Annotated in this window: 205 protein-coding genes, 4 tRNA genes and 2 pseudogenes (2 of these 211 running past the window's edge); 107 read left to right on the top strand and 104 right to left on the bottom strand. The window is 59.8% G+C overall.

What is annotated here, in order from left to right:
* Nucleotides 1–1,512, bottom strand: the 5' portion of a protein-coding gene (locus C1T17_RS11210) for a TonB-dependent receptor (protein ID WP_104953517.1). The gene continues 942 nt to the left of window position 1, outside the view; 1,512 of the gene's 2,454 nt are visible here — the first part of the coding sequence; the start codon lies at nt 1,510–1,512; its stop codon lies off the left edge, out of view.
* Nucleotides 1,513–1,655: 143 nt separating this feature from the next.
* Here C1T17_RS11210 and C1T17_RS11215 point away from each other — a divergent pair, with 143 nt between their 5' ends.
* Together C1T17_RS11215 and C1T17_RS11220 are read left to right on the top strand one after the other, a co-directional pair.
* Entirely contained in the window at nt 1,656–2,909 is a 1,254-nt protein-coding gene (locus C1T17_RS11215) for an MFS transporter (protein WP_104953518.1), read from the top strand.
* Nucleotides 2,906–3,949, top strand: a complete 1,044-nt coding sequence (locus tag C1T17_RS11220; protein WP_104953519.1) for a LacI family DNA-binding transcriptional regulator — start codon at nt 2,906–2,908, stop codon at nt 3,947–3,949. The genes C1T17_RS11215 and C1T17_RS11220 overlap by 4 nt, the downstream gene beginning before the upstream one ends.
* Here the strand turns inward: C1T17_RS11220 and C1T17_RS11225 are convergent.
* From C1T17_RS11225 to C1T17_RS11240, 4 genes are all read right to left on the bottom strand, one after another.
* Nucleotides 3,942–4,694, bottom strand: a complete 753-nt coding sequence (locus C1T17_RS11225; RefSeq protein ID WP_104955166.1) for a 3'(2'),5'-bisphosphate nucleotidase CysQ — start codon at nt 4,692–4,694, stop codon at nt 3,942–3,944. The genes C1T17_RS11220 and C1T17_RS11225 overlap by 8 nt on opposite strands.
* A 2-nt stretch (nt 4,695–4,696) precedes the next feature.
* On the bottom strand, nt 4,697–6,610 hold the full coding sequence (gene cysN / locus C1T17_RS11230; RefSeq protein ID WP_411269234.1) for a sulfate adenylyltransferase subunit CysN: 1,914 nt from the start codon (nt 6,608–6,610) through the stop codon (nt 4,697–4,699).
* An 8-nt stretch (nt 6,611–6,618) separates the two neighbouring features.
* The gene (gene cysD / locus C1T17_RS11235; protein WP_262982745.1) at nt 6,619–7,551 is read right to left on the bottom strand and encodes a sulfate adenylyltransferase subunit CysD; all 933 of its coding nucleotides are present in this window, start codon (nt 7,549–7,551) and stop codon (nt 6,619–6,621) included.
* Nucleotides 7,552–7,648: 97 nt separating this feature from the next.
* Nucleotides 7,649–7,736 (bottom strand) — tRNA-Ser (locus C1T17_RS11240).
* A gap of 227 nt (nt 7,737–7,963) precedes the next feature.
* Here C1T17_RS11240 and C1T17_RS11245 point away from each other — a divergent pair.
* The 10 genes and pseudogenes from C1T17_RS11245 (at nt 7,964) to mazG (ending at nt 17,270) form a co-directional block, all read left to right on the top strand.
* Nucleotides 7,964–8,965 (top strand): lytic transglycosylase domain-containing protein, encoded by a 1,002-nt coding sequence (locus C1T17_RS11245; protein WP_411269235.1) that lies wholly within the window; start codon nt 7,964–7,966, stop codon nt 8,963–8,965.
* On the top strand, nt 8,949–9,830 hold the full coding sequence (locus C1T17_RS11250; RefSeq protein WP_223262556.1) for a septal ring lytic transglycosylase RlpA family protein: 882 nt from the start codon (nt 8,949–8,951) through the stop codon (nt 9,828–9,830). Before C1T17_RS11245 ends, C1T17_RS11250 begins: the two co-directional genes overlap by 17 nt.
* 31 nt (nt 9,831–9,861) lie before the next feature.
* Nucleotides 9,862–11,025 (top strand): D-alanyl-D-alanine carboxypeptidase family protein, encoded by a 1,164-nt coding sequence (locus C1T17_RS11255; RefSeq protein ID WP_104953522.1) that lies wholly within the window; start codon nt 9,862–9,864, stop codon nt 11,023–11,025.
* On the top strand, nt 11,025–11,654 hold the full coding sequence (gene tmk, locus C1T17_RS11260) for a dTMP kinase (RefSeq protein WP_104953523.1): 630 nt from the start codon (nt 11,025–11,027) through the stop codon (nt 11,652–11,654). Before C1T17_RS11255 ends, tmk begins: the two co-directional genes overlap by 1 nt.
* A complete protein-coding gene (locus C1T17_RS11265; RefSeq protein ID WP_104953524.1) occupies nt 11,651–12,631 on the top strand; it encodes an AAA family ATPase in 981 nt (326 codons plus the stop codon). The genes tmk and C1T17_RS11265 overlap by 4 nt, the downstream gene beginning before the upstream one ends.
* A gap of 76 nt (nt 12,632–12,707) precedes the next feature.
* Nucleotides 12,708–14,272 (top strand): annotated as a pseudogene (gene metG, locus C1T17_RS11270) (methionine--tRNA ligase).
* A gap of 2 nt (nt 14,273–14,274) precedes the next feature.
* Nucleotides 14,275–15,051, top strand: coding sequence for a TatD family hydrolase (locus C1T17_RS11275; protein WP_104953525.1), 777 nt, complete (start codon nt 14,275–14,277; stop codon nt 15,049–15,051).
* Nucleotides 15,048–15,818, top strand: coding sequence for an MBL fold metallo-hydrolase (locus C1T17_RS11280; protein ID WP_104953526.1), 771 nt, complete (start codon nt 15,048–15,050; stop codon nt 15,816–15,818). Before C1T17_RS11275 ends, C1T17_RS11280 begins: the two co-directional genes overlap by 4 nt.
* Before the next feature lie 104 nt (nt 15,819–15,922).
* Complete coding sequence (locus C1T17_RS11285; protein WP_223262557.1) at nt 15,923–16,417, top strand: TIGR02281 family clan AA aspartic protease; 495 nt, start codon at nt 15,923–15,925, stop codon at nt 16,415–16,417.
* A 52-nt stretch (nt 16,418–16,469) separates the two neighbouring features.
* Complete coding sequence (gene mazG / locus C1T17_RS11290) at nt 16,470–17,270, top strand: nucleoside triphosphate pyrophosphohydrolase (protein WP_104953528.1); 801 nt, start codon at nt 16,470–16,472, stop codon at nt 17,268–17,270.
* Here the strand turns inward: mazG and hflX are convergent.
* From hflX to dusB, 7 genes are all read right to left on the bottom strand, one after another.
* Complete coding sequence (gene hflX / locus C1T17_RS11295) at nt 17,267–18,583, bottom strand: GTPase HflX (protein WP_104953529.1); 1,317 nt, start codon at nt 18,581–18,583, stop codon at nt 17,267–17,269. The two genes, mazG and hflX, sit on opposite strands and share 4 nt — an antisense overlap.
* Nucleotides 18,584–18,627: 44 nt before the next feature.
* Complete coding sequence (gene hfq, locus C1T17_RS11300; RefSeq protein ID WP_104953530.1) at nt 18,628–19,116, bottom strand: RNA chaperone Hfq; 489 nt, start codon at nt 19,114–19,116, stop codon at nt 18,628–18,630.
* A 147-nt stretch (nt 19,117–19,263) separates the two neighbouring features.
* A complete protein-coding gene (locus C1T17_RS11305; protein WP_104953531.1) occupies nt 19,264–20,637 on the bottom strand; it encodes a sigma-54-dependent transcriptional regulator in 1,374 nt (457 codons plus the stop codon).
* On the bottom strand, nt 20,627–22,822 hold the full coding sequence (locus C1T17_RS11310) for an ATP-binding protein (RefSeq protein WP_223262558.1): 2,196 nt from the start codon (nt 22,820–22,822) through the stop codon (nt 20,627–20,629). Before C1T17_RS11310 ends, C1T17_RS11305 begins: the two co-directional genes overlap by 11 nt.
* Nucleotides 22,823–22,979: 157 nt before the next feature.
* Nucleotides 22,980–24,461, bottom strand: coding sequence for a nitrogen regulation protein NR(I) (gene ntrC / locus C1T17_RS11315; RefSeq protein WP_411269190.1), 1,482 nt, complete (start codon nt 24,459–24,461; stop codon nt 22,980–22,982).
* Nucleotides 24,458–25,564, bottom strand: a complete 1,107-nt coding sequence (locus C1T17_RS11320) for a two-component system sensor histidine kinase NtrB (RefSeq protein WP_104953534.1) — start codon at nt 25,562–25,564, stop codon at nt 24,458–24,460. The genes ntrC and C1T17_RS11320 overlap by 4 nt, the downstream gene beginning before the upstream one ends.
* Before the next feature lie 11 nt (nt 25,565–25,575).
* Nucleotides 25,576–26,625 carry a tRNA dihydrouridine synthase DusB gene (dusB, locus tag C1T17_RS11325; RefSeq protein WP_104953535.1) on the bottom strand — a complete coding sequence of 350 codons (1,050 nt, stop codon included), beginning with the start codon at nt 26,623–26,625 and terminating at the stop codon, nt 25,576–25,578.
* 98 nt (nt 26,626–26,723) lie between these two features.
* On the opposite strand from dusB, the gene C1T17_RS11330 reads away from it, so the two are divergent.
* Together C1T17_RS11330 and C1T17_RS11335 are read left to right on the top strand one after the other, a co-directional pair.
* Complete coding sequence (locus C1T17_RS11330) at nt 26,724–27,887, top strand: bifunctional 2-C-methyl-D-erythritol 4-phosphate cytidylyltransferase/2-C-methyl-D-erythritol 2,4-cyclodiphosphate synthase (protein ID WP_104953536.1); 1,164 nt, start codon at nt 26,724–26,726, stop codon at nt 27,885–27,887.
* A gap of 4 nt (nt 27,888–27,891) precedes the next feature.
* Nucleotides 27,892–28,410, top strand: a complete 519-nt coding sequence (locus tag C1T17_RS11335; RefSeq protein WP_104953537.1) for a CinA family protein — start codon at nt 27,892–27,894, stop codon at nt 28,408–28,410.
* On the opposite strand, the gene C1T17_RS11340 is transcribed toward C1T17_RS11335, so the two are convergent.
* Complete coding sequence (locus C1T17_RS11340; protein WP_104953538.1) at nt 28,356–28,832, bottom strand: type II toxin-antitoxin system RatA family toxin; 477 nt, start codon at nt 28,830–28,832, stop codon at nt 28,356–28,358. The genes C1T17_RS11335 and C1T17_RS11340 overlap by 55 nt on opposite strands.
* Nucleotides 28,819–29,769, bottom strand: a complete 951-nt coding sequence (gene lipA, locus C1T17_RS11345; protein WP_104953539.1) for a lipoyl synthase — start codon at nt 29,767–29,769, stop codon at nt 28,819–28,821. Before lipA ends, C1T17_RS11340 begins: the two co-directional genes overlap by 14 nt.
* Before the next feature lie 84 nt (nt 29,770–29,853).
* Between lipA and C1T17_RS11350 the strand changes: the two genes are divergently transcribed.
* Nucleotides 29,854–30,492, top strand: a complete 639-nt coding sequence (locus C1T17_RS11350) for a carbonic anhydrase (RefSeq protein ID WP_104953540.1) — start codon at nt 29,854–29,856, stop codon at nt 30,490–30,492.
* A 14-nt stretch (nt 30,493–30,506) separates the two neighbouring features.
* On the opposite strand, the gene C1T17_RS11355 is transcribed toward C1T17_RS11350, so the two are convergent.
* Nucleotides 30,507–32,231, bottom strand: coding sequence for a putative bifunctional diguanylate cyclase/phosphodiesterase (locus tag C1T17_RS11355; RefSeq protein WP_104953541.1), 1,725 nt, complete (start codon nt 32,229–32,231; stop codon nt 30,507–30,509).
* 142 nt (nt 32,232–32,373) lie between these two features.
* Here C1T17_RS11355 and moaA point away from each other — a divergent pair, with 142 nt between their 5' ends.
* The 6 genes from moaA (at nt 32,374) to C1T17_RS11385 (ending at nt 38,410) form a co-directional block, all read left to right on the top strand.
* A complete protein-coding gene (gene moaA, locus C1T17_RS11360; RefSeq protein WP_104953542.1) occupies nt 32,374–33,387 on the top strand; it encodes a GTP 3',8-cyclase MoaA in 1,014 nt (337 codons plus the stop codon).
* Nucleotides 33,388–33,389: 2 nt separating this feature from the next.
* Complete coding sequence (locus C1T17_RS11365) at nt 33,390–34,172, top strand: NAD kinase (protein WP_104953543.1); 783 nt, start codon at nt 33,390–33,392, stop codon at nt 34,170–34,172.
* 65 nt (nt 34,173–34,237) lie between these two features.
* Nucleotides 34,238–34,312, top strand: a tRNA-Asn gene (locus C1T17_RS11370).
* A gap of 103 nt (nt 34,313–34,415) precedes the next feature.
* Nucleotides 34,416–34,871: a 3'-5' exoribonuclease gene (locus C1T17_RS11375; RefSeq protein ID WP_104953544.1), complete on the top strand. Its 456-nt coding sequence runs from the start codon at nt 34,416–34,418 to the stop codon at nt 34,869–34,871.
* A 174-nt stretch (nt 34,872–35,045) separates the two neighbouring features.
* The gene (locus C1T17_RS11380) at nt 35,046–37,343 is read left to right on the top strand and encodes a TonB-dependent receptor (RefSeq protein WP_104953545.1); all 2,298 of its coding nucleotides are present in this window, start codon (nt 35,046–35,048) and stop codon (nt 37,341–37,343) included.
* A gap of 2 nt (nt 37,344–37,345) precedes the next feature.
* Nucleotides 37,346–38,410: an alkaline phosphatase D family protein gene (locus C1T17_RS11385; RefSeq protein ID WP_104953546.1), complete on the top strand. Its 1,065-nt coding sequence runs from the start codon at nt 37,346–37,348 to the stop codon at nt 38,408–38,410.
* An 11-nt stretch (nt 38,411–38,421) separates the two neighbouring features.
* On the opposite strand, the gene C1T17_RS21320 is transcribed toward C1T17_RS11385, so the two are convergent.
* From C1T17_RS21320 to C1T17_RS11405, 5 genes are all read right to left on the bottom strand, one after another.
* Nucleotides 38,422–38,583 carry a hypothetical protein gene (locus C1T17_RS21320; protein ID WP_189338317.1) on the bottom strand — a complete coding sequence of 54 codons (162 nt, stop codon included), beginning with the start codon at nt 38,581–38,583 and terminating at the stop codon, nt 38,422–38,424.
* A gap of 105 nt (nt 38,584–38,688) precedes the next feature.
* Complete coding sequence (lon, locus tag C1T17_RS11390; protein ID WP_104953547.1) at nt 38,689–41,109, bottom strand: endopeptidase La; 2,421 nt, start codon at nt 41,107–41,109, stop codon at nt 38,689–38,691.
* Nucleotides 41,106–41,531, bottom strand: coding sequence for an Hsp20/alpha crystallin family protein (locus C1T17_RS11395; protein ID WP_104953548.1), 426 nt, complete (start codon nt 41,529–41,531; stop codon nt 41,106–41,108). The genes lon and C1T17_RS11395 overlap by 4 nt, the downstream gene beginning before the upstream one ends.
* A 121-nt stretch (nt 41,532–41,652) precedes the next feature.
* The gene (locus C1T17_RS11400; protein ID WP_189338318.1) at nt 41,653–41,859 is read right to left on the bottom strand and encodes a KTSC domain-containing protein; all 207 of its coding nucleotides are present in this window, start codon (nt 41,857–41,859) and stop codon (nt 41,653–41,655) included.
* A gap of 78 nt (nt 41,860–41,937) precedes the next feature.
* Nucleotides 41,938–45,591: a PAS domain S-box protein gene (locus C1T17_RS11405; RefSeq protein ID WP_104955169.1), complete on the bottom strand. Its 3,654-nt coding sequence runs from the start codon at nt 45,589–45,591 to the stop codon at nt 41,938–41,940.
* Between the two features lie 169 nt (nt 45,592–45,760).
* On the opposite strand from C1T17_RS11405, the gene C1T17_RS11410 reads away from it, so the two are divergent.
* On the top strand, nt 45,761–46,648 hold the full coding sequence (locus C1T17_RS11410) for a Ku protein (protein WP_104953550.1): 888 nt from the start codon (nt 45,761–45,763) through the stop codon (nt 46,646–46,648).
* A 19-nt stretch (nt 46,649–46,667) separates the two neighbouring features.
* Here the strand turns inward: C1T17_RS11410 and ligD are convergent, their stop codons facing one another.
* Nucleotides 46,668–49,193 carry a DNA ligase D gene (gene ligD / locus C1T17_RS11415; RefSeq protein WP_104953551.1) on the bottom strand — a complete coding sequence of 842 codons (2,526 nt, stop codon included), beginning with the start codon at nt 49,191–49,193 and terminating at the stop codon, nt 46,668–46,670.
* A 159-nt stretch (nt 49,194–49,352) separates the two neighbouring features.
* Between ligD and hmgA the strand changes: the two genes are divergently transcribed.
* Nucleotides 49,353–50,636 (top strand): homogentisate 1,2-dioxygenase, encoded by a 1,284-nt coding sequence (hmgA, locus tag C1T17_RS11420; protein WP_104953552.1) that lies wholly within the window; start codon nt 49,353–49,355, stop codon nt 50,634–50,636.
* Between the two features lie 3 nt (nt 50,637–50,639).
* Here hmgA and C1T17_RS11425 read toward each other — a convergent pair whose 3' ends face one another.
* Both C1T17_RS11425 and C1T17_RS11430 read right to left on the bottom strand, forming a co-directional pair.
* Nucleotides 50,640–51,113, bottom strand: a complete 474-nt coding sequence (locus C1T17_RS11425) for a nuclear transport factor 2 family protein (RefSeq protein ID WP_104953553.1) — start codon at nt 51,111–51,113, stop codon at nt 50,640–50,642.
* Between the two features lie 111 nt (nt 51,114–51,224).
* Nucleotides 51,225–52,118, bottom strand: a complete 894-nt coding sequence (locus tag C1T17_RS11430; protein ID WP_104953554.1) for a diacylglycerol/lipid kinase family protein — start codon at nt 52,116–52,118, stop codon at nt 51,225–51,227.
* Nucleotides 52,119–52,186: 68 nt separating this feature from the next.
* On the opposite strand from C1T17_RS11430, the gene C1T17_RS11435 reads away from it, so the two are divergent.
* On the top strand, nt 52,187–53,077 hold the full coding sequence (locus tag C1T17_RS11435; protein WP_104953555.1) for a metallophosphoesterase family protein: 891 nt from the start codon (nt 52,187–52,189) through the stop codon (nt 53,075–53,077).
* An 88-nt stretch (nt 53,078–53,165) separates the two neighbouring features.
* Entirely contained in the window at nt 53,166–53,525 is a 360-nt protein-coding gene (locus C1T17_RS11440) for a Rap1a/Tai family immunity protein (RefSeq protein ID WP_223262559.1), read from the top strand.
* 14 nt (nt 53,526–53,539) lie between these two features.
* Here C1T17_RS11440 and C1T17_RS11445 read toward each other — a convergent pair whose 3' ends face one another.
* The 3 genes from C1T17_RS11445 to C1T17_RS11455 all read right to left on the bottom strand — a co-directional run bounded on the left by C1T17_RS11445 (nt 53,540) and on the right by C1T17_RS11455 (nt 57,645).
* Nucleotides 53,540–54,808, bottom strand: coding sequence for a metal-dependent hydrolase family protein (locus C1T17_RS11445; RefSeq protein WP_104953556.1), 1,269 nt, complete (start codon nt 54,806–54,808; stop codon nt 53,540–53,542).
* Nucleotides 54,809–54,846: 38 nt separating this feature from the next.
* A complete protein-coding gene (gene lpdA / locus C1T17_RS11450) occupies nt 54,847–56,244 on the bottom strand; it encodes a dihydrolipoyl dehydrogenase (RefSeq protein WP_104953557.1) in 1,398 nt (465 codons plus the stop codon).
* A 96-nt stretch (nt 56,245–56,340) separates the two neighbouring features.
* Nucleotides 56,341–57,645, bottom strand: a complete 1,305-nt coding sequence (locus tag C1T17_RS11455; RefSeq protein WP_104955171.1) for a pyruvate dehydrogenase complex dihydrolipoamide acetyltransferase — start codon at nt 57,643–57,645, stop codon at nt 56,341–56,343.
* Between the two features lie 161 nt (nt 57,646–57,806).
* Between C1T17_RS11455 and C1T17_RS11460 the strand changes: the two genes are divergently transcribed.
* Nucleotides 57,807–58,262 carry a universal stress protein gene (locus tag C1T17_RS11460; protein WP_104953558.1) on the top strand — a complete coding sequence of 152 codons (456 nt, stop codon included), beginning with the start codon at nt 57,807–57,809 and terminating at the stop codon, nt 58,260–58,262.
* Between the two features lie 2 nt (nt 58,263–58,264).
* Here C1T17_RS11460 and rnr read toward each other — a convergent pair whose 3' ends face one another.
* From rnr to phaR, 3 genes are all read right to left on the bottom strand, one after another.
* The gene (gene rnr, locus C1T17_RS11465) at nt 58,265–60,586 is read right to left on the bottom strand and encodes a ribonuclease R (RefSeq protein ID WP_104953559.1); all 2,322 of its coding nucleotides are present in this window, start codon (nt 60,584–60,586) and stop codon (nt 58,265–58,267) included.
* 57 nt (nt 60,587–60,643) lie between these two features.
* Nucleotides 60,644–62,170: a proline--tRNA ligase gene (proS, locus tag C1T17_RS11470; RefSeq protein WP_104953560.1), complete on the bottom strand. Its 1,527-nt coding sequence runs from the start codon at nt 62,168–62,170 to the stop codon at nt 60,644–60,646.
* Nucleotides 62,171–62,306: 136 nt separating this feature from the next.
* Nucleotides 62,307–62,888, bottom strand: a complete 582-nt coding sequence (phaR, locus tag C1T17_RS11475; RefSeq protein WP_104953561.1) for a polyhydroxyalkanoate synthesis repressor PhaR — start codon at nt 62,886–62,888, stop codon at nt 62,307–62,309.
* On the opposite strand from phaR, the gene C1T17_RS11480 reads away from it, so the two are divergent.
* Together C1T17_RS11480 and C1T17_RS11485 are read left to right on the top strand one after the other, a co-directional pair.
* The gene (locus C1T17_RS11480; RefSeq protein WP_145958994.1) at nt 62,887–63,990 is read left to right on the top strand and encodes an alpha/beta fold hydrolase; all 1,104 of its coding nucleotides are present in this window, start codon (nt 62,887–62,889) and stop codon (nt 63,988–63,990) included. The genes phaR and C1T17_RS11480 overlap by 2 nt on opposite strands.
* Before the next feature lie 34 nt (nt 63,991–64,024).
* Entirely contained in the window at nt 64,025–65,197 is a 1,173-nt protein-coding gene (locus C1T17_RS11485; protein ID WP_104953562.1) for an acetyl-CoA C-acetyltransferase, read from the top strand.
* Nucleotides 65,198–65,243: 46 nt separating this feature from the next.
* On the opposite strand, the gene alr is transcribed toward C1T17_RS11485, so the two are convergent.
* The 10 genes from alr to C1T17_RS11535 all read right to left on the bottom strand — a co-directional run bounded on the left by alr (nt 65,244) and on the right by C1T17_RS11535 (nt 76,905).
* The gene (alr, locus tag C1T17_RS11490) at nt 65,244–66,299 is read right to left on the bottom strand and encodes an alanine racemase (RefSeq protein ID WP_223262560.1); all 1,056 of its coding nucleotides are present in this window, start codon (nt 66,297–66,299) and stop codon (nt 65,244–65,246) included.
* A gap of 15 nt (nt 66,300–66,314) precedes the next feature.
* The gene (locus C1T17_RS11495) at nt 66,315–67,916 is read right to left on the bottom strand and encodes an MFS transporter (RefSeq protein ID WP_104953563.1); all 1,602 of its coding nucleotides are present in this window, start codon (nt 67,914–67,916) and stop codon (nt 66,315–66,317) included.
* Between the two features lie 70 nt (nt 67,917–67,986).
* A complete protein-coding gene (locus C1T17_RS11500; RefSeq protein ID WP_104953564.1) occupies nt 67,987–68,358 on the bottom strand; it encodes a tRNA-binding protein in 372 nt (123 codons plus the stop codon).
* Between the two features lie 63 nt (nt 68,359–68,421).
* On the bottom strand, nt 68,422–70,419 hold the full coding sequence (locus C1T17_RS11505; RefSeq protein ID WP_104953565.1) for an acetyl/propionyl/methylcrotonyl-CoA carboxylase subunit alpha: 1,998 nt from the start codon (nt 70,417–70,419) through the stop codon (nt 68,422–68,424).
* A 61-nt stretch (nt 70,420–70,480) separates the two neighbouring features.
* Nucleotides 70,481–70,846, bottom strand: coding sequence for a lysozyme inhibitor LprI family protein (locus C1T17_RS11510; RefSeq protein ID WP_104953566.1), 366 nt, complete (start codon nt 70,844–70,846; stop codon nt 70,481–70,483).
* Complete coding sequence (gene bioB / locus C1T17_RS11515; RefSeq protein WP_223262561.1) at nt 70,837–71,844, bottom strand: biotin synthase BioB; 1,008 nt, start codon at nt 71,842–71,844, stop codon at nt 70,837–70,839. Before bioB ends, C1T17_RS11510 begins: the two co-directional genes overlap by 10 nt.
* On the bottom strand, nt 71,841–73,976 hold the full coding sequence (scpA, locus tag C1T17_RS11520; RefSeq protein WP_104953568.1) for a methylmalonyl-CoA mutase: 2,136 nt from the start codon (nt 73,974–73,976) through the stop codon (nt 71,841–71,843). Before scpA ends, bioB begins: the two co-directional genes overlap by 4 nt.
* Nucleotides 73,976–74,752, bottom strand: coding sequence for an enoyl-CoA hydratase-related protein (locus C1T17_RS11525; protein ID WP_104953569.1), 777 nt, complete (start codon nt 74,750–74,752; stop codon nt 73,976–73,978). The genes scpA and C1T17_RS11525 overlap by 1 nt, the downstream gene beginning before the upstream one ends.
* Nucleotides 74,753–74,921: 169 nt before the next feature.
* Nucleotides 74,922–75,362: a methylmalonyl-CoA epimerase gene (gene mce / locus C1T17_RS11530; protein WP_104953570.1), complete on the bottom strand. Its 441-nt coding sequence runs from the start codon at nt 75,360–75,362 to the stop codon at nt 74,922–74,924.
* Nucleotides 75,363–75,372: 10 nt separating this feature from the next.
* Nucleotides 75,373–76,905, bottom strand: a complete 1,533-nt coding sequence (locus tag C1T17_RS11535) for an acyl-CoA carboxylase subunit beta (RefSeq protein WP_104955174.1) — start codon at nt 76,903–76,905, stop codon at nt 75,373–75,375.
* 110 nt (nt 76,906–77,015) lie between these two features.
* Here C1T17_RS11535 and C1T17_RS11540 point away from each other — a divergent pair, with 110 nt between their 5' ends.
* Nucleotides 77,016–78,431, top strand: a complete 1,416-nt coding sequence (locus tag C1T17_RS11540) for a short-chain fatty acyl-CoA regulator family protein (RefSeq protein ID WP_104953571.1) — start codon at nt 77,016–77,018, stop codon at nt 78,429–78,431.
* A 30-nt stretch (nt 78,432–78,461) separates the two neighbouring features.
* On the opposite strand, the gene gor is transcribed toward C1T17_RS11540, so the two are convergent.
* Both gor and pgi read right to left on the bottom strand, forming a co-directional pair.
* Nucleotides 78,462–79,808 carry a glutathione-disulfide reductase gene (gene gor / locus C1T17_RS11545; protein WP_104953572.1) on the bottom strand — a complete coding sequence of 449 codons (1,347 nt, stop codon included), beginning with the start codon at nt 79,806–79,808 and terminating at the stop codon, nt 78,462–78,464.
* 88 nt (nt 79,809–79,896) lie between these two features.
* Complete coding sequence (pgi, locus tag C1T17_RS11550; protein ID WP_104953573.1) at nt 79,897–81,396, bottom strand: glucose-6-phosphate isomerase; 1,500 nt, start codon at nt 81,394–81,396, stop codon at nt 79,897–79,899.
* A gap of 174 nt (nt 81,397–81,570) precedes the next feature.
* On the opposite strand from pgi, the gene lepB reads away from it, so the two are divergent.
* From lepB to era, 3 genes are read left to right on the top strand one after another with little or no spacing between them, the layout of a single operon-like run.
* Nucleotides 81,571–82,395: a signal peptidase I gene (gene lepB, locus C1T17_RS11555; RefSeq protein WP_104953574.1), complete on the top strand. Its 825-nt coding sequence runs from the start codon at nt 81,571–81,573 to the stop codon at nt 82,393–82,395.
* Nucleotides 82,395–83,060 (top strand): ribonuclease III, encoded by a 666-nt coding sequence (gene rnc, locus C1T17_RS11560; protein ID WP_104953575.1) that lies wholly within the window; start codon nt 82,395–82,397, stop codon nt 83,058–83,060. Before lepB ends, rnc begins: the two co-directional genes overlap by 1 nt.
* A gap of 37 nt (nt 83,061–83,097) precedes the next feature.
* The gene (gene era / locus C1T17_RS11565; RefSeq protein ID WP_104953576.1) at nt 83,098–84,006 is read left to right on the top strand and encodes a GTPase Era; all 909 of its coding nucleotides are present in this window, start codon (nt 83,098–83,100) and stop codon (nt 84,004–84,006) included.
* 21 nt (nt 84,007–84,027) lie between these two features.
* Here era and topA read toward each other — a convergent pair whose 3' ends face one another.
* The 3 genes from topA to plsY form a co-directional block, all read right to left on the bottom strand.
* A complete protein-coding gene (gene topA / locus C1T17_RS11570) occupies nt 84,028–86,601 on the bottom strand; it encodes a type I DNA topoisomerase (protein ID WP_104953577.1) in 2,574 nt (857 codons plus the stop codon).
* A gap of 91 nt (nt 86,602–86,692) precedes the next feature.
* Nucleotides 86,693–87,775, bottom strand: a complete 1,083-nt coding sequence (gene dprA, locus C1T17_RS11575) for a DNA-processing protein DprA (protein WP_104953578.1) — start codon at nt 87,773–87,775, stop codon at nt 86,693–86,695.
* A gap of 5 nt (nt 87,776–87,780) precedes the next feature.
* Nucleotides 87,781–88,380, bottom strand: coding sequence for a glycerol-3-phosphate 1-O-acyltransferase PlsY (gene plsY / locus C1T17_RS11580; RefSeq protein WP_104955175.1), 600 nt, complete (start codon nt 88,378–88,380; stop codon nt 87,781–87,783).
* Between the two features lie 134 nt (nt 88,381–88,514).
* Between plsY and murI the strand changes: the two genes are divergently transcribed.
* The 4 genes from murI (at nt 88,515) to C1T17_RS11600 (ending at nt 93,299) form a co-directional block, all read left to right on the top strand.
* Entirely contained in the window at nt 88,515–89,318 is an 804-nt protein-coding gene (murI, locus tag C1T17_RS11585) for a glutamate racemase (protein WP_104953579.1), read from the top strand.
* A 115-nt stretch (nt 89,319–89,433) separates the two neighbouring features.
* A complete protein-coding gene (gene hemA, locus C1T17_RS11590) occupies nt 89,434–90,654 on the top strand; it encodes a 5-aminolevulinate synthase (RefSeq protein WP_104953580.1) in 1,221 nt (406 codons plus the stop codon).
* 46 nt (nt 90,655–90,700) lie between these two features.
* On the top strand, nt 90,701–91,702 hold the full coding sequence (locus tag C1T17_RS11595) for a ligase-associated DNA damage response exonuclease (protein ID WP_104953581.1): 1,002 nt from the start codon (nt 90,701–90,703) through the stop codon (nt 91,700–91,702).
* A complete protein-coding gene (locus tag C1T17_RS11600; protein ID WP_104953582.1) occupies nt 91,695–93,299 on the top strand; it encodes a cisplatin damage response ATP-dependent DNA ligase in 1,605 nt (534 codons plus the stop codon). The genes C1T17_RS11595 and C1T17_RS11600 overlap by 8 nt, the downstream gene beginning before the upstream one ends.
* Nucleotides 93,300–93,375: 76 nt before the next feature.
* Here the strand turns inward: C1T17_RS11600 and C1T17_RS11605 are convergent, their stop codons facing one another.
* The 4 genes from C1T17_RS11605 to C1T17_RS11620 form a co-directional block, all read right to left on the bottom strand.
* The gene (locus C1T17_RS11605) at nt 93,376–93,933 is read right to left on the bottom strand and encodes a fasciclin domain-containing protein (protein ID WP_104953583.1); all 558 of its coding nucleotides are present in this window, start codon (nt 93,931–93,933) and stop codon (nt 93,376–93,378) included.
* A 144-nt stretch (nt 93,934–94,077) separates the two neighbouring features.
* Nucleotides 94,078–94,815 carry an anti-sigma factor domain-containing protein gene (locus C1T17_RS11610; protein ID WP_104953584.1) on the bottom strand — a complete coding sequence of 246 codons (738 nt, stop codon included), beginning with the start codon at nt 94,813–94,815 and terminating at the stop codon, nt 94,078–94,080.
* Nucleotides 94,808–95,386 carry a sigma-70 family RNA polymerase sigma factor gene (locus C1T17_RS11615; RefSeq protein WP_223262562.1) on the bottom strand — a complete coding sequence of 193 codons (579 nt, stop codon included), beginning with the start codon at nt 95,384–95,386 and terminating at the stop codon, nt 94,808–94,810. The genes C1T17_RS11610 and C1T17_RS11615 overlap by 8 nt, the downstream gene beginning before the upstream one ends.
* Before the next feature lie 31 nt (nt 95,387–95,417).
* Entirely contained in the window at nt 95,418–96,392 is a 975-nt protein-coding gene (locus tag C1T17_RS11620; protein WP_189338319.1) for a threonine/serine dehydratase, read from the bottom strand.
* Between the two features lie 60 nt (nt 96,393–96,452).
* Between C1T17_RS11620 and C1T17_RS11625 the strand changes: the two genes are divergently transcribed.
* The 3 genes from C1T17_RS11625 to C1T17_RS11635 all read left to right on the top strand — a co-directional run bounded on the left by C1T17_RS11625 (nt 96,453) and on the right by C1T17_RS11635 (nt 100,189).
* Complete coding sequence (locus C1T17_RS11625; protein ID WP_104953587.1) at nt 96,453–97,658, top strand: saccharopine dehydrogenase family protein; 1,206 nt, start codon at nt 96,453–96,455, stop codon at nt 97,656–97,658.
* Between the two features lie 29 nt (nt 97,659–97,687).
* Nucleotides 97,688–98,860: a carboxynorspermidine decarboxylase gene (locus C1T17_RS11630; protein ID WP_104953588.1), complete on the top strand. Its 1,173-nt coding sequence runs from the start codon at nt 97,688–97,690 to the stop codon at nt 98,858–98,860.
* Nucleotides 98,861–98,995: 135 nt separating this feature from the next.
* Nucleotides 98,996–100,189: a type III PLP-dependent enzyme gene (locus C1T17_RS11635; RefSeq protein ID WP_104953589.1), complete on the top strand. Its 1,194-nt coding sequence runs from the start codon at nt 98,996–98,998 to the stop codon at nt 100,187–100,189.
* 198 nt (nt 100,190–100,387) lie between these two features.
* Here the strand turns inward: C1T17_RS11635 and C1T17_RS11640 are convergent, their stop codons facing one another.
* The 3 genes from C1T17_RS11640 to C1T17_RS11650 all read right to left on the bottom strand — a co-directional run bounded on the left by C1T17_RS11640 (nt 100,388) and on the right by C1T17_RS11650 (nt 101,834).
* Nucleotides 100,388–100,804, bottom strand: coding sequence for a DUF4279 domain-containing protein (locus tag C1T17_RS11640; protein WP_104952841.1), 417 nt, complete (start codon nt 100,802–100,804; stop codon nt 100,388–100,390).
* Between the two features lie 62 nt (nt 100,805–100,866).
* Entirely contained in the window at nt 100,867–101,589 is a 723-nt protein-coding gene (locus C1T17_RS11645) for a hypothetical protein (RefSeq protein WP_104953590.1), read from the bottom strand.
* Nucleotides 101,590–101,744: 155 nt separating this feature from the next.
* A tRNA-Ser gene (locus tag C1T17_RS11650) sits at nt 101,745–101,834 on the bottom strand.
* 143 nt (nt 101,835–101,977) lie between these two features.
* Between C1T17_RS11650 and hspQ the strand changes: the two genes are divergently transcribed.
* Nucleotides 101,978–102,352 carry a heat shock protein HspQ gene (gene hspQ, locus C1T17_RS11655; protein ID WP_104953591.1) on the top strand — a complete coding sequence of 125 codons (375 nt, stop codon included), beginning with the start codon at nt 101,978–101,980 and terminating at the stop codon, nt 102,350–102,352.
* Between the two features lie 9 nt (nt 102,353–102,361).
* Here the strand turns inward: hspQ and C1T17_RS11660 are convergent, their stop codons facing one another.
* A complete protein-coding gene (locus C1T17_RS11660) occupies nt 102,362–103,222 on the bottom strand; it encodes an ABC transporter permease (RefSeq protein WP_104955176.1) in 861 nt (286 codons plus the stop codon).
* A 110-nt stretch (nt 103,223–103,332) separates the two neighbouring features.
* Between C1T17_RS11660 and C1T17_RS11665 the strand changes: the two genes are divergently transcribed.
* Complete coding sequence (locus C1T17_RS11665) at nt 103,333–104,013, top strand: GcrA family cell cycle regulator (protein WP_104953592.1); 681 nt, start codon at nt 103,333–103,335, stop codon at nt 104,011–104,013.
* 106 nt (nt 104,014–104,119) lie between these two features.
* Here C1T17_RS11665 and C1T17_RS11670 read toward each other — a convergent pair whose 3' ends face one another.
* The gene (locus C1T17_RS11670; protein ID WP_104955177.1) at nt 104,120–104,977 is read right to left on the bottom strand and encodes an outer membrane protein; all 858 of its coding nucleotides are present in this window, start codon (nt 104,975–104,977) and stop codon (nt 104,120–104,122) included.
* Nucleotides 104,978–105,128: 151 nt separating this feature from the next.
* On the opposite strand from C1T17_RS11670, the gene parE reads away from it, so the two are divergent.
* Nucleotides 105,129–107,108: a DNA topoisomerase IV subunit B gene (parE, locus tag C1T17_RS11675; RefSeq protein WP_104953593.1), complete on the top strand. Its 1,980-nt coding sequence runs from the start codon at nt 105,129–105,131 to the stop codon at nt 107,106–107,108.
* An 86-nt stretch (nt 107,109–107,194) separates the two neighbouring features.
* Here the strand turns inward: parE and C1T17_RS11680 are convergent, their stop codons facing one another.
* A complete protein-coding gene (locus C1T17_RS11680) occupies nt 107,195–107,641 on the bottom strand; it encodes an EF-hand domain-containing protein (RefSeq protein WP_104953594.1) in 447 nt (148 codons plus the stop codon).
* A gap of 258 nt (nt 107,642–107,899) precedes the next feature.
* Between C1T17_RS11680 and purB the strand changes: the two genes are divergently transcribed.
* From purB to C1T17_RS11725, 9 genes are all read left to right on the top strand, one after another.
* The gene (gene purB / locus C1T17_RS11685; protein ID WP_104953595.1) at nt 107,900–109,216 is read left to right on the top strand and encodes an adenylosuccinate lyase; all 1,317 of its coding nucleotides are present in this window, start codon (nt 107,900–107,902) and stop codon (nt 109,214–109,216) included.
* Between the two features lie 77 nt (nt 109,217–109,293).
* Entirely contained in the window at nt 109,294–109,605 is a 312-nt protein-coding gene (locus C1T17_RS11690) for a LapA family protein (RefSeq protein WP_104953596.1), read from the top strand.
* Complete coding sequence (gene pyrF, locus C1T17_RS11695) at nt 109,602–110,276, top strand: orotidine-5'-phosphate decarboxylase (RefSeq protein ID WP_104953597.1); 675 nt, start codon at nt 109,602–109,604, stop codon at nt 110,274–110,276. The genes C1T17_RS11690 and pyrF overlap by 4 nt, the downstream gene beginning before the upstream one ends.
* Before the next feature lie 80 nt (nt 110,277–110,356).
* Complete coding sequence (locus C1T17_RS11700; RefSeq protein ID WP_104955178.1) at nt 110,357–110,992, top strand: phosphoribosylanthranilate isomerase; 636 nt, start codon at nt 110,357–110,359, stop codon at nt 110,990–110,992.
* 2 nt (nt 110,993–110,994) lie between these two features.
* Nucleotides 110,995–112,239: a tryptophan synthase subunit beta gene (gene trpB / locus C1T17_RS11705; protein ID WP_189338320.1), complete on the top strand. Its 1,245-nt coding sequence runs from the start codon at nt 110,995–110,997 to the stop codon at nt 112,237–112,239.
* On the top strand, nt 112,236–113,054 hold the full coding sequence (gene trpA / locus C1T17_RS11710; RefSeq protein WP_104953598.1) for a tryptophan synthase subunit alpha: 819 nt from the start codon (nt 112,236–112,238) through the stop codon (nt 113,052–113,054). The genes trpB and trpA overlap by 4 nt, the downstream gene beginning before the upstream one ends.
* Complete coding sequence (gene accD, locus C1T17_RS11715) at nt 113,051–113,902, top strand: acetyl-CoA carboxylase, carboxyltransferase subunit beta (RefSeq protein ID WP_104953599.1); 852 nt, start codon at nt 113,051–113,053, stop codon at nt 113,900–113,902. Before trpA ends, accD begins: the two co-directional genes overlap by 4 nt.
* A 38-nt stretch (nt 113,903–113,940) precedes the next feature.
* On the top strand, nt 113,941–115,260 hold the full coding sequence (locus C1T17_RS11720; protein ID WP_104953600.1) for a bifunctional folylpolyglutamate synthase/dihydrofolate synthase: 1,320 nt from the start codon (nt 113,941–113,943) through the stop codon (nt 115,258–115,260).
* A 75-nt stretch (nt 115,261–115,335) separates the two neighbouring features.
* The gene (locus C1T17_RS11725) at nt 115,336–115,806 is read left to right on the top strand and encodes a DUF6628 family protein (protein WP_317617043.1); all 471 of its coding nucleotides are present in this window, start codon (nt 115,336–115,338) and stop codon (nt 115,804–115,806) included.
* Here C1T17_RS11725 and C1T17_RS11730 read toward each other — a convergent pair.
* Together C1T17_RS11730 and C1T17_RS11735 are read right to left on the bottom strand one after the other, a co-directional pair.
* The gene (locus C1T17_RS11730) at nt 115,791–117,131 is read right to left on the bottom strand and encodes an AmpG family muropeptide MFS transporter (protein ID WP_104953601.1); all 1,341 of its coding nucleotides are present in this window, start codon (nt 117,129–117,131) and stop codon (nt 115,791–115,793) included. The genes C1T17_RS11725 and C1T17_RS11730 overlap by 16 nt on opposite strands.
* Before the next feature lie 62 nt (nt 117,132–117,193).
* Complete coding sequence (locus tag C1T17_RS11735; RefSeq protein WP_104953602.1) at nt 117,194–117,640, bottom strand: response regulator; 447 nt, start codon at nt 117,638–117,640, stop codon at nt 117,194–117,196.
* Nucleotides 117,641–117,811: 171 nt separating this feature from the next.
* Between C1T17_RS11735 and C1T17_RS11740 the strand changes: the two genes are divergently transcribed.
* Nucleotides 117,812–118,669, top strand: a complete 858-nt coding sequence (locus tag C1T17_RS11740) for a pseudouridine synthase (RefSeq protein ID WP_104953603.1) — start codon at nt 117,812–117,814, stop codon at nt 118,667–118,669.
* On the top strand, nt 118,666–119,208 hold the full coding sequence (gene rsmD, locus C1T17_RS11745) for a 16S rRNA (guanine(966)-N(2))-methyltransferase RsmD (RefSeq protein ID WP_104953604.1): 543 nt from the start codon (nt 118,666–118,668) through the stop codon (nt 119,206–119,208). Before C1T17_RS11740 ends, rsmD begins: the two co-directional genes overlap by 4 nt.
* A 57-nt stretch (nt 119,209–119,265) precedes the next feature.
* Here the strand turns inward: rsmD and C1T17_RS11750 are convergent, their stop codons facing one another.
* Nucleotides 119,266–119,664: a Fe-S oxidoreductase gene (locus C1T17_RS11750; RefSeq protein ID WP_104953605.1), complete on the bottom strand. Its 399-nt coding sequence runs from the start codon at nt 119,662–119,664 to the stop codon at nt 119,266–119,268.
* Between the two features lie 184 nt (nt 119,665–119,848).
* Between C1T17_RS11750 and C1T17_RS11755 the strand changes: the two genes are divergently transcribed.
* Complete coding sequence (locus C1T17_RS11755) at nt 119,849–122,116, top strand: ATP-dependent helicase (protein ID WP_104955181.1); 2,268 nt, start codon at nt 119,849–119,851, stop codon at nt 122,114–122,116.
* Between the two features lie 4 nt (nt 122,117–122,120).
* On the opposite strand, the gene C1T17_RS11760 is transcribed toward C1T17_RS11755, so the two are convergent.
* The 3 genes from C1T17_RS11760 to C1T17_RS11770 form a co-directional block, all read right to left on the bottom strand.
* On the bottom strand, nt 122,121–122,678 hold the full coding sequence (locus C1T17_RS11760; protein ID WP_189338321.1) for a hypothetical protein: 558 nt from the start codon (nt 122,676–122,678) through the stop codon (nt 122,121–122,123).
* Between the two features lie 84 nt (nt 122,679–122,762).
* Nucleotides 122,763–123,143: a phosphoribosyl-AMP cyclohydrolase gene (gene hisI, locus C1T17_RS11765; protein WP_104953607.1), complete on the bottom strand. Its 381-nt coding sequence runs from the start codon at nt 123,141–123,143 to the stop codon at nt 122,763–122,765.
* Between the two features lie 42 nt (nt 123,144–123,185).
* Entirely contained in the window at nt 123,186–123,374 is a 189-nt protein-coding gene (locus C1T17_RS11770; RefSeq protein ID WP_104953608.1) for a hypothetical protein, read from the bottom strand.
* Between the two features lie 180 nt (nt 123,375–123,554).
* On the opposite strand from C1T17_RS11770, the gene hslV reads away from it, so the two are divergent.
* Nucleotides 123,555–124,124 (top strand): ATP-dependent protease subunit HslV, encoded by a 570-nt coding sequence (gene hslV / locus C1T17_RS11775; RefSeq protein ID WP_104955182.1) that lies wholly within the window; start codon nt 123,555–123,557, stop codon nt 124,122–124,124.
* A 41-nt stretch (nt 124,125–124,165) separates the two neighbouring features.
* Complete coding sequence (gene hslU, locus C1T17_RS11780; protein WP_104953609.1) at nt 124,166–125,467, top strand: ATP-dependent protease ATPase subunit HslU; 1,302 nt, start codon at nt 124,166–124,168, stop codon at nt 125,465–125,467.
* A gap of 35 nt (nt 125,468–125,502) precedes the next feature.
* On the opposite strand, the gene C1T17_RS11785 is transcribed toward hslU, so the two are convergent.
* The 3 genes from C1T17_RS11785 to C1T17_RS11795 form a co-directional block, all read right to left on the bottom strand.
* Entirely contained in the window at nt 125,503–128,394 is a 2,892-nt protein-coding gene (locus C1T17_RS11785; RefSeq protein WP_104955183.1) for a M16 family metallopeptidase, read from the bottom strand.
* A 211-nt stretch (nt 128,395–128,605) separates the two neighbouring features.
* Nucleotides 128,606–129,961, bottom strand: a complete 1,356-nt coding sequence (locus tag C1T17_RS11790) for a DEAD/DEAH box helicase (RefSeq protein ID WP_104953610.1) — start codon at nt 129,959–129,961, stop codon at nt 128,606–128,608.
* Between the two features lie 302 nt (nt 129,962–130,263).
* Nucleotides 130,264–130,734, bottom strand: a complete 471-nt coding sequence (locus C1T17_RS11795) for a pyridoxamine 5'-phosphate oxidase family protein (protein ID WP_104953611.1) — start codon at nt 130,732–130,734, stop codon at nt 130,264–130,266.
* Between the two features lie 118 nt (nt 130,735–130,852).
* On the opposite strand from C1T17_RS11795, the gene C1T17_RS11800 reads away from it, so the two are divergent.
* The 12 genes from C1T17_RS11800 to C1T17_RS11855 all read left to right on the top strand — a co-directional run bounded on the left by C1T17_RS11800 (nt 130,853) and on the right by C1T17_RS11855 (nt 139,234).
* The gene (locus tag C1T17_RS11800; protein ID WP_104953612.1) at nt 130,853–131,425 is read left to right on the top strand and encodes a NifU family protein; all 573 of its coding nucleotides are present in this window, start codon (nt 130,853–130,855) and stop codon (nt 131,423–131,425) included.
* Between the two features lie 37 nt (nt 131,426–131,462).
* Nucleotides 131,463–132,056: a malonic semialdehyde reductase gene (locus C1T17_RS11805; RefSeq protein ID WP_104953613.1), complete on the top strand. Its 594-nt coding sequence runs from the start codon at nt 131,463–131,465 to the stop codon at nt 132,054–132,056.
* Between the two features lie 36 nt (nt 132,057–132,092).
* Nucleotides 132,093–132,725 (top strand): tRNA (adenosine(37)-N6)-threonylcarbamoyltransferase complex dimerization subunit type 1 TsaB, encoded by a 633-nt coding sequence (gene tsaB / locus C1T17_RS11810; RefSeq protein WP_104953614.1) that lies wholly within the window; start codon nt 132,093–132,095, stop codon nt 132,723–132,725.
* Nucleotides 132,718–133,191, top strand: a complete 474-nt coding sequence (rimI, locus tag C1T17_RS11815; RefSeq protein WP_104953615.1) for a ribosomal protein S18-alanine N-acetyltransferase — start codon at nt 132,718–132,720, stop codon at nt 133,189–133,191. Before tsaB ends, rimI begins: the two co-directional genes overlap by 8 nt.
* A 110-nt stretch (nt 133,192–133,301) precedes the next feature.
* Nucleotides 133,302–133,727, top strand: coding sequence for a MucR family transcriptional regulator (locus tag C1T17_RS11820; RefSeq protein WP_104953616.1), 426 nt, complete (start codon nt 133,302–133,304; stop codon nt 133,725–133,727).
* A 117-nt stretch (nt 133,728–133,844) separates the two neighbouring features.
* Nucleotides 133,845–134,267, top strand: coding sequence for a Fur family transcriptional regulator (locus C1T17_RS11825; protein ID WP_104953617.1), 423 nt, complete (start codon nt 133,845–133,847; stop codon nt 134,265–134,267).
* A 241-nt stretch (nt 134,268–134,508) separates the two neighbouring features.
* Nucleotides 134,509–135,030, top strand: a complete 522-nt coding sequence (locus C1T17_RS11830) for a lysophospholipid acyltransferase family protein (RefSeq protein WP_262982699.1) — start codon at nt 134,509–134,511, stop codon at nt 135,028–135,030.
* An 8-nt stretch (nt 135,031–135,038) separates the two neighbouring features.
* On the top strand, nt 135,039–136,415 hold the full coding sequence (gene miaB, locus C1T17_RS11835) for a tRNA (N6-isopentenyl adenosine(37)-C2)-methylthiotransferase MiaB (protein WP_104953618.1): 1,377 nt from the start codon (nt 135,039–135,041) through the stop codon (nt 136,413–136,415).
* Nucleotides 136,416–136,440: 25 nt separating this feature from the next.
* Nucleotides 136,441–137,439, top strand: coding sequence for a PhoH family protein (locus tag C1T17_RS11840; RefSeq protein WP_104953619.1), 999 nt, complete (start codon nt 136,441–136,443; stop codon nt 137,437–137,439).
* Entirely contained in the window at nt 137,432–137,935 is a 504-nt protein-coding gene (gene ybeY / locus C1T17_RS11845) for an rRNA maturation RNase YbeY (protein ID WP_104953620.1), read from the top strand. Before C1T17_RS11840 ends, ybeY begins: the two co-directional genes overlap by 8 nt.
* A gap of 40 nt (nt 137,936–137,975) precedes the next feature.
* The gene (locus C1T17_RS11850; RefSeq protein ID WP_104953621.1) at nt 137,976–138,926 is read left to right on the top strand and encodes a hemolysin family protein; all 951 of its coding nucleotides are present in this window, start codon (nt 137,976–137,978) and stop codon (nt 138,924–138,926) included.
* Between the two features lie 68 nt (nt 138,927–138,994).
* The gene (locus C1T17_RS11855; protein ID WP_104953622.1) at nt 138,995–139,234 is read left to right on the top strand and encodes a hypothetical protein; all 240 of its coding nucleotides are present in this window, start codon (nt 138,995–138,997) and stop codon (nt 139,232–139,234) included.
* Between the two features lie 3 nt (nt 139,235–139,237).
* Here C1T17_RS11855 and C1T17_RS11860 read toward each other — a convergent pair whose 3' ends face one another.
* Both C1T17_RS11860 and C1T17_RS11865 read right to left on the bottom strand, forming a co-directional pair.
* Nucleotides 139,238–139,879: an MOSC domain-containing protein gene (locus tag C1T17_RS11860; RefSeq protein ID WP_411269236.1), complete on the bottom strand. Its 642-nt coding sequence runs from the start codon at nt 139,877–139,879 to the stop codon at nt 139,238–139,240.
* Between the two features lie 62 nt (nt 139,880–139,941).
* A complete protein-coding gene (locus tag C1T17_RS11865) occupies nt 139,942–140,160 on the bottom strand; it encodes a DUF2945 domain-containing protein (RefSeq protein WP_104953624.1) in 219 nt (72 codons plus the stop codon).
* Nucleotides 140,161–140,250: 90 nt separating this feature from the next.
* Here C1T17_RS11865 and C1T17_RS11870 point away from each other — a divergent pair, with 90 nt between their 5' ends.
* The 4 genes from C1T17_RS11870 (at nt 140,251) to C1T17_RS11885 (ending at nt 143,730) form a co-directional block, all read left to right on the top strand.
* Entirely contained in the window at nt 140,251–141,429 is a 1,179-nt protein-coding gene (locus C1T17_RS11870; protein ID WP_104953625.1) for a glycosyltransferase family 4 protein, read from the top strand.
* A 6-nt stretch (nt 141,430–141,435) separates the two neighbouring features.
* Complete coding sequence (locus tag C1T17_RS11875; RefSeq protein ID WP_104953626.1) at nt 141,436–142,755, top strand: replication-associated recombination protein A; 1,320 nt, start codon at nt 141,436–141,438, stop codon at nt 142,753–142,755.
* A complete protein-coding gene (locus C1T17_RS11880; protein WP_104953627.1) occupies nt 142,752–143,627 on the top strand; it encodes a hypothetical protein in 876 nt (291 codons plus the stop codon). Before C1T17_RS11875 ends, C1T17_RS11880 begins: the two co-directional genes overlap by 4 nt.
* 27 nt (nt 143,628–143,654) lie before the next feature.
* Nucleotides 143,655–143,730: transfer RNA gene (locus tag C1T17_RS11885), tRNA-Thr, on the top strand.
* 1 nt (nt 143,731) lies between these two features.
* Here C1T17_RS11885 and C1T17_RS11890 read toward each other — a convergent pair.
* Genes C1T17_RS11890 through C1T17_RS11950 form a run of 13 tightly spaced genes read right to left on the bottom strand, consistent with a single transcriptional unit; the run spans nt 143,732 to nt 155,746 of the window.
* A complete protein-coding gene (locus C1T17_RS11890; protein ID WP_104953628.1) occupies nt 143,732–144,487 on the bottom strand; it encodes a prepilin peptidase in 756 nt (251 codons plus the stop codon).
* Nucleotides 144,484–145,206 carry a type II secretion system protein N gene (gene gspN / locus C1T17_RS11895; protein WP_104953629.1) on the bottom strand — a complete coding sequence of 241 codons (723 nt, stop codon included), beginning with the start codon at nt 145,204–145,206 and terminating at the stop codon, nt 144,484–144,486. The genes C1T17_RS11890 and gspN overlap by 4 nt, the downstream gene beginning before the upstream one ends.
* A complete protein-coding gene (gspM, locus tag C1T17_RS11900) occupies nt 145,203–145,682 on the bottom strand; it encodes a type II secretion system protein GspM (protein ID WP_104953630.1) in 480 nt (159 codons plus the stop codon). Before gspM ends, gspN begins: the two co-directional genes overlap by 4 nt.
* A complete protein-coding gene (gene gspL, locus C1T17_RS11905; RefSeq protein WP_104953631.1) occupies nt 145,679–146,800 on the bottom strand; it encodes a type II secretion system protein GspL in 1,122 nt (373 codons plus the stop codon). Before gspL ends, gspM begins: the two co-directional genes overlap by 4 nt.
* Nucleotides 146,797–147,783: a type II secretion system minor pseudopilin GspK gene (gspK, locus tag C1T17_RS11910; protein WP_223262564.1), complete on the bottom strand. Its 987-nt coding sequence runs from the start codon at nt 147,781–147,783 to the stop codon at nt 146,797–146,799. The genes gspL and gspK overlap by 4 nt, the downstream gene beginning before the upstream one ends.
* Complete coding sequence (gene gspJ, locus C1T17_RS11915; protein WP_104953632.1) at nt 147,776–148,411, bottom strand: type II secretion system minor pseudopilin GspJ; 636 nt, start codon at nt 148,409–148,411, stop codon at nt 147,776–147,778. The genes gspK and gspJ overlap by 8 nt, the downstream gene beginning before the upstream one ends.
* Nucleotides 148,408–148,776, bottom strand: a complete 369-nt coding sequence (gene gspI / locus C1T17_RS11920; RefSeq protein WP_104953633.1) for a type II secretion system minor pseudopilin GspI — start codon at nt 148,774–148,776, stop codon at nt 148,408–148,410. The genes gspJ and gspI overlap by 4 nt, the downstream gene beginning before the upstream one ends.
* A complete protein-coding gene (locus C1T17_RS11925) occupies nt 148,769–149,248 on the bottom strand; it encodes a GspH/FimT family pseudopilin (RefSeq protein ID WP_223262565.1) in 480 nt (159 codons plus the stop codon). The genes gspI and C1T17_RS11925 overlap by 8 nt, the downstream gene beginning before the upstream one ends.
* Before the next feature lie 19 nt (nt 149,249–149,267).
* The gene (gene gspG / locus C1T17_RS11930; RefSeq protein ID WP_104953635.1) at nt 149,268–149,777 is read right to left on the bottom strand and encodes a type II secretion system major pseudopilin GspG; all 510 of its coding nucleotides are present in this window, start codon (nt 149,775–149,777) and stop codon (nt 149,268–149,270) included.
* 4 nt (nt 149,778–149,781) lie between these two features.
* Nucleotides 149,782–151,002, bottom strand: coding sequence for a type II secretion system inner membrane protein GspF (gene gspF, locus C1T17_RS11935; RefSeq protein WP_104953636.1), 1,221 nt, complete (start codon nt 151,000–151,002; stop codon nt 149,782–149,784).
* On the bottom strand, nt 150,995–152,599 hold the full coding sequence (gspE, locus tag C1T17_RS11940) for a type II secretion system ATPase GspE (protein ID WP_223262566.1): 1,605 nt from the start codon (nt 152,597–152,599) through the stop codon (nt 150,995–150,997). The genes gspF and gspE overlap by 8 nt, the downstream gene beginning before the upstream one ends.
* Nucleotides 152,600–152,645: 46 nt before the next feature.
* Entirely contained in the window at nt 152,646–154,880 is a 2,235-nt protein-coding gene (gspD, locus tag C1T17_RS11945; protein WP_104953637.1) for a type II secretion system secretin GspD, read from the bottom strand.
* Nucleotides 154,877–155,746: a type II secretion system protein N gene (locus tag C1T17_RS11950; protein WP_104953638.1), complete on the bottom strand. Its 870-nt coding sequence runs from the start codon at nt 155,744–155,746 to the stop codon at nt 154,877–154,879. The genes gspD and C1T17_RS11950 overlap by 4 nt, the downstream gene beginning before the upstream one ends.
* A gap of 140 nt (nt 155,747–155,886) precedes the next feature.
* Between C1T17_RS11950 and C1T17_RS11955 the strand changes: the two genes are divergently transcribed.
* Complete coding sequence (locus C1T17_RS11955; RefSeq protein ID WP_104953639.1) at nt 155,887–156,534, top strand: prolyl hydroxylase family protein; 648 nt, start codon at nt 155,887–155,889, stop codon at nt 156,532–156,534.
* Between the two features lie 21 nt (nt 156,535–156,555).
* Here the strand turns inward: C1T17_RS11955 and C1T17_RS11960 are convergent, their stop codons facing one another.
* The 6 genes from C1T17_RS11960 to C1T17_RS11985 all read right to left on the bottom strand — a co-directional run bounded on the left by C1T17_RS11960 (nt 156,556) and on the right by C1T17_RS11985 (nt 165,767).
* Nucleotides 156,556–159,291, bottom strand: a complete 2,736-nt coding sequence (locus C1T17_RS11960) for a TonB-dependent receptor domain-containing protein (RefSeq protein WP_104953640.1) — start codon at nt 159,289–159,291, stop codon at nt 156,556–156,558.
* An 81-nt stretch (nt 159,292–159,372) separates the two neighbouring features.
* Nucleotides 159,373–160,941 (bottom strand): hypothetical protein, encoded by a 1,569-nt coding sequence (locus C1T17_RS11965; RefSeq protein WP_104953641.1) that lies wholly within the window; start codon nt 160,939–160,941, stop codon nt 159,373–159,375.
* A gap of 225 nt (nt 160,942–161,166) precedes the next feature.
* Nucleotides 161,167–161,925, bottom strand: coding sequence for an FkbM family methyltransferase (locus tag C1T17_RS11970; RefSeq protein ID WP_104953642.1), 759 nt, complete (start codon nt 161,923–161,925; stop codon nt 161,167–161,169).
* Nucleotides 161,922–163,097, bottom strand: a complete 1,176-nt coding sequence (locus C1T17_RS11975) for a glycosyltransferase (RefSeq protein WP_104953643.1) — start codon at nt 163,095–163,097, stop codon at nt 161,922–161,924. Before C1T17_RS11975 ends, C1T17_RS11970 begins: the two co-directional genes overlap by 4 nt.
* Nucleotides 163,097–164,392 carry a hypothetical protein gene (locus tag C1T17_RS11980; protein WP_223262936.1) on the bottom strand — a complete coding sequence of 432 codons (1,296 nt, stop codon included), beginning with the start codon at nt 164,390–164,392 and terminating at the stop codon, nt 163,097–163,099. Before C1T17_RS11980 ends, C1T17_RS11975 begins: the two co-directional genes overlap by 1 nt.
* A 64-nt stretch (nt 164,393–164,456) precedes the next feature.
* On the bottom strand, nt 164,457–165,767 hold the full coding sequence (locus C1T17_RS11985; protein ID WP_104955187.1) for an exopolysaccharide biosynthesis polyprenyl glycosylphosphotransferase: 1,311 nt from the start codon (nt 165,765–165,767) through the stop codon (nt 164,457–164,459).
* 267 nt (nt 165,768–166,034) lie between these two features.
* On the opposite strand from C1T17_RS11985, the gene C1T17_RS11990 reads away from it, so the two are divergent.
* The 7 genes from C1T17_RS11990 to C1T17_RS12020 all read left to right on the top strand — a co-directional run bounded on the left by C1T17_RS11990 (nt 166,035) and on the right by C1T17_RS12020 (nt 174,118).
* Entirely contained in the window at nt 166,035–167,060 is a 1,026-nt protein-coding gene (locus C1T17_RS11990) for a phytanoyl-CoA dioxygenase family protein (protein ID WP_104953645.1), read from the top strand.
* A 166-nt stretch (nt 167,061–167,226) separates the two neighbouring features.
* Nucleotides 167,227–168,195 carry an SIS domain-containing protein gene (locus C1T17_RS11995; protein WP_104953646.1) on the top strand — a complete coding sequence of 323 codons (969 nt, stop codon included), beginning with the start codon at nt 167,227–167,229 and terminating at the stop codon, nt 168,193–168,195.
* A gap of 28 nt (nt 168,196–168,223) precedes the next feature.
* On the top strand, nt 168,224–169,003 hold the full coding sequence (locus tag C1T17_RS12000) for a cytidylyltransferase domain-containing protein (RefSeq protein ID WP_317617044.1): 780 nt from the start codon (nt 168,224–168,226) through the stop codon (nt 169,001–169,003).
* A gap of 28 nt (nt 169,004–169,031) precedes the next feature.
* On the top strand, nt 169,032–169,865 hold the full coding sequence (kdsA, locus tag C1T17_RS12005) for a 3-deoxy-8-phosphooctulonate synthase (protein ID WP_104953647.1): 834 nt from the start codon (nt 169,032–169,034) through the stop codon (nt 169,863–169,865).
* Between the two features lie 68 nt (nt 169,866–169,933).
* Nucleotides 169,934–171,562 carry a capsule biosynthesis protein gene (locus C1T17_RS12010; RefSeq protein ID WP_104953648.1) on the top strand — a complete coding sequence of 543 codons (1,629 nt, stop codon included), beginning with the start codon at nt 169,934–169,936 and terminating at the stop codon, nt 171,560–171,562.
* A 19-nt stretch (nt 171,563–171,581) separates the two neighbouring features.
* Nucleotides 171,582–172,901 carry a capsule biosynthesis protein gene (locus C1T17_RS12015; RefSeq protein WP_104953649.1) on the top strand — a complete coding sequence of 440 codons (1,320 nt, stop codon included), beginning with the start codon at nt 171,582–171,584 and terminating at the stop codon, nt 172,899–172,901.
* Between the two features lie 86 nt (nt 172,902–172,987).
* The gene (locus tag C1T17_RS12020) at nt 172,988–174,118 is read left to right on the top strand and encodes a glycosyltransferase family 4 protein (protein WP_223262937.1); all 1,131 of its coding nucleotides are present in this window, start codon (nt 172,988–172,990) and stop codon (nt 174,116–174,118) included.
* 1 nt (nt 174,119) lies between these two features.
* On the opposite strand, the gene C1T17_RS12025 is transcribed toward C1T17_RS12020, so the two are convergent.
* The 3 genes from C1T17_RS12025 to wecB all read right to left on the bottom strand — a co-directional run bounded on the left by C1T17_RS12025 (nt 174,120) and on the right by wecB (nt 177,303).
* Nucleotides 174,120–174,824: a fatty acid desaturase CarF family protein gene (locus tag C1T17_RS12025; protein WP_104953651.1), complete on the bottom strand. Its 705-nt coding sequence runs from the start codon at nt 174,822–174,824 to the stop codon at nt 174,120–174,122.
* A gap of 63 nt (nt 174,825–174,887) precedes the next feature.
* Nucleotides 174,888–176,183, bottom strand: a complete 1,296-nt coding sequence (gene wecC / locus C1T17_RS12030; protein WP_104953652.1) for a UDP-N-acetyl-D-mannosamine dehydrogenase — start codon at nt 176,181–176,183, stop codon at nt 174,888–174,890.
* A 4-nt stretch (nt 176,184–176,187) separates the two neighbouring features.
* On the bottom strand, nt 176,188–177,303 hold the full coding sequence (gene wecB, locus C1T17_RS12035) for a non-hydrolyzing UDP-N-acetylglucosamine 2-epimerase (RefSeq protein WP_104953653.1): 1,116 nt from the start codon (nt 177,301–177,303) through the stop codon (nt 176,188–176,190).
* Between the two features lie 129 nt (nt 177,304–177,432).
* On the opposite strand from wecB, the gene C1T17_RS12040 reads away from it, so the two are divergent.
* The 9 genes from C1T17_RS12040 (at nt 177,433) to C1T17_RS12080 (ending at nt 192,706) form a co-directional block, all read left to right on the top strand.
* The gene (locus tag C1T17_RS12040; protein ID WP_104953654.1) at nt 177,433–178,500 is read left to right on the top strand and encodes a mannose-1-phosphate guanylyltransferase/mannose-6-phosphate isomerase; all 1,068 of its coding nucleotides are present in this window, start codon (nt 177,433–177,435) and stop codon (nt 178,498–178,500) included.
* Between the two features lie 420 nt (nt 178,501–178,920).
* Nucleotides 178,921–183,084 (top strand): DNA-directed RNA polymerase subunit beta, encoded by a 4,164-nt coding sequence (gene rpoB, locus C1T17_RS12045; protein WP_104953655.1) that lies wholly within the window; start codon nt 178,921–178,923, stop codon nt 183,082–183,084.
* A 78-nt stretch (nt 183,085–183,162) separates the two neighbouring features.
* Nucleotides 183,163–187,413 carry a DNA-directed RNA polymerase subunit beta' gene (gene rpoC, locus C1T17_RS12050; RefSeq protein ID WP_104953656.1) on the top strand — a complete coding sequence of 1,417 codons (4,251 nt, stop codon included), beginning with the start codon at nt 183,163–183,165 and terminating at the stop codon, nt 187,411–187,413.
* A 347-nt stretch (nt 187,414–187,760) separates the two neighbouring features.
* On the top strand, nt 187,761–188,633 hold the full coding sequence (gene cyoA, locus C1T17_RS12055; protein ID WP_223262567.1) for a ubiquinol oxidase subunit II: 873 nt from the start codon (nt 187,761–187,763) through the stop codon (nt 188,631–188,633).
* Nucleotides 188,633–190,642, top strand: coding sequence for a cytochrome o ubiquinol oxidase subunit I (cyoB, locus tag C1T17_RS12060; protein WP_104955188.1), 2,010 nt, complete (start codon nt 188,633–188,635; stop codon nt 190,640–190,642). The genes cyoA and cyoB overlap by 1 nt, the downstream gene beginning before the upstream one ends.
* Complete coding sequence (gene cyoC / locus C1T17_RS12065; protein ID WP_104953658.1) at nt 190,639–191,328, top strand: cytochrome o ubiquinol oxidase subunit III; 690 nt, start codon at nt 190,639–190,641, stop codon at nt 191,326–191,328. Before cyoB ends, cyoC begins: the two co-directional genes overlap by 4 nt.
* On the top strand, nt 191,325–191,717 hold the full coding sequence (gene cyoD, locus C1T17_RS12070; protein WP_104953659.1) for a cytochrome o ubiquinol oxidase subunit IV: 393 nt from the start codon (nt 191,325–191,327) through the stop codon (nt 191,715–191,717). Before cyoC ends, cyoD begins: the two co-directional genes overlap by 4 nt.
* Before the next feature lie 108 nt (nt 191,718–191,825).
* Nucleotides 191,826–192,062 carry a hypothetical protein gene (locus C1T17_RS12075; RefSeq protein WP_104955189.1) on the top strand — a complete coding sequence of 79 codons (237 nt, stop codon included), beginning with the start codon at nt 191,826–191,828 and terminating at the stop codon, nt 192,060–192,062.
* Nucleotides 192,059–192,706, top strand: coding sequence for a glutathione S-transferase (locus C1T17_RS12080; protein WP_223262568.1), 648 nt, complete (start codon nt 192,059–192,061; stop codon nt 192,704–192,706). Before C1T17_RS12075 ends, C1T17_RS12080 begins: the two co-directional genes overlap by 4 nt.
* 15 nt (nt 192,707–192,721) lie before the next feature.
* Here the strand turns inward: C1T17_RS12080 and C1T17_RS21325 are convergent, their stop codons facing one another.
* From C1T17_RS21325 to C1T17_RS12095, 5 genes are all read right to left on the bottom strand, one after another.
* The gene (locus C1T17_RS21325) at nt 192,722–192,895 is read right to left on the bottom strand and encodes a hypothetical protein (protein ID WP_189338323.1); all 174 of its coding nucleotides are present in this window, start codon (nt 192,893–192,895) and stop codon (nt 192,722–192,724) included.
* A gap of 92 nt (nt 192,896–192,987) precedes the next feature.
* Nucleotides 192,988–193,491, bottom strand: a complete 504-nt coding sequence (locus tag C1T17_RS12085) for a cyclodeaminase/cyclohydrolase family protein (protein ID WP_189338324.1) — start codon at nt 193,489–193,491, stop codon at nt 192,988–192,990.
* A 36-nt stretch (nt 193,492–193,527) separates the two neighbouring features.
* Nucleotides 193,528–193,854, bottom strand: coding sequence for a hypothetical protein (locus C1T17_RS21025; protein WP_145958996.1), 327 nt, complete (start codon nt 193,852–193,854; stop codon nt 193,528–193,530).
* Nucleotides 193,855–193,994: 140 nt separating this feature from the next.
* Nucleotides 193,995–194,831: a TorF family putative porin gene (locus C1T17_RS12090; protein ID WP_104955190.1), complete on the bottom strand. Its 837-nt coding sequence runs from the start codon at nt 194,829–194,831 to the stop codon at nt 193,995–193,997.
* Between the two features lie 299 nt (nt 194,832–195,130).
* Complete coding sequence (locus C1T17_RS12095; protein WP_104953662.1) at nt 195,131–195,838, bottom strand: response regulator; 708 nt, start codon at nt 195,836–195,838, stop codon at nt 195,131–195,133.
* A gap of 231 nt (nt 195,839–196,069) precedes the next feature.
* On the opposite strand from C1T17_RS12095, the gene C1T17_RS21030 reads away from it, so the two are divergent.
* Nucleotides 196,070–196,378, top strand: coding sequence for a PilZ domain-containing protein (locus tag C1T17_RS21030; protein ID WP_145958997.1), 309 nt, complete (start codon nt 196,070–196,072; stop codon nt 196,376–196,378).
* A 13-nt stretch (nt 196,379–196,391) separates the two neighbouring features.
* Here the strand turns inward: C1T17_RS21030 and C1T17_RS12100 are convergent, their stop codons facing one another.
* The 4 genes from C1T17_RS12100 to C1T17_RS12110 form a co-directional block, all read right to left on the bottom strand.
* Entirely contained in the window at nt 196,392–197,441 is a 1,050-nt protein-coding gene (locus C1T17_RS12100; RefSeq protein WP_223262569.1) for a methyl-accepting chemotaxis protein, read from the bottom strand.
* A gap of 208 nt (nt 197,442–197,649) precedes the next feature.
* Complete coding sequence (locus C1T17_RS21330; RefSeq protein ID WP_189338325.1) at nt 197,650–197,835, bottom strand: hypothetical protein; 186 nt, start codon at nt 197,833–197,835, stop codon at nt 197,650–197,652.
* Between the two features lie 110 nt (nt 197,836–197,945).
* Complete coding sequence (locus C1T17_RS12105) at nt 197,946–199,403, bottom strand: sensor histidine kinase (protein WP_189338326.1); 1,458 nt, start codon at nt 199,401–199,403, stop codon at nt 197,946–197,948.
* A gap of 399 nt (nt 199,404–199,802) precedes the next feature.
* On the bottom strand, nt 199,803–201,446 hold the full coding sequence (locus C1T17_RS12110) for an FAD-dependent oxidoreductase (RefSeq protein ID WP_104953664.1): 1,644 nt from the start codon (nt 201,444–201,446) through the stop codon (nt 199,803–199,805).
* Between the two features lie 165 nt (nt 201,447–201,611).
* Between C1T17_RS12110 and C1T17_RS12115 the strand changes: the two genes are divergently transcribed.
* The 3 genes from C1T17_RS12115 (at nt 201,612) to C1T17_RS12125 (ending at nt 205,304) form a co-directional block, all read left to right on the top strand.
* Nucleotides 201,612–202,739, top strand: a complete 1,128-nt coding sequence (locus C1T17_RS12115) for a zinc-binding dehydrogenase (RefSeq protein WP_104953665.1) — start codon at nt 201,612–201,614, stop codon at nt 202,737–202,739.
* Between the two features lie 335 nt (nt 202,740–203,074).
* Complete coding sequence (locus C1T17_RS12120; RefSeq protein WP_189338327.1) at nt 203,075–203,254, top strand: hypothetical protein; 180 nt, start codon at nt 203,075–203,077, stop codon at nt 203,252–203,254.
* 118 nt (nt 203,255–203,372) lie between these two features.
* A complete protein-coding gene (locus C1T17_RS12125) occupies nt 203,373–205,304 on the top strand; it encodes a PAS domain-containing sensor histidine kinase (protein ID WP_104953667.1) in 1,932 nt (643 codons plus the stop codon).
* A gap of 54 nt (nt 205,305–205,358) precedes the next feature.
* Here the strand turns inward: C1T17_RS12125 and C1T17_RS12130 are convergent, their stop codons facing one another.
* Nucleotides 205,359–206,120, bottom strand: a complete 762-nt coding sequence (locus tag C1T17_RS12130) for a S8 family peptidase (protein ID WP_189338328.1) — start codon at nt 206,118–206,120, stop codon at nt 205,359–205,361.
* A 298-nt stretch (nt 206,121–206,418) separates the two neighbouring features.
* Here C1T17_RS12130 and C1T17_RS12135 point away from each other — a divergent pair, with 298 nt between their 5' ends.
* Nucleotides 206,419–206,628, top strand: a complete 210-nt coding sequence (locus C1T17_RS12135; protein WP_104953669.1) for a tautomerase family protein — start codon at nt 206,419–206,421, stop codon at nt 206,626–206,628.
* A gap of 55 nt (nt 206,629–206,683) precedes the next feature.
* Here the strand turns inward: C1T17_RS12135 and C1T17_RS12140 are convergent, their stop codons facing one another.
* Nucleotides 206,684–207,160, bottom strand: coding sequence for a MarR family winged helix-turn-helix transcriptional regulator (locus C1T17_RS12140; protein ID WP_223262938.1), 477 nt, complete (start codon nt 207,158–207,160; stop codon nt 206,684–206,686).
* Nucleotides 207,161–207,275: 115 nt separating this feature from the next.
* Nucleotides 207,276–208,052, bottom strand: coding sequence for a GntR family transcriptional regulator (locus tag C1T17_RS12145; RefSeq protein WP_104953671.1), 777 nt, complete (start codon nt 208,050–208,052; stop codon nt 207,276–207,278).
* A 375-nt stretch (nt 208,053–208,427) separates the two neighbouring features.
* Between C1T17_RS12145 and C1T17_RS12150 the strand changes: the two genes are divergently transcribed.
* Entirely contained in the window at nt 208,428–208,835 is a 408-nt protein-coding gene (locus C1T17_RS12150; RefSeq protein ID WP_104953672.1) for a nuclear transport factor 2 family protein, read from the top strand.
* Between the two features lies 1 nt (nt 208,836).
* Nucleotides 208,837–209,607, top strand: a complete 771-nt coding sequence (locus tag C1T17_RS12155) for an SDR family NAD(P)-dependent oxidoreductase (protein ID WP_104953673.1) — start codon at nt 208,837–208,839, stop codon at nt 209,605–209,607.
* Between the two features lie 81 nt (nt 209,608–209,688).
* Here the strand turns inward: C1T17_RS12155 and C1T17_RS12160 are convergent, their stop codons facing one another.
* Nucleotides 209,689–210,432: an IclR family transcriptional regulator gene (locus C1T17_RS12160; RefSeq protein ID WP_189338330.1), complete on the bottom strand. Its 744-nt coding sequence runs from the start codon at nt 210,430–210,432 to the stop codon at nt 209,689–209,691.
* Nucleotides 210,433–210,665: 233 nt separating this feature from the next.
* Here C1T17_RS12160 and C1T17_RS12165 point away from each other — a divergent pair, with 233 nt between their 5' ends.
* From C1T17_RS12165 to C1T17_RS12185, 6 genes are all read left to right on the top strand, one after another.
* Nucleotides 210,666–211,619: an acetaldehyde dehydrogenase (acetylating) gene (locus C1T17_RS12165; protein WP_104953675.1), complete on the top strand. Its 954-nt coding sequence runs from the start codon at nt 210,666–210,668 to the stop codon at nt 211,617–211,619.
* The gene (gene dmpG / locus C1T17_RS12170) at nt 211,616–212,650 is read left to right on the top strand and encodes a 4-hydroxy-2-oxovalerate aldolase (RefSeq protein WP_104953676.1); all 1,035 of its coding nucleotides are present in this window, start codon (nt 211,616–211,618) and stop codon (nt 212,648–212,650) included. Before C1T17_RS12165 ends, dmpG begins: the two co-directional genes overlap by 4 nt.
* On the top strand, nt 212,643–212,834 hold the full coding sequence (locus tag C1T17_RS21335) for a hypothetical protein (RefSeq protein ID WP_189338331.1): 192 nt from the start codon (nt 212,643–212,645) through the stop codon (nt 212,832–212,834). The genes dmpG and C1T17_RS21335 overlap by 8 nt, the downstream gene beginning before the upstream one ends.
* Nucleotides 212,835–213,503: 669 nt before the next feature.
* On the top strand, nt 213,504–213,710 hold the full coding sequence (locus tag C1T17_RS12175; RefSeq protein ID WP_317617045.1) for a cold-shock protein: 207 nt from the start codon (nt 213,504–213,506) through the stop codon (nt 213,708–213,710).
* Nucleotides 213,711–213,763: 53 nt separating this feature from the next.
* Complete coding sequence (locus C1T17_RS12180; RefSeq protein ID WP_223262570.1) at nt 213,764–215,866, top strand: S8 family serine peptidase; 2,103 nt, start codon at nt 213,764–213,766, stop codon at nt 215,864–215,866.
* 4 nt (nt 215,867–215,870) lie between these two features.
* Complete coding sequence (locus C1T17_RS12185) at nt 215,871–217,136, top strand: ComEC/Rec2 family competence protein (protein ID WP_104953678.1); 1,266 nt, start codon at nt 215,871–215,873, stop codon at nt 217,134–217,136.
* 180 nt (nt 217,137–217,316) lie between these two features.
* Here C1T17_RS12185 and C1T17_RS12190 read toward each other — a convergent pair whose 3' ends face one another.
* From C1T17_RS12190 to C1T17_RS12200, 3 genes are all read right to left on the bottom strand, one after another.
* Entirely contained in the window at nt 217,317–217,640 is a 324-nt protein-coding gene (locus tag C1T17_RS12190; RefSeq protein WP_189338332.1) for a DCL family protein, read from the bottom strand.
* Between the two features lie 81 nt (nt 217,641–217,721).
* On the bottom strand, nt 217,722–220,358 hold the full coding sequence (locus C1T17_RS12195; RefSeq protein WP_104953680.1) for a DEAD/DEAH box helicase: 2,637 nt from the start codon (nt 220,356–220,358) through the stop codon (nt 217,722–217,724).
* Nucleotides 220,355–221,320 (bottom strand): DUF1837 domain-containing protein, encoded by a 966-nt coding sequence (locus tag C1T17_RS12200; RefSeq protein ID WP_104955193.1) that lies wholly within the window; start codon nt 221,318–221,320, stop codon nt 220,355–220,357. The genes C1T17_RS12195 and C1T17_RS12200 overlap by 4 nt, the downstream gene beginning before the upstream one ends.
* 221 nt (nt 221,321–221,541) lie before the next feature.
* Here C1T17_RS12200 and C1T17_RS12205 point away from each other — a divergent pair, with 221 nt between their 5' ends.
* From C1T17_RS12205 to C1T17_RS12225, 5 genes and pseudogenes are all read left to right on the top strand, one after another.
* The gene (locus tag C1T17_RS12205; protein ID WP_223262571.1) at nt 221,542–222,729 is read left to right on the top strand and encodes a DUF2235 domain-containing protein; all 1,188 of its coding nucleotides are present in this window, start codon (nt 221,542–221,544) and stop codon (nt 222,727–222,729) included.
* Nucleotides 222,726–224,546, top strand: coding sequence for a hypothetical protein (locus C1T17_RS21680; RefSeq protein ID WP_223262572.1), 1,821 nt, complete (start codon nt 222,726–222,728; stop codon nt 224,544–224,546). Before C1T17_RS12205 ends, C1T17_RS21680 begins: the two co-directional genes overlap by 4 nt.
* A gap of 612 nt (nt 224,547–225,158) precedes the next feature.
* Entirely contained in the window at nt 225,159–226,184 is a 1,026-nt protein-coding gene (gene rsgA, locus C1T17_RS12215) for a ribosome small subunit-dependent GTPase A (protein WP_189338333.1), read from the top strand.
* Nucleotides 226,185–226,309: 125 nt separating this feature from the next.
* A pseudogene (locus tag C1T17_RS21685) lies at nt 226,310–226,649 on the top strand (hypothetical protein).
* 361 nt (nt 226,650–227,010) lie between these two features.
* Nucleotides 227,011–229,878: a TonB-dependent receptor plug domain-containing protein gene (locus C1T17_RS12225; protein WP_145959000.1), complete on the top strand. Its 2,868-nt coding sequence runs from the start codon at nt 227,011–227,013 to the stop codon at nt 229,876–229,878.
* Nucleotides 229,879–229,965: 87 nt separating this feature from the next.
* On the opposite strand, the gene C1T17_RS12230 is transcribed toward C1T17_RS12225, so the two are convergent.
* Nucleotides 229,966–230,686, bottom strand: the end of a protein-coding gene (locus C1T17_RS12230) for a DUF885 domain-containing protein (protein WP_104953683.1). 995 nt of this gene lie beyond the right edge of the window; only the last 721 of its 1,716 coding nucleotides appear in the window; its start codon lies beyond the right edge, outside the window — the gene reads right to left on this strand; it ends in the stop codon at nt 229,966–229,968.

The following is a 230,686-nucleotide window of genomic DNA, read 5'->3' on the forward strand; positions in this document are numbered from 1 at the left end:
CGTTACGAGTTCTGCCGCTGTCGCGTCGGGGAATGCGCCGAAGATGCCGCCCTGGCATATGCCGCCGGGTGCCGACTGCGCAGGCGTGCAACCAGCTCCGCTGAACGTCACGTTGCGACCGCCGATGTCTTCTTTCTTATCCTTCGTATAGCGCAAGCCCCCCGTCAGGCGGAGCCAGTCGGTCGCGTGCCATACGGCCTGACCGAACACAGCGCGTGAGTCGATCTGGCGGTTGGCCTGAATGAAGCTGCCCGCCCAGCTGAACGTGCCATCGCGATAGCCGTTGCGCTGATCGATATCGAAGCGGATTTTGTTCTTCTCGTGGCTGTAATAGGCGCCCAAGATCCAATCGATTGCGTTGTCGCCAGTCGACTTCAACTGAACTTCATGGCTCTGGAAGTCATAGCGCGACGAGAGGGTACGGTTCTCGTTGAATGCGCCCAAGGGAAGGTCGTTGCCGTCCGCATCGACTTGGCCCGTGGGGGGCAGGGCACCCGCGTCGGCATCGGTGCGCGTGCTGCCGCCGATCCGCGACCAGCCAGCGATGTAGCTCAACTGAATGCCATCGGTGATGTCGTAATTCATCGCGCTGCGAACGGCGACCGAGTAGCGGTCGGTGTCCGGCGCGGTATCGCTCAGCGTCGACCAGCGCTTTGTGCCTGGGCGCGGCGCCTGCAACAGGCCGATTACCGGAGCGCCATTGTCGAGGAAGCCTTCCGCCGAAAGATCCCAGCTAAAGCGATCACTTGGCTTCCACAGCATGCTGACGCGGCCGGACTGCTGGTCGGCGGCATAGTATTTCTTACCGGTGGTGACGAACGCCGACTTGTTGATACCTGGGATATTCGGTGCCGGCTGGAAGTCGGCATAGCCATCATGACGATCGCTGACGAAGGCGACGCGGAAGGCCAGCGTGTCGGTGACGGGGATGTTGATCGCCCCGCGAACGCCGAAGCGATCATAGTTACCGGCGGTGAGTTCGACATTGCCGTCGAACACGCCGAGCTTGGGCTTTGCAGAGATCAGGCTAAGCGCACCCACGGTAGCGTTGCGGCCGAACAGCGTACCCTGCGGACCGCGTAGCACTTCAACGCGCTCCATGTCGTACATCAGCACCGAAGCACCCTGCGAGCGCGGCGAATAGATGCCATCGATATAGATGGCGACTTCGGGGTCGGCGACTTCGGTATAGGCGCTGTCGTTGCCGATGCCGCGCAACGTCAAGAGGACTGCCGACTGATCGCCCTGCTGATTGAACTGGAGGGAGGGCACGAAACGGGCGAGATCGGTAACGTCCTTCACCTGCTGCCGATCAAGCGTTTCCTGGCTGAACGCGGAAACAGCGATAGGCGTCGATTGCAGGCTGGTCTCGCGGCGCGTTGCCGTGACGATGATATCGCCACTATCGTTGTTGGACGCAGCCTGCGGAGCAGTTTCCTGCGCCTTGGCGATAGAAACAGAAAATAAGCAAGCCGCGAGCGCCGTGCTCGCGACGAGTGCTTGCCTCGTCATAGTCATCCTCCCAAAAGGAATTGTGTTGTGATGCCTTAAAACGACTTTATGACATCGATGTCAACTGATCTTTGACATCGATGTCATACTATGTTTCTGATGCCGTTCCCTTAGCCTTCATTACGGCATATAGACCGTTTGCAATGTCCGTGGTCACGCTCCCCAAAGAAACTCAAAGGTCATCCGACGCTACGGAATTCGTTGCAAAACGGCTGTTCTGGCTCTCCATTGGGGTGTTCTTCATTGGTGGCTTCTTAAGTGCGAGCGTCAGTTTGCTGGTGCCGCAACTGAAGCTGCTGTTGGTGCTCGACTACAAGGGTGCGCTGCTCATTCAAATTGCCTTTCACAGCAGTTATTTACTGTTCGCATTACCCGCAGCCGTGGCAGTCGTACGCATCGGCTATATGCGTGCCATCTTCATGGGCCTTGCCGTTATGGCCGCAGGGTGCCTTGCGCTGGCTGTTGCCCAGGGGCTGCGCGACTTCGTGCTGGTGCTCGGATCGCTTTTGTTGCTTTCCGGCGGCCAGACCATATTGCAGATTGCGGCCAATACGGTGGTCACGGTTATCGGGCCTTCGCGCGGTTCGGCCGCCCGCCTGACCTTGCTCCAGGGGTTTAACTCGCTCGGTACGGTATTGGGGCCGTTGCTCACTGCACCATATCTATTGGCAAATTTGTCTCCGGGAGACACCGTCGCTGTGACCGCCTCGCTGCCGTTCGTGGCTTCGGGTGCGATCCTCTCTGTGCTTTCGATAGTTTATTTCAGCCACCGAACCCTGCTGCCGAACAAGAGGGAAATGCCGCCCGTATCCTGGACGAAGGGAATGACGAGCGTTCTGCGCGACCGGCGCCTGATTTGGGGGATTTTCGCGATCTTCGTCTACGTAGGTGCGGAGGTGACGATCGGAACGCTACTGACCAACGTCCTCATGCTGCCGGAAAGGCTCGGCGTCGAGCCCGTCACGGCCGGGCGGCTGGTCAGCCTTTACTGGGCCGGCGCAATGCTGGGCCGATTTGCCGGCGCGTGGGCTATGACGCGTATTTCGGAAGCGCGCCTGCTGCTTTTCGCAGCGCTGATGGCGCTGGCGCTGACTGTCGCTGCGGTGCTGCTGTCGGGCTTGGCGGGATCTGCTGCGCTTATCGCAGTCGGGATGTGCAATGCCATCATGTACCCGACGATCTACGCGTTAGCGATGCCGCAGGACAGCCGCATGGCGCCGCTTGCCTCTATGTGGCTATGCATGGCGGTAGTCGGCGGCGCTATCATCCCTATGCTGACGGGCGCCGTCGCTGATGCGGCAGGCTTGTTGCTCGCCCTCTTGCTGCCCGCCATCTGCTACGCCGGTATCGCGCTGTTCGCCGCGATGTGCATGACACCTAAGGAAACTGCCGCATGAAGGTCGTGACGATCAAGGATGTAGCCGCGCAGGCTGGCGTCTCGCCAAAGACGGTTTCGCGAGTCATCAATGGGGAAGCGCATGTCCGTCCGGAAGTCCGCGAGGTCGTGGAGAGGGTCGTGGCGGAACTCGACTACAGGCCCAACGCCTTTGCGCGCAGTCTGTCCAGTTCGCGCTCTTATCTGCTCGGTCTGTTCATCGATGATCCGGTGTCAGGCTACGCCGCCGACGTGCAGCACGGCGCACTATTGCGCTGTCGCGAACGCAGCTATCATCTCGTTATCGAGCCGGTGGACCTCAACGGAACGCACTGGGCGGATCAGGTACGAAGCAGCATTGCGGCCCTGCGACTGGACGGTGCGATCATAGCGCCACCCATCTGCGACGAAGCCGCACTTACAGACATATTCTTCGAGGCGAGCCTTCCGCTCGTGCTGGTCGCGCCAAGCGTCGCCTCGGCCGCCACCGGCACGGTACGGATGGACGACCGCGGCGCGGCGCGGGAGATGACTGATTATCTGATCGGGCTTGGCCATAAACACATCGGGTTCGTGCAGGGGCCTTCGACACACAGCGCGTCCGCGCGGCGGGAAGAAGGGTTTCGCGAGGCAATGGCCGGTGCCGGGATCACGGTGGACGAAAGCGTGGTCATGCGGGGCGACTTCAGTTTCCGATCAGGTCTGGAACTGGGCGAGCGCATATTGCAAGTGGATGTGCGTCCCACCGCGATTTTCGCCGCCAATGACGACATGGCGCTTGGCGTTCTAATCACCGCGATGAAGCTGGGCATCTTCGTGCCGGAGGCGCTGTCGATCTGCGGCTTCGACGATGCGGCATCCTCGCGTGCTGCCTGGCCGCAGTTGACGACTATTCGCCAGCCGAAGGCCGAGATGGCCGCCGCAGCGGTTGATATACTGGTCAATCCCCATTTCCGCCAGGATAGCGACAACGCCAAGTCTCACTTGACACTTGCGCATGAGATGATCGTCCGTGGAAGCACCGGGCCAGTGGCTGAGGCAGGTGTAATCGGCTTTAGTTGACCATTTTCCCGGCAAGTTCGCGCACGAGGTTTAGTACCTTGTCCGCGACATCCTTCCTGCATATCAGCAGGTCTGGCATGTAGACGTCCGGCTGGTTGTAAAGGAGCGGCGTGCCATCGACGCGCGATACATGAAGGCCGTAAGCCAGAGCGACGGCGGCGGGGGCGCAGCTATCCCATTCATATTGCCCGCCGGTGTGGAGGTAAATGTCCGCCTCGCCACGAACAACGGCCATTGCCTTTGCGCCTGCCGATCCCATGGGGATCAGTTCCGCGCCTAGTTTCTCCGCTACTGCCAGCGCCTCTGCGGCGGGGCGCGTGCGGGAAACCACCATGCGCAGAGTGTCTGGGGCGGGGGGCACAGCGTTGACTTGGTCGCTTCGCAGGACAATGCCGCCCTCCAGTCCCGGCAGCGCTACGGCGCCAGTCACCGGCACGCCGTCGATGGCCAGCGCCACATGCACGGCCCAATCGGCACGCGCCTCGCCATATTCCCGCGTGCCGTCGACCGGATCGATTATCCACACCCGCGACTTGGAAAGCCGCGTGCCGTCGCACTTCATCTCCTCGGACAGCAGCCCGTCGTCCGGCCGCGATTCTCGAATCGCCGCGACCAGAAACTGATTGGCAGTCTGGTCGCCCGCCTTGCCCAGTGCCTTTGGGCTGAATACACCTGACGCGCGCACTTCGAGCAGTATGCGTCCGGCGGTCTCCGCCAGATGGGCGGCAAGCTCGGCATCGGTCATGCTCATGGGATAAGCCTTGCAACGATGGCATCAGCCGCTTGCTCTGCCGTCATGGCGCTAGTGTCGATACGAATCTCGGGATCTTCGGGCGCTTCATAAGGACTGTCGATGCCGGTGAAGTTCTTGAGGCTGCCCTCGCGCGCCTTTTTGTAGAGGCCCTTGACGTCGCGCTTCTCTGCCTCGGCAAGGCTGGTGTCGATGTGGACCTCGATGAACTCCCCGGGCTGCATCATCTGACGCACCATTTCACGCTCGGCGCGGAAGGGCGAGATGAAGGCGGTGATGACAATCAGCCCAGCGTCGGTCATCAGTTTGGCGACTTCGCCGACGCGACGGATGTTCTCCACCCGGCCGGCATCGGTAAAACCCAGATCCTTGTTAAGGCCGTGCCGCACATTGTCGCCATCGAGCAGGAAGGTGTGGCGGTTCATCCGCGCCAGCTTCTTCTCGACAAGGTTCGCGATGGTGGATTTGCCTGCCCCCGACAGGCCCGTCAGCCACAGTACGGCGGGCTTCTGGTTCTTGAGCGCCGCGTGATGCTCGCGCGTCACGTCGGTCGCCTGCCAGTGCACATTGTCCGCGCGGCGCAGCGAGAAGTGGATCATTCCCGCCGCAACTGTGGCGTTGCTCATCTTGTCGATCAGGATGAATCCACCAAGATCGCGATTGTCGGCATAGGGCTCGAAGGGGATTGCCCGGTCGGTAGAGAGATTGGCGACGCCGATTGCGTTCAACTCCAGCGTCTTGGCCGCCAGATGCTCCATCGTGTTGACGTTGACTTGATATTTCGGCTGCTGGATGGTGGCAGTGACCATCTGCGTACCGATCTTCAGCCAGTAAGGTCGTCCCGGCAGCATTTCCGCTTCGTCCATCCACACGATCGTCGCCTCGAACTGGTCGGCGACCTGCGGCGGGCTGTCGGCGGCGGCAATCACGTCGCCGCGGCTGCAATCGATCTCGTCGGCGAAGGTGAGCGTGACTGACTGGCCCGCCACGGCCTGGTCCAGATTTCCGCCAAAGGTGACTATGTTCTTGACGGTCGAAGTCTTGCCCGATGGCAGCACTCGCACCGCATCACCTGGCCGAATCGATCCGCTGGCGATCAGCCCCGAAAAACCGCGAAAGTCGAGGTTCGGACGATTAACCCATTGCACAGCCATGCGAAAAGGCTTCTGCGCATCGCTGGTGACATCGACTTCGACGCTCTCCAGATGCTGCATCAGTGCCGGTCCAGTATACCACGGCATGTTGGGGGAGGGGGTGGTGATGTTGTCGCCCTTGAACCCTGAGATCGGCATCGCCGTGAAGGCGCTGATGCCGATCGACTGCGCAAAGCTTGTGTAGTCGGCAAGGATCGCCTCGTACGTGGCCTGATCGTAGTCGACCAGATCCATCTTGTTGACGGCAAGGACGATGTTCCGAATGCCGATCAGATGCGCCAGAAAGCTGTGCCGCTTGGTCTGCGTCAGCACGCCTTTGCGCGCGTCGATCAGGATGACGGCGAGGTCGGCCGTGGATGCGCCTGTCACCATATTGCGCGTATATTGCTCGTGCCCCGGCGTGTCGGCGACGATGAATTTGCGCTTTTCTGTCGCGAAGAAGCGATAGGCGACATCGATGGTGATACCTTGCTCGCGCTCGGCGGCGAGACCGTCAACCAGCAGCGCGAAGTCGATCTCCTGACCCTGCGTGCCGACGCGTTTGCTGTCTGCCTGAAGCGCCTCCAGTTGATCCTCGAAGATCATCTTGCTGTCGTACAGCAGCCTGCCGATCAGCGTCGATTTTCCGTCGTCCACCGACCCGCAGGTGATGAAGCGTAGCATCGTTTTGTGCTGGTGCACGTCGAGATAGGCGTCGATGTCCTGCGCGATTAATGCGTCAACTTCATAAACAGGTTCGGGCGCTTCGGTGACCATATCGTTCATCAGAAATACCCCTCCTGCTTTTTCTTCTCCATGCCCGCGCCGCCGGAATCCTTGTCGATGGCGCGCCCCTGCCTTTCCGATGTCGTCGTCAACAGCATCTCCTGAATGACTTCCGGTAACGTCTTGGCATCGCTCTCCACGGCGCCGGTCAGCGGATAACAGCCGAGCGTGCGGAAGCGGATCGATCGCTCTACCGGCACTTCGCCGGGAGCAAGTGGGAAGCGATCGTCATCGACCATCAGCAACATGCCGTCCCGCTCGACAGTCGGACGGGGCGCGGAGAAATAGAGCGGCACGATCTCAATGCCCTCCAAATGGATATACTGCCAGATATCCAACTCGGTCCAATTGGAGATCGGGAACACCCGCATACTCTCGCCCTTGGCCTTGCGCGCGTTGTAGAGGTGCCAGAGTTCCGGCCGTTGCGCCTTGGGATCCCAGCGATGCGATGCCGTGCGGAAAGAGAAGATGCGCTCCTTGGCGCGAGACTTCTCCTCGTCGCGCCGAGCGCCGCCAAATGCTGCATCAAAGCCGTACTTATCAAGCGCCTGCTTCAACCCTTCGGTCTTCCACATGTCGGTATGCAGCGCGCCGTGATCGAACGGGTTGATCCCGCGTTCCAGCGCTTCGGGGTTTTGATAGACTAACAACTCCATCCCCGCGTCGCGCGCGGCCTTCTCGCGCAGCGCATACATGTCGCGAAACTTCCACGTGGTATCGACATGCAGCAGCGGGAAGGGTGGGGGCGAGGGGTAGAAGGCCTTCTTCGCCAGATGCAGCATCACGGCGCTGTCCTTGCCCACGCTGTACAGCATCACCGGGCGGTCCGCTTCCGCGACGACCTCCCGCAAGATGTGGATACTCTCCGCCTCGAGACGCTCAAGATGCGTCAACTTCCTCGTCATTTCATGGGCCTTTCCCGCCGTACGCAGCGCGATATGACCAAACTCAGGACTTTGAGCCACATGGTTTTACTAGGGTAGGTATTGCTACTGCTTTCAAGGGTGCAGCGTAGGGCACTCAAACGATTGGCGGAAGGGGTGGGATTCGAACCCACGGATGCTTGCACATCGGCGGTTTTCAAGACCGCTGCAATCGACCACTCTGCCACCCTTCCGGCATAGGCTTCCGAACCATTGTCCTGAAGCCTATCGGTAACCCGTCGACTTCGCGCTAAATATCGACCCTTCCGGCAAATCCAAGCCAAATCTTTCAATGAGTGGATCAAGGGTCGTAAATAAGGGATTCACGCTTGTCGCATACTGTGCGACAAAGGCGTTCAGCGACAAGGGGATGTCCATGATACGATCCGCCATTCTCGCCGCAGCGCTCATAACGAGCGCGATGTGGCCGGAAATAGCCATCGCGCCGCCCGCTTCGGCGCAGACTGACACGGGTTTCCAGTCCTATCTGGAGACTTTGCGCCCCAAGGCTCGCGCTATGGGCATCAGCGATGCCACAATGGGCAACGTCTTTCCCACTCTCACGCCTAACCCCCGTGTAGTTGAACTGGACCAAGCTCAGCCCGGCGGCCTTCCCGGTTCTGGCACCTCTATTCCTGCCTTCGAGCCTTATCGCCGTCAGCATGTCGACGCCGCGAGGATCAATCGGGGCAGGATTGCCTATCAGAACAATCGTGGTCGGCTTTCTCGAATCGAACAGCAAACCGGTGTGCCCGAGGCGATCATGGTCGCGATCTACGGGCATGAAACGAACTATGGCTCCTATACAGGCGACTTCGATCTGCTGCGCTCGCTCGCGACCCTAGCCTATGAGGGGCGCCGACGGAGTCTGTTCGAGCCGGAATTTCTCGCCACGCTCAAGATGCTGGATAATGGCGTTCCACGCTCGCAACTTGTTGGAAGTTGGGCCGGGGCAACTGGCTATCCCCAGTTCCTTCCATCCGTCTACTTGCGCGTGGCGAAGGATGGCGACGGCGACGGCCGCGCGAACATCTGGTCCAGCGAAGCCGATGCCCTTGCTTCGATCGCCAACTACTTCGTGGATGCAGGATGGCGGAAAGGGACGCCATGGGGAGTCGCGGCCTCTGTCCCAGCGGATTTCGACCGCGCCAGTATTACGAACCGCACCAACGCGCCACGCTGTCCGCGTGTCATGGAGCGCCATAGCCGCTGGCTCACAATGGCCGAGTGGCGCAGGCGCGGCGTAATCGCGCAAGGTCCGGCCATGCTTGCTGACAGCGAGTTGGCAACGTTGATCGAACCTGATGGCCCTGGCCGCACAGCGTACCTCCTGACCGGTAATTATCGGGTGATCCTCGATTACAACTGCTCGAACTTCTATGCGCTGTCCGTCGGATTGCTTGCGGATGCTGTCGCGGGTTAGGCTCTTCATCACAAGCGCGGCGCTGATGGTGATGCTCGGTTCCTGCGGCATGATCGATGGTCAGCGCGACGGTAGGTTCCGGGCCGGATCGCCTGGACGGACTGGCTCGCAAGTCGCCGATCTGCCGGTCAAGATCGGCGCGCCGTACACGATAGCTGGCGTGACCTACACGCCGTCAGATGTTCGCAATTATCAGGCGGTCGGCCTTGCCAGTTGGTATGGCGAGGAATTGAATGGCAACCGCACAGCCAATGGTGAGAGGTTCGAACCCTCTGCCATCAGCGCCGCCCATCGCACCCTGCCGCTGCCAAGCTACGTCGAAGTCACGGCTCTCTCGACCGGCAGAACGATATTGCTGCGTATCAACGACCGTGGGCCGTTCACGCAGGCGCGTGAAATCGATTTGTCCCGCGGCGCTGCCGAGCAATTGGGCATATTAGGCGGAGGCGCAACAGCCGTCCGTGTCCGACGGGTCGATCCGCCGGAGGCCGAGCGCGCGGTGCTGAGATCGGGCAGGCGTGTGGCGGAGAGGCCAAGTGTGCGAGGGGTTGAACTCGCGGCCATGCAGGAATCCGCTGGATTACCTGCCATCGCGCCACGTGTTTGGGCCGCTCCGCAAACGCTGCCTGCCAAAGGCTTCTATACGGTGCAGATCGCGTCTTTTGCGGCGAAAGATCGGGCGGAAGCACTGGCCGAACGTATCGGTGCGAAGGCCATCCTGACCGGATCGCTGTGGCGTGTCGGCTATGGTCCCTATACCACAGCGGCGGATGCGCGCGCTGGTGTCACCTATGCCGCATCGAAGGGGTTCCGCGACGCCGTCATTATAGCTAATGACGAGAGGCCAACCGCGTCACCGCGTTGAATCGGCGGATCAGATTGTGTCGAGAGTATAGATGAAAAAGAGCTTTGCCGTCGCCTTGTTTCTCCCGCTTCTGGCGCAGCCACTTGCCGCTGAAGCGCCACCCTATACGAGCGCGGCGAAGATCGCGTTCATGAAGGATCTGTCCTCTGGCGCGATCCTCTATGACAAGGGCGGGGATCAGCGGATGCCGCCCGCCTCGCTCGCCAAGATGATGACTGCGCACGTTGCCTTTCGCCTGATCCAGCAGGGCCAATTGAAGCTCGACACGAAGTTCACTGTCCGCCCAGAGACATGGAAGAAATGGCATGGGCCGGAAGCGGGATCGACGATGTTCCTTTCTGTCGGCGAACAGGTGTCAGTCGAGAACCTGCTCCACGGGATCGTAACATTGTCGGGCAATGACGCCTGCGTCGTGCTGGCGGAGGGCATTGCGGGGACCGAGGACGCCTTTGTTGCTTTGATGAATCAGGAGGCCAAGCGCATGGGCCTCACCAACAGCCATTTCGGTAACAGCAACGGTTGGCCCGATGAGGGCGTGACTTATGTCACTGCGCGCGACTTAGCCCGATTGGCGGAAGGCACCATCCAGGAGACGCCCGACCTCTATAAGAGATTTTACGCCACCACGTCCTTCACCTGGGGCAAGACCATGGGCGGCAACCAGATCACGCAGGCCAACCGCAACCCCATTCTGGGCCGTATACCAGGCGCAGACGGGTTGAAGACAGGGCACACCGAAGAAGCTGGCTACGGCTTCACCGGTTCCGCCGATCAGGGCGGTCGTCGTCTGGTCATGGTGGTCGCGGGTTTGGACAGCTTCAATGCCCGGATTGAAGAATCGGTCCGCTTCATGGATTGGGGTTTTCGCGCGTGGAAAGCGCAGCCGCTGTTCAAGAAAGATGCGTTGGTCGAAACTGCCGATGTCCAGTTGGGCAGCGCGCGGACGGTAGGCCTCGTCGCGCCTCGCAATCTTGCCGTCACCATGCCGCGCACCGCGTCTAGCAACATTCAGGTGAAGGTCGTCTATAACGGCCCCATCAAGGCGCCGATCGCCAAGGGGCAGGAAATTGCTCAACTGGTCGTGACGACGCCGGACACCGGTGCACAGACGATGCCGCTCGTCGCCGCTGAAGCCGTTACCGAAGCAGGGATTTTTGGTCGGTTCTGGAATGGCCTGACGTCGTTCTTCGGATAATGCAGCCGGGTCGCTTTGTCAGTTTGGAGGGCGGAGAGGGCGCGGGGAAGTCGACGCAAGTCAAGGCGCTGGCGCAAGCTTTGCGGAACCGAGGCGTTGTCGTTGTCGAAACACGTGAGCCGGGTGGAAGTGCCGGTGCTGAAGCCATTCGGGACTTGCTACTGAAAGGCGACGCGGATCGCTGGACGCCCCGCGCCGAGGCCTTGCTGTTCGCTGCCGCTCGCTCGGATCACGTGTCCCGCGTCATCCGCCCGGCGATCGGTCGCGGGGAATGGGTCATTGCCGACCGTTTTCTGGACAGTAGCCGCGCCTATCAAGGGGGCAGCAACGGGCTTGTGGACGAAGACATACTTTCGCTGCACCGCATCGGCAGCGAGGGCTTTCTGCCCGACCGCACTCTCATCCTAGCGGTGTCGGAGGATGTTGCGGAGGCGCGCGCATCGGCCCGAGATACGGATGGTCCCGACAGAATTGGCGGAAGAAGCCAGGAATATCATCGTCTTGTGGCTAATTCCTTCAAGCGCTTTGCAGGCCAGGAACCCGAACGTTTCCGCGTGGTGGATGCCAGCGGTAGCGCAGATGCTGTGACGGCCAATTTGCTAGAGGCATTGGCGGATATGCTGCCATGACGTCACTTATCGGCCATGATCTTCAAGCTCGCACACTGCTTGATGCTGCGCGGGGGGGGCGGATGCATCATGGCTGGATTCTTGCCGGACCGCGGGGGGTGGGCAAAGCCAGCTTCGCTCGTATGGCAGCGCGCCGCCTGCTTGCAGAAGCGGCAGGCACGGTGCAGACCGGCGACACTCTCGACTTGCCTCTTGATAATCCGAATGGTCGGCTATTCGACGCAGGAACTCATCCCGACTATGCCGAACTCACACGGTTGGAAAAAGACAATGGTGATCTGGCCCGTAACATAAGCGTGGATCAGGTGCGCGGTCTCCAGCGGCTGCTTGGCTCAGTGCCGTCGCTTTCGAACCGCCGGATTATTGTGATCGACAGTGCCGACGACATGGAACGTGGCGCAGCCAACGCGTTGCTTAAGAATCTTGAGGAGCCGCCGGCCGGCACTGTTTTTCTGCTTGTTGCCCATGCGCCTGCGCGCCTGCTGCCGACGATCCGGTCGCGTTGTCGCGTCTTGCGTTTCGCCTCCTTGGACCATGAGGCATTGCAGGTCATTCTGCGCCGTCACCTTCCGAACGTGACAGCCGACGAATTAGACGCGCTGGTAAGGGCAGGGGAGGGATCACCCGGTAGGGCACTTGGCTATGCGGGACTCGAACTGGGGCAGATCGAACATGCGCTGGCGGCCATCGCAGCCGATGGCGATCCCACCAACAAGAGGCGGCTTGCTTTAGCCAAGCAACTTGGCGGCAAGGCCGCTCGCCCTCGCTATGAAGCATTTCTCGAACGAGTTCCGGCCTTTCTCGCGTCGGCTGCCCGTTTACAGCAGGGCCACGCCCTTAAAGTCACACTGACAGGGTGGGAGCAGGCGAAGCAGCTCGCGTCGGGTGCCGTTATCCTCTCGCTTGATCCGGCAAGCGTCGTATTCGAGCTATGTTCGTATGTCGCAGTTCTTGCGCAGGAACGCCGCGCCGCCTGACTTGGCCAAATCGGCCTTTGCGCGGTGCAGGGTCAGTCGTTAGAGAGGCCCAATACACGCCTGTTGAAGCGAGCTTATGTCCAAACCTTTTACCATCACGACGGCAATAAGTTACCCTAACGGCCGGCCCCATATCGGCCATGCCTATGAGGCGGTTGCGACCGACGCAATCGCCCGCTTCCAGCGCATGATGGGCCGCGATGTCTTCTTTCAGACCGGCACCGACGAACATGGCCTGAAGATGGATCAGGCGGCTCGCAGTCGCGGCATCACGCCGCGCGCTCTTGCAGATGAAATGGCATCCTATTTCAAGCAGATGGATGACTCTCTCAACGTCAGTTATGATCGTTTCATTCGCACCAGTGAACCGGCGCATCATGCCGCCAGCCAAGCCATTTGGAAAGCCATGGAAGCCAGCGGCGACCTTTATCTGGGTCGGTATGAAGGCTGGTATTCCGTACGGGATGAAGCGTTCTACGACGAAAAGGAACTGACTGACGGGGAAGGGGGGAGAAGCTTTCTCCTCAAGGCACGCCCGTGGAATGGACCGTTGAGGAGAGTTGGTTCTTCAAGCTGTCCAAATATCAGCAGCCGCTTCTGGACCTGTACACGAAAAACCTGGATTTCATCCGCCCCGAAAGCCGCCGCAATGAAGTCATGCGTTTCGTGGAAGGCGGGCTGGCGGACCTAAGCATATCGCGCACGAGTTTCGACTGGGGCGTGAAAGTGCCGGGATCGGAAGGGCACGTGATGTACGTGTGGGTCGATGCCTTGACGAACTATCTCACTGGTTGCGGCTATCCCGATGATATGGAGCGCATGGCGCAATACTGGACCGATGGCGGTGATATGATCCATATTATCGGCAAAGATATTGTGCGTTTTCATGCTGTTTACTGGCCAGCATTCTTGATGAGTGCGAAGTTGCCTCTGCCTAGCCAAGTGTTCGGTCATGGCTTCCTGCTGAATCGCGGCGAGAAGATGTCCAAGTCTGTAGGCAATGTCGCAGATCCGCTGGAACTTGCGGATCGATTTGGCGTCGATCAATTGCGCTACTTTCTGCTCTCGGAAGTGACCTTTGGCAACGACGGCAGTTACAGCGCCGAAGCAATTGTCCAGAGAGCGAATAGCGATCTGGCGAACAGCTTCGGCAACCTGGCCCAGCGCACATTGAGCTTCATAGCCAAGAACCTTGAAGGCAAGCTGCCCGACATTGGCGACGCGACTGATGCGGATGCGGAGTTGCGGCGATTGGTCGTCGTGGCATCTGAAGATTTTCAGAACATGATGGCTGATCTCGCGCCTTCGCACGCAATCGAAACCTGGATGAAGGCTGTATTCGCCTGCAACCAGTATATCGACGCGCAGGCGCCGTGGGCGTTGCGGAAGACCGATCCGGTGAGAATGTCGGAAGTACTTGCTGTCTTGTACGAGGCGATCGGAAATCTCGCCATCATGATTGCGCCCGTGATTCCGACCTCTTCCAATGCGCTGCTCGATCAAATGGGCGTAGCGCCAGACGCTCGCACTTATGCGAACATTGGCGCATCGTGGTATCCGGCTCTAATGGCGAGCGGATTTACGCTTTCCGCTCCGAAACCTCTATTTCCTCGCCTGGAGCTAACGGAGGCAGAAGGCTGACGATGCTGATCGATAGCCACTGTCATCTAAACTATAAGGGTTTGATCGAGGATCAGGCAGGTGTCCTCGCCCGGGCGCGCGAAGCAGGTGTCGGGAAAATGCTCAACATCGCTACGCGCGAAAGCGAGTGGGACGACGTGCTTGCGACGGCGGAGCGCGAAGACGATGTTTGGGCAACTGTCGGCATCCACCCCCACGAAGCGGATGAACATCCGCACGTCGATACTGCCAAACTGGTCGAGCGCGCCTCTCATCCCAAGATCGTCGGTATTGGCGAAACGGGTCTCGATTACTACTACGATCAAAGCGACCGGGCGCGGCAGCAAACCTCATTCCGTGCCCATATCGCAGCCGCGCGGGAGACGCAGCTGCCGCTGATCGTCCATACGCGGGATGCGGAAGACGATACCCTTGCCATACTGCGCGATGAAATGGGGAAGGGGGCTTTCCCCGGCGTGATCCATTGCTTCACCGCCAGCGGCGCGTTCGCCAATGCCGCGTTGGAGATCGGTTTTTATATCAGTATTTCTGGCATCGTGACGTTCCGCAACGCGAAGGATCTTCAGGAAACGGCTGCTCGCCTTCCGGCGGAACGTCTCTTGATCGAGACAGACAGCCCCTTCCTTGCCCCCGTGCCGCATCGCGGGAAGCCTTGTGAGCCGTCTTTCGTAGCTGACACGGCACGTTTTCTCGCAAACCTGCGCGGAGAAGGTTTGGAAGTTTTGGCTGAAGCAACATCTCGTAATTTCAACCAGTTGTTTAAGAAGGCTGTTTTGTGACCTTAAAGGTTACTCTACTCGGATGCGGCACATCGTCAGGAGTGCCTCGTATCGGAAATGACTGGGGCACTTGCGATCCGACCGAACCAAGGAATGCACGAACACGCGCTTCGATCCTGATCGAAAGCTCGACTACGCGTATTTTGGTGGATACCTCACCTGATATGCGAGGCCAATTACTGGCTGCCGGGGTTGTAGAGATTGACGCGATCTTGTGGACGCACGATCATGCCGACCATTGTCACGGCATCGATGATGTTCGGCAACTGTTTCATCATGCAGGGTCACCGGTTCCGGGCTACGCACGGCGACAGACACTGGACTTGTTGCGGCAGCGCTTCGCTTACGCATTTGAAGGCCGGGAAGGTTATCCGTCCACAATAGACGGTCGTATCATGCCAGATACGTTTGTAATTGGCGACATCGCGATCGCCACCGTGGATCAGCCTCATGGATCAATCTACTCGACGGGCTTCCGCTTTGATTATGGTGGAAAGACAATTGCTTATGCAACAGACTTTCATGAAATAACAGGTGAGATGCTGGAAATGTACCGGGGCGTTGATATCTGGATAGCTGACGCGTTGCGCGTGCGTCCGCATCCCACTCACGCGCACCTTGCCCAGACGCTGACAGCCATCCAAGGCGCAAAACCGGGCAGGGCGATCTTGACGCATATGGATCATAGCATGGACTACCACGTTCTGCGCGCCATGCTGCCGGCGGGGGTCGAACCCGGCTACGATGGTATGGTCGCCGTCGCATAATGGGCGGGGCGGATACAGCGGGGATCATCTGGTACTTGGCGGTGCTGGTGCTGGTTGGATCCGCGTTGTTGTCACGACGGATCAGGTTGCGTACCGCAATCGGGATGATCGTAGCTTGGATCGGTATCTTTACAGTCATATTAACCATCGCAAGCTACCATGATGATATTGCTGCAATAGCAACACGCGTGAGCGCAAGCGTGACAGGACGGAGCCGTCAGACTGTCGAAGGCGGCCGACTACGCATTCCGATTTCAAGCGACGGACATTATTGGGTTGAAGGAACTATCAATGACGTTCCGACGCGCTTTTTGATCGATAGCGGCGCGACCATCACAGCGCTTTCTGTTCGAACCGCTCAGGCAGCATCCATAGATATCGATACACAGCGGATGCCGCTGGTGTTGAACACCGCGAACGGACCGGCGGAAGCCCAGCGAGGTGTCGCACGTCGCATTCGAGTTGGATCTATATCCATTCACGACTTGCCAGTGGTGGTTTCTCCCGGGTTCGGCGATGTCAGTGTCTTGGGTATGAACATCTTGTCGCGGCTGAAAAGTTGGCGTGTGGAGGATGGAGAGATGATCCTCGAACCATAACTGCCACGAACTATGCCAATTTAACATAATATATATTATCGGACTTTCATTTATGGCTGGACATTGTCCCTCGGATGTTCCTGTTGCATCCCCTGCAGATATTGCGCCGCTCGCCAATATCATGGCGCGATTGCGCGATCCTGTTGATGGTTGCCCGTGGGACGTGCAGCAGGACTTCGCAACCATCGCGCCCTACACGATTGAGGAAGCGTATGAGGTGGCCGATGCGATTACCCGCAATGACATGCCTGCCCTTAAGGACGAACTTGGCGACCTGCTGCTTCAGGTTGTTTTCCATTCTCGCATGGCTGAGGAAGCTGGACATTTTGCTCTACAGGATGTCGCCGATGCCATTTGCGAGAAGATGGTGCGTCGGCACCCGCACGTCTTTCTTGACGGCAGCACCGGCGATGCATCGACTGCGCAGACAAATTGGGAGACTATCAAGGCCACAGAGCGCGCCGAAAAGGAAGAAGATCGCAGTGCGCTTGCAGGCGTCGCGTTAGCGCTGCCAGCGTTGCTCCGGGCAGAGAAAATTCAGAAGCGCGCTGCCAGGACGGGTTTCGACTGGCCCGATCTAAGCGGGGTTACAGCAAAAATTCAGGAAGAACTTCAAGAAGTTGCCGATGCAACCTCTCAAGATGAGAAAGAGGACGAAATTGGTGATCTGCTGTTCACGGTCGTGAATCTGGCGCGGCATTTGAAAGTCGATCCGGAAGCTGCTCTTCGCCGTGCGACGGCCAAATTCGATGGCCGGTTCCGCGCCATGGAACAAGCGAGCGGGGATGCCTTCACAACACTTTCGCTTGAGGAGAAAGAAGCGCTTTGGCAGTTTGTTAAGCGTACAGCTTAGTGCGCGCGTGCTCGGAACCGGGCGTATGCAGACTGCGAAAGTCGCGCTTCTACTTGCAGAGCGTCGGCTTGAGCTGCCGTTGCAAGCACCTCCCCATGCTCATGCAGCCAGGCAAGTGAGGCACCGTCCGCTGGATCAAGTTGCAAGACATGGACGTCTGCCCCCGCCGTCAACGTCTGACTGATGGTTCGTTGCAGAACATCCAAGCCTTCGCCGGTAAGGGCTGAGACAAGCACGACGTCATCATGGCGGCTCGCGACCTCGCGAATGTGCGCGGCGGCCTCCTCATCCAGGAGGTCGACTTTGTTCCAAGCTTCGAGGATCGGCACCGCGGCGGCTGGATCGACCCCCTCCCCGACTACATTCAACTCTTCAAGAACCTGCAGCACATCTGCCCGTTGCGCTTCGCTGTCGGGATGGGCGATATCACGGACATGAACAATCAGGTCGGCGGACAGCACCTCCTCAAGCGTGGCGCGGAACGCGGCGATGAGTTGTGTCGGAAGATCAGAGACAAACCCCACAGTGTCGGACAGAATGGCCTTGTCCAGGCCAGGTAATGTGATCTGCCGCATCGTCGGGTCTAACGTAGCGAACAGCAGGTTCTCGGCCATCACGTCCGCGCCGGTCATCCAGTTGAACAAGGTAGATTTCCCGGCATTGGTATAGCCGACGAGTGCAATAACCGGCCAAGGCGCTCTTTGCCGGCGCGCACGATGCAGGCCACGGGTTCGCGTAACCTGCTCCAGCTCGCGCCGTATCTTGGCCATGCGATCCCGGATCAGGCGCCTATCTGCCTCGATCTGTGTTTCACCTGGACCACCCAAGAAGCCGAAACCGCCCCGCTGCCGCTCAAGGTGCGTCCAGCTACGGACTAGCCGCCCAGCCTGATAGTCCAGATGAGCCAGTTCGACCTGAAGACGCCCTTCGTTCGTGGCGGCTCGCTCCCCGAAGATTTCAAGGATAAGCCCCGTCCGGTCAATGACTTTTGCCTTGGTGGCTTTCTCAAGGTTGCTTTGTTGAACGGGCGTCAGGGCATTATCCACAATGACCAGCTCGGCCTCGTGATCTTCCGCCAACTGCGCGATGGTTTCAACCTGCCCACTGCCGAACAGAGTAGCGGGTTTTCGATCACGAACCCGGAAGGCCTGTGATGCCTGGACGTCGATGCCGATGGCAAGGGCAAGACCGCGGGCCTCTTCCAGACGCGCGTCACTGTCCCGCCGGTCGCCGCTATGCGTCTCCGCATGTACGACAACCGCGCGAGCGCCGCGCGCGACTTCGTCATCCTGATCGCGATCGAATACACTCATGCCGGGCCAACGCCCCTACAGCTTTTTGGTTCGGCCAAACGGTGTCAGTCCTGATCTGCCTCACCTTCCGCCGAAAGATCGAGCGGATGGGAAGGCTGCACCGTAGATACCGCGTGCTTATACACAAGCTGCGCCATGCCGTCGCGCTCCAGCAGCATACAGAACAGATCGAATGCGGCGATCTCGCCTTGCAGCATTACGCCATTCACCAGGAACATCGTAACCGGATAGCCCGAGCGGCGGACGGCGTTCAGGAATATCTCCTGAAGCAACTTGGCTTTCTTGTCGTTCGCGTCGAACGCTTTGCGGACTTCGGACAGATCCATCGGTTGCGCGGGCATTACCGTTGAGATCGCGTGCTTGTAGACAAGCTGTGACTGACCATCGCGGCGTAGCAGGACAGAGAAGTTATCAAACCAGGTGATGATCCCCTGTAGTTTGACGCCCTTCACCAAGAACATCGTTACAGGAGTCTTGCTCTTGCGAAGGCTGTTCAGGAAAATATCCTGAAGATTGTTGATCTTGTCGGCCATATCTGAGCCTTTCTATCTTGGCGGAACGTTGTCCGCTCATGTGCCTTGGCAGGCATCGTGCTGTTCACCGCGAACCGGGAACAGGAGTTTGTACCGCAACTGCGAAATAAATCCAGAGGGTTTAGATCCTGCCGTCGCCCTAGGGGTTCATCCGTCCTTGCCGTCTGTAATTCCCAGTAATTTCAATTTACGATGAAGGGCCGAACGCTCCATGCCGATGAACGTCGCAGTTCGAGAGATGTTTCCGGAAAAACGGCGTATCTGGACGCGAAGATATTCACGCTCGAAGCTTTCCCGCGCTTCACGCAAGGGTGAACCCATGATGGCGCTATTGCCGATCCCCTCCCCGGCGCTGCCGCCGGTAGCTTCTGCGGGAAGCATGTCGAGTTCGATACGACCGATGCGGTCTCCCGGCGCTAGTATGATTGTGCGCTCTATGACGTTGCGAAGTTGCCGCACATTGCCTGGCCATTCGCAGGCCTGCAACGCGGCCATGGCATCGCTTGCTATGTCGGGCGCCGCCACGCGACGCTCCGCCGCAAATCGTGCCAGGAAATATTCGACCAAGGGCGGAATATCGTCACGGCGGTCACTCAGTGGGGGAATTACCAAAGGTACAACATTGAGCCGATAATAAAGGTCTTCACGGAACCGCTTTTCCTCGATCTCCTGCGCAAGGTCGAGCGCGGTTGACGAGATTACCCGCACGTCCACCTTGACTTGCCGTTGTCCCCCTACCCGTGTGAAGCTCTGGTCGGTCAAAACGCGTAGGATTTTGCCTTGGGTGGTAATCGGCATATCAGCGATTTCATCCAAATACAGCGTACCGCCATGGGCCTGCTCAAGGAAGCCAGGTCTTACCAAACCCTCTCCGCCTTCGATGCCGAACAATTCTTCTTCGACTCGTTCTGGCTCCATGCGCGCCGCGGACACAACCACGAAAGGCGCGTCTGCTCGCCCGCTCCACGCGTGCAACATGCGAGCTGCAACTTCTTTGCCGCCGCCGGACGGACCGGAGATCAGCACCCGGCTACCGGTCCCTGCAACGCGCTTGATCGTGGCGCGCACGCCGTTAATCGCACTGGAATTACCAGTCAGTTCACTCTCGTTCCCTACACGCTCCCGCAAGGATTGATTTTCGCGGCGCAGGCGTTCGGTTTCTGTGGCGCGCGAAACAAGATGAAGGAGCCGGTCCGCCTCGAACGGCTTTTCGATGAAATCGGCTGCACCTTTGCGGATCGCGGCGACTGCCGTATCCAGATTACCGTGACCGGAGATCATTAAGACCGGTATCGATGGATCGCGCCGCTTGATCTCGTCCAATAACTCAAGGCCGTCAAGCTTCGACCCCTGCAACCAGACATCCAGCAGAACGAGTGAGGGGCGTCGGCTATCGAGGGCATCAATCGCCGCATCGCTGTGCGCAGCGGTGCGGGCTTCATAGCCTTCGTCCTCCAGGACACCTGCGACGAGTTCTCGGATATCCTCCTCATCATCGACGATCAAAATATCAAGCGCCATGAGCTGTCATCATTCCCTTCGTTGCGGCCTGCTCCGGGACCGCCTCCAGTCGTTCCAATGTATCGTTGTCGAGCACGATGAACACGCAGGCGCCCCCGCCCTCAGCGTCGCAAAAGCTGATTTCACCGCTATGTTCTTCGACAATTTTCTTGACGATCGCCAAGCCTAGGCCGGTGCCCTTGGCACGCGTCGTCATATAAGGTTCAAGTATTCGCTCCCGTTCCGGTGGCAAGCCGATACCATCATCCGTCACAGTGATCCGCAAACGGCCTTGCTCGTCCGTATCGAGCACCATTGTCACATGCCCCCGCAAGCCACCATCGGGTTGCGGCGGTTTCGGTTCGATAGCCTCGACGGCGTTCTTGACAATATTGGTCAGCGCCTGCCCGATCTGACGTCTGTCGCAGACGATCTCCATTGCGCCGACGTGCGATTCAAACGCGAAGCCGATCTCCGGATGCGCAACTTCGTGCAGGAACAGCGAGTGGCGGGCGATATCGGTTATTGCCTCCCTGCGGAACACCGGTTTTGGCATCCGCGCGAACGACGAGAATTCGTCGACGATCCGGCGCAAATCGCCCACTTGCCGGACAATCGTCCCCGTCAGCCTGTTGAAGGTCGCCGTGTCGCTCGTGATTTCCTTTCCATAGCGGCGTTGTAGTCGCTCGGCTGCAAGCTGTATCGGCGTGAGAGGATTTTTGATCTCGTGCGCAATACGTCTTGCGACATCAGACCAGGCGGCGCGACGCTGATCCGAAAGTTGCTGGGTGATGTCGTCAAAGGTCAGCACATGGCCAGAGGCGTCCCGCGAAATCTTCACCGCCAGCGTCCGCAAGTCGCCATGGGCGCGCACTTGCACGATTCCGGTGTTTTGTTCCTCGTTCAGCAACTCGGCAAGCTCAAGCGAAACGTCGGAGAGCGGCTGTCCCACAGGGTCCTGCCCCTCCTCCACCAATATTCGCTCCGCCGAACTGTTGAGCAATCGCACCACCTGGTTCTGATCCACCGACAACACGCCGGCAGTCACACCTGACAAAATAGCTTCAATGAACGCGCGGCGGTTATCGAGTTGGCTATTGGCTGCCACAAGGGCCCCAGTCTGCGCCTCGAGACGCTGCGTCATACGATTGAATGCGCTTGCGAGCGTGCCAATCTCGTCCCGCGCATGGGGACCGGAGACCCGCGTAGACAAATCGCCCGCAGTGATACGTCGTGCCGCATCTACCAACTCATTCACGGGACGGACGAGACGATCGGCAACCGTCAGCGCGATCCAGACGGCGATACCAACGAGAAGCAGCGATCCTACGAAGAGCGCGATATTGAAACGGAGTTGAAGGCTGCGTGACCGAACGGCAAAATCGTCATAATCCGAAAGCACGGCTTGCGCGCGTTTGACCTGGCTAAACGCAGGCGCGTCGGAATCCCGCGTCGCATAGAGATAGATCCTCTCTCGCGGATACAGCAGCGTTACCGCTTCAATCTGGTTTGGAGAGGCGTTGACCACAACGTCTTCGCCGCCAGCAAGGCGCGCCATTACGTCCTTGCTGAGGATATTCTTGGCGACCTTATCATCCGACGCCACATTCGCGGCAGTGCGCTCTACACCGTCCTTGCCGATTTGAATGATCGCGGACCGGTTCAGCTTACGCGTGACGACCTGATACACATAGCCTTCGCGAAATTCCGGACTCGATAGCGACGACTGGTTGAGGTAATCGCGCAAGTCGTTCGACATCGTGAGCGTCTCATCACGCACTTCCCGCAGGTTTTGCTCATAATATCCACGCGCGAATTCGTTAGCGTTCTCCAGCATTCCGCGCGCGTTGTCTGAGAACCAGAATTGCACGCCGTATTGAAACAGCAGCGATGCGAAGATCACCACGAGCAGCATTGGTACGCTGGACAGAATCGAGAAGATCGCAACGAGCCGGACATGCAATTGGCCTTCGCTACCTGCGGCACTGCGCGCGGCACGCCGGATTGCAAGCCTCCTGCCCAAAAGCACAAGAAGCGCAATCGCCGGAACGAGGTTTGCGACGAGAAGCAACGCCACGATGGGCGGCGTCAGAAGCGTGTAAGAGTCCCCTTGAGAGGAGACGAGCAGATAGGTGAGCGTACCGGTGCCCAACAGGAGCAATACGGTTGCGCCCTCGACAATCGGCGCGAGGCTGCGGCCGCGCATCCATTTCGGCAACGCTCTACGCCACGACGACTCGTAATGCTGCGGAGTTTCCGCGTCGACATTCATAGTTGCACAGATACAACAATATTGTGCCCACTAAAACACAGTTATTTTCTGTTTTATTTCAGTTGGTCGAGGCTTCGGGGGCATTGATCGCCTAATCCTCCGATCGGCGTAGCTGGGCAGGGTCTATACCGTAGTCGGTCAACTTCGATCGCAGCGTGTTACGGTTTATGCCCAGCATATTGGCTGCCCGTATCTGGTTGCTGTCCGTGCTGATAAGCGTTTCTCGAAAAAGCACCGGTTCAATGAGAGCCAATAGGTCTTCGTGCAGGTGTTCTTGCGCGGCGAGATCACCGACGGCAAGCTGCTCCCGTGTCCATTCCCGCACAGCCTCAACCAAACGATCGGCTCGACCGGCTATCATCTCGCTTCCTGTTGCAGGTAGCGGAAGGTTTTGCCGCAATATGTCCGACGTGATGATCGTATCACGCGCCAGCACGGCGAGCCGCTGCATCAGATTCTGAAGTTCCCGCACATTGCCGGGCCAATGCCAGTTTCCCAGAAGCCTTGCCGCGTCATCTGCCAACGTCTTACGAGGGAGGCCTTCCTTCGCCGCCACTTCCAGGAAATGCCGGGCCAGCAATGGAATGTCGTCTCGCCGTTCCCGCAATGCAGGTAAGGGAATTGGAACGACATTCAGCCGGTAATAGAGGTCTTCGCGAAACCTGTTTTCGGCAATCAATCCCGCCAAATCCTGATTCGTGGCGGCAATGATCCGCACATTCACTTTGACCTGGCTGGACCCGCCGACCGTAGTCACCTCGCCCGACTGAAGGACACGCAATAGGCGAGTTTGCGCTTCCATCGGCATGTCGCCGATCTCATCCAGGAAAAGCGTTCCGCCGTTGGCTTGCTCGAATTTGCCCGCGCTGCGCGCGTGAGCGCCAGTAAAAGCGCCTTTTTCGTAGCCGAACAGCTCAGCCTCGATCAACTCACGCGGAATCGCCGCCATATTTATTGCGACGAAAGGCTTGGCCCGCCTGCTCCCAAGCTTGTGAATGGCTTCGGCAACCAGTTCCTTGCCCGTGCCTGACTCCCCGAGAACGAGGATTGTAAGGTCATTCGAAACCACCCGAGCGATCGTCCGATAGACTTCCTGCATCGCCGGCGATCGTCCGACGAGCGGCAGCCCGTCATGCTCCTGCGGAGCATCGGCAATTCCGCCATCGTCCGACACCACACTCTGACGACGCATTACCAGCGCATCGGCGACAGCGCGGGTCAGTTCGTTAAGATCGAAAGGTTTCGGCAGATATTCGAATGCACCCTTCTCCGTAGCGCGCACAGCCGTGTTGAGGGTGTTCTGCGCGGATAATATGATGACGCTGATGTTCGGGCTATCCGCGATGATCCCGGCAACATCGTCCAGGCCATTACCGTCGGGCAGCATCACGTCGGTGATAAGCACATCGGGCGTAAAGCTGTCCAGCAAAGCCGCGCGCTCACCGATCGAGGCGGCAGTCTTGACCTTATGCCCCTGCCTGCGCAGCGCCTCTCCGACGACGACGCAGATCGCCGGATCATCATCGACGACCAGCACTCTGCCCGAAAGACCATGCGCCAGCGCCACCATCATCCTATCCCCATTGGTAACAAAATTCGGAAAATGGTTTCTCCGGCTTCCTGATCCCGCTGATATTGGACGAAGCCATTCATATCGCGCACCAGCTTGTCTACGAGCGCGAGACCAAGCCCCTGCCCGGTCCGCTTGCCTGTAATGAACGGATTGAAGAGGTCGTCACGGATATGTTCCGGCACGCCCGGCCCGTTGTCGATGACCAATATCTCGATAGGTAACGAGGAATTGCCTTTGCCTCCTGGCAGCATCACCGACATGCCGTGGCGAAACGCCGTAACAATCCTGATCCGCGGATTTTTAATTGGCCTCTCGCGCGGAAAAAGCGCTTCCGCCGAGTTTTTCAGCAGGTTAATCATGATCTGGACAAGGGCGTCGCCATTCACCAGGGCAAAAGGCAGCGATGGATCATAGCTTTTCGTCAAATGCACGTCGCGCGCGAAACCCGCGACAGCCACTTCGGCTGCCCGGTCGATCAGCGGATAAATGTTTTCCGGTCGGCAGACCAAGGGGCGCTCGGTCGTGAAATCCTGCATACGGTCGATCAGCGCCGCAATGCGATCCACTTCGTTGCAAATAAGCTGGGTCAGAGCCGTGGCACTTTCATCGTCGCCCGAGTCCAGCAACTGTGCCGCGCCGCGAATGCCGGAAAGGGGATTTTTGATCTCATGCGCCAATATCGCGGCCGCACCCATGGCCGATCGCGTGCCTCCCGCCGTACGGCGATAGGCGATCTTCTGGGCTTCACTCTTGGAATGAACCGATACTACCCGCCAGCCTTCATGATCCGGGATGGGCGCTATCATGAGGTCTACTTCCATAGCGGCAGTGCGACCGGCGTGCACCTGAACATCATAGGCTGCCAGAGGCGTGTCCGAGTTCCAGATGTCATACCGGCCATCCATGTCCGCCATGCGGAGGGTTCGGCTGATGTCGCTCCCGACGATAGCCGAACGCGCCATGTTAAGCAGCGTCTCCGCCCGGACATTGGCGTTGGCGATACGGTTGTCCGGCGCAACGACCAGAGTGGCGACAGGAAAGGCCGTGATGACGTCGCTGAGCGATGGAGAACCGTTGTCTTGACGAGTTGGCGGCGCTGACATGCGCACCACGTTCAGGCAGCTTGGACGAACGGCAGATCGTCAAGCGGCGTGCTACCGCTGACTATCAGCGGTTCGTAGAAATCGGCGAGCATGTTCATCACGCGATCTGCCGCCGGTTCCTTGTTAACGGCGTGACGGAATTCCGCAGAACCCGGTAAGCCTTTGGTATACCAGCCAATGTGCTTGCGCGCCATGTTCACACCGGTGTCGGTTCCATAGTGATCGAGCATCGCGCGATAATGCTCGATTATCACGCCGTATTGTTCTTCAAGTGAAGGATCGCTCAACCTTTCGCCCGTCGCGAACCAGTGCATGACCTGCCCAATCAGCCACGGTCGACCATAGGCCCCTCGCCCGATCATCACGCCGTCCGCGCCGCTCTGAACAAGGGCGGTGTCTGCGTCCTCCAGCGAGCAGATGTCGCCGTTCACGATCACCGGCAGCGACACTGCGTCTTTGACCTGACGGACAAAGGCCCAATCTGCCGAGCCCTTGTACATCTGATTGCGGGTGCGGCCATGGACGGTAATGAGCTTCGCCCCCAGATCCTCCGCGATGTGCGCCAGTTCCGGAGCGTTCAGGCTGCTATGATCCCAGCCCATGCGCATCTTGACGGTCACCGGCACGTCCACCGCCTTGACGGTAGCTTCTATGAGTGCTGCGGCGAGTGGCAGGTCCCGCATCAGGGCACTGCCTGCGTCACCATTGACAACTTTTTTGACCGGACAACCCATATTGATGTCGATGATCGCGGCGCCGCGATCCGCGTTCAGCTTGGCCGCTTCCGCCATTTCAGTTGGAGAGCATCCGGCAAGCTGCATCGAAACCGGCTCTTCGATAGGGTGCCAGGCGGCTTTCTGTATAGACTGCCGCGTCTCCCGGATCATCGCGGCCGACGCAATCATTTCCGTCACATTCAATCCGCAGCCGTAGCGGCGAACCAAAGTGCGAAACGGCATATCCGTGACACCCGTCATCGGCGCCAGAATCACTGGTTGATCGATGCGAACATTGCCAATGGCGATTGGCCGGATTGACGAACGGGGAGCGTCATTATGCATTATGAAATCGTGCCTAAAAATGAGGCAGTCCCATAGCCGCAATTGGTTGGTACGGCAAGCGACTGGCGGCGGTTGCCTTACTCGGCTATGCGCGCGCCATGATCTCGCGCAAAACTGTCGCCATCCTTGTCGCCGCCGGGAAAGGCACTCGGGCGGGCGGGGACCTTCCCAAACAATACCGGCAACTTGCGGGAAGATCGGTCCTTTCCCACGCCCTAGAGGCATTGGCACGACATGAGGCGATTCATAAAATCATCATTGTAATCGGCAGTGGCGAGGAAACGGCTGCGCGAGCTGCGGTCGGCGCCATTGGTCAGGACAAGATTAGCTACACTATTGGCGGAGCGAGCCGACGGAAGTCGGTGTACGCGGGTCTCAAGGCCGTAGATGCAGCCGATCACGTCCTCATACATGACGCAGCGCGGCCTTTTTTGAACATGCCGGTGATCGACAGGTTGCTTGAAGGTTTGGACACGCACGACGCAGCGATCCCTGTGCTCCCGGTCGTAGATACGCTGGCGGGCGGCGATCAATATCTCAGTGAAGTTGTGGACAGGAGCGGTCTTTATCGCATCCAGACACCGCAAGCCTTCCGCTACGAGGTTGTTCGCGATGCGCACGCAAGGTGGAGCGGGCCGGAAGAACCGACCGACGACGCGCAAATGGTCCGGGCGTTGGGGATCAACGTGAAACTGGTCGAAGGCGACTTAATGCTTGAAAAGCTAACCCTCCCGGCAGACTTCGAGCACGCGGAAAGACGTCTCCGCGGTCTCTACGATGCTCGCACCGGTATGGGATACGATGTGCATCGGCTTGTCGCTGGTGAAGCGTTGTGGCTTTGCGGCGTTGAGGTGCCCCACGACAAAGGTCTGTCTGGGCACAGCGATGCGGATGTGGCGCTTCATGCGCTTGTAGACGCCATTCTTGGAGCGCTGGCGGACGGTGACATCGGGAGCCATTTTCCGCCGTCCGACCCGCAATGGCGCGGGGCTGCTTCGTCCCGTTTTCTCGAATATGCCCGCGATCTGGTAAATGCCCGTGGCGGCGCCATCAATCACGTCGATCTTACCATCATCTGCGAGGCGCCCAAAATCGGGCCGCATCGCGACGTAATGCGCGCCCGCGTCGCTGAATTGCTGCGGATTAACATTAATAGGGTAAGCATCAAGGCGACCACTACGGAGCGGCTTGGCTTTACCGGGCGGGGCGAAGGCATCGCCGCGCAAGCCATTGCAACTTTGTCCATGCCCGAAGGGTTCTGATTCCATGCCAGACACGATTTTGCCGCAGGAACTGGTCACGCTCGCGAACAGGGTGGTGGAGGCCAACCGGCGTGCCGGTCGCGTTATCGCCGTAGCCGAAAGCTGCACGGGCGGACTGGTGTCAGCCGCCCTTACCGAAATTCCCGGTTCTTCGGACGTGTTTTCCGCGGGGTTCGTGACCTATTCCAACGAGATGAAGCGTGAGTTGCTCAAGATTTCGGAGGATGTGCTGGATACGTTTGGAGCGGTATCGATAGCGGTCGCATGGGCGATGGCTCAGGGTGCCTTGACGCGAACCGATGCGGATGTCGCCGTCGCGATCACGGGTGTTGCCGGTCCGGGGGGTGGCTCGGAGCAAAAGCCAGTGGGCACTGTCGTATTCGCGCGCGCTGAAAAAGGTGCGCCGGAAGATGCCGCCGTCGCTGACACACGGCATTTCGAGGATAATGGTCGCGGCGGCGTTCGCCTTCAGGCAGCGCTTTGCGCGCTCGAACTATTGTTGCCGGATGCACCTGCTCCATAAAGTGCCTGTGCCCGCGCCTCAAAGGCGCCGATCATCTTCCGCAAGGCGCTATCGAATACCTGCCCAGCCAATGCTTCGAACAACCTGTTCTTGAATGCGAAGTCGACAGTGAAATCGACTAAAACGCCCCCCTGCCCGTCGCTGCGAAAGTGCCACAGGTTGTAGAGGTACTTCAGCGGGCCATCGAGATAATCGACACGCACTTCCTCCGGCCGCTTTTTCACGACCTTAGACGTGAACGTCTCGCGCAAACCCTTGAAGCCGACCACCATATCGGCGACCATTTCGGTCTCGCTGCCGGAGCGAATACGGATGGCGCTCACCCAGGGAAGAAACTCTTCATAGCGCTGCACGTCCGCCACAAGGTCGAACATCTGCTCCGGCGTGTAGGGCAGATGACGGGTCTCCTCATGCCGGGGCATGGCCAGCCTTCTTCGCCAGTTTGGCTTCCCGCGCCGCGCGCATCTCGGCAAAGTCCTTGCCTGCATGGTAGCTTGAGCGCGTCAGCGGACTGGACGCCACCTGCAAAAAGCCTTTGGCCCGAGCGATAGCCGCATAGGCATTGAAGCCAGCCGGCGCGACAAACTCAATGACTTTAGCGTGTTTGGGCGTGGGTTGCAGATACTGGCCCATCGTCAGGAAGTCGATGTCTGCTGACCGCATGTCGTCCATCACCTGATGCACTTCCAGCCGCTCTTCACCCAGCCCAAGCATGATCCCGGATTTGGTAAAGATCGAAGGATCGTGCTTCTTCACGGTCTCCAGCAAGCGGAGCGAGGCGTAATAACGTGCGCCCGGCCGGATCGTCGGATAAAGGCGTGGTACCGTTTCCAGATTGTGATTGTAAACATCGGGCCGCGCGGCAACGATCGCTTCGACGGCGGCTTCATGTTTGTTGCGAAAGTCTGGCGTCAGGATTTCGATTGTTGTTTTCGGCGTAGTCCGCCGAAGCTCCTGAATGACCTTCACGAACTGCGAAGCGCCGCCATCCGGCAAGTCGTCGCGGTCCACGGAGGTGATGACGATGTGCTCCAGCCCCATCTCGGCAGCGGCTTCCGCCAAGTGCATTGGCTCCAGCGGGTCGACCTTGCGCGGCATTCCCGTTTTGACGTTGCAGAAGGCGCAGGCGCGCGTGCACACGTCGCCCAGGATCATTACCGTCGCGTGCTTTTTGCTCCAGCATTCCCCGATGTTGGGGCAAGCGGCTTCTTCGCAAACTGTCGCCAGCCCCTTTTCCCGCATGAGCTTCTTGGTTTCAACGTAGCCAGGACTGGTCGGCGCTTTAACGCGTATCCAATCAGGCTTACGGACGCGAGCAGTACCAAGGGCGGCGGGGCCGACAGGCAGGATTTCATTCATGACGCCCACATAGCGATCCCCGACGCGTCTTGCCAGTGGCTTCCCCCTTCCCTATCGCAAACCGCACCTATCTGGGGAGACACTATGACTGATTTCGCGGACATGATTTCGGGCTATCGTCGTTTCCGGCAAGCAGGTTGGGCGCAGCAGCGTGAGCGTTGGGGTGAGTTGCGCGAGGGTCAATCGCCCCGAGTAATGATAATCGCCTGTTCCGACAGTCGCGTAGATCCCGCGCAGATATTCGATACGAATCCCGGTGAGATATTTGTTGTCCGCAACGTCGCGGCGCTAGTTCCACCGTTCGAGACCACGCCGGGCCTGCATGGCGTATCCGCCGCACTGGAATTTGCGGTGCAGGTGCTCAAGGTCGGCGAGATCGTGGTGATGGGGCATGGGAGCTGCGGGGGCTGCGGCGCAGCATTGTCGGGCGATCTCAAAGATCAGCCGCCCGGCGAAGGGGGTTTCATCGCCAACTGGATCAAGCTGCTCGACGATGCACGCGCGCATGTCGTGGCGGAACATCCCGACCACAGCACGCCACAAGCCAAGCGGGCCATGGAGGAGGAAGGCGTGAAGGTGAGCCTGGCGAATCTCCGCACCTTCCCCTGCATCCGTTCGAAGGAACGGTCGGGCGATCTCAAGCTTGTCGGCGCGTTCTTCGCCATTGCCGACGGCGTGCTCAATGTGCTGGACGAACAGAGCGGCGTGTTTTCACCAGCCTGACCGGTGCGGGCGGGCTACCCCTCTACAAGTGCGGCGAGATCGACAGCGGACACGGCGGGAGATTTCAGAAAGCCCTGATAATAGCTGCAACCCTGAGCGGCGAGCAGTGCCCGCTGCTCCTCCGTTTCCACCCCCTCGGCGATTACCTGCATGCCCAGGGCGTGCGCCATGTCGATCACGCCGCGAACGATGATACGGTCGCGCTCCGAACCGGCGATATCCTGTGCAAGGCCGCTGTCGATCTTGAGATAATCGAGCGGCAGCGCCTTGAGATAAGCGAGGCTGGAATAGCCCGTTCCAAAATCGTCGATCGCAACTGCCAGACCTTCGGCGCGCAACCTGTCCAGCAGCGCCGCCGCTGCCCTTATGTCCTCGATAAGCCCGCTCTCGGTTATCTCGACTGTCAGCCGCGACCGCGGAAAGCCACTACTATCGACCGTTTGGAGGAAGCCCTCCAAAAACCTAGGCTGGGAGATGTCGGAAGCGGTAACATTGAGCGAGAGCCGCAAGGCTGATAGCACTTTCGGCCAAGCGGCTGCCTGCCGTAACGCTTCTGCCTGAATATGCGCCGACAGGGGCAACAAGAAGTCCGACCGCTCTGCCGCAGAAAACAACGCTCCGGCGCCCAGCGCCCCATAATGCGGATGATTCCAGCGCGCGAGCGCTTCGACTCCAGTAAGACGGTTATCGGCGCACGCATATTGCGGTTGGAAAACGACATCGATCTCGCCCCGATCAAGCGCCAACCGCAAATCGCTTTCCAGCCGGTCCGGGTCCGCGTCACGACTGCGCTCCGTTGCGGTCAGGATGCGAATGCCTTCCCCGTCCGACTGCTTCGCGTCTGCCAGCGCCGTCCCGGCCCGCCTGAGCAGGCGCGTCGCGCTATCTCCCGATACGCCTTCGGCGATGCCGCACCGCCCAGTGAGTCGGATCAAATGATCGCCCGCGCTAAACGGCTGCGAAATGACGGCGACGATCCTGCGCGCCAGGAACACAGCGCGGTCGGTTCCCAGAACATTGGCCGAAGCGCCAATCATATACTCTGTCCCGGCGACCCGAGCTATCATCGCGTGGGGGCCGACATATTCCTCCACCAGCCGCTCGACGCGCCTCGCGATGCGGCCCAGCAGGGCGTCGCCTGCCATCTGCCCATAAGCGGCGTTGATGCGATCAAAGGGGCCAATCGACAGAAGAAGCACCAACGGACTGCCCTCTGCCTTCAACTGCTCTTCCAGCCACCGCACCGCCGCCTGCCTGCTGGAAAGACCCGTTAGAAAGTCCATGTCCACGTTCCGGGGAGCGCTAACTGGATGCTGAAATTGACTGTTAAATGCGGCACGGCCGCTGAGACGGGCTACCATGATATCGGCAGATGCGAGGATTGCCGCCAGGTTCTCCCGCAGGACAGGGGCGCAAATGAAGTGTGTGGCGCCTGCTGCCGTTAATCGGGCAACGGCCTGGATATCTGCCGCTTCGATCAGCGCGATCAAGGCTCCGCCGGACGCCTCCACGGCGCTGCCCATCTGATCGATCAGGCTTTCTTTTCCTTTGCGGACGTCGATCAGGGCCACCGTCGCGTCGCCAGCAAGGTAATGCCGCTCCGCGTCGTCGCTGCGGCGCTTGGCAGTCGCCTTCCAGCCGCACTGCGCCGCAAGCTCCGCCAGCCCATCGCGATCCTTATCGGACACGATGAACAACGAACGCAGCGCATCAGGATTGCTACTCTGCTGCTGCTCCATGCTATTCGCCAACGCCCGTATCAATGCTGCCCCGTTCTGCTCTGCTCTCATGCCATAATGCGGACCCATTAGCGCTGCGTTACCGCAATCTCCGCAAGGCCCAGCGCTTGCGTAAGGCACTGCCATGCCCTAGCTAACGCACATGGACGCCAACGAGAAGACAGATGTGGCACCCTTGATTGACGTCCATGGTCGGCGCATCGAGTATCTGCGCATTTCCGTAACAGATCGGTGCGACCTCCGATGCCGCTACTGCATGTCGGAAAAAATGACATTTCTTCCGCGTAATCAGATACTTACACTGGAGGAGATCGCGATCATCGCCGATCGGTTTATCGCGCGAGGGGTGCGAAAGATACGGTTGAGCGGCGGTGAACCGTTGGTGCGGCGCGACTTCGGCGATCTTGCCCGTCGCATCGGCCGCCATCTGGATCGAGGACTCGACGAACTTACACTCACGACCAACGGCACGCATCTTGCCGAACATGCCGACATGCTGGTGGACGCCGGGATTCGGCGGATCAACGTCAGTCTAGATACGCTCGATCCGGAGACGTTTGCCTTTATCACGCGCGGCGGCGACATCGCCAAAGTTATGGCTGGTCTAGACGCGGCGCGCAGCAGCGGCCTCTCCATCAAGATCAACATGGTTGCCTTGAAGGGTCTTAACGATCATGCTTTCGTCGACATGCTCCGCTGGTGCGATGCGCAGGGGCACGACCTCACCCTCATAGAGACCATGCCGCTGGGCGAGGTCGACGAGGATCGCACGGACCGCTTTGTTCCTCTGTCCCATGCCTTGCAGGCCATTCGTCAGGAATATGATGTCAGTCCCTTGTCGGATCGCACTGGCGGCCCTGCCCGCTATTTCGCGGTTGACGGGATGCAGTCGCGGCTGGGCCTCATCACGCCATTGTCGGAAAACTTTTGTGCCGGTTGCAACCGGATGCGCCTGACCTGCCAGGGCCGCATCTATATGTGTCTGGGCCACGAGGATCATGTCGACCTTAAGGCCGCCTTCCGGAGTGGTGGTGTGGCCGCGCTGGACAGTTTGCTCGACTCAGCACTTGCCTCCAAGCCGCTGGCGCATGATTTCCGCATCGGTGCCGACGCGTCTGCCGCAACTGTGCGCCATATGAGCGTGACCGGCGGCTAGCGGTGAGTTCCGGTAACGAACCGAAGCGCGCGCTGCTCGCGTCGCCCACACAGGCTGCGCGCGCCGCCGAGGAGCGCCTACGCGCCAGCTATGATTTCGTGCCGCTTGAGCAGGCCGACATGGTTGTGGCGCTCGGCGGCGACGGGTTCATGCTTCAGGCGCTGCACGCTATGCTGGAGGCGCGGCGGATCGTGCCGGTCTTCGGCATGAACTTGGGGACGGTCGGCTTCCTGATGAACGAGTGGCGGCTGGAACGGCTGGACCAGCGCCTTGATGCTGCCAAGCATTTCAAGGTCAATCCGCTCCGTATGACGGTGAACACTGTCGACGGTGAACAGTTCTCGATCCCGGCCATCAACGAAGTGTCTTTGCTACGCGAAACGCGCCAGACTGCCCGGTTGTCCGTTGAGGTGAACGGTCGAATCGTGCTTCCCGAACTGGTTTGCGACGGGGTGCTGGTAGCAACGCCCGCGGGTTCCACGGCATACAACCTCTCGGCGCACGGTCCGATCCTGCCACTCGGTTCAGCGCTCATGGCGCTCACGCCGATCAGCCCGTTCCGCCCTCGCCGCTGGCGGGGAGCGATCCTGCCTGAAAATACGGCGATCACCTTCACGGTGCTCGATCCGGTCAAACGTCCCGTCAGCGCCGTGGGCGATCAGCGCGAAGTTCGCGATGTCGCCAGCGTTGAAGTCAAAATCGATCGGACGACGCCGCTCACGTTGCTTTTCGATCCGGAGCACACACTGGACGACCGTATTGCCGCAGAGCAATTTATCGCCTGACGGGACTTGCTTTATACGAAAATCCACTGCTATAGGCGCGGCCTGCCCGACGAAAGCCGGGTCACTCCCCGGTAGCTCAGCGGTAGAGCATCCGACTGTTAATCGGACGGCCGATGGTTCGAATCCGTCCCGGGGAGCCACTTCTTTAATGACAATCCTGCGATCTCGCTGCTTGATAGCAATGGCGTAGGCTTTCGGGTGCGCAATGCGTCCACTCGCATTTTGCAGCCGGAACATGTTGCTATGCTTTACTTCCTGGATACCGAATTCAACGGCTTTGAGGGCGATCTTATCAGCCTGGCGCTTGTTCCGGAGGATGGCGATCAGGAATTCTATGTCTCGCTGCCGCTCCCTGACGAACTGCATCCGTGGGTGGAGCAGAAGGTCATTCCTTATCTGCGCCACGTTCCTCCGGCGCTCGACTATGAACTGACACGAGAACACGCGGCGCAGCACCTTGCCGCTTATCTTCAGGGTGATCCTGATCCGATAATCGTTGCGGACTGGCCTGACGATCTAGCGCATTTCTGCAAGTTGCTCGTTACCGGTCCAGGAGAGATGGTGGAGGTCCCGCCGCTTCGCTTTGAACTGCGCGATGCGACCGGCTTCAGCGCAGCCGCCAACAGCAGGGTTCCTCACAATGCGCTGCACGATGCGCGCGCGCTTCGGGCATTTTACCTGAACACGGAAGATCGATAGCCGAAAGCGACCATCAGCCTGCAGTGGCCTGCTGACACTGGCACCGTGGCATTTCTGCACCGTCACAAAATCGCATCAAACTGTCATCGAAACGTAATTGCTGCGCCTCCATACAGTCATGTCGTCAAGGCAGACGCCCCTTCGAACAGTATCGTTCTTGTGGGGGAATAATCCATGCGTCGTCCTGCCTTTCTTCTTCTGGCCTCCGTCGCCAGCCTCTCCATCCTGCCCAACAGCGCGTTCGCACAGGATGCAGCACCCCTCGATGCGGCCGCACCCGATAATGCCGGTGGCGATATCGTCGTTTATGGCTTCGGCGAAACGCGGCAGGTGCAGACTGTCGGTGCCGACGATATAAAGCTGCTGACCCCTGGCACATCGCCGCTAAAGGCAATCAGCAAGCTGCCCGGCGTGAACTATCAGGGTGCGGATGCTTTTGGCGCCTATGAATGGTCGACACGCATTTCGCTACGCGGTTTCAACCAGAATCAGTTGGGCTTCACGCTGGATGGCGTTCCGCTCGGCGACATGAGCTATGGCAACTATAACGGTCTGCATATCAGCCGCGCCATCATTTCCGAGAACCTTGGTAGCGTGACCGTCAGCCAGGGCGCTGGCAATCTTTCCACCGCGTCGGTGAGCAATCTTGGCGGTACGCTGGTGTTCGCATCGCGCGATCCCTTGCAGAGCATGGATATCGCGGCGTCGGGAACATACGGCAGCGACGACACCTATCGTGGCTTTGCGCGTGTCGACAGCGGCGACCTGGGTGGCGTGCGCGGCTATTTGAGCTACGGCTATCTTCATGCCGGTAAATGGAAAGGCGAAGGCGAACAGCGCCAGCATCAGGTGAACGCGAAAGTCGTCGCCGATCTCGGCGATGGCAAGATCACCGGCTTCTTCAACTTCTCTGACCGTCGGGAGAACGACTATCAGGACATGTCGGCGGACATGATCCGGCGGCTGGGCAGCAACTTCGACAATATCTCAAACGATTGGGCCACTGCGTACCGGCTGGCGGCAATTTACCAGAACCAGAATGCGGGAACGGCCAATCCGGCATTCCTTCCTTATCCTCAATATGGCCTGACCTTCCCCGCGCCATATCAGACCGTCGATGACGCTTATTTCGACGCTGCGGGCCTTCGTCAGGATTACCTGACTGGCCTGACTTTCGAAACGCCACTGACAAGCGATATCCGCTTCAAACTCCAGGGCTACTACCACAATAACCACGGCCAGGGCCTTTGGTACACGCCTTATGTCCCAAGCCCGACTGGCGCACCGATCTCGATCCGTACGACTGAATATGACATGGATCGCATGGGTTCACTGGCCAGCGTCACCTGGGAGATGGGGCAGAACACGTTCGAACTGGGCGGCTGGGTCGAGAATAACGATTTCCATCAAGCCCGCCGCTTCTATTCCCTGGCGAACACGCTCGCTGGCCCTTCGCGCGACAGCCTGAAGTTCCAGACCAACCCGTTCGCGACGCAATGGGAGTTCAAATACACGAGCGATACGGTGCAATATTATGTCTCGGACAAGATTGAACTCGGTAGCCTCACCCTGTCAGGTGGCTGGAAGGGCGTTCGGGTCCAAAACACGTCGAACGGCATCGTGACTGGCGGCCTTGCTGCCGGAAAGATCGAGTCGAAGGACTGGTTCCTGCCACAGGTCGGCGCTTTGTTCAGCATCAACGACAATACTGAACTGTTCGCCAACTACACCGAGAACTTCCGGCCGTTCGTGGCTGCCGCTACCTCCGGCCTGTTCGGCGTAAGCCAGGCAAGCTTCAACGCCAGCGTCAACACTCTCAAGCCTGAAAGCTCCAAGACGATAGAAGGCGGCGCGCGCTTCCGCTCGGGTATCTTCCAAGGTGCGTTGGCGGCCTACTATGTTGACTTCAAGGACCGCATCCTGAGCGTTCAGGTCGGCGCGCCGATCGAGGGTCGCCCCTCGGAATTGCAGAACGTCGGCTCAGTCCGCTCCTATGGCTTCGAAGCTTCGGGCACCGTCACCCTTATGCAGGGCCTGTCCGCCACGGCCTCTTACGCCTACAATGACTCGACCTACCGCGACAATGTCCTGAGCGGCGTGACGGTGATCCCGACTCGCGGCAAGACGGTCGTGGACAGCCCCAAGCACATCGCGTCGGGCGAATTGGCCTATGATGGCGAGATGTTCTTCGGCCGGGTCGGCGCGAGCTACATGTCCCGTCGCTATTACACCTATACCAATGACCAGTCAGTCAACGGCCGGGTCATTGTCGACGCCAGCGTCGGGATCAAGGCACCGGAAAACATGGGCTTCCTGACTGGCTTCGCACTGGAAGCTTCGGTGACGAACCTGTTCGACAAGGAATATGTTTCGACCGTAGGTTCGGGCGGCTTCAGCAACAGCGGCGATGGCCAGACGCTGCTTCCCGGCGCGCCGCAGCAGTTCTTCGTCACCCTGCGTCGGGGCTTCTGAGCATGAGGGGGGAGATTGGCCGCCGCTCGCTGCTGAAAGGCGGAGTCGCTGTGACTTCGCTGGCGGCCTTCTCCCCCGTGATGGCCGCCCCGGCGGAAAAGGCGCTGACACGCATCGCTTTCGGCTCCTGCGCGCATCAGGACAAGGAGCAGCCGATATGGGACCGGGTGAACGCGTGGAAACCAGAACTTTTCATTTTCATGGGCGACAATATCTACGGCGACACCGAAGACATGGCGGTGATGCGGGAGAAATATACCCGCTTCGCAGCCAAGCCCGGCGTGAAGGCGCTGCGGGCCGCGACGCCGTGCATTGCAACATGGGACGACCATGATTTTGGTGTGAATGACGGCGGATCGGAATACCCCAAAAAGGCCGAATCCAAGGAACTGTTCCTGGAATTCTGGGGTGAACCGAAGGACGGCTTCCGTCGGAGCCATGAAGGCATCTACGCCAGCTATTTCTTCGGCCCCAAAGGCCGCCGCGTGCAGATCATCCTGCCGGACAATCGCACCTTCCGCACCGCTCTGACCGGAATGAGTGTCGAACCCAAAGACAGAGGCCAGTATTTCGTCAACCCAGATCCCGCCGCGACCATGCTGGGTGCGGCACAGTGGGAATGGCTCGAAGCAGAACTGCGCAAGCCTGCGGACTTAAGGATATTTGCATCCTCGACACAGGTTCTGGCGGATGCGCCCGGTTATGAGGCCTGGATCAATTTTCAGGCCGATCACCAGCGACTGCTGGACCTCATCGATTTCGCGCAGGTCGAGAACCTGTTCATGATATCCGGCGACACCCATTATGCCGAACTGTCGAAGCTGTCCGAGGGTGTCCCCTACCCGCTTTACGACCTCACATCCTCCGGTCTGACGCAGGTATGGCCGGTGTTCGGTCCCAACAAGAACCGCATCGCAAAAGCGCCGTTGATGCCCAACTTCGGGCGTATCAGCATCGACTGGTCGGCGCGAGAACCCTCAGTGCTGTTGGAAGTCGAAATGCTCGACGGACAGGTACCGATCAGCCATCAAGTCAAGCTGGCAGACTTGAAGCAGGATCGGCGCTAAGCTGTTCTTCTTCAGGCCGTCATCATGCGACGATGCGCAATGCCAGCGAGCCGGGCATAACGCCGGGCAAGTGCGCGATGCGTAAGCTCCGCGATGTGATCGACAGTTAGCTCTGCCGCCTTCAACTCAGCCTTCCATAGTTCGACAAGCCGAACATATCGCGATTTGCTCATGCGCAATGCTCCTTATCAAGGCTCTAAAACTCTATGAATATGCGCTGACAATCAAGCGTGCCACTCGTCCGCCCGGCCTGCAACTTACCCGGACCGGCGCGAACTTCAGTTAATGCTCTCCGCCTCTTCGCTACCCGTGGGCACAGGATCAAGACTGCTTTCGAGGGCCTCCTCGACCTTTTCCAGCCAAACAAATTCCAGCTTCTCGCGCGCGTTCGCGGGAATGTCGTCATAGTCGCGCTTGTTGCGAGCGGGCAGCATCACGCGCGTGATCCCGGCACTTGCCGCCGCGACAACCTTCTCCTTGATACCGCCCACGGGCAGCACCAACCCCCGCAGCGAGATTTCGCCGGTCATTGCCGTATCGCTGCGTACCGTCCTGCCGGTAAGCAGCGATGTCAGCGCCATGAACATCGCCACACCCGCGCTTGGTCCATCCTTGGGCGTGGCGCCAGCGGGAACATGCACATGGATGTCGCTCTTCTCGAACTGGCCCGACTCGATGCCCAGAGTGGCGGCACGGCTTTTCACCAGACTTAATGCAGCCTGCGCACTTTCCTTCATGACGTCGCCGAGTTGGCCGGTGAGGATCAGCCGTCCGTTCCCCGGCATCTTCGTGGCCTCGATGAACAATATGTCACCGCCGACGGGCGTCCAGGCAAGACCAGTGGACACGCCTGGTACACTGGTGCGCTGCGCCACTTCATTCTCGAAGATGCGCCCGCCCATTACCGGTTCGATGTCCGGCTCCGACAGCCGAACATGCGTTTCGCTGCCATCGGCGATCCTGACGGCCGCGTGGCGGATCATCTTGCCGACCTCCCGCTCCAAATTTCGAACGCCGGCCTCTCGCGTATAATGACGGATGATTGCGCTGATAGCGTCGTCATCGATCTCGACTTGCTCGCTGGTCACGCCATTGGCCTGAAGCTGCCGCTGCACAAGATAGCGCCGCGCGATATGAAGCTTCTCGTCCTCGGTATATCCGGCCAGCGATATGATCTCCATCCGGTCCCGCAGCGGTCCCGGCAAAGTATCCAGCATATTGGCGGTGGCGATGAACACCACGCGGCTGAGGTCGAACGGCACACCCAGATAATTGTCGCGGAACGTGCCGTTCTGCTCCGGATCGAGAACCTCCAGCATGGCTGCCGACGGATCTCCCTGAATGCCCCGCCCCAGCTTGTCGATCTCGTCCAGCATCATTACGCAGTCGCGCGTGCCGACCTTGCGGATCGCCTGTATGATGTTGCCGGGAAGCGCGCCGACATAAGTGCGCCTGTGGCCCCTGATCTCCGCCTCGTCATGCACGCCGCCCAGGCTGACGCGGACGAATTCACGCCCCATCGCCTTGGCGATCGACTGGCCGAGCGACGTTTTGCCTACCCCAGGCGGACCGACGAAGCACAGGATCGGTGCCTTACCCTCGGGTGCAAGTTTGCGCACAGCGAGATATTCCACGATCCGGCGCTTGATCTTGTCTAGGCCGTAATGATCCGCGTCCAGGATCTCCCGCGCCTTTGCGATGTCGATGACCTTCTCTTCCGGCAGCTTCCACGGCAATTCGATCAGCCAGTCGAGATAGGTGCGGATGATCCCATGCTCGGCCGCACCTTCGGGCATCCGCTCCAGGCGGCGCAGTTCCTTGGTTGCCTGTTTCTCCACATCCTCGGGCATACCGGCGTCCGCAATGGCGGCGCGCAACTCGGCGAACTCCGCTGAGTTGCCTTCGTCCTCGCCCAATTGCCGCTGGATAGCTGCCATCTGTTCGCGCAGCAGCGCCTCGCGCTGACGGGTGCCAAGCTTCTCCTGCACGTCGCGGCCGATCTCGGCCGACAGCCTCAATACCTCCAGCCGCTGCGCAAGCAGGCGCGATACCTTGTCCAGCCGCTGTTCGAGCGCCAGCGTCTCCAGTATCTCCTGCTTTTCTTCCGTCGTGACGTCCAGATAGGCCGCCACCATGTCCGCCAGCGCCGACGCCGACGTAATGTTCCTGATCGCATCTCCCAAGCCCTGCGGCGCCTGCGGAAGCATCTGAACTGTCTCAAGCGCCTGTCCGCGTAGATGGATCATATGGGCTTCGATGGCGGCTCCATCATTGGTCGGCTCGGCAAGCCGCTCCACACGCGCAACCATGAAAGGCCAGCCATTCAGGAATTCGATAACGCGGAAGCGTGACTCACCCTGCACGATCAGGTGGTGCGTCTCATCTGTTCCCGTGACATAGCGGAGGACGTTCGCAATAGTGCCCATCCGGTGCATGTCCAACGCGCCGGGATCTTTAAGCTCAGCGTCGCGCTGCGTAAGGACGCCGATAGGACGGCCCTCGCGAACCGCAGCTTGCGCGGCATTCACGGACGCCGCTCGTCCGATTGCGAGCGGGAGCACCACTTCTGGAAACATCACGAATTTACGCACGGGCACGATAATGATCGCATCCTGCGGAAGCGGCGGCATCGTCATCTGCACATTGTCAGTGCCCTCAGTGGGCATGCCGGCCGCTGTCGGGGCAAAGCCATCCGTCATCGTCTTGCGCTCCCCACAAAAGCCTTTTGCAGCGTCACCAGCAGGCAACCGTTGACGTTGGACCGATGCACGCCCTCATATCGTCCAGCAGGCAACGGCAAGCGTCGTTCAAACCGGCCTTGCGGCAGTTCCATTCGATGAATCCGGGCGGTGCGCAGCTCAGGCGGCAGGATGCGACGACCGCGTACCACCAGAACACTGTCCTCGATGAATGCTTCGGTCTGCTCCATATCAACGCCCGGGAGGGCAATGAGCACTAGAACCTCCGAATCCGTTTCCATCACGTCGGCGGGCGGCTCCCAATTGGCCATCCCGGCGGAGGGGCGCGTCGGTGCGAAAGACTGATGGTGGAGGCGCTGCACCTGATTGAGCAGAAGGATTGCGTCGCCCCACATCCAGCTACGTGATTGATCGGAACTCATCGACTGTCCTCTCGCTCGTGCTTCGCGACCGGGTGGCCCGGCGGCACTGTCCCAATAAGGAAAGCGGTGCCGTCAATTTCAAGTCGACGACCATACAACCTGTCATAGCCCGGCGTCGCGATCATGGACCGAAGCGGCGGCGAGCGGGGTCACGCGTGAAATCGTACCGATCTTTTATGTAGTCATTAAAGAATGTTCCGGCGGACTCCGCATGACATAATGCGTTGAACACGTCGGCAGGCACGTTCTGGTACGCATATTTTTCGCCACCTTCGAACCAGAGCCAGAGCGTCCTGGATGGTTCTTCATACCCGGCACGTTCCAGCATGGAGGAAGTGAGGCGGCACTGGCGCATAGGTCAACAGCGCGGCGAACGGCCTGAAGTTCCCCGCGCCCTTGCAGCTAATTAATAGTCCTCAATAATCTCGCGAATCTTGGTAGCCAGCACATCTATCGCAAAGGGCTTGGTAATCATCGCCATGCCCTCTTCCAGAAAGCCCGACGCCAACGATGCGTTCTCGGCGTAGCCGGTCATGAATAATACCTTCAGGTCCGGTCGTGACAGCCTGGCGGCGTCCGTCACCTGGCGCCCGTTCAAGCCGGGAAGACCAATGTCCGTTATCAGCAGGTCGATGCGTTGCTTCGACTGCAATACCGCAAGCCCGCTTGGTCCATCAGTCGCTTCGATTGCGTGATAGCCAAGATCGCCTAGCACTTCGACGATAAGGCCGCGCACGACCGGCTCGTCCTCGATCACCAGAACCGTTTCCCCCACTTCGGACGACGGCGCGCTACCGGAAGAAGCCGGCGTTTCTTCCTCGACCCTTTCCCCCCGATACCGGGGCAGGAAGAGCTTGATCGTGCTCCCCTCTCCCATTTCACTGTGAATACGCACATAGCCTTCCGACTGGCGCGTGAAGCCGTAGATCATGGAGAGGCCCAGGCCAGTGCCCTGCCCAATAGGCTTGGTCGTGAAGAACGGTTCGAACGCCTTGGCGATCGTGTCTTTCGTCATCCCCGTGCCCGTATCCGTCACGCAAATGCAGATATATTCACCCGGCTCCACCTCGCGTTGCTCTGACGCCTGCGGGCTGTCCAGATCCGCGTTGCACGTCTCGATGACCAGCTTGCCACCATCCGGCATGGCATCCCGCGCATTGATTGCGAGATTCAGGATGGCGCTCTCCAATTGGTTGGGATCGCAGCGTGTGAGCCACAGCGCCGAATCAAGTACGAACTCCATCTCGATCCGCTCGCCCAAGGTCCGGCGCAGCATATCTTCCATGGAGGAAAGAAGCGGATTTGCACGTACCGGTCGCGGATCGAGTGGTTGCCGTCGCGAAAAGGCCAGGAGGCGATGCGTCAGCGCAGCGGCGCGATTAGCCGATGACATCGCACCTGTCAGGAAGCGCTCCATGCCGTCAGTCCTGCCCTGATCGATCCGTATTTTGAGGAGATCGAGACTGCCCGTAATGCCCTGAAGCAGATTGTTGAAATCATGCGCGATGCCGCCGGTCAACTGGCCAACGGCCTCCATTTTCTGGCTCTGCCTGAGGGCTTCCTCGACCGCGCGCTGCTCGGTAATGTCACGCCCGACAGCATGAATGCGTCCGGCATCCGGAACTGCGGTCCAGGCCATCAGGCGGTAACCACCGACCTTCTCTCTATACCGGCTCTCGAACGCGAGAGTGGGAACGCTGGTCCGAAGTTTCGCAACCTCGCCCACCACGCTGGCAAGGTCGTCAGGGTGCGTAAAGTCGGCCAGGTTGACCCCGATCATATCTTCCTCAGACCAACCGAGCAGCCGTTCTGCCGAAGGGTTCACCGCCGTTATCACGCCCTTGAAGTCGCAGACCAACATCAGATCCCGGCTCATCGTCCAGAGCCGATCGCGATCCCGCGCATTCGCAGCTTCAGCCAATTTCTGCGCATGGATGTCGGTATTGGTGCCCACCCACGAGGCTATTTCTCCGTCAGCGTTGAGAAGCGGCAGCGCACGGGCAAGGTGCCAACGATATTCGCCCCCAGCCTCAAGAAGCCGCATTTCGACTTCATACGTGGTGCCCGTGGCCAATGCCGATAACCATTGTTCAAACGCAAAGGGCAGGTCTTCGGGATGAACAATCCGCGTCCATCGCTCCCCATCCAGATCACCCGGGTTCAAGCCGCTGTAGGCATACACACGTGCGTTGAACCAATCGAGATATCCATCGACGCGCGCAGTCCAAACCTGGATCGGCATGGACTGCGCCAATGCAGTAAATCTTGCTTCGCTTCGCTGGAGCGCCGACTGGGTAAGACGCTTATCGGTCACGTCCTGCACGGCACCGACAAGCCGAACCGGAGCGCCCGCTTCATCACGTTCATACTCGCCTTTACGCGCAATGATCCGTTCTTCGCCCGTATCGGCCCGTCTTATCCGATATTCTACGTCCAGTTCCGCCGTACCGTTGCGACGACTTTCATCGTCGGAAATGATCTCCTCATCTCCTGGTATGACGAGCGACTCGATCAACGTCGCAGGAATGGAGCCAGTTTCGGATAGTCCGAATATGCGAGAAAACTCCGGAGTGGCCATGACCGCTCCCGTTACGATGTCGATCGAAAACAGCCCGACGCCGCCCGCCGCTTGCGCGCGGGTTAGCTGGGCCTCGCTTGTTCGAAGCGCCTCTTGAGCGATATGCTCTTCGGTTTGATCGCGAAGCACCTTGACGAGGCCGATTGGTGTGCCGGAGCTATCGAGAAGCGGCGTCTTTTCGCCGCTGGCCCAAAATCGCTCGCCGGATTTTCGAACATGCCACCGCCTGCTGCGTGACCGTCCATGAGCCAGTGCTTCATCGCGCTCCTCCTGTGGCAACTTCCCGGCACGATCTTCCGGCGTAAAGAATCGGTCGATCTGTTCGCCCAGCATATCCTGCTCGGTCCAGCCCAGGATCGCCGTGGCGCCCGCGTTCCACCGCTCCACCCGGCCATGAAGGTCAGTGGCGATGATCGCATAGTCGATGGCGCTGTCCAGGATTTGCCGATTGTGCGCCTCGCGGTCGCGTAGTTGCTGCTCGGCCCCGACCCGCTGTACGTGCGCCCAGGAACGTTCGGTGACATCCCGGATGATGCCCAATTCGTAACGAGACCAGATGCGCGGCGCTTTGTCATGGATGGCCATCAACGCGGTAAGCCGACCGTCTTTAATCAGCGGCATGCAGATAGTCGCTGCAATGCCGATGTCCCGAAAGGTCTTTGCTTCTTCGGGAAGCAGTTCCTCAAGATTGTTGTTTACGATCAGCGGCCGCCCTGCCCCAAGCTCCTGCACAGCCAGCGTACCGAAATCCGAAAGTACATATCGCCCGACGATGGAGGGTGATCCGGGAGCCGCCCAATCTCCCCTGATCGTAAAGCCGTTCTCGTCCGCGTCCATGTCAGCATAGGCGCAGTTGGATATGTCCAGGTGGTCAGCGGTCATCCGGGTGGTAATCGCCAGGATCTCGTCAGCGTCAGATATGCCAGCAACAGCTTGCGCCAAATCGTCAAGAAACCGGAACTTGCCTTCGCTTTGCTCAAGACTTGTTTTCGCATGATGCGCATCGGTGGTTTCGGTCACGATTGCGATCACGCCGGCGGGTCGGCCATTTTCCCCGATCACCGGCGAGTAATCCAGGTTCATCCATACCCGCTCGGGAGAACCATCGCGGTAGAGCGTGAGCTGGTGATCCTTGTAACTCAGCGTGCCTCCTGCGAGGCCGACCTTCATCACATTATCGTTGAAATCGGCGACCTCTCCCCAACCTTCGCGCACTGGCGAGCCGAGCAGTCGGCTGTCTCGCCCCCCTGCAAAGATTGCATAGGCATCATTGTAGATCATGATGCCTTCCTCGCCCCACAGCAGGACCATCGCGACCGGAGACGGCAGCATAAGATTGACCACGGTCGTGAGGCTCTGCGGCCATTCTTCCATGGGTCCTAGGGAGGTTGCAGCCCAATCGAATGCCGCAATTCGCGCTGCCAGACTGTCCTTGTCGACTATCGCAGCGTCGTTCTCCTGCTGAGCGTTCACCCCTTGCATGTCAGTCCAGATATCCTCGTTCGCGGGCGTCCGCAGTCTATCATGCTGAGAGCCACGATTTTCCATTTAATTCAAGTCGTCACGTGGAAGATCGCACCGGATCGCAAACCGATGCCGGAACGACTTGTCTTGCTGAGGATTGTGCATGTTGATGTAACAGGAGCAGCTAGTGGCGGCACGTCCCTATTGGAGAGGCCAGATTCGGCTCGCTCTCGTTTCCATTCCCGTGGAGGTATATTCGGCGACGAAGAGCGGCGCGACCGTCGCCTTCAATCAGATTCACAAACCTTCGGGAAAGCGCATCAAGTACGAGAAAGTCGTCCCTGGCATTGGTCCGGTGGATGTGGACGAGATCGTCAAGGGGTTCGAATATGCCAAGGGCGAATATGTCCTGCTCGACGAACAGGAGATCGAAGGCGTCAAGCTGGAAAGCAAGAAGACGCTGGAGTTGACGCAGTTCGTGGACAGCCACGACATCGACCCGATTTATTTCGAGAAGCCCTATTACGTCGTGCCTGCGGACGATCTGGCCGAAGAGGCGTTCATCGTCCTGCGCGAGGCGCTGCGCCGCAGCCGCAAGATCGGGCTGGGGCAGCTTGCCATGCGCGGGCGCGAATATGTCGTCAGCATCAAGGCTTGCGGACGCGGCATGGTGATGGAGACGCTCCGCTATGCCGACGAAGTGAACAAAGCGGCAAGCTATTTCCGCGAGATCGGCGACGCCAGCCCGGACGATGAATTGCTCGATCTCGCCACCACGCTCATCGACAAGAAGACGGGGAAGTTCGACGCGAGCGAATTCCATGACCGCTATGTGGATGCGTTGAAGGAACTGATCGAGCGTAAGAAGAAGGGCAAGACCGTCAGCATCGATGATGACGAAAAAAGCTCCGACCCGCGCGGCAGTAATGTCGTGGATCTGATGGCCGCGCTCAAGAAATCGGTTGGAAGTCCCGCCGCCAAGGCACCTGCCAAGAGCGCAAAGGCCGCGCCTGCCAACAAAGCAGCGCCCGCGAAGAAGGCGCCTTCAAAGCAGCCCGCGCGAAAGCGGGCCTGACCGAATCGTAAAACCTTGCCTATAGATCGGGGAGCACTTGATCTGCGCGTCCCCACCCCTTCAGGTCTTTTGAACTGGCGCGCTTCACCAACTCCGCGCCGTCCGTGATATGCCAATGGGACGGCTTGTCGATGCTCCGCAGCTCTTCCCAGGTGAGCGGAACCGCGACCGGCGCTTGTTCCCGCGATCTAGCGCTATAGGGCATCACCGCCGTCGCGCCGCGTTGATTGCGAAGATAGTCCACGAATATCCGGCCGGTCCGCTTCGCCTTTGCCAACGCGGCGGTGAACCGTTTCGGATCGGTCTGTTCGAGCGCCGTCGCGAACCGATGCGCGAAATCCTTCACTTCCGGCCACTCCGCTTGCGGCGTCAGCGGCGCGATGATGTGCACGCCTTTTCCGCCCGTCACCATCGGGAATGTGACCAGACCGATCTCAGCAAGCAGGTCGCGGACATGGAAGGCTGCGGACACGACATCCTTGAAGTCCAGCCCCTCGTCGGGATCAAGATCGAAGACGAGCCGGTCCGCCTTCTCGACATCCTCGATCCGGGCGCCCCAGCCATGGAATTCGATAGTGCCCATCTGAACGCAGGTCAGCAATCCCGCCGCATTCTCCACGAACAGATACGGCTCTTCATGACCGTCCTTTTCCCTAATGCCGACATGCTTGACGTTCTCGCCAAAGCTGCCTGCGTCATGTTTCTGGAAAAAGCATTTCTTCGCCCGCCCTTGTGGGCACCGAACCAGACTGATCGGCCGACTGCCCGCCCATGGCAACATGATGGGGGCGACGGTTTCATAGTAATCTGCAAGCTGTCCTTTAGTAAGCTTGCCTTCCGGAAAGATCACGCGATCGCGGTTGGTGATCTTGACGCCGCTGGTCTGCGCGGGCGCATCTGCAATAGTTTCGACTGCCGCTTCCTTTTCGAGGACCACGGCTTCGGGCTTCTTGTCCTCCCGCAGACCGATATAGCTTGGGTGGCGCAGTACGCCGTCGTCCGTTGTCTCGGTAAAGGCTATTTCGGCGACCAGCTTCGGCTTGATCCAATGTGCCCCTCTCACGGCGGCCCGCGGCGCTGCTACGGTAGGCTCCTTGACTTCTATTGGCGCCATCAACGCCATTAGCCGCTCGATCTCATCGGCTGTATACCCAGTGCCCGCCTTCCCCGCATATCGTAACTTTCCGTCTTCATGAACGCCGAGCAGCAGCGAGCGGAAGCCCCGCTGCTTGTCCGATGGCGTCCAGCCGACGATGACGAATTCCTGTCGGCGAATGCATTTCGTCTTCACCCAATTTCCATTGCGTGAGCCGCTATACTTCGCGTCCGCCCTTTTCGAGATGACACCCTCAAGGCCAGCGCCGCAGAAGGTATCGAACAGCTTCTCCCCCTGGCCCACGATATGATCGGAGTAGCGGATATGATCTGAACCCGGTCCGATCAGCGTCGCCAGCATCGCCTTACGCTCGGTGAGCGGAAAGGCAGTCAAATCCTCGCCATCGAGCGCGAGCAAATCGAACGCGTAGTAGATGATCGCCTCCCGATCCCCTTTGAGAGCCGCTTGGAGAGCCTGAAAGCTCGTCTTGCCCTCCGCGTCCAGAACGACAGCTTCTCCGTCGATCAACGCTGACCCCGCATCAAGATCGACGGCATCTTGGATGATCGACGAAAATCTGTCCGACCAGTCCAGTCCCGAGCGCGTGTAGGCGCGGCCTTCACCCCCTCCGATGGCGATGAGAGTGCGGTATCCATCGTACTTCATCTCGTGGATCCACCGTTCTCCCGCCGGGACATGATCGACAAGCGTAGCGAGTTGAACCGGCTGGAACGGCGGCAGTGTGCCGCCTTTTGCCTTTGCACGCGATTTGCGGGTCGGCTTTTTGGCCTTGGTTGACGCAGAGGCAACAGACGGGGCGGGTGGCTTGCGCGCTTTAACGGCATTTGCGGCGGCGATTTCGGCCATAGTCCGTCCACTCGTCACGCTGGTGAGATGCGCGCCCACCAGATCGTCCGAACCACCCGCATGTTCGTCCGCAATCTTGCGCAACAGCCAGTTCTCGCCCTTCTCTTTACCGCGCGGTTTCAGGCGGATCAGCAGCCATTCGCCTTTCATCCGCTGACCGTGAAGGAAGAAGTGTAGATGCCCCTCCGCTAACGTCTTCACGGGGTCTTTGCCGGGCACAGGCTCCCAGGTGCCGTTGTCCCACAGCATTACGGTGCCGCCGCCATATTCGCCCTTTGGAATGGTCCCCTCGAAGCCTGCATAATCGAGCGGATGATCCTCCGTCCTCACCGCAAGTCGCTTGTCGTCAGGGTCGAGACTGGGACCACGCGTCACGGCCCAGCTTTTGAGAACCCCGCCCAGCTCGAGCCGGAAATCATAATGAAGCCGGGTGGCGTCGTGCTTCTGAACGACAAAGCCGTTCCCCGTCGTCGGCTTGGTTGCGCCGGACGGTTCGGCAGTCTTCTTGAAATCGCGCTTGGCGCGATATCGCGTTAGGCCTTCCAGCGAAGGCTCGACTTTGGACGAAGCGGAGCGGGCCATGATGATCTTTCCAGCAGTACAGGCATCAATAATCCGTCAACGGGTAGAGTCGTTCCGCTTTCGGCGTGCCGCAGACCTCCATCAATATAGTATCATTTGACACTATATTGATGGAGGTGCATCATGACTGCAACACATCGATGAGGATGATTGCGGAGCATGACAATCGGGTTCGGAAGCTATGTCGCAACGGAAGCAATTCCAGGCGCCCTCCCTGTCGGGCAAAACTCACCGCAAAAAACGCCGTTCGGATTATATGCCGAGCAACTGTCCGGAACGGCTTTTACAGCGCCGCGCCACGAAAACCGCCGAAGCTGGCTATACAGATTGCGCCCCTCGGCCAGCCACCCGCCCTATACTCCCTACGATAATGCCACCTTACTTCGGTCCGGTCCCTTCGACGAAGTGCCGTGCAGCCCGAACAGGTTGCGGTGGAATCCGTTGCCGCCTCCCGTTGCCGGTGTGGACTTTGTCGACGGGCTTGTAACGATTGCAGGCAATGGCGACCCCGCTAACGGGACGGGCATGGCAATCCACCTTTATGCCGCCAGTGCCTCCATGCGGAACCGCGCGTTCTTTTCCGCCGATGGCGAACTGCTCATCATTCCGCAGTCAGGCGCGGTGGAAATCATAACGGAACTCGGCGGGTTTACGCTCACACCGCTACAGATTGGTCTGGTTCCGCGCGGCGTGCGGTTCCGAGTGGAATTGGCAGATGGATCAGCCGCTGGCTATATTTGTGAAAATTATGGGGCTTTGTTCCGCCTGCCGGAGTTGGGTCCGATCGGCTCCAACGGCCTTGCCAATCCGCGCGATTTCGAAATTCCTGACGCGCGTTTCGAGGACCAGGAAGGGCATTACGAGCTTATCCAGAAGTTCGGCAGTCGCCTGTGGCAAACGACGCTGGATCATTCGCCTCTCGATGTCGTCGCGTGGCATGGCAATCTTGCGCCCATTCGCTATGACTTGAGGCGGTTCAACACCATCAACACCGTGAGCTTCGATCATCCCGATCCGTCGATCTTCACTGTGCTGACGTCGCCCAGCAACACGCCGGGAACCGCCAATTGCGACTTCGTGATCTTCCCGCCGCGCTGGATGGTGGCCGAAGGAACATTCCGCCCACCCTGGTTCCACCGCAACATCATGAGCGAGTTCATGGGACTGATCGAGGGCGTGTATGACGCAAAGAGCGACGGCTTCTCGCCTGGCGGTGCAAGCCTTCACAACTGTATGAACGGGCATGGACCAGACGTGGACACTTACCGCAAGGCGGTTGGCGATGACCTGAAGCCGCATCGAATCGACGGGACGATGGCATTCATGCTGGAGAGCAGGCACATCATACGGCCAACCCAATGGGCGTTGGAAAGCGATACTCTCCAGAAGGGTTATGATAACGCCTGGGCAGGTTTTCCAAAAGCAAACCTGCCCCAATCATAGCCCTCAGTTGACTGTCACCGACGCAAGTGAGCCGAGAGACGGCGCCTGGTGACTAGCCGAAACACAGGTTTGAGCTATCGGCGTCAGTTCCAGACGCGAAATCTGCCAATGGCAGCGATTATGCAAAACCGCCTTGAAATCCGCGCTGTGAACCATGGCTCCGCCCTGCCCCCAATCCGTGCCCACGAAATAGGCCTCAACGATAAGCTCCTTCACATTGCCTGTCCGTTCGAACATCACGTTGGTTAGGTGGTGACGCAGGAGACCATTTCCCTTCTCGGCGACCATGGCTGGGATTTGGCAGATTTCGCTATGGCCGGCAAAACAGCCTAGCGGACCCTTTTCGATGACCGCAGTTGGCGTGAACAATCTCGCCCACTCCAGCCCGCCGTTATGATCGAGAAAATGGCAGAACCGGCTCAGCAGTTCATGCACATCCATTTTAGTCTGCAAATCAACGGTCGAAATACTGCCCACGATACTCTCTCCAGCTTTTGCTATTTGGCTGTTACTCTATCATTGGTGCCGCCAACTGCAAGACGTTCTTGAACGCCGTAACGCTATGATATTCATTAGGGGCCGCGCTTATTATGTAGCAGGTGCCGCGACATCGATCGCATGCGCCGCTATTTTTACGGTGACAGGCGTGGTTGCCAGCACCTCTCCATCGATGGAAATGCGAAGCTTCGGGCGCGTATCCAGATGGAACGACTTTCCGATGAACTCCTCGGTATGGGCGTTACGGTCCCGCATCTTGAAGAATTTGGTGTACCAGTCCCACGCCAGTCGCATTCTGCTGCGACCGACCACTGCCTGTATGACGATCGTTCCACTTTGAATGTCGGCGCTCTCGGACAATTCCACGCCGCCGTGATAAGCCCCGTTAAGAACGCGGACTTCGGTGGACCACATGCGCCGCTCGTTCCCGCCGTCACTTATAATGAGTCGAAACGGCCTGAAGTTGATCGAGCATTTGACGGCCCACAGCAAGTAACCGACCCGTCCTAGATACCGCTTCAATTTGTGCGGCACCGTCTGGCCGATCATCGGAGAAAGGCCGATCGATGCAGCATTCACGAAATAATCTTGATTAATCATGCCAAGGTCCACCCTGCGGCGTTTGCCAGTGGCGATGACGCGCACGGCGCCGTCGAGGTCCAGCGGCAATCCCAAAGTCCGCGCAAAGCTGTTCGCGGTTCCAAGCGGCAGTACGGCGAACACGCAATCCTTTCCGACCACTTCGTCTACCGTGCCCGACATCGATCCATCGCCACCGCCGACGATCACCATCGGGGCACCTTGTTCCACTGCGGCCCTCACAACATCATTCAGAGTCGACGGGTCGCGCACAGGATGGGCGGCGATCAAGGTGATGCCCGCCGCCTCCAGCTTTTCCTTGGCCTCGTGGAATAATGCTTCCCCCTTTCTGGAATGCGCATTGACGACAAGTACGGCATCGCGAGGGAGAGCATTTGTTTCCATGCCACAACAACTCACACGGTCGCCAGACGATCCGCGCAACTAGATCAGACTTCAGAAGTTGCATAGACATGGCCAGAATAGCGCATCTCTCCGACATCCACTTCGGCGCGAACGACCCCAAGATCGTCGCAGCAACCGAGGCATGGCTCATCCAGCAACAGCCCGATCTCATCATCATCAGCGGCGATTTTACGCAGCGCGCCCGCGTGAACCAGTTTCGTGAGGCATCGGCTTACATCAACAGGCTGCGCGCCTCTGGGTTTAAGGTTCTTGCCATCCCCGGCAACCATGACGTTCCGCTTTACGATGTAGTTCGCCGCTTCGCCGCACCCTTGGACCGATATAAACGCTACATCAGCAATGATTTGTGTCCGTGGTTTGAGAATGATGAAGTCGCCGTCCTCGGGATCAACACGGCGCGGTCGCTTACGATCAAGGACGGGCGCATCAATCGCGAACAGCTACGGCTGATCCACGATCGCTTCGCGTCCGTGGACCAGCGCAAAACGCGGATATTGGTGACACATCACCCACTGTTCGCCATGCCGATCGGCGATGGCGGCGAGCTTAGCGAAGCAGTGGGCAGGCATGACGACGCGGTAAAGGCTGTTTGTGAAGCCAAGGTGCACGTCGCTCTCGCCGGTCATTTCCACCGCACCTACGCAGAGTCTGCCCGAAAGATGGTGGAAAAGGCCGGTGCATCACTCATCATCCAGGCCGGGACCGCCACGTCCACGCGCCTGCGCAACGAAGAACCGCAAAGCTTCAACTGGCTTCATGTCCGCCACAATAATGAGATCGAACTACAGGTGGTCGTGTGGAACGGGGCTGCATTCCAGCGCGGTAATCATGTGCAATATGATTTCGACGGGAAGGATTGGACATCGAAGAAACTTGCTGACGGCCAGCAGCCGACACCCACGTCCGCAAGCGCTGCCGCTGTTGCCGCCGTGCGATAATCGCCCTCTAAATTCCGATACTTGAATAACACTGTATTAGTGATTTATAACGGTAGGCGTTTGTCCATTGATGATCCATAGGGGCGCTATGCGAAAGATCATCTTTTCCCTGCCTATCCTTGTCGCGACCGCATCGCTAAGTGCGTATCCCGCCCACGCGCAGACATTCATGTTCGAAACAGGCACAACGCTTCTCGACAAGTGCCAGAACAAAGCGCCGGAATATGCGCTGGCCTGCACCGCTTACATCGTGGGCGTCGTCGACGGGATCAAGAAAGACATTTTTCTCGGACGCGCGCCGGACAATTGCTGGCCCAAGCAATTGGCGGCGACCCAGGTGCGTGATATCGTCGTCAAATATCTCCGCACCTATGCCGATCAACGCTCCGCCCCTGCATCATTGACGATCAGCGTGGCCCTCAACGATTCCTTTCCCTGCCAAAAATAGGCAGCGGTTGCATATCATTCGACCAGCACGCCGCCCTTGATGACCGCCGCCGGCTTTTCGAGCAGCCTTACGTCGGAAAGCGGGTCACCTGACACAGCAACCATATCCGCAAGGCGACCTACCGCAATCGCGCCCACGTCCTTCTCGCGATCCAATGCCTTCGCCGCGCTGACCGTCGCCGCCTGAATCGCCTGTAGCGGAGTCATCCCCCACTCGACCATTTTCGCGAACTGCTTGGCATTGTCGCCGTGGGGGTACACGCCCGCGTCCGTGCCGAATATCATCGGAACGCCCGCCTTTACCGCCTTGGCGAACGTCTCGCGCTGTAACCGCCCGATCATCTTTTCCTTGTCCAGGCTCTCCTGCTCCGTGCCATTCGCCGTACCTGTCGCAAGGATGTAGTCGTCATTGTAGATATCCATGTCGAACCACGTCTTGCGTTGTGCGGCCAGCTTGATGGTGTCGTCGCTGGCAAGGCTGCAATGTTCGATCGTGTCGATACCCGCCAGAATAGCGGTCCGGATACCGGCATCGCCATGCGCATGAGCAGCAACCTTGATGCCCAGCATGTGAGCCTCGTCCGCAATCGCCTTCATTTCCTCAAGAGAAAGCTGCTGCGCACCCACCGAATCGCCCAGCGAGAACACGCCGCCCGTCGCGCAGATCTTGATGACTTCCGCGCCGTATTTATGAAGCCAGCGCACCTTCGTCTGCGCCTCCTCCGGGCTGTTGACGATGGCCGGAGTAGTCCGGTCCATTGAGGGTGGAAGTCCGCCATGGTCGCAATGCCCGCCGGTCGCTCCTATGGCATAGCCCGCAGTTACGATACGCGGCCCGGCGATATAGCCGCCATCGATCGCTTCCCGAAGGCCGACGTCCTGAAAACCATCTGAGCCGACATTGCGCACGGTCGTGAAGCCAGCCCGCAATGTCTTTTGCGCATTGGCGACGCCCACTGCGCTCCAGAAACTGTCGGTAAAGGTGAGGCTGCGATAGCCGCCGACTTCCGCCAGCGATGTCAGATGGACGTGCATGTCGATCAGGCCCGGCACCAGCGTCTTGCCGCTCATGTCGATATGCTTCACGTCGCTGCCCCAGCGTACCGTCCGCGCATCGGCTATACTGGTGATGCGCCCATCTGTCACGAATACGGCCGGGTAATCGATCGTCTTGCCACCAACGACATCGACCATGTGATCCGCAGTCACGACCACCGTCTCCGCCTGCGCAGACATAGACGACGCAGCCAGCGACAATATGGCCGCCAGAGCAAATTTCAGCATTCCAGTTCCTTGATAGGTATAGGCGTTCGGCGCGCCAATCAGATGTGCAACGCGCGTCCGTAAGCGCCGAGCACGCTCTCATGCATAGTTTCGGAGATGGTCGGATGCGGGAAGACGGTCTCCATCAATTCCGCTTCGGTCGTCTCCAGCGTCTTGCCGATCACATAGCCCTGGATCATTTCCGTGACTTCCGCGCCCACCATATGCGCGCCAAGCAACTCCCCGGTCGCCTCATCGAACACTGTCTTCACGAACCCGTCGGTCTCGCCAAGCGCGATAGCTTTGCCGTTGCCGATGAAGGGGAACTTGCCGACCTTGACCTTGTACCCGGCTTCCTTCGCCTTGGCTTCCGTCAGGCCCACCGAAGCGACCTGCGGATGGCAATAGGTGCAACCGGGGATGTTCGCCTTGTCCATCGCGTGCGGATGCCCTCCCGCGGCATGTTCGACAGCAATGATCGCCTCGTGACTCGCCTTATGTGCCAGCCACGGTGCGCCCGTAACGTCGCCTATTGCATAGATGCCCGGCACATTGGTGCGGCAGAACTCGTCCGCCTCGATATGGCCGCGCTGATCCTTCGCAATCTTCAACTCTTCAAGGCCAATGCCTTCATTGTTCGGCACGATGCCGACCGCGACAATGACATGGCTGAACTCCTCGGTCGTGACCTTGCCATCCTTGTCCTTGATCTCTGCGCTGATGCCCTTGCCGGTATCGGTGATCTTCTGCACGCCGGTCGACACGCGAAGGTCCATGCCGAGCTTGCCCAGCGCCTTCATCATGAAGTCGCTGATATCGGCGTCTTCCACAGGCAGGATGCGGTCGAGCATTTCCACGACCGTCACCTTGGCACCCATGTCGTTGTAGAAGCTGGCGAACTCGATCCCAATAGCGCCCGATCCGATGACCAGCAATTTTGTCGGCATCTCTGTGGGCACCATGGCGTGACGATATGTCCAGATGCGCTTCCCATCGGCCTTCGCGAACGGCAGGTCGCGAGCGCGTGCACCGGTCGCGATGATGATGTTTATCGCGCTGAGATCCGTCGCCTTGCCGTCTTTGGTCACAGACAGCGTGTTCTTGCCCGTCAGCTTGCCGTCGCCGAAGTAGACCGTGATCTTGTTCTTCTTCATCAGGCCGGTGACGCCCTGATTAAGCTGCTTGGCGACGCCGCGCGAACGCGCCACGACCTTTTCCAGATCGAATGCAGGCTTCTGCACCGACAGGCCATATTTGTCGGCATGTTGCATATAATGGTAGATTTCCGACGTGCGCAGCAATGCCTTGGTCGGGATGCATCCCCAATTGAGGCAGATGCCGCCCAGGCTTTCGCGCTCCACGATCGCGGTCTTCAAGCCCAACTGGCTCGCGCGGATCGCAGCCACATAGCCGCCGGGGCCGGAACCCAGAACGATAAGATCAAATTGGTCAGCCATTACCTAAATCCTCGGGGTGTCATCCGGAGTTGAAACAACAGGCCGCAAGTGTCGCCTAGCGCAATCGTCAGGAACCGTTTGCAACCGGCTTGATCGTCAAGCGAGCATCGCCAGCGGATTCTCGATCAGATCCTTGAACGCAGCCATCAGCTTCGCGCCGTCCGCGCCGTCGATAGCCCGGTGATCGAAGCTTCCGGTCGCGTTCATCACTGTCGCGATCCCGAGCGCATCATCGACGATATAGGGCCGCTTCTCGCCAGCGCCGATCGCCATTATCATAGCCTGCGGCGGATTGATGACAGCTTCGAATTGCTTGATGCCGAACATTCCCATGTTGGAAATGGACGCCGTTCCGCCCTGATACTCCTCGGGCTTCAGCTTCCCGTCCTTTGCGCGGGACGCCAGATCCTTCATCTCGGCGGAGATCGTCGCGACGCCCTTCGATCCGGCATCGGTGATGATCGGGGTAATGAGGCCTGACGGGATCGACACGGCCACCGAAATGTCGGCACGCTGGAACTTGAGCAACGTATCCCCGGCGAACTGCACATTACATGCGGGAACCTGCAACAGGCTTGCGGCGAGCGCCTTGATGAGCAGGTCATTCACCGACAGCTTCACGCCTCTGCCGCCCAGGCCCGCGTTCAATTCGCCACGCAGCTTCAGCAGCTTATCGAGACGAATGTCCACCGTAAGGTAGATGTGCGGAATCGTCTGCTTGGATTCGGTCAGGCGTCGCGCGATCGTCTTGCGCATGTTGCTGAGCTTGACCGCTTCGTGCGGAATGCCGAAGTCCTGCGCCGCGACTGGCGCGTGTGCGGCTGCGGGGGCCGGCGTGGCAGCGGCGGGTGCAGCCGCGACCGTAGGTGCTTCCGCCGCTCTGGCAGGCTTTGCGCCGTCAAGATCGGCCTTCACAATGCGGCCGTTCGGGCCACTGCCTTGCACAGTCGTCAGATCAACCCCGCTTGCTTCCGCGAGGCGGCGGGCAAGGGGACTGGCCTTCACGCGATCACCCATGGACGCGGCTTTGGCGGGAACCGGATCAGCCTTTGGCGCTTGCGCGGGCGTGGGTGCGGCTTCGGCCTTGGGCGTAGAATCGGCTTTCGGAGCCTCAGCTTTTGGCGCTTCTGCCTTGGGGGCAGGCGCGGCGTCCTCTTCCCCTTCCACTTTCAGCGTCGCAATGACGGTGCCGACCTTTACGCCATCCGTTCCTTCGGGCACTTCAATGCTGGCAATGACGCCCTCATCGACGGCCTCGAACTCCATCGTCGCCTTGTCGGTCTCTATCTCCGCCAGCAAATCGCCGGATTTGACTGTGTCGCCTTCTTTCACCAGCCATTTTGCCAGCGAGCCTTCTTCCATCGTGGGAGACAATGCCGGCATCTGGATATTGATTGCCATGAGGGAGCAGCCCTTCTCGCTATTTGATTCCATGGGGAGGAAGCCCGTTACTTGACGCTTTGGCCGCGACGGTCAAGAGGGCCGTACACCTGATCCGGCAAAGCCTTGCGCCAAGGCAGCTTATAGATCAGATTCACACCTCATTACAGGAACGGCCTCACATGCGCACATATCTGGTGGTGGTTGACGAAACACCCGAAGCCGAAGTCGCACTTCGCTTCGCCGCGCGTCGTGCCGCCAAGACTGGCGGGGCCGTACAGATACTTGCGCTCGTGCCCCCTACCGAGTTTGTGCAATGGGGCGGCGTTCAGGCGACGATCGAGGAGGAAGCACGCCTGAGAGCGGAAGCGCTGGTCATGGGTGCGGCCGGTACGCTGATGCAGGAGTCCGGCATCCGCCCCACGATTACCGTGAAGCAGGGCGATCCGGTGACGCTGGTCCGCAAAACATTGGACGAGAACGACGGCATCGCGGCCCTTGTGCTGGGCGCTGCGGCAACGGGCGCGCCGGGGCCGCTCGTCGCGCATTTCGCCGCCACAGAGGCAGGCAATCTGCCCTGTCCGATCATGGTCATCCCCGGCTCGCTCGACCGCGACGCCATCGACCGGCTGAGTTGAGCTTACTTCCGGTTCTTCCCGCGCGGATTATTGCTATGCCGGATGTTGGCGGGCCTGCCGCGACGCTGCAATCCGCCTGAAGGCCGACCCGGACCTCTGTTGGGACCACGGAACGGCAAGTGACTGGCGCCCTCGGGAAGTTCAAAGCGCAACGATCCATTGATCGGGTCGGCTTCCACCAACCGCAGCGGTAGACGCTGCCCCTGCGTATAGCGCTCGCCGCTGGACATGCCGACGAGAGTGCGGCTGGCTTCATCAAGCATGAAGCGTTCCGCGCCCAGCGTCGATACCGGCACAAGTCCATCGCCGCCCAGCCCTTCCACGGTCGCGAAGAAGCCGAAGCTCTGCACGCCCGTGATCCGTGCCTCCAGCACTTCTCCGACTCGTAACGCAAGAAACGCCGCAACGTAGCGATCCACTGTCTCGCGCTCCGCCTCCATGGCGCGACGCTCATGCTGGCTGATAAGTTCGCCGACCCGACCCATGTTGCTCATGTCTTCGCCCGAGAGCGAAGTCTTGTCCGGCAGGCTCTTGTCCTTGGGCGCAGGCAGTTCGAGGCCATAGGCGCCCACAAGCGCACGATGCACCAACAGGTCGGCATAGCGACGGATCGGCGAGGTGAAATGCGCATAGCTGCCAAGCGAAAGCCCGAAGTGCCCCGCATTTTCCGGACCGTAATACGCCTGGGTTTGTGTTCGCAGGATCTGTTCCATGATCTGCGGGCGCACGTCGCTCTCACCGATCTTCGCGATCAGCCGATTGAACGTTGACGGCCGGATAACCTGCCCCAGAGCAAATTCCACATCGAACGTCTTGAGGTAATCCTTCAGCGCGATCAGCTTTTCACGGCTCGGCGGCTCATGGACGCGGTACATGACCGGAGCTTTCTTGGCCTCCAGCGCCTTCGCCGCCGCGACGTTCGCGGCAATCATGAAGTCCTCGATCAGCCGGTGCGCGTCCAGCCTCTCACGGATCGCAACGCTGACGATCTTGCCCGCCTCGTCCAGCACCACGCGCCGCTCCGGCAAGTCCAGGTCCAGCGGCTCGCGCTTGTCCCGTGCTTTCGCCAGCAAGGCCCAGCACGCCCATAACGGCTTCAGTGCGGTTTCAAGGAATGGGTTCTCCGCTTCGCCATCGACTGCCGCCTGCGCCTGCTCATAGGGGATGTTCGCCGCTACCCGGATCACCGCACGCGTGAAGCGCCACGACGTTACCTTGCCATGCTTGTCGATGACGAGATGGCAAGCCATCGCAGCGCGATCATGCTCAGCGCGGAGCGAACACATATCGGACGAGAGTTGATGCGGCAGCATGGGCACAACGCGGTCGGGGAAATACACGCTGTTGCCGCGCTTGCGCGCCTCACGATCAAGCTTTCCGCCGGGCCGCACATAATAAGACACGTCCGCGATCGCGACGATCGCCCGGAAGCCGCCCGCATTGGCTTCGTCCTCGTCCGGGGCGGCCCACACGGCATCGTCGAAGTCACGAGCGTCCACGGGATCGATGGCGACGATAGGCAGATGCCGCAGATCCTCGCGCTTCGCTTCGTGCAGCGGCAGGTCGGCAACCGCCAGCGCTTCGTCCTCAACACTGTCAGGGAAAGTGAACGGTATCCCGAACTTGTGAATTGCGATCAGGCTGAAGCTTTTCGCGGCAAACGGATCACCCAGAACATCGGTGATTCGAGCCGTCATCTTGGGCGCACGCCCACCGGCTTCGGCAAGCACGAGGTCGCCAGGCTTCGCATTGCCTAGATCGACGATGCGCGTCACATTACGATTACGCTTATCCACTGGGCGTAGCAGCAGCGCGCCGCCCTCTCCCTGCTGCTCGACGACGCCCAGCAGCAGTTCCTCGCCCTTGGCGAGCTTCTTCATCGGATGCGCGACCCAGCCGGCACCCGCTTCTTCGGTCCGCGCCAATATGCGGTCGCCCACCGTCAGCGCGCTCCGCTTGCCTCGCTCCATGATGCGTAAGCGCGGCGGCGGTACGCCTTCGGCTTCCCACCGCTCGGGCACCGCCAGCAAAGTGCTACCGTCCACATCCACGATCCGCAGCACCGTGACCTTGGGCACGCCACCCATTTTGTGAAAGGCGCGCGCGGGACCGATGTCGATCAGCCCTTCGTCCGCCATGTCCTTCAACAGCGACTTGAGCGCGATCTTCTCCTGCCCCTTCAGGCCAAAGGCGCGCGCGATCTCCCGCTTGCCCGCAGGCGCGTCGGATTCCTCGATGAACTGCATGATCTGCGTCCGCGTCGGGAATCCGGCAGGCTTGACGCGGGATGCTTTGGTGCGGGGCGGCTTAAGGGGCGAACTCATAAAGCGAGACATAGGGGCTGGCGCGTAGACTGGCCAGCCCAAGTCCCGACAACCCAGTTAATAAGAGCGACCCACCAGCACGCGCTCGACCGCCGCATCGCCCGTGAAGATGCAAACGCCGTCAGCCGCCGCGGCATCCAGAGGCACGTTGCGCAGCGTCAGCTTCTCGCCCTTCAGCCACTGCACGACCTTCTCCAGCCCCACGCCCGTGGGCTTGCTCCACTGGACTTCGGCCCAGCCCGGCTTGTTGCTCTTGGCAAAGTGCGCCTTCAGCCCTTCGATGTCGTTGATGCTGCGATCGATGTTGCTGCGCAGACGTTCGGTCGCCTGCATGTGCAACGTGGTTTGGACGTCGGCAAGCATATCCGCAGCCGCTGCGACGAAATCGTCCTTCGCAACAATCGCGCTGTCGAGCTTGCCGTCATCCTTGTAGAGCCGATCGCGGCGCAGCACGGACACATTGCCGCCCGCCACATCGCGTCCGCCCACTTCGACGATGATCGGTGCGCCCTTCTTCACCCAGCTCCAGCGCTTGTTCGCCGCCTTCGCGGGACGGCGATCCAGCAACACGCGGACTGGTTCCCGGAATGCGTCCAATTTCTGCAATGCGCCGAGCAGTTCAGTGCAATAGGCGACGATAGCGTCATCCTCCGGCGCGTCGCGCAGCATAGGCACAATGACGATCTGATGCGGTGCGATGCGCGGTGGCACGCGCAGACCATCGTCGTCACCATGCACCATGATGACCCCGCCGATCATCCGCGTCGACACGCCCCAGCTCGTCGTCTGCGCCAGTTCCTGCACGCCTTCGCTGTTCTGGAAACGGATATTCTGCGCGGAAGAGAATGTGGTGCCCAGGAAATGCGAGGTGCCGGCCTGCAATGCCTTTCCGTCCTGCATCATCGCTTCGATCGAGTAGGTCGCGACGGCACCGGGAAAGCGCTCATTCTCCGGTTTTTCACCTGCAATCACCGGCAGCGCCAGGCAGTCCTCCGCAAAGCTGCGATACACCTCCAGCATCTTCAGCGTTTCCTCGCGCGCTTCCGCTTCGGTGGCATGGGCAGTATGGCCTTCTTGCCAAAGAAACTCACTGGTCCGCAGGAACATCCGCGTCCGCATTTCCCAGCGGACGACATTAGCCCACTGGTTGATGAGCACCGGCAAGTCGCGCCAGCTTTGCACCCAGCGCGAAAAGGCTGCGCCGATGACGGTTTCCGACGTCGGCCGAACGACCAGCGGCTCTTCGAGCTTCGCATCAGGATCGGGCACCAATCGCCCGTCCTTCTGGATCAGCCGGTGATGCGTGACGACCGCCATTTCCTTGGCGAAGCCGTCGACATGTTCGGCTTCCTTCTCGAAATAGGAGAGCGGAATGAACAGCGGGAAATAGCAATTCTCATGCCCGGTCCGCTTGATCTCCGCGTCCAGCAGCGCCTGTATCCGTTCCCATATGCCATAGCCCCACGGCCGGATGACCATGCAGCCACGGACGCCTGACTCCTCGGCCAGATCGGCCTCGCTGATGACGGCCTGATACCAGGCGGCAAAGTCCTGATCGCGAGTAACGGAAAGAGCGTGTTTCACTTGAGAGCGCCTGATTTGGAAAGAGGTTGGGGCGCAATAGAGCAGGCCCGCGGGAAAAGTCGAGCGGCCAGCGTAGCGCCACATCAAAAGGGCCGCACATCGCGGCCCTTTTGATGTATTCGGCATGTTGCGTAAGTTACGGAGCCAGCTTCTCGATCTTGGCGTTCAGCGAAGCCAGTTGCGCCTTCAACTGCGCAATTTCGTCATCCTTCTCAGCGGAAGCTTCTGACGCAGGCGCAGATGCGGGTGCTTCGAAGCCCGGTATGCCCTTCGCCTTGAATGCCGTCGTCGCCGCTTCGAACATTTCCATGTTGCGCTTGGCGATTTCCGCGAGCGGCCCACCGGCAAACGCACCCTGCATCGCCTCCTGGAACTGCTGCTGGTTCTTGCGAAACGCTTCCATCGACTGCTCAAGATACTGCGGGACCATCGACTGCATCGAGTCTCCGTACATCGAGATCAACTGCCGCAGGAAATTGACCGGCAGCATGTTCTTGCCGCGCTGTTCCTCATCCATGATGATCTGCGTGAGCACATTATGCGTGATGTCTTCGTTGCTTTTTGCATCCAGCACAACGAACTCGCGCCCCTCGCGCGTCATTTGCGAAAGCAGATCCAGGGTGATGTAGCTGGATGTTTCCGTGTTGTAGAGACGACGATTGGCGTACTTCTTGATTATGACCGTTCCCGACTCACCAGCAGCTTTTGATTTCGCCATGAACAGCCCTCCGCCTATACCTGATGCTGCAATAGCACCAAATGTTGCCGCACCGCAACATGGCCCTCGTCCTTTGCCTCTGTTTCTGGAGATTTTGGTGGCGCAAACGCAACACGATCCGTTGCTGCGCGCGCGTGCACTTGCAGGATTGACGCGGTATCAGGACGCCACTCGTCCTACCAGGCCGAAAGCCGCGAAGGTTCATGCTGTATCAGGTGTGGCGCGCCTGTTGTATTATGGGTCAGGTGAGTCAGGCGGCCCACCCATCGTGGTGATTCCCTCTCTCATCAATCCGCCCGACGTCCTCGACCTGTCCGAACGGATATCGCTGATGCGCTGGCTAGCCACGCAGGGGCACGATGTGTTCCTAGTGGACTGGGGACATCCCGACGCCGCCGACCGCAGCATGAACCTGAGCGGTCACATCATCACGCGCCTCGTTCCTCTTCTCCAAACTCTTGAAGAGAAGGTGCCGCCCGTTCTTGTAGGCTATTGCCTGGGTGGAACGCTGGCCGCGGGAGCGGCGGCGTGCTTTCCGGTCTCGGCGCTTGTCACTATTGCCACCCCTTGGGACTTTGACGGCTTTTCCGACAAGGTGCGGCAGGAGATCGCGCACCTGTGGCGTGACGCAAAACCTTTCTGCCAGAAAGCGGGCTATGTACCGATGGAAGTGCTGCAATCGGGGTTCTGGGCGCTGGACCCTGCACGGACGATTGCGAAATATGCTGACTTCGGCGAGATGCAGGAAGGCAGCGATGCCATGACAGCTTTCATGGCGCTTGAGGACTGGGCCAATGCAGGGCCGCCCTTGACCTACGCCGCTTCGGAAGAACTGTTCGAAGAGCTGTATCAAGCCAATGTTACTGGCCTCGCCCAGTGGAAGGTGGGCGAGGATGCAGTGAGGCCGGAACAACTCACCGTGCCGTCTCTCTCCATCCGCTCCTCGACTGACCGCATCGTACCGGCCACCTCCGCTCCCGCTCTTGCCGAAAGCTGGACGCTGGATATGGGCCATGTCGGCATGATCGTCGGTAGCCGCGCCCGCCAGCAACTCTGGGAACCGCTGTCCCAATGGCTGTTCAAGCATGGCGCCGAGTGCTAATGGCGGCCATCTCTTTATAGACAGGTGGAAACCCATGACCGACATCGTCATCACCGCTGCGAAGCGCACTGCCGTTGGCAGCTTCCTCGGAGCATTCGCCAGCACCCCTGCTCATGAACTCGGTCGTATCGCCATTGAAGCGGCGATCGCGCAGGCGGGCATCGACGCCAATGAAGTGGACGAGGTGATCCTCGGGCAGGTACTGACGGCGGCACAAGGGCAGAATCCCGCCAGGCAAGCCGCCGTGGCGGCTGGCATCCCGGTGGAACGCACCGCAATTGGCATCAACCAGATCTGCGGCTCGGGCCTGCGCGCCGTCGCGCTCGCTGCGCAGGCGATCCAGACCGGCGACGCCCGCATCATGATAGCAGGCGGGCAGGAAAGCATGTCCATGGCTCCACATGCGCAAATGCTGCGCGGCGGTACGAAGATGGGTGCGGTCAGTCTGGTCGATACGATGGTGCAGGACGGGCTGACCGACGCGTTCAACAGTTACCACATGGGGATGACGGCCGAAAATCTCGCGGAGAAGTATCAGATCACGCGGGAAGATCAGGATCGCTTCGCCGCCGCGAGCCAGAACAAGGCTGAGGCAGCACGCAGCGCGGGGCGTTTTGCGGATGAGATCGCGCCGGTGACGATCAAGGGCCGCAAGGGCGACACCGTCGTCGATCAGGACGAATATATCCGCGCTGGCGCCACCTTTGAAGCGATGCAGACGCTGCGTCCGGCATTCAAGAAGGATGGTTCGGTGACGGCTGGCAATGCGAGCGGCCTCAATGATGGCGCAGCGGCTCTGGTGCTTATGTCGGCCGAAGAAGCGGAACGGCGTGGATCGACTGTGCTTGGCCGCATCGCCTCCTGGGCTACCTGTGGGGTGGACCCGTCGATCATGGGCATCGGCCCCGCCCCTGCCAGCCGCCGGGCGTTGGAGAAAGCTGGCTGGAAGCTTGCCGACTTAGACCTCATCGAAGCCAATGAGGCTTTCGCCGCGCAAGCCCTTTCAGTGGGTAAGGAACTCGGCTGGGACGCAGAGAAAGTGAATGTCAACGGCGGCGCGATCGCCATCGGTCATCCTCTTGGCGCTTCGGGCGCACGCGTGCTCACGACTCTTCTTTACGAGTTGGAACGTCGCGACGGGAAGAAGGGCCTTGCAACGCTATGCATCGGCGGCGGCATGGGTATCGCCATGTGCATCGAACGTTAACGAACGAATAGCGCCGGGCAGGGTGCGTATTGCGCCCTGCCCGTTCTTAGATCCAGCGCCGTTCGAACCGCTGCCCAAGACCCGTAAGCAGTTCATATTGCGACAGCCCGGCCACGGAGGCGGCTATGGGCAGGTCATAAGCGATGTCGAGCCAGTCGCCTTCGTTCAGCCCCGGCGCGGATGTTATATCCACAATCAGCAAGTCCATGGACACACGGCCTACCACCGGAAGCGCCTGACGGTTGGCGAGAACCGTGCCGGTGCCGGAAAAGCCACGCAGATACCCATCCGCATAGCCGATGTTGAGAATTGCTACGGTCAAATCCTTTGGCGCAGTGAAGGTGGCGTTATATCCAACAGTGTCACCGCTCAGGACGCGACGGACCTGCAAAATCTCGGCCTGGGGTGTCACCACCTGCCTCAGCATCCCCGCCGCTTCCTGCCTCGGCACGCCGCCGTAAAGCGCCAGGCCAGGACGAGTCAGGCCGAAGTGGTAATCGGCACCAAGCATGATGCCCGCGCTGTTGGCCAAGCTATACCGTTGCGCTGGAATGCGTTGCGCTATCTCGTCAAACCGCTGCTGCTGTACAACGGAAAGCGCATGGCTGTCGTCAGCACAGGCAAGATGGCTCATTAGCGTGACGATCTTCAGACCGCGTACCGCCTCGGCAATATCGGATCGCCAATCCAGCCCCAGCCTGTTCATGCCGGTATCCACCATTACGTCGCAGGGTCCCCCACCTGCACCGCGCCACCGGGCAATTTGCTGCTCAGTGGAAAGCACCGGGCGCGCCTGCCCCTGAAGCGCCACCTTCAGGTCATCCTCCCGCACGCCATGCAGCACGGACAAGGCGAGGCCATCGACCAAGGGAGCCAACGCCTCCGCCTCTGCCCAGGTCGCCACGAAGAAATCCCGGCACCCCGCTTCCGCAAGATGCGTCATGACGGCAGGCGCGCCCAGCCCGTAGCCATTCGCCTTGATCGCGGCGCCGCATATCGCACTGCCGCTCATCTGCGCTAACCAGCGCCAGTTATGCTGCAACGCGGCCCGGCTAAGCTGAAGTCGAAGCGGTGCGGAGGGAGCAGACACGGTGGACATCATCCGCCGATAGCCCGCTCACCCCTTCGCGTCGAGCCTTGCGCCCCGCGTTTCGGGCAAACCCCATAAAGTCACGGCCAGCGACATCGCGACCACGACCATCGTATACCACAGCCCGGAATAAGGATCGCCTGTCCGCGCCACGATATACTGGCTCACTAGTGGCAGGAACCCACCGAAATATCCTGTTCCGATATGATAGGGAATCGACATGGAACTATACCGGATGCGCGCCGGAAACAGTTCTGAAAGGAGCGCAGCCACCGGACCGTAAGTCGCTCCCGACAGAGCGCCCAAAATCAGGATACCCAACAGGATCAACAACGACTGGGCCAACGAAGGTTTCACCTTTGCCAGATCGTACCCCGATTGCGCCAGTGTCCTGTCCAGTGCCTCCGGCCGTGTATCGGCCTGCACCGTGCCCGCCACTGACACCTGCGTGATATCGGACTCCGTCTTGGTGTAGTGCACACCTTTCTTGGAAAAATAATCCAGAAGCCGTGAGCATTCCGTCGCCTGCGATTTGGCGAAGGGGTCGAACCGGCAGTCCGGTCCCCTGACCACTACGGGCGCGCGACGCGCTGCTTCGGCCAGCCCCGGATTGGCAGCGCTTCCGATAAGATGAAACACCGGGAAAAGGAGCAAAAGGGTCGCGGCGTAACCAATGACGATGGGCTTCTTGCGCCCGATCTTGTCAGACAGATGTCCGAAATACAGGAACCAGAACAAGCCACTGGCGGCACCAATGCCGACCAGTATCTGCGCTGTGACCGGTTCCACGCGCAACGCGTTCTGCAAGAAGTATAACACCTGGAACATCGCGGTGTACCAGATGACGGTCAGGCCAGCCGCGATACCGAAAAGCGCGACGATCAGCCGCTTCTTGTTACCGGGATAGGTGAATGTCTCCTTCAGCGGGTTGCGCGCGCATTCCCCGGCCTGCTTCATTGCCTTGAAGACGGGGCTTTCCTTCAACTTCAGCCGGATCCACAAGGATATTGCCAGCAACAACAGCGAGAAAAGGAACGGAACACGCCATCCCCACGCGTCCCACGCCTGTGGCCCGACGATCCACTGCGTCCCCAGCACTACGGTGATGGATAAAATGAATCCGCCTACCACGCTCGCCTGTATGAAGCTGGTGTAGAACCCCCGCCGTTCCACCGGCGCATGTTCGGCGACGTAGATGGCCGCGCCACCATATTCGCCGCCTAACGCAAGGCCCTGAAATATTCGGAGGATTATAAGCGTCACTGGCGCGGCGGCTCCGATCGAGGCCGCGGATGGCACCAAACCCACGCCCGCCGTCGCCAGGCCCATCAGCGTAATCGTCGCGAGGAAGGTGTATTTGCGGCCCAGCCTGTCGCCGAAATAGCCGAACAGGACTGCGCCCAATGGCCTGAAACCGAACCCTACCGCAAAACCGGCCAGCGAATAAAGAAGCTCGACAGACGCATTGTCCGTGGGGAAAAATGTGCGGCCTATGATCGCCGCCAGCGTGCCGTAGATGAAGAAGTCGTACCATTCGAACACGGTGCCGAGCGACGATGCCGCGATGACCAGCCGATCGCGCCTAACGTCCATCACATAATCCGCCGTTCCCGGCGCTGCACTGTCCATCCCCACCCCTTCCGATTTTCCCTCCTATTGCCGCGTTTGCCGGGATGCCGCAACTATCACGAAGTCGGTCTCAGAATAGCCTTGCCCCATTCGGCACAGCTTTGTCCGGCGCAAACAGCGTGACTGCGCCGTTCTCGTCGGGAAAGCCGAGTGTCAGCACCTGCGACATGAACTTTCCGATCTGGCGTGGCGGAAAGTTGACGACGGCCGCAACCTGCCGCCCCACAAGCGGCTCGATCTCGTAATTCTCGGTGATCTGCGCACTGCTCTTGCGCTCCCCGATCCCCGGTCCGAAGTCGATCAGCAACTTGTAGGCTGGTTTGCGGGCTTCCGGGAAAGGCTCAGCCGACATGATCGTGCCTACCCTGATATCCACGGCCAGAAAGGCGTCGAAGTCGATCTCGGCGGCTGGCGTAGCCGCCGGGTCGTGGTTCAGATGCATATTAATTCCAACCTCGTCCATTTGTCGGCAGCAACCGATTACACGAACGAAGCGGAATAATCCTCACTCCATCTCAAGAATGATCGCGTCGACCGCCAGGCTGTCTCCAGCCTTGGCGGAAAGCGATTTCACGACGCCGCTCTTCTGCGCACGAAGGATGTTCTCCATTTTCATGGCTTCTATGACCGCAAGCGGCTGACCCGCTTCCACCTTATCGCCCTCACCAACGTTCAGCGAGACCAGCAGGCCCGGCATCGGACAGATCAGGTAACGCGAAAGATCCGGCGGGATTTTCTCGATCATATGCTGCGCCAGCGGCGCGACATGGGCGGGCAGCACGCGCACGACATGGGCGGCTCCATGCACGGTTAGTCGGAATCCTCCCCGCACCGGCGCTATCCGCACCGCCAAAGCCTCGCCGTCGAAATCCGCCTCGATGATCCGGTCGCCGGGCGTATATTCCAGGCTCACGTCCAGCAGTTCGCCATCGACCGTCACTTCGTCCATCGCGATGGTCACGTCGTGCACGACGCCTGCGTCCCCCTTGCCGACCTTGACCTGCCACCCCGTCGGCGGCTTCAGGCGACGTCCCAATTGTCCATCGATACGCCGCGCGCGATCCGCCTGCGCCATCGCCGCAAAGCCCCCGATCGCTGCCAGCTTACGCAGCAACTCGCGCGAAGCGGGGGCGCCATGGAAGCCTTCGGGATATTCCTCCGCGATGAACCCGGTGGTGATGTTGCCCGATCTGAAACGCTCATGCTGCATGATGGCGGACAGGAAATCGATATTGTGCCCCGGCCCATCGATCTCGAATCGGTCCAGTGCGTCGATCTGCTTGTCGATTGCCTCCAGCCGCGTCGGTGCATAGGTGATGAGCTTGGCGATCATCGGATCGTAGAACATGCTGACTTCACCGCCCTCGGTCACGCCGTCGTCCACGCGCACGCCTTCCGCCACTTCCGGCGGATTATAGCGCACCAGACGCCCGGTCGAAGGCAGGAACCCGCGATAGGGATCTTCGGCATAGACTCGGTTCTCGACCGACCAGCCGCTGATCTTCACATCATCCTGCGTGAAGGACAGCTTCTCGCCGTTTGCAACGCGGATCATCTGCTCGACCAAATCGAGGCCGGTGATCTGCTCTGTCACCGGGTGCTCGACCTGAAGCCGGGTATTCATTTCGAGGAAGTAGAACCCCTCTCCCGTCGTATCCGCGCCGCTGACGATCAATTCCACCGTGCCTGCGCTATAATAGCCCACAGTCCGTGCGAGTGCGACGGCCTGCTCGCCCATTGCCTTGCGCATCTTGGGCGTGACGAAGGGCGAAGGCGCTTCCTCGACAACTTTCTGGTGGCGGCGCTGGATCGAACATTCGCGCTCGTTCAAGTAGACTATGTTGCCATGCTGATCGCCCAGCACCTGAATTTCGATATGACGCGGGCTCTCGATGAACTTCTCGATGAACACGCGATCATCGCCAAAGCTCGCCAGCCCCTCGCGCTTGGTCGCCTCGAAGCCTTCGCGCACATCCTGCTCGCTATAGGCAAGCCGCATACCCTTGCCGCCGCCACCTGCCGATGCCTTCATCATCACCGGATAGCCGATGTCGTTGGAAATCCGCACCGCATGATCGGAATCGTCGATCTCGCCCACATAGCCCGGCACTACGTTGACGCCTGCTTCCTTGGCCAGCTTCTTGGACTCGATCTTGTCGCCCATCGCGGCAATCGCGCCCGGAGGCGGGCCGATGAATGCGATCCCTGCGTCCTTCAGCGCCTCGGCAAAGCTTGTCCGCTCCGAGAGGAAACCATAGCCCGGATGTACCGCATCCGCGCCCGTATCCTTGCACGCCTGAATGATCTTGTCGGCGATCAGGTAAGACTGGGCGGCAGGCGAAGGCCCGATATGCACCGCCTCGTCCGCCATCAGCACATGCGGCGCTCGCGCATCGGCATCGGAGTAGACCGCGACTGTGGCAATGCCCATCTTGCGTGCGGTACGGATCACCCGGCACGCGATTTCGCCACGGTTCGCGATGAGGATTTTGGTTATTGCCATCAGGGTCTCTCGTTTTTGCTATTAGCTTGTCATCGATATGGCCGGGCGCTCAAGACACCGATTATTTTCGCCAGATCAGCGACTTAAGTTCGCCAGTTCGTGCATCGGTCAGCCGTTTTTTACACTGTGCTGCTGCCAGCGGCTGCATGGAGCCGCCTGCAAACTCGCCCGACGACAGCACACATTGTGTATCGCGATATTTAAGCCAGGCCCTTTGGCTGGCCAACAATGACGCGGCATACCCAAAGCCGCCGCCGCGCGATTTATTCTGTGCATCGCGACCTTTCATATACGCATAGGTCGCTTTCCATTGCCGCGTCATAGCCGCATCCGACGTCGCATAAGCCTGACCCGCGCACTGTGTCATTTGAGCCTGCGTCTGCGGGTCGGCGCACCCTGCCGCCGCCAAAAGCAGCATCAGCAACATAGGCTTTCCTCTCTGACGGATTGCGGAGCCACCTGCATCGCATTCACGCCCAGCTTCGCAAACAGCGCCGCGTCGGCATTGTCCCCCGCGTTCGGCGTCGTTAGCAGCCGGTCGCCGGTAAAGATGCTGTTCGCCCCAGCCATGAAGCACAACGCCTGACACGCCTCGCTCATGCTCTCCCGGCCCGCCGACAGTCGCACCATGCTCTGCGGCATCACAATGCGTGCAACGGCGACGGTGCGAACGAATTCGATCTCGTCGATCTTGGCGAGCGGCGTATCGGCCAGCATGTCGCCCAGCGCCGTGCCCTTCACGGGCACCAGCGCGTTGATTGGCACGCTTTCCGGGTGCGGCATCGTGGCAAGAACATGGAGGAACCCGATCCGATCCTCCCGCGTCTCGCCCATGCCCACGATCCCACCACAGCACACGTTGATCCCGGCGGCGCGCACATTCTCCAGCGTCTCGATCCGGTCTTCGAAGCTGCGCGTCGTGATAACGTTCGCGTAGTTCTCCGGCGATGTATCGATGTTGTGATTGTAATAATCCAGCCCGGCCTCAGCGAGTTGCTGCGATTGCTCCGCAGTCAGCATTCCCAGCGTCATGCAGGTTTCCAGACCCATGGCCCGCACACCCTTCACCATCTCCACAATGGCTGGCATGTCACGAGCCTTGGGGCTGCGCCAGGCGGCGCCCATGCAAAAACGCCCGGAACCAGCGTCCTTCGCCTGCGCCGCCGATTGCAGAACGGCGCGGACGTCCATCAGCTTTTCGGCCTTCAGACCAGTCTCAGCATGGACGGACTGATTGCAGTATCCGCAATCCTCGACACAGCCGCCCGTCTTGATCGACAGCAGCGTCGAAAGCTGCACTTCATTGCGCGGGTGACACGCGCGATGCACGGTTTGCGCCTCAAACATCAGGTCGGAAAAAGGCAAGTCGAACAGCGCCGCGATCTCTTCACGGGTCCAGTCGGTACGGGCAGTGGCAGCGGTCACGCAGCATCCTCCAGCGGGGGCATGTTGTGGCCGAGGAGGCGCAGCACGTCGGCCGCGCATTCCACGACGTTGGAGCCGGGTCCATAAATGCCCTGCACGCCTGCGTCACGTAGATAGTCGTAGTCCTGCGGCGGGATCACGCCCCCCGCGATCACCTTGATATCGTTGCGCCCCTTCTCCCGAAGCAGCTTGATGAGCTCGGGGATAAGCGTCTTGTGCCCTGCCGCCAGAGATGACGCGCCCACCACATCGACTTCGCTCTCCAGCGCCAACACCACCGTTTCTTCCGGCGTCTGGAACAGCGGACCGGACACAATATCGAAGCCCATGTCGCCAAAGGCAGAGGCGATCACATTCGCGCCGCGATCATGCCCGTCCTGTCCCATTTTCGCGACCATCAGCTTGGGCTTGCGGCCCAACCGGTGCTCGACTGCGGCCACGCCATCCAGCACCTGTTTCCAGCGATTGTCATCCTTGTAAGGTGCGCCATAGACGCCTTTGACTGGCGTGGGCTGCGTGCCATAGCGGCCGAACACATCTTCCATCGCCAGGCTGATTTCGCCCAGCGTAGCACGCGCCCTTGCGGCCTCGACGGCCAGCGCCAGCAGGTTCTCGCTACCCTTCGCGCCCTCACGCAGGGCATCCAGCGCCGCCTTACAAGCAGCCTCGTCACGAGAAGCCTTGACCGAGTTGATCCGCGCTATCTGTCCTTCGCGGACCTTGGCATTATCGACTTCCAGTGTTTCCAGCGCATCTTCGGTCGCAAGGCGGTACTTATTCACGCCAACGATCACGTCCTCGGCCCGATCGACCCGCGCCTGACGCGCCGCCGCGGCTTCCTCGATCATCGCCTTGGGCCAGCCCGCCGCAACCGCCTTCGCCATGCCGCCATCGGCATCGACGCGCTCGATGATTTCCCACGCCTTGTCGACCAGTTCTTGCGTCAGGCTTTCGATATAATAGCTTCCCCCCAGCGGGTCGACGACATTGCACATGCCGGTCTCTTCCTGGATCACGATCTGCGTATTGCGCGCGATCCGGGCGGAGAAATCGGTCGGCAGCGCGATCGCTTCGTCCAGCGCATTGGTGTGCAGCGACTGCGTACCGCCCAGCATCGCAGCCATCGCCTCGATCGTCGTGCGCATCACGTTGTTGTAGGGGTCCTGCTCGGTCAGCGAAACGCCGCTCGTTTGGCAGTGCGTGCGCAGCATCTTGGACCGCTCGTCCTGCGCGCCCAGGTTCGTCATCACCCGATGCCACAGCACGCGCGCAGCGCGCAGCTTGGCGATCTCCATGAAGAAGTTCATGCCGATCGCGAAGAAAAAGCTCAACCGCCCGGCGAACTTGTCGATGTCCAGCCCCGACGCCACACCATATTTCACATATTCGCGCCCGTCCGCGATGGTGAAGGCCAGCTCCTGCACCTGCGTCGCCCCGGCCTCCTGCATATGATAGCCGGAGATGGAGATGCTGTTGAACTTGGGCATCTCCCGCGAGGTATAGCCGAAGATGTCGGATATGATCCGCATACTCGGCTCGGGCGGGTAGATGTATGTATTGCGGACCATGAACTCCTTGAGGATGTCGTTCTGGATGGTCCCGTCGAGCAGCTTGCGGTCGACACCCTGCTCCTCGCCCGCCACGATGAAGAAGGCGAGGATCGGGATGACCGCGCCGTTCATCGTCATCGACACGCTCATCTTGTCGAGCGGAATGCCGTCGAACAGGATCTTCATATCCTCGACGGAATCGATCGCCACGCCTGCCTTGCCAACGTCACCGACGACGCGCGGATGGTCGCTGTCATAGCCACGGTGCGTCGCCAGATCGAAGGCGACCGACAGCCCCTTCTGCCCTGCCGCCAGATTGCGCCGATAAAAGGCATTGGACTCCTCGGCGGTCGAGAAGCCCGCATATTGCCGGATCGTCCACGGCCGCCCTGCATACATGCTCGCCCGCACACCGCGCGTAAAAGGCGCAAAGCCGGGAAGGCCGGGATCGACCGTCACGTCCTCGGCCGTATACAGCGGCTTGACGTCGATCCCTTCGGGCGTGTGCCAGGTCAGATCTTTGCCCTTGACCTCTTTCGCTGCCGCGACCTGCCACTGATCCAAAGATGGCTTGTCGGTCATTACCTGCCCTCAAATTTGGCGGGACGCTTTGCGAGGAAGGCCTGCACGCCTTCCTTGAAATCCGCACTGCGCCCCGCGTCCCGCTGGTGCGCGCGTTCCAGCGCCAGCCCCTGCGAGAAACTCGATTCCTGTGCTACGGCAATCCCCTTGCGGATCAGCCCAAGCGCCACCGTGGGCATCGCCGCCAGCCGCTTCGCCAGCGCCAGCGCCTCGTCCGCTAACCCTGAGTCATCTACAGCTTTGTAGATCAGCCCCCAATCCTCGGCCTTCTCAGCACCAAGGCGTTCGCCCAGCATCATCATCTGCGTCGCCCGTGCGCGTCCCACCAGCCGAGGCAACATCCACGTAGCGCCGCCATCCGGCACCAACCCGATGTTGACGAAGGCCTGGAGGAAGTAGGACGACTTCCCCGCCACCACGAAATCACATGCCAGCGCCAGCGATGCGCCTATTCCCGCACAGGCCCCATGCACCTGCGCGACCATTGGCAGCGACGAAGCGCGAAAGCGCTCCATGCAGGGGTTATAGTCCCGCTCCAATATTTCGCCGATGTCCTCGGGCAATCCGCCCTCGGCCTGGAGGTCGGTTCCGCTGCAAAAACCTTTGCCTTCGGCCTTCAGCAGCACCGCCCGCGCCCCCTGACCCGGAAATGCCTCCAGCGCATCCACAATCTCATGAAACATCTGCGGCGTGAGCGCATTCAGCCGCTCAGGCCGGTTCAGGGAAAGAACGCCGACGCCATCGACGACGGAAGTGAGAATGGTTTCATAGGTCATGCTGCGGCCTTTGCTAACGACGTGAGACGCTCCCAAACTCCGTTCGCACCGAGCCTGTCAAAGGAATCTTCCGAGCGCAGCAAGACCCCTTCATTTTTTCCGAGGGAAAGCTTCGACAAGCTTATCCCGAGCGCGGAACAGCGCGTTCGTTCATCGATAGCGTGTTCCATCAATGCGCCTCACCCTTTGGTGTTTCCATGATCTCCGTCAGCACCCCGTTCATATCCTTGGGATGGACGAAGAAGATCGGTGTGCCATGCGCGCCTATGCGTGGTTCACCGAGCACCTTCGCGCCCCGGCCTTCGAACCACACTTTCGCCTCATGGATGTCCGGCACTTCATAGCACATATGATGCTGCCCACCCGCCGGGTTCTTGGCAATGAAGCTGTGGATCGGTGACGCCTCCCCTAGCGGCTCTATCAGTTCGATCTGCGTCCCTTCGGTGCCATTTTCCCCCGGCGTATCGACAAAACACACCTTCACGCCCTGCGCGGGCAGATCGAAAGGTTCGTGGATATGCGTCGCACCCATCACATCGCGATAATAGGTGATGGATTTCTCAATCGACGGGGTGGCAACGCCGATATGATTCAGACGTCCGAGTTTCATTGCGGCATCCTCACAGCGGAATATTGTCGTGCTTCTTCCACGGATTCTCCAGCGCCTTGTTGCGCAGTTTCCGCAGGCCCAACGCGATCCGCTTGCGTGTGGAATGGGGCTGGATCACTTCGTCGATGAAACCCTTTGACGCCGCCACGAACGGATTGGCGAAGCGATCCTCATATTCCTTGGTGCGCTCGGCAATCTCTTCCGGCGTCTTGCCGCGGAAGATGATCTCCACCGCGCCCTTCGCGCCCATCACGGCGATTTCCGCCGTCGGCCACGCATAGTTCAAGTCGCCGCGCAGATGCTTGGACGCCATAACATCATACGCGCCGCCATAGGCCTTGCGCGTAATGATGGTGATCTTCGGCACGGTCGCCTCCGCATAGGCGAACAGCAGCTTCGCGCCATGCTTGATGATACCGTTATGCTCTTGCCCCACGCCAGGCAGGAAGCCCGGCACATCGACGAAGGTGATGATCGGAATGTCAAACGCGTCGCAGAACCGCACGAAACGCCCCGCCTTCTTGGACGCGCCAATATCGAGGCAGCCCGCCAGCACCATCGGCTGATTGGCCACGATCCCCACGGTCCGCCCTTCGACCCGGCCAAATCCGCACAGAATGTTCCCAGCATGGGCAGGCTGCACTTCAAAGAAGTCGCCTTCGTCCAGAACCTTCCGGATAAGTTCGTGCATGTCGTAGGGTTGATTGGCATTGGCCGGGATCAGCGTGTCCAGGCTCTCCTCGACCCGGTCCCACTCGTCAGCCGTCGGACGCTCAGGCGCGGATTCACGGTTCGATGCGGGCAGGAAATCGATGAAGTCACGCGTCGAAAGCAGCGCCTCAATGTCATTCTCGAACGCCACGTCCGCCACACCGGACTTCGTCGTGTGCGTCACGGCCCCGCCGAGTTCCTCTTGTGTGACGATCTCGTTCGTCACCGTCTTCACCACGTCAGGGCCAGTGACGAACATGTAGCTGCTGTCCTTCACCATGAAGATGAAGTCGGTCATCGCAGGCGAATATACCGCGCCGCCCGCGCACGGCCCCATGATGAGGCTGATCTGCGGCACGACGCCGGATGCCAGCACATTGCGCTGGAACACTTCGGCATAACCGCCGAGCGAGGCGACGCCCTCCTGAATACGCGCGCCGCCGCTGTCGTTAAGGCCGATAACCGGCGCGCCGACCTTTAGCGCCATATCCATGATCTTGCAGATCTTCTGCGCGTGTCGTTCGGATAGCGATCCGCCGAACACAGTGAAATCCTGGCTGAACACGAACACCAGCCGACCGTTGATCGTACCCGATCCCGTGACCACGCCGTCGCCGGGGATCTTCGTCGCTTCCATGCCGAAGTCAGTGCAGTTGTGTTCGACATACATGTCGAGTTCTTCGAAACTGCATTCGTCGAGCAACACGTCAAGCCGCTCGCGCGCGGTCAACCGGCCCTTCGCGTGTTGCGCGGCGATCCGTTTCTCGCCGCCGCCCATTCGAGCCGCCTCGCGCATGGTTTCCAGCTTCTCTACTACGGCCAGCTTCGACATGAACATCCTCTTCCCGGAATAGGCAGCATGTCCTTTTCAGTCTTTGGACCAAAGGGCAATTGTGAATTTGCGGATTTGCAAAAACATACTTTGCAAATTACTGCGAAACGATGGCACGGGGCGCACGGATATTTGCGGGGCAGAAGCTGCGGCAATTGCGGCTGGATCAGCGCATGGATCAGGCAGCAATGGCGGCGGTCCTCGGCATTTCGGTTTCTTATCTCAGCCAGTTGGAGAATGACGACCGCCCGCTGACCGCCAAGGTCAAGGCAGCATTGGCAGGCGCCTTCCCTCTCGATTGGGCTGCGTTCGACGCGCGGGAAGAGGAACAACTTCTCGGCGCTTTCACTTTCGCTCTTGCGCATCCTGATGTCGCGAGCGGTCCGCTGGAAGCGGAGCGGATCGAGAAGCTACATCTGCAATTCCCCGAATTCGCTGCTCGCTTCGTGGACCTGCATCGCGCCTACGCCCGCGCCAATGAACGCCTGAACATGATGGAAGAAGCCATTGCGAACGACATGGCGGCGCAGGCGCGAATGCCCTGGGAAGCCGTTCGCGACTGGTTCCATGAGGCAGGCAATTACGTCCACAGCCTTGACTGCATGGCCGAAGATCTGTGGGCAGCGCTATCGGATGGAGAGCGCCTGACCGAGGCTAATTTGGTTGCGGCGCTTCGTGATCGCCACGGCATAGAAACCCGCATTCTGGAGGCGAGAGACAGCGCCCTTCGCGTTTTTGACGTCGACACCAGACAGTTGTTCATCAACGCTGCCCTGCCGCCGGAAAGCCGCAAGTTCATGCTGGCGCATCAACTCGTATCGGCGGAGGGCGCCTCGTTGATCGCAGAGGTGACCGCCGGGGCGGCCCTGTCCGCGCCGGGGTCGGACCGCCTGCTGACAATCGGTCTTAGCAACTACGCCGCTGGCGCGCTGCTGATGCCCTATGCCCGCTTTCGGGAAACCGCGCGCGAAGTCCGGCATGATATCGACAGGCTCGCCCGCCGATTCGGCGTGAGTTTCGAGCAGGCATGCCATCGGCTATCAACGTTGCAACGTCCCGGTATGCGCGGCATCCCCTTCTTCTTCTGCCGCGTCGACATGGCCGGCAACATCACCAAACGCCACAGCGCCACTCGCCTGCAATTTGCGCGTTTCGGCGGAGCCTGCCCGCTCTGGATTGTCCACGAGGCCGTCGCAATCCCCGACCGCATCCTCGTCCAACTCGGCGAAACCCCGGACGGTGTCCGATACGTTTCGATGGCGAAAGGACTTGTGAAGCCATCAGGCAGCTATGCCCGCGCGCCTCGCCGCTATGCCGTTGTTCTTGGCTGCGAAATCGAACATGCGGGCAACTTCGTCTACGCTGATGGACTACAGCTTACCGACGAAGCCGCCGCCACGCCGATCGGTGTCACCTGTCGCCTGTGCCCCCGCCAGAGCTGCGACCAGCGCGCGTTCCCGCCCGCTGACCGGCCCATCCGCGTCGATCCCAACAACCGGCAGGTCGTGCCCTACACTATCGAGTAGCGCTTTTTACCGTCAACTTCTCAATCTGCTTCACTTCAGCAGAACAAGCTCTTCCGCCATGCTCGGATGCAGTGCCACGGTGTCGTCGAAATCCTGCTTGGTAAGACCCGCTTTCACCGCGACCGCCGCTGCCTGCAATATCTCCGGCGCGTCGGGTCCGATCATGTGCAGCCCGACCACCCGGTTCGTCGCGGCATCCACAACCATCTTGTAAAGCGCACGCTCGTTCCGGTTCGCCAACACATTCTTCATCGCCCGGAAGTCAGAAGTATACACCTTGACCGTCCCTAACTTGTTGCGAGCTTCCGCTTCGGTCATGCCGACCGCGCCGATGGGGGGATGGCTGAATACTGCGGAGGGGATGCAAGCGTAATCCACCGTGCGCGGGTTGCCGCCAAATACGGTGTCGGCAAAGGCGTGGCCCTCGCGAATCGCAACGGGCGTCAACTGTACCCGGTTCGTTACGTCGCCCACCGCATAGATGCTCTCACACGACGACTTGCTGTATTCGTCCACCTTGATCGCGCCCTGCTTGTCGAGTTCGACGCCAGCATTCTCCAGCCCCAGCCCCTTCGTATTCGGCTGACGCCCGGTCGCGAACAGCACCACGTCGCAGGCTATCGGATCGCCATTCTTGATGCGGACGCACAATGTGCCGTCTTCATTCTTCTCGATCTTCTCGAACTCGGCATTGAAGCGGAAGTTGATTCCCTTCGACATGCTGATCTGGAGGAGCCGATCGCGAATCTGCGCGTCGTAACCGCGCAGGATCGTGTCGGAGCGATTGACGATCGTCACATGGGCGCCGAATTCATGGAAGATGCCGGCAAATTCGTTCGCGATATAGCCGCCGCCGCCGATAACGATGCGCTTCGGCGCTTCATCCAGGTGGAATACTTCGTTGGACGTGATGCTATACTCGACGCCATCAAAGTCGGGCAGCATCGGCCAAGCGCCCGTCGCGATCAGGATATATTTCGCGCGCACCGTCTTGCCGCTGGCGAGCTTCACTTCGTGCGGACCCGCTATGGTCGCGCGCTCGTGAAAGGTGTCGACCTTATTGCTGTCGAGCGTCTGCTGATAAATGCCGTTCAGGCGGTCGACATCGGCCAACACGTTGTCGCGCAACGTCTTCCAGTCGAAATCGCAGTCCGGCACGTTCCAGCCGAAACGCCGCGCATCCTTCAAGTCTTCGGCGAAATGCGCGCCATAGACGAGCAGCTTCTTGGGAACGCAGCCACGGATGACGCATGTGCCGCCAACCCGATATTCCTCCGCCACCGCAACCTTCGCGCCATGCGCCGCCGAAATGCGCGCAGCCCGGACGCCCCCCGACCCCGCGCCGATGACGAACAGGTCATAATCATAGTCGCTCATGCACAAGGCTTTCGTTATTTATCGCAATATGGCGAGGGGCGGTGCTTAATTCCAAAAGGAATAATCGGTAGCTGTGATCGGTCTCACCTCAACCCAAAGCAAGGTCGATCAACGCCATGGTCGAGGGATCAAAGCCAGTCGGTCCGTCCTGCTCGATCGACTTGGCGATCTGCTTGCCCAATTCGACGCCGAACTGGTCGAACGGATTGATCCCCATCAGCGCGGCATTGGCGAACGTGCGGTGCTCGTAGAACGCGATCAGAGCACCCAGCGACTGCGGCGTCACGTCCTCAAGCAGGATCGTCGTGGAAGGTCGATTACCCGGATAGGCACGCGCCGGATCATCCGCATTGTCCTTGCCCCGCATCAATGCCGCACCTTGCGCGAAGCAATTGACTAGCAGCGTCCGGTGATGCGCCGGGTCAAGCGTATGCCCAGGCTCGATCGAAGCGATGAACTCGACTGGCACGGTATGCGTGCCCTGATGCAGCAACTGGAACACCGCATGCTGCGCGTCGGTGCCAACGCCGCCCCAAGTGATCGGGGCAGTCGGGCCGTCAACCGGCTGCCCTTCGGAAGTGACGCTCTTCCCGTTGCTCTCCATCTCCAGTTGTTGAAGATAGGATGGCAGCAGCTTCAATCGCTCGTCATAAGCGAACAGCGCACGCGTCTGGCACTGTATCACTCGCGCATAATAGAGGTCGGCAAAAGCCGCGAGCAACGGCGCATTCGCCTCCGGCTCGGCCAGGCGGAAGTGCCGATCCATGACCGCCGCGCCTTCCAGCAGGCTCTCGAACGCATCCCATCCTAAAGCCAGAGCCGCAGGAAATCCAATGGAGGACCAAAGCGAATATCGCCCGCCCACATTCTCGTTGAAGGGAAGTACGCGCGTTTCGTCGACACCCCACTCCAACGCCTTCTCCGGATCGGCGGTCAGCGCGATCACGCGACCGTAGGGATCGTCGATCCCCGCCTCTACCATCCAGTTGATCGTGCTGGCGGCGTTTAACATCGTCTCGGTCGTGGTGAATGTCTTGGACGCCACGGCAAGGATCGTCGCCGTCGGATCGAACCGGTCCAGCGCCGCCTCCAGCGCGGTGCCGTCGACATTGGAGACGATCGCAACATCGTACCGATTGTCCGCTCCACCCAAAGCATCGACGATCAGGTTCGGTCCCAGCGCCGACCCGCCAATGCCAACATGAATGATGTGACGCACCGGCCCCAAGGCATCCGCCTCAATCGCATCGATCAGCGCACGCATCCGCGCGTGCAGCGCCTTTGCCGCAGCCACACTCTCCGGGTTCCCCTCGCCCCGCTCGGCGGGATGTTCGGCAGCGCGGCCTTCGGTGTTGTTGACCTTGGCACCCGCGAACAGCGCGTCGCGCTTGCCTGCAAAGTCGCTCTCGACAGCCAGTTGCTGAAAGGCCGAAAGCAGATCAGCGTTCAGGTGCGTCTTGCTCCAGTCGAACCGGATTGGGCCGACCGACAGGCTGTGCTTCGCCAACCGATCCGGATCATTGTCGAAAATCGTCTTCAGTTCAGGAACGGGCTGCGCATGAATGGCGGTCCAGGATGGGCTGGGCATAAACTTGTCCTTCTAAGTGGAAGTCGGCTTGCCCCCGGCTGCACGACGGAGATTCACCGCCTCCATAGCCAATCGAAGCGGCGCTTGCATAGGCAGGAGAATCACCGTCCCTTGACGTTGGCGACGGGACGCCGCAAAGCCGCGATCATAATTCGAGGGAAGCAACGTAGAAGCATGAGCGACAAATCGGAAACGCGGGACTTTCTGTGGTTCCTGCTGAAGCTCACGGTCTTCGTGGTGGTGCTGCGCAGCTTCATCATGTCGCCCTTCAACATCCCCTCCGAATCGATGCAGCCCCGGCTTTTGATTGGCGACTATCTGCTAGTGGCGAAATGGCCCTATGGCTATTCGCGCTACAGCCTGCCGTTCAGCGTGCCGCTGATCCCCGGCCGTATCTTCGCGTCGCAGCCACAGCGCGGCGATGTCGTCGTGTTCAAGGCGCCGCCGGACCAGCGCAATGATTACATCAAGCGCGTGATTGGTGTTCCTGGCGACCTCATCTCGGTTCAGAACGGCACTGTTATCCTGAACGGTCAGGCCATTCCCAAGGTGAAGGTCGCAGATCTCGTGATCCCGGCGTCGGCGAACATGGTCGCTGCGGCGGAGAAGGACGGCAACCCCTCGCCCTGCTATCGCCTGCAGTTCGAGGAGCAGGCAAAGGACGGATCGCGCAATTGCCGCTATCCGCAATATCGCGAGACGCTACCCAATGGCAAAAGCTATAATGTGCTGGACCTTGACCCGGACGGCCCCGCTGACGATCGTGACACGGTCGTCGTGCCGGAAGGACGCCTATTCCTGATGGGCGACAACCGTGACCGGAGCGCCGACAGCCGCTTCCCGGCTGAACCCGGCGGCGGCATTGGCCTCGTGCCGCAGGAAAATCTTGTCGGGCGGGCCCTGGTCTCGGTATTCTCGACCGATGGCAGCGCGCAATGGCTGCTGCCCTGGACGTGGTTCACCGCCGCGCGGTGGGACCGGATCGGCGAAAGCTTCTGATGCGTGCCGATACGGCGGACTGGCTTAACGCGCTGATCGAGCGCACGCCTGCCCGCCCCCAACTCTTCATGCAGGCGCTGACGCATGGCAGCGCCGCAGCGGCCAATTACGAGCGGCTTGAATTTCTGGGCGACCGGGTGCTGGGGCTGGTCGTGGCCGAATGGCTGTTCGAGCATTTTCCCGCGGAACCGGAGGGCAAACTCTCCCGCCGTTTCAATGCCCTCGTTTCGGGCGAAACCTGCGCCGAGGTGGCTCGCGACGTCGGCGTCCCAAAGCACATGGTGCTGGGCAAACAGGCTCGCGACGATGGGGCAACCGACAGCGACAATGTGCTGGGCGACGTCATGGAAGCGATCATCGGCGCATTGTTCCTCGACGCCGGGATGGAAGCGGCAAAGGCACTGGTCCGGCGTTTGTGGGCAGAACGCGTGGACACGCAATCCTCAGCCCCCAAGCATCCCAAGTCCGCGCTTCAGGAATGGGCAGCCGCCAATCGCCGCCGCCCGCCCGAATATGTGATGACCGGCAAATCCGGGCCACACCACAATCTGCGCTTTGCCGTCACCGTCTCTATCAACGGCGTGGGCGAAGCGTCGGCAGAGGGCGCGTCGAAGCAGGAGGCGGAAACCGCTGCGGCAAAGGCGATGCTGGCGCAGCTTAGTTAGCCTTCTCATTTCCGGCCCGCTCCTCTATGGCGGCGGCATGACATTCATTGAAAATCAAACCCGCTGCGGCGTTATTGCCGTGGTCGGCGCCCCCAATGCGGGCAAGTCGACGCTGGTCAATGCGCTGGTCGGGCAGAAGGTCGCGATCACCAGCCCCAAGGCGCAGACCACCCGTACCCGAGTCATGGGAGTGGCCATTGAGGGCGCGGCGCAATTGATCCTGGTGGACACGCCCGGCATCTTCGAACCCAAGCGCCGGCTGGACCGCGCGATGGTACAGGCGGCGTGGGGCGGCGCGCAGGGCGCTGACCTCATCGCGCTGGTGATCGACGGAAAGGCGGGCCTCGGCACCAAGCTGGAGCGCGCGGTAGAAGGACTGAAGGAACGCAAGGAGCCCAAGCTCCTGATCATCAACAAGGTCGACATCGCGACCAAGGAAAAGCTCCTCGTTCATGCGCAGAAGCTGAACGACAACGTTGGTTTTCAAGAGATTTTCTTCGTCAGCGCCGCTACCGGAGATGGCCTGCCGGAGTTCAAGTCGGCCCTTGCCAAGATGATGCCGGAAGGTCCCTGGCACTTTCCCGAAGATCAGGTCTCGGATGCCACCGACCGGATGCTGGCCGCCGAAATAACCCGTGAGCAGCTCTATCATCAACTTCACGCCGAACTGCCTTACGCCGCCGCCGTGGAAACCGAGAAATATACCGAGCGGCCTGACGGCTCTCTCGAAATTCACCAACAAATCCTGATCGGCCGACCGACACAGCGCGCAATCGTGCTGGGCAAGGGTGGCCAGCGCCTCAAGCAGATCGGATCGCAGGCCCGCGCCGAACTCGCGGCGCTGATCGGCAAGCCCGTCCACCTCTACCTCCATGTGAAGGTGAAGGAAGACTGGGAAAACGATCGCAGCGTCTATCGCGACATCGGGCTGGATTGGGTGGAGTAACCGTCACCCGATGGCGGTGGTCTACTCCGCAGCCACCGCCTTTTTCTTGGGTGCAGCGGCCTTCTTCGGGGTCGCCTTCTTGGCAGGTGCTTTCTTCGCCGCAGCCTTCTTCGGCGCGGCTTTCTTCTTGCCCTTCTTCGCCGGAGCAGCGGCAGCACGCGCGTCGATTAGCTGCGCCGCTTCCTCCAGCGTCAAAGCATCCTTGTCCACCGTCTTGGGCAAAGTCGCATTGGTCTCGCCATCGGTGACATAGGCCCCGTAGCGCCCTTCCATCAGCTTGATCTCCGCCTCGGTACGCGGATGCTTGCCCAGCACCTTCAGCGGCTCACGACCTCCCGCCGAACGTGGCCCCTTGTTCGCCGCATCAGCAAGCTTCGCGACGGCCGCGTTCATGCCGGTCTCGAATATCTCCGCCGTGCCGGACAGCCGCGCATATTTGCCGTCATGCAGCAGATACGGCCCAAACCGCCCGATGTTCGCGACGATCGGCTTGCCCGTCTCCGGGTGATCGCCAACAGTACGCGGCAGGCTCAGCAGCTTCACTGCCCAATCCAGCGTCAACTCACCATCCGGCAAATCCTTTGGGATAGACCCGCGCTTCGCCTCCTTGCCCTCGCCCATCTCGATATACGGCCCGAAACGCCCGCTCTTGCGCGTGATGTCCTGCCCCGTTTCAGGGTGCTGCCCCATCACTTCCGGTCCGGTATCCGCAGCGCCATCGCCACCCGGCTGTCCAAACTTCCGCGTGAACTTACACTCAGGATAGTTGGAGCACGCGATAAACGCCCCAAACCGGCCCCCGCGCAACGACAGCTTGCCGTCATCGCACAGCGGGCAGGCGCGCGGATCGCTACCATCCGCCTTGGGCGGGAACAGCATCGGCTCCAGGAACTTGTCCAGCTCGGCAGTGACTTCGGAGGGCTTCTGCTCCATCACCTCCTGCGTCTTGGGCTTAAAATCCTTCCAGAACGCTTCGAGCACGGCCTGCCACTGCGCACGACCACCGGACACATCGTCCAGTTCGTCTTCCATGCCCGCCGTGAAGTCGTAACTCACATAGCGCTCAAAGAATCGCTCCAGAAACGCCGTCACCAGCCGCCCGCTTTCCTCAGCGAAGAAGCGGTTCTTTTCGACCCGCACATAGTCACGATCCTTCAGCGTCTGCAGCGTCGAGGCATAGGTGGAAGGCCGTCCAATGCCCAATTCCTCCAGCCGTTTGACGAGGCTCGCCTCGCTGTAGCGCGGCGGCGGCTGCGTGAAATGCTGCTCCGCATTGACTGCCTTCTTCGCCGGCGCATCGCCCTGGGCGAGGCGCGGCAACAGCTTGCCGTCCTCGTCCTCGGCATCGTCGCGGCCTTCTTCGTACAGCGCCAGGAAGCCGGGGAAGATCACGACCTGCCCCGTCGCCCGCAGCGTATGGCTCCCGCTGCCATCGACCATGTCGATCGTTGTCCGCTCCATGCGCGCCGAAGCCATCTGGCTTGCCAGCGCGCGCTTGAACACCAGATCGTACAACCGCGCATGATCGCCGCTGCCGACCTTGTCGCGCGAAAACTCGGTTGGGCGAATGGCCTCATGCGCTTCCTGCGCGTTCTTGGCCTTCGTCTGATACTGCCGTGGTTTTTCAGGGAGATAGCCGCCGTCATAACGATCGGATATCGCCTTGCGAGCCGCCGAAATCGCACTGCCGTCCATCTGCACGCCGTCGGTGCGCATATAGGTGATCGCGCCATCCTCGTACAGTTGCTGCGCAATCCGCATCGTGTGGCTGGCCGAGAAACCGAGTTTGCGTGCCGCCTCCTGCTGCAATGTCGAAGTCGTGAACGGCGGAGGAGGATTGCGCGTGACCGGCTTGGTCTCGACGCTCTGCACGGTGAAGCGCCCCGCCTCGACATCAGCCTTCGCGGCCAGCGCATCGCCTTCCTTGCCGATGGTCAGCCGCTCAATCTTCTCGCCCTTCCAGCGGATCAGGCGCGAGGTGAATGATACCCCGCCCTGCTCCATCTCGGCAGAGACGGACCAATATTCCTGTGGCTTGAAGCTTTCGATTTCGCGCTCGCGCTCCACCACCAATCGCAACGCGACGGACTGCACACGCCCCGCCGACTTCGCGCCCGGCAGTTTGCGCCACAGCACAGGCGAGAGCGTAAAGCCCACCAGATAATCCAGCGCTCGCCGCGCCCGATACGCGTCGATCAGATCCTCATCCAAAGCACGCGGATGCGCCATCGCATCGAGCACAGCCGCCTTCGTGATCGCATTAAAGGTTACGCGGTCAACCTGCTGAGGTAGCGCCTTTTTCGCGCGCAGCACTTCCTGCACATGCCAACTGATCGCTTCCCCTTCGCGGTCAGGGTCAGTCGCCAGGATGAGGCGCGTGGCTTTCTTCGCCTCGTCGGTGATCGCCTTCAACTGGCGCGCCTTGTCGCCATAATTCTCCCACGACATTGCAAAGCCATCGTCCGGGTTCACCGACCCGTCCTTGGGCGGCAAATCGCGAATATGGCCGTAGGAGGCGAGGACATGGAAGTCCCCACCCAGATACTTCTCGATGGTCTTCGCCTTGGCCGGCGATTCTACGATGACTAGCTGCATATTGCTGCCGAAAACCTCTGTTGAAACGATCTCTCACGTATACGCGCGAGTCTGGCGGCCGAAGTTCCGACCCGTCAAGCGGCCTTTGCGATCAGCTTTGAAGGCTTACGCGCCCTCCCGCGTGGCGCTCCACCCGTGCAGCCAATTCCAGTTCGAGCAGGACTGTCTGAACCAGCGCGGGCGCAATGCCGGATTGCCTGATGAGTTCATCCACCTGCACCGGCACCGGGCCGAGAAGATCGACGATGCGGCGACGTTCCGCATCGCTCGCGTCCACAGGCGCTCCGGGCATGAACGGATCGACAGGCTGACGCAGCATCGCGCCGTGAATCGGGCCGACCGCTTCCAGGATGTCGGCGACGGACTGGATCAGTATCGCGCCTTCCCGGATCAATTGATTGCAACCCTGCGTCCGCGGATCGAGCGGCGAACCTGGCACGGCCATCACATCGCGTCCCGCTTCCCCGGCAAGCCGCGCCGTTATCAGCGACCCAGATTTCGGCGCCGCCTCGACAACCACGGTCCCCAATGAAAGACCGGCAATGATCCGGTTGCGCGACGGGAAATGTCTCGCCAGCGGCTGCGTTCCGGGCGGCTGTTCCGCCAGCAGCAGCCCGCGCATCGCAACCTGTTCCTGCAAGGCTTCATTCTCTGGCGGATAGACGATGTCGATCCCGCTGGCGATCACGCCGATCGTTCCGCCCTCCAACGATCCCTGATGCGCTGCCGTATCTATCCCTCGCGCTAGTCCTGACACGACCGTCACACCCTGCGCCGCCAGCCCCTGCCCTAGCATCCGCGCAAAGCGACATGCTGCCGCCGAGGCATTGCGCGCGCCAACCAGAGCGATGCACCGTTGCTTCGCAAGTGACAGGTCACCGCGATAAATCAGCGCAGGTGGCGCGGTTTCCATCTCTGCCAGCAAGGCAGGATAATCGGGCTCGCCGACGAACACATAGGATGCGCCCAGCGCCCGCGCGCGCTCCGCTTCCCGTGAGACCGCCGCCACATCGGCCAAGCGGGGTGGACGCCCGCCACCACGCGCAGCCAGCGACGGTATGGCCTCTATGGCTTTGGTCGCCGATCCATATCGTACGATGAGCTGACGATAGGTCACTGGCCCCACCTGAGCCGACCGGATAAGACGCAGATTGTCGAGGCGTGAGGCGTCCAACGCAGTCAGCCTTTCTTGCCGACTTTGGGTTCCGTGCCCGCTATCAGTCGCGCAATGTTGGCGCGGTGCCGCCACAGCACGATTGCCGTCATCCCGGCAAACGCCTGCGCAAGCATGGGATGGCCCATCGCCCAGGCGCCGATCGGCGCGCTGACCGCCGCCGACATCCCGCCGACCGACGACCGCCGCGAGAGCAGCAAGGCGGCTATCCACACGCCCGCAAACAGCAGACCACTTGGCCAATGCAGCGCCAGGACCACGCCCATCATCGTCGCCACGCCCTTGCCCCCGGCAAAGCGCAACCAGACGGGATAGCAATGACCAACGAACGCCATCAGGCCGCAGATCAGCGCCCCATGCGCTGGATCGATCATGTGACCGATGGCGACTGCGGCCATTCCTTTGGCCAGATCGAACACCAGGGTCAGCGCCGCCAATCCTTTGCGGCCTGTCCGCAGGACATTGGTCGCACCGATGTTCCCCGAACCGATTTTCCGCAAGTCGCCCTCACCGGAAAACCGGGTAATCAGCAAGCCGAACGGAATGGACCCGAGCAGATATCCGACCAGGACGGCAAGCAGGGGCGCGAACGAAGAGGATGGCATTTGGATCAATCCCATAATGAGTGCCGCACCCGCTGGCGAAATGAACCGAACGTGCTGGCGTCGCCGTGCTTTAGAGGCGAGTTCCTCTCCGCGCTACGGTTGACTTCACTATCGCCGCAGGGAAATGAAAGCATATGTCCGTATCTCCCGATGCTCCCGTGTTATTCTTCGATTCTGGCGTGGGGGGTCTCTCCATCCTCGCACCGGCCCGCAAGCTGCTGCCGAATATGCCCGTCATCTACGCAGCGGATTCGGCGGGCTTTCCCTATGGCACGAAAAGCGAAGCGGAAGTCGCGGCTCGCGTGCCTGCGCTCCTGGGGCGGCTTGTGGAGCGATACCGGCCCCGACTGGTCGTGATCGCTTGCAACACAGCGTCCACGATCGCACTTTCGGTCGTCCGTTCCGCGCTCGAGGTGCCAGTGGTCGGCACGGTCCCAGCGATCAAGCCTGCGGCGGAACAATCGCGCACGCGCGTCATCGGCGTGTTGGGGACCAACGCGACGGTGCGGCAACCCTATGTAGACCGTCTTGCCGCCGAGCATGGCGCCGATTGCACGATATTACGCCATGGTTCCGCCGATCTCGTTGCCCTGGCCGAGGCAAAGCTACGCGGCGAACCGCTGGACCCCAATGTGGCACGCAACGCGCTGGATGGCCTGCTTGGCCAACCCGGTGGCGACAAGATGGACGTCGTTGCCCTGGCCTGTACCCATTTCCCGTTGCTCCTGGAGGAGCTGACGGCCGCCAGTCCGCGACCGCTTACATTTGTCGACGGCGGCGCGGGCATCGCGCGGCGGATAGACTATCTCACGCAGGGGCAGCAATGGCCCGAAGCATGTGAGCCGGGCGTGGCAGTGTTCACTCGCGTCGATGAAAATACCCGCGCTTTGGCGCAGTCGCTTCACAACTTCGGCCTGGACCGCATCGAAGCGCTATGATTCATTTAAGCGACTAATCTAATCCGCCGTTTCTGCGAACGGTTATCACTGGTAAATCGCAAATCTCGCGGCTAAATGGCGCAAGCACAGGGGATGCAGCAGTCGGGACGGCGCCGTGAACTACAAGCATATCTTCAGCCAGGCGATCGACCGTCTGCATAGTGAAGGCCGCTATCGCGTCTTCATCGACATTCTGCGCAACAAGGGGAATTTCCCCAATGCGCGCTGCTTCCACGGCCATAATGGTCCCAAGCCGATCACCGTCTGGTGCTCCAACGACTATCTTGCCATGGGCCAGCATCCGGCTGTCGTGTCCGCGATGGAAGAGGCGCTGCATGACGTTGGCGCAGGTTCCGGCGGCACGCGCAACATTGGTGGCAACACCCATTACCATGTCGATCTGGAAGGCGAACTGGCCGACCTGCATGGCAAGGAAGGCGCACTATTGTTCACCAGCGGCTATGTGTCGAACGAAGCCACGCTCTCGACGCTCGCCAAGCTGCTGCCCGGCTGCATCATCTATTCCGACGAGCTGAACCATGCCTCGATGATCGCAGGCATCCGCAATTCCGGCTGCGAAAAGCAGGTTTTCCGCCACAATGATGTGACGCACCTGCGTGAGTTGCTCGAAGCATCCGATCCCGAAGCGCCCAAGCTGATCGCCTTCGAAAGCGTCTATTCGATGGATGGCGATGTCGCGCCGATCGACGCCCTCTGCGATCTGGCTGACGAATTCAACGCGCTCACCTATCTCGACGAAGTGCATGCTGTCGGCATGTATGGCCCACGCGGCGGCGGCATTTCGGACCGTGATGGGAATGCGCATCGCCTGACCATCGTGGAAGGCACGCTCGGTAAGGCATTCGGCGTGATGGGTGGTTACATCGCTGCCGATCAGATGATTATCGATGTGATCCGCAGCTATGCGCCCGGTTTCATCTTTACCACGTCCCTGTCGCCCGTACTGGTCGCAGGCGCTCTCGCAAGCGTCCGTCACCTCAAGGCCTCCAGCGCAGAGCGTGATGGCCAGCAAGCGGCCGCCGCGACGCTCAAGGGATTAATGCGCGACGCGGGCCTGCCCGTCATGCCCTCCGTCACGCATATCGTGCCGCTGATGGTCGGCGACCCCGTCAAGGCCAAGCGGATCAGCGATATCCTGCTCGCCGAATATGGCGTGTACGTGCAGCCCATCAACTATCCCACCGTTCCCCGTGGCACCGAGCGCCTGCGCTTTACCCCCGGCCCTGCGCATGACGAAACCATGATGCGCGAACTCGTCTCCGCTCTGGTCGAGATCTGGGACCGCCTCGAACTGCGGCTGGCGGAAGCGGCGTAAAACAAGTCTTGCGGAACTAACATATGTGCTCCCATCTTGATGGAGCATGTCATCCGTTCCCCACTGGATAGAGCCGCACCCCACCGGCATCTACGTTCGCCCCGCCGATGCCTGGATAGATCCCAGCCAGCCCCGTGACCGCGCGCTGGTAACGCACGGCCATGCGGATCATGCGCGCGGCGGTCACGGCCATGTGTGGGCAACGCGCGAGACGCTGGCGATCATGGCGCTGCGGTATGGGACCGCAGATGGCACGCCGCTCGCCTATGACGAGACCTTCACGCTCGGCGATGTCGCCATCCGGTACGTCCCCGCCGGTCACGTACTGGGCTCCGCGCAGATCGTGCTCGACCATGCGGGCGAGCGCGTCGTCGTCACCGGCGATTACAAGCGCCGCCCGGACCCCACCTGCCCCGCCTTCGTGCCGGTCCCTTGCGACATCTTCGTCACGGAAGCGACTTTCGGCCTCCCCGTATTCCGCCACCCCGACACCGGCAGCGAGATCGACCGCCTGCTCGGCGCACTCCACAGCCATCCCGAACGCTGCGTGCTGGTCGGCGCCTATGCGCTCGGAAAGGCACAGCGCATCATATGCGAATTGCGCGACAGGGGTCACCGTGACCCCATCTACATCCACGGCGCGATGGAGAAGATGTGTGCGCTCTATTCCGACTTCGGCATCGAGATGGGCGAACTGCGGCCCGCCGCAGGCGTCGCCGCCAAGGACATGCGCGGCCACATCGTCATCTCCCCGCCCAGCGCGCTCAACGACCGCTGGAGCCGCCGCCTGCCCGATCCCATTACTGCCATGGCGTCAGGCTGGATGCGCGTGCGGCAGCGCGCCCGCCAGCGCAATGTCGAATTGCCGCTGGTGATTTCCGACCATGCCGATTGGGAGGAACTCACCGACACCATCCGCGAAGTCGCGCCCAATGAAACATGGGTGACGCACGGGCGGGAGGAGGCGCTCGTGCACTGGTGCGCGATGCGCCAGATTCGCGCACGCGCCCTCGCCATGGTGGGCCGAGAGGACGAAGACGATGCGTGAGTTCGCACAGCTTCTCGACGGCCTCGTCTACACCCCCTCGCGCAACGGCAAGCTGAAACTGATCGGCGATTACATGCGTAAGACGCCTGATCCCGACCGCGGCTGGGCGCTGGCCGCATTGACTGGGGCGCTGGACCTGAAAGCCGTGAAATCCTCCGCCATTGGGGAGATGATCCGCGACCGAGTCGATCCCATCCTGTTCGAGATGAGCCGCGATTATGTCGGGGATTTGGCGGAAACGGTGTCACTGCTTTGGGTGAAGCGCGAACAGGAGGTGGTCGACCAGGATATAGATGACGGCACGCTGACGCTGGATCAGGTGGTGCAGCGGCTTTCCAATATCAAGCGGGCCGAGGCTCCCGCGGCCTTGGCGGAAATGCTTGACCACCTCGACACCAGCGGGCGTTTTGCCGTGCTGAAGCTCGCGACCGGCGGCCTGCGCGTCGGCGTATCCTCCCGCCTCGCCAAAACGGCGCTGGGCCAAGCGTTCGACGTGCCAGTCGACGACATAGAGGAAAGCTGGCACGCGCTCGCCCCGCCCTACGCCACGCTCTTCGACTGGCTGGAGGGCCGCAGCGGCCAGCCCGATCCGGCAGGCACGCCCTTTTTCCGCCCCTTCATGCTTGCCCATCCGCTGGAGGAGGAAAGCGTCGATCTCGCCGACTATGCCGCCGAGTGGAAGTGGGATGGCATCCGCGTCCAGATCGTCGGCACCGGCAGCGAAACGCGGCTCTATAGCCGGGCAGGCGACGACATCACCGGCAGCTTCCCCGATGTGGCGGAGGCATTCACTGGCCATGCCGTGCTGGACGGCGAACTGCTGGTCAAAGGCGACGTGCAGGGCGCCGACGCCCACGGTGGCGCGGCGGCCAGCTTCAACGCCCTTCAACAACGCCTCGGCCGCAAGGTCGTGTCAGGCAAGATGCTGGGAGAATATCCAGCGTTCGTAAGGCTCTACGACCTGTTGCTGGAAGGCGATGAGGACTTGCGCAGCCTTGGCTGGACCGACCGCCGCACCCGCCTCGAAGCGTTCATGCCGTCCCTCGACCCCACGCGCTTCGACCTTTCCGCAGTGATCGACGCCCCCGATTTCGAAGCGCTCGGCGATATCCGCGCGGGTGCCCGCGATGCCGCGATCGAAGGCGTAATGCTCAAGCGCCGCGACAGCCCCTATGTCCCGGGCCGTCGCGCCGGGCTCTGGTACAAATGGAAACGCGATCCGCTGACCGCCGACTGCGTGATGATGTACGCCCAGCGCGGCCACGGCAAACGCTCGTCCTATTACTCCGATTACACCTTTGGCTGCTGGACTGAGGACGGTGAACTACTGCCAGTCGGCAAGGCCTATTCCGGCTTCACCGACGAGGAACTGAAGGGACTCGACCGCTTCGTGCGCAGCAACACCGTCAACCGCTTCGGCCCCGTCCGAGAAGTCGAAAAGACCCTGGTGCTGGAAGTAGCTTTCGACTCAATACACGAAAGCAAGCGGCACAAATCCGGCCTCGCCATGCGCTTCCCCCGCGTCTCGCGCATCAGGCGCGACAAGCCCGCAGCGGAAGCGGACATGATCGCGACACTGCGGAAAATGATCGGCTGAACACACGCATAAAGCCCGCCGACGGGGAAATGTCGGCGGGCTCGCAACATTCCAAAGCGTCAGGTCATCGTCAGGTTCAGGGCATCAGAACCGTATCGACGACATGGATCACGCCATTGGACTGCATCACGTTGGGGATGGTGATCTTCGACTTGCCGCCTTTGGCGTCGGTCAGATACCAATCGCCCTTTTCCTTCGAAACCATCAGCATTTCGCCTTGCACGGTGGTCAGGTGCGCCATGCCATTGCTGGCCTTCGCCTGCTTCTCGATGTCGGCGGCGGTCAATCGGCCGGGCACGACATGATAGGTAAGGATGTTCGTAAGCGCCGCCTTGTTCTCGGGCTTCACGAGCGTTTCGACGGTGCCGGCGGGCAGCTTTACGAACGCAGCGTTCGTCGGCGCGAATACGGTGAACGGACCCGGTCCTTTAAGCGTCTCTACCAGCCCCGCGGCCTGTACAGCCGCGACGAGAGTCGTGTGATCCTTTGAATTGACAGCGTTATCGACGATGTCCTTCGTCGGGTACATTGCAGCACCGCCGACCATCGGGTTCTTGGCGTAGGCGACGGTGCCGCTGGCGAGCAGCATCGCGCCAGCAAGCGAGAGCGAAAGCTTGAAGAGGGTGGATTTCATCTGAAGGCGTCCTTCCTGTGTCGCACCCGGTTGCCGGATGCTGCGAAGATACGCGCCTAGACGCCGGAAGGATGCGCTTGGCCGCCTATATATGTTGTTGCAGTTCGATGACGAGCGCACCGTCCCGGCCGCCGTCGGGAAGACTCAGATGATGGTGATCTTGCCCGCGGCCACTGGCGCGCTGCTTGGCGCTTCATGCGGCACGGCGGCGGCAGGCTCCATCGTGATGGCCAGGGTCACGCCATCCTCCAGCATCACGCGCATCTTTGGCGACACCGCCATCCGCGTCGTACCCGTGGTGGCTATGAAGCCAAGCGAGCGTGGCTTGCCATCGGCCGGTATCACCCAAAGCTCCGGCACCAGTGCGCCCTGCGGCATATTGTCGGCACGCAGCTTCAACTGTGCCGTGGCGGCGTCGTAGCGAGCTACGACCATCATGTCCGCCTTGGGACTGACCATTTGGGCGACAGCGAGTTGCGGAGCCGCTTGTGCGACCTGCGGCGCATCGACCGACGGAGAATCGGGCGCACGGAACAACAGCACCAGCGCCAGCGACGCCGCAAGCGCGCCCGACAGCAGCGCCCCGGTTTTCCAAGCCATCAACTTCGCGTGCAACCCGGCATCCCGGCTAATGTCGTTCGGTCCGTCTAGCCGCGCCGCAATGCCGTTCCACACATTTGCAGGAGGCGCATGCTCCCCATAATTCAGGTGCAGAGGTGCAAAGCGTGCTTCCCACGCTGCAACTTCGGCTGCGAAGGCTGCGTCGGAAAGCTGAAGCCGCAACGCCTGCGCCTTTTCCGCACCGGTCAACATGCCGAGCGCCAATTCGGCGGCCAGCGCGTCGCGTTCGTCAGCCGAGAGGGGAGTGCCAGGCTCAGCCATCGCCCAGACATCCTTTAAGGCGCTGAAGACCGCGACGGACCCAACTCTTCATCGTGCCAAGCGGCACATCCATGCGCACCGCAAGATCGGCGTAGGTCAGGCCGTCGAAGAACGCGGCGCGAATGGCCTCGCCCTGACGGCCCTCAAGTTCGTCCAGGCAAAGGTTGATCCGGTCGCTTTGCTGCTCCCGCTCGATGGACTGGTCCGCGCGCGGGCGATCATCGGCGATGGCGTGGGCGGCGTCTTCTGGCGCAGTCACCACGCGACTCGATGATCGCTGCCAGTCAATCGCGGTGTTGCGGGCGATGGCGCACAACCAGGTAATCGGACTCGCGCGGTCCGCATCGAACCGGCCCGCACGATTCCAGACCTTTATGTACACGTCCTGCAATATGTCCTCCGCCGCTTCCCGATCGCTGGATATACGGAGACATATTCCAAATAGTTTCGCGGACGTCATTTCATAGACCTGCCGCAGGGCCGTGCGATCCTGCCGCGCCACTTGGGCCAATGCCGCGACCAGCCTGATTCTCGCCGCATCCGCTGCGGATAAGGGGTCTGCCTCGCTCACATGCGCGACCCTATAGGTCGCTGACCGCATTTCAAGCGGCGATCATCGATGCGTAAGTTTCAGGATCGACGTTGCGGCCCGAAAGCGTGATGACGGTCGCGTCATCGGGCGTCACTTTCCCGCACAGCATCGCGGCCAGCGCCACCGCTCCACCCGCTTCGAGCACGAGGCCAAGCGACGTCATGGCGACTCGCATCGCGTGAGCCACCTCCGCTTCACTGACGCTTACGCCGATAGCCCCCCGTTCCCGCAGAATGTCGAAGGTGAGCGGCGCAATCCGGAGCGTTTGGAGCGCATCGCAGCGCGTCGGCGGAGGATTGGCGGCAACCGGAACGATCTGACCCGCTCGCAGCGATTCGCCGAAATCGTTCCATCCCTCCGGCTCCACGATCGTGATCCGCGCATCCGGGAGCGCCAGCGCGCAACCGCTGGCCAAACCTCCGCCGCCGCAGCAGATCACCAGTTGCGAGGGCGCCTTGCCCGTCATCCCCTGCAACTGCGCGGCCGCTTCCAACGCAGCACTTCCCTGCCCTTCGACGATCCACGGATCATCGAAACTGGGCACGAGAGTCGCGCCTCGCTCCTCGGCAAGGCGGGCGGCTATGGCTTCCCGGCTCTCGGTCATCCGGTCATATGTGACGATATCCGCGCCCAGGCGGCGAGTCGCCTCCATCTTGGCCACCGGTGCATCGGCCGGCATCACGATAGTCGCACCGATGCTGAGCCTGCGCGCGCTCCATGCAATGCCCTGCGCATGGTTCCCGGACGAGAAAGCGACCACGCCACTGGCCTGCTCGGTCTCTGACAAATCCGATAGCCGATGCCATGCACCCCGAATCTTAAATGCGCCGATCGGCTGCAACGACTCCGCCTTGCACCAGATCGTCCGCCCCTCAATCTCCAGCGGTAGCAGCGGCGTAGGCGGCAATATGGCGGCAATCTTTTCCGCCGCGCGCTTCACCCCGGCCAAAGTGGGTGTTCGGCTCGCCAGTCTTTGCGCTGTCATTGTTCATCCCTATATGGGCGCATTCGCGCGGGTTCCGCGTTCCAAGCATGGAGCATTAGATTGAGCAAGGTCCTTGTCATCGGCGCAGGCGGCGTCGGATCGGTAGCCGTTCACAAGATGGCGCAGATCCCGGCAATTTTCAGCCAGATCACTCTCGCCAGCCGCCGCATCGCCAAGTGCGATGCGATCGCCGAATCGGTAAAGGCTCGGACAGGCGTATCCATCGCTACCGCAGAGGTCGACGCCGACGACATCGAAGCGACCGCGAACCTTGTCGAACATGTCCAGCCCGCGCTCGTCGTGAACCTCGCCCTCCCCTATCAGGATCTCTCGATCATGGAGGCGTGCCTGAAGACCGGCGTGCACTACATGGACACCGCCAACTACGAGCCGCGCGACGAAGCCAAGTTCGAATATCACTGGCAGTGGGCCTATCATGATCGCTTCAAGGAAGCGGGCATCATGGCGCTGCTGGGTTCCGGCTTCGATCCGGGCGTCACCAGCGTGTTCGCGACCTACCTCAAGAAGCATCACCTCGACACGATCGAAACGCTCGACATTCTCGATTGCAACGGCGGCGACCACGGCCAGCATTTCGCCACCAACTTCAATCCGGAAATCAACATCCGCGAAGTCACCGCCGTCGCCCGCCATTGGGAGAATGGCGATTGGGTGGAAACCCCGCCCTTGAGCCACAAGCAGAGCTTCGACTTCGAGCAGGTCGGCCAGAAGAACATGTACCTGATGTACCATGAAGAACTGGAGTCGCTGAAAACCCATCTCCCTGAGATTCAGCGCATCCGCTTCTGGATGACCTTCGGAGATGCGTATCTCAAGCATCTAGAAGTACTACAGAATGTCGGCATGACTCGCATCGATCCAGTGATCTACGAAGGCAAGGAAATCATCCCGCTCCAGTTCCTGAAAGCCGTGCTGCCCGAGCCTTCCTCGCTCGGCGAAACGACCAAGGGCAAGACCAACATCGGCGACATCGCGACCGGCACCAAGGATGGCGAAGCAAAGACCTTCTACATCTGGAACGTGTGCGACCATGAAGAAGCCTATGCCGAAACCGGCAATCAGGCAGTGAGCTACACCACTGGCGTCCCCGCGATGATCGGCGCGGCAATGATCCTGACCGGTGCATGGAATGCTGCGGGCGTCTTCAACATGGAGCAGTTCGATCCCGATCCCTTCATGGACATGCTGAACACGCACGGCCTGCCTTGGCAGGTCAAGGAACTGGACGGCCCGCTAGCGTTCTAAGGCCCGCCAGCCCTCAAGGATAAGAACAAATGGAAACCAGAGCCGGCGACCCCGGAGCCTTCGCGCATTTCGACTTGAATCGCGTGCCTTCGCCCACCTTTGTAGTGGACGAGGCCGCGGTGCGCCGGAACCTCGCGATCCTGAAGGACGTGCGTGATCGTGCGGGCATCCGGATGCTCGGCGCGTTAAAGGCTTTCTCGATGTGGTCGCTCGGCAGCGTCATCGGCGAATATCTCGACGGCGTCTGCGCATCCGGCATCTACGAAGCCCGCCTCGGCCGTGACCACTACAAAGGCGAAGTCGCGACCTACTGCGCCGGCTACAAGGCCGAAGACCTGCCGGAAATCTTCCGCATCTCCGATCACGTGATCTTCAACAGCCCCTATCAGATTGCCCGCTTCAAGCCGCAGATCGACGCGGCCCGCCGCGCGGGCGAAAGTTTCGACATCGGCCTGCGCATCAACCCGCTCCATGCCGAGGGCGAAGTCGCGAAATACGACCCCTGCCAGCCGCACAGTCGCCTCGGCTTCCCCCTCGACCAGTTGAAGCCCGAACATCTGGAAGGGGTATCCGGCCTTCACTTCCACAGCCTGTGCGAGCAGGACTTCCTGCCGCTCGAACGGACGTGGCGCGTCGTGGAGCCGTTCATCGCGCAATATTTCGGGCAACTGGAATGGCTCAACTTCGGCGGCGGCCACCACATCACGCGCGCTGATTACCAGCGCGATTCGCTCATCGAATTCCTGCAACAGATCAGACAGGAAACCGGCCTCACTCTCTATCTGGAACCCGGCGAAGCGATGGCGCTCGACGCGGGCATCCTCGTCGGCGAGGTGCTGGACGTGATCGACAACGGCATGCCCGTCGCCATCACCGACATCTCCGCCACATGCCACATGCCCGACGTGATCGAGGCACCCTACCGCCCCGCCATGCTCGGCGAGTTGGCGGACGGCGTCGCGACGCGCCTTGGCGGCCCATCCTGCCTCGCAGGCGACATCATCGGCGACTATCGCCTTCCCGGCACGGCTGAACCCGGCACGCGGATCGCTTTCCTCGATCAGGCGCATTACTCGATGGTGAAGACCAACACCTTCAACGGCGTGCCCCTGCCGAGCATCTATTTGTGGAACAGCGAAACCGATGATCTCAAGGAAATCCGCAGCTTTGGCTATGCAGATTTCAAGTCGCGCCTTTCATGACAGTCGGGTTACAAGTTTTTTCATAACAGCGCTTTACAGGGGGGGGCACTGGCCATATATCGGCCATCCGCTGCCCCATGGGACTTCCACCGCAAGGCAGCTTTTTACCTTGAACTACACTGGAGGTCCCTTGAATTGTACGAGCATCCCAGCGCGCTGGGGGTAGCAATTGCCCTCAAACCGGCGGCCCCGGTAACGCTTATTCGCCCGCAGGCAGCCGCCCGCGCCGCCCAATTCTTCTCTGAGAAGTTTCCGGGGCGCTCGCTGTACGCCGTAAAGGCCAATCCCTCGCCGGACCTGCTCCGGACGTTGTGGGATAGCGGAATCACGCATTACGACGTCGCCTCTATTGTGGAGGTGCGCCTCGTCGCGCAGACGCTGCCGGACGCCAAGCTGTGCTTCATGCATCCGGTGAAGGCCGAAGAAGCCATTGCCGAGGCATACCACACGCATGGCGTGCGCACCTTCTCGCTCGATACCGTCGATGAACTCGAAAAGATCATGCGCGCCACCAACGACGCCACCGATCTGGAACTCTGCGTCCGCCTCCGCGTGTCTTCCGACTACGCCGAACTCAGCCTTGCATCGAAATTCGGCGCGGAAGTCGGCGAGACCAAGGAACTGCTGATGGCCACCCGTCAAGCAGCGGACGCGCTCGGCATCTGCTTCCATGTCGGCAGCCAAGCGATGAGCCCGCACGCCTACACCCAGGCCATCGAGCGCGTCCGCGCCGCGATCGTCGAGGCAGCCGTTACCGTGGACATCATCGATGTCGGCGGCGGCTTCCCCTCGATCTATCCCGGCATGGAACCGCCCGCGCTGGAACTGTATTTCGACGCGATCCATCGCGGCTTCGAAAGCCTGCCGGTGTCCTACTCGTCGGAACTCTGGTGTGAGCCGGGTCGTGCGTTGTCAGCCGAATACAGCTCACTGATCGTCCGCGTGGAGCGCCGCCGTGGCGACGAACTCTACATCAACGACGGTGCCTACGGCGCACTGTTCGACGCCGCGCACATCGGCTGGCGCTTCCCGGTCACGCTGCTGCGCGAGGAAGAAAGCGCCGCAGAAACCAAGGGCTTCAGCTTCTACGGCCCCACCTGCGACGACATGGACCACATGGTTGGCCCCTTCATGCTGCCCGCAGACGTGCAGGTCGGCGACTATATCGAGATCGGCATGCTCGGCGCCTATGGCTGCGCGATGCGGACGGTGTTCAACGGTTTCTCATCAGAAACCATCGTAGCGGTGGACGACGAACCGATGGCCAGCCTGTATCGCGAAGAGGTGGAAGCCCCCCGTCGCGCGAATGTGGTTAAGCTGGGCCAGTAGGGTTCAGGCCTTACCGAAAAATCTCCAGCCCCCGCCCCAACCGGCGGGGGCTTCTTACAATCCGCATGCACCACACTCACCCTCAATCAGCGAAGGCTGGGCTCTCAGGCGATCACAGGATAAGCTGCCGGACGGCTATCGACCAATTTTGGTCGCTCTGCTTATCTAGCCTTGATGCCAAAAGCGGACTTCGGGAAATTATTCGGAGGCAGTGTGGGCATAGAGGTCAAAATCTATGGCAAGCCCGCGCGCCGATAGTGCGCCTAAGGTCTGAGGAGCCAACGTGATCCCGCCGGTCCAATCAACGAAATATCCGCCAACACTCATGTAGCAGTGGTAGCGCGCAGTAAGATATTTCCATACTTCGAGGTCATCCGTCAGCCTTGCTAACAGCGTTGATATTTGGTCATTGAGATCGACAGGAGTGTTCCAGTCACCACCAAGCTGCCACTTTCCAGTGCTCGCTTCGGTACATTTTCCGTGGCTACCAAGAAATTTCTCGCCTTTCGCAACCCCCAAGCGTGGCTCTGCACCCAACAGGGCTGTAATTTCTGATGGGACGAGATCATCCTCGTCGATCAACAAAGATACGCTGGCTCGTTGTAGATTATCCATCGCCTTTCCTACCCCGCATTATCGCAAGCGGGAAGCCATTCAGCGGCAGCTATCTCCGATGCTCAGCCCAATACCGGACGTTCCGCTCCCCACCCAAAGCTGTCCAATGGGTATGCTTCCTGAACGCTTTGGACCCGAATGGCGTTTTCACCCCACGCAGTAAGCTCCACCATCGCGTTCCGGTTTAGCCCAAACATTTCTGGCTCTTGGACAGAAATCTTTAGATATTTTAATTCAGGAAGGTCATCCAAGATAGCCTCAAACTCATCGGCATATATGTTCTTCTCGTTACCCTTGTCATTGAACGTGACAACAGCGCGCTTTTGCGAGAAATCCTTGACCAGCTGGGCAATGAGGCTCCGCACATCATCCGCATACAGGCGGATCGCTCCCATAGATCGGGAAGAAGTATTCATTTGTTCGGGGATTGCACCGGGGTTTGTCGAACGAACTTGATAAGCGTGAGGCCAAAGTTGGTAGGTGCCACCCGTTCCAATCGTGGTGGACCATTCGCCGTCTATCCTGCCTTCAGGCGTAAGCGCCCCAACAACCGTTAGCTCCCCAACAACTGTTCCCTCAGGAATCTCTCCTTGAGGCTTGCCATCTAACGTTAGTGTCCCCGCTTCGAAGCTACCAGTCACGTCATAAACAATCACGCCGTGTTGGTTGTCGCTTAGCCGAATCAAACCGGTAAGCGCGTTATCCTCGCCGTTTAGCGAAACCGAAACATTACCGATGTTTGTTCCGTAAACGTGACCGTTCCAATTTTTCCCGACATTAGCCATGCAATCCCCCTTGCTCGGAAGCTACCGGGACGTAGGCAGTTCGCCAAGCAAAAGGAACATTCAATCCTGGTCGAATCGTTATGTTGGTCATGATGTTGGGCGGATTAGATGTCACGCCATTTTATTCAGTGAAATCAGTAGCTTATTTAGCTAGATGGCGGAGAGGGAGGGATTCGAACCCTCGGTACCGTTGCCGGCACGCCGCATTTCGAGTGCGGTGCATTCGACCACTCTGCCACCTCTCCGCGAGGTATACGGGTTCAAGCTGGCATCTGCAGCCCGGCCCGGATTAGTCGAGGGGCGGGCATTAGCGAATGAAAGTGGCTTTGCCAAGCAGTGCTGTCGCCATTTTTCTTGCCTGCCCATCGCGCGCCACTACATATGTGTCATGAACAGCATAAATCCCCTTGGCGCGCTTGCCGCTCGCAATGCTCCCCCTGTCGCGCACGCCCGATTCTGCATCGGCGATGTGGTGCAACATCGCCTGTTCGGGTTCCGCGGTGTGGTGTTTGACGTTGATCCGGTCTTCTCGAACACCGAAGAATGGTTTGAAGCGATTCCGGAAGACGTCCGGCCCGACCGTAATCAGCCTTTCTACCATCTGCTCGCCGAAAATGGCGAGGCGAGCTATGTCGCCTATGTCAGCCAACAGAACTTGGTCGAGGACGAAAGCCTTGAGCCTGTCGATCATCCGGCCATCTCACGGCTGTTTGAGGACTATGCCGACGGGAAGTACAATCTCCGCTCCGTCCACCGGCATTGATCCTGCCGCTTATGCCTTGATCTTCCAACCTGTGCGCAGAAGCCGGTAGGTTACCGCACCCAGTAGCAGGTTGAGCAACAGGATCACGACCGTCCCCGCCATCACGTCGGTATCAGCCACCGCCAGGAAGCCATAGCGGAAGCCCGAGATGATGTAGAAGAACGGGTTGGCGTGGCTGATGACCTGAAACGCTGGCAGCAGGCGGTCGATGGAGTAGAACGTACCTGAGAGCAACGTCAGCGGCGCGATGAAGAAATTGGTGACTGCCGCCGCATGATCGAACTTTTCGGCCCATATCGACGTCAGCACGCCCATGAAGGCGACCAGCGACGCGCCGAGGATACCGAACCAGATGATTGCCCAGGGGTGGACCGGCGTCACATCGACACCGGGCCATATCGCCATCGCCAGCCACACAGCAAAGCCGAGCATACAGGCACGCGTCACCGAAGAAGCGACTAACGCGAACAACAACTCCCCCGTTGAAATAGGCGGCATCAGATAATCGATCAGCGTCCCCTGTATCTTGCCGACGAGGAGCGAAAAGCTGCTGTTCGCGAAACTGGCGTTCAACATGCCCATTACGATGAGGCCCGGCGCGATGAAGTCGGCAAAGGGCACGCCCAGCACGGTCCGCCGTCCGCCGCCGAGCGCTACGGTGAAGATGACGAGATAGAGGAGAGTCGTGACCGAAGGCGCCCAGACGGTTTGCAACTGCACCTTCATGAACCGCCGCACCTCCTTGACGTAGAGCGCACGGGTGCCTGCCCAGTTCACATTCCGGATAACGGGGACGCCCGGCTCGGAGCGAATGGCGGAGAGCGGCATGGAAGTAGCGACGGGGTCGCCATTTTGGGACTGGTCGTTCATGATCGGATCGCCTATCGAGTGCCGCTTGGCGCCGCAAGCGCTGTTTTGTGAATTGAAGGAGGCAATGATACTTCCCATATTCATCAAGACAAATAACAAGGAGCATCTAATTGTCCTGGACCGACGAACGCATCGACCAACTGAAGGCGATGTGGGAAAAAGGAATGACCGCCAGCCAGATTGCTGAAGAGCTTGGTGGCGTGAGTCGCAATGCGGTGATCGGCAAGGCGCATCGTCTGGGGCTTCAATCGCGTCCCTCGCCGGTTAAGGCGAACGAGACCGTCCGCAAGAAAGTGGTGGCCCCTGTCCGGAAGCCTGACGCCGCGCCGGTAGAGGATGTCAAGGATGTGACGCCCGCGGCGCCCATTATGCCGGCGCCCGTTACCGTTGCGACGCCCAGTGTCACGACGAACGATGACGCTGCGACAGATGCACCACCTGCCGCTCCACCTCCGCCCCGCATTGTGTCCGTCGGCCCCGGCGGCTTCCTGCGGCAAGGGCCCGGCGATCAGCAGGCGCCCATTCCCCCTGCCCCGCCCCGCCGTCTCGTACCTGCCAAGCCGAGCGCTGAGATTGCGGACAAGACATCGCTGCTCGATCTGACCGAACGGATCTGCAAATGGCCGATCGGTCATCCGGGCGAGCCGGACTTCCACTTCTGCGGCGAGAAGGTGAACCCCGGCTTCCCCTATTGCGTGGAGCATTGCGGCCGTGCCTATCAGGCACAATTGCCGCGCGGCACGCGTCGCGCACCCCCGCCCCTGCCCTTTGGCGGGCCGCGGGTTCGCTAAGCATCGGAATGCCAAAATGATAAGGGCCGCACCAATCAGGTGCGGCCCTTATCATTCCTCAAAGTTAGCCCGGTCGCTGGCTTCCCCAACGACCGGACCGATCTAGTTAGAAGCGGAAACTGGCGGTTGCTTGCACGCTATGATTTTCGAACCGGTCGCTGGTGCGCTGCATGTTCGTGGTGCCTGACGTGAAGGCCGGGTTTACGAACGGGTTGTTCGCCGCCGCCGCGCCACGTGTTACGTTGACCGTATAACCGTCATCATTGAAACGCGTATACTTGTACAGCACGCCGATCGAGAAGTTCTGCGCGACCTTCTGCTCGATGCCGCCACCGGCAGTCCATCCGAAGTCCTTGTCGCTCCGGTTCGTTTCCGTAAAATTGTTCAAGCCGTTGCTTGTGACGAAGCTGTTCTTGATCTTGCCATAGGCAAGGCCGCCCGTTCCATAGATCAATGTTCCGGTCGGCAGCGCATAGCCCGCACGCAGACGGGCCGCGCCGTCCCAGCTCAGTTTGCGCGTAAGCGTGTAGAACGCAGGCGTAGTACTGAATGCGCTGACGCTGTTCTGGATGTAGCTTTTGCCACCTTCAACTACGCCACCAACCACGAAGTTGCCGATTTGATAGTCATAGCCCGCATGCACTTTCCATGCGGTGCGGCCATCCTTGTCGCTGGTGCAGCTGCTGGGCGAAGATCCAAGCGCGCGACCACGGCAGAAGCCTGGGGAGAACGCGTCATCGCCCGACGGCAAACGCACTCTGTCACCATAATTGCCATCGCTGTTCGTGTCGAAGGTCACGACTTCCCGCGTGTCACGGTCGAAATTCGGCTGCCAGCCATAGCCTAATGATCCGCCCACATAAGGGCCGGTCCAATTCTGGGCGTCGTCGGTCGATTGCGCCAAGGCGGGAGTTGCGGCAGCGATGGCCAGCGCGCCTAGCGATACTGTCAGCAGAGTCTTCATGCACATAGTCCTTTTGATTTGTCTAAGTAGGGACGCCACAGATACGAACGGTCGTCGCCGTCGGTTTCATGAACCTCACACAACAACATAAACTGTTGCTCTACGGCCACAGACCTTGCGCAGCGGCTTGCCCCGACCCTATAGCTGATCCATGGCAGACGACCTTTTCGCCGGCGGCGCGCCCTCACCCTCCGGTTCTTACGATGCATCCTCGATCGAAGTGCTGGAGGGCCTGGAACCCGTCCGCCGCCGCCCCGGCATGTATATTGGCGGGACGGACGAACGCGCCTTCCATCATCTGGCTTCCGAAGTGCTCGACAACGCTATGGACGAGGCCGTTGCGGGCTTCGCCACGCGCATCGAAATCCAGTTGGAGGCGGGGAACCGGCTCAGCATTACTGATAATGGTCGCGGAATTCCCGTAGACCCGCATCCGAAATTCCCGGATCAGTCTGCGCTGGAAGTCATCATGACGACGCTGCATTCGGGCGGCAAGTTCAGCGACAAGGCCTATGCTACATCCGGCGGCCTGCACGGGGTCGGCATCAGCGTCGTCAATGCGCTTTCGCTCGAAACCATTGTAGAGGTCGCGCGCAACAAGGAACTATATCGCCAGAGCTTTTCCAAGGGTCTGAAGCTTGGGCCGTTGGAGAAGGTCGGCGCGGCACCGAACCGGCGCGGCACATCAGTCAGCTTCATTCCGGACAGCGAAATCTTCGGCGAAATGAAGTTCAAGCCGGCGCGGCTGCATAAGCTGGCGCGATCGAAAGCCTATCTGTTCGCGGGCGTGGAAATCCGCTGGAAATGCGATCCTACGCTCCTGACGGACGATACGCCCGCTGAAGCCGTGTTCCAGTTTCCCGGGGGCCTCGCCGATCATCTGAAGGAGCAGGTAGGAGACCGCGAATGCGCGACGACCAGTTTCTTTTCGGGCAGCCAGGATTTCCCATCGAACGCGGGACGGGTCGAATGGGCGATCGCCTGGCCCCTATGGTCGGACGGAAGCTATAGCTGGTATTGCAACACCATTCCGACGCCCGATGGCGGCACGCACGAAGCGGGCCTGCGCACTGCGATCGTGAAGGGCATCCGGGCATTTGGCGATCTGGTCGGGCAGAAGAAGGCGAAGGACATACAGGCGGAGGACATCATGTCCGGCTGCGAAGTCATGCTCTCCGTCTTCATCCGCGATCCGCAGTTTCAGAGCCAGACGAAGGACCGCCTCACCTCGCCCGAGGCCGCGCGGCTGGTCGAGAATGCCGTCCGCGATCATTTCGATCATTTCCTTTCGGACCAGATGGATCGCGGCAAGGCGCTGCTGGCCTATGTGCTCGACCGTATGGACGAGCGGCTGCGGCGGAAGCAGGAAAAGGAAGTCAAACGCAAAACCGCGACTTCAGCGCGCAAGCTGCGCCTCCCGGGCAAACTCACCGACTGTTCGGCGGACGCGCCGCAAGGCACCGAAATCTTTATCGTCGAAGGCGACAGCGCAGGTGGATCGGCCAAGCAGGCGCGCGACCGAAAGACGCAGGCGATCCTGCCAATCCGGGGCAAGATCCTGAACGTGGCGTCGGCCACCAGCGCAAAGATCCTCGCCAATCAGGAAATCGCCGACCTTATTCAGGCGCTCGGCTGCGGAACGCGCAAGGACTGCAATCCTGACCATCTTCGCTATGAGCGCATCGTCATCATGACTGACGCCGACGTCGATGGCGCGCATATCGCGACGCTGCTGATGACGTTCTTCTTTCAGGAAATGACGGAACTGGTCCGCCGTGGGCATCTCCACCTCGCCCAGCCGCCGCTCTATCGCCTCGTGTCCGGGGGTAAGAGCCTCTACGCCCGCGACGATGCGCATCGGGTGCAGCTCATGAACAAAGAGTTCAAGGGCAAGAAAGTGGAAATAAGCCGCTTCAAGGGTCTCGGCGAGATGAACCCGATGCAGTTGCGCGAAACAACCATGGACCCCAAGACCCGGGGCATGATCCGCATCACCCTGCCGCAGGATTATGAAGAGCGTACCGCCGTTCGGGATCTGGTGGATCGTCTGATGGGAACCAACCCCGCACACCGCTTCGCCTTCATCCAGGAAAATGCGGCCGCCGTGGATGAGGAAGCCATTGACGCGTAGCGCAATCAAAAAAATGGGCGGCACAGTCTCCTGTGCCGCCCGATCGAGCTTTTCAGCTCAGCCTCGTGACCAAACGGGGCGTTGTATTAGGCAGCACCACCGCTGAGATAGCTCACCAACTCAGCCTTCGTGATGGTGGTGCTCTTGTCCGCGTCGGCCGTGACGAACGCACCATCCGCCCATGCCGTCACCTCAGCGGGCGGCAATGTCTTGCCCGTCGATTTCAGCTCTTGGTCTTTCAGGGCAACCAGCCATTTCGAGAACTCGGCTTTCTCAAGCTGCCCTGATTTGTCCGCATCATATGCGGGAAATTCGCTATCGACGATTGCAGCGACTGTTGTGGCACCTGTTGCTGGCTGGGCCGGCTGCGCGTCAGTCGTGGTTTGCGCAGGATCTTGCGCAGGCGCTGCCTGAGCCGGGGCAGCAGGAGCCGCAGGCGCCGTTGGAGCGGCCGTCCCGGCTGGAGCCGTAGTTTGGGCAATTGCAGGCGCCGCAATAAGCAGCGCAGTCGAGCATAGAAGGGTACGGATCATATCGTCTCTCCATCAAATTGCGGGCGGATCACTGCGGCAGAGGCCGTGAAAGCAAGTGATCCAGTAGCGTACGGACAACGGCGCGTTCACCGTCTTCGTTCCACTTCCGCACGGATTGGCGAGTCGACCCGCCCCCTTGTCGCATCAGTTCGTCGTCGGTTTCTTTCCTAAGCGCGATGAACCGTGATCGGCATGCACGTTGCCGCTCCCGATCTTGCCTGCTAGGCGCGGGCCAACTCTCCAATCAGGATTCGCCCTATGATCCCCCGCTATTCCCGCCAAGAAATGTCGTCCATCTGGGAGCCGGAAAGCCGTTTCGGCATCTGGTTCGAGATCGAGGCACATGCAACGGAGGCTTTGGCCGACCTGGGCGTGGTCCCCAAATCTGCCGCGAAGGCGCTTTGGGACTGGTGGGCGACCAACCCCAAAATAGATGTGGCCGCGATCGACGCGATCGAGGCCGTCACCAAGCATGACGTGATCGCCTTCCTCACCTGGGTCGCGGAAAATGTGGGCGACGAAGCCCGGTTCATGCATCAGGGCATGACGTCAAGTGATGTGCTCGATACCTGCCTTGCGGTACAGCTTGCCCGTGCGAGCGACATCCTGATTGCGGACATCGACGCGCTGCTCGCCGTCATCAAGCGCCGCGCGTTCGAGCATAAGCTTACCCCCACCATCGGCCGCAGCCACGGCATCCATGCCGAACCCGTCACCTTCGGCCTGAAGCTCGCGGAAGCCTATGCGGAGTTTTCGCGCTGCCGCGTCAGGCTCGTCGCTGCGCGCGAGGAAGTCGCCACATGCGCGATATCCGGAGCGGTCGGCACCTTCGCCAACATCGATCCGAAGGTGGAAGAATATGTCGCCAGGAAACTCGGTCTAGCTGTCGAACCCGTTTCGACGCAGGTGATCCCCCGCGACCGCCACGCGATGTTCTTCGCGACTCTTGGCGTCGTTGCTTCCTCGATCGAACGGCTGGCAATCGAGGTGCGCCATCTGCAGCGGACCGAGGTCCTGGAAGCGGAGGAATATTTCTCCCCCGGCCAGAAAGGCTCGTCTGCGATGCCGCACAAGCGCAATCCCGTTCTCACCGAGAACCTCACCGGCCTTGCTCGCATGGTACGGGCCTATGCCCTTCCCGCAATGGAAAACGTCGCGCTCTGGCATGAGCGCGATATCAGCCATTCGTCGGTCGAGCGATACATCGCGCCGGACGCCACGATCACTCTCGACTTCGCCCTCGCCCGCCTCACCGGCGTCATCGACAAGCTGCTCGTCTACCCCGAGCGGATGATGAAGAACCTCGACAAGATGGGCGGCCTCGTCCACTCGCAACGCGTCCTCCTTGCCCTGACTCAGGCTGGCGTCAGCCGCGAGGATAGCTACCGTATGGTACAGCGCAACGCGATGAAGGTGTGGGAATCCGACGGCGCGCTCTCGCTGCTCGAATTACTGAAAGCAGACCCCGATGTCGCAGCGGCGCTGACCGCGCAGGAAATCGAGGACAAGTTCAACCTCGACTATCATTTCAAGCATGTCGACACGATCTTCGACCGTGTATTCGGCGCTGCCTGACACCGCTTTCGGCAGGGGGTGGAACGTCCGACGGAAATCTCCTACGCTGCTGACGCAACAAGGCAGGAGGGGTTCCCATGCAGTTCCTTAAAACGGCGTTCTGGGTGATCGTCGCCGTTGCGATAGCACTGTTCTGCAAAGCGAACTGGGCGTCGGTGCCCGTGAAGCTATGGGGTGACCTGGTGGCGGACGTGAAGCTACCGATCCTGATGATGTTGGCGTTTCTCCTTGGTGCGGTGCCGTTCTGGGTTGCCCTGCGCGCAACGCGCTGGCGGCTGCGAAAACGGCTCGACGCGTCGGAAAAAGCGCTTGCAGCCGTGATACCGCCTGCGCCTTCGACCGAGGTCGTCGCTGCGGAGGCTCATTCCATCAGCCCGAGTGCCCTATGACCAGCCCGATCTATATCGCCATCGACACCCCGGACCTCGTCAAGGCGCAGGCTCTCGCGACTAAGGTTCGCCGTCATGTCGGCGGGGTCAAGCTGGGGCTGGAATTCTTCTGCGCCAATGGTCACCATGGCGTGCACGAGATGGCGAAGCTGGGCTTGCCGATCTTCCTCGACCTGAAATTGCACGACATCCCCAACACGGTAGCCAAAGCCGTACAGGCGCTTCACGTACTGGAACCCGCAGTCCTGACCGTACATGCAGCGGGCGGCCGCGCCATGTTGGAGAACGCGAAAGCCGCAGCCGGCCTCAATACCAAGGTCGTTGCGGTCACCGTCCTCACCAGCCTAGACGACAATGATCTCAACGACATAGGCGTCAGCGCGCGTGCCGAGGATCAGGTCAGCCGTCTCGCCGAACTCGCCCGTAGCGCAGGCTGCGACGGCATCGTCTGCTCCGGCGAAGAAGTCGCGATAGCCAAGCGCGCGTGGCATGACGGGTATTTCGTTGTCCCCGGCGTCCGTCCCGCTGGCGGCGCGATGGGCGATCAGAAGCGCGCTGTTACACCACGCGAAGCATTGGACCGGGGCGCCTCCATGCTCGTAGTCGGTCGCCCGATAACCTTGGCGGAAGACCCCGATCTGGCCGCGAGGGAAATCGAAGCGACGCTTTGAGGCGTCCACTTCACCGTCCGCTCTTCGCCCGGTGGCGCAGAATGGTTGGCCCCTGCCCCCAACCGGTCTAGACGACGGCCATGTCCCGACTCGCCATCAAGATTTGCGGTCTCTCAACGCCCGATACCGTTGACGCTGCCCTTAAAGCGGGCGCGAGCCATTTGGGCTTCGTGTTTTTTCCCAAAAGCCCCAGGCATGTCGACTTCGATAAAGCCGCAGGGCTCGTCGCTCGCGTGCCCCAGCATGTAGTCGGCGTAGGCGTCATGGTCGATCCGGATGACGAGACGCTCTCCCGCGCCGTACAGGCAGGCGTCAAGACCTTCCAGCTCCACGGCCACGAAGCACCTGAGCGCGTAGCGGCGATCCGCGACCGCTTCGGCGTGGACATCTGGAAGGCGATCTCCGTGAAAACCCGTGCCGACCTAGAGCAGGGCCGCGCTTATGTGGGTATCGCGGACTTCCTCCTCTACGATGCCAAGACGCCCGATGGTGCCGCGCTTCCCGGCGGCATGGGCCTCCGCTTCGACTGGACGCTGCTGCGCGGATTTGCGCCGCCGCTGCCATGGGGCCTGTCCGGCGGTCTCGATCCCGAAAGCGTCGCCGACGCTGTCGCTATTACGGGCGCACCACTTGTCGACGTATCCTCCGGCGTGGAAAGCGCGCCGGGCATCAAGGATGTGGACAAGATAGCCGCCTTCTGCAAAGCGATTTCCTGACCATGACCCAAGAAACACCTCTCGCGAACAGCTTCCGCGCACAGCCCGACGAAACCGGCCACTTCGGCCAGTTCGGCGGCCGCTATGTCGCCGAAACGCTGATGCCGCTCATCCTCGACCTCGACCGCCATTATCGCGCCGCGATGGAAGACCCGGCCTTTCACGAAGAGTTCGACTGGCTGATGAAGCATTATGTCGGACGCCCCAGCCCACTTTATTATGCCGAACGCCTCACCGAAACGCTGCGGGAAAGCGCACCGGAGGGCAAGGGCGCACAGGTCTGGTTCAAGCGCGACGAACTCAATCACACCGGCGCGCACAAGATCAACAATTGCATCGGCCAGATCCTGCTGGCGAAGCGTATGGGCAAGACCCGGATCATCGCCGAAACCGGCGCGGGCCAGCATGGCGTAGCGACTGCAACCGTGGCGGCGCGCTTCGGCCTGCCCTGCGTCATCTACATGGGCGCGCGCGATATCGAGCGGCAGCAGCCCAATGTGTTCCGCATGAAGCTGCTCGGCGCAGAAGTGATCGCCGTGCAGAGCGGCGCGCGGACGCTGAAGGACGCGATGAACGAGGCGCTGCGCGATTGGGTTGCGAATGTGCACGACACTTTCTACATCATCGGCACCGCTGCCGGTCCGCACCCCTACCCCGAACTCGTCCGTGAGTTTCAGTCGGTGATCGGCCGCGAAGCCCGCGAGCAGATTCAGGAACTTGCCGGACGCCTGCCCGACCTGCTCGTTGCGGCGATCGGAGGCGGATCGAATGCCATCGGCCTGTTCCATCCGTTTCTGGACGACAAGAGCGTCAACATGCTGGGCATCGAAGCAGCGGGTCACGGCATCGACAGCGGCGCACATGCGGCCTCGCTCGCGGGCGGCACGCCGGGTATCCTCCACGGCAACAAGACCTTCCTGTTGCAGGACGAAGACGGCCAGATCGCCGAAGCCCACAGCATTTCGGCGGGCCTCGATTATCCCGGCATCGGCCCCGAGCATAGCTGGCTGAAGGACATCGGCCGCGTCCAATATGAATCCGTGACCGACACCGAAGCACTGGACGCGTTCCAGCTTCTCTGCCGCACCGAAGGGATCATTCCCGCTCTGGAACCCAGCCACGCCATCGCTGCCGTGGCCCGCAAGGCGCGCGAGATGGATCGCGACCAGATCATCCTCGCCAACCTGTGCGGTCGCGGCGACAAGGATATCTTCACGGTCGCCGAAGCACTGGGAGTGGAGATGTGAGCGCTCCGGATCGCCTCTCCACTCGCTTCGCCAAGTGCCGGGCGGAAGGTCGTGCCGCGCTCATTACTTTCGTGACAGCCGGTGATCCGACTCCCGGAGACACGGCGGCGATCCTCGACGCGCTGGTCTCGGGCGGTGCGGACATCATCGAACTCGGCATGCCCTTCACCGATCCCATGGCGGACGGCCCGGCCATTCAGCTCGCCAATCTGCGCAGTTTGGGCGCGGGCACGAAGACCGCCGACATCTTCGCCATTGCGGCAGCCTTTCGTCAGCGCCATCCTGAGACTCCGCTTATCCTGATGGGTTATGCCAACCCTATGGTCCGTCGCGGCGCTGATTGGTTCGCGCAGCAGGCCTTGGGCGCGGGCGTAGACGGCGCGATCTGCGTCGATATCCCGCCGGAGGAAGATCAGGAACTGGGTCCGGCCCTGCGCGAAGCCGGGCTGCACCTCGTCCGCCTCGCAACGCCAACGACCGACGATGCACGGCTTCCGGCGGTGCTCGATAGCGCCAGCGGCTTCGTCTATTATGTGTCGGTGGCGGGGATCACCGGCAAGCAACAGGCACAGCAGGCCAGCATCGAAGACGCGGTCAGAAAGCTGAAAGCCTCGACCGACATTCCGGTCGCGGTCGGCTTCGGCGTGCGTACGCCAGAACAGGCGTCCGCTATTGGCCGCGTGGCTGACGGCGTCGTCGTCGGTTCGGCCATTGTCGAGATCGTCGGCACGCATGGAAGTGCAGCGCCGTCCCATGTTCAAACCTATGTCGCGTCGCTTCGTGCAGCCCTCGAAGCGCGGGAGACCGTCGCATGAGCTGGATCAATCGCGTCCGAAATGCCATTCCCTTCATCGCCAAGCGTCAGGAAAGCGCCGACACGCTCTGGCACAAGTGCAGCAGTTGCGGGCAGATGATCTTCACCCGCGAATGGGAAGAGAATCTGTCGGTATGCCCCAAGTGCGATCATCATGGCCGCATCGGCCCGAAGGCACGCTTCGATCAACTGCTGGATCAGGGCTTTACCGTGCTGCCCACGCCCACCGTGCGCGAAGACCCGCTCAAATTTCGTGACTCGAAGAAATATACTGACCGCATCAAGGCCGCCCGCGCTGCGACAGGCGACACCGACGCACTTATCAACGCGCGGGGCGCCATCGACGGCAAGCCGGTCGTGCTGGGCGTCCAGAATTTCGCTTATATGGGCGGATCGATGGGCATGGCTGTCGGTGCCGCCTTCATTCAAGGCGTAGAGGCGGCAATCGAAAGCCGTGCGCCCTATGTCATCTTCACCGCTGCGGGCGGCGCGCGTATGCAGGAAGGGATTTTGTCCCTGATGCAGATGCCCCGCGCCACCGTCGCCATTCGCAAGCTGCACGCGGCGGGCCTTCCCTATATCGTCGTGTTGACAGACCCGACCACGGGCGGCGTCACGGCCAGCTACGCGATGCTGGGCGACATCCAGATTGCGGAACCCAACGCCCTGATCGGCTTTGCAGGCCAGCGCGTCATCGAAAACACCATTCGCGAAAAACTCCCCGAAGGCTTCCAGCGTGCCGAATACCTGCTCGCGCACGGCATGATCGACATGGTCGTTCATCGCCGCGATTTAAAGACAACGTTGGCGCAGGTCGTAAGCTATCTTGCCCCGGCTCAAGCAGCCTAACACCTCTCCTCCCCACGGCAGGACGGCTGAAATTCGCCATGCCCGATAACGCCACCTCCACCAACCCTGCGGTTCAGGCGCAACTGGATCGCCTCTGGTCGTTATCGCCCGGTGCGGACGTGCTGGGGCTGGACCGCATTACGCAACTGCTCGATCGGATCGGCAACCCGCATCTTTCACTGCCGCCCATATTCCATGTGGCGGGCACGAACGGTAAAGGCTCCACCTGCGCATTCCTGCGGGCCGCTCTGGAGGCTGACGGCAAGAGCGTGCATGTCTTTACCTCCCCCCATCTCGTCAGGTTCAATGAGCGCATTCGAATAAATGGCGCACTGATAAGCGACGCGCTACTCGCTAAGTATCTGGAGCGAATTCTCGACCTGGCCGGAGATATCGGGGCGAGCTTCTTTGAGGTCACGACTGCCGCGGCCTTCCTCGCGTTCGCCGATCATCCCGCAGACGCCGCGATCATTGAAGTCGGCCTTGGCGGACGCCTCGACGCCACAAACATCCTGCCTGCGCCCGCCGTATGTGGAATCGCGCAACTCGGTATCGATCATCAATCATTCCTGGGCGATACGCTCGCGGAAATCGCAGCGGAGAAGGCCGGGATCGCCAAGCCTGGAGTGCCGCTCATCACCTCGCGATACGCGGCGGTGGTCGCGTCGATCATCGCGACGGCGGCGGAAACGGCAGAGGCGCCCTATTTTCCGATGGGATCGGACTGGGACGCCGCGGTCTATCGCGATCGCCTGCATTATCGCGACGGCATGGGCAAGATCGAGTTGCCGCTTCCTCGCCTGCCCGGCCCGCATCAACCGATGAACGCCGCGCTTGCGATCGCGATGCTGCGCCATCAGGATGCCGTGCCCGTATCGGAAGCCGCATTGAAGGCCGCGCCGCTTTGGGCGCAATGGCCTGCCCGCTTGCAACGGCTCGATCATGGACCGCTGACAGCGCTCCTCTCCCGAGGCAATGCCCTCTGGCTGGACGGCGGGCATAATGAGGCAGCGGGGGAGATGCTTGCAAAATTTTTGGATGGTTTATCGCCACAGGAAAAGCCTGTGCACTTGATAGTAGGAATGCTGTCCAACAAGGACGTTGCCGCATTTCTTCAGCCCATGCGGGGCAAAATCTCGCACATCTATTCGCTTCCGGTGCCGGGGCATGACCATCATCGCACCGACCGCTTCGAAGCCATTGCTCGGGAATGGGGCATAGTCTCTTCCGCACATGACAATGTGGCGGATGCCCTGGCCGCCGTCGCAGCCAGCGGAGACTCCGCGCCAATTCTCATCGCTGGCTCCCTTTACCTCGCGGGCGATGTGCTTCTCCGAAACGATCAGCTACCGGATTAGCGCGCTTCTCATTATTGCGATTGACTCGCATTATACGATCTATATGCTGCCCCTATCACTGCAGGAGCAGCATGCATGACCTATCAAAGCCCCCGTGCTTCGGCACGGATCAGCCCTCAACTTCAGCGTCCAGTTCTCGATGAACCGGTGCCGCATACGATTGGCAGCCGGCTGTTCCTTTTCGCGATCCGCAGGATGGCCTCCGGCGGCGTCAACGATGCGCACGCGACTAACGCGCTCCTCGGCAGTTTCGGGAAGAGCTACCGCCGACCGCTGATCCTGATGCGGGCGATGATGCTGGAGCTTTCGCGGGTGTCCAACCGTAAGATCATGGTGGCGCCATGCTGCTGCACACGCATCACCAGCGACGAGGCGCGGCTGACGCGAGCTATGGGAGTCGGCCTGCGCGAGCCGCAAAAGGCGTTCGATGACTTGTCGGCACTTCTTGCCAGTCCAGCGGTGCTGGGCGCCCTCACCTGTGCGCAGGCGGTGGCGCAGAGTTACATGGACCTGGGCTGTCCGATCGACCTTTACGGAGCAGACTGAGGCGCGGGTTCTTCGGTGCCCGCTGTCCCGACGCTGGCATCGATCAATCCCGCTCGCATCATCAGCCAGAACAGGACGATCCCCGGCACGGCAAGCGCTGTCGTCAACAGGTAGAAGTCGACATAGCCGAACGCCTCGATCATCGCGCCCGCGCTGGTGCCGGTTAGGAACCGCCCGACTATGCTCGCCGCTGCCGAGATCAGCGCATATTGGGCAGCGGTGAAACGCAGGTCGCAAAGGGCGGAGAAATAGGCGATCACCGTCACACCCCCGATGCCGCTAGCAAAGTTCTCGAATCCGATTGCGCCCGCCATGCCCCAATTATTGTGCCCTGCGGACGCCAGCGCTGCGAAGCTGAAATTGGAAACACCCATCAAGATCAGGCTCAACAATACCGATCGCTTCATCCCCATCCGCGCGTACACTATGCCGCCGACGAAGATGCCGATCAGGTAGGCCCAAAAGCCTATGCCGACGTCGTAGATGGCGATTTCGTCATTCGTGAAGCCGAGATCGTCGAACAGCAGCCGAAACGTCAGGTTGGCGAGTGTGTCGCCGATCTTGTGCAGCAGGATGAACAGCAGGACGAGGAACGCGCCTTTCCGCTGGAAGAACTCGACCAAAGGTCCGGCGATCGACTGCCACACTTCGCCTGTGGCCCGCTTGGCGACGGGATCGCGATGCCTCTCCGGCTCACCCATGATAAGCCCCGTCAGCATGGCCGGAAGCGCGAAGATCGCGCATGCGAGATAGGCCCATTCCCACCCTATGCGGGATGCGAGTACGAGCGCCAGCGCGCCAGCCGCTACCGATCCGATCCGCCACCCATATTGTGTCATTCCCGATCCGACGCCGAGTTCTTCGGGCTTCAGTATTTCGATCCGATAGGCATCGATGACGATGTCGAACGTCGCCCCGGCAAAGCCCACCAGCACAGCGGCATAGGCGGTTGCCAGCAGGCTGGACTTGGGATCGACAAATGCCAGGTTGGCGACTGCCGCCATGACGAACACCCCGGCCAGCAATAGCCAGGACACGCGCTTGCCGAGATGACCGATCAACGGCAGGCGGACTCCATCGACTGCCCAGGCCCACAGCCACTTTAGATTATAGACAAGGAAGGCCAGCGTGAATGCCGTAACGGCCTTCTTGTCTATCCCATCCTGCGCAAGCCGAGTCGTCAGGTTCGCCCCAATCATCGCGAAGGGAAAACCCGACGATATTCCGAGGAAGAACGCCGCTAACGGGGCGGGTTGCGTGTAGGGTCGAAACACATCCGGCACTTTGGCCCGCCAGCCTGCCGACTCGATTACAGTTGTCGCCATTCGCTCGGTCCCCCGCCCGTATCAACTATGCAAAGCTACACAGTTTAATGCGCGGTGACGCGTCATTCGGCAACACGAAACAGGCTCATCCCCGCTGGTGCACGCGGCAGCCGCACTTTTCGGATAACCGCGTCGATCACCTTGATGGCGCTGAGCAAGTCCTTTTGCGAGTAAGGCTTTGCAAGGCAACCATAAGCGATGTCCTGCGCCTCTATCGGACACGCCCCAGTCACGAACAGCACCGGTATAGCCCGCTGGCTGCCAAAAGCGGCGACCTCCACGCCATCTCGCTCGCTGGATAGCTTCACATCAGCAATCACCAGGTCGATTTCCTCGGCCTCGATCAATGCAACGGCAGCTTCGTAGCTGTCGACTGTTCCCACCACCGCATAGCCCGCTTGCGCTAGGAAATGCTCATTATCGAACGCAACCAGAGGTTCGTCCTCGACAACCAGGATGCGGCGGATGACTGGTCCCTTGCGCGCAGACGGCTCTTTCCCGAAAAACATTTGCCGTTTCGCCCCATTTCCGTCATCAGGCCCGCCACCATGGCGAGCATACATAAACGCTCGGCCACGCTCCGCAGTTGCTTGCCCAATGTCGTTTGAGTCTTCAAATTAGCGGCGCGATCGCACAGTTCACCATAACGCACGCGGCTCTGCCGACGAAAGGATTCTCTGTTGCAACCGCCAAAAAAAACGTTTCGCATCGTCGGCCCTGCGCGCGGCCCGCGTCGCCCGCGTGCCGGCGCGCTGAAGACGCCCGGTCCTGCCAATCCACATCCCGCCCGCGCAAAGGCTGCGGCCGGAGGCGACAAGGAGCCACAACGGATCGCAAAGTTGCTGGCACGGGCTGGGATCGCATCCCGACGAGAGATCGAGCGCATGATCGAAGAGGGTCGCATCGCAATCAACGGCGAAGCGGTGACCACACCCGCGACACTGCTGACGAACCTTCAAGGCGTAATCGTCGACGGCAAGCTAGTGGACGCGCCCGAGCCGACACGACTCTTTCTGTTCCATAAACCTTCGGGATATCTGACAACGGAGCGCGATCCAAAGGGCCGCCCGACAATCTATGACCGCCTGCCCGCTGGCTTGCCGCGCGTCATGCCGATCGGGCGGCTCGACATGACTACGGAGGGCCTGTTGCTGCTTACTACCGATGGTGAGTTCAAGCGTCAGATGGAACTCCCTTCCACGGGCGTAGAGCGGAGCTATCGTGCCCGCGCGCATGGCAATGTCAGTCAGGCCCAGCTTGAGGAACTGGTGATGGGCGTGGAAATCGACGGCATTCGCTATGGCCGGATCGAAGCCAATCTGGAACGCCGCACCGGCACTAACCAATGGATTGAAATGACGCTGACGGAGGGAAAGAATCGCGAAGTTCGGCGCGTCCTCGAATATCTTGGTCTTGAAGTGAACCGCCTCATCCGCACGCGATATGGCGTATTCGAATTGACGGACCTTCCGGTCGGCGATGTCTATGAAGTGCGTCAGCACGACCTTGCGCAATTTCGCAAGACGCTGAAGAAATGAGGATCATCGCAGGTCAATGGCGCGGCCGCCCGATCATAGCGCCGAAGGGAGAAGTCACGCGTCCGACGGCCGATCGCACACGCGAAGCGCTATTCTCCATGCTGACGAGCCGCCTAGGCAGCTTTGAGGGTATTGCCGTTGCAGACCTGTTCGCGGGATCAGGTGCGCTGGGATTGGAAGCCCTTTCTCGCGGGGCTGCTACATGCGTCTTCGTGGAGCATGACAAGGCGGCCGTCGATGCCCTGCGGGCCAATTCCGAGAAACTGGGTGTGCGCGCCGACATACGGCAGGCCTCGGCCCTTGCGCTGGGCAGCGCGCCAAAGCCGCTCGACCTTGTAATGATGGACCCCCCTTACGAAACGGGAGCAGGAGCAGTCGCGCTCGACAAGCTGTCGCGTCTCGGGTGGATAGGACCAGCGACTTGGGTCAGCATCGAAACATCGAGGCGTGAGAATATAGATGTGAAGGGTTTCGAAGCGGAAACGGTACGCGACATAGGCAAAGCGCGCATCCATCTTATGCGGCTGAGCGACACCTGAAACCGCGCGAAAGAGGGGGCGAGCATAAGCCCGCCCCCTCTTATCCTTTTGACAAAATTATCTGCGCCTTTTCGCCTTACGGGCGTCAGAGGGATTGATGCAGCTATCCTGTACCGTCTTACTGCAAACCGGATAATCTGTCCGCGGAGCGGGCGGCGGCGCTGCATCCATGGTCGCGGGTGGCGCTGGCGGCGTAGGCGGAGTAGCGGAGTCGGCGGGCGCCATACCTGGATTCACTGGTGCTTCGGGTGCAGCGGGGGCAGTGCTGGGGTCTGACGGGGGCATCTGCCCCGTCTGCGGCATCTGCTGTGCGCTCATGTCATTGGGCGGTGCGGGCGGTTGCGGCTGCGCTTCCCCCGCGGGAGGAGCCGCAGGTGCAGTCTGCCCTGCATCTTGTGCAATTGCAGGCGCGGCAAGTGCCAGGGCCGCCGTACTCAGCAGGATGGACAATCTCATGACATATCTCCTTTTGTAGTTTTGATACGATGCAGGAACAACCAGTCATTAATGGAGCCGTTCCGCTTCAGTAATTTTTGCACGACCAGACGTGCAGCAGCAGACGTGAACGGAAAGTACAGCATTGGCGCTTGCCCCACTCTGTTCCGTTCCCTAATTGTTCGGCATGACATCGGCTATCGACATGAATTCTCGAGATTACGATCCGCCCTACATGCGCGGCTTGAATGAACCGCAGCGTCAGGCCGTTTTGACAACGGAGGGACCCGTGCTGGTTCTGGCGGGCGCGGGAACCGGCAAAACAGCGGCTCTTACCGCGCGGCTCGCTCACCTGATCGCGACGCGCAAGGCATATCCGTCAGAGATTCTGGCGGTAACGTTCACGAACAAGGCAGCCCGCGAGATGAAGGAGCGTGTCGCCCGGATGATGGGCGGCACGATGGAGGGGCTGCCCTGGCTTGGCACCTTTCACGCAATTGGCGCGAAGATGCTGCGCCGCCATGCCGAGTTGGTCGGCCTGCAAAGCAACTTCACGATCCTCGACACCGACGACCAGCTCCGGCTGATGAAGCAGTTGATCCAGGCGGAGGGAATCGACGAGAAGCGATGGCCCGCGCGGCAGCTTGGCGGTTTAATCGATAGCTGGAAGAACAAGGGCCTAACGCCTCGCGACATCGACGCGGGCGAGAGCGAAGCTTATGCCAATGGCAAGGGACAGCAGCTTTATGCGGCCTATCAGGCACGCCTGCTCGCTCTCAACGCCTGCGACTTCGGCGATTTGCTGCTCCATGTTCTGACACTGCTCAAGACCGACCGCGAAGTGCTCGCCAGCTATCAGCAGCGCTTCCGCTACATCATGGTCGACGAATATCAGGACACCAACAGCAGCCAGTATCTCTGGCTCCGCCTGCTCGCGCAGGAGCGCAAGAACATCTGCTGCGTCGGAGACGACGACCAGAGCATCTACAGTTGGCGCGGCGCACAGGTCGAGAACATCCTGAAGTTCGAGAAGGACTTTCCCGGCGCGAAGATCGTCAAGCTGGAGCAGAATTACCGCTCCACGCCCCACATCCTCGCCGCAGCGTCCGGTGTCATTGCGGAAAATGGTGGGCGCCTCGGCAAGACACTATGGACCGATGAACAGCAGGGCGAGAAGGTCCAGGTCATGGGCGTATGGGACGGGCCGGAGGAAGCCCGCCGCGTTGGAGACGAGATCGAGAACCATCAGCGCGCTGGCGGCACACTGGATGATGTCGCGATCCTCGTCCGCGCCCAGCATCAAACCCGCGAATTCGAAGATCGCTTCATCCAGATCGGCTTGCCCTATAAGATCATAGGCGGCTTCCGCTTTTACGAACGCGCCGAAATCCGCGATGCCCTCGCCTATCTCCGCCTTGTCAATCAACCTTCCGACGATCTGGCCTTCGAACGCATAGTCAACGTTCCCAAGCGCGGCCTTGGCGACAAGGCTGTCGAGAAGATCCATCGCCTCGCCCGTGCCGAAGGCGTTCCCCTGACGATCGCCGCCGCGCGCATTATCGATAGCGATGAACTAACCCCGCAGGCCCGCCGTGCACTCGGCAATTTCGTGGGTGACCTCGCCCGCTGGCGCGACAAGGCCACGCAGTTGCCACATCCCGAACTCGCGCGCCAAATCCTCGACGAAAGCGGCTACACCGCCGTGCTTCAGGCGGAACGGTCCACCGAAGCCGCAGGCCGCCTTGAGAACCTGACGGAACTCGTCCGCGCGATGGAGGAATATGAAACTCTCGGCGCATTCCTTGAGCATGTCAGCCTCGTCATGGACAATGAAGCGCAGGCGGACAGTCAGAAGGTCACCATCATGACCATCCACGCCGCAAAAGGGCTGGAATATGACACGGTGTTCCTGGTCGGATGGGAGGAAGGCATCTTCCCCTCCCAACGCGCGCTGGATGAAGGCGGCGTCGCCTCTCTGGAAGAGGAACGCCGCCTCGCCTATGTCGCTATTACCCGCGCACGCCGGAAGTGCATCATACTGCACGCTGCCAATCGGCGCATCTATGGCCAGTGGACAAGTTCCATCCCCAGCCGCTTCGTCGGCGAATTGCCCAAGGCACATATCGCGGAGGAAAGCAGCCTGAGCGGAGGCGCATCGCTTTGGCGCGCCAACTGGTCCGAACGCGACGATCCCTTCGCGGATGTCGTACGTGGCACCGGGCGCGGTCCTGGATGGCAGCGCGCCGTTTCCGGCGGGCAGTTCACGCGCGAACCGACCCGTATCGTCGAAGCGCGCACGTCCGCCGTATCGATCGGCAACAAGGGACGCAGCGACATCAGCGTGGGCCTGCGCGTTTTCCATCAAAAGTTCGGTTATGGAACAGTCGCCGAGATCGAAGGCAACAAGCTGGAGATCGACTTCGAAACCGCCGGCCGCAAGCGCGTCATGGACAGCTTCGTCAGCCTCTCCTGACGGCTCAGTCCAGTTGATCGAATAAGGATGTGGATGAAGTGGAGGCCATTCGCGCCGCATTCAGACGGGTTTGCGGCGTGTAGCCCAGAACGCGGCGTTCTTCCGGACTCTTCGCGTCGTAGTTTTCGGCGAGTGTCTTGCCATAGCTCGCCAACGTCGCAACCGACATGCCGCTGGACAGCGCGCTGGTCAGAACGTCGCGCTCCCGTGCCTTCATCTCGCTCCGCGCTGCGGCCTGTTCCTCATGTGAGAACTTGCCGCCCTCATTCAGAACAATCGAGGCAAGTGCACGTCCTGACAACGCGTTCACTTCGGCATCCTTTTTGCCGGACGCATATTGCTTGTCCAGAGCAGCCCGGGTTTCCTGCGCCAGGGCGCCGAACTCCTTTGCCCGATCCGCCTGATTAGCTTGCGCCAACAGGCCCGAAGCAGAGATTGTTGCTGAGTCCGCTGAGTTGCCCGCGGCCTTTTCCTTAGCCGCCTGTGCAATCGCCAAACGCGCCTGGGTGGCCGTAATCGCGCTACTGCCCGTGGACGTTGAACCGTTCGTCAAAGTGGACATTATGGAAAGCAACGACATGGAATCCCTCGGACATTCAAGCAATCCGAAGGGTAAAGGATCAGGGTTAATAAATCCTTGTGCGTGTCAGGACGTTTCTATCCGGACGAGACCCTCATGCGTCACGCGGCGATAGAAGCAGCTCGTTTCCCCTGTGTGACAAGCCGGCCCTGCCGCACGGGCAATGATCCAGATCGCATCCTGATCGCAATCAATCCGGATGTCTTCGACAGCCAGCACATTGCCGGATGTCTCACCCTTCTTCCAAAGGCTGTTCCGGCTCCTGGACCAGAAATGCGCTACCCTGGTTTCAAGCGTGAGAGCCAGTGCTTCCGCATTCATGTGGGCCAGCATCAGCACTTGCCCAGTCGCGAAATCCGTCACCACCGCAGTGATAAGGCCGTCGGAACTATATTTAGGATCAAGATGAAGACCGACATCGCGGGCTGTGGAAAGGTCTGCGTTCATCCACGCGCTATAGGGTTAGCGAAGAGCCTTGCCAAAGGAAGATTACTGCAGGGTTTCTCCAGACGCCTCGACTAAACGCTGCAACTGCACACCATCGCAGTCCGCTTCACCACAAGAGCACGCGTCTATCGAGTATCTGATGCCGCACAGAATGAGCTTATCATCATCAAAAGAATAGTTGGCGATTCCAGCGCGTTCTATCTTTTCCTGTGCTCTGGCCTTCAGCGACATTCGTAAACTCCCAAGCAACTCGCCCCAGCATCTTTCAGAGACGTAAGGTCCATGTTGCGGCGCAGCATGTCAACGCCATGTGGCACCTTTGGTTCCCGATAAGGGACGCCTTGCGATAGAATGAAATCTGCGCACGATGACCGTCTTGCGGCAGGAGACAATCCGACCCATATCCGGCCCATGAACGCAGAACAGAACAGCAGCGGATTGCCGAAATGGCACGGCACCACCATCCTTTCGGTCCGTAAAAACGGTCGAGTGATCGTTGTCGGCGACGGTCAGGTCAGCATGGGCCAGACCGTGATGAAGCCTAACGCACGGAAGGTCCGCCGCCTGCATGACGGCTCGGTCATCGGCGGCTTCGCTGGCGCAACTGCCGACGCCTTCACGCTGTTCGAACGACTGGAATCGAAGCTGGAGCGGCATAATGGCCAATTGATGCGTGCCGCCGTCGAACTCGCGAAGGATTGGCGGACCGACAAATTTCTCCGCAACCTCGAAGCGATGATGATTGTGGCCGACAAGGATGTGACGCTGATACTGACGGGTAATGGCGACGTACTGGAGCCAGTTGGCGGCGTCGCCGCGATTGGATCGGGCGGCAACTTTGCGCTCGCCGCTGCCCGTGCGCTGGTCGAATATGAAGCCGACGCCGAAGTGCTTGCTCGCAAGGCCATGGCGATTGCAGCGGACGTCTGCGTCTACACCAACGATCAACTGACGCTCGAAGCCATCGATAGCGCCACCTGACCACCTTCTCCCACGCCGGGAGAGCAATCAAAAGCGAAACAATGAACGACGCCCTTACTCCCAAAGCCATCGTGGCTGCGCTTGACGCGCACATCATCGGCCAGACTGACGCCAAGCGCGCTGTCGCAGTTGCCCTGCGCAATCGCTGGCGCAGGCAGAAGCTGGATGCCGCGCTCCGTGATGAAGTCACGCCAAAGAATATCCTGATGATCGGCCCCACAGGTTGCGGCAAGACCGAGATAAGTCGCCGCTTGGCCAAACTCGCCGACGCGCCGTTCGTGAAGGTCGAAGCGACAAAGTTCACCGAAGTCGGCTATGTCGGCCGCGACGTGGAGCAGATCGCCCGCGATCTGGTCGAGGAAGCGGTGCGCCTGGAACGCGACCGCCGCCGCGAGTCTGTTCGTGAAGCTGCGTCCGAAGCGGCGATGAACCGCCTGCTGGATGCGCTCACCGGCAAGGAAGCGAGTGAGGCGACGCGTCTTTCTTATCGATCGCGCATCGAATCAAATCAGATGAATGATGCCGAGGTGGAGATCGAAGTTGCCGACGCGCCTTCCATGCCGATGGAGATACCCGGCATGGGTGGCCAGGTCGGCATGATTAATCTGTCCGATATGATGAGCAAGGCTTTCGGGCAGCAGCAGAAGAAGCGCCGCAAGATGCGCGTACCCGAAGCATGGGACAAGCTAGTGGAGGAAGAGCAGGACAAGCGGCTGGATCAGGACGATGTCGCCCGTGTGGCGCTCACCAATGCCGAACAGAACGGCATCGTGTTCCTCGACGAGATCGACAAGATCGCCGTCAGCGACGTGCGTGGCGGCTCGGTCAGCCGGGAGGGCGTGCAGCGTGACTTGCTGCCGCTGATCGAGGGAACAACGGTGGCGACCAAATATGGCCCGCTGAAGACCGATCATATCCTGTTTATAGCGTCCGGCGCGTTCCACGTTGCTAAGCCCAGCGACTTGCTGCCCGAACTTCAGGGCCGCTTGCCGATCCGCGTGGAGTTGAAGGCGCTGACGGAGGATGATTTTGTCGCCATCTTGTCTGACACGAAAGCGTCACTTGCGGAGCAGTACAAGGCGCTGCTGGCAACCGAGGGGTTGACCATCGACCTGACTCCGGAGGGCATCCGCGCAGTGGCCAAAGTCGCCGCCGAAGTAAACGAGCAGGTCGAAAACATCGGCGCGCGTCGTTTGCAAACCGTGATGGAAAAGCTGTTGGAGGAAGTCAGCTTCGATGCAGAGGACCGCGTGGGTCAGACCTTGGTCGTCGATGCCGCCTATGTCGCCAGCCAGCTGGATTCCATCGCGAAGAATACCGACCTCAGCAAATACATTCTGTAAATGGCGACGGGGCGGCGCCAGCGCCGCCCCGTCCTTCACTTGCCCGCGCTAACCCCCTCGGGCAGAACAACTGCCGACCAGCTTTTCTGATCGACCAGATACTTCTTCGCTAGAGCCTGCACTTCGGCAGGCGTGACGCTCAGCAGATCGCGGCCCATATTGTTGACGACATCGACATAGCGCGGGTCGCGTGCAGCACCTTCGGTTTGCTGCATCCAGAACGCATTACCCGTGCTCGCCCGCGACAATAGCTGCCGCATTGGCGCCACAGTCCGCTGCAGTTCATCGTCACTCACGGGACGTGCGGCCAGATCTGCGGCCGTGTCTTTGATTAACTGGAAGAAGTAGCCGACTTTCTCCGGCTTTACCTGGCTATTCACGAGAATATATCCACCGCTTTCCGATGAGAATGGCCAGTTGTTTTGAACGCTTGGCGAATAGGCCGCACCATCCGTGGAGCGTAGCTTCTCGAACAGGCGATCATTGAAAATCTGTGCCAGAATCTCAAGCTGCCTGCTCTCCCGCGAATTGGTGAACCCGCCTGCTGTCGGCCAGGCCATGACCGCTGCTGCCTGATCCTTGTCTCCCCGATGCCGTAGCACCACGGGGGTCGCAACGTGCGCCGGGAACCGCATCTCTCGATTGGCGGCAGGAACCGGCTTGTCCGGCCTCTTGGGCAGCGCCCCGAAAGTAGCGGCTACCTGAGCGATGGCATCATCGGGCTTCACCTGCCCGAATATCTGAATCTCAATGGGCCCGGATGCCAGCGCCGGCTCCCAAGCCGCGCGAAACGCGGCGGGCGTCAGCGCAGCAATCTCTGCTTTGTCGGGCGTACGATAGCGGATGTCCTTCGCGTGCAGCAGCCAATTAAGATCGCGGCTCAACACCGCGTCCGCTGACGTTGAAAGCGTATCATAGGCCGCAGCCATACCTGCCTTCACGCGCGCGATCGGCGCAGGGTCCCAGCCGGGATAGGCGAGCTTCGTCGCAAACAGCTTCAACTGGTCCGCGTAGTCCGCTGGCCGCGTAACCGCCGCCATCTCAAACGCGTCGTCATCCACAGAAAAGTCGAAGCCCAGCCGCCGACCATTAGTCAGTTCGTCAAGATCACGCTGACCCAGCTTGCCAATTCCGCCAGCCATCAGCGCATAGCCTCCGGCCCAACTCGGCACCGGCTTGGTCGGAGAGAAATCCTGTTGCCCATGACCGAAACGCACATTGATCCGCACCTTCTCAGGCTCGGCATCATTGGCGAACAGCGTCAACTTCACGCCGTTAGAAAACGTGATCGTCTCAAGCCCCAACACGCCCATTGGCGCGCGTGACACAACTGTGCCTGGTGTCCCAAGCTTCGGCAGGTCGGCCATCGTCACGGGATCGTCGCTCAGGCGCACGCCCTTGGCCGCAATTGCGGGGATCTTCAGCACTGCGTCCAGCTTTGCCTGAGCGCCCGGCTGTGGCGCGGGCAGCATCAGGAGCGCACGCGTCACATCGGCCGTGAACAGCTGCTTGGTGGAGGCCAGCAGCTTGTCCGGTGTCATCGCCGCCTTGCCGCCACGGAATATATCGAGCGCGGCCTGTGGGCTGACGGTCGTCTCCCGAATATCAACGGCATTTACCAGATCCCAGGCCTGCTTCGACCCAGCCTCGGTTCCCGAATTCTCGACTTGTATCGCGAGCGCCGTGTCGAACTGCGCGTACTCGCGATTGATCTCCGCCTGGCTCGGCGCAGTCGTACGCGCGTCTTCGATAACGGCGCGGACATCCATCAACGCCTTCGCCCAATCCGCGCCTATCGGCATGATACTGATGAACGTCCCGTCGACCGAGCGGGAAACGTCCTGCTGCTCCACATTGGCCTGAAGAAAGCTGCCGCCACTTCGCGCCGCCTGTTCAAGACGACGATTGATGATCTGGAGAGCCAGCGCGTCCGTCAACTTGTCCTGATTGTAGATGATTGTATCAGCGCGCGGACGCCAGGGGCGCAGGAAAGCGTAGCTCAGGCCGGTTGGTACACCCGGCTCCACGATCACACCGGCGGCGGGCTTGGTCGGGTCCGGATCGCCAAAGTCAGGCAGAGGTTCCGCCTTCCCCGTCGCCTTCCAGGGCGTGAAATGTTTCCGGATGAGCGCCTCGGCCGCCGCAGGTTCGATGTCACCCGCGATTGAGATCACCGCGTTCTCCGGGCGATACCAGCGCTGGTGGAACGCCTCCATTCGGGCGGCCGTCGCGGCGTTGAGCGTAGGCAGCGTCCCAATCGGAGAACGCGTCTCCATGCGCTGCCCTGCAAACAGGAAGGCGCGGGTCGCGTCACTCACCCGACTGCCGGGCCCATCCCCTTCCCGCTTCTCCGCCAGCACCACAGACCGCTCGGCAGTAACGGCACTATCCACGATGTTCGGATCAGTCATCATGCCGGACAGTATCTTCATACTCTCGTCCAGCCCCTCAGAAGTCGCTTGAGGAAGGTCCAGAGCGTAGGTGGTTCCGGTCGGCGTCGTTTGCGCATTGCTGTCGCTCCCGAACGTCACACCCAAGCGCTGCCAGATACGTTTGGACTCTCCATCAGGCACATATTTCGAACCGCGGAACGTCAGATGCTCCATGAAATGCGCATAGCCCAGTTCGTCGGGCTGCTCCATCAACGACCCAGCGTCAATTCGAAGGCGGATAGCTACCTGCCCCGGCGGCACACCGTTACGGCGCACGGCATAGCGGACTCCGTTGGGCAAGGTTCCGAAGTGCCACGCCGGGTCCATCGGCACGTCGCTATTCTCGTAAAGCCATGGCCGTTTCTGCGCAATGTCGTTCGTGAGCGGAGACGACGCAGGCTTGCTGTCCTGTGCCTGGACTGTAATCGGAGAAGCCGTCAGCAGAAAAGCTATAACGGAGAGCGATGTGGCGGCGCGCCGGAAGGGTAATGTCATATCGCGCCAGCCTAGCGCCATTTTTATGAATGGCCACTGACAATGCGGGCGAGCGCGCCATTGTCAGACAAAACAATCCGCTCGTCCTGAGTAGCCTCTGAGCGAAGTCGACGAAGCATATCGAAGGCAGTTGCTCAGTGCAATGCTTCGATACAGGTCTTTGACTTCGCTCAGCGCTTACTCAGCACGAACGGCTGCTAATTAATTCGTATCAGCGTCCACCGACTCGCTGCACAGCGCCCTTATGCGCGCCAACGCCGTTGCGGTTGCGCGGCCGGAAGGGGCGCTTGGCAGGAGACGCACCGTCACCCGTTGCGCCGTCGCGACCACGATGCGCGCGGTCGGGACTGCCCCGGCCCGGTCCACCACGGCCATTGCCGCCCTCGTTGCCCTTCTTGGGCGGCGCGGCCTTGGGCAGGTTACGGACGGCTTCAGAGAAATTCTCCGGCAGCACCTGAAGTTCGCAACGCACGCGCGTCACCTTCTCGATCGCCTTCAGATACTGGCGCTCATCATCCGCCACGAAGCTGATTGCGATGCCCTCTGCCCCGGCACGCGCGGTGCGGCCGATGCGATGGACATATTGCTCCGCCACATTGGGCAGCTCGAAGTTGATGACGTGGCTGACGCCCGAAACGTCGATGCCGCGCGCCGCGATGTCAGTCGCTACCAACAGCTTTACTTGTCCCGCACGGAACGCTTGCAAGGCCGCAGTACGCTGCGCTTGGCTCTTGTTCCCATGAATTGCGACAGCAGGAATGCCCGCACCCTCAAGGAAACGCACTACGCGATCCGCGCCATGCTTGGTGCGCGTGAAGATCAGCGCACGTTCGATCGGCTCGTTCTTCACGGTGATCGTAAGAAGCGCCTGCTTCTCGGCCTGGTTCACATAGGTCGCATATTGCTTCACGCGTTCCGCCGTCGTCGACTGCGGCGCGACAGACACCTTCACCGGATCGACGAGGAACTGACTACCCAGATCAGCGATCGCTTTGGGCATCGTTGCCGAGAAGAACAGGCTCTGGCGCTGCTTCGGCAGCATTTTGTCGATGCGCTTCAGCGGCTGGATAAAGCCGAGATCCATCATCTGGTCGGCTTCGTCGAGCACGAAAATCTCGACATGGCCAAGGCTAAGCGCGCGCTGTTCGATCAAGTCGAGCAAACGGCCCGGCGTCGCGACCAGAATGTCGATGCCGCCGCGAAGCTGATTGATCTGCTTGTTGATCGGCACACCACCGAACACCGTCGCGACCGACAGCTTCATGAAGCGGGCATAATCGCGGAAGCTGTCCGCAATCTGCGCGGCCAGTTCGCGCGTCGGCGAAAGCACCAGCATCCGACACCCCTTCTGGGGCGTCTGCTTGGGATTGTTGTGAAAATAGTCGAGGCTGGGTAGCGCGAACGCCGCCGTCTTGCCGGTGCCGGTCTGCGCGATACCGCACAAGTCGCGACCTTCCATCAGCGCCGGAATGGCCTGCGCCTGAATGGGCGTCGGCACTTCGTAATTCTTGGCGGCGAGCGCCTGCAAAATGGGCTCGGCAAGACCAAGTTCTTTAAAGGTAGTCAAAATGGTATACTCACAATGGAGCGTTGCGCTCCGGAGACTGCAAGACGCAGTCCGGGCACAAGGCGGGTTACGAAACGACCCGCGTGAAAAGGGAAGCCTCAAGCAAAGCGCAGGTCATTGGCCGGTCCGTTCTTCCACCTGACTCCGTCAAGAGGATTTAGAGGACGATCACGCTACCAATCGCTACGGGGCCGAAATGGCCCGATGCTGCGCTGCGAAGCATCTAAATGAGATAAGTAGAAATAGCAAGCAATTCCCTCGGCCCGCTCTCCATAGACTGGGGAGCGGGCCGATCGACATTCCTAAAGGCTGACTTCCACGTGCTTGCCCTTCATTTCAGATCGCACATTTGACCCTACAAGCATCTTGAAAACACCTTTTAGCGTCATGTCGGCCAACCATATCTCTGCGTCGCCCAAATCAAATCGAAGCATCAAAAGATTGGGGTCCTGTCGACCGCCTTCATACCATGCAGCGACGTCGTTCGACCAATGGGCATCAATGATTGCCTGATCCGTTTCCTCCGTCAGAGTACCCGCGATACATGCAAATAAATGGTGATCCTTCCCCGCAAACTGCGCCATTGCCGGGCCGCCAGCCGCCAAGCGGTTGTCGCGCGACGTGTAGAACCAGAAAGCGCTGTTGGCATTTTTATCCAGTTGGGCGGTCATTGGCAGGCTATGCTGATGCGCATTTTCCAGTCCGACCATCAGGAAGGGGCTTTCGGAGAGTTCTTTCCAGAACCGATCCTTGATCGCTGTTTCGTCACTCATTTCCAGTGCACTCCTGATTGTTGGGGGTGCATTATAAAGCGCTGGAGCGGGGTACGGGTTCCCCCGGGCGTCACCAAGCTTGCTTGATTTCGGCGTCAGGTCGCCCCACATAGCTGGAATGTTGATCGAAACTGAAACGACACCCAACCCGTCTACACTGAAGTTCCTGCCGGGACAGACCGTCATGGCGACCGGAACGCGTGACTTTGCAACGCCGGAAGAAGCAGAAGCCTCTCCTCTCGCAGATGCGCTCTTTTCCTTAGGAGACGTAACCGGCGTATTCTTCGGCTACGATTTCGTCTCGGTAACGCTCGTGGCTGGGGCCAACTGGTCTGAGGTGAAGCCTGATGTGATCGGCATCTTGCTCGATCATTTTTCCGGCGGCATGCCACTGTTCAGGCCGGGATCGGCGTCCGACATAAACGTGCCCTCAGACGAAGCATTTGAAGACGATCCGGAAGATGCGGAGATTGTCGATCAGATCAAGGAACTGATTGAAACGCGAGTGCGCCCTGCGGTAGCAAACGACGGCGGCGATATCATCTATCGTGGTTTCAGTAAGGGCAAAGTATTCCTGAAGCTTCAAGGGGCCTGCGCTGGATGCCCCTCTTCATCCGCCACATTGAAGCAGGGAATAGAGTCGCTTTTAAAGCACTATGTGCCCGAAGTCACCGAAGTCCGCGCAGTCTAGCACTCCGGCTCTACCAAGTTCATTGCAGGAGTTCGAAATGGCCAATGCTTTGCCACAGGAAGCGCTCGACCAGATTTTCGTGAACGGGCGCTCTTACAACGGTTTTCTGGACAAGCCGGTATCGGAATCTGATCTTCACGCAATTTGGAACTTAATGAAATGGGGGCCGACCTCCGTCAATCAGTTGCCGGCGCGGATCGTGTGGTGCGTCAGCCAGGACTCGAAAAATAAATTGGCAGCTTTGTCGTCGGGCACCAACAGCGCCAAGATTCAGAAGGCTCCGGTGGCGGTCATCATCGGCATGGACGAGAACTTCCATGAACATCTTCCCGAACTTTTCCCGCCAGCAGATGCAAAGTCCTGGTTCGACGGCAACGACGAACTGAGAAAAACGAGCGCATTCCGCAACTCGACGCTTCAGGGTGCTTACTTCATCATTGCGGCGCGCGCCTTGGGGTTCGACACCGGTCCGATGTCGGGTTTCGATAATGCAGCCGTCGATGCGGCTTTCTTTGCCGACACCCCTCATGTGAAGTCCAACTTTATCTCGACCTTGGGCTATGGCGATCCTGCCACGATCTTCGGGCGTCTTCCGCGTCCAGAATTTGGCAAATTCAACCGTATCGACTAACGGCGGGAGGCATAGCTTCTTTTTTGGGCAGTATCCTTGCGTACTTTGGTGATCGACACGGCAACAGAGATACTATCCGTCGCTTTAATTGATGAGACGCGATGCTTGGCGCATCTGCATAAACGGGTGGGTCGCGGCCATGCCGAGCGGCTTATTCCTGCAATCGCCGGATTTCCAGAAGGCGGACGTGCTGACCTTATTGCCGTAGATGTTGGCCCAGGCAGCTTTACCGGCGTTCGTATCGGACTGGCGGCCGCCAAGGCGTTAGCGTTTGGCTGGGGCTGTCCGGCGGTCGGTTACACGTCGCTGTCAATCATCGCCGCAGCCGTCGTTCGTAAACACGAGCCGACGAACGACTTTCCCATAGTTATCGTTGGAGGCCACGGAGAGCTGTTCTGGCAAATCTTCCCCTCGCGCTCGGACGAGCCAGCCACCGCCATCCGTTCAACTCCCATTGCAACTTTGGCAAGCACCCTTAGCGACGAAGTAGTCTATGGATCGGGAGCAAAGGCGCTTGTTTCAGCGCGAGGATATGGAACGGCGGTAGATGTGGAGGCAAACAGTCTCTGCTACCCGCTCATCAACGTCGGTGCCGCATTGCCGTTGACGCCCGTCTACGGCCGTGGCGCCGATGCAAAGCCGATGGCTGATAGATCGCTCAATGATTAGCGGTCTCGTTCTAGAACGGCATGACCGCTCCAACGCGCAGGCGCAGTCCTGCGCTATGAAGGTGATGGATCGCGCGTTCGATCCTGCTTTTGGGGAAGCGTGGACCGCATCGCAACTGGCCGGGATCATGGCATTGCAGGGAACATGGTTGACGCTGGCTAAGCTCGATGCAGCCACACTCGGCTTTTGCCTCACTCGATCGATCTTTGACGAAGCCGAACTCCTTCTACTTGCAGTCGATCAAGGTTGGCGGGGCCGTGGAATAGGCTCATCGCTGATCCGTGACTGCCTAACCGTTGCGCGCGGACGCGGCATAAAATCTGTGCACTTGGAAGTTCGGGCAACCAATAATGCCGTTCAACTTTATAACAAATCAGGCTTTAATCATGTAAACACGCGACGCGATTACTATCGCGGCGCAGATGGGCAACTTTATGATGCCATGAGTTTGCGCCTTGATCTGTAGAACACGCCAGTATTCACTTGAATTTGGATATTCTTTGGAATAACGCCCAAAAACCCTGATTGAAATCAATGTTTTCAAGGGTCGCGAATAATCAGGCCAGGAGTATCGCCATGGAAGAACAATCCGCTCAAGCAGAAATGCTCATCACATTGACGTCGGACATTGTCGCGGCCCACGTGTCTAATAACAGCGTCTCGGTTTCCGACCTGCCTGTACTTATTCAGAACGTATATGGCGCGCTGGCTGGCCTATCTGAAACGCCTCCCCCGCCTGAAGTGAAGCTTGAGCCTGCCGTATCGGTGCGTTCTTCGATAAAGCCGGATTATATCGTGTGCCTGGAAGATGGCAAAAAGCTTAAGATGTTAAAGCGCCATCTTATGACCCATTATCAGATGACGCCCGACGACTATCGTGCCAAATGGAATCTTCCCGCAGACTACCCCATGGTCGCTCCCAATTATGCCGAGCAGCGGCGCACATTGGCCAAGAAAATCGGCCTTGGCACCAAGCGGCGCCGGCGCGGCGTAGCGAAATAAGTTTTCGATCTCAGATCGTGTAGGCAGCGCAGGTTGAAACACTGCGCTGCCTTTTGCATATATGGTATAGGGTCGGTATGAACGGCCATTGCCTTTAATTTGCAGAACAGGGTTTCCATGAACCGCAAGATCGACGTTGAAGCCCTGTGCGCCGAAAAAGGGCTACGCATAACCGAGCAGCGTCGCGTGATCGCGCAGGTGCTGTCCGAAGCGGAAGACCATCCGGACGTGGAAAAGCTGCATGCTCGCGCCTCCTCCATCGACCCGGGCATTTCGATCGCCACCGTTTACCGTACCGTGCGCCTTTTCGAGGAAGCGGGCATATTGGACCGCCATGATTTCGGCGATGGCCGCGCCCGATATGAAGCCGCGCCGGAATCGCATCATGACCATCTGATTGATGTGGAAACCGGAAACGTCATTGAATTCGTCGACCCGGAACTGGAACAGTTGCAGCGCATGATTGCAGCAAAGCTCGGCTTCCGTCTCGTCGATCATCGGATGGAACTGTACGGCGTGGCTCTCGACCGAAAGAGCTGATTTGCAGCTTCGGGCGTTGGTGATCCATCTCCGCCAAGGCAGGCGGCTCTTCGCGCTGGCATGTGCGCTGATATTCTGTCTCTTACCTCACTTGTGTTGGCGGGCGCTTCAGATCCGCTCCCCGTGGCCGCGCATCTTCATGAGGCTGGCAGCGCATTGCGTCGGCGCGAGGGTAATAGTTAAAGGCACACCGCTGCGGCGGAATGTGTTGTTTCTGGCGAATCATCTAAGTTGGATAGACGTGCTGGCAATCGGCGGCACGACAGGCAGCGCCTTTGTAGCCAAGGATGATGTGGAAGATTTGCCGCTCGTCGGATGGCTCGCAGCGCAAAATCACACTTTGTTCGTCGCACGGCACAACCGTCATGAGGTTGGGGAACAGGTGAATGCCCTTCGCGCCGCGATCGCTTCAGGCTTTGCCATGACCTTGTTTCCAGAAGGAACGACGGGTCACGGCGATCAACTGCTTCCCTTCAAACCTGCCTTGTTGGCCGTCATGATGCCCCCACCCCGCGACCTTCAGGTGCAGCCGGTTTATATCGACTACGGTCCTGCCGCCACCCAGATCGCCTGGCATGAACCGAGCCTTGCGACCAACGCGCTACGCGTGCTCGCTCGCCCCGGCAACCTTGCTGTCACCTTGCATTTTCTGCCGCCATTCGATCCGCAGAACTTTCCCAACCGCAAAGCTCTGGCCGAGGAAAGCAGAAAAAGGATTGGGGCGTTCCTCCCGCCTATCGCCCCGGCATCTCCCACTGTATAGCAAAGCCAATGAATCGACCTGTCCTACCCAAGCACATTCAAGCGCCTCGCAGTACTGCCGCGCCCGCCACTTTCCGAGTCAAGTCTTTCGGTTGCCAAATGAACGTCTATGATGGCGAACGGATGGTTGAAATGCTGGGCGCGCAGGGCATGACAGCCGCTCCTGAGGGTGCGGACGCAGATTTGGTAGTCCTCAATACCTGCCACATCCGGGAGAAGGCGGCGGAGAAGGTATATTCCGATATCGGCCGTTTGCGCCGCGACGACGGCACGCGCCCGATGATCGCCGTCGCAGGTTGCGTGGCGCAGGCCGAAGGCGCAGAAATCTCCCGCCGGGCGCCGTCCGTGGACATAGTCGTCGGGCCGCAAGCCTATCACAATCTGCCAAAGCTGATAGCGAAGGTGACGCAAGGCGAGCAGGCCCTCGACACCGACATGCCTACCGCGTCCAAGTTTGATGCGCTTCCAACGCGGCCGCGGCAGGCGCGTCCCACAGGATTCCTCACCATTCAGGAGGGTTGTGACAAGTTCTGCACTTACTGCGTCGTACCCTACACACGCGGCGCGGAGATAAGCCGTCCCTGGTCGGCGATCCTTGACGAGGCCAAAGCACTGATCGATGGCGGTGTTAGGGAGATAACTCTTCTAGGACAGAATGTTAACGCATGGACCGGTGAAGACGTGAGAGGCCGCCCTCAATGCTTCGATGGCCTGATCCGGGGCTTGGCGGACCTGCCGGATCTTGCCCGCATCCGCTATATGACCAGTCACCCCAACGACATGACAGAGGGCCTGATCGCCGCTCATGCCGAAGTCGAAAAGCTGATGCCCTTCCTGCACTTGCCTGTGCAGTCAGGCAGCAACTCCATTCTGAAAGCGATGAACCGCAATCACACGGCGGAAAGCTATCTCGCAATCCTTGAAAAGGTGCGCGCGGTCCGGCCGGACATAGCGTTGAGCGGCGATTTCATCGTCGGCTTCCCCGGCGAGACGGAAACCGATTTCGAAGCGACCATGGCGCTTGTGGAGCAGGTCCGCTACGCCATGGCATACAGCTTCAAATACAGCCCCCGCCCCGGCACCCCCGCCGCCGACATGGATCGCCAGATCCCGGTCGAAGTCATGGACGAGCGGCTACAACGACTACAAGCTGCCATCAACACGCATCAGGTCGAATTCAACAGCGCATCTGTCGGCAAGCGCGTGCCCATCCTGCTGGAACGTGAAGGTCGCTATCCAGGGCAGAAAATCGGCAAGACACCGTGGCTGCAATCAGTCCATGTTGTAGCGCCCGACTCAGCGTTGGGCGACATGATCGACGTTGAACTTCTCTCTGCCGGGCCAAACAGCCTTGCAGGCGCATTGATCGAGAGGAAAGCTGCTTGAACGAAACCACCATGGGGGAACGATAATGGCGAAAAAGCATCAGGTCCGGGCTGAACCCGGCGAGCGCGCCCGCCTCGAAGTGACGTTCGAGAAGCCTTACCTCCTTGGCACATTGTTCGGGCAATTCGATCAGAACCTCGTCGCTATCGAGAATCGGCTTGGCGTCTATATCGCAGCACGCGGCAACCGTCTCCAGATCGAAGGGGAAGCGGAAGCAGCCGCGCGCGCGCGTGACGTCCTGACCGGCCTATACAACCGGATCGTGGAGGGGCAATCCATAGATAATGGTACAGTGGAAGCAGTTATCGCCATGTCTTCAGAGCCGATGTTAGATGGTATAATCCGCCACGATGTCGCCGAACCGCCAAAGGTGATGATCCGCACGCGCAAGAAGACGATCGTCCCGCGCTCGCCGACACAGGTCACCTATATGGAGGCGCTGGTCCGCAACGATGTGATCTTCGCCCTTGGTCCGGCAGGCACCGGCAAGACCTATCTTGCTGTAGCCCAGGCCGTCAGCCAGCTCATTTCGGGAAGCGTGGATCGCCTGATCCTCTCGCGCCCGGCGGTCGAGGCGGGCGAGCGGCTGGGCTTCCTGCCCGGCGACATGAAGGAGAAGGTGGACCCATATCTGCGTCCACTTTACGATGCACTTTACGACACGCTGCCTGCCGAACAGGTGGAGCGGCGCATCGCATCGGGCGAAATCGAGATCGCGCCTCTCGCCTTCATGCGCGGGCGCACCTTGGCCAACGCCTTCATCATCCTCGACGAAGCCCAGAACACCACCATCGCGCAGATGAAGATGTTCCTGACTCGCTTCGGCGAGAACAGCCGCATGGTTATCTGCGGTGATCCCAAGCAAGTCGACTTGCCGCAGCCCGGCGCATCCGGGCTTGCCGATGCCGTGCACAAGTTGGAAGGCGTGGAGGGTATTGCGGTAGTGCCGTTCGGGATATCCGATGTCGTCCGCCATCCGGTCGTCGGCCGCATCGTGCAAGCCTATGAGGGTCCCGATGCTTGACGTTGCCCTTATCAACGAGGGCAACGATTGGCTCAGCGGCGTTGATTGGGAGCGATTGGCGACCAACGCCGTGACGGCGGCCATCCGCCATAGCCCGAATGCCGATTACGAGACTCAGTCGGCCGTCTATGAAATCGCGGTGAAATTGACTGACGATAAGGAAGTGCAGGCCCTCAATCGCGACTATCGCGACAAGGACAAGCCCACCAACGTTCTGTCGTTTCCTATGGTGCAGTCGGATCTGCTTGAAGCCATGGGCAATACGGACGATGGGGAGGTGTTGCTGGGCGACATCGTGCTGGCAGCAGGAGTGTGCATTCAGGAAGCAGGAGCCAAAGGGATTTCCGTTGCCGATCACGCCGCGCACCTGATCGTCCACGGCACCTTTCACCTCCTTGGCTACGATCACATGGAAAGCCTCGACGCCGAGGCGATGGAAGCATTGGAAATACGCGCGCTTGCCTCTATGGGCCTAGCTAACCCCTATTCGGATTGAAGGCTCAACTTCACCGGCAACATAAGGAAGTTCAACTCCCATGGCTGACGACAGCCCGACGCCTTCGAAAGACGCGGACAGTAGCAGCGGTAATGCATCTTCCAGCGAAGGTGGTTTATGGCAGGGCCTGAAAGCCCTCATCTTCGGTGAAGAAAGCGAACACAGTCTCCGCAAGGAAATCGAAGAAGCGATAGACGAATATGACGAAGACGATGAGGACGGCCGCTCGGCCCCCATCAAAGGCGATCTATCCGCGATAGAGCGGCAAATGCTCCGGAATCTCCTTCATTTCAGCGAACATACGGTCGATGATGTGGCCGTTCCCCGCGCCGATATCATCGCCATTGAGGAAAAGGCCAGCTTCACTGATCTGGCGGCGCTCTTCGCAGATGCCGGACATAGCCGTATCCCCGTTTATCGCGATACGCTCGACACCATCGTCGGCATGATTCACATCCGTGACGCCTTCGCAATCCTGGCGGGCAAGGAACCGCCGCCCGCGACGTTGGAACCGCTGATCCGTCAGCCTCTCTATGTGCCTGAGAGTATGGGCGTGCTCGACCTGCTCGCTGAAATGCGCGCCAAGCGGACACATCTGGCGATCGTGCTGGACGAGTATTCCGGCACCGAAGGTCTGCTGACGTTCGAGGATCTGGTCGAGGAAATCGTCGGCGACGTTGAGGATGAACATGACGAGGCACCCGAAGCCCTCCTGATTCCGCTGGACGATGGCATGTGGGATGCAGACGCCCGTGCCGAGCTGGAAGATGTGGCCGAAGAAATCGACGAGAAACTCGCGGATGTGGAGGAGGATGTCGACACTTTGGGTGGGCTTGCCTTCGTCATCGCAGGCCGAGTGCCCGAAGTCGGCGAGATATTCATGCATGAACAAAGCGGCTGGCGGCTGGAGATCACCGCGAGCGACAGTCGTCGAGTGACGCGCCTGCGCCTTCATCCGCCGGAGCATGCTGAGGCTGAGGACAACGAATAGAGCCAACCTTGCGCATCGGCGGCCGCCGATGCAGCTAGACACTCAAGACGGACGGGGGAAATAAGTCGATGGAAACGATCAACTGGAACGCGGTGTCGCAACTGCACGAGCGCGACGACGCGGGTTCCGACATGTTCGTCGAGTTCAAGACCCTGATGAATGGAACGCTCGGCGAGTTGATCGCCTATGTCATGACATTACCCACGGATCAGAAGGCGCGGCTGGTCATCGATGCCTCCGGCGTCGGATCGCTCAACATTCATGACATCACCAATCTGGCGAAACGGCCCGACTTTCCCAACGCTTGATCTTCACGCCGCAGCGAGTTTCCGCGCACGCTGTCGCCACGCTTCCGCCAGCAGCGTCATACCCGCCAGCGTCCGTACAGCTTCCGGCTCCTGGCGGTGCCCGCCTGCAATCAGCAGTGTAAAAACCCGAGCGACCGTCCATTCGGGCAATGGCCGTTCAATCAACGCCATTTCAGTTTCTGCCTCAACTTCACCCTCTCGAACAACGCGGAAATACACGCCTGCCCGTCCGGTCGATATCACCATCGACATGATACCCGGTGCGCCGAACCGGTGGTTTAGTTTCCAGCATGGCTGACGACCATGACTGACTTCGACTATCGCGCTTCCCATGGAAAAGCGATCCCCGATACACAGGTCCAGCTCTGTCATGCCCTTCGAGGCGATATTCTCGCCGAACGCACCGGGAGCGCCCAGCACATCATGTTCGGGCATTATCTCCCGCCAGAAGGGATAATGTTCCTGCGGGTAGAGATGAATGGCCTTGTCCCAACCGCCATGGTGAACGGGGTCTGCAACCGCGTCCCCTTCAAAGCCAGACCAGTTCAACCGTACCAGACCGGAGCGCGGCACTTTGCCGATCGCGCTATAATGCTGATCGCGAAATAGCACCGGTTGCCCAGTCAAAAGCGCGGAGATCGACATACGGCTCATGCCGCTTCATTGCAGAAGCGCTGCTTCGTTTCCAGTCCCCAACGAAATCCTGCTCAGGCGGAGTGAAGTTCTGATCCCAATTTCAGCACCTCTCCGCCGTTTTCGCTATCCACCAGATAGGCGGGATTGTCGGCGCTACCATTGCGGGAGACTTTTGCCCCCTCAATGGTTCGTTCGACGTGCCTGTCGAACCGCTCCTTGATCTTGCCATGTCCTGTACCGGTGCCCCAGTTCCAGCGCACGCGCTGTCCCTTGTGAAACGCCTGAGCCATATTCCTCGATCTCCTCTCGTCGTCCATAAAGCGAAACTTGTAGAGGCGGTTCCCTTGGCCTTTCCGGCAGTCTCGTTTAAGGGGCCGGGGATGAACTCTGATGGCCTTCGCATTGCCTTGTTCAGTGGCAATTATAACTATGTCCGGGACGGGGCGAACCAAGCGCTCAATCGATTGGTGGGCTATCTGTTGCGACAGGGCGCCCAGGTCCGTGTCTACGCTCCGACGATCAAAACACCCGCGTTCCCGGCAACTGGCGACCTCGTCAGCGCGCCATCAATGCCGATCCCAGGGCGCGGCGAATACCGCGTGCCCTTTGGCCTCTCGCCACGACTGCGCCGCGACCTCGCAGCTTTTGCCCCTAATATCGTGCATGTTTCCAGCCCCGACCCACTCGGCCATCGTGCGCTTAGCTGGGCGCGGGCGCGTTCTCTTCCGACTATCGCTTCCGTTCACACGCGGTTTGAGACCTACCCTCGTTATTACGGGCTGGCATTCATGGAACCGGTGATCGAGGCAGGATTGAGGCGCTTTTATCGCCGATGCGACGCGATCATGGCACCCTCGGATTCCATGGCGCAGTTACTTCGCGATCAGCGGATGAACTATGATGTGGGCATCTGGACGCGCGGCATCGATCAGGAGATATTCAACCCGAACCGCCGCGATCTGGAATGGCGGCGGAGCCTTGGCATAGCGGATGACACCCCCGTCATCGGCTTTACCGGCCGGTTGGTGATGGAAAAGGGTCTCGACGTTTTTTCCGACACGATCGAGCAACTACAACGACGTAACGTGCGCCATCATGTTCTGGTGCTGGGCGATGGTCCCGCGCGTAGCTGGTTCGAAAATCGCCTGCCGAATGCAAGCTTCGTCGGCTTCCAGAGCGGTGCCGATCTTGGTCGCGGCGTGGCGAGCATGGACATGCTGTTCAATCCCTCCGTCACAGAGACTTTCGGCAACGTCACGTTGGAGGCCATGGCCTGCGCCCTTCCTACTGTCGCCGCTCGCGCCACGGGGAGCGAATCCCTTGTCACCGATGGCGTTACCGGACGCCTGATAAGACCCGGCGCGGTCAACCTCTTTGCCGACGCGCTTCAGCATTACTGCGTCGATGTCGCAAGCCGTGAGCGCGCCGGGGAAGCGGGACGCTTCGAGGCGGAGCGCTACGGCTGGGATCACGTCAATCAGGCGCTGGTCGATACCTATATCCGTGTCATAGGCCAGCGGCAGCGCGGGGCAATGGCGCTGGCAAGTCCGGTCCCCTGATCCGCCATGCCTGACCTTTTCGGCGATCCGCCTGAACGTACGGAACCGAAGGAGCGCCCCGATGCGCCGCTCGCGGACCGGCTGAGGCCTCGTACTCTCGCGGAAGTGGTGGGACAGGAGCATCTGACCGGACCGGACGGCGCGATCGGCCGCATGGTGGCGGCGGGACGCCTTTCCTCCATCCTCTTCTGGGGGCCACCCGGCACCGGCAAGACGACGATCTCGCGTCTACTGGCCGACGCGGTGGGGATGCGCTTCGAACCGATTTCAGCAGTGTTCTCCGGCGTCGCGGACCTCAAGAAAGTATTTGCGTCAGCGCGCGAACATGCGCGCCTGAGCCAAAAAACCCTTCTGTTCGTGGACGAAATCCATCGCTTCAATCGTGCGCAGCAGGACAGCTTTTTGCCCTTCGTGGAGGATGGCACCGTAACCCTGGTCGGCGCGACGACCGAAAATCCGAGCTTCGAACTGAACGCCGCATTGCTCTCCCGCGCGCAGGTTCTAATCCTTCGGCGCTTGGACAGTGATGCACTGGAAAAGCTTCTGGATCGTGCCGAAGCACTGATGGAACGACCGCTTCCTCTAACAGCCGCGGCACGGGAGGCGCTGGTCGCAAGTGCCGACGGCGACGGTCGGTTTCTGCTCAATCAGGCCGAGACGCTCTATTCCGTTGCCGTTCCCGAACCACTCAACCCGGCGAGCCTGTCTGCGCTGCTTCATCGCCGTGTCGCGGTGTATGACAAGGATCGTGAGGGGCATTATAACCTGATCTCCGCCCTCCATAAGTCTCTGCGTGGGTCCGATCCGCAAGCGGCTCTCTATTATCTCGCGCGGATGCTGACGGCAGGCGAACAACCGCTCTATGTCCTGCGCCGCCTTGTTCGCTTCGCCAGCGAAGATATCGGTCTCGCTGATCCACAGGCGCTTGTTCAGTGCCTCGCAGCCAAGGACGCCTACGACTTCCTCGGCAGCCCCGAAGGCGAACTCTCGATCGTGCAGGCATGCCTCTATTGCGCGACTGCACCCAAATCCAATGCCGCTTATGCCGCACAGAAAGCCGCGTTCCGCTCAGCCCGCGAAACCGGATCGCTGATGCCGCCTCAGAACATCCTGAACGCCCCAACAAAGCTGATGAAGGATATCGGTTACGGCAAGGGCTACGCCTATGACCATGATGCTCCGGAGGGTTTTTCCGGCGCGAACTACTGGCCGGACGAACTGCCGCCGCAGACCTTCTACACCCCTACCGATCGTGGCTTTGAACAGCGCATCGCGGAGCGCCTAGCCTATTGGAATGCCCGACGCGCGGAGCAGCGCGACAATTGAGCGCTCCGCATTTCGATCAATTCGCCGTTATCGATTGGTCCGGGCAAGCCGTGGCGCGTCCCGCCGGTCTCGCTGTTGCACAGGCATCCTCTGGAGACGATGCCCCCACCCTGCTTCGTCCCGATGGCGGATGGAGTCGCGAGGCAATCCTGCAATGGCTGTTCCAACACGCGGAAGCCGGAAGGCGCATCCTGATCGGCCTCGATCTCTCCCCTGCCTTCCCATATCTCGACTGCGGCAGCTACTTCCCCGGCTGGAACATCTCTCCAGAGACGGGACCGGAATTGTGGGCACTGATCGACGCATTATGTACGAATGACTCGCATCTTTCGGCCAACGGTTTCATCAACCATCCGGAGGCACGCCGCTATTTCCGGCAACGCGGCGATTGCGGCGATCTCTTCCCCGCGGGCAGTGGCCGTTTCCGCATCTGCGAACATGGCCAGGCAGCCATGCGGCTATCCCCTTATAGCTGCTTCAACCTTGTAGGAGCGGCGCAGGTGGGTAAGTCGAGCCTCACTGGAATGCGCGTGCTGCATCGATTGCGGGGCATCGTTCCGGTTTGGCCCTTCGATCCCGTTCCAGACAGCGGCCCCCTTATTGTCGAAATTTACACGGCGTTGGCAGCCAGGGCAGCGGGCCTTCGCAAAGGCCTTTCAAAAATCCGCACTGCTCCCGCTCTTGACGAAGCTCTTGCAGCATTCGCTACTCGACCGCACGCGCCGCTTGACCGCTATGACGACCATAGCACGGACGCAATCCTCACGACCGCGTGGCTCCGGCGGGCAGCACAAGATGATCGCTCCTGGCATCCCGAAAAGCTGACGCGTGAAATTGCACGAACGGAGGGCTGGACGTTCGGTGTGATCTGATAGTATGGGCTTCGCAGCAACGCGGTAGCCGGCTTAGCTCAGTTGGTAGAGCACCTGATTTGTAATCAGGGGGCCACGGGTTCGAATCCTGTAGCCGGCACCAGTTATCCTTGCGTTAGCACTCTCATCAACATGAAGCCGGGCACGGCCGCGATGCACAAGAAGGTGCCGAGCGGCACTTGGGTCGTAGCGCTTAACTGTTCTCCTCGCGCAGTGCTGAAGAGCACCACCAGAAGTGCAACCACGCTGGCGATCAGCAGCACAAACGGCAGCGCCTGCCATCCGAACCACGCACCAATCGCGGCAAGCAGCTTCGCGTCACCCAATCCCAGTCCTTCCCGGCCACGCCAAGCACGATAACCAAGTGCGATCGTAAGCAGCGCTCCATAGCCTGTCACTGCGCCGATCACGCGATCCATCAGCGTGACGTCTGTGGTCCATACGCCCAGCGTCATGCCGAGGAATACCAACGGCAACGTGATCGCGTCCGGCAACCAGAAATGCCGCCAATCAAGAACCGCTAAAGTCAGCAGCCCCCACCCCAGCGCTGCCCAGCCGACGCCTTCCCATCCTGGTGCCAGCATCAGCGCGACGCCACCAATCATGGCGCATCCGAGTTCAACCCAGATATGCAGCGGATGAATGCCGCCACGACAGTGGGCACAACGCCCGCGCCTGATCGCAAAGCTCAACAAGGGAATAAGATCAAGCGGTCCGAGCGCCGTCCCGCAATGATCGCACATCGAGCGTCCGCCGACGACCGACCGGCCCTGCGGCCACCGGATGATGAGGTTTGCCAGAAAGCTACCAATTATAGCGCCTACAACCGCGCCTATGACAAACGCCAAGAGCGGCGTCACAACGCGCCGTCTAGCCTCAAAGCATAGCCGTCCCCGGCTTTTGCGAAGCCAGCGGCAGCGAGGCCCGCTTCCAGCGCAGGATCGCTACTCTGCACGAGCATCTCCGCGCTGTAGCGACCATCTGCGCCGATCCGGAGATTAAGCTTCTCGAGACCGGATTGGCTGACGAGCGGCAACAGGATCGCCGTACCATCGCACCGGACATCGCCGCTCACTCCCTGACTGAGGTTCAAGCCGGGCAAGTCACCGCCGATGTAGGCCCTGATCCGCCCTTCCGCATGGCCGCAGTCATTGCCACTAAAATAGGCGCTGACATCTTTGAACTCGATGGCCGTGATCGGCAGCGGCGCAAACACCGGACCGAGCGGGATATTGCCGGTCACGTCATCTATCCCGACCCGATTGAGCCCAGCCGTCAGCGCTCCCTCGATATCGTCAGGCGCGCCAGCCTGCCGCCAGATGTCGAGCCGCGCCCGTCCAACCAACAACTGAACTGGAGAGAGTCCTGCATTGACCGTGCCCAGCGAAACCTTTCCCACCGTCAATTTTGAAGTCTGTCCCAACCAGATGCTGCCCCGTACCGACTGCGCGGCGATATCGTAGCGGTCCAGCCGCAACATTCCCATCGCCAGCCGCAGCGGGAAGAAGGCGACTAGCCCAAGCAACAGCGCGACCAGTAAAGCCAGCTTTGCCCGACGGGAGAGAATAAGGCCCATCATTGGCCGGCCCTCTTCAGAACTGCCCGGACGGAGATCGTGCCTGCGGTCGCGGCAGGCTGCATCGTCAGAGTGTCGACCACCACGCCCTGCATTTCCAGCTTGGCCAGCCATCCGAACAGCGCCGTAGGACGAGCAGAGGCAATCGCGATCTCTACACGGCCTTCGCCCTGCGCTTGCGTCCGTTCCAGCGTGAAGCCTTCTTCACCCGCGCTTTGGCCGACAATCTGATCCAGCGACCCTGACGCTGACGCTGGCGTTCGCGCAGGCATCGCCTGTAGCAACTTGACCTTGGCGCGGATTGCAACATTGCGATCCAACGCTTCAACCTGCCGCGCCCGCGCGTTTTCCAGCGCGCCCTCCACGGGCCGGGCAATCCCAAGCCAGATCACGACGATCGCGATCAATACGCCCATGATCGCCACCAGCACGCGCTCCCGCGCGCTTAGCTCCCGCCACCAAATTCTGATCGCGCTCATGGCTGCACCGTGATGTCGGCGAGCACGCGCCCGCTGGGGTCGGAGGAGGAAGTTGCGGTGATCGTGAAGCCGGACGCCTGCAACGCGAGCAGGGCCACATTGATGTCGTCCGCTTTCGGTGCAGCAAGCGTAGCCTTCACCGTTCCGTCAGCCGCGCGATCCAATATCGTCAGGCTGACCCCCGGTGCGGCACGCATCGCCGCCATCAGCCCGGCAGTCGATCCGGAGAAACCATAAGCGCCGCTCCCACTCGCGCTGAGTCGAGCATTGAGATCCTGTTCGACCGCTTGCGCATCATTGGCGTTGGGCAGCACCTTCTGCGCGATCGTGACACTCTCGGCGTCCAGGCGGCTGGCATCGGCGTTCAGTTTCACGATCAGGATGAGCGTGATGAGCAGGCTGAGCAGGGCAACCACGCCGCACCACATTGCAATTCGCGCCAGTTGCCGCGTATCAACCGTAGTGCGTGTACGCTTCGCGAAGTCGCCCTGCCGCAAGTTGATCGGCGAGACTTCAAGCGCACGAATTAGGCACTCCGTCACCCGCTCATCCGGGAGGTCAACCACATCGGCGCCCACAATCAACAGCGAGGCCAGCGGATCATCGGCTGCCAAGGCGATATGGACGCCGCGCACCACGACATCATCGCCGATCGTACCGCGGACGAACCCATCGGCAGGTGCGGGAAGGACAAGCGCGGCAGGAATGAGGATGTCAGGATCGATCCCATTGTGCTGTGCCCACAACAGCCAGTGCTGCACGTCCGCGCGCGCCGCCACTGCGACCAGATGGGCGACAGTGGGGTCATCCTGCTGATCGGTCACTGCAATCATAGTTTCGGGCTGGCCGATGCTGGCGTCCAAAGCAGCTAGCCGTGCCGCCGCTCGTCCCTGCCGGATTGGCAAATCAGGCATCGCGATCCAGTGGTACGACGCCCCCTCTACAGGCACCACCAGCATCACCGGCGCGTCGGAGGGCCATTCGCGGAGGCCACAGGACACCAGCCAATCTGTGCCTGCGCCACGCTGCACGATGGCTTCATCGATCACACGCATCCAGATCGGCGCGCGCTCGGCATCGGACGGCACTATGACGATCAAACCATTGCGGACGGTCATATATCCTCGCCCCACCTGCGATAGACGAGTTTCGCGGGGGTGGACTGCGCGTCGATCAACGCCGTCTCGCTCATGTCCATGCCCCCCAATTCGACATCAATATTCACAGCAAACCAGCGGCTTGTCAGCTTGGTTTGCGTACTCACCTCATCCGTAGGAGCGAACCCCGCTCGAGACGGAACCGCCCAGAACGCAGGCAGGCTCCCATAGCCTTCAGCCGGGCGCTGCGCCAGCCATTGTCGCGCCTGTTCGACACTTGCCTTTCCGTCCAGCAACATCGCCAGCAGCGGGGCCTGCTGTGGCAGCAAAGTATTGACGTTGATCGGCGACAGATCGCTGATTGGAAGCGCACAGGTCCAAGGCCGAAGCACGCTGTAGACGGCAGGTGTCACGCCTTGTACCGCCCGCAGTTCGCTGGGGTCGCTCATCAGGCGGTTGGATGTGCGATAGGGTTGTGGGAGGCGCAGATAGACTTCGTCCTCGCCGCCACCCGGCAGAGGAATGGCATCGCTATCGATCCAATCTGCAAGCGATGTGGCAATGAACTGTGCCTGCCGGGGATCGACGGCCAGAGCCTTCATCAGCGCCTGGAATTGATTGATCCCGGCCGGCCGGAATTTCAGGTCGGCGTCGCCACCTTGCACCACGCTGTTGAGGTTGAAGCAGTTACCGCTATCCGTGACCCGTGCCGTCGCAGTGCCGCCCGGCACCGGCAACTGCTGGGGCGTCCCAAGCCATCCGCCTGCCAGCGTCGTCTTGCCGGGTTGCGCCGCCACCAGATCGGCAATACGCAGGCGGGCGATGGTCTCCGCAGCATCGGCGTAAGCGCGGGCCTGCGCTTGTATGCCCGCGTTGCCAGTGAGGCGCGTCGCCAATGTCACGCGCTCCAACGCAGTCGCTGCGATCACCGACATGACGGCGACGAGCAGCAGCACCGTCAGCAGCGCCGCTCCGCGTTCATTTTCTGGAAGAGCCTCAAGCACCGGGCGCACCCGTCCCAGTCGCCTTTGATCGAGGTCCGGGACCTACGCCAAAGATCAGGGTGAGCGGCGGATTGCCTGTGCGGGCGATCACCATCTCCACCGCCTTGGGCAGCAAGTCTGGCTGCTGCGGCGTCCAAACATTCAGCCATTCGCCCTTCTCATCGCGAAACCGAAGCGCCACGGACTGGACGCCTTCCAGCAAGGCAGCAGGGTCTCCACCCGCACCACCATCGACCTGATCGTATGTCCGGCGCTCGAATCTTCCCTGCCGCACCCAATATTCGATCTTTTGGAGCGAAGATCGCGGCGCATCGCTGAAGTTGCTTCGCCCCGTCCGAACGAACTGCATCACGGGCGCATTCTCGCCTTGGGGGTTGGCGAAGAACGCGGGCGCTAGCGTGCCCGTATCGGTGCGGCTGATCCGGGACACCGCTTGCCCCAGGTCGGCGGACATCGCGCCATCCATCCGCTCCAGCGCCGCCATGTCGTCGAGCCGCAGCTTGATCCCTGATTGCGCCGAGACGCTGTTGCCCAGCAACAGGACGCCCGCGCCTGCCAGCAGCGCGAAGATGGACAGAGCGACCAGGAGTTCGATTAGCGTGAAGCCATTGCGGAAAGGCGCGGTCATTCGATAGCCCGCACGAATGTGAGCACCGCGGGCGCGGGGCTGTTCTGTCCCTCGACGCGTACATCAACCCGCATCAGGCGCTGGTCGTCCAGCTTGGTCGCCTCTCTGGTCCATCGCCAGCGCTGCCCGGCATTTTCGACCTCGCCGTTGGCTTCACCGAGGCTCGGTGGTTGCGTGTCCGTTTGCCAGCCCACCATCAGGTTGCGTGCGACCATCTGCGCGAGAACCTTCGAATCCAGATCGGCGGCCGTGCGGATCGTCACGCCCTGCAAGCGGATCAGTGCGAGTGCGGCGAGGCTAAACACAGCCAGCGCCACCAGCATCTCCAGCAGTGTGAAACCGGACTCGCCGCGCCGATTAGCCATCGACGTTGACCTTGCCTGACATGTCGATGCGGACCGTCACGACCTGACCGTCGCGCACCAGCTTCACGGCCAGCGGATCGGCAGGCAGGCCGGTGCTGTCGAACGTGATCTGCGTCCGCCCTGCATCGCCGACCACCGCCGTTGTGCCCTCGCGCCAGTTCGTGGTGACGAACGGCTTGTCTTCGATCGGCACCCACTGTCCTTCGCGGCGCTGCTCGAAACCATAGCCTGAAGTTGACACCCAAACGGCAAGCGGCTGCGCCAGCACGATGGCGTTGTCACGTGCGGCGAGCGTGCGCGCGGCGAAGCGCTCTGCGTCGTCCATCACCCGGCCACGCGGGTCCGGTATTGCAAGCAGCACAGCTGCCGATGTCAGGCCGATGATCGCCACCACCACCATCAACTCGACAAGCGTGAAGCCGTGTTCGGCGGAACGAGCAAGAGACCTGAATCCGTGTTCGGCTGGGCGCACAACAGATTTGGAGTCGGTCTCAGATCTCGCTGGAGTAAATGTCGGCATTATCATTCTCGCCGCCCGGCTGTCCGTCCGCGCCTAGCGAATAGATGTCGAACGGACCCTTCTTGCCCGGCACGGCATATTTATAGGCGCGGCCCCAGGGATCTTCGGGCAGCTTCTTGATATAGCCGCCGCGACGGTAGCGGGCAGGCTGCGCAAGCGTGGCTGGCGGCGCCAGCAATGCCTGAAACCCCTCTGTGGCGTTCGGATAGTTCAGGTTGTCGAGGCGATACTGATCCAGCGCCTGCTCGATCGTGGCGACATCGGCCTTCGCCTTTTCGACGCGAGCCTTGTCGGTCGCCGGGATCACGTTGATCGCAACGATGGTGGCGAGCAGGCCGATTATGACGATCACGACCATCAATTCGACCAGTGTGAAGCCGTGTTCGGCGGAACGCCTGGAAAATGCGAAGCCGTGTTCGGCAGAGCGCCTCGACGACAAGATGCCGTGTTCGGCGGAACGGCGAAGGAAGGGGGACTTCATGGACTCAAACACCTGTAAGGCTTTGCAATTGCAGAATGGGGAGAAGAATGGACAGGATGATGACGGCAACAATGCCGCCCATCAAGATAATGATGATCGGTTCCAGCAAGGCGAGCGCGGTCGACGTGAAGCTGTCGAATTCGCGTTCGAGGTAGTCAGCGGCCCGCTCCAGCATCGTGTCGAGGCGTCCGGCGGCCTCCCCACTCGCCGTGAGGTAGACCAGTAGCGGCGGGAACACGCCTGCACGACGCAGCGCTGCGGACAGACTTCCGCCACCACGGATGGCCTCCACGATATCGTCAGAGGCGCGGCGGAGGACGCGATTGTGCACCGTGTTCGCAGTCAGTGCGAGCCCCTCCATCAGCGGCAGACGGCTCGCGACCATCGTGGAAAGCGTGCGTGCCATGCGAGCGGCGTGGAGATCGCGGATTAGGCGGCCGATGATTGGCAAACGCAGAAGCAGACCATCGAAGCGATAGCGGATGCTGGGCTGTCTAAGCGCATACCATGCCGCAAAGCTGACGATGAAGATGACGCATAAAATCACATACCAATAGCTCACGAGCGTGTTGGATATACCCATCACGATGCGTGTAAGTATCGGTAACTGTTGTCCAATCGTGTCAAATTGCTCGACGATCTTCGGTACGACGAACATCATCAGCGCGATCACGACTGTCACAGCAAAAACAGCGAGCACCGATGGATAGGCGATCGCAGTGATGACTTTGGAACGGATGGCCGCCTGGCGCTCCATCAGGTCCGCCAGGCGTTCCATGATCGTGGGCAAGCTCCCCGAGCTTTCACCTGCCGAGATCATCGCCCGATAGAGCGGCGGGAAGCTGCGCGGATCGGCGCCGAGGGCATCGGAGAGTCGTCGTCCCTCCATGACGCCCGCATGTACGCGGCCGATGACAGCGCGAACATGATCCTGCTCGCTCTGACGCGAGATCGTGCGGAGCGACTCTTCGAGGGGACTGACCTGTACCAGCGTGGAAAGCTGGCGCGTAAAGAGCGTCAGTTCCTTGGCCGAAAGCTTCTTGCCTCGCCGCGCGAGGAGTGCGCGCCCGGCGGGTGCAGTCGCGGCGACGCCGGCGTCCATCTTGACCACGAACAGCTTGCGCGCATCAAGCCGCGCTTTGGCGTCGTCTGCGCTGTCGGCGCGGACCTTCCCACGCCGCTCGCGGCCCGCAGGATCGATGGCAAGATAGTCGAATTCAGGCATCGGTCGGGAGCGTCACATCCGGCGATGGTTCCGGCTCGGCCTCGCGGCGAGAAATGCGGATGGCTTCCTCTGCCGTGGTCTGCCCATCGCGAACCAACGCCCGCGCCGCCGATCCGAGGTTCGGTGCATTCAGGAAGGCATGCCGCGCGATCAAAGACTCATCGCCGCCGTCGTTGATCAGGCGGCGGATAGTGTCATCGATACGGATCGCCTCGAACACGCCGATGCGGCCCTTGAACCCGGTTTCGCTGCATTCGGAACAGCCTTTCGCCTTGTAGACGATGGTGCCGAGGTCGAAGCCGAGTAAGGCGGATGCCGACTTGTCCGCCTGCACCGGTTCGCGACAATGCTGGCAGAGGCGGCGAACAAGGCGCTGGGCGATGACGGCCCGCAAGGTAGACGCCAGCAAAAACGGCTCGACGCGCATGTCGCGCATGCGGGTGATCGCGCCGACCGCGTCGTTGGTGTGGACAGTCGAGAGGACGAGGTGGCCTGTCAGAGACGCCTGCACTGCGATCTCCGCCGTCTCGCGATCGCGGATTTCGCCGACCATCACCACGTCCGGATCTTGGCGCAGGATCGCGCGCAATCCCGCCGCAAAGGTGAGACCGACCTTCGGATTGACTTGCGTTTGCCCCACCCCGTCGATCGCATATTCGACCGGATCTTCGACGGTCAGGATATTGCGGCTGCCATCGTTCAACTGGCGCAAGCCGCCATACAGCGTCGTCGTCTTGCCCGATCCCGTCGGCCCAGTGACGAGGATGATGCCATTGGGTTCAGCCAGCGCCTCGCGAAAGATACGGTCGGCATTGCCGGTCATGCCCAGCACGTCGAGCGACAGGCCGGCATTCTCCTTGTCCAGGATACGCAACACGACACGTTCGCCAGCGCGACTTGGCAGCGTAGAGACGCGCACGTCGAGAAGCTTGCCACCGAGCGTCAGGCCGATGCGGCCATCCTGCGGTACGCGGCGCTCTGCAATGTCGAGACGCGCCATGACTTTCACGCGGCTGACGACAACCGGCGCGACGTGAGGCGGCATGCGTAATGTTTCACGCAATACGCCATCGATACGCATCCGCACGACAAGACCGGTCTCATACGGCTCGATGTGAATATCGGACACACCTTGTCGTGCCGCTTCAGCGATGATGCCGTTGATCAGGCGGATGGCGGGCGCATCGTCGGCGCTGTCGAGCAAGTCGTCAGCAGTCGGTATGTCGCCTGCGATCAGGTCCAGTTCGTCCGCCCCGACCTCAAGCGAACCGGCCATGGCAGCGGCGCTGCCGTCCATCGCATAATGATCGGACAAATGTCTGTCGAACTGCGCCGGGTCAACGAAGCGCACGTCGAAACTCTGCGCAAGATGGCGGCGGACTTCGAGGAGAATGCGCGGATCGCCGCCCTCCCGGAACGCCACCGAGAGGCGCGCGCCTTCTTCCGTGCCGAGCAGGACTACGCCGAACTTTCGCGCAAAGCCGTAGGGGATGTCGATCAGGCGTGGCGCAATGGCATGGGAAATGGCGAGCGGGTTCTCCGGCAACGAAGGAATGGTTTCCGTTTCGGCAGATGTATTGCCGCGGCCGATCCTCATGATTGACCCTCCACTTTACCGTCATGATGAAGGTAGTGTTCAGGCGTCATCGCTTCGGCTCACTCGGCGGAATCTGCACCGGACGCACAACACTGGTAGAGGAGCGGACTTCTGGCGTCGTGATGACCGGCGTGCTGGGTACGGGAGCAGGTGCAACCGCCCCTCCACTCGCCGTCACGTCGCCCGGCTGTGGCGCAACCGGAGGCGTTGTACCCATATAATCGCGAAGAAGCTCGTCGAGGCTCGGTTCTTCATTGGGATTGCTGAGCAATTGCTGGCCGCGGATATAGCCATAACGCTGGGCGGTCAGGCGTTGCGCGTCTTCCTTGCTGCGCAGGATCGTCGGCCGGATGAACACCATCAGGTTCGTCTTAGCCCGTGATTTGCTCCGCGACTTGAAGATTTCACCCACCAGCGGAATATCGCTCAGGATCGGAATACGCTCGATCGTGCGACGCTCATTATCGTCGAGCAGGCCGCCCAATGCCAGTATCTCGCCATCGTCCACGGTGACAGTCGTCTCGATCTCGCGCTTGTTAATGATGAGATCACTGCTGCTGCTCGATACGGGGCCAGCGATGCTGCTGACTTCCTGCCGCAGGAACAGCTTGATTGCGCCGCCCGCGTTGATCTGCGGCTTTACCTCAAGTTGCACACCGACGTTCTGACGTTGCACAGTGCGGAATTGATTGTCGAAATTCTGGCTCAGTGCCTCGCCGGTCGTGACGGGTACTTCCTGACCCACGAGGATGCTGGCCTTCTGGTTGTCTAGCGTCATCACCGACGGCGTGGAGAGGATGTTGCTGTCGGTATCGCTGCGCACCGCATTGATGATCGCCCCGAACAAGCCGTTCCTGCCCAAGCCCGTCGCTACGCCGCCGAAGCCGCCTGTCGCATTCAACAGCGAATCGACTGCTGCCTGCTGCAAGGTGTTGGAAAGATCTCCATTCTCAGTCGTGCTTGTGGTGGTGCGGGTGCCGTCCGGCGCCACGACGGTGGTTGTGGTTTGATTAAGCGTGGTGGATGCATAGGCGCCCGCCAGCGTCAGGATGTTCGGGCTGGCATTGCTGTAGTTGGTCGCCGCAAAGCCGGTCTTGGTGCTGCCGATCAGGAATTGCACACCCAATTGCCGCGCTGCATTGTCGCCGATCTCGACGATGATCGCCTCAACCAGCACCTGTTCGCGACGCGTATCGATCTGACGAATGGTCTCGCCCAGCATCCGCTGTACGTCGCTGTTCGCCGCGACAATGATCGCATTTGCGCCTTCATAGCGCGTGACGATCGCGGGGCCGCGCGTCGATATGCTGCTGCCCGTGCCCGCATTGCCGGAGGTGCTCGGTGCCGGCGCAGGCGCAGCGGCAGGCACGGCTGATCCGCCCTTGGCTACGGTGGCGGCGGCTTCGATCGCTTGCGTGCCTCCACCCTGTCCGACGAGTTGCTGGAGGACAGGCAACAGCTTCTCGGCATCGGCATGTTCAAGCCAGTAGACGCGGATTTCGGTGCCTGCGGCAGCCTGACGATCCAGTTGCCGCGCCATATCGGCAAGACGCGCAACAGTGCCGGGATCGCCGCGAAGGGCTATCGCATTGCTGCTGTCGATCGGCACTACAGTTGCGGTCGCACCCGCAGGCGCGCCTTCGCCGCCTCCACCAGTGCCGACCAGCGCCTGTAGCGACGTGGCGATTTCACGCGCGCCCGCGTTCTTCAACATCACCATCTGCGTGGCGGCGGTGTCGCGATCGATCCGCGCGATGACCTGGCGGATGCGCTGGATGTTGTCAGCATAGTCCGCGACGACCACACTGTTCCCGCCTCTGTTTGCGGTGACTGATCCATCCTTGCTCACGAGCGGACGCAGGGTTTCCAGCGCCGACGCCGCATCGATCGACCGGAGGCGGAAGACTTCGGTTACGAACTGATTGCGGTTAGCGGCGCGGCCGACGCTGCTCGGTTGTCCCGCCGCGCTGTCGGCCGGCTGGATGCGATACGCGCCGCCCGCCGACGGGACAGCGACGAGGCCGTTGGCGCGCAGCGTGGACAGGAATATTTCGAAATATTCGGATCGGGAGAGCGGTCGGTCGGTAACCACCGATACTTTCCCTTGCACACGGCTGTCGATGATGAAGGTCCGCCCGGTGACGCGCGCGGCGTCCTGAATGAAGGCGCGGATATCGGCATCGCGGACGTTCAGCGTCTGTTGCGCCTGCGCAGCTGAGGAGAGCGGCGCGGAGAGGACCAGCGCCAGGGCGGCGCCGCGAAGAAGAAGCTGGATTTTCATGAACCTTGCAATGTCAGGGCGATGGGTACGGTAGACGCGCCGCGTTCCACCATCAGGGAAATGCGGGCGCCGGGCGCAATCTGGTTCTGCAATGCCTGGAGGTCGGACATCGACGTGATCGGACGACCGTTTACTTGCGTCACGATATCGCCGGGTTGGAACCCGGCGCTTTGAAACATCGCACCTTTAGGTGAAAGGACGAGGCCCGTGACGCGTCCGCCTTCCGTGCGGGGACTAAAGCCGATGTCCGACCTGATCGCTGCGGGGGTGAGGCTTTGCGGCACGACATTTTGCGGGACGGTCTGTCCAGAGCCGGAGGACGGATCGGCTGAGGCGTTCGGATCGGCCACAGGTGCAGCTTGCGACTGGTCGAGGAAGACTGTTTCCTCAGCACCACCCCGGTCGATGACGATGTGATCGAAGGCAACAGCCTTCAGCTTCACACCGGGCAGAATCTCATCACCCACGGCAAAGCTGTTCTGGAGACCGTCGGGTGTGGCGACGATCGCGCTCCCCTGCCCTGATCCTTCATTGACGCGGATGCCGTATACCGTGAGCGCAAGCGACGTGACCACGGGGCTACCGCTTGTTGCAGCTTCAGGCGTACGGAAGAACGGATCGAAGCGTGTAAAAAGCGCCTGCCGCTCTATTGCGGAAGGAACGACGACCTGTCGTCCTGCCCATGCTCCAAAGCTCGACACCGGGGTAGCAATGGCCCAAATGAGGCGTGCAATCTGGATTGCGACTAGCGCCAGGACAAGCCACTCCAGCACGGAGACCGGATTGATGGAGCGACCGCCACGCGGCAGGCGTCGCGCCAGCAACGCAGCGCGTGCGCGGATGGCATCCGTGATCGCTCTCGACATGTGTTGCGCAGCTCCCCCCGGAATGGCCCGGTGCAGTTCAGTTAGGCGTCCATTCTTACCGTTACGTGACGCAAATACGACACTTTTATTGCAGTACATCAAGCAATTGGCGCAGCCTTTAATTTTCGTTAGGCAGAGCCATGTCTACGACCTCTTCCGCTGCGCCTGGCGCCGATGCTACCGCTCGAATCGCCGCTTACCCCGGCGTCCAGCGATTTCCCAGCCGCGATCTCACGCTCTTCATTCAACGCCACTTCCTGTCGGAAGCACAATGCGTTGAACTCGTCACACGCATAGAGGCAAACCGCCGTCCATCAGACATAGCCGATGCAAATGGCGACGGCTATTTCCGGACCAGCGAAACCTGCGATCTCGACCCTTTAGACCCGTTCGTCGCGCAGATCGATCAGGCGATTGCTAACTATGTCGGGATCGACCCTAAATTTGGCGAGCCGCTGCAAGGGCAGCGCTATTCTGTGGGTCAGGAGTTCAAGGCGCACACCGATTATTTCGAGCCGAATGGGCAGGACTTCGCAAAATACTGCACTGTCGCGGGCAACCGGACCTGGACAGTCATGGTCTACCTGAACGAGACCCCCGCCGGCGGTGCAACGCGCTTCACGAAAGTCGGGAAGACGATCCAGCCTGAGCTAGGCAAGCTGCTGGCGTGGGACAACAGGCAACCGGATGGTACACTGAACCCCGCTACCATCCATCACGGGATGAAGGTGCGCAGCGGCCTTAAATATGTGATTACCAAATGGTATCGAGAGCGGCCCTGGGGGTAGCCCCAAGGCCGCTCGCCAATTTTAGAACTTTACTGTCGCACCCAGTGAGAAACTCCGGCCCAGTTCATATCGATTGATGTCGACACGATTGGCTCCGCTGCGCTGGAATTCTTGATACTTGGTCCGCGTCAGGTTGCGGGCCTCTGCCTTGAATTCGACAGGTATGCCCATGAAATCCGTTCCTGCCCGCATGACGAGATCAAGTCGGAAGCCCGGCTTTTCGATGATGTCAGGCTGCTGCACGCTATTAAGACCACGGCTGGTCACCCGTTCGCTGGAATAGTTGCCGAGCACAGTGAATTGCAGGAGCCGATCCGTATCTTCAAGTCCGATCTGGACGTTAGCTATATGGTCTGACTGACCCGTGAGAGGCTGGCCATCGCGGAACAAGACGTTTGCCGTCACGGCCTCGCCATTCGGTCCAATCACAGCGCTGTTGTCGATTTTCAGTTCGGACTGCGTATAGGTGTAGTTGCCGATCAGTACCAGACGCTTGGATTCGAACCATGCGCCTAGCCCCTGTAGCGGCACATACTTCTGCACTTCCAATTCTGCGCCGTAAAGCGTCGCTTCAGGAGCATTTGCGAAGCCGGTAGAGAGCTGCGCGCCGCTTGCCAGGAACGACACCTGCTCAATCGGGTTGTCGATTTTCTTGTAGAACCCGGCCAGCGACACTCGCTGATCCCGGCCCCAATACCATTCAAAGCGAGCTTCTGCATTTAACAACTCGCTATCCCTGAGAGCAGGATTCCCACGGAACTCACGATCGGCTTCAAAGTCTTGATAAATCTGGCGCGCGAGTTCGCGGAATTGAGGACGGGCTATTGTTTTCGATCCCGCGACACGGAATTGCCAGTCCGGCGCAAAATTCCACGTCACGGTGGCCGACGGGAGCCAATAGTTATTGCTAAGGTTGGTTTCCTCGGTAGCGCCACCCGTTGTCACCGACTGCGTGGCGTCTTCATACCGAACGCCACCTGTCAGACGAAGGCCATCGACGATCTCGATCTCGGCCTGGCCATACCCGGCGTTGATTTCGAGGTCAGCGGTATACAATGCCGCCCCTTGCGCGCCCGAGTCATCACGGAGACCGATGCCGTAGTTGTAGATGTTGTAGTCGGAAATAAGATAATCCGGGCGCTCTTGCGCAACCGTAAGGGGCAAAGTGCTCGAAGCGATGTAGGACAGGAGGTAGCGAGAGGATTGGCGCTGCGTCTTCGTATACGCGTAACCACCCGAAAGGACGATCCTGCGGGCGCCCGGAACGCTGTAAGACACGTCCGCTGCTCCAGAATACAGATCCTCGCTCAGATCCGAAAATGCGATGCTGGCTTCCTGCCCGCCGCTGCTTGTAAGGGAATTGATATAGTCGTTCACGCCACTGTTGTAGGTGTAGACGAAAGTACGCTCATAGGGCGATTCCCGTTGCGTATTGGCGTAAGCGCCACGCAGGTCGACACTGAGGTCGCCGAACTTGAACTCGCCAACCAACTGCGTGTTGATCAACTGACGTTCAAACCAGTTGGTGTTCTGCTCGATAACGGGCGGCGTGCCATAAAAGTCGGGGTTCGCCACAGGCTCTGCGCCGCCGATGCTGTCGGTGTATCCAACCGACAAGCGGCCCTGCTTCACAGTGTCGCGAATGTAGAGGTTGGTCCAGCGCAGCTTGTGCTCGCCAAATTCAGCGCCGACGCCCAGCAGGCCGTTTACGACCACACGATTGTCGGTGATGACGGTCTGGCGGTCGGTATTGATGCCAGCAAGGTTGGGATCAGCCGAGAATTGCTGACGGATGTTGCGTGTGCGCCAGGTGCTGCTGTAGCCCGCCGCGGCAATGATGCCGATCCGTCCATCCGGCAGATCCGATGAAGTACCAAAGCTGACGTCGCTCGCAAAGTTGGCGGGAATGTCGGAGTTGCGCTGCAAAAGCGACGTTTGGGCATTCACCAGACCTGCGGCGAACGCCTGCCTCTCGGCAAGAGGCCTGCTAGCAAGCGTGCCGCTTCGTACCGCATCGCTGAGACCTTTTGGAAAGTCACGTAAGCCGTTGTCGAAACCCAGGAAGTCGAGGTCACTTCCGTCGTAGGTGTAGCCAAGCCTGGCGGTGGTTTCAGAATTGCCGCTGAGCGATGTGCCGACATTGAAGAATGTTTCTTTAGGGATGGCGATGGTCGTGAGGTTGATGACGCCGCCGCCGAACTCACCGGGATAGTTGGCCGAATAGCTCTTTTGCACCAGAGAAGACGCAATGACGCTGGTCGGGAAGATATCGAGGGGAACGACGCGACGAAGCGGCTCGGGGCTTGGCAATGGCGATCCGTTGAGGAGCGCCAGGGAGTAACGATCGCCGAGGCCGCGAACGAAAACGAAGCCGTTGCCGACAACACTGAGACCCGTAACGCGCTGGAGAGCACCAGCGATGTCGCCCTCGCCCGTCCGCGCAATATCGGCGCTGGAAAGAACGCTGACGATCTCGGGGGTGGCCCTCACCGGCTCTGGGATGTAGCGGCCAACAACGACGATATCGCCGCCCACGTCTCCGCCTGGCGTAGAGACGTCAACCTGGTCCTGAGGCGTGTCCTCCTGCGGCGCGGCGGCAGCATCTGCGGACTGCGCCGCTCCCTGCGGTGCGGTCGCAGAAGGGGTCGCGGTGGCGGAAGGCGCGCTCGATGTTGCAGGATCAGATTGCGCAAGGGCAGGCGGAACGAGCGCAGTGGTCAGCAGCAGCAGGCTACCAAAGGCGATGGGCTTGGTCATGATATTACCCCCGAGGGATTATACAGGATCAGGGGGCGGCGACGCTTGCGCCGCCGCCCCCTGACTAGCGCGCATTGGATATCAGTTGGTCGGAAGCGCCGTGCAGTTAGCACTCGTGCTGCCGAAGCTGACATAGCTCGCGTTGCACGTCCAACCCGCGTACCATGTGTCCGAAGCGTCACGGACCGCACCGATGTAGCTGGTGTTGACGAAGAAGCTGCTGCCTGTCGGGTTCAGCGTAGAGGCGTTGAATGCGGCCACTGCACTTTCGTTCGCGCCATTGGTGAACACGTTGACCAACGAGGAAGTGAAGGCAGCATTGTTGCCCGAACTCGGCGCCGTCGTGAAGATCGTGTTGATCGTCGCCGCGGGAACATTGTTATCTTCCGTGAAAGCCGTCTGGCACGACAACACAACCGAATTGAAACGCGGCGGACCATTGTCCTGCAAAGTGGTATCCGGCGCACGCGTCGTCGTGCCGTTGGTGGCATCAATGTCGAGGCAATTGCGGGGCGCGACAACAACACCGTTGACCATGGTGTAATCCGTACCGCCGCGAAGCAGCATCGCATTTAGACCCTGGACGGTGCTGCGCTGGACAAACGTGAAGTTCGCAAGACGTGTATTCTGACGCGGCAGTGCATCTTCATTGAGGTTGGTGTCGGCTTCCACCATGGAGTCGCCGTTGCTCGCGTCGCGTTGCACCGCGATCAGGAATTGCACAAAGCCCTGGTAGCCAAGATCGGTGTCCAGACCATCATCGTCCGCACCGGTAACGACCAGGTTTTTCAGGTTCGCACGGCCACCGAAGATTTCGATGCCGTCGTCCGAGCTGTTATGGACCTGAATGTTGTTGATCGTGGTCCCGCTGCCGACACCGCCCAGCGTCAGGCCCTGAAGCTCATTACCTGGCGCAATTGCAAAGCCGGAATAGCGGATTTGGACATACTGAATGCTGCCGCTGTTATCGGCAGGTGTCGCGCCGCCATACAGTGCACTAGTGGTGCCTTCGATGACGTTCTGGCAGGCAACGTCGCCACCAGGTACGTTGGTGTTGCAATCGCTGATCGGCGCACGGCCCAACACGATGATGCCGCCCCAAAGGCCTTGACTGCTGTCCGTCGTCGTACCTTCAAGATTGGCACGAGCCGTGAAGATGATCGGCTGGCTGGCGGTGCCGACTGCGTTCAGGCGCGACCCGCGATTTACGATCAGGTAGTCATTGCCGGAAGATGCGATCACGACGACGCCGGGCTGAATGGTGAGCGTCACAGCCTGGCCACCGGCTGCATTTCCTGCACCACCGACATCCGTGCCTACGTTGACTGGACCAGCCAACGAATACACTGCGCCTGGAAGGTTCTGTAGAGTAGTGTCCTGGGTGAAGCGTGTCGGCATCTCCAAGACACGCCTGTTGTTCACGACACCGCGGTCGATGAACCCCGACGGAATTGGGCCACTGTAAGGAGCGCCAGGTGTCGGCGTAGGTGTAGGAGCCGGCCCGGGAGTTGGCGTAGGGCTAGGCGTCGGCGTAGGAGCAATGATCACGCCTTCGCCCGGCGACGCAACGTCGTCGGCACCACATGCGCTCAGCGCCGCTACCGCGCAGGTTGCGAGCAAAATCTTCGAAATGCGTGAAGTATAGGACATATCGTCTCCGCTCCGGCCCTGACCGGTTTGTGAAAATCAACGGAGCGACATGGGGATTAGTAAGCGAATCAGCGTGCCCCCTGCCGCCCTCGAAGCGGCGACTAGGCGTCCCTCATGACAGCCTGATTGTATTTGGAAGTCTTTTCAAAGACTCTGATGTTACGCTTTTGCGTCTATTGTTACGCAAAGATGACAACCGTAGCGTAGCTGACGGAAAGTAGGTCTTTATACCGGATCGTCGCGCAGCACGCGGCGGCTGACGAACAGACCATCCATTTCGACGAGGCGTGGGAAATGTCCCTTGTTGTTCGCGAAAAAGGCGCTTGGTACGAAGCCGTGGCCGTCGAGCAGGTCGATCATGGCACGATATCCCGTGCCGCCCTGATAAAGCGGTCTTATCGCCAGTTCAGTCTGAATGCCGACCATGCTGTCCAGCATCGCACCGGCGCCTTCGCACACAAGGCGATCGTGTCCTTGCGTATCCATCTTGAGTAATGTTCTTGAACATCCATGGGCTACCTTAAGCTCTGGATAGAGGCCATCCAGGCGGCGGCACTGCACGTCGACAGTTTGAGCGACGCGATTACGATCGTGGAAGATTGGGTCCATCGCATCTGCGGGCGTTTCGAGCGAGCTAAACTGATCGGCGGCCATCACGTTGAATTGCGCGGTGCCGTCAACATTCGACAGCGCGATGTTGAAGGCGTGCCAATGTGGATCGCGCGAAGCATTCTTTTCCAGCGCGGGAAAGACTTGCGGGTTCGGTTCGAACGACAAGATCGTGCCGCTGAACCCGACGTCGCGGCGGAGCATCGTGGCATGCTGACCCGCATTTGCGCCGACATCAATGATGCAGTCGATGTCGAAGGCTGCGACAAAGCGCCGCAATTGCAGAACTTCGGGATATTCATGCACGCGGCCCCGGAACGACAGCCGCAGGGCCAGCCAGCGATCGCGCAACTCACGTTTGACGCGTGGGCTCATGCGCGTGCCCCGGCGCGGTGCGCGGCGCGTAACTGGGCCTCCCTGTAAACATCCACCGTCAATGATCCTGCCTCATTCCAGTCGCCAAGGCGTTGCCCCAGCGCCGCAGCGCGTGCGCCCATTTCGCGCCTGATGGCAGCGCTCTCGATCAGCGGCAAGAGGCTCTGCGCAAGAGCAGGCGCATCTTCGGTCGGAACCAAGGTCACGGGGGATTTGCCTTCGGAGGTGTCAGGGAGAGAGCCGAACAGCCCGGTGTCGGTGCAGACGGTCGCCTTTCCATGATGAAGTGCGGAAAGGAAAGCGCCACTGGAGTCAATATGACGATAGGGGAAGGCCAGCAGATCAGCGCTTTCGATCCAGGCTGTGAGGCGGCTTTCTTCAAGGAAGCCAAGATCAGTTCGGAGATGATCTCCAAAACCAGCATCGGTTACGGTCGTGAGGAGTGGCGCGATCTCCATGAATGGTTTGCCCGCGATGGCGAGTTCGAAGCGCGCGCCGCTTTTCCATAGCGAGAGGCAGGCGTCGATCAGCAGATCGAGCCCCTTATACGGACGGATAGTTCCAAAGAAGAGCAGGCGCGGCAGCGCGGCATGGGGGACTGCGGCTCGACTTTGCTCCGTCGCGGCCGCCAAACGCATCGGCGGGTGCGGTACGACTGCAATACGATCCGCCGCCACGCCTTGCACGACCAGCGCATCGCGCGTGGTTCCGCCATGCACGATCAATTGGTCGAAGTGGTCGAGCAATGAGGCGTAGCCCCTGCCCTGCAACGCCGCATCGCCATGATATGCGCTGGCGTTATGAACCGTGTGGACAAGGGGCGTTCCCGCAACTTCCAGGCGGCGGAGAATGTGCCGGTCTGCCGGGGCAAAAGGTAGCCACTGATAATGGATAACATCTGCGGCGGGCTTTGGGCCGATGAGGCTATCGGCCATATATTCGGCGGCCTTGATGGCACGAAAGGCAGCGCCTTCGCCGATCAGCGGGCGCAGCGCCTCGCCGAATCGAAAGTAGCGTTTGCTATATTTGTAGAGTTGCGGCTGAATCGCATCGGTGCTGCGTAGAGGGCGCCCGTAGAGTGTCACCTCATGCCCCTGCCCTCCCATGGCAGTGCACAGGCTGTCGTCATAGCGCCCGGTAAAGAGCGATGGATCAATCATTGCGACTTTCATCACGCTACACTGGCTGAAAGACGCCGCAATGCGAAGGCATGCAGGATGCCGGTGCCGAGATAAGTCGCTACGACGAGAAAGGGGAAGATCGCCATGAACGGCATGGTCGGTGTCGCCAAAAAGGCTGACACTGGAACGCAAAGCAGCGATCCGGCGAGGAACGGCAGCGACTGACGCAGCAGCAGACGGAAGCGTCCGAGCGCGGCCTGCACGTATACCGACACGCATGTGACGCCGAGACCCAGCAGAAGCAAACCGATCAACGCGAGTTCCCATCGGCCGACGACGAGCTTTCCGTCAAAAAGCGTGGATACCAACTGCGGACCGATCACCATCAGTGCTGCGGCGATGCTTGCCGCCATGACGCTGGCCACCGCAACGCCGCGCAAGAGCAATTGGCGAAACCGGGGCGCATCGCCTCTATACCAGGCGGCAGTGATGCGTGGCAGCGCCGCTTCTATCGTGGCGCGAACAAGGGCACTGAGCGCGCGGCTCATCTTGAACAGAAAATCGAACAGAAGCAGCGGGCGAGGATCATGCGTCGCCAGAGCAATCAGAAAATAAGGCGCGTTATAGGCGGCTACTTCCGACACGGTTAATGCCGCCGACGCGCCGAAATCCGCGAGGTAGTGCTTGCGCACATGTCCGCCGCCTACACGCAGTGCGAGCCACTGCATCGGCTTCAGGGAAAGGCGGCGGTGCAGGAGCGATAGAGCCAATAGAACTGTGGCGATCGTCAGCAGCAGTTGCAGCAGGACCGATATCGTGATGTCCAGTCCGTGCAATGCAGCGAACAGGAGGAGCAGCGACGCGAGCCGTCGGCCGATATCCAGCCCTTCCCACAGCATGTTGCGATCTACGGCGGCCAGTGCCCGTTTGGAGAGCGTCGCGAACAGATTGAGACATGCGGTCAGGAAGAACAGGATGAAGAGCCAGGGGTAGGTTGTTGAAATAATGCCGGAGAGTACCGCGCCGATCATCATGACCGTGCTGGCCAGCATCAATCCGCCCAGCAGAGCCACAAGGACGCCTAGTTCCTCCGCTCGAAAGTCGGACGCGTCCCCCTGCCCCTTCGCCGCAAGCCAATGACGGCGGAGGCGGTTATAGGCTATGCTGGTAAGCCCGAGTTCCGCAGAGACCGTGAAGTTGCCGAACGCCACCAGTAGCAGAAACGCCCGAAACTCATGCAGTGGGAGCAGGCGGACAAAGACATAAGTGACAGCGAAGCCCCACAGCATCGTAAGACCGACATTGCCGATCTTCACCAGGGCCAGAATGCGGGCTGAGTTCTCCAGCCGGGCTACGATGGATGGGCGGGCACCTGCCGGACCGGCCGGCCCTAACTCGGCTTGCGGCAAATCAGTAGGCCTTGTCGTGCACCAGCACGCGTAACGTAGCAAATACGATCCGCAGATCACGCCACACCGACCAGTTGGTGACGTATTCAAGATCGGATTGGAGGCGATCGATCAGATCCTGATGTGCATTCGTCGCGCCGCGATGCCCGCGTACTTGCGCGAGTCCAGTGATCCCCGGCTTGATGCAGTGCCGCTCCCAGTAACGATCGTCCACTTCCCAATATAGCTTGTCGGCGGCGCGGGCGGCGGGCGCATGGGGACGCGGCCCGACAATGCTCATATCGCCTTTTAGTACGTTCAATATCTGCGGCAGTTCGTCGATGCTGGTCCGGCGGAGGAAGGCGCCCACACGTGTGACGCGCGGATCGCTGCGCTGGGTCAGTTGCGCGGCGGCATGATCGGTCATGTCGCTGCGCATCGTTCGAAATTTGTAGATCGAAAACAGCCGTGCGTCGCGCCCGAGCCGCTGCTGCCGGAACAATATGGGGCCGGGGCTCGTCAACTTTACCGCCAGTGCGGTTAGCAACAATACAGGTGACAGAAGCAACGTCGCGATACCCGCGACAAGAACGTCGAACAGCCGCTTGATGATCCGGTCGCGATATTGGAGCGGCCCGCCTGCCACGACAAGCGTGGGGTGATGGTCATATTCGTCCAGTTTGGCCGGCGCGAAACGCATCAACTCAGGCACCAGGATTTCGCCGCGCGCTTCCAGTGACTTCAGCGCGATCGACCAGTCATTAATACGTTCGCTGGGACAGGCCACTATGACGCGCTCGGCATGGCCGACGGCAGAAGCCAGCCGCGCTGCCATTTCTGCATCATGACGAACTGGGTCTATTCCCAGAACGCGAGCATCCAGCAACACTGTACCCGTAGGCGCCGTGAAGGGTACGCTGTCTACAATCACGACGGCAATTGCGGGCATTTCGCCGATCATGCGCGGGATGAGCCGCGCCATCACCGGTCGCAGCAGGATCAATCCACACAAGCTGAAACCCACGCCAACGACGAATGTGAGACGCGAGAGCTGTTCTGCGATTTTACCGAAATAGACGATGACCAGCATCAGCATGACGGCTTGCGCAAACGCCCAGCACGCCCGCAAGATAGTCTCGCGCACGGCGGCCAGGCTGCGGATGCCGTAAACGCCTGCCTGAATCGCCAGCAGCGCATAGACCGGCGCGATCATGGCGAACATGACCAGTCCATGCGGCTTGGCTGGCTCGCCGACGAACTTGCCGATCACAAGCAGGTTGGCGAGTGCGAATGCGACGAAGAGGGTTGCGAGGTCGGCGGCGAGGCTGCACATATAAATGCGCACGCGCAGCGACGAAAGGCTGGCGCCCGGCGTCTTTATCGTCTGATGCAGCGCTGCATTCACCTGAAAACGTCCCCAAAAGCCGCGAGCCTGGCAGAATTGCCCATAGGCGCTCTTGATCGGCCTCGCAATTACCCGCTGCAAGGCGGGAAAGTCATTAGTAGCATAGCACCGGCCGTAGTTGATGGTGAAGTTTAGGCAGAATCCTGATGGCAATCCTGCCTTTACTTGGCCCCCACCGACCGGCAAAAGCGCCCGATGAAGCGCATCGTTCGCACAATAGCGGCCTCGCCGTGGCACGTCCTACAACTCGCCACGGGAGCTAAGTCGTTCAAGGACAACCCGTTTATCGGATCCAAACGGTTGAACGGATGGGGTTTGCACGTCAAACGAATGCAGTTGGCGCATGATGCGGCCGCCTTTCGGCGGCGGCGGCTGGCGCATCTCGTTCACCCTCAAGATCGTAGTGAGTTCGACGCGCAAGGCTATGTCGCCATCCCGAATTTCCTTGCGCCTGCTCAGTTCGATACGCTGCGTCAACGTCTGCTGGAGCGCGCCTCCCCTGCGCGTGAGATGTTGCAGGGCGATACCATTACACGCCGCATCGCGATCGATGAGAAGACGTTGCGCGACATTCCCGAACTTGCAGAGTTGCTAAGGGCGCCACGTTGGCGAGGCTTGGTGCGGTACGTGGCCAGTTACGCGAGTGAGCCGCTTTATTACATTCAGACGATCCTTTCGCACCGCGCGGACGCGCCTCCAGATCCGCAGGAAGTGCTCCACGCCGACACCTTTCATCCCACGATGAAAGCCTGGTATTTCCTGACGGACGTGGCGGAGGATGAGGCACCGTTTACCTATGCTCCGGGTTCGCATCGGCTCACGCCCGAACGTCTGGCATGGGAAAAGGCGCGAAGCCTCGCCGCGCCCGAGGGTGTCGATCATTTGTCCGCGCGCGGTTCGATGCGTGTGAACGAAGCCGAACTGCAACAACTGGGTCTCCCTAAACCTACAGCCTTGGCAGTTAAGGCCAACACGCTCGTGGTAGCGGATACCGGCGGCTTTCATGCGAGAGGTCCATCGGCCCGGCCAGCCACACGCATCGAGATATGGGCTTATGGGCGTCGCAATCCTTTTTACCTCTGGACCGGGTTGGACCCGTTTTCGGTTCCGTTCATTGCCTACAAGCGGATCGGGCTGATGTGGAAAGCCCGAGACAAATTGAAGGGGTGGATCGGCCAGCCCTGGCATGACGTAGGTGCGAAACGCCCTGGCGACTTGTAGGCGGGGCTTGATCTGTATGAACATGGAAATATTAAGAAATAAGTATGTATTAACGTGGAACCGCCATTGTGCGCTGCAAGATGTGACTTGCATTAGCAGGCGTCTTGACTAGAGAGAACGTCCAGTTCGGGACATAAAAGCGTAAGTAGTTACAGGGATACCCGCTATGACCACGCATACAACCATCTCCTCAATTGAGAGCGGTCGACGGGTAATCGAACAGGAAGCTGTAGGGCTAAGTGCGCTCAGCGCTGTGATTGACGAGAAGTTTGCTGCGGCTGTTCGGATCATTACCGCAACCACCGGCCGAGTGATTGTAACCGGCATCGGCAAATCCGGTCATATTGCGCGCAAAATCGCTGCGACATTGGCCGCTACAGGATCGTCAGCCTTCTTCGTACATCCTGCTGAAGCGGCCCATGGAGACCTCGGCATGGTGATGCCGACGGACAGCTTGCTGGTCCTTTCCAATTCGGGCGCAACCGTCGAATTGAGGGCGATCATCGCCCATGCCCGGCAGACGAGCATCCCTATCATCTCCATTGCTTCCAAATCGGACTCCCCGATTGCGCGGCAGTCGACGGTTGCTCTTTGCCTGCCACGCGTAGGCGAGGCCTGCCCGGTGAAGATCGCGCCCACGACATCTACGACCATGATGCTGGCCTTGGGCGACGCGCTGGCGATTGCCGCGATGGAGATGCGCGGCACGTCGCGCAAGGAATTGATGCGCTTGCACCCTGGCGGCAATATCGGCTGGAAGCTTCTGCCGGTGGACAGCCTGCTTCGCGAAGACGAAGCGCTGCCTCTGGTTCGGCCGGGCACCGGTATGCGCGATGTGGTGCTCGAAATGACGTCCACCGGAAAAGGCGCGGCGGGCGTTGTCGATGATGACGGGAATCTGGTCGGCATCATAACGGACGGCGATTTGCGTAGGTCTTTCGATCAGATGCTGATCGCTACAGCAGGGGATGTCATGACGCGCAATCCCATCACCGTTCCCAGCGGGACAGCGATCGAAGATGCGCTGACGCTGCTGTCGGAGGCCGCGATCACAGTGGTTTTTGTAATGAGCGCGCACAACCCGCGTCAGCCGATCGGCTTGCTGCATATTCACAATATGGCGATTGCCCTCTGACCCGTTCGCGCGGGACGAGGACAGTGCGATGACTACAGCTATCGTAATCCCGGCGCGCTATGCTTCGTCGCGCTTTCCCGGCAAGCCCCTGGCCCCGTTGATGGGTGCAACCGGCATAAGCAAGCCGCTCATCCAGCGGAGTATAGAAGCGGCACGGGAAGTTCCCGGCGTGGCGCATTTGTATGTCGCGACGGACGATGACCGTATAGCCGACGCGGCTCGTGCGTGTGGCGCGGCCGTGGCAATGACCCCGCCAGAGTCCGCGAATGGTACGGAACGAGTAGCCGCTGCGCTCTCCTCGTTGCCTGATGACATCGACGTCATAATAAATTTTCAGGGCGACGCCTTGTTGACTCCGTCATGGCTTGTGATGGACCTCGAAAATCATATGCGCGCTGACCCCACTTGCGATGTCGCCACCGTCGCGGTGCGTTGCTCAGGCACGGTCTATGCACATCTGGTCACGGATCAGATGCAAGAGCGCGTTGGGGGCACCACAGTCGTCTGCAATGCAGAAGGAAAGGCGCTGTATTTCTCCAAGCGCGTGTTGCCACACATAGCGCCAGGCAGCACGCTTGAGGCAGCGCCCCCGGTGCTGCTGCATTTGGGACTCTACGCCTATCGCCGTTCCGCACTTACCCGCTATGCGGCGCTGCCCCCACCGACCTTGAAACAATCGAAGGGCTGGAGCAGTTGCGCTTCCTTTATCATGGGATACCCGTGGCCGTCGTCACTGCCGATCCGCCGGCATGGGATGCGATCGAACTTAACAACCCCACCGATACGGCGCCGATCGAGGCTATCCTGAACGCGCGCGGGATAGTATAGGATCACCGATGAAGATTGCCGGACACCCTGTTGGCGGTGACGCACCTTTGTTCGTCATTGCAGGCCCTTGCGTCATAGAATCCGAAGCGTTGGTCCTCTCCGTTGCCGAAACGCTCAAGGGTGTATCGGAGCGGCTGAACCTGTTCCTTATCTTCAAGAGCAGCTTCGACAAAGCCAACCGCTCTTCCGGCGCGACCTTTCGCGGCCCCGGAATGGAGGAAGGTTTGCGGATACTCGAAAAGGTTCGTACCGAAACGGGCCTTCCGGTGCTGACGGACATTCATACGCCCGAGCAGGCGCGCGCCGCGGCCGATGCGGTCGATATGCTGCAAACGCCTGCCTTCCTTGCGCGGCAGACGGATTTGATCGAGGCCGCCTCATCGACAGGCAAGCCCGTCAACATAAAGAAGGCGCAGTTTATGGCCCCTTCCGATATGGCGCAGGTTGTTGCGAAGGCTCGCGGTGCCGCCGGGCGCGCTGGCGTCGACACAGATTGTATTACCGTTTGCGAACGTGGCACGAGTTTTGGCTATAACAATCTGGTAGTGGATATGCGCGGCCTCGCGACCATGGCGGAAACGGGGTGTCCCGTGGTGTTCGATGCGACACACTCGGTGCAACGGCCGGGCGGCCTGGGCGACCGCTCGGGCGGTGACAGGCAGTTTGTGCCGCTGCTGGCCCGCGCGGCCGTCGGTGCGGGGATCAACGGCCTTTTCATGGAGACCCATCCCGATCCTGAAAATGCTCTGTCAGATGGTCCCAATGCGTGGCTGCTCGACAAGGCAGAAGCATTATTGGGCGACTTGCTCGCTCTGTCGCGGGTTCCGCGCTCAGTGGGCTGAGGCATGGATGGATATGCCCTTAAGCTTTACCTCCCATTGCTTTTGGTTGGCGTAGAAGCGCTAAAGCCATGACCGACTTCCTGCGCGTTCCACCTTTTCCCGGCAGCAAGCCCGTCAAGTTCAGTCAACCAGGTGCGTCGGCAGAAGATCCCGAAGCTATCATCGCACTGCTGAAAACGCATCGGGTGGGCGGAAGTTTCTGGGGTTCGCAGCCGCCCATCGCGCCTGAAACGATCGTCGCCTGTCCATGGGACAGGTCGAGCGCCCTTGCTATGGCCAAACGGGCTGCAGGATGCGAGACACCAGTGCTGTTCTGGATCATCGACCCGCGTGTCGGCGATGTCCCATACGCGACCTGGAGGGGTCAGGCAGACCCGTGGCACTTCGCGAGCCGTGCGCAGGTTCTCTGGGGCCGCTCCGACGACGAGCGCCTGATGATTGCGCGTATCGCGGGATGTGCAACCGAGTTGATGGATGACCGCGAATGTCCTTCGCTGCGCGATCAAATCGTAAGCTCTGTCTTGCAACACAGCTACATCGATCCGTTCTCGGCTGAACCAACCACTGCCGCCAAAATCATAGAACTCCTGGGTTATTGGCGCAGTCTCATCGACGCCAATCGGCCGATCCGTGCTGCGGCCGGTATGGCATTCTGGAAACGTGAAACCGTCGATCCATTGTTGTGGGGTGGTGGAGAGACAGTTCAGCATATCAGCACTGTCCGGGCGTTGCAGGCATTACCCGCTGACGCCGCTGTTGCCGTCTGGAAAGCGAAGACGCCACCCGAACTTCTTGCCGCCATAGAGGCGCGCGCTGTCGGCAATCCCGCTCTGCTTCACGAAGTTGAGGATGGGTTTATACGCTCGATCGGGCTGGGCGCGGATTGTGTGCCGCCGTTGTCGATTACGGTGGATTCCGTGGGCGTCCATTTCGATCCCGCGAAGGAAAGCGGCTTGGAGCGCATACTGAACTCCGCCGACTTTGCTCCCGAGGAGATTGAGCGCGCCGAAGCGATCCGTGCTCTCATCCTCTCATCCGGTTTGTCCAAATACGGCGTTGGCAGCGAAGCCATGGCCCGGCCCGGCGGCGACAAAAGACATGTGCTCGTTACGGGGCAAGTAGAAGACGACAGATCCGTGCTCGCCGCACGCGGTGAAGTGCAGGGCAACCTCGACCTGCTGCGCCGCGCGAGAGCGGCAGAGCCCGATGCCTTCCTTATCTATCGCCCGCATCCCGACGTAGACGCAGGGCATCGCAAGGGGCACGTGCCTGACGATTCGGCGCTTCGTTATGCTGATGCGATTGATCGCGGCACGCCAATATCGTCATTGCTGGACATGGTTGACGGCGTTCATGTCCTATCGTCATTGGCAGGCTTTGAAGCACTGTTACGCGGCAGTGACGTAACGACGCATGGCGTTCCGTTCTATGCCGGGTGGGGTTTGACGCGTGACCTCGGCGCAACACCTGCAAGGCGCAAGCGACGCTTGAATATCAATGCTCTGGCAACCGGCGTGCTGCTGCTCTATCCACGCTATCTGGACCCCGTGACCGCCCTCCCCTGCCCGCCCGAAGTGTTGGTGCGGCGGCTGATAGCGGGAGTGAGGAAGGAGAGCCGTTTCATCGTGCCGCTGCGCAAGCTTCAGGGAAAAGTGAATCGCTGGCGATTCCGGGCAGGGTCCATTGAAGAAGTTTGACCTTCATTCTGGATCTCCGATGGCAGGCTTTCCGCATGCAAAGGGAAAGCCGCAGCTAAGGTCGGTAGCCAATGACGCGGCCCCTGAACCCGCCGCTACGCTGGAGGGTCGCGTCTTCGTAATGTTGCAGGGTCCGCCCGGTCCTTTCTTCTGGTTGCTGGGCAAGCACATGCGCGAACTCGGCGCAACCGTGCACCGCATCAACTTCAACGGTGGCGATCGCGTAGACTGGCCGGGTGAAGGCGCAGTCGACTTCAGGGGAGCGCCGAAGTCATGGCCACGCTTCTTCGATCATTTCTTGCGGGACAATGGCGTCACTGATGTCATGCTGTTCGGCGACTGCCGCCCGCTTCATCGCGCGGCACATGGCATGGCGAAGCTGCGCAACGTCAACATCCACGTGTTCGAGGAAGGGTATATTCGTCCTGACTGGGTCACGATGGAAGTGGACGGGGTAAACGGTCACTCGACCTTGCCACGCGATCCGGAATGGTTTCTGGAGCAGGCGAAAACCCTGCCCCCCGTCCCCAACCTGCCCCCTATCACCGCCAGCTTCGATCGGCGAGTGCGCGATAGCTATCGCTACTTCCATCATGTTGTGACCCAGTTCTGGCGTTTTCCGCATTACCGCTCGCACCGGCCCGGCTCAGTACTTATCGAAGGCGTCCGCTGGGGCTGGAAACTGGTGGTGAGCAACAAGACGGTCGCGCAACGCACGGCGCGGGCGCTGGCACAGATAAAGGGACGGAAATATTTCCTGTTCCCGCTCCAACTCACGTCCGATTATCAAATTCGCGAGCACAGCCCTTTCCCCGACATGGCAAGCGCCGTGCATTATGTGTTCGACAGCTTTCAGCGCCACGCGCCTGCCGGCACCATGCTGCTGGTGAAGGAACATCCGCTGGACGCAGGCACGACGATCTGGTCGCAGTTCGTGAAAACCGAGGCGGAGAGACGCGGCCTTGCCGGTCGCATCGTGCATATCGCGGGAGGCGATCTTGCGGAGCTGGCGGCGGGGTCCAGCGGCATGATAACAGTAAACAGCACCTCCGGGAGCTTGGCGCTGACAGCGCAAGTGCCAGTCGTGGTGCTCGGCGATGCTATCTATGACGTCGCAGGACTAACGCATCAGGGGCCGCTGGATGATTATTGGACGGGGAATGCCTGTCCCGATCAACGCGTATGGCAAGCCTTTCGTCAAGTTCTGCACGCCCGCTGTCTGGTGAGAGGTGGATTCGCCAGTGAAAGCGCGGTGGCTACGCTGGTGACGTCTGTCGTCTCTCGCATACTAGATGGGCGCCCTTCAGCATTGTATCATTCCAATAAATGGAAGGCATGAGTTGAGAGCTGCTTTTGCCCTTAAATAAGTCTGATTGAATTACCTTGGCCCTAACAATTACCGAAAAGCGCCCGATATTGCTGGACGTGCGACGCCTCATCTGGCGCATCTGGGTTGGCGGAATGCCGACAGGCGTCGACCATGTGTGCCTTGCCTATCTGGAACATTACGCGCCACATGCACAGGCGGTGGTAGAGCGGGGGAAAGTTCGCCGGGTCTTGTCGCCGGCTCAATCGGACAAGTTGTTCGATCTCCTGAAATTCGGGCTGAATGGCTTCAAGCGGAATATCTCGATGCTGGGTATTCAGGCAGCGCTTTCCAACTTCGGTAGTGGCCAGCGTGGAATGGGCCGTCTTTATCTGAACGTCGGTCATACGGGCCTTGAACAGACGTCCAGCATCGCCTCGCTGGATGTGAAACCGATATACTTGTTGCACGACCTTATCCCGATCACCCACCCCGAATATTGCCGCGCAGGAGAAGATATTCGGCACGCCGAGCGCGTCAGCACCGTGCTGCGCAGGGGCCGCGGCGTGATCGCCAACTCGGATGACACTGTCGCGGCGCTTAGTGCTTTTGCCCAAAGCCAAGGAATGACGGCACCCCCCGCGATCACCGCTTATCTCGGCACGCGCCTGATGATTACGCCGAAGGATGCTACGTCACCGCTCGATCGTCCTTACTTCGTGATGCTAGGCACGATCGAGGGACGGAAGAACCATCTCCTCATGCTCAACGTCTGGCGCGACATGGTGCGGGATATGGGCGATCGTGCGCCGGTTCTCGTCATCATTGGCAAACGCGGATGGGAGTGCGAACAGGCAGTCGATCTGCTGGAGCGATGCACCGCGTTAAAAGGCCATGTCGTTGAATTGCCGCACTGCCCCGATGAGGAAGTCGCACGCTATTTCCGTCACGCACGGGCGCTGCTGTTTCCTTCGTTCGTCGAAGGTTATGGTATGCCTCTAATCGAGGCTCTGGCGTCCGAGCTACCGGTGATTGCCAGCGACATCGGCGTGTTTCGGGAACTTGCCGGCAATATTCCGGAATATTTTAGTCCCATTGATGGTCCGGGCTGGCGTCGCGCTATCGAAGCCTATCTTCCGGTGGACAGCATGCCACGACGGCAGCAACTGGCGCGGATGACGGGGTTCACGGCACCGACGTGGGACGACCATTTCGCCAAAGTGGACAAGTGGTTGCCCACGATCGAATAACTTATCCGGTCGGCTCCAGCCCTTCGTCGCGCAGCCAACGCCGGTTGTAGGCAGTCGCGAAAACCCTGTTCAACAAGGGATTACTCCAGCCGCAATTGGTGCTGAAATCCCGTTTGAGCGTATCGTGATGTAGCTGGTGGGCTTGCGGGGTCATCAGCAGGCCAACCGAACGCATTCCTTCGACGATCCAAGGGTTATGCGCGCGGTGCAGCGTACCGTGGAAATATTGCGCAAAAGCGCCGCCCAGCAGAAGCGCAACCATGCCTGCGACGGCCCAGCTTGGCACTTGCCAGATCAGGCATGCCACATTCATCAGTATCGACAGCGGCAAGGCACCTGCCAGCACCGTCGAACCGATCAGCCGCACAACGCCCCTGCGGCCCAGAGCGTCAGGCCGCGGGTGATGGTTCTTGAAATCATAGACCAGCCGTTCCAGCGGGTTGATCCGCCGCATCGCAGTGCGGAACATCGTCTGATATTCCTCAGACTCGCGCGATCCGGGATAGAAATAAAGCTTGTCGAGGCCCATTCCCGGTCTGCACGGCCTGTAATCCATATACATATGGACCGCCCCCGACAGCATGTCCGCCAGATACCAGCCGAGCAACATGGCCGGTATCGCGAGCCAATGCGGATCGCTCAACGCGAAAGCAACATTGGCGGCGAGCGACAGGAAGAACAGGGCAAGGACGATCCGCATGAGCATGACCGCCCTGTAGCAGACGAGCGCCGCTCGTCCAATTATCTGAGTTGTTGGAAAATGTTGCGCTTAAGCGGCCCCTGCTACTCTTGTCAAAGAGGCTATAGGTGCCGGCTGATCGGGCCATATTCCCCGGGTGTCGTACACAACCTTGCCCGCACGCTCCTCTACGGGAACGGACTTGAAGATGTCGTGATCCACCAGCACCACGAAAACGCTACAGCGTTCAAGCGCACTGTCAATATCGATGAGTTCCGCGCCCGTGCCGACGAAATCCACCGGCAGGTCGCTGGCATAAGGTTCGACGAGCTTAACCCGTCGTCCATATCTGCGCGCCAACCGCGCGGCGACCTTGACCGCAGGGCTTTCGCGGAAGTCATCAATGTTAGCTTTAAAAGCAAGGCCGAGGCAGGCGATCTCCGCGCCCGGATACGCGTCGGTCATGTCCGATGCGCGGGCGACGACATGATCGGTCTTGGCATCGTTCACTTCGCGAGCGGTGCGGATCATCCGCGCATTCTTCGGATCGCCATGCACGATGAACCAGGGATCGACGGCGATGCAATGCCCCCCCACCCCCGGCCCCGGCGACAAGATGTTTACGCGCGGATGGCGGTTGGCGAGGCGGATGACTTCCCACACATCGATGCTCATGCCCTCGGCAATCACCGACAGTTCGTTGGCGAAGGCGATGTTCACATCGCGGAAGCTGTTTTCGACCAGCTTCACCATCTCGGCCGCGCGCGCGGTGGTGGTGATGCACTGCCCGCGCACGAACTGCCGATAGAATCCCAGAGCCTTGCGCGCGCATCGCGGCGTAATCCCGCCAATGCAGCGGTCGTTGTCGATCAGTTCAACGAGGATGCGGCCGGGCAGCACGCGCTCGGGGCAATAGGCGATGGAGATATCCGGCACCCCGCCCTGCCCCGGCATCCGCAAATCGGAACGCAATTGCGCCAGCAGGTCGCGCATCGCCTCAGTCGTGCCGACAGGAGAGGTCGACTCCAAAATGACAGTATCGCCTGCCTTCAGGACCGGCGCGATGGTACGCGCGGCACTTAGCACATAGGAAATGTCCGGCGCATGATCCTCCGACACCGGCGTCGGCACGGCGATCACGAACACGTCGCTCGGCTCGACCTGCGTAGATGCCCGCAATGTGCCGCGCGCGACCACGCCCTGCACCAGTCCGTCCAGATCGACTTCTTCGATATGAACGCGACCGCTATTGACCGTTTCCACGACATGCGGCGAGACATCGATGCCCAACACCCGCGCGCCTGACCGCGCGATCAGTGCCGCGGTAGGAAGGCCGATATAGCCCAGACCAATAACGGAAACCTGTTGTTCGACATCGACGGGCATGGGTTCACTTTCCCTGGGCAATGATCCCCGCGATGCGCGTGCCGCTTGCTCCGTCACCGAACGGATTATGGGCGCGCGCCATCGCGGCGTAGGCACCCTCATCGTCCAAAAGGCTGAATATTTCGGAAACGATCCTTGCCCGATCGGTGCCCACCAACTTCGCCGTACCCGCCGCAACGCCCTCGGGCCGTTCCGTCGTCTCGCGCATCACCAGCACCGGTTTGCCGAGCGATGGCGCTTCTTCCTGCACGCCGCCGCTGTCGGTCAGCACGATATAGCTCATGTCGAGCAGGCGGACGAAGTGCGGATAGTCCAGCGGGTCGATCATCGCCACGTTGTCGAGACCGCCAAGTTCCGCGTCCATCACCCGCCGCACATTGGGATTGGGGTGGACCGGGAAGATAATCGCCACACCGGGACGCGCCGCAATGTCGCGCACGGCTTGCGCGATCGCTTCCATCCCGCCGCCGAAGTTTTCGCGTCTATGGCTGGTCACGGCGATGATCCGCTTGCCCGAAAAGCGTGCGGCCAGGTCATCGAGTCCGCTGGCTAGAATCGGCTCGGCATCGATCCGCGTTTTGGTCGCCAGCAACGCATCGATCACGGTGTTGCCCGTCACATATATGCTCTCCGGATCGCGGTTTTCCGCCAACAGCGCATCGGCGGCCCCCTGCGTTGGTGCGAAGTTCAGATCGGCAATACAGGCCACGACGCGGCGGCTCACTTCCTCTGGCCAAGGATGATGAATATCACCGCTGCGTAATCCCGCCTCCACATGGGCAACGGGGATCTTGCGATAATAGGCCGCAAGGCTTGCCATCATCGTCGTCAGCGTGTCGCCATGCACTAGCACCCGGTCCGGCTTCTCGGCATCGAACGCCTTGCCCAGTTCCACGATAAGGCGCGCCGTGAGGCCATCGAGCGTTTGATCCGCCTGCATGATATCGAGGTCAATGTCCGGCACGATCCCGCTGATCTCCAGCACCTGATCGAGCAATCCACGATGCTGGGCCGTCACGCATACCCGCACGGCTATCCCCGGTGTATCGCGCAACGCGTGGATCACCGGAAACAACTTGATCGCTTCCGGTCGCGTACCGAACACGCATAATATCTTCATGGGAACTCCGCGACATTGTTAGCGCCGTTATGGTCCCAATTCCTTCACAGACGCTAAACGCCACCCCTTCTTGGTTCATGCTGCACATGCTAAGGGGCAACCAACTATTCACGAGCAGGGTTACCTTTCATGACGGCATCTGTTGTTCCGGTTATTCTTTCCGGTGGCTCTGGCACGCGCCTCTGGCCCGTTTCGCGTCCAGAACGACCGAAGCAACTTCTGGCTTTGACGTCTGCGGAGACCATGCTGCAACTTACGGCCCGCCGGACGGATTCCACCACTACTGCGTCCTACATCTCCTTCGGTGCACCGATTCTCGTCGCCAATGCGGGGCACGCCGATCTGATCGAGGAACAGCTTGCGGAAATCGGTATCACCGAGAGCCATATCCTGCTGGAGCCTTTCGGTCGCAACACCGCGCCTGCGATCGCACTGGCGGCGCTGGTTGCGGACGACCCGGCGGACGCGTTGCTCGTCATGCCGAGCGATCACGTGATTTTGGACCTTCCCGCCTTCCATGCCGCGATCGCGCAGGCATTGCCGCTGGTCGCGGAGGGCTGGCTCGTGACCTTCGGGATCACGCCCGATGCTCCGGAAACCGGCTATGGCTACATTCAGATGGGTGAGCCTGTGCAGGGCACTGTCAACTCGGTGACGCGCTTCGTGGAAAAGCCGGACGCAGCGCGCGCCGCTGAAATGCTGGCCGAGGGCGGGTACGCCTGGAATGCAGGCATATTCCTGTTCCGCGCCGACGCCTATCTCAACGCGCTCGAAACCTTCCAGCCGCAAATGCTTGCCGCCGCGAAAGCATCGCTCGACAAGGGCCGCAAGGAGGGGCAGCGCCTCTATCCCGACGCCGCCTCGTTCGAAGCCTGCCCTTCGGACTCGATCGACTACGCCGTCATGGAGCGCGCCGAGAAGGTAGCCTGCGTGCCCGTCGACATGGGGTGGTCGGACGTTGGGAGCTGGGATTCGCTCCACACGATCAGCGACAAGGATGACAATGGTAATGCCGTGCGCGGCGACGTGCTCACCATCGACGCTGCCCGCTGCCTCGTCCACAGTGATGGGCCGCGCGTAGCGATGGTCGGCGTCGAGGACCTGATCGTTGTCGTGGCCCAAGGTGACATCATGATCCTGCGTCGCGGCCAGTCGCAGAACGTCAAGAAAGTCACCGAAGCCCTGAAGAACAGATGAGGATGCAAAACCCGCCTGCGGCTTCCCGGCCCACGCTCAAGAACTGGGGAAGCGCGTTTCTCCTGCTATGGGCGGTGCAGCTTGTCATACCCTTCTTCGCTGCATTTATTTGAAATCCTCGCATTTTTCGCGCCTACCCTCTTAACAATCTCCAACAGCGTCGCTATATCGCGCTTCAAGAGTTAACGGCCCTCCCCTGCTTCCCCGGCAGGATGAGCCAGCCTTCCACTGCCCGGGACCCGGTTCGATTTGCGCTCGAACCGAGACGAATAGGGCAGAAATGCGAAGGTTCTGCCAGACGCTGACAGTGCGGATCGGACAGCCCCGACCCGCACTTTTTTGCGTCACTGGTATGCGCGAATCGGCTGAGCTTTCGCTGCGATGCGAAAATAAATAGTTCTATCAAGGCAGGACCAACGCATGGCGACCAAGGCAGCTCCCACCATCAGCATGACGGGCGCAAAGAAGCGCATCCGCAAGGTGTTCGGCAACATCCACGAAGTCGTGCAGATGCCAAACCTGATCGAAGTGCAGCGCGAAAGCTACGAACAGTTCCTCCGTTCCGATCCCTCGATCGGTTACGTCTCGGGCCTCGAAAAGACGTTGCGCAGCGTCTTCCCGATCCGTGATTTTGCCGGCACAGCCGAAATGGATTTCGTTCATTACGAACTGGAAGACCCGAAGTACGATACCGAGGAATGCCGCCAGCGCGGGATCACCTATGCCGCGCCGATGCGCGTTACCCTTCGCCTGATCGTGTTTGAGGTCGATCAGGATACCGACACCCGCTCGGTCCTCGATATCAAGGAGCAGGACGTCTACATGGGCGACATGCCCCTGATGACGGGTAACGGCACCTTCATCATCAACGGCACGGAACGCGTGATCGTCAGCCAGATGCACCGTTCGCCGGGCGTCCTGTTCGATCATGACCGTGGCAAGACTCACGCCTCGGGCAAATATCTTTTCGCCGCGCGCGTCATTCCGTATCGCGGTTCGTGGCTCGATTTTGAATTCGACGCGAAGGACATCGTGAACGTCCGTATCGACCGCAAGCGCAAGCTGCCGGTCACGGCGCTGCTGTTCGCACTCGGCCTCAACCCCGAAGAAATTCTGGGTGAGTTCTACAATAAGGTAACCTTCGTTCGTGGCGAAGGTGGCTGGAAGATCCCGTTCACTCCCGAAGCTTGGCGTGGCCAGAAGCCTGCCTTCGACATCGTCGACGGCAATTCGGGCGAAGTCGTGTTCCCGGCGGGTCAGAAGATTTCGCCTCGTGCCGCTAACAAGGCGCAGAAGGACGGCCTCACCGACCTGCTGATCCCGACCGAGGAAATCTTCGGCCGCTACAGCGCCTTTGATCTCGTCAACGACGCGACCGGCGAAATCTACATCGAAGCTGGCGACGAAGTTTCCCCGGAGAACCTCGAGAAGCTCGACAAGGCAGGGATCGAAACGCTCGAACTGCTCGACATCGATCATGTCACGACCGGTCCGTGGATTCGCAATACGCTGAAGGCCGACAAGGCTGAAGATCGCGACCATGCGCTGTCCGACATCTACCGCGTCATGCGCCCCGGCGAACCCCCGACGCGCGAAACCGCGGAGTCGCTGTTTGACGGCCTGTTCTTCGATCCGGAGCGCTATGACCTCTCGGCTGTTGGCCGCGTGAAGCTCAACATGCGCCTCGAACTCGATGCCGAAGACACGGTCACCACCCTGCGCCGCGAAGATATCCTCGCGGTCGTCAAGGAACTGGTGAACCTGAAGGACGGCAAGGGCGAAATCGACGACATCGACAACCTCGGTAACCGTCGTGTGCGTTCGGTCGGCGAGCTTCTGGAAAACCAGTATCGCGTCGGCCTCCTTCGCATGGAACGTGCGGTCAAGGAGCGTATGTCTTCGGTCGACGTATCGACGGTCATGCCCAACGATCTCATTAACGCGAAGCCCGCCGTGGCGGCCGTGCGTGAGTTCTTCGGCTCCTCGCAGCTTTCGCAGTTCATGGATCAGACCAATCCGCTTTCGGAAGTCACTCACAAGCGCCGCGTGTCCGCTCTCGGGCCGGGCGGTCTGACGCGTGAGCGCGCTGGCTTCGAAGTCCGCGACGTTCACCCGACTCACTATGGCCGCATCTGCCCGATCGAAACGCCGGAAGGCCCGAACATCGGTCTGATCAACAGCCTCGCGACCTTCAGCCGCGTCAACAAGTATGGCTTCATCGAAACGCCGTACCGCAAAGTCATCGACCATAAGGTGACGGACGACGTGGTCTATCTGTCCGCTATGGAAGAGGCCAAGCACACGATCGCGCAGGCCAACGCCGACACCGATGCCGACGGCCACTTCATCGAAGACCTCGTGTCGTCGCGTGAAGCCGGTGAATTCCTGATGGCTCCGCGCGATCAGATCACCTTGATGGACGTCAGCCCCAAGCAGCTCGTTTCGGTCGCCGCATCGCTCATTCCGTTCCTGGAAAACGATGACGCCAACCGCGCGCTTATGGGATCGAACATGCAGCGTCAGGCCGTGCCTTTGGTACGCGCCGAAGCGCCGTTTGTCGGCACCGGCATGGAAGAAACCGTCGCCCGTGACTCCGGCGCCGCCATCTCGGCCAAGCGTTCGGGCATCGTCGATCAGGTGGACGCCACCCGCATCGTGATCCGCGCAACGGATGACGTCGAACCCGGCAAGTCGGGCGTCGACATCTACACGCTGCAGAAGTTCCAGCGGTCCAACCAGGACACCTGCATCAACCAGCGTCCGCTGGTGAAGGTCGGCGATCTGGTAGACGGCGGCGACGTCATTGCGGACGGCCCATCGACCGAGTTCGGCGAACTGGCGCTGGGTCGCAACACCCTCGTCGCGTTCATGCCGTGGAATGGCTACAACTACGAAGATAGTATCCTGATCTCCGAGCGGATCGTTAAGGACGACGTCTTCACCTCGATTCACATCGAGGAGTTCGAAGTCATGGCCCGCGACACGAAGCTGGGTCCGGAAGACATCACCCGCGACATTCCCAACGTCGGCGAGGAAGCCCTGCGCAACCTCGACGAAGCGGGCATTGTCTACATCGGCGCCGAAGTGGAGCCGGGCGATATCCTGTGCGGCAAGATCACCCCCAAGGGTGAATCGCCGATGACGCCGGAAGAAAAGCTCCTCCGCGCGATCTTCGGTGAAAAGGCCAGCGATGTGCGCGACACCTCGCTGCGTCTACCGCCGGGCGTTGCCGGCACGGTAGTCGAAGTGCGCGTGTTCAATCGCCACGGCATCGACAAGGACGAGCGCGCGATGGCAATCGAGCGCGAGGAAATCGACCGTCTTGCGAAGGATCGCGAAGACGAACGCGGCATCCTCAATCGTGCGACCTTTAATCGCCTGAAGGAACAGCTTCTCGGCCAGACCGCGACGGCTGCACCCAAGGGCATCAAGAAGGGCATCGTCATCGACGACGCGCTTCTGGATGAAGTCGAGCGTCACGAATGGTGGAAGTTCGCGGTGGCCGACGACAGCGTTCAGGTCTCGCTCGAAGCGATCAAGGGCCAGTATGACGAAGCGGTGAAGACCATCGTCGATCGGTTCGAAGATCGCGTCGAGAAGCTGCAGCGCGGCGACGAGCTGCCCCCGGGCGTGCTCAAGATGGTCAAGGTGTTCGTCGCGGTGAAGCGCAAGCTGCAGCCGGGCGACAAGATGGCTGGCCGTCACGGGAACAAGGGCGTTATCTCTCGCATCCTGCCGATCGAGGACATGCCGTTCCTCGCGGACGGTACGCATGTGGATATCGTGCTGAACCCGCTGGGCGTGCCATCGCGCATGAACGTCGGACAGATCTTCGAAACGCATCTGGGCTGGGCCGCACGCGGTCTGGGTCAGCAGATCAAGCATGCTCTGGAAGAATGGCGCGAAGCTAATCCGAACCCGGAAAGCGCCGCGCCGCCCGAAGCGGTCAAAGAACGCCTCAAGACCGTCTATGGTGAGAAGTATCATGCCGAGATCGAGGCACGTACCCCCGATCAGATCGTGGAACTTGCGTCGCATCTGACGCCGGGCGTACCGATGGCGACGCCCGTGTTCGACGGTGCCCGCGAAGCCGACGTGTCGGCGATGCTGGAACTCGCCGGATTGAACACTTCGGGTCAGAGCGATCTGTTCGATGGCCGTACGGGCGACAAGTTCGACCGGAAGGTCACGGTCGGCTACATCTACATGCTGAAGCTGCATCACCTTGTCGACGACAAGATCCATGCCCGTTCGATCGGCCCCTACTCGCTCGTCACGCAGCAGCCGCTGGGTGGCAAGGCGCAGTTCGGTGGCCAGCGCTTCGGGGAAATGGAGGTTTGGGCGCTCCAGGCCTATGGTGCCGCCTATACGCTGCAGGAAATGCTGACCGTGAAGTCGGACGACGTTATCGGCCGTACGAAGGTCTACGAAGCGATCGTCAAGGGCGACGACACTTTCGAGGCCGGCATCCCGGAAAGCTTCAACGTGCTTGTGAAGGAAATGCGCTCGCTTGGCCTCAATGTCGAACTGAACTCGATCGACGAGATTCTGGAAGACGACGGTCCGGCGCTGGCTGCGGAATAAGGGAACGCAAGGAGCGCTGTCCCCAAGGCGGCGCTCCTCCCCCGCTCCGATATTTTACCCTCCTGAGGGAATTTGAAAATGAACGAACTGACCAACTTCGCAAACCCGGTCGTAAAGCCGGAAACCTTCGACCAGATCCAGATCGGTCTCGCCTCGCCAGAGCGTATCCGCTCCTGGTCCTTCGGCGAGATCAAGAAGCCGGAAACCATCAACTACCGCACGTTCAAGCCTGAGCGCGACGGCCTGTTCTGTGCGCGCATCTTCGGTCCGATCAAGGATTACGAATGCCTGTGCGGCAAGTACAAGCGTATGAAGTATAAGGGCATCGTCTGCGAAAAGTGCGGTGTCGAGGTCACGGTATCGAAGGTCCGCCGTGAGCGGATGGGCCACATCGAACTGGCAGCGCCTGTCGCGCACATCTGGTTCCTAAAGTCGCTGCCTTCGCGCATCGGCCTGCTGCTCGACATGCAGTTGAAGCAGCTTGAACGCGTCCTCTACTTCGAAAGCTACATCGTCATCGAGCCGGGCCTCACCGCGCTCGACAAGTATCAACTGCTCAACGAAGACGAACTGCTCGACGCACAGGACCAGTATGGCGAAGACGCCTTCTCCGCCGGGATTGGTGCCGAAGCGGTCAAGCAGATGCTGATCGACCTCGACCTGGAAGGCGAAAAGAAGGTTCTTCTCGAGGAACTGGCCGTCACCAAGTCGGAACTGAAGCCCAAGAAGATCATCAAGCGTTTGAAGGTCGTCGAGAGCTTCCTGGAATCCGGCAACCGCCCGGAATGGATGATCCTGGACGTCGTTCCGGTCATTCCGCCAGAACTGCGCCCGCTGGTGCCACTGGACGGCGGTCGTTTCGCCACCTCGGATCTCAACGATCTGTACCGCCGCGTCATCAACCGTAACAACCGCCTAAAGCGGCTTATGGAACTGCGCGCGCCGGACATCATCGTCCGCAATGAAAAACGCATGTTGCAGGAAGCCGTCGACGCGCTGTTCGACAACGGCCGCCGTGGCCGCGTCATCACCGGCGCGAACAAGCGTCCATTGAAGTCGCTGTCCGACATGCTGAAGGGCAAGCAGGGCCGCTTCCGTCAGAACCTGCTCGGCAAGCGCGTCGACTATTCGGGTCGTTCGGTGATCGTGACCGGTCCGGAATTGAAGCTGCATCAGTGCGGCCTGCCTAAGAAAATGGCGCTCGAACTGTTCAAGCCGTTCATCTACGCCCGTCTTGATGCCAAGGGTCTGTCGATGACCCTGAAGCAGGCGAAGAAGTGGGTTGAGAAGGAGCGCAAGGAAGTCTGGGACATCCTGGACGAAGTGATCCGCGAGCATCCGGTCATGCTGAACCGCGCGCCCACGCTTCACCGTCTCGGCATCCAGGCGTTCGAACCCGTGCTGATCGAAGGCAAGGCGATCCAGCTTCATCCGCTCGTCTGCTCGGCCTTCAACGCCGACTTCGATGGCGATCAGATGGCCGTCCACGTTCCGCTGAGCCTTGAGGCCCAGTTGGAGGCGCGCGTGCTGATGATGTCCACCAACAACATCCTCTCGCCCGCTAACGGCAAGCCGATCATCGTGCCGTCGCAGGACATGGTCCTTGGCATCTATTACCTTTCCATGGAGCGCGAAGGCGAGCCGGGCGAAGGCATGATGCTCTCCGACATGCCCGAAGTGCATCAGGCGCTGTTCAACAAGGCCGTGACGCTTCACTCGAAGATCATCAGCCGCGTTCCGCAGACTGATGAAAACGGCAAGTCGTACATGAAGCGTTTCGAAACGACGCCGGGTCGCATGCTGCTGGGTGAAACCCTGCCGCAGAGCCATAAGGTGCCCTTCGACGTCATCAACCGCCTTCTCACCAAGAAGGAAATCGGTGACGTGATCGATCAGGTCTATCGTCACACGGGTCAGAAGGACACGGTGCTGTTCGCCGACGCCATCATGGCGCTGGGCTTCCGCCACGCGTTCCAGGCCGGCATTTCCTTCGGCAAGGATGACATGGTCATTCCGGACTCGAAGGTCGGCACGGTCGACGACACCAAGGCGATGGTTGCCGATTACGAGCAGCAGTATCAGGACGGTCTGATCACGCAGCAGGAAAAGTACAACAAGGTGATCGACGCCTGGTCGCGTTGCGGTGACGTTGTCGCGAACGCGATGATGGACGAAATTCGCGCCCAGCCAAAGGACGAGAATGGCCGCATGGCCCCGATCAACTCCATCTACATGATGGCGCACTCGGGTGCTCGTGGTAGCCAAGCGCAGATGAAGCAGCTTGCCGGTATGCGTGGCCTGATGGCCAAGCCGTCGGGCGAGATCATCGAAACGCCGATCATCTCGAACTTCAAGGAAGGCCTGACCGTCCTTGAATACTTCAACTCCACCCATGGCGCCCGTAAGGGTCTCGCCGACACCGCGCTCAAGACGGCAAACTCGGGTTACCTGACTCGCCGTCTGGTCGACGTCAGCCAAGATTGCACGATCGTCGAGGAAGATTGCGGCACCAACCGCGCTCTGGAAATGAAGGCCATTGTGCAGGGCGGCACCGTCATTGCCTCGCTTGGTGAGCGTATCCTCGGTCGTACGACGGCTGAAGATATCGTCGATCCAAAGGACAGCAGCGTCGCCATCCCTGAAGGCACTCTGCTTGACGAAGCCCTGATCGCGCAGATCGAAGGCATCGGCACGCAGGCCGTGAAAATCCGCTCGCCGCTGATCTGCGAAAGCAAGATGGGCGTCTGCGGCAAGTGCTACGGTCGTGACCTCGCTCGTGGTACGCCGGTCAACATCGGTGAAGCCGTCGGCGTCATCGCGGCCCAGTCGATCGGTGAACCGGGTACGCAGCTTACCATGCGTACCTTCCACATCGGCGGCGCGGCGCAGCTCAACGAAACGTCCAACCTCGAAGCGGTTGCCGACGGTACGCTGGAACTGCGTGACATGCCGACGATCACGGACAGCCGTGGCCGTCGCCTGTCGCTCGCCCGTAACGGTGAACTGGCGATCATCGATCAGGAAGGCCGCGAACGCGCGGTCCATCGTCTGCCTTACGGCGCGACGATCCTGTTCGAAAACAATGCAAAGGTGAAGCTGGGCGATCGTATCGCCGAGTGGGATCCGTTCACCATGCCGGTGATTACCGAGCGTCCAGGCGTCGTGAAGTATGTCGACCTGATCGACGGCAAGACGCTGACCGAGCAGACCGACGAAGCAACGGGTATCGCCCAGCGCGTTGTCACGGAGCATCGTGGATCCGCCCGTACGAAGGAGGATCTGCGTCCGCGCCTGACCCTGCTGGACGACGGTTCGGGTGAAGCGGCGCGCTACATGCTCGCTATCGGTGCCACGCTCTCGGTCGAGGACGGCCAGACCGTTCAGGCCGGTGACGTGCTGGCGCGTGTCTCTCGCGAAGCCGCGAAGACGCGTGACATCACCGGTGGTCTGCCGCGCGTGGCCGAATTGTTCGAAGCGCGTAAGCCCAAGGACAATGCGATCATCGCCAAGATCAGCGGTCGCGTCGAATTCCTCAAGGACTATAAGGCGAAGCGCAAGATCGCCATTCGTCCCGAGGATGGGGGCGAGCCGGTCGAGTATCTGATCCCCAAGAGCAAGGTGATCGACGTTCAGGAAGGCGACTTTGTGAAGCGCGGCGACAACCTGATCGGCGGCTCGCCTGATCCGCACGATATTCTCGAAGTGCTCGGCATCGAGCCACTGGCCGAATATCTCGTGTCGGAAATTCAGGAAGTCTATCGACTGCAGGGCGTGAAGATCAACGACAAGCACATCGAAACGATCGTTCGTCAGATGCTGCAGAAGGTCGAGATCACCGATGGCGGCGAAACCACGTTGCTCGCTGGCGAGCAGGTCGATGCCGAAGAGATGCACGAGATCAATGCGAAGCTTACCGCAGGGCAGCAGCCCGCCGTCGGCAAGCCCGTGTTGCTCGGCATCACCAAGGCGTCGCTGCAAACCCGCAGCTTCATCTCGGCCGCTTCGTTCCAGGAAACCACGCGCGTTCTTACCGAAGCCGCGGTTCAGGGAAAGAAGGACACGCTGATCGGTCTGAAGGAAAACGTCATCGTTGGCCGTCTGATCCCGGCCGGTACGGGTGCAGGTATGAACCGCCTGCGCGTGGCGGCCTCCAGCCGCGACGCCGCCATGCGCGCGCAGATCAAGGGGCTTCAGGCCCACCTGATCGCGCCGCAGACCGCAGCCGAGGAACATGCCGCCGAACTGGCGCAGGGTCCGGAAGCGGCGATCGGTGACGATCCACTGGGCGCGATCCAGGGTGAAGACTTCACGACAACCGACGCGGAATGAGAATGAAGACGCCGCGACCATGAGGGACGCAGCGTCCTGAAAATGAGAAGCCGCCGGGTGCAAATCCGGCGGCTTTTTTCATGCCCCAAACACCGCTGTCCTGCGGTGAAAAAGCAGGAGGCGGGGTCACAGATTATCCCTCTTCAGGCTGAACTAAACGGGCTGCCTTGACGTTGACGACGCACGACGTGCACAATGCTTTCATCGGATGTGAGGGCCACCAGCGCACAAGCGGGTGCTGGATCACATAGGATAAAGAGCCGAGACTCAACGATCGCCATAAAGCCACCGGGAGGACAATGATGCGCGCAGTCCCATCTCGTTTGGCGAAAATATGTTTGCGGAGCATGGGCTTACCTCTCGCATTAGCCGGTTGCTCGCCGGCTACCATTCTTTCGCCTGACGGCCCCATTGCAGACGCAAACCGGACCATCCTGCTGAATTCGCTCGTCATCATGCTGGCGATCGTAATCCCGACGATCGTGGCGACCTTGGCATTCGCATGGTGGTTCAGGGAAGGGAACACAAAGGCAAAGTACCGCCCCGATTTTGTGTATTCCGGCCGCATAGAGATGATCGTCTGGTCGATCCCGATCTTGGTGATCCTGTTCTTGGGCGGCGTGATCTGGGTCGGCAGCCATGATCTAGACCCGCGCCGACCGATCCAATCCACCATGCCGCCGCTGGAGGTTCAGGTCGTCTCGCTCGATTGGAAGTGGTTGTTCATCTACCCGCGCGAGGGGATTGCGACCGTTAACATGTTGATGATCCCCGTCGGGCGTCCCGTGCATTTCAGGCTTACCTCGGCGAGCGTCATGAATACCTTTTTCGTGCCGCGGCTGGGCTCCATGATCTACACGATGAACAGAATGGAGACGGAGTTGAACCTGCGCGCCGATCGGCCCGGCACCATCTATGGACAGTCGGCGCACTTCAGCGGCGATGGCTTTTCCGACATGAACTTCGGCGTGCGATCAGTTCCGCCAACGGAGTTTGCCAACTGGGTAGCCCGCACGAGGACGCAAGGCCCGACGCTCGACGCGAGGGGCTATGCGGCGCTCTACAAGCAGAGCAGCAATGTGAAACCTTTTAGCTATCGCGCGACACAACCAGGATTGTTCGAAGCGATCGTCAGCCAGAAGATCAAACCGCAACCTGGCCCCTCCACAGGCGGCGGTCGCGACCCGAATATTTCGCCAGAGCCGCTGGAGCATAAATGATGTTCGGGAAACTCGATTGGACGGCCATCCCCTTCGATGAGCCTATTCCGCTCGTGGCGGCGGCTGTCGTGTTTGCCGGCTTGCTTGGTGTCCTCGCGTGGGTCACGAAGAAGCGCTATTGGCCCTATCTCTGGCACGAATGGATCACGAGCGTCGATCATAAGCGGATCGGCGTCATGTACACGATGCTCGCTCTGCTGATGCTGATCCGCGGCTTCGTTGACGCTATCATGATGCGGACGCAGCAGTCGATGGCCGTCGGTGGCGCGCAGGGCTATCTTCCCCCCGATCATTACGACCAGATTTTCAGCGCCCACGGCACCATCATGATCTTCTTCGGTGCGATGCCGTTCGTGATCGGACTGATGAACTTCGTTGTACCGTTGCAGCTCGGCGTGCGCGACGTGGCCTTCCCGACACTCAATTCCGTGAGTTTCTGGCTGACGGCGGCAGGCGCCTTGCTGGTAAACGTCAGCCTCGTCATCGGCGAGTTCGCGCGGACCGGGTGGCTTCCCTATGCGCCGTTGAGCGAGACGACCTACTCACCGGGCGTAGGCGTCGACTATTACCTGTGGGCGATCCAGATATCGGGGGTGGGCACGTTGATGTCGGGGATCAACCTCGTCACGACAATCCTGAAGATGCGTGCGCCGGGCATGTCTTACCTGCGGATGCCGATGTTCTGCTGGACGTCGCTGGGCTCGAACATGCTGATCGTCGCGGCCTTCCCGATCCTGACCGCGACGCTCGCGATGCTGACGCTCGACCGGTATCTGGGCTTCCACTTCTTCACCAATGAAGCCGGCGGCAACATGATGATGTTCGTGAACCTCATCTGGGCGTGGGGCCATCCCGAAGTGTATATCCTGATCCTGCCCGCGTTTGGCATCTTCTCGGAGATATTCTCAACTTTCTCCGGTAAGCCACTGTTCGGCTATCGGTCCATGGTCGCGGCGACGCTGTTTATCGTGATTGTATCGTTCTGCGTCTGGCTTCACCACTTTTTTACGATGGGCGCAGGTGCGGACGTGAATGCGGCGTTTGGCATTGCCACTTCGGTCATTGCCGTTGGGACAGGGGTCAAGATCTACAACTGGCTGTTCACGATGTATGGCGGTCGCCTCCGCTTCCCGACGCCGATGCTCTGGTCCCTCGCCTTCATGGTCACTTTCGTCATCGGCGGGATGACCGGGGTTCTCCTCGCCGTGCCGCCAGCCGACTTCATGCTGCACAACTCGATGTTCCTGGTGGCGCATTTCCACAATGTCATCGTTGGCGGCGTCGTGTTCGGCGTGATTGCAGGCTATACGTTCTGGTTTCCCAAGGCGTTCGGTTTCTCGTTGGATGAACGCTGGGGAAAGATCGCGTTCTGGCCTTCGCTGATGGGCTTTGTTCTCACTTTTGGCGCGCTCTACGTCGTTGGACTGGAGGGCATGACGCGGCGGCTCCAGCATGTCGAAGTCGACGAATGGGTGCCTTGGCTCCATGTGGCGCTGGCGGGCGTCGCGTTCATGATCGTAGGCGTGGCGGCCCAAGTTGTGCAACTCGTCGTCAGTATCCGCGACCGCGAGCGGTTGCGCGATATGACGGGAGATCCTTGGGACGGCCGTAGCCTCGAATGGTCGACGCCTTCCCCGCCTCCAGCCTTCAACTTCGCGGTCATGCCCAATGTGCAGGGTGAAGAAGCCTATTGGGGCGTCAAACAGCGCGCAATTGAAGAGCAGCGGTTGGGCGAGGAGCCTGATTATGAGGAGATCGAGATGCCGCGCAATTCGCCGACCGGCATCATTACTGCGTTCTTCTCGACTTTGATCGGGTTCGCCTTGATCTGGCACATCTGGTGGCTGGCGATCGTGGGCTTTGTCGGCGCCTATGCCACGTTCGTGGTGTTCGCGTGGCGCGACATTGAGGAATACGACATCCCCGCAGAAGAAGTTGCACGCGTCGACCGCGCCCGCCGCGAAGCACGCCAGCAATGGCTTTCCGAACGTGCGGAAAATCCCGCATGAGCAGCGCGCCCGCCCATCCAGCGGAACATAGCGCGCGTCATCAGCACAGCGACCCCTATGCTCTTGGCCGCGGACATGGAGGCCATGGCAGGGGCGCAACCGGTCACGGCGAGGGCGGTCCGGCGTCCAAACGCGTCATTGTCAGCTACGGGTTCTGGATTTACCTGCTGTCAGACATCGTCATGTTCTCCGCCTTCTTCGCGGCGTATGCCGTGCTAGCTGGCGAGACGGCGGGCGGGCCGACGGGACGCGAAATCTTCGGTCTTGGCCGCGTGGCGATCGAGACGACATGTCTGCTCCTGTCCAGTTTCACTTGCGGGTTGGGCAGTATCGCCGCCGAAAGGCGCGACATGCGCGCGACGCAGCTATGGCTTCTCGTCACCGGTATCCTCGGCGCGCTTTTCCTAGCCATCGAACTTCAGGAGTTCACCGAGCTGATAGCACAGGGCGCGGGGCCGCAACGCAGCGCCTTCCTGTCCGCCTTCTTCGCGCTTGTTGGGCTGCATGGCCTACATGTCGGCGTAGGACTGCTCTGGCTGGGCACCATGATGGCGCAGATTGCCGTGAAGGGCTTCCGGCCGAATATCCGGCGGCGGCTGCTGTGTTTCAATTTGTTTTGGCATGCGCTCGACATCATCTGGGTGGGTGTCTTCTCCATCGTCTATCTACTGGGAAGCGGCATATGAGCAGGGAAGAGGACGATTTTCAAGACAGCGCCCCCGGCGAGGAGCACGTCAACGCGCATGAACCGATAGGCGGCGCACGGGGTTACATTCTGGGGCTTGGCTTGGCCGCGTTGCTGACGGCGGCGTCCTTTTGGGTCGGCTGGACGGACATGATCTGGCGCCCAGCGGTTCCTGCCGCTATCGTGGTGCTGGCGATTGCGCAGATGGGCGTGCACCTTGTTTTTTTCCTGCACATCACAACGGGTCCGGACAACACCAACAACGTCATTGCGCTGGCCTTTGGAGTGTTGATCGTCTTACTGGTGGTGCTCGGCTCGATCTGGATCATGGCGCACCTCAACCATGGTATGCAGATGGGGCCGGACGATATGAAGACGCATATGATCTAGAGCGCCGTCCGTCTTCGTCGTGCCGCCATGTCTTGCCAGGGGTTCATGCAGAGGGCATTGACTTGAGTGAGGCCGACGCCAGCGTCGAAGCAACCAAGGACTGCCACCGTGACGAATATAGCCTGGGATCAACCCGCAACACTGATCGATCTGGACGGGAAGGCACCGCTTATCTCCAACATCCGAGAATGCGCCCGTCACTTCGCCGCGTTAAAGCCCCAGCATCAGCAAGAGGCGCGCGTGTTGCTCACCCAGCCGGTTTTCCGCGAGGGCAGGAAAACGCGAACCTGGATACTAGAGCCTCAAGAAATCGCGGCGTTGGTGACGCAATTATCGGACGCGTGAACACGCCGCCTTATCCCGTTCTCTACAGTTTCCGCAGATGCCCCTACGCCATGCGGGCACGCATGGCGCTGCTGGTCAGCGGCACCGTCTGCGAATTGCGCGAGGTGAAACTTGCAGACAAGCCCCAGGCAATGATTGACGCCTCGCCAAAGGCCACGGTTCCGGTGCTTGTGCTCGGTGATGGGCAGGTACTGGACGAAAGTCTGGACATCATGCTTTGGGCGCTAGGCAACCATGATCCCGAAAAGTGGCTGGAAGGCGATCCCGCGTCTTTGATCGAGACTAACGATGGCGCGTTCAAATATCATCTGGATCGATACAAATATGCGACACGATACGATACCGACCCTATCGAGCATCGAACCGCCGCCGTCCGCATTCTGCTGAACTTAGAAGAGCGTCTGTCACACAATATCAATCTGCTTCGGGACGAGCGGTCCCTCTCCGATATCGCCATCCTGCCCTTTATCCGGCAATTTGCAGAGGCAGATCGCGCACACTTCGACTCACTGCCACTTCCACGCCTTCAATCCTGGGTTAAATGCCATATCCAATCACCCCTCTTTTGCGGGGCTATGGTTCGGCTCGCACCGTGGCAGCCGGGTCAGGCACCCGTCATGTTGGGATCAGAGCACGCGCATTGAAATGCTCAGGGTGGATCAAGCGCCCGCGATGCCCTCCATAACCTTACCATGGCCGTTGCAATATTCGCATTGCTCACCGTCGACTTCGCCAGTGCCATTGCAGCGGGGACAAATATTTTCGCCGATGCCTGCCGGTCCGGGTGGTCCCACATCACCGGGAGCAGGATTATCAGGGTCAGGGGATTCCATAAACTACTCCATTGCAAGCGGAGCGCCGCATGGCGCGGCAACCGGGCGACATAAGCTAGCTAACGACCAACTTCTCAATTGGGTCCACACTATTAGACGCCTGAGGAGTTTGGCGACGCAAGCTCAGATGCATTCGCCCGCTGGATTGCGGCGGCACTTTCGGAGAGGGAAAGCGCTGCCGTCAGATCGTTCGTCATGTTCGCATTTATAATAGGCCGAACACCCTGCACGATCAGGTCCACCTCGTCGCACAATGCCAACATCCGCTTCGCCAGATCATCCAGCGCCTGCGCTTCATCGTCCACGCAATCCGCCGCAGCAGGCCCCTCATGCTTTGCCGCCAACATCGCCGCAAACCGCGCGGCGTCCTCGTCAGCCAACGCGAGCGCGGCTTCACCAATAGTGGCGAGCCGACCGTCGGCTTGGGAGAGTTCAGCCTCGCGACGATGTTTGAGAGTCATCAGCACCGCCTTGCGCGCCAGTGCTGAGGCCATTGCCAAGGCGACACCGCTCGCCGCACCCGCGCCTGGCGACGGCTTTATAGTGGCGATGTCCGACAGGAATCCGCCGATTACTTCGTGAGCAATCCTGTTCACGCTCGTCTGCGCGTTCTCATCGACGGGAATGCTGCGTTATTGATAGCCGCCTTCTTCCTCACGCTCTTCGGCGGCATCCTTCTGTGCCTCCTCCATTGCCTCTTCGGTGTCATCTTCGTTTTCGGCCAACTCTTTGGGATCATTCGGACCTGTAGCGGAAATCATCACTGTATCCTTGGCTGTGGTTGCACAGGATGATTTAGAACCTGCTGCGTTAAGCAAGGTTCCCCTGTCACGAGCTGCGGCAAACAGCGGAATATAGGTCCACCTGTTCAAATGCTGGCGTGCCGTAGCATAAATTAGCGACACGGCGGTGTAACGAACATAGGGAGAATGCGCCCTCAACGCAAAGATCGACGGCATGCAATCTCGGGCTCGGCAAGCCCCCCTTGGCCGAGCCCAATTTTTCTGAGCAGCAACAATCGCAAGCCGATCAGACCGCAGGCCAAAAAAAGGCGGGCGATAACTGCACTTGCAGCTACCGCCCGCCTTTCAGTTACATATTAGAAGGCGGCCGTGACAGAGAACACCACCGTTGCGTCGGCGATAGACCCCGTACCGTCCTGCCCCTTGCTGAAGCTGTCCTGTAGGTAAGCCGACTCGCTGCCCGAAATGTCGGTGTCCACGTAAGCCACACCCAGCGTGACCGGGCCGAGCGCATAGTCTGCACCGATGAGCCAGTCCCAATATTCACCCGTAGGTGCAACCGACGTCGCGAACGGGCCAAGGCCGGAATTGCCGTTCGAATAGCCCAAGTGGCCCTTCACGGTCAGGCCGGTGTTGGGAACGCCAGCAGATGCATCACCCCAGATATAGAGGTTGTCGTTCTTGTCGCCTGGAACATCATACACGCCAGTCCCGGCCGACGTGCCATTCAGGAACCAGTTGCCCAGCGCTTCCTGCTTCGGCGCGTAAGCGACGCCCGCCAGCAGGTTCAACGGACCCGTGGTTCCGGAAAGCTTTACATAAGGTTCGATGAAGTCCGTGTTGTCGAAACCGCCCGGATACATATACCAGGTCGCGCCCACATCAAGTGAACCGCCGGCCAGCGGCAGCTTGTAGCCTGCTACGAGGTCCAATTCCATATTGGCGCCGCCGAAGGTACCCCACCCGGAAAGGTTGGAACCCCAGGTGCCGACATAAAGGCCGCTTTCATGAGATACCGTGAAGCCACCCTGCACGGCCAGTTGCTCATCCGACTGAGATACGCCGCGGAACCGGTAATCGGAGACGAGCGCCACGCTGCCAGTGACCGTGACCGGCGCAGGAGCTTCCTGTGCCAAGGCAGGTATGCTGCTGCACGCGAGAGCGGCACCAGCGGCTAAATAGAAATTACGCATGAACATCCCCTTTTGGAAAGAATGTTCCATCCTGCATCCCGCTGCCGCTATCTATACTTGCGAGGTCCGCAAGCTGGCGATCATTCGGGATGACTTGGCCTAAGCAGACCGAGAGGCGCTTGCCTGCCTAAAAGATCAATGCTTCGGCGCTTTCGTCAGAATTGTAACGTGAACGCCACAGTTTGTTTCTGATACATTTCCACGACATGTCTAATGATTAAACAACACGTACTCATTGTTTCTGTGCGTTCAAGAGGAAGCCGAGGCAGATCAAAATCGAATCAGTACGTCGCCACAAGCTATTCCCGCGTGACTTCCGTGCTGAACATATACCCGGTGCCCCGGACTGTTACGATCGGCGCACGCATGTTCCCATGAGTGATCTTGCGACGAAGACGGCTAATCAAGACGTCGATGCTGCGTTCGGAGGCATCGCCCAATCTCGCCTTCGACAACTCGATCAGTTTTTCACGTGCGATGACCCTTTGCGGATTTTCGAGAAAAGCCGTCAGCAGGTCGAATTCCGCACCTGTGAGTTCGACGACAGCGTTCGCCGGTGACAGAAGCTGACGCCTTGGGAAGTGGACAGTCCATCCATCAAAATGGGCTTCGCGATAGCCGGCCGCATCCTGTCTGCGATCCATGCCACCTCTCCGCAGGACTGCTCGTATCCGGGCAATCAGTTCCCGCGTGTCAAAGGGCTTGGCCAGATAATCGTCGGCTCCCACTTCCAGGCCAACGATGCGATCCACTTCCGTTCCCTTCGCGCTGAGGAAGATGATCGGCACATCTCTTTCCCGGCGTATTTCACGACACATGTCCAAGCCGTTTGTACCGGGAAGCATCACGTCAAGAACGATGATGTCGACACCCCCCTCCTCAAGCGCGGCCCATGCTTCCGCCGCCGAGCCTGTGGGATTAGCGGAAAACCCATTTTGTTGGAGCGAACGCGTCAGCAACGTGCGGAGCGCGGGATCGTCCTCCACGATCAAGACATTGGTATTCATGGAACTCCACAGGCAAGACAATGCGCTTTGAGACAAGCGGATCAAGAGCGCTTGCAACTCCGCGACTGACCTAATGCTGGTCTATGTCGCCTGGATTGTCTCTTCGTAACATTATGTTTCTGCCGGATATCAAACTCTCGATGAGAGTCTCAGCGTATTTCCGGCGCTCCATAATTAATATGGTGCCAACCATTTCGGTGTAAGGTTTACCAACCCTAATTGGAACGCGCCATGTCTAGATCTGATGCCCTAGCGTTAAAGCCCAAGACGTTCATAGAGCGTGCCCCTCGGCAGAACCTGAGCTGCACGGCAGAAATCTCCGGTCCCACCGTGCCGACATTTCAAAGCAGGGTACGCAACATTTCCAGTTCCGGTATGCTGATCGACCATTACGGCCATGTCAGCGTCGGCGATGTGGTTATATCAAAGCTGCCTGGCGCTGACGATATGGTGGGCACAATTGTGCGAGTACGCGACGGCACCGCCGGGGTAAGATTTCTGTCGGCGTTTGACGTCAACGGCTACCGCAGCAGCCTTTGAAACGCGTTCGGCCTCAGTCGTTAGCGACATTGGCGTACAGCGAGCCGGTGCTTTCGATGCAGCCATACCAACCAAGGCCCGCATAGGTTTCGTAGCCCGGTGTCAACGCGAATGATACCAACCGCCGGCCATCTGTATAGAACCCCTGCTTCTGGCCATCTGGCTTCAAATTGAACGTTTCCGTCAGAACACCCCGCTTGTCAGACGATGCTATGACTCGGAGGCCCGCGTCGAGCAGCATGACCCGGCTTCCGGTCTTCTCATCATCGCTGAGTGCGATGTTGCTGATAACTGCCTGCGCCTGCGGCTCCCAGTCGAAGAATATGCCCAATACACCCACCGGCTCGCCTATGGTATCACCGTCACGGCGGATCGCAGTGGAATAGGCCGCGACCGCAGCATCCTCCAAGAGCGGGTTGCGGCTGATGTTGCAGACCGCAAAGTCGTCGCCACTCTGCGTCTTCAACGCCTTCTGGAACCACTCGGCGCTAGACACGTCTGTTCCACAGAGGCCCGGGTAGCGATCTCCACGGCCATTGGCGACAATACGCCCTTTCAAATCAACGATCCACAGGTCAAGATAGACCGTATAGGAGCGAAGGATCGTCGCGAGCCGATTGCTGGCATGGGCCAGCACGTTGCTGCCATCTTGGCTACAGACTGCATCTACTACCGCGCTGTCAGTCGCCCACCAACGAACGTCGCAAGAACGCTCGTATAAATTGCGGTCCATGATCTCCACGACGTTCCGCGCGAGATCCGAAAATCTTGCACCCCGGAAGTCGAGCATCATCCTTTCTCCCGCCGTTTCTATTCGCGCCATGTTCGATCCTATGGCGCTTCGTAACTCTGTCGACAATAAAGCGACTTCCTTAGCAAATTCAGACATCTCCTGCGCCACGACGGCAAATGCCGATCCCTGAATGCCCGCCCGCGTGGCTTCTATTCGAGCGTTAAGAGACAGGGTGTTGGTGCGCCTAGTCAGATCGTCAATTACGCCAATCTTCTCTTCGGTAACGCGATGTACTTCAAAGGCCAGCTTCAGAATATCTTGCAACTGCAAGCCCTTTCAATAGGCAAATGCCACATGCGAGCATTCTGCCTCAGAATAGGTCTCGCCCTCTTCAACTGAGCATTACGTATAAGAGACAACTCATCAACTTAATTTAGAACGGTTGCAACATTTGCAACCCACGTTCTTACTAATTATCTTAGAAAAGGACATTCGTTATATATAACAAAAGGATAGCTCAAATTCGCAATTGCATGATTTACAATTTTGACTTAATCTTTGACTTGGAAAAAATGTCATACCAGGCAAATCCTTTTCTTCCGCCGGCCAATGCAGTTGTCTCCGCATGTCTTTCGCGCCTCATTCGTTGAACGACTGAAATAAGATTGGTAATACTCGTCAGCACGGCAGCGAAACCCATAAGCGTGGGTCCATCGATATCCATTTTCCTGCGACTCCCTAACCGTTTTATGCTGACATTGTTCACTTTTTGTTCTTTGTAGGAAAGAGCAAAAATTAAGCCCGGTGCAATATAAACGGTTGAGTGACGAACATTCAGGCTGCGGAGGTGGGAGAACCTTTCCCCACCGAAAGCATAGGAAGCGCTATCGTACAACGCACAACTCCGGCGTCGATCTCATATGACGTCGTTGCGCCAAGCTCATAAGGCAGAGCACGTTCGATCAGCTCCCGGCCATATCCCCCAGAAGTCGAAGACGCATCGTAGGCCGTGTCGACCCCGCTTTCCAGCCATTCCACGCTCAAGAGTGTTTCTCCCTCCCTGTCCGTGTCCTGCACGTCCCATCTGACCAACAAGTGGCCCTGATCCTTCAGTGCCCCGTATTTAGTTGCGTTAGTTGCAAGTTCATGGAGAGCCAGGGCGAAGGTCTGCACCATATCAGGAGACAGATACACATCCGCTTCCCCTTCAAGAGTCACCTTTTCGGCAAACTCGTCTTCATCCAGCAAGGCCCCGTGGGCAGAAAGCTCGGAAAGCAGCAACTCACGAAAAGTCACGCCCCCTCCCCGTTCTATCTGTGCCGTGAATGCCTGCACGCGGGCCAACGCGCTGAGCCGGTGCCCCAAATCTATGGCGAAGTCCTCCATCGAGGCGGAACGCATGAGCGTTTTACGCGCGATGGAATCTATGAGGCCAATCAAGTTGCGGGAACGGTGCTGTAACTCGCTCAGCACAAGTTGTTGTCTTTGCGTCACCGATCGCTGCTCCGTTATGTCGTACATTGCGCCGATCATCCGTTCGGCTTCCCCGACTGCATCAAAGAAGAAGCGGCCAAAAGCTGACGCCCAGACGATGCGTCCATTTGGATGCTGAAAGCGCAACTCGTGAATATAGGGGACTCCACTCTCACGCGCCTCATTGAGTTTTGCCAATGCCGAAAGTCGATCCTCTGGATGAACGCGATCGGCCCATTTCTCTAAACCAGGTTCGACTTCACCGACTTCATAACCCGCCATCCGGTAATGCTCGTCCGACCAGATCACTTTCCCCGTCTTCACATTCCAGTCCCAGATGGCGAGGCCAGCGACATCCAGGGCAAGCCTCAGCCTTTCTTCGCTTTGTTCGAGTATTCTCGTCAGCTTGAGAGGAGGATCAGCGATTTCAGCAGCCTCACGCTCCCTGTCTGTGGCGAATTGGGCTGGATCAGTCCTCAAGCTCGTGACGCGAACCTGGACCCACGAAACCCTGAGCTTGTCGTCAGTTACCGGGGTTAGCTCCAGGTCGAAGATATGAGGGGGTCGGATGGTATGATCGGCTGTCGGCCATAAGAAGTTTCGGACTATCCCCGGCTTTCCGTCGAACGCCTCGTCAAACTGGTACGAAGCTTCTTCAGATTCCGGAAATGCTTCAGCAAATGGCTTACCGAATGCGTTGGGATGACGGGCATCAAGCAATTGTGCGAAAGCGCCATTATAGATGACAATCCGCTGCGGTCCGCAAAGTATGAAGCCGGGCACCCGGCTGTTGAGCAGAACTTCTGTCAGATGCTGCAACCTTGTCGGCCAGCGCCGTGGTTCTCCCAGCGCACTTTTACTCCACCCGCCGCGACGCAACAAGCTTACCACTTCTCGCCGCGCGAGTTGAAATTCGTTGGAACTATCTGCGCTTAAGATTCTCATTCAAGCCATTATAACTAAGAAGAAGTTCACAATTATAAAAGAAAGGAATGTTAATTTTTTGCGCGCTTGTAAATTCATCGATGGACGTAGCGGGTGGAAAAATCGGACACTTCGGGTACTCCAAATGGTTCTGCGGTTTTAATATCAGTGTTGTTTTGTACGCCACCCCGATTACAGCGGATATGCTGGACATTCTGCTGTGGAAATAACCAGTTTAGATTATATTTGTCGCATTCTTGGCCAAGGGCGATTGGCATGTGAAAGGCATAACGATCATTGCGCGTCCTTAGCAGCCCGCTCCGCCAGCATCGCATGGATCTGGGCGACGACGGCCGCACCCTCGCCCACTGCCGCCGCAACCCGTTTGGTTGAACCGGCGCGCACATCGCCGATCGCAAACACACCGGCAGTGCTTGTTTCGAGCGGCAGCGATCCACGGCCGGTAATGACGAACCCCTTCCCATCCGTTTCAATGCAATCCTGCGCCCAGCCGGCATTGGGATCGGCCCCAATGAACAGAAACAGGTGACGCAGCGTGCAACGATGTGTTGTGCCGTCTTTTAGGTCGCGAAAGATTGCGCCCGTGAGGCCGCCCGTTCTATCCCCTTCAAGCTCTACAATCTCTGATCCCACATGAATTTCTACATTGGGGAGCGCATCGATGCGGTCGATCAGGTAGCGTGACATCGTTTCCGAAAGCTCTCGCCGAACTACAAGATGCAGGCGTTTGACCTGCGGCGCAAGGAACACCACGGCTTGCCCCGCTGAATTGCCACCGCCGACAAGGGCGACCTCCTCCCCCGCACACAGTCGCGCTTCGACCGCAGAGACCCAATAAGAGACGCCTGCCCCTTCGAACGTCGAAAGGTTTGGTACGTGCGGCCTTCGATATCGAGCGCCTGATGCGATCACCACGACGCGCGCCTGCATACGGCGATCCCCGGCGCAAAAGACCGTAAGTTTGTCGCTCTCGCATTCAAGCCGCTCGACGGCGACAGGAATGGCAATTTCCGCCCCGAACTTCAGCGCCTGATTGAAAGCGCGGCCGGCGAGCGCCTGACCAGATATCCCTGTTGGAAAGCCAAGATAATTCTCGATCCGGGCCGATGCGCCCGCCTGCCCGCCCATCACGCGCGCATCGAGGACGATCACTGACAGCCCCTCGGACGCTGCATAGACGGCGGTGGCGAGACCTGCCGGGCCAGCGCCGACAACTGCAACGTCGTAAATTCGGTCGGGATCGATCGAAGGGACAATGCCAAGACATGCGGCCAGTTCCTCATCAGTGGGTCGCTTGAGTACAGGTCCGGCCGGACACACCACCAGTGGTAATTCCTCCGGCAGCACACCCATGCGCTCCACGAGTGCCCGGCCTTCTTCATCGACATCCACATCGAGTACGAGGTTTGGCAGACCTCCGCGGTTGAGGAACGCCTGAAGGCGCAAGATATCGGGGCTGTCTGGAACACCGATCAGGATAGTTCCAGCACCGCCCTCTTCGATCAAGCTGACGCGCCGAAGGATCAGCGCCCGCATCACGATTTCCCCGACGTCGGCTGATCCAACCATCAACGCGCGCAAATGCGGAGGATCGAACGGCAGGGCAAGGCAGCCATCAGGTCCGGCACGCCCCGCGGCGATGGACGGTCGTCCTGCCAACTGGTTCACTTCGCCACTGAATTGTCCGGCGTGATGGGTCGTGATCGGCGCTTCCCCGCTCAGACCATCGCGACGCACGACTTCGATCGAACCTTCCAGCACCAGCCAGGCAGGAACATCCTCTGCGCCCACCGCATAAAGCGTGTCGCCAGCCACAAAGCGGGTTTCCGGCCCGCTAGCGAAGCGACGCGCCGTCTCTACCTGCGCTGGTGACAATGTGGGAAATCGCTGATGCTCGCGCGTGTCGATGGTGCTCATGATGCCCTCCGTCCGATGTCAGGCGCGCCGCACCCGCCGTATCGTGACATTGCTTCATGACAACGGCGAGCGCTTAGATCAACTGCGGCAAACTTACTCTCGGTAGCGCCTTGTAAAACCGTCATCGCCTACCCCATCTGTCAACAGCCCTGAATGGAGTGGAACATGACGCTCACCGGACGTGAAATGCGCTCTACCATAGATGCCGACGGCGTTCTCACCCTGACCCTGGAGGAGATGACGATCGGCGATCCGGGGGATGACGAAATTATCGTGCGGGTCGAAGCGGCTCCGATCAATCCTAGCGATCTGGGCCTGATGTTCGGGCCTGCGGACATATCCTCAGTGACTCTTCCCGTCACTTCGGCAGGTCCAGCCATCAAGATGAGCGTGCCTCGAGAACGGCTGGCGGCGATTCGCGGACGAATCGGCCAATCCCTGCCGATTGGCAATGAGGGCGCTGGAACAGTCGTTGCTACGGGCCGGAATGCTAGGGAACTTGAGGGCAAGCGAGTTGGCATGGTGGGCGGGAGTATTTACGCCGACTATCGAAGGATAGCCGCCAAGGAAGTTATTGTCTTGCCAGAGGGTGCAACGGCAGCGGACGGCGCATCGATGTTCGTCAATCCATTGACCGCGTTGGGCTTCGTCGAGACGGCACGAAGCGAGGGACACACTGCCATCGTCCACACGGCCGCCGCATCGAATCTTGGACAGATGCTACAGAAAATCTGCCTAGCGGATGGCATTCCACTTATAGACATCGTCCGTAGCGAAACGCAGAAGCAAATCCTGCGGGACATCGGCGCGACCCATGTCATCAACAGCAAAGACGATGATTTTCGCCTGCAACTCGTTCAGGCGCTGAAGGAAACCGGCGCAACGATCGCCTTTGACGCCATCGGCGGGGGAACGTTAGGGAGCGATATCCTCTCGTCGATGGAACGCGCTGCCGTCAGCACCATGACCGAATATAGCCGCTATGGCTCTGATAAGTCCAAGCAGCTTTACATCTATGGCGCGCTCGACCCCGCGCCTGCTGTATTCAATCGCCTGGCGTTCGGATTTCAATGGAACGCCGGCGGGTGGCTTCTTTTTCCCTACCTGCGCAGGGCGGGCGAGCAAGTGGCAACGCGGTTGCGCAAGCGTGTCATCGACGAACTCACTACGACCTTCGCCAGCAAATATACGCGGGTCATCGGCCTTGCCGAGGCTTTGCAGCCCGATGTCCTGCGTGCGTATGAGCGAAAGGCGACGGGTGAGAAATTCCTGATTGATCCGACACTTAGCTGACGGCTGACGCGCACAGGCGAACGGCGCATCGCCCTTCCTGGTCACACTGCCTTTAGTTTCCTGATCCTGATCTCGTCCAGAACGGCTTGCTCCAGGCACGTCAGCGGCTTTCCCTGCCGGATAGCGCGAGCAATTCGAAGAAGAGCGCCATCCGTCATTATCGCCACGTCTGCGGCCGCCTTCAGGTGATCTTCCATACTGCCCCCGGGCACTTTGTAGTCGAGTAAGTCTATAAGCTGTGGGAGCGCGCGCTACAAACCTAGGTCAGTATTACCTTCGATCAAAAGCCGTGGCACTTTTTTGTGCACGGTCCGTTGAGCGGGCAGGAGAATGGGATGCCTGAGCGAATAGTATCGATTGGCTTACTGACCGAAAGCGATCTTCGGCGATTGGGCAACAGCTTTACTCGGCATTACCCAATCATTGATGATGACCAGTTCGATGAACTGTTGGCAAAGCTGGATCGATTGCCTGCTACGGAAGGTCCCCACGCCAGTAAAGCGCCCGGCAAGTAGAGGTTCGTTTGGCCGTATTTGGAGCCAAGCAGTTCACGGACGATGGGATATACTGCCTGCAGAGCGACGAACCGCATTTCTCGTTTCGATTTTGAGCGAGCAGGCGTAATGGAGCAGAATGACGGAAGTTGAGAATCTGGCGAGCAACGTTAACAAATTCGAATTGCTCGTACAAAGCGTTACCGACTATGCCATATACATGCTCGATCCGACCGGGCGCGTGACGAGTTGGAATGCCGGTGCAGCTCGGCTGAAGGGCTATGAGCCGAACGAGATCATAGGCGAGCATTTTTCGCGCTTCTACACAGATGAAGAGCGTCAAAGGAATATTCCTAAAGTTGCCTTGGAAACCGCGGAAAATGTGGGCCGGTTCGAAGCGGAGGGCTGGCGTGTCCGCAAAGATGGCAGCCGGTTTTGGGCGAACGTCGTCATTGATCCCATTCGCGATCACACGGGCAACTTTTTGGGTTTCGCGAAGGTTACTCGCGATCTGACCGAACGACGTGCAGCAGAGGAAAAGCTTCGTCAAAGCGAGGAGCGCTTCCGCCTGCTAATCCAGGGGGTGATCGATTACGCCATCTACATGCTGGACGCCGAAGGTCATGTAAGCAGTTGGAACGCAGGCGCCGAGCGCTTCAAAGGCTACACGGCGGATGAAATCATCGGTCAGCACTTCTCGAAATTCTATTCGGAGGAGGACCGACAATCGGGCATTCCGCGCAACGCCCTTGAAACCGCGAAGCATGAAGGCCGCTTTGAAGCCGAAGGTTGGCGTATACGAAAGGACGGCTCCCGCTTTTGGGCCAGCGTCATCATCGACGCGATCCGGAATGAGCAAGGCCAACTGATCGGCTTTGCCAAGGTCACGCGTGATCTCACGGAAAAGCGAGCCACAGAGGAGCAACTGCGGCAATCGCAGAAGATGGAGGCGGTTGGCCAACTAACGGGCGGCCTCGCCCACGATTTCAACAATCTTCTGACCGGCATCAGTGGTAGCCTGGAGATGATTCAAATTCGCATGGCGCAGGGGCGCACTGAAGAATTCGACCGATATTTGACTGCGGCGCAGGGCGCAGTTCAGAGGGCCGCGGCGCTCACGCACCGCCTTCTCGCTTTCTCGAGGCGCCAGACGCTCGATCCAAAGCCCACCAATGCCAACCGGCTCATCAGCGGGCTTGAAGAGCTTATTCGACGGACCGTCGGCCCCGGCGTGTTCGTAGAGGTCGTCGGCGCCAGCGGGCTATGGCCCATTCTGGCCGATCCCGGCCAGCTTGAAAACGCCGTCCTTAATCTCTGCATCAATGCGCGTGACGCAATGCCTGACGGCGGCAAGCTGACGATCGAGACAGCCAACACGTCTCTGAAAGGGTTCGCAGCACGCCAGCAGGATTTACCGGATGGAGAATATGTCACGGTGTGCGTGACGGATACGGGATCAGGCATGACCCCCGAAATCATAGCCAAGGCGTTCGACCCCTTCTTCACCACCAAGCCGCTCGGCGAGGGCACCGGACTGGGACTCTCGATGATATACGGATTCGTGCGCCAATCCGGTGGCCAGGTCAGTGTCTCATCGGAAGTGGGGCAAGGAACGACGATGTGCCTTTATCTGCCGCGCCATGCGGAAGATGCCCTGATCGAAGAAGAGCCGCTGCTATCACCCCTCCTGCAGCCGACAGGCGAGGGAGAAGTGGTGCTCGTCATAGATGACGAGCCGACGATCCGGATGCTGATCGCTGAGGTGCTGGCTGAAGCCGGATATGCGGTGATCGAAGCTGCCGACGGACCCGCAGGACTCAAAGTCCTTGAATCGAACGCAAGAATAGACTTGCTCATCACCGACGTCGGTTTGCCGGGGGGGATGAACGGCAGGCAAGTGGCGGACGCGGCGCGCGTGAGCCGTCCGGACCTTAAGGTGCTTTTCATCACAGGTTACGCAGAGAATGCCGTGGTCGGCAGCGGCCGCATGGACGACGGTATGTTCGTCCTTACAAAGCCCTTTCAGATCGACGTACTGGACGCGCGAATCCGGGAGATCATCAAGGATTAGCCTCTGGGTGCGTTCATGGCGCCATGGCAATGGAGCCCTATAGTGGCTCCTTGCTCATCCCGTTGAAGAGTCGGATGCCATTTCGGCGATCGCCGATCCTTCCGCCAGCGCCCGGTGCGCCGCCTCGACGGGGACGGCAAAGGATGTCCCCGTCGCCCTGACCTCCGCTCCTGAAGCGTTCACAGTGGGAACGTCGACGCCCGGTTGCCAAACGTAAGTATATTCTGTTTCATGAGGTTCCGGGCGATTGGTTCCAGACCAGGGCTTTCCATCTGCTCCTACAGCGCCAACCAGCACAGCCCGTGGAAAGCCTGATCGGGCCATGGCGACGTTGTCGGGATAGTCTCGCCCCTTGTTTCCAGCCGCCATGACGACAGTTACGCCTTCATGCGTAGCGCGTGAGACAGCAGCCACAATCAGCGGGTCGTTCGCAAGCGCGAGCGAGAGGTTTATTACATTGGCACCAAGCTGCACGGCCCTGTCGATTGCATCAGCCACGGGTTTCGGGCTTGATTGGCAAGGCGGCAAATCTCCGACGGGGCACCCGTGCATGTCGTCGATACGCAGCGATATGATATCGACTTGCCCACCAGCAGCGTGATTTAGGATAGTCGCCACCATGGTTCCATGATCGTACTGCGGCTTGAAGGGTGCGCGAGCAGGCGTCGCGGCCATATCATATTCAGACTTCAACACGGCCGCCAAAGCCGGTGTCCTCGCTATTCCGCTGTCGATGACGGCCACGATCGGACGGGCACTGACGGGATAACTTGTAATTAGGACGAGCGCACTCGTCAGACAGCGTAAAAGGTGCACGGTAGCGTCATTCAGTTATTGCTGATCCCCCGCGGATCGCACCGATCGATACTAACCCATGTAAGGTTAATAAAGTGCGACGTTAGTCTGTGAGCGCAGTGAATATCCTGGTGCCAAAGATGGCCAATTGAGAAATTTGAGCAGATGCCGGATCAAAGCTTGTACGCGACACCTCACCTCCATTAAGGCGTATGGGTCCTATCTTGACACGTGAAGAACATAGCGCGAAGGTGTATCCACTTTTAAAGGGATCGCGGTTTCGGGATTACCTTTGACCTCACGAAGGAAGGTGAAGCTGATGCCTATCATCACGGTCAACCTGCTTACCGGGCGCGACGCGAGCAAGAAAAAGGCCTTGATCCGTGAACTGGCGGACGCCGCTGTACGTGCGCTCGATGTTCCGATCGCATCGGTGCGCGTGATCTTGAATGAAGTTCCTCCTGAACAGTGGGGTATTGGCAACGAGACCAAAGCGGATCAGGTAGCAAAAGCTGAATTAGAGAAATGAAAGGCCTTAACGCCTGGTGAGTAACGTCCGAGTATTACGCAAGCGCGCTGCGCGACTACCCGTCATGCGCCTCATGGCCGATCAACTTGCGCAACATCCTTAAGAAGGTAGCCTGATCGGCTTTGTTGAGGGGGGCGAGTATTTCGCTCTGCGCCGCTGCGACCGCCGCCATGCGACCGGCAAGTAGCGCCTCTCCGTCAGGGGTGATCTGCATGGTCCACGCCCGGCTGTCGTCGGGATCGCGCTCACGTGAAATCCAGCCTCGCTTGACCAAACGACCGATCATTTCTTTCAGGGTGCTTTTGTCCGTAGCCGTCGCCTCGACGAGATCGCGTTGCGAGGCTCCGGGTTGGCTGGCCAGAGCAATAAGAAGTGCAATCTGCTGCCGCGTCACATCATCTCCGACATGGCGGCTAAAAATTTCATAAGATCTCTGATGATTACGGCGCAGGAGATGTCCAGGGGCATCCAGCAGGCTGAAGTCCCTCAATTGACGATCCAAATCCTTCTTATCCACTTCATCTCCCGGCATGGCCCACAACGACCATGACAAGGAATGGGGCAAAATATCAAGCCCTCCATAACATCTGCTCGTTTGGCGGTTACATCCCGTTGCGGTTCCCCACGAACGAGGAAAACTGCAATCTTCAGTTACCCCCAGCGACTGCTCCGGCGGCGGCGAAATGCAAACTCATACGAACCCTGCTGGAATCATATTCGGGCGCGAGTGCGGCTAATAATTCCAAGGCCGTTCTCGCCAAATGCCGCGCGGTTAACTCCCCTGCTAGAACTGCATCGCCCTTCTTCACTGCGGCAAAAAGAGCGCGATGCTCCTTCTCGCCCCGTTGCCACCATCCCGGCAGATGCTCGCCTTTATACGCCGATTGGTATCGTTCACTGCGCTTTTCCAGCGCTTCAAGGTCTGCGGTGTAAGACGCTCCGGCTCGGGAGACGATCAACGCGTGGAATCGACGGTGCAGTGACTGCCAAACAGAGAAAGACGCGTGAGCGTCTTCGCCTTCCAGCCCGTTCACGACATCTTCAAGCTCTTCCTTCGTGGATAGGTCCATAGACCTTGTGGTGAGTGTCACCGCCATCGATTCCAGAAGAATGCGCTTCATGTACAAGGCCTCGATGTCCATCGGATCGAAGCCTAGCACCCGACTTCGATAATTGGGATCGCTCGTGACGAGTCCTCCTTCCTGCAACATTCGCATAGCTTCGCGAACGGGCGTCCGGCTCACTTGCAAGGCCTGGGCAACCTCGACCTGCGTCAAGACCGCGCCAGGCTTGATACGACCGCTTAATATGAGTTCCTGAAGCGTCTCGTACACATCCACCGCAGTCCGCCGCCCCTCGCCGCGAGCAAGAGGTGTGAGAACATCGGGTTCGAGATTGCCGCCTTTAATCATTACGTACTGCATCCATCCATAGAAGCTCTATTCCAGTCGGGAATATAGCGATCAGGGCAATCCAACCAGCCTATCCCGCATTTCGAAAAATTGAGACGTACAGCTCTCATATTGACCTGAATACATTATGCTGCGAAAGTGTGTCCACTTGTTTCACACGTTGGATAGCTCAGGCGAGATATTGGGAAAAACGTGCCTCGTAGAAAAGTACACTCGGATATTGGCTTTTTGGTCACCATTGCGTCGGCTTTGCCTCCCAATCGTCCTACCCGACCGACGAAGAAGAGAAATAAGCGGGGGCAAGCATATCGGCGCAGCGAACACGCTCAAGACACCCAATGAATGGCATACGCAGGCCAATACGGAACATACTGGAGAGGAGACAAGATGATAACGGAAGCCATTAACGAGCCGACAATTGCAATCGACGGCGACGATTGGGCGGCTGACTTCTTCCGCGACGCGGACAGCTTCGACATCGACCGATTGGCTGGCTGGTTCGCAGATGACGTGGAGGTCCGTTTCGGCAATCAGCCTGCCATTCTGGGCGCAGCGAACGCGCGTGAGGCCTTCGTCGGCTTCTGGTCCGGCATCAAGGGTATGCGCCACCAACGTGAATCGCTCGTGCTGCTCGGGGATATGGCTACCCAAATGAGCATCGTGACTTATACTCGCCATGACGGCAGTGAGATCGGAATGCCCGTCGCGAGTCACTTGCGTCGAACCAGTGCGAAAAAGATCGACAGATTGTGGATCTTCATCGACATGGCTCCCCTGTTCGAAATGGCGGCCTGAGATGGTGGACCTGACGAAGCGCTTTGCCGGGAAAACCTGCGTCATTACCGGCTCAGGCGGCAGTATCGGTCGAGCAACTTGCTTGCGCCTCGCATCGGAAGGCGCGAACATCGTCGGATGCGACATTGCTCCTGCAGGAGCAGAGGAAACCGTTCGACTCGTCGAGGATGCTGGCGGAACGATGATCTCCGTTCATCCCGCCGATCTCACTCAGAAGGACGAGTGCGCACGATTAGTAAAGAATGCGGCAGACCACTTTGGCGGAATCGACGTCCTCTTCAACAACGGCGCAATGGCGTATTTCGCCTGGATAGAGGAAATGGATGACGACACGTGGTACAAGACCATCAACCAGGAGCTTGACCTTGTATTTCTCCTCACGCGGGCGGCTTGGCCCGAATTGGTGAAGCGCAAGGGGTGTATCGTAAACACCGCTTCGCTCTCGGCGTGGGCCGGGATCGAACTCCTGCCGGGTCTTGCTCATGCGGCCGCTAAGGGTGGCGTGCTGTCAATGACGCGCCAGCTAGCCATGGAAGGCCGCAAGCACGGCATCCGCGCAAATTCAGTATCTCCTGGGACGATCGAGACCAATCAAACCCGCTTCATTCTGGAAAATCCGGAATGGTCGCGCATCCAGCTTGGCCGGGCTATGATTAACCGTATGGGGCAACCCGAAGAAGTGGCAAGCGTAGTCGCGTTCTTGGCCAGCGACGACGCAAGTTATGTTACCGGCGCGGATATAGCAGTGGATGGCGGTGTAAGAGCTTGGTAGCGCCGCAGATGAAGGCAACCGCGATCCAAAGCGAATGATGTGGCCGAAGCCCACGCGGTGCCCGTCTGCTGGGTCTATCTTTCAGAAGGCATGAGCCAAGGCAGTCATACGCGAGGTTATCTCGCCGCTTGCCTTTCGCAGAAGAGGCACGATTTTCAGGTTGGTCGCCGACGCCCCAAATTCATCAATTCGAGCCAGGGAAATTGCCGCCGTCACACTTTCATCCGGCCCGAATATTGGCACCGCAACACACACGAGATTAGGAGAGATTTCCCGATCGTCCAGCGCAAATCCCGCCTGCTTCACTTCCTTCAAGTGCGCGCATAGTACTTCGGGTTCAATAATCGTCGTGGGAGTCAGCGCGATGAAAGGCCCAGTGCCTAGGTACGCCCCCCGATCCGTCTCCGGCAGGTTAGCGAGGAGCACTTTCCCAATCGCCGAGCAATACGCTTCCAGCTGCGTGCCCTCACGGGTGAAGAGCTGATCGGCGCCATGATTTTCCTTGACGAGGTAGGTCACCATAGAACCCTGCAATACGCCCAAATGCGCGGTGAACCCTGTCTTCCGCGATAATTTCTTCAGGATGGGACGAGCAACGGAACTCAAGACATCAGAAGGTCCAAGCACCGCCATAAGGCTCCGCAGCGCAGGACCGCCTACATGCTTGCCCCTACCGACATTGGCTAGATAGCCCGCATCGTTTAAAGCCTTCATCAGCCGATGAGCCGTTGCCTTCGGAAGATTAAGCCGCTCTGAAAGCTCAAGCACGTTGCTGTGCCCGTTGTCCCGCACGGTGATATCAAGAAGCTCAAGGGCGCGTGCCAAGGCTCTAACGGGAGGCGTTCCAAATCCCATATCGTGAGATATAGAAGCAGCGCCCTCGTAGCGGCAACTCCTAATTTGAGATAGCTCAACTTCATCCAGACACGCGATATTCGAAAGAGAATGCAAGGTTGTGAGCGCCACCGCCCACACCCGTTCTGACCTTCGCGAGAGTGGAAGCCGTCGTCACCTGCGACCATCAGGGCAACGGGATTTTGGGCTGATAGGAGAACAAGATGCGTAAAACCGGCGTAGCGATTATCGGCTCAGGCAATATCGGCACCGACCTCATGATTAAGGTGATGCGCCTCTCTAACGTCTTGGCCATGCGAGCGTTTGTAGGCATTGACCCTGAAAGCGACGGATTGAAGCGAGCCGTTCGGCTGAATGTACCAATCACGGCGGATGGTATCGACGGGCTGATGGCGATGCCAGAGTTTGCGGACATCGACATCGTGTTCGACGCGACTTCCGCAGGCGCGCACAGGACGCACAGCGAGAAGCTGATCGCAGCAGGCAAGCGGGTAATTGACCTTACGCCCGCTGCCATTGGCCCCTATGTCATCCCCTCGGTAAATGGCGACGCGCATCTGGACGCCGCCAACGTCAACATGGTGACCTGCGGAGGTCAAGCGACGATCCCCATTGTCGCCGCGGTGAACAGGGTTGCCAAAGTTCATTATGGTGAGATCGTCGCCTCGATCGCATCCAAAAGCGCCGGTCCAGGAACTCGCGCGAACATGGACGAATTTACGGAAACAACGTCGCAGGCGATCATGGACGTGGGCGGCGCTGTCCGTGGTAAAGCGATCATCGTCCTCAATCCCGCCGAACCGCCGCTCATCATGCGCGATACCGTCTATTGCCTGTGCGATGATGCCGATCAGGATAAAATCCGCAAAAGCATTGAGGATATGGTGGCGGAGGTGCGGACATTCGTGCCGGGTTATCGCCTGAAGCAAGCAGTCCAGTTCGAGCATATTGGATCGAACAGTCCCCTGCATATCCCTGAGATGAACCAAGGCGCCGGCGGCGACTTTACCGGTCTTAAGGTCAGCGTGTTCCTCGAAGTGGAAGGTGCCGCACATTACCTGCCGGCTTACGCGGGCAATCTCGACATTATGACGTCAGCGGCTCTTAAGACAGCTGAAAAAATAGCTCTGCGCGAACAGGAAAGGGCAGCAGCATGACTCCTGATACAACCGATAAAAAGCTTTACATTCAGGACGTCACATTACGCGACGGAATGCACGCTATACGCCATCAATATAGCCTGGATCATGTCAAAGCGATTGCGAAAGCACTCGACCGAGCCAAAGTTGATGCGATCGAAGTGGCGCATGGTGACGGCTTGCAGGGTTCGTCCTTCAACTACGGTTTTGGTGCCTATACCGACTGGGACTGGATCGGGGCCGTCGCGGAAGTGCTGGAGCACAGCGTTCTTACCACCCTGCTCCTGCCCGGCATCGGCACCGTGCACGATCTTAAGCACGCTTATGAATTGGGCGTGCGGTCCGTGCGCATAGCCACGCATTGCACCGAAGCGGACGTTTCGAAACAACATATCGAAGCCGCCCGCAACTTAGGCATGGATGTTTCCGGCTTTCTGATGATGAGCCATATGTCGCAGCCCGAGCCGCTGGCGCAGCAAGCAAAGCTAATGGAGAGCTACGGCGCCCATTGCGTCTATGTGACGGACAGTGGCGGCGCCATGAACATGGATGAATACGCAGCCCGCTGCCAAGCCTATGATCGCGTTCTGAAGACGGACACCCAGCGCGGTGTGCACGCGCATCACAATCTTTCGCTGGGCGTCGCTAATTCAATTGTCGCGGTGCAGAACGGCGTGACCAGAGTCGATGCCAGCCTTGCCGGAATGGGCGCTGGCGCAGGGAATGCGCCGCTCGAAGTATTCATCGCTGCGGCTGACCGCTATGGCTGGAATCACGGCTGCGACCTCTACGCGCTCATGGATGCTGCCGAAGAGCTGGTCCGTCCGCTGCAAGATCGCCCTGTCCGAGTCGATCGGGAGACACTGACCCTAGGCTATGCAGGCGTGTATTCGAGCTTCTTGCGTCACGCGGAAAAGGCGGCCAGCGAACATGGACTTGATACTCGCGCGATCCTCGTTGAACTGGGTCGCCGGAAAATGGTTGGCGGGCAGGAAGACATGATCGTCGACGTTGCGCTGGACATGGTAAGGCAGCGGGAAAGTGTATGAGGCTGATGTGCGGCCTGAGTTCGACCCGGCGCTAAAGCACGTCACCGAACATCAGCCACAGCATGATGAACCACGCGAAGAGGCCAAACAGTCCTACTATGACTCCCCTTCGATCGTTCAGCCAGCCAATGAGGCCAAGCCTCTCCTGATCTTCCTCATCTACCATGGCATGACGCTAACATAGCACAGCTGCAAAGCACGATCATTTCGACCATAAGATCGCGCTTCTGCCTGCTGCTACAGCTTTGTCGCCATTGCGTTCGCTGGTGGGAAGACGCGTCTGGAGCGGGTAAAAGGAATTTAATTGCAAGATCCGGTGATAATTGAATGGCTTGGATGCAATATTGCACAAAATGGCCCCCGTCAGGTCCGGAATTTTTGGCTTTAGTTGGAGCGCCACAGATTGGGACCTAAGCGATTCGTTCATCGCTAAACCTGAATGTAGGATACCTTCACTCAGAGCCACAAAAAGTCTCTATTCGAGATAGCGGTCCGATAGAACGGCTAGCCTTGGGACTTTCGCGACAGTCAGGTTTGGAGCACTGATAATCGGATAGCCGACATTCCCGCCCGTAAATACCGGTGTCAGTTACCGCCAACATAGCCGTCATTCGAGGCCATTTTCCCATTTTCCGATAGCAGCCGGCCGTTCAGTCAGCGCGAGCAGTGACCCTGTGGTAGTATCGGCACTTTCAACTGACTGGCGCTGCGATTATGCGCGTAAATTTGCGCGATCTTCTCTGGAATGCCTTCGATTACGACTTACGTTAAGACTGTTCGCGCTATATAGAGGCTTTCGCTGACAGAGAATGACGGCGGCGAAGCTGATGCAGGACTCTTGGAGAAGCACGTGGTGACCGGCAAGATCAAGTTTTTCAACACCGCAAAAGGCTTTGGGCTCATCGAGCCCGATAATGGCGGTGGGGACGTTTTCGTGCACATCACGGCCAATGAGCTTCCGCGTTTCCAGACGATGGAGGCCGGACAGAAGGTCGAGTTCGAAGTGCATGGCACAGACAGCGGCAAGATGGCAGCATCGCAGCTCAAATGCGCGCTATGATTTATTAAAGTATGGTTCTCATCACCTAGGGCGAAGCTTTTCGAAAGGGACGCATGGCGGCCATACCAAGATCCCTAATCGCCTATTTCCTCATGGGACGGGCGGGTCCCGGAGAGCTCCAGCGCTTCACTCAGGATGCTGGCATAGTCGCCGACGTTTGGCTCAAATTCGCGGAAGATCTTTCCAAGCCAACCCGCATCCTCCTGGCACCTGTCGATGGCATTCCCGCCATCAAGACGGCAGCATCCATCCACGAAGCGCTTCGGCGCTACCGTGCGGACGGACCTGGCCTGGCCAGCAACAGGTCGCCCGACGACGCGCTGCTGATGGACATTCCCGAGAGCCGGGACTGGACGACCGTCGCGCCCCTTGAAAGCTTCGTCGCCGTCACTGTCTATTTCGATGAATTGGTCAGGGTCATTCTGCCGCTGACGAAATGGTGGCACGACAAGAAGCTCGAGACGCTGCGTGGCAGTGGCGGGAGAGAGGCTCGCAGCGACCTCGAAAATGCGATATCGGCGCGCCTGGGGCGAAACGGGACCGAAGAACCCGCAGCTTTGCTGCCCAAGCCTGACCGCACCCGATCGAGGGTGCTTGAGGCAACCTCGATCATTGCACTGATCGGTGTCTTCGTGGCAGCGGCCCAAGCCCGCGCGCGGGGTAGGGAAGAAGGCGAGGGCGCCGGTGGCCCGGACGAGAATTCAACGCCCAGCGACCTCTTCATTTCGAAGGAGATAAGACCCGACGGCGCGGCGGATACCGCGCTTGCCAAATGGACTGCCGCGAAGGCACGCGAGATCGCCCGCGCCGCGATTAGCGAACTGCAGCGGCCGATCCAAGGCGCGCTCGAAGAAACACTCGCCGAATATGGCGTAGGCGAGCAGCCGCGCGGGCTGATCCAGCGCGTGTTCCTAGATCGTCAATCACAGCTTGCCGACGTCGAGGCGGTATGTACGGTGAAGGCCGATGCCGCCGAACGGCTGTTCAACATTTCCTGCTCGAGCCTCACCTGGGCGATAATCGATTGCGGCATTGCCGCCAGCCATCCCGCCTTCGCACAGTTCGGGCCGAATGGGCGCACGGACAACAGCCGGATCAGGGCCACCTATGACCTGACAATGATCGATCTGATCAGGAATTTCGATCTTACGACCGATAATGAGATCCAGCTCGAAACACTGATCCAGCTCATCATCATCGAACTGAGGAAATTACCGGGGACGCGCGCGGCAGACTTTGACGAGGTTGCGGACAAGAATCTCCGTCTCATCGCGACGCAACTACGCGACTGCCTCCTGCCCGACTGGGGTCTCATCGAGCCGCTGATAAAATTGGACGGAGATGACGGCGACAGTCTGCGGTCCGATCATGGCACGCATGTCGCCGGCATCCTTGCGGGCAATTGGTGCGACATGCCCGGCGAAGAAGATTCCGTCAGAGCGCGCCAGGTAACGTTGCAAGGCGTTTGCCCGGACATCTGGCTCTACGATTTGCGCGTGCTGCACCCAAAGCTCAAGAATACAGAATTTGCGGTGATTGCCGCGCTCGAGTTCGTCCGACACATCAATTCACGCGCCGCCGGACCGCCGGTCATTCATGGCGTCAACATCAGCCTGTCAATTCCGCACGAGGTCCGCAACTATGGCTGCGGGGTCACTCCGATTTGCATCGCCTGCGATGATCTGGTCCAGTCGGGAGCGGTGGTTGTGGCGGCGGCGGGCAACCGCGGCTGGGATGAGCGTGAACTGGGGTTCGGCAACTTCGTCTTCTGCTCAATCACCGATCCGGGCAATGCGCAGCAGGTCATCACCGTGGGCGCAACGCACAAGCTGAAGCCGCACAGCTACGGCGTTAGCTATTTTTCGAGCCGTGGCCCCACTGGCGACGGACGGGTGAAACCCGACCTGGTCGCGCCGGGCGAGAAGATCCGCGGACCTATCCGTGGCGATACAGACGACGAGCTTGACGGTACCAGTATGGCAGCCCCCTTTGTCAGCGGGGCTGCGGCAATGCTGATGGCGCGCAACCGCGAGTTGATGCGCAATCCGCAGCGGATCAAGAAGATCCTTTGCGAGAGCGCTACCGATTTGGGTCGAGAACGCTATTTCCAGGGTCATGGGCTCGTGGATGTCCTCCGCGCGCTCCAGTCGATCTGACGGCATGGCGACACTCTTCAGCCTCGAGGTCCTGCCCGCGGATGAAGGGGACTGTCTCCTGTTGCACTGGGGGGACGCCAAGCTAGTCGGTCTGATCGATGGCGGGCCGTCGAAGGTCTACGCCGCGGCATTGCGAAAGCGGCTGCTGGCGCTCCGAGAAAAGCTCGCGGTCACGACGCTGCCGCTCGCCTTCGTAATGATCAGCCATGTCGACAACGACCATATTTTAGGCGTGAAGAAGCTGTTTGCCGACCTCAGGAAGGAGGTCGAGAACAATGTTCCGAAGGGTCAACGCCCACTCAAGGTCGAGCGGCTGTGGCACAATGCCTTCACCGATATCCTCGGCGACAGCCTCGACGCCTATTATGATAGCGCTTCGCTAGCGGCGCTGGCTGCCCATAGCCCGACTCCTGATCCGGCCGAGATCAGGGCAGCGCTGTCAGCGGCGGGGCTCGACGACAGTCCGGAAGCCTTCGAACTGGCGGTCGTGCTGGCCGGCCATGCCGAGGGCCGTACGATCCGTGACGCATACGAGATCCTGTATCAAACGCATGACATCCAGGTTCTCAACGCGCCTTTTGCACGCACGGGCCGGCCTACGCCGATCATGCGGATGCAGCCATCGGAGGTCACCCCTGTCGAGGGACTCAACATTCAGGTGCTCGGACCGAGCAAGGCCGAACTGGTCAAGCTAAAGACGGATTTCGAAGCCTATTTGACAGATAATGGCCTGGTTGCGACGGCGGCCCTAGCCGCGGCGATCCAGAGAGACAGCAGTCCGACCAACCTTTCAAGCATCGTATGCCTGGTCGAATATGAGGGCAGACGCATCCTCCTGACTGGCGACGCGCTCGGAGACAAAGTGTTGGAGGGGCTCAAGGAAACGGACAAGATCAAGAACGGCCGCGTCGAGGTTGATATCCTAAAGGTGCCGCATCATGGCAGCGCTCGGAACACCGCGCCACCGTTCTTCGACACGATCCGCGCCAAAACCTATGTGATTTCTGCCAACGGCCGCCACTCCAACCCAGACCGCCAGGCGATCGAGTGGCTCATCGCGTCGCGGGACAAGGCGGACGCCTATCTTATCGTGTTCACCTATCCGGTCGAGGTTATCGACGCGAAACGACAGTCGCTCCAGAGCGACTGGGTTCCCGATCGCGACGCGATCGGGGCGCTGCTCGCGCGCTGCAAAGCCGAGGGCTATGCCTTTAGTTACCGCGAAGGTCATGCGGTCCTCGACATTGGCGACATCGAGATGCACTGGTAGTCCGAGTGGATGGCTAAATAATCGACCTTATGACGCTGATGCGACAGGCGGCCTCGAAAGAGGCGATTCCGGTGAACTGAACATTCAATCGCGCGGGCTAATCTCCCCTCGCGCTCGCCAAATCTTACCAAAATTGCGCGCCTATCTCCCTGTAGAGGGAAAGAGACACTTTTAAATGGATCAGTCGTGCGGTTTCGCTTTGAGGCAGTGGCCGATCGAAAAGTCTATCTTTGTGCCATCGCTTCTCACGACCCAAAAGCATCTTTTTGAGAACTGCTGAACGCCTTCCGGCGGTTTATTAACCTCAAAACCCGAAATGCCACCTTCAGCCTTTTCGTTAAACTCATCGTGGCGCTCGAGTAGCGCAGACAGATCAGTTGCGTCTTCGGTGTTGACTCGGTCGCCGATGTCGTAGCGATTCAGCATAGCTGTGAAGAACGCGGTCCCGTCACCAGCCTTATCAAACGATCGCGTTGCGAGCGTAATCCGCCGTGCCTTCCCCATTGACCATCCCCTTCCCAGGGAGAGTACCATACCGGTTGTCAGAGTCTACACTGGCCCGGAGGGTGTTTGTGGGGGGGAGCGCTAAACGGCTTGTGCGGGCGGACGAACTGACGGTGTCTCGCCGAGCAACTTCTCGCGCAACTCACGCACAATGATGGAGGGGATCCCAGCACCTTCTAGCGCGTCCGCATTAGCACGCATCCAGTCGCGACACGCGTCCTGATCCAAGTCGTCCATGGCAATCACCTCATACAACGCGACGGCGCTCATTCTAGAAAGGCCTAGCTCCATCATCGATAGCAGCGTCGGCGTCGAGATGCCGAATTCGAGGGCCAGTCCGATGTCGAAGCCCTCTTGAAGAAGTTCGGTTCGTCCAACTCCATTCAAGTGCACTTTCAGAACACCCATGTATGCGGCGATGTACTTCGGAGCGGCGAAACGCGCAGTCTGCTCGACCATCTCCATTGTCTGGCGACAGACCTTCGGGATGTTGACAGCCTTTCCGCTTCTTTGAAGATTCTCGATGCGCGTTTTGATCATGCGCGCTAGCGACCAACCGCGAAGCCAGCGCTGAACGGTCACAGCATGGCCGTAGATCAACTCATCCGGCTTGAAGGCCGGGTAAAGGTGATCGTTGATCGCCTTCATGACGAACATCATGGAAACCACCGCCTCGTCATCCTCGGTGGCCGCGAGGACTAGGTCCTCGGGCTCGCCCGGATGCCGACCGAAAAACTCAAGAAGGGATTGCATCGCGATGGCACTCACGCCCGGATGCCTTGCGACCAATGTTGGAGGCAATCGCGTAGCCTCACACAACTCGGCAAGCGCTGCATCCAATTCCGCAATAAATTCCGGATTGTGTCGCTTTGCGAACGCGGCGTCAGAGACGGAGTCGGCTCGCAGGAATGTCGAGATGAGATAGGCCGAGACTTGTTCGAGATTAGAGTTGCGTCCGACCTCCTCCATCGACATGCTTGCGCGCGCTTTTAAAAAGCCGAGGATCTTCTCCGGGGCCTCCATCACTGCGTCAGTCTCACGTTTGATCTCGTAACTGGCGCGTTTGGGTACTCCCAAGGGCCATGCTTCTTCATCGTGAGGATCGATGCAAACGATTTTGCCCTGAAACTCGTCCCCCCATCGTCCCGCGCGACCTGCCAAGTTCCAAAAGTCGTGCGCCAGCATATGCTTGCCGCTTCCCTTCCTTGGCCCGCGGAGCACGATCATCCGGCAGGAGAGGTTGACACCCTCGATGAGGGTCGACGTGCACACCAAGAAACGAATCTTGCCGGACTTGAAAAGCCGCTCGATTTCTGAGCGCAGTAGCGACGGCATATTGCCGTAATGAAATGCGACACCTCGCTCTACTAGCGGCGCGAGCAAGTAACCGGGATGCACTCCCTTTCGAGAAAGATCCGCGAGAGCCGCCAACTCAGGGTCGACAGCCCCTCGGGGTGAACTTTGGTTCAGTAGAAAGGCGATCTTCTCGGCCTCGTCGGGACCGTTGGCGTAGATCAGGGTGCCTGACTGCTGACCCGTCAGGGCCTCGGCAATGAATGCCACCCTCTTTCGAAGCCCGACCGGACGGTCTGGTAGGCTTAGGATGCCGATGTCATCAGGCTCGTCGCCTCGCCGGACTGCCAGTTCGTACTTGGTTGTTTGACGCTTGACCTGCCGGGCGAAAAGCACGTTCTGCAGCACCGTCGGCGCATCGCTTTCGATAACCCGGCGATGAACGGATGCTGGAGCGTCGTCGAGCAAGGTCTGCGGGTTCTGCGTCGCAGGACTGATAAAAACTGCCCGTACCTTCGGGCTGGCCCGCGTCACGCGCTCGATCGCGTCCTGCAGGATCACGCCTCGTTTCGTATCACCGATCTTGTGAGCCTCGTCGACGACCAGGAGGTCGATTTCCATCTCGTCGGACAGCGCGTTAGCAAACAGATGTAGTCGTTCCTGCGTGAAGACGGTGATCAGCGAAGGTCCGCTGTCCCGCATAGCTAAATACTCGTCGGTCAGTGGCAGCGAGCTGACCCGCAATTGATCCGTGCCGATGCCTGCAGTTGCCAACATGCTCCTGAGGTTCGTCTCGGTCTCGCTCACAAGCGCACGGGTCGGAGCAAGATACACCACCATTCGGGCTCTCTTCGCCCGTACTTGATCCAGCAGCCACTGCAGCACCAGGTACGTCTTTCCGCACGCGGTTGGCGCCGAGGCGGACAGCCAGCTGCCATCGTCCTGCGCGCTAGTCCAGAAGGACCGCTGGAAGGCGTTTACTTCCATGAGTCCGCCGTCCGCCTCAAGAACCACAGAGTTCTTAAGGCGGTTTCGCGTCAATTCCAGCCGAGCACCGACACCTAACCGGGTGTCGAGATCCAGCCCGACCTCATCCCTCCGCTGCGCGAGCGAAACCGCTAGCTTGTTCGACAGCTGCTCAAAGAGCAACGCCGCGGCATCCCGCGTCGGACCGCGCTCTGCCAACGTCATTGCGGAAGTCGCGATCAGAAGCGCTGCCTCCCGCGGAGGCCGGCTGTGGGAGCGCGCAAGGATGCTACCGGCGAGCAGCAGCCGGTTCCAGTCGATGGCCATCATGGCCTTTCCGATGGCTTCCACCGGCTCTATGTTTTCGAGCTCCTGGAGCGCGTTGACCCGCGAGAGCAGGCTGAGATCGCTAGCCACGCCTTCGGCAAGTAGCCAATGGATAAGCTCATCTTCGCTCACTTGGCCAATCCCAGAGATGCGAGCACAGCCGTGCGGAAGGCTTCGGCGTTAGGAAGCGGCAGGCAGAGAAATTCGATCCGACAATCAGCCAATTTCTCAAGGACTAGCCGGCTCCCGACGTTCTTAGACCACTTCTTGAGGGCCTCTCTCGACGCATCGATGATTTCATTAGCGCCACACTTCGAACCAGCGACGGGGTAATCATCGCTATCAAAGCCAACCAAAGCAACTGCGCGGTACCGCTTTCTCTTCACTAGCGGGTCGGTCTGGTCGAAAAATCGACGCAGCGAAGCGTTGAGTTCGGGCTTCCCGAGGTCGGCTCGCTCGCTTAGCAGCACGAGGTCCCGTTCGCGCTTGGCCGCCTCTCCCTCTTCCTCGTCGAGAAACGGCTTCAACGAGCTAAGGCACTCGCGGATCGCCTTGGCGGCATCCGAGTGAATCTTCGACTCGCCCCAATACAGATTCAGCACCCCATCCTCGTCAACGTCAGCATACACGCCATCCGCGCCATGGTAATGCACTTGCGCACTGGTCTTGAGCGACATCTTACAAAGGATTTGGGGCAAACCGAGGAAGCGCTCGGCGAGCAGATAAAGGAGAAGCTCGCCACCTTCGCCGGAAGTTTTCAGATCTGTGAAAGTGCCAAGTGCGCGATGATACAGTTCGATTGTGGCCGCGAAACCACCCTCCCTGCCGTCTCGCTCCTTGGCCCGCTGACGGGTCTCATGCGGGATCGCGTAGTCGATTACCGCTGTGCGTATGAACTCGGCGAGCCGGGCCGTGCTCACGCGTCCGTCGGCATCCACCTTTAGACAATGGCAGTGGAGGCGGACCTTACAGCCCGCAATCTCTACATCACGCTCGACCAAATCTAGGTGAACCTCGAGGGTATTGGGCTTGGACTCGATCGCCTGCCTGAAGTCTGCCAAGGACAGTGGCGCCAATACATTAGTGTAAACCAAGCCTGATTCCCCGCTCACTAGTTCATGCCGTCAATGTTTAATGTTAATAATTCCGCTAACCAGCGGTCTCGACTATTTGATTATCGCAGCAGCCAAGACGGAGTGCGTAGGAAAAAAAATCGGCGCGCCGAGCCGAAAGCGAGCGGTCAATAAGATTCATTTCGGTTCCCGAACATCTTGACCCAGCAAGTGAATGGTGATGCTTGTAATGCAAGGGGAAAATGATGCCACGTAATTTGGTGCTATTGCTCGACGGCACGAGTAATGAGGTTAAGGGCAATCTGACCAATGTAGTGAAGCTCTATCGCTGCGCCGAACGCAGCGGCAATCAGCGCGTCTTCTATCATCCCGGCATCGGCACTGTGCCGCTGACCACGGACTGGAGTCCTGCCGCGCAAAGCGCGATCGCGACGTTCGGGCTCGCCACTGGCTGGGGCCTCGATGCCAATATCCTCGCTGCCTATTGCTATCTGATCGATATCTATGAGCCGGACGATCGGATCTTTCTCTTCGGATTCAGCCGCGGCGCCTATACCGCACGCGCGGTTGCCGGCCTGATTCACCTGATCGGCCTGCTCGAACGCGATCAGCGCAACCTCGCCGAATATGCGCTCAAAGCATATAAACGCGCGCATCGGGAGGACCGGCTCGACATCGCCTGGCAGTTTCGTCGCGTGATCGGCGGGCGCCGGGTGCTGATCCATTTCCTAGGGGTCTGGGACACGGTCGCCTCGGTATTCGTGCGCCCGGGGTTGCTGCGCTTCCCCAGCCAATCCTTCCTGCCGTACACTAAGTCAAACCCGAGCATCCGCGTCTTCCGCCAAGCAGCGGCGATCGATGAACGTCGACGCATGTTCCGGCTCTACCACTGGACGCCGGACCAGAGTTTCAAGCCCGATCCGTTCGCCGACGCCGAAGGCGCGCAGGATCAGCAAACCGTCTGGTTCGCCGGGGATCATTCCGATGTCGGCGGCGGCTGGGTTGAGACCGAGAGTCAGATCGCCAAATTCCCGCTGATCTGGATGGCCCGCGAAGCACAGAAGCATGGCCTCGAACTCAACGAAGCGCTGTTCGATCATCTCGCTGAAGGGGATCCCCTCCCCGGTGGCAAGCGCATGTATGTCGCGCCCGATGCGAAAGGCCCAATTCATAACTCGATGACGGCCGCCTGGTGGCCGTTGGAATATCTTCCGAAGAACCGCAAATGGAAGCGCTTCCCGGAAAATGCGACGAGCGGCGGTTATTATCTACCGCGTGCGGAGCCGCGCAAAATACCCGAAGGCGCGCTGCTGCATCACTCGGTGATCGAGCGGATGGCCATGGGCTATGAACCGGTCAACCTGCCGTCCGATTTCATGCCCGTGCCGCCAGATCCCGAAACCTCTGTCCCGGATGAGAACGACCAATGATCGACCATCTCGAAATCGCGCAATCGGGCTATTTCCACCAGCGCAAGCGTCGGCTGTCTAACGATGCGATCAATCGTCTTTTCACCACGCTGCGTGCGCAGGCGCGCCAGCCGTCGCAAAATCTGTTCCGCGCTGACCGGGTAGTGTTTGAGGACGCTCGCTATTCGGCGATCTGCTTCTCATACGAACGCGACGTCTCCTTTCTCGCCCCGGAAGCCAATGTCGTCGAGCGGGTATATGGCTATGCGCTGATCGTCGAGCATGGCCCGAACATCGCCGTGTTCAAATCCGGTATCGACCTGCCCTCGGCGTTCAAGACCGCCTATCTCGGCAAGATCGCCAACGAGCGGATCGAGCGCGCGATCGCCAGGCAAGACGCGGTGTTCGAAAAGCTTCGCCTGCGCAACATGTCGATCTCGCCGCTTGCGCTGCGTTCCAAATCGCTAGAGGCGCGTGATCTCGAAAACGCGGTGGCGACCAGCAGTGCCAGCCGCTTCATTCCGCAAGCCTATAGCGTGCGGCGGGACGACGGGGTCTATTCCGCAACGCCGACCACGGGCCGGATTTCGCTGCGCGCCGATCGCGCCGGGGTCGAAGAGACCGTCGCCTGGGCCGTCCAGATTTCGGAGTTGCTCCAAGCCGATGGCGGAGTGGTTGCTGGCTTCATCCGCAATTTTGCTCGCCCTGTCGAACTGACCGCGCTGCCCACCGATATCCGGCCGACTTTTGCCGGTATCGACACGATGGGCCTGGCCGACGCACTATACAGCGCCGAGGACGGGATTCGCCTGATCCGCGAGGGCGCAGACGGGATCGAGGAACTGCCGCAGCCCGAGGCCGAAGCCGTGCTGGCGGCGCTCGAGCCGGCATTCCCGGTAGTCCGCCGCCGGCGCATTCACGAAGTCCGCGCCGAAGATGGAATCGCCCCAATCGCCACGCTGCGTATCGGCGCAACGCGGATCGCATTACGGGGCCTCGATCTCCCGTTGATCGCCGACATCTCAGTGGAGCGGCGTAGCCAGCCGCTTGGCGAGGACGTCAATGCGGTGCCGCTCTCGCGATACCTCGACCGGGAAAATCTGTTCACGATCCTCTTCAGCGACCTTGCCCTCGCCTATATCGACGGTGCGCTGTTCCGCGACGAGGCGCTGGCTGGCGGCGGCGCCTCGCTGCTCGCACATCTCCGGGCCGACGCATCGCTTGCCCAAACCACTAGCGAAAAGGGCGTGTTCGCTGTCGGCCAGATCGAATTTGCGCAAGGCTGTGTGTTCCGCTCGGTGGTCGATACGATCGCGGACGGGGACGACGTGCTGCTCTGCGATGATCTTGGGGATGAATGGGCCGACTTTATCGGGGTAAGTACACAGAGCAACCCTACCATGATCAGCTTTTACCATGCCAAGCATGGCAACCAGTCGCTTAGCGCGTCGGCCTTTCACGAGTCGGTTGGCCAAGCGATCAAGAATCTTGGCCGGATGAGCCTGCCGGCGGACATGCTGCCCAACAAGCTGATGGGCTGGGACAACCGGTATCGCAACAACGGCGTCCAGACAGACATTGCCCGAATGATCCGCGGCGGAACCCCGCAAGAGATTTCCGAGAAGCTCGACGTGGTCCGCGCCGCTCCAGATGTGCTGCAGCGGGTGTTTATCGTAACCTCCTCGCTCAGCCGCGCACAGGTGGAAGGTGTTCTGGCCGCAGTCGTGCAGGGAACAGCCCCGTCTCCGCACTTCGTCCAACTTTATTGGCTGTTGATGAGCTACTTCTCGGCCTGTGTTGAGATGGGTGTCCGGGGATATGTGGTGTGCCGCCCATAAGGTGGGCGACGGCCGAACGCTCCGGACGGACATAGGTGTTTGCCAATCTCAGGGCGGCCCCGGGTTCCGGTACTTGACCGAACCGCGAGTGGGCCGATCTGCTGACGACCCCTCGATTAGCGTCATCAACTCCTACAGCGAGCGCGAAGTTCGCCGACGAGCAGCAAATGGCAGCGTTCAGACACGGCGCCAACGCGGTCAGAAATCGCAAGCTGATAGGCCGGTCCACCGTCTGAAGGGTCCGTTATCTGATTTGCGCTATTGAAAGTGAAAGGCGCCGTTCCAGATCGTCCGACCTTTCGGACGTTGAGAAGCCGGCAATCGCACGTTGGCCTATGTCCGCCTACCGGGAATGAAAAAGCGATCGGGAAGGACTGCAAAGGGTCGTTTGCGACTCTGCACATGTCGAAGGGTGAATAGGCAACGTCCTTGGCCAGAGGACGGAATGATGTAATGCGTGCCACTGCCGGAATGTGACGAAGCAGAATGCCGAGATCTCTGGGTGGCAGAGCGCAGAGCGTTTGTTTGCTGCCTAGGCGGTGCACCACTACGCTGGTCATGATGGCGGCAGCGAACAGCGGCGAGCTGCGAAAACACTGCAATGGATGTGCGATGGGTCAGACTTTGGAAGATCTTGGGTGGCGGCCCTTTTTCAGCGCGCAAATTTCGGAAGCTGATGGTGCCGGATGTCATCCCGCGCGCGTGACGGCGGTTCATCGCGGCAAAATTGCTGTGGCGGGCGCAGGAACGATGCGACTGATCCCACCCTATGTCGCCGACGCTTCCGTTCCTGAAGATCATCCCACGGTAGGCGACTGGTTGCTGGTCGATGATGTGACGCTGGAGGTCCGGCGCGTCCTTCAGCGCGAAAACCTGTTCAAGCGGCAGGCGCCAGGCACTGATAAAAAGACGCAACTGATCGCTGCGAACGTCGATACGCTCTTTGTCGTGGCCTCCTGCAACAAGGATTTCAGCACAGCACGTCTGGAACGGTATCTGGTGCTGGCGCAGGAAGTCGGCGTGCAGCCGGTCGTCATCCTCACCAAGACGGACCTGACGGACGCGCCAGAAGTTTTCGTGGCAGCGGTACGGGATCTGCGACCGGGGCTGCTGATCGAAGCCGTCAACGGGCGTGATCCCGTCAGCATCGCGCGCCTTGCCACCTGGTGCGGCAGAGGCCAGACCGTGGCCCTTGTCGGCTCCTCTGGCGTTGGCAAATCGACGCTGGTCAATAGTCTGCGTGGCTCCGACGGCATAATGACGCAGGCCGTCCGCAAGGGGGACGACACGGGGCGCCATACGACTACGGTGCGAGAGATGCACCGGCTGGCGGGGGGCGGCTGGTTGCTCGATACCCCCGGCATGCGCGAATTGCAGCTGACCGATGCAGGATCGGGCATTGCCGAGATTTTCGACGATTTCGTCGAGGCCGCCGAGCATTGCCGTTTTTCCAACTGCACGCATGAGGTGGAACCGGGCTGCGCCGTTCGCGCGGCCATATCCGACGGAAAGCTGTCATCCGCACGCCTGGATCGCTGGCGCAGGCTGGGGAACGAGGAAATCTATAATACGGCAAGCCCAACTGAACGGCGCGCCCTTGATCGCATCGCGACAAGAGTTTCAATCAAAAAGAAATAAGCCGTAAGCCTGCAACGATCCCTTCCACAACCTAAGCGGAACGTCTGCACTTGGCGACGGAAATCTAGCTTATGAAGGGCTACTAAGGGTCCGCCCTCCTATGGCGCGCTTTGCCTATGGCCATCATGGCAATAGGAGAATTGTCATGGGATTATCAGAATTTGATCGCCGCTCGCGAGCGGGTATCATGGAATGCGGGACGCAGAGTCGGAGCGAAGCGCGCCCTCAAGTCCCGCCAGACTTGCGCAGTCCGTTTCTATCTGGATCAACACGGCCGGCTTCGAGATCGAGCGCTTTTTGATCTGGCTATCGACAGAAAACTGCGCGGTTGCGATCTACAAGGCGACAGGAAATCTCCGCGCTGTCCAGATCCTTCTTGGGCACACGAAGATTGAAAGCACGGTTCGATACCCCGGTGTTGATGTAGAGGATGCCCTGACCTTGGCGGAGGGAACAGAGATATAGAAGTTGGCTGCCTCCTTGTGGCTGCGACGGAGCCAGCCTCCATCATGACCGTTAACGTGTGCCCTTGGGCGCCAATACAGAACAAATAACGCTCATCCGTTCAGTGTAGTATCTTGAAGATGTCGCGTGCGCACGTACGCATCTCGTCAGATCAAGATGACGCCCGTCTTTTCCGTCTTTCCTGCACCACCGATCCATCTTGCTGCAGAATATGGTCATGCTTAAGGGGATAAATGTTGCACCGCCGCAACATAATTCAGAATTGTGACACTCGAGTATACAACATCGCAGTATTGCGATTGCCAGCTTTGAAACATAGGCCCAAAACCGCCCTATATTATGAGTGATGGGGGCTAAATTCATGTTGAAGACCTTACTTCGGTGCAGCACCGTTTTGCCTGTATTGGCGTTCGCAACTGCGGCAATGGCGCAGGATACTAGTGCTGCTGCTCCTCAGGCGGAAGAGGGGGGCGAGGCGATCATTGTTACCGGATCGCGCATCCGCCAGAATCCGCTTGAGCAGGATTCCCCGGTCATCACTATCGACCAGACGGCGCTAGCCCGCACTGGCCTGTCGGCAGTGGCCGATGTGCTGCAGCGGCTGCCCAGCGCTTCGGGTGGTCTTAACTCGAAGGTCAACAACAGCGGCAATATCGGCAACCCACCAGACGGCGGTGGCGTTGGCGCGGGTTCGGCGGAAATTGAGCTGCGTTATCTGCAGGCCAAGCGTACGCTGGTGCTTGTCGACGGCGTTCGTTACATTAACGGCACGAGCGGCAGCGGTATTCCCTCGACGGTAGATCTGAATACGATCCCCGCCAATATGATCGAGCGCATCGAGGTGCTCCAGTCCGGCCAATCGCCGCTGTATGGCTCGGACGCGCTTGCGGGCGTTGTCAACGTCATCACCAAGTCGCAGCAGGACGGCCTGCAGGCCTCCGCCCAGTTCGGCACCTTCCGTCAGGGTGACGGCCACACGCAGGACTATCAGCTAAGCTATGGCATCAATGGTCCGACGACGCACATCGTCATCGGCGGCAGCTATGTTAAGCAGGAAGCGGTGCGGACGCGCGATCGCCGTACGTCGCAGTTTCCCAATCCCGGTCAGACCAGCTGTACCGATCCGGTCGGCGGCTGCTCCAGCGCGACGGTGAATGGCTTTATCGATCTGGGCAGCGGGTCGGTGCTGACGCCAAAGAATCCGCCGCTCAATGGCCGTGGCCGTTACGATCCGCTGAACCCGACCGGCCCAAACAGCGACTTCCGTGCGCTGACGACGGCGGATCGCTTCAACTTCTCGCCCTTCAACTACTTCCTCACGCCTTCGGAGCGTTACGGCGCGTTCATCAGCGCGAAACAGGAATTGAGCGACAGCGTCAACTTCCGCGCAAAGCTGGTCTACAACCGCCGCAATTCGCAGAACCAGGCGGCGTTCCTGCCGCTCTTCGTTGGCCCGGACGCCGGCAACGGCAATCTGCTCGACACGATCTCGATCGATGCGACCAACCCCTTCAACCCGTTCGGTTACACCTTGTCGGCAGGCGGTAACGGCCAGCCCGCGACATATTCGACGGTACGCCGCCGTCTAGTCGAAGCAGGGCAGCGTACCTACAGCCAGCGCGTCGATACGATGACGGCCACCGCAGGACTGGACGGGTCGTTCGATATTGGTGACCACAAATGGTATTGGGACGCTACGGCTATCGTCGGGTTCAACGATGCGCATCAGACATTCACCGGCAACATCAACGCTGCAAACCTGGCGCAGGCGCTGGGACCAGTCGGCAACTGCACCGGACCGTGCGTACCGTTCAACATCTTCGGCGGGGCAGGGTCCGTCACGCCGGCGATGCTGGCTTTCATCGGCTTCACCGAAAAGGATCGCAGCAGCCAGCAACTGCAGGACTACACCGCGAACCTTTCGGGTGAGCTGTTCGATCTTCCCGCTGGCCCCGTCGGCGTCGCCATTGGTTACGAGCATCGCTACCAGCGCGGCACGTTCACGCCGGACGCCATCATCACGGCAGGCCTGGGCGCGGACATCCCTGCACAACCGGCGCGCGGCAAGTATAACTCGGACGAAGTCTATGCCGAGTTGCGCGTACCTGTGCTGAAGGACACGCCGTTCTTCCACTCGCTCGATCTGGACGGCGCGGTGCGCCATTCCAATTACTCGACCAGCGGCAGCAACACGTCGCTGACCGGCAGCGTGTTGTGGAAGCCGGTCGCGGACTTCCTGTTGCGCGGCTCCTATGCCGAAGGCTTCCGGGCACCAAGCATCGGTGAACTGTTCGGCGCAGCGTCGCGGTCGGACGCGCCGATCGACGATCCATGCACCAGCGCTGCGGGCGGTCTGTTTGCTGGCAACGCGACGGTTCGCACGAACTGCATCGCCAACGGCGTGCCTGCCAGCGGCAGTTATGCCGAGCCGACCGGCGGTCAGTTGGGCGTTTTGACGGGCGGCAACACCAACCTGAAGCCGGAAACGTCAAAGACCTGGCTGTTCGGTGGCGTCTACAGCCCGTCATGGGCGCGCAACGGCGGTTTCGCCAGTTTGCTTAGCCTTGAAGTCAACTATTACGACATCAAGGTGAGCGATGCGATCGCCAACATAGCGCCGCAGACGACGCTGTCGCGCTGTGCCTTGAGCGGCGACGCGCTGAGTTGTGCTTCGGTAATCCGCGTGGCCAGCGGCAACATTGCCCGCATCAACGGCGTGCTGCAGAACATCGGCAGCATCAAGACGAAGGGCATCGACGTAACGTTCAACTATCGCACGCCGGAGACTTCGGCGGGCATGTTCGGGCTGGCGGTCAATGGCAACTTCCTGCTGCGCTACAACGAAACTTTCCCGAGCGCGACGGGCTTCGACACGACCAGCTATCGCGGAACGACGCGCGGCTTCCCCGACCAGTCCTACCCCAAGTTCAAGGGCAACGCAGTGGTCGACTGGTCGCTGGGTGACATAGCGGCATCCTTCACTGGCCGCTATATCCGCGGCGTCGTCGAAGCCGATGGCAACAAGCTTGGCAACACCTTTTATGGTGATGTGCAGTTGAGCTTCACGCCGTCCTTCCTGGACAAGCGTACCGTCTTCACGATCGGCGTGAACAACGTGTTCAACCAGGATCCACCGGCGTGCAACACCTGCACCGGTCCGAACTACGATCCCACGACCTATGACGTGCCTGGCCAGTTCGGGTACGCGCGGATCAGCTACAAGATGTAAGCTGGCTGCCTAGCGCTCTAGTAAAGAAGGGGCCGCTACCTGATTGGTAGCGGCCCCTTCTTTAGCTTCGTAAGCAATCTGGACCGGCTATTTGGCGGTGTTGGGGAACAACTCCGCTTCGATAAGTGCCGGCGGCAGAATGCCGATGCTGGTGATGCGGGCGTAGAGTTCGCCCATGTTGAACGCCCTCTTGTTCGTATCGGCAGCATGGGACGCGCGCGCTATCAAGCCGTCGAGCTGTATCTTGCCGATGATATAACTTGGGCCATAGCCGGGCTGCCGCAGGTAGAGCAGTTGTTCGAAACCCACGAGCGGACTTGCCGGATCCGACCAGCTACGCGGCGTCCAATCGGCATGAAAGCGCCCCGCCTCATCCAGCGTCATATCATTGGCTTGGACATGGAGCGATGCCAATCCTCGCGCGGCGCGGTTGGCGAGCATGATCCACACCAGTTCTCTACCATGCGGGATATCGTCATAGAGGCCAGCCTGCATGACGAGCTCCTCCATCGCCGTCGCAAATCCCTCCGACCGATCGGAGAAGATGTTGAAGAGGGGCGGCGTGTCGCGGATCGGATCCGGATGCGGCTCGTGTTTCAGCCGCGCAAGTTCGATCCAGTGTGTCGAGTGAGAAAGCAGGGGTAAAGGATCAAGAGCGGCGCCATGGCTGAAAAAGTTGCGTTCGGCGGGTGGCACATATCCGCTGGTCTGGGCCACCAGGGCAGCCCTGAAATAGGGTCTGTCCGGCACGATCCCGGTAGCGACCAGAAAATCATTGAACTTGGCTGTCTTCGCATCCGCCATCTGC

The sequence above is a fragment of the Sphingobium sp. SCG-1 genome, from assembly GCF_002953135.1.
Lineage (GTDB): Bacteria > Pseudomonadota > Alphaproteobacteria > Sphingomonadales > Sphingomonadaceae > Sphingobium.

Excerpts from the sequence above, each read along its gene's own strand:
- hfq (WP_104953530.1), bottom strand. The coding sequence starts at position 19,116 with ATGGCCGACAAGATCAACAATCTTCAGGATATTTTCCTGAACAGCCTT.
- C1T17_RS11860 (WP_411269236.1), bottom strand. The coding sequence starts at position 139,879 with ATGTCGATCTCCGCGCTTTTGACTGGGCAACCGGTGCTATTTCGCGAT.
- C1T17_RS12095 (WP_104953662.1), bottom strand. The coding sequence starts at position 195,838 with ATGAATACCAATGTCTTGATCGTGGAGGACGATCCCGCGCTCCGCACG.
- hmgA (WP_104953552.1), top strand. The coding sequence starts at position 49,353 with ATGACAATCGGGTTCGGAAGCTATGTCGCAACGGAAGCAATTCCAGGC.
- C1T17_RS11620 (WP_189338319.1), bottom strand. The coding sequence starts at position 96,392 with ATGACAGCGCAAAGACTGGCGAGCCGAACACCCACTTTGGCCGGGGTG.
- murI (WP_104953579.1), top strand. The coding sequence starts at position 88,515 with ATGTCCGTATCTCCCGATGCTCCCGTGTTATTCTTCGATTCTGGCGTG.
- gspF (WP_104953636.1), bottom strand. The coding sequence starts at position 151,002 with ATGCCTGAATTCGACTATCTTGCCATCGATCCTGCGGGCCGCGAGCGG.
- C1T17_RS11725 (WP_317617043.1), top strand. The coding sequence starts at position 115,336 with ATGACCTATCAAAGCCCCCGTGCTTCGGCACGGATCAGCCCTCAACTT.
- rpoB (WP_104953655.1), top strand. The coding sequence starts at position 178,921 with ATGGCGACCAAGGCAGCTCCCACCATCAGCATGACGGGCGCAAAGAAG.
- moaA (WP_104953542.1), top strand. The coding sequence starts at position 32,374 with ATGGACGCCAACGAGAAGACAGATGTGGCACCCTTGATTGACGTCCAT.
- C1T17_RS11630 (WP_104953588.1), top strand. The coding sequence starts at position 97,688 with ATGGAAACCAGAGCCGGCGACCCCGGAGCCTTCGCGCATTTCGACTTG.
- ybeY (WP_104953620.1), top strand. The coding sequence starts at position 137,432 with ATGCTTGACGTTGCCCTTATCAACGAGGGCAACGATTGGCTCAGCGGC.
- C1T17_RS11640 (WP_104952841.1), bottom strand. The coding sequence starts at position 100,804 with ATGGATAATCTACAACGAGCCAGCGTATCTTTGTTGATCGACGAGGAT.
- C1T17_RS12165 (WP_104953675.1), top strand. The coding sequence starts at position 210,666 with ATGCGTAAAACCGGCGTAGCGATTATCGGCTCAGGCAATATCGGCACC.
- C1T17_RS11800 (WP_104953612.1), top strand. The coding sequence starts at position 130,853 with ATGTTGATCGAAACTGAAACGACACCCAACCCGTCTACACTGAAGTTC.
- C1T17_RS11305 (WP_104953531.1), bottom strand. The coding sequence starts at position 20,637 with ATGGCGCTTGATATTTTGATCGTCGATGATGAGGAGGATATCCGAGAA.
- scpA (WP_104953568.1), bottom strand. The coding sequence starts at position 73,976 with ATGACCGACAAGCCATCTTTGGATCAGTGGCAGGTCGCGGCAGCGAAA.
- C1T17_RS11480 (WP_145958994.1), top strand. The coding sequence starts at position 62,887 with ATGAACAGCCCTCCGCCTATACCTGATGCTGCAATAGCACCAAATGTT.
- C1T17_RS11330 (WP_104953536.1), top strand. The coding sequence starts at position 26,724 with ATGATCTCGCGCAAAACTGTCGCCATCCTTGTCGCCGCCGGGAAAGGC.
- C1T17_RS11975 (WP_104953643.1), bottom strand. The coding sequence starts at position 163,097 with ATGAAAGTCGCAATGATTGATCCATCGCTCTTTACCGGGCGCTATGAC.
- C1T17_RS11500 (WP_104953564.1), bottom strand. The coding sequence starts at position 68,358 with ATGCATCTGAACCACGACCCGGCGGCTACGCCAGCCGCCGAGATCGAC.
- C1T17_RS12225 (WP_145959000.1), top strand. The coding sequence starts at position 227,011 with ATGTTGAAGACCTTACTTCGGTGCAGCACCGTTTTGCCTGTATTGGCG.
- C1T17_RS11395 (WP_104953548.1), bottom strand. The coding sequence starts at position 41,531 with ATGAGTTCCGATCAATCACGTAGCTGGATGTGGGGCGACGCAATCCTT.
- C1T17_RS11265 (WP_104953524.1), top strand. The coding sequence starts at position 11,651 with ATGACGTCACTTATCGGCCATGATCTTCAAGCTCGCACACTGCTTGAT.
- C1T17_RS11445 (WP_104953556.1), bottom strand. The coding sequence starts at position 54,808 with ATGCTGAAATTTGCTCTGGCGGCCATATTGTCGCTGGCTGCGTCGTCT.
- C1T17_RS11350 (WP_104953540.1), top strand. The coding sequence starts at position 29,854 with ATGACTGATTTCGCGGACATGATTTCGGGCTATCGTCGTTTCCGGCAA.
- C1T17_RS11730 (WP_104953601.1), bottom strand. The coding sequence starts at position 117,131 with ATGGCGACAACTGTAATCGAGTCGGCAGGCTGGCGGGCCAAAGTGCCG.
- C1T17_RS11970 (WP_104953642.1), bottom strand. The coding sequence starts at position 161,925 with ATGAGCCCACGCGTCAAACGTGAGTTGCGCGATCGCTGGCTGGCCCTG.
- parE (WP_104953593.1), top strand. The coding sequence starts at position 105,129 with ATGGCAGACGACCTTTTCGCCGGCGGCGCGCCCTCACCCTCCGGTTCT.
- C1T17_RS21030 (WP_145958997.1), top strand. The coding sequence starts at position 196,070 with ATGTCTAGATCTGATGCCCTAGCGTTAAAGCCCAAGACGTTCATAGAG.
- C1T17_RS12190 (WP_189338332.1), bottom strand. The coding sequence starts at position 217,640 with ATGGGGAAGGCACGGCGGATTACGCTCGCAACGCGATCGTTTGATAAG.
- C1T17_RS11785 (WP_104955183.1), bottom strand. The coding sequence starts at position 128,394 with ATGACATTACCCTTCCGGCGCGCCGCCACATCGCTCTCCGTTATAGCT.
- C1T17_RS11595 (WP_104953581.1), top strand. The coding sequence starts at position 90,701 with ATGTCATCCGTTCCCCACTGGATAGAGCCGCACCCCACCGGCATCTAC.
- C1T17_RS11720 (WP_104953600.1), top strand. The coding sequence starts at position 113,941 with ATGCCCGATAACGCCACCTCCACCAACCCTGCGGTTCAGGCGCAACTG.
- C1T17_RS11950 (WP_104953638.1), bottom strand. The coding sequence starts at position 155,746 with ATGTCGAGAGCGATCACGGATGCCATCCGCGCACGCGCTGCGTTGCTG.
- C1T17_RS11755 (WP_104955181.1), top strand. The coding sequence starts at position 119,849 with ATGAATTCTCGAGATTACGATCCGCCCTACATGCGCGGCTTGAATGAA.
- C1T17_RS12120 (WP_189338327.1), top strand. The coding sequence starts at position 203,075 with ATGCCTGAGCGAATAGTATCGATTGGCTTACTGACCGAAAGCGATCTT.
- hslU (WP_104953609.1), top strand. The coding sequence starts at position 124,166 with ATGAACGACGCCCTTACTCCCAAAGCCATCGTGGCTGCGCTTGACGCG.
- C1T17_RS11840 (WP_104953619.1), top strand. The coding sequence starts at position 136,441 with ATGGCGAAAAAGCATCAGGTCCGGGCTGAACCCGGCGAGCGCGCCCGC.
- plsY (WP_104955175.1), bottom strand. The coding sequence starts at position 88,380 with ATGCCATCCTCTTCGTTCGCGCCCCTGCTTGCCGTCCTGGTCGGATAT.
- C1T17_RS21680 (WP_223262572.1), top strand. The coding sequence starts at position 222,726 with ATGATCGACCATCTCGAAATCGCGCAATCGGGCTATTTCCACCAGCGC.
- C1T17_RS12110 (WP_104953664.1), bottom strand. The coding sequence starts at position 201,446 with ATGAGCACCATCGACACGCGCGAGCATCAGCGATTTCCCACATTGTCA.
- C1T17_RS11460 (WP_104953558.1), top strand. The coding sequence starts at position 57,807 with ATGCGCACATATCTGGTGGTGGTTGACGAAACACCCGAAGCCGAAGTC.
- pgi (WP_104953573.1), bottom strand. The coding sequence starts at position 81,396 with ATGCCCAGCCCATCCTGGACCGCCATTCATGCGCAGCCCGTTCCTGAA.
- C1T17_RS12040 (WP_104953654.1), top strand. The coding sequence starts at position 177,433 with ATGACGGCATCTGTTGTTCCGGTTATTCTTTCCGGTGGCTCTGGCACG.
- C1T17_RS11965 (WP_104953641.1), bottom strand. The coding sequence starts at position 160,941 with ATGTCCTATACTTCACGCATTTCGAAGATTTTGCTCGCAACCTGCGCG.
- gspD (WP_104953637.1), bottom strand. The coding sequence starts at position 154,880 with ATGAAAATCCAGCTTCTTCTTCGCGGCGCCGCCCTGGCGCTGGTCCTC.
- accD (WP_104953599.1), top strand. The coding sequence starts at position 113,051 with ATGAGCTGGATCAATCGCGTCCGAAATGCCATTCCCTTCATCGCCAAG.
- C1T17_RS11225 (WP_104955166.1), bottom strand. The coding sequence starts at position 4,694 with ATGACCGATGCCGAGCTTGCCGCCCATCTGGCGGAGACCGCCGGACGC.
- ntrC (WP_411269190.1), bottom strand. The coding sequence starts at position 24,461 with ATGATGGTGGCGCTGGCGCATGGTCTTTCGGGCAGAGTGCTGGTCGTC.
- gspI (WP_104953633.1), bottom strand. The coding sequence starts at position 148,776 with ATGGCTAATCGGCGCGGCGAGTCCGGTTTCACACTGCTGGAGATGCTG.
- C1T17_RS11850 (WP_104953621.1), top strand. The coding sequence starts at position 137,976 with ATGGCTGACGACAGCCCGACGCCTTCGAAAGACGCGGACAGTAGCAGC.
- C1T17_RS12150 (WP_104953672.1), top strand. The coding sequence starts at position 208,428 with ATGATAACGGAAGCCATTAACGAGCCGACAATTGCAATCGACGGCGAC.
- C1T17_RS11335 (WP_104953537.1), top strand. The coding sequence starts at position 27,892 with ATGCCAGACACGATTTTGCCGCAGGAACTGGTCACGCTCGCGAACAGG.
- C1T17_RS12115 (WP_104953665.1), top strand. The coding sequence starts at position 201,612 with ATGACGCTCACCGGACGTGAAATGCGCTCTACCATAGATGCCGACGGC.
- C1T17_RS11795 (WP_104953611.1), bottom strand. The coding sequence starts at position 130,734 with ATGAGTGACGAAACAGCGATCAAGGATCGGTTCTGGAAAGAACTCTCC.
- gspG (WP_104953635.1), bottom strand. The coding sequence starts at position 149,777 with ATGAAGTCCCCCTTCCTTCGCCGTTCCGCCGAACACGGCATCTTGTCG.
- cyoA (WP_223262567.1), top strand. The coding sequence starts at position 187,761 with ATGGGCTTACCTCTCGCATTAGCCGGTTGCTCGCCGGCTACCATTCTT.
- C1T17_RS21325 (WP_189338323.1), bottom strand. The coding sequence starts at position 192,895 with ATGGAATCCCCTGACCCTGATAATCCTGCTCCCGGTGATGTGGGACCA.
- C1T17_RS11820 (WP_104953616.1), top strand. The coding sequence starts at position 133,302 with ATGGAAGAACAATCCGCTCAAGCAGAAATGCTCATCACATTGACGTCG.
- hspQ (WP_104953591.1), top strand. The coding sequence starts at position 101,978 with ATGAACAGCATAAATCCCCTTGGCGCGCTTGCCGCTCGCAATGCTCCC.
- C1T17_RS11380 (WP_104953545.1), top strand. The coding sequence starts at position 35,046 with ATGCGTCGTCCTGCCTTTCTTCTTCTGGCCTCCGTCGCCAGCCTCTCC.
- C1T17_RS12000 (WP_317617044.1), top strand. The coding sequence starts at position 168,224 with ATGACTACAGCTATCGTAATCCCGGCGCGCTATGCTTCGTCGCGCTTT.
- C1T17_RS11435 (WP_104953555.1), top strand. The coding sequence starts at position 52,187 with ATGGCCAGAATAGCGCATCTCTCCGACATCCACTTCGGCGCGAACGAC.
- C1T17_RS11455 (WP_104955171.1), bottom strand. The coding sequence starts at position 57,645 with ATGGCAATCAATATCCAGATGCCGGCATTGTCTCCCACGATGGAAGAA.
- C1T17_RS11245 (WP_411269235.1), top strand. The coding sequence starts at position 7,964 with ATGTGGCCGGAAATAGCCATCGCGCCGCCCGCTTCGGCGCAGACTGAC.
- C1T17_RS11405 (WP_104955169.1), bottom strand. The coding sequence starts at position 45,591 with ATGCAAGGGGTGAACGCTCAGCAGGAGAACGACGCTGCGATAGTCGAC.
- C1T17_RS11680 (WP_104953594.1), bottom strand. The coding sequence starts at position 107,641 with ATGATCCGTACCCTTCTATGCTCGACTGCGCTGCTTATTGCGGCGCCT.
- wecB (WP_104953653.1), bottom strand. The coding sequence starts at position 177,303 with ATGAAGATATTATGCGTGTTCGGTACGCGACCGGAAGCGATCAAGTTG.
- gspM (WP_104953630.1), bottom strand. The coding sequence starts at position 145,682 with ATGAGCGCGATCAGAATTTGGTGGCGGGAGCTAAGCGCGCGGGAGCGC.
- C1T17_RS11320 (WP_104953534.1), bottom strand. The coding sequence starts at position 25,564 with ATGTCAGCGCCGCCAACTCGTCAAGACAACGGTTCTCCATCGCTCAGC.
- C1T17_RS11995 (WP_104953646.1), top strand. The coding sequence starts at position 167,227 with ATGACCACGCATACAACCATCTCCTCAATTGAGAGCGGTCGACGGGTA.
- rnr (WP_104953559.1), bottom strand. The coding sequence starts at position 60,586 with ATGAGTTCGCCCCTTAAGCCGCCCCGCACCAAAGCATCCCGCGTCAAG.
- gspJ (WP_104953632.1), bottom strand. The coding sequence starts at position 148,411 with ATGACCGCGCCTTTCCGCAATGGCTTCACGCTAATCGAACTCCTGGTC.
- rpoC (WP_104953656.1), top strand. The coding sequence starts at position 183,163 with ATGAACGAACTGACCAACTTCGCAAACCCGGTCGTAAAGCCGGAAACC.
- cyoB (WP_104955188.1), top strand. The coding sequence starts at position 188,633 with ATGTTCGGGAAACTCGATTGGACGGCCATCCCCTTCGATGAGCCTATT.
- C1T17_RS11865 (WP_104953624.1), bottom strand. The coding sequence starts at position 140,160 with ATGGCTCAGGCGTTTCACAAGGGACAGCGCGTGCGCTGGAACTGGGGC.
- C1T17_RS12185 (WP_104953678.1), top strand. The coding sequence starts at position 215,871 with ATGGCGACACTCTTCAGCCTCGAGGTCCTGCCCGCGGATGAAGGGGAC.
- C1T17_RS11825 (WP_104953617.1), top strand. The coding sequence starts at position 133,845 with ATGAACCGCAAGATCGACGTTGAAGCCCTGTGCGCCGAAAAAGGGCTA.
- C1T17_RS11535 (WP_104955174.1), bottom strand. The coding sequence starts at position 76,905 with ATGTCGAAGCTGGCCGTAGTAGAGAAGCTGGAAACCATGCGCGAGGCG.
- C1T17_RS11495 (WP_104953563.1), bottom strand. The coding sequence starts at position 67,916 with ATGGACAGTGCAGCGCCGGGAACGGCGGATTATGTGATGGACGTTAGG.
- C1T17_RS12135 (WP_104953669.1), top strand. The coding sequence starts at position 206,419 with ATGCCTATCATCACGGTCAACCTGCTTACCGGGCGCGACGCGAGCAAG.
- alr (WP_223262560.1), bottom strand. The coding sequence starts at position 66,299 with ATGATGTCCACCGTGTCTGCTCCCTCCGCACCGCTTCGACTTCAGCTT.
- gspL (WP_104953631.1), bottom strand. The coding sequence starts at position 146,800 with ATGACCGTCCGCAATGGTTTGATCGTCATAGTGCCGTCCGATGCCGAG.
- cysN (WP_411269234.1), bottom strand. The coding sequence starts at position 6,610 with ATGGTCACCGAAGCGCCCGAACCTGTTTATGAAGTTGACGCATTAATC.
- C1T17_RS11990 (WP_104953645.1), top strand. The coding sequence starts at position 166,035 with ATGAAGCGCATCGTTCGCACAATAGCGGCCTCGCCGTGGCACGTCCTA.
- C1T17_RS11670 (WP_104955177.1), bottom strand. The coding sequence starts at position 104,977 with ATGAAGACTCTGCTGACAGTATCGCTAGGCGCGCTGGCCATCGCTGCC.
- C1T17_RS12010 (WP_104953648.1), top strand. The coding sequence starts at position 169,934 with ATGACCGACTTCCTGCGCGTTCCACCTTTTCCCGGCAGCAAGCCCGTC.
- C1T17_RS12145 (WP_104953671.1), bottom strand. The coding sequence starts at position 208,052 with ATGCAGTACGTAATGATTAAAGGCGGCAATCTCGAACCCGATGTTCTC.
- C1T17_RS11385 (WP_104953546.1), top strand. The coding sequence starts at position 37,346 with ATGAGGGGGGAGATTGGCCGCCGCTCGCTGCTGAAAGGCGGAGTCGCT.
- C1T17_RS11215 (WP_104953518.1), top strand. The coding sequence starts at position 1,656 with ATGTCCGTGGTCACGCTCCCCAAAGAAACTCAAAGGTCATCCGACGCT.
- C1T17_RS11505 (WP_104953565.1), bottom strand. The coding sequence starts at position 70,419 with ATGGCAATAACCAAAATCCTCATCGCGAACCGTGGCGAAATCGCGTGC.
- era (WP_104953576.1), top strand. The coding sequence starts at position 83,098 with ATGACATTCATTGAAAATCAAACCCGCTGCGGCGTTATTGCCGTGGTC.
- tmk (WP_104953523.1), top strand. The coding sequence starts at position 11,025 with ATGCAGCCGGGTCGCTTTGTCAGTTTGGAGGGCGGAGAGGGCGCGGGG.
- C1T17_RS11600 (WP_104953582.1), top strand. The coding sequence starts at position 91,695 with ATGCGTGAGTTCGCACAGCTTCTCGACGGCCTCGTCTACACCCCCTCG.
- cyoD (WP_104953659.1), top strand. The coding sequence starts at position 191,325 with ATGAGCAGGGAAGAGGACGATTTTCAAGACAGCGCCCCCGGCGAGGAG.
- lon (WP_104953547.1), bottom strand. The coding sequence starts at position 41,109 with ATGACGGATGGCTTTGCCCCGACAGCGGCCGGCATGCCCACTGAGGGC.
- C1T17_RS11645 (WP_104953590.1), bottom strand. The coding sequence starts at position 101,589 with ATGGCTAATGTCGGGAAAAATTGGAACGGTCACGTTTACGGAACAAAC.
- C1T17_RS11220 (WP_104953519.1), top strand. The coding sequence starts at position 2,906 with ATGAAGGTCGTGACGATCAAGGATGTAGCCGCGCAGGCTGGCGTCTCG.
- gspE (WP_223262566.1), bottom strand. The coding sequence starts at position 152,599 with ATGAGGATCGGCCGCGGCAATACATCTGCCGAAACGGAAACCATTCCT.
- C1T17_RS11875 (WP_104953626.1), top strand. The coding sequence starts at position 141,436 with ATGCCTGACCTTTTCGGCGATCCGCCTGAACGTACGGAACCGAAGGAG.
- C1T17_RS11310 (WP_223262558.1), bottom strand. The coding sequence starts at position 22,822 with ATGCGCGGCCGCAGCCTCGCGCCGATTGTCGAGGGCGCAACCGTATTG.
- C1T17_RS11355 (WP_104953541.1), bottom strand. The coding sequence starts at position 32,231 with ATGGAGCAGCAGCAGAGTAGCAATCCTGATGCGCTGCGTTCGTTGTTC.
- C1T17_RS11275 (WP_104953525.1), top strand. The coding sequence starts at position 14,275 with ATGCTGATCGATAGCCACTGTCATCTAAACTATAAGGGTTTGATCGAG.
- trpB (WP_189338320.1), top strand. The coding sequence starts at position 110,995 with ATGACCCAAGAAACACCTCTCGCGAACAGCTTCCGCGCACAGCCCGAC.
- C1T17_RS12180 (WP_223262570.1), top strand. The coding sequence starts at position 213,764 with ATGGCGGCCATACCAAGATCCCTAATCGCCTATTTCCTCATGGGACGG.
- C1T17_RS11485 (WP_104953562.1), top strand. The coding sequence starts at position 64,025 with ATGACCGACATCGTCATCACCGCTGCGAAGCGCACTGCCGTTGGCAGC.
- purB (WP_104953595.1), top strand. The coding sequence starts at position 107,900 with ATGATCCCCCGCTATTCCCGCCAAGAAATGTCGTCCATCTGGGAGCCG.
- cyoC (WP_104953658.1), top strand. The coding sequence starts at position 190,639 with ATGAGCAGCGCGCCCGCCCATCCAGCGGAACATAGCGCGCGTCATCAG.
- C1T17_RS11250 (WP_223262556.1), top strand. The coding sequence starts at position 8,949 with ATGCTGTCGCGGGTTAGGCTCTTCATCACAAGCGCGGCGCTGATGGTG.
- C1T17_RS12025 (WP_104953651.1), bottom strand. The coding sequence starts at position 174,824 with ATGCTCATGCGGATCGTCCTTGCCCTGTTCTTCCTGTCGCTCGCCGCC.
- rnc (WP_104953575.1), top strand. The coding sequence starts at position 82,395 with ATGCGTGCCGATACGGCGGACTGGCTTAACGCGCTGATCGAGCGCACG.
- rsgA (WP_189338333.1), top strand. The coding sequence starts at position 225,159 with ATGGGTCAGACTTTGGAAGATCTTGGGTGGCGGCCCTTTTTCAGCGCG.
- C1T17_RS11540 (WP_104953571.1), top strand. The coding sequence starts at position 77,016 with ATGGCACGGGGCGCACGGATATTTGCGGGGCAGAAGCTGCGGCAATTG.
- C1T17_RS21330 (WP_189338325.1), bottom strand. The coding sequence starts at position 197,835 with ATGGATATCGATGGACCCACGCTTATGGGTTTCGCTGCCGTGCTGACG.
- C1T17_RS11255 (WP_104953522.1), top strand. The coding sequence starts at position 9,862 with ATGAAAAAGAGCTTTGCCGTCGCCTTGTTTCTCCCGCTTCTGGCGCAG.
- gor (WP_104953572.1), bottom strand. The coding sequence starts at position 79,808 with ATGAGCGACTATGATTATGACCTGTTCGTCATCGGCGCGGGGTCGGGG.
- C1T17_RS11805 (WP_104953613.1), top strand. The coding sequence starts at position 131,463 with ATGGCCAATGCTTTGCCACAGGAAGCGCTCGACCAGATTTTCGTGAAC.
- hslV (WP_104955182.1), top strand. The coding sequence starts at position 123,555 with ATGAACGCAGAACAGAACAGCAGCGGATTGCCGAAATGGCACGGCACC.
- C1T17_RS11285 (WP_223262557.1), top strand. The coding sequence starts at position 15,923 with ATGATCGTAGCTTGGATCGGTATCTTTACAGTCATATTAACCATCGCA.
- topA (WP_104953577.1), bottom strand. The coding sequence starts at position 86,601 with ATGCAGCTAGTCATCGTAGAATCGCCGGCCAAGGCGAAGACCATCGAG.
- C1T17_RS11430 (WP_104953554.1), bottom strand. The coding sequence starts at position 52,118 with ATGGAAACAAATGCTCTCCCTCGCGATGCCGTACTTGTCGTCAATGCG.
- C1T17_RS12205 (WP_223262571.1), top strand. The coding sequence starts at position 221,542 with ATGATGCCACGTAATTTGGTGCTATTGCTCGACGGCACGAGTAATGAG.
- lpdA (WP_104953557.1), bottom strand. The coding sequence starts at position 56,244 with ATGGCTGACCAATTTGATCTTATCGTTCTGGGTTCCGGCCCCGGCGGC.
- C1T17_RS21320 (WP_189338317.1), bottom strand. The coding sequence starts at position 38,583 with ATGAGCAAATCGCGATATGTTCGGCTTGTCGAACTATGGAAGGCTGAG.
- C1T17_RS11525 (WP_104953569.1), bottom strand. The coding sequence starts at position 74,752 with ATGACCTATGAAACCATTCTCACTTCCGTCGTCGATGGCGTCGGCGTT.
- mazG (WP_104953528.1), top strand. The coding sequence starts at position 16,470 with ATGGCTGGACATTGTCCCTCGGATGTTCCTGTTGCATCCCCTGCAGAT.
- pyrF (WP_104953597.1), top strand. The coding sequence starts at position 109,602 with ATGACCAGCCCGATCTATATCGCCATCGACACCCCGGACCTCGTCAAG.
- C1T17_RS12015 (WP_104953649.1), top strand. The coding sequence starts at position 171,582 with ATGGCAGGCTTTCCGCATGCAAAGGGAAAGCCGCAGCTAAGGTCGGTA.
- C1T17_RS11855 (WP_104953622.1), top strand. The coding sequence starts at position 138,995 with ATGGAAACGATCAACTGGAACGCGGTGTCGCAACTGCACGAGCGCGAC.
- C1T17_RS11750 (WP_104953605.1), bottom strand. The coding sequence starts at position 119,664 with ATGAGATTGTCCATCCTGCTGAGTACGGCGGCCCTGGCACTTGCCGCG.
- wecC (WP_104953652.1), bottom strand. The coding sequence starts at position 176,183 with ATGCCCGTCGATGTCGAACAACAGGTTTCCGTTATTGGTCTGGGCTAT.
- rimI (WP_104953615.1), top strand. The coding sequence starts at position 132,718 with ATGATTAGCGGTCTCGTTCTAGAACGGCATGACCGCTCCAACGCGCAG.
- C1T17_RS11690 (WP_104953596.1), top strand. The coding sequence starts at position 109,294 with ATGCAGTTCCTTAAAACGGCGTTCTGGGTGATCGTCGCCGTTGCGATA.
- C1T17_RS11770 (WP_104953608.1), bottom strand. The coding sequence starts at position 123,374 with ATGTCGCTGAAGGCCAGAGCACAGGAAAAGATAGAACGCGCTGGAATC.
- C1T17_RS12125 (WP_104953667.1), top strand. The coding sequence starts at position 203,373 with ATGACGGAAGTTGAGAATCTGGCGAGCAACGTTAACAAATTCGAATTG.
- C1T17_RS12140 (WP_223262938.1), bottom strand. The coding sequence starts at position 207,160 with ATGCCGGGAGATGAAGTGGATAAGAAGGATTTGGATCGTCAATTGAGG.
- C1T17_RS12155 (WP_104953673.1), top strand. The coding sequence starts at position 208,837 with ATGGTGGACCTGACGAAGCGCTTTGCCGGGAAAACCTGCGTCATTACC.
- C1T17_RS11375 (WP_104953544.1), top strand. The coding sequence starts at position 34,416 with ATGCTTTACTTCCTGGATACCGAATTCAACGGCTTTGAGGGCGATCTT.
- C1T17_RS11400 (WP_189338318.1), bottom strand. The coding sequence starts at position 41,859 with ATGCTGGAACGTGCCGGGTATGAAGAACCATCCAGGACGCTCTGGCTC.
- ligD (WP_104953551.1), bottom strand. The coding sequence starts at position 49,193 with ATGGCCCGCTCCGCTTCGTCCAAAGTCGAGCCTTCGCTGGAAGGCCTA.
- C1T17_RS11985 (WP_104955187.1), bottom strand. The coding sequence starts at position 165,767 with ATGTGCAGCCTCGCCGCCGACCTCGCAACCCTCTTCGTCGCATTCGCA.
- C1T17_RS11760 (WP_189338321.1), bottom strand. The coding sequence starts at position 122,678 with ATGTCCACTTTGACGAACGGTTCAACGTCCACGGGCAGTAGCGCGATT.
- lepB (WP_104953574.1), top strand. The coding sequence starts at position 81,571 with ATGAGCGACAAATCGGAAACGCGGGACTTTCTGTGGTTCCTGCTGAAG.
- C1T17_RS11735 (WP_104953602.1), bottom strand. The coding sequence starts at position 117,640 with ATGTTTTTCGGGAAAGAGCCGTCTGCGCGCAAGGGACCAGTCATCCGC.
- C1T17_RS11955 (WP_104953639.1), top strand. The coding sequence starts at position 155,887 with ATGTCTACGACCTCTTCCGCTGCGCCTGGCGCCGATGCTACCGCTCGA.
- dusB (WP_104953535.1), bottom strand. The coding sequence starts at position 26,625 with ATGCATAATGACGCTCCCCGTTCGTCAATCCGGCCAATCGCCATTGGC.
- C1T17_RS21025 (WP_145958996.1), bottom strand. The coding sequence starts at position 193,854 with ATGCCGTCGATCTTTGCGTTGAGGGCGCATTCTCCCTATGTTCGTTAC.
- C1T17_RS12090 (WP_104955190.1), bottom strand. The coding sequence starts at position 194,831 with ATGCGTAATTTCTATTTAGCCGCTGGTGCCGCTCTCGCGTGCAGCAGC.
- lipA (WP_104953539.1), bottom strand. The coding sequence starts at position 29,769 with ATGAATGAAATCCTGCCTGTCGGCCCCGCCGCCCTTGGTACTGCTCGC.
- phaR (WP_104953561.1), bottom strand. The coding sequence starts at position 62,888 with ATGGCGAAATCAAAAGCTGCTGGTGAGTCGGGAACGGTCATAATCAAG.
- C1T17_RS11700 (WP_104955178.1), top strand. The coding sequence starts at position 110,357 with ATGTCCCGACTCGCCATCAAGATTTGCGGTCTCTCAACGCCCGATACC.
- C1T17_RS11605 (WP_104953583.1), bottom strand. The coding sequence starts at position 93,933 with ATGAAATCCACCCTCTTCAAGCTTTCGCTCTCGCTTGCTGGCGCGATG.
- hisI (WP_104953607.1), bottom strand. The coding sequence starts at position 123,143 with ATGAACGCAGACCTTTCCACAGCCCGCGATGTCGGTCTTCATCTTGAT.
- C1T17_RS11960 (WP_104953640.1), bottom strand. The coding sequence starts at position 159,291 with ATGACCAAGCCCATCGCCTTTGGTAGCCTGCTGCTGCTGACCACTGCG.
- C1T17_RS11440 (WP_223262559.1), top strand. The coding sequence starts at position 53,166 with ATGCGAAAGATCATCTTTTCCCTGCCTATCCTTGTCGCGACCGCATCG.
- dmpG (WP_104953676.1), top strand. The coding sequence starts at position 211,616 with ATGACTCCTGATACAACCGATAAAAAGCTTTACATTCAGGACGTCACA.
- miaB (WP_104953618.1), top strand. The coding sequence starts at position 135,039 with ATGAATCGACCTGTCCTACCCAAGCACATTCAAGCGCCTCGCAGTACT.
- C1T17_RS11870 (WP_104953625.1), top strand. The coding sequence starts at position 140,251 with ATGAACTCTGATGGCCTTCGCATTGCCTTGTTCAGTGGCAATTATAAC.
- C1T17_RS11660 (WP_104955176.1), bottom strand. The coding sequence starts at position 103,222 with ATGAACGACCAGTCCCAAAATGGCGACCCCGTCGCTACTTCCATGCCG.
- C1T17_RS11610 (WP_104953584.1), bottom strand. The coding sequence starts at position 94,815 with ATGGCTGAGCCTGGCACTCCCCTCTCGGCTGACGAACGCGACGCGCTG.
- rsmD (WP_104953604.1), top strand. The coding sequence starts at position 118,666 with ATGAGGATCATCGCAGGTCAATGGCGCGGCCGCCCGATCATAGCGCCG.
- C1T17_RS11340 (WP_104953538.1), bottom strand. The coding sequence starts at position 28,832 with ATGCCCCGGCATGAGGAGACCCGTCATCTGCCCTACACGCCGGAGCAG.
- C1T17_RS11510 (WP_104953566.1), bottom strand. The coding sequence starts at position 70,846 with ATGTTGCTGATGCTGCTTTTGGCGGCGGCAGGGTGCGCCGACCCGCAG.
- hflX (WP_104953529.1), bottom strand. The coding sequence starts at position 18,583 with ATGAGTGTATTCGATCGCGATCAGGATGACGAAGTCGCGCGCGGCGCT.
- kdsA (WP_104953647.1), top strand. The coding sequence starts at position 169,032 with ATGAAGATTGCCGGACACCCTGTTGGCGGTGACGCACCTTTGTTCGTC.
- gspN (WP_104953629.1), bottom strand. The coding sequence starts at position 145,206 with ATGATGGGCCTTATTCTCTCCCGTCGGGCAAAGCTGGCTTTACTGGTC.
- mce (WP_104953570.1), bottom strand. The coding sequence starts at position 75,362 with ATGAAACTCGGACGTCTGAATCATATCGGCGTTGCCACCCCGTCGATT.